Origin of the sequence: Dermacoccus sp. 147Ba (genome assembly GCF_004151355.1) — a bacterium.
GTDB classification, from domain to species: domain Bacteria; phylum Actinomycetota; class Actinomycetes; order Actinomycetales; family Dermatophilaceae; genus Dermacoccus; species Dermacoccus abyssi.
This window is the reverse complement of sequence record NZ_SEHL01000006.1, coordinates 1-226,542: the sequence shown is the minus strand read 5'-3', so window position 1 is coordinate 226,542 and position 226,542 is coordinate 1. Positions and strand designations below refer to the sequence as shown.

At 68.4% G+C, this 226,542-nt stretch carries 219 protein-coding genes, 5 tRNA genes, 1 other RNA gene and 1 pseudogene (1 of these 226 only partly in view); 64 read left to right on the top strand and 162 right to left on the bottom strand.

Going from position 1 to position 226,542, the window contains the following annotated elements; all coding sequences use genetic code 11:
* A protein-coding gene (locus EVU97_RS10020) for a globin domain-containing protein (protein ID WP_129665460.1) crosses the window boundary here: on the top strand, positions 1–386 show its final stretch. 859 nt of this gene lie to the left of the window's left edge; 386 of the gene's 1,245 nt are visible here — the last part of the coding sequence; the start codon falls outside the window, past its left edge; its stop codon occupies positions 384–386.
* 85 nt (positions 387–471) lie between these two features.
* Here EVU97_RS10020 and argH read toward each other — a convergent pair whose 3' ends face one another.
* The 15 genes from argH to EVU97_RS09945 form a co-directional block, all read right to left on the bottom strand.
* Complete coding sequence (argH, locus tag EVU97_RS10015; protein WP_129665458.1) at positions 472–1,905, bottom strand: argininosuccinate lyase; 1,434 nt, start codon at positions 1,903–1,905, stop codon at positions 472–474.
* 90 nt (positions 1,906–1,995) lie between these two features.
* On the bottom strand, positions 1,996–2,532 hold the full coding sequence (locus EVU97_RS10010; protein ID WP_129665456.1) for an arginine repressor: 537 nt from the start codon (positions 2,530–2,532) through the stop codon (positions 1,996–1,998).
* The gene (gene argF / locus EVU97_RS10005) at positions 2,529–3,461 is read right to left on the bottom strand and encodes an ornithine carbamoyltransferase (RefSeq protein WP_129665454.1); all 933 of its coding nucleotides are present in this window, start codon (positions 3,459–3,461) and stop codon (positions 2,529–2,531) included. The genes EVU97_RS10010 and argF overlap by 4 nt, the downstream gene beginning before the upstream one ends.
* The gene (locus EVU97_RS10000) at positions 3,458–4,672 is read right to left on the bottom strand and encodes an acetylornithine transaminase (protein WP_255417464.1); all 1,215 of its coding nucleotides are present in this window, start codon (positions 4,670–4,672) and stop codon (positions 3,458–3,460) included. Before EVU97_RS10000 ends, argF begins: the two co-directional genes overlap by 4 nt.
* Complete coding sequence (argB, locus tag EVU97_RS09995) at positions 4,669–5,610, bottom strand: acetylglutamate kinase (protein WP_047312131.1); 942 nt, start codon at positions 5,608–5,610, stop codon at positions 4,669–4,671. Before argB ends, EVU97_RS10000 begins: the two co-directional genes overlap by 4 nt.
* Positions 5,607–6,758: a bifunctional glutamate N-acetyltransferase/amino-acid acetyltransferase ArgJ gene (gene argJ, locus EVU97_RS09990; protein ID WP_129665452.1), complete on the bottom strand. Its 1,152-nt coding sequence runs from the start codon at positions 6,756–6,758 to the stop codon at positions 5,607–5,609. Before argJ ends, argB begins: the two co-directional genes overlap by 4 nt.
* Complete coding sequence (locus EVU97_RS09985; protein WP_118912585.1) at positions 6,755–7,165, bottom strand: ACT domain-containing protein; 411 nt, start codon at positions 7,163–7,165, stop codon at positions 6,755–6,757. The genes argJ and EVU97_RS09985 overlap by 4 nt, the downstream gene beginning before the upstream one ends.
* Positions 7,165–8,214: an N-acetyl-gamma-glutamyl-phosphate reductase gene (gene argC / locus EVU97_RS09980; RefSeq protein ID WP_129665450.1), complete on the bottom strand. Its 1,050-nt coding sequence runs from the start codon at positions 8,212–8,214 to the stop codon at positions 7,165–7,167. Before argC ends, EVU97_RS09985 begins: the two co-directional genes overlap by 1 nt.
* A 90-nt stretch (positions 8,215–8,304) precedes the next feature.
* Positions 8,305–10,839: a phenylalanine--tRNA ligase subunit beta gene (gene pheT, locus EVU97_RS09975; RefSeq protein WP_129665448.1), complete on the bottom strand. Its 2,535-nt coding sequence runs from the start codon at positions 10,837–10,839 to the stop codon at positions 8,305–8,307.
* A gap of 4 nt (positions 10,840–10,843) precedes the next feature.
* Positions 10,844–11,941, bottom strand: coding sequence for a phenylalanine--tRNA ligase subunit alpha (gene pheS, locus EVU97_RS09970; protein ID WP_047312126.1), 1,098 nt, complete (start codon positions 11,939–11,941; stop codon positions 10,844–10,846).
* Between the two features lie 46 nt (positions 11,942–11,987).
* Positions 11,988–12,800 carry an RNA methyltransferase gene (locus EVU97_RS09965; RefSeq protein WP_129665446.1) on the bottom strand — a complete coding sequence of 271 codons (813 nt, stop codon included), beginning with the start codon at positions 12,798–12,800 and terminating at the stop codon, positions 11,988–11,990.
* A gap of 42 nt (positions 12,801–12,842) precedes the next feature.
* Positions 12,843–13,217 carry a 50S ribosomal protein L20 gene (gene rplT, locus EVU97_RS09960; RefSeq protein ID WP_047312124.1) on the bottom strand — a complete coding sequence of 125 codons (375 nt, stop codon included), beginning with the start codon at positions 13,215–13,217 and terminating at the stop codon, positions 12,843–12,845.
* Positions 13,218–13,289: 72 nt separating this feature from the next.
* Entirely contained in the window at positions 13,290–13,484 is a 195-nt protein-coding gene (rpmI, locus tag EVU97_RS09955) for a 50S ribosomal protein L35 (protein WP_047312123.1), read from the bottom strand.
* A 105-nt stretch (positions 13,485–13,589) separates the two neighbouring features.
* Positions 13,590–14,246 (bottom strand): translation initiation factor IF-3, encoded by a 657-nt coding sequence (gene infC, locus EVU97_RS09950; protein ID WP_047312122.1) that lies wholly within the window; start codon positions 14,244–14,246, stop codon positions 13,590–13,592.
* A gap of 324 nt (positions 14,247–14,570) precedes the next feature.
* Positions 14,571–14,990, bottom strand: coding sequence for an MFS transporter (locus EVU97_RS09945; protein ID WP_255417463.1), 420 nt, complete (start codon positions 14,988–14,990; stop codon positions 14,571–14,573).
* 97 nt (positions 14,991–15,087) lie between these two features.
* Between EVU97_RS09945 and EVU97_RS09940 the strand changes: the two genes are divergently transcribed.
* The 5 genes from EVU97_RS09940 to EVU97_RS09920 all read left to right on the top strand — a co-directional run bounded on the left by EVU97_RS09940 (position 15,088) and on the right by EVU97_RS09920 (position 19,637).
* Positions 15,088–16,065, top strand: a complete 978-nt coding sequence (locus EVU97_RS09940) for a sugar-binding transcriptional regulator (RefSeq protein WP_129665442.1) — start codon at positions 15,088–15,090, stop codon at positions 16,063–16,065.
* 47 nt (positions 16,066–16,112) lie between these two features.
* Positions 16,113–17,513, top strand: coding sequence for a dihydrolipoyl dehydrogenase (lpdA, locus tag EVU97_RS09935; protein WP_129665440.1), 1,401 nt, complete (start codon positions 16,113–16,115; stop codon positions 17,511–17,513).
* Positions 17,514–17,780: 267 nt separating this feature from the next.
* Positions 17,781–19,046 (top strand): inorganic phosphate transporter, encoded by a 1,266-nt coding sequence (locus tag EVU97_RS09930; protein WP_047312118.1) that lies wholly within the window; start codon positions 17,781–17,783, stop codon positions 19,044–19,046.
* On the top strand, positions 19,043–19,336 hold the full coding sequence (locus EVU97_RS09925) for a hypothetical protein (protein WP_129665438.1): 294 nt from the start codon (positions 19,043–19,045) through the stop codon (positions 19,334–19,336). The genes EVU97_RS09930 and EVU97_RS09925 overlap by 4 nt, the downstream gene beginning before the upstream one ends.
* Positions 19,337–19,343: 7 nt before the next feature.
* A complete protein-coding gene (locus EVU97_RS09920) occupies positions 19,344–19,637 on the top strand; it encodes a DUF3349 domain-containing protein (protein WP_047312116.1) in 294 nt (97 codons plus the stop codon).
* Between the two features lie 84 nt (positions 19,638–19,721).
* Here EVU97_RS09920 and EVU97_RS09915 read toward each other — a convergent pair whose 3' ends face one another.
* The 10 genes from EVU97_RS09915 to EVU97_RS09870 form a co-directional block, all read right to left on the bottom strand.
* Positions 19,722–20,489, bottom strand: coding sequence for an SseB family protein (locus EVU97_RS09915; protein ID WP_129665436.1), 768 nt, complete (start codon positions 20,487–20,489; stop codon positions 19,722–19,724).
* The gene (priA, locus tag EVU97_RS09910; protein ID WP_129665434.1) at positions 20,489–21,229 is read right to left on the bottom strand and encodes a bifunctional 1-(5-phosphoribosyl)-5-((5-phosphoribosylamino)methylideneamino)imidazole-4-carboxamide isomerase/phosphoribosylanthranilate isomerase PriA; all 741 of its coding nucleotides are present in this window, start codon (positions 21,227–21,229) and stop codon (positions 20,489–20,491) included. Before priA ends, EVU97_RS09915 begins: the two co-directional genes overlap by 1 nt.
* An 18-nt stretch (positions 21,230–21,247) precedes the next feature.
* A complete protein-coding gene (hisH, locus tag EVU97_RS09905) occupies positions 21,248–21,859 on the bottom strand; it encodes an imidazole glycerol phosphate synthase subunit HisH (RefSeq protein WP_047312113.1) in 612 nt (203 codons plus the stop codon).
* Positions 21,856–22,509 carry a hypothetical protein gene (locus EVU97_RS09900; protein ID WP_129665432.1) on the bottom strand — a complete coding sequence of 218 codons (654 nt, stop codon included), beginning with the start codon at positions 22,507–22,509 and terminating at the stop codon, positions 21,856–21,858. The genes hisH and EVU97_RS09900 overlap by 4 nt, the downstream gene beginning before the upstream one ends.
* Positions 22,510–22,513: 4 nt before the next feature.
* Entirely contained in the window at positions 22,514–23,167 is a 654-nt protein-coding gene (hisB, locus tag EVU97_RS09895; RefSeq protein WP_047312111.1) for an imidazoleglycerol-phosphate dehydratase HisB, read from the bottom strand.
* Between the two features lies 1 nt (position 23,168).
* On the bottom strand, positions 23,169–24,284 hold the full coding sequence (locus EVU97_RS09890; protein WP_129665430.1) for a histidinol-phosphate transaminase: 1,116 nt from the start codon (positions 24,282–24,284) through the stop codon (positions 23,169–23,171).
* A complete protein-coding gene (hisD, locus tag EVU97_RS09885) occupies positions 24,281–25,639 on the bottom strand; it encodes a histidinol dehydrogenase (protein ID WP_129665428.1) in 1,359 nt (452 codons plus the stop codon). The genes EVU97_RS09890 and hisD overlap by 4 nt, the downstream gene beginning before the upstream one ends.
* A 58-nt stretch (positions 25,640–25,697) precedes the next feature.
* Positions 25,698–28,688 carry a bifunctional [glutamine synthetase] adenylyltransferase/[glutamine synthetase]-adenylyl-L-tyrosine phosphorylase gene (locus tag EVU97_RS09880; RefSeq protein WP_129665426.1) on the bottom strand — a complete coding sequence of 997 codons (2,991 nt, stop codon included), beginning with the start codon at positions 28,686–28,688 and terminating at the stop codon, positions 25,698–25,700.
* Positions 28,685–30,019: a type I glutamate--ammonia ligase gene (gene glnA, locus EVU97_RS09875; protein ID WP_129665424.1), complete on the bottom strand. Its 1,335-nt coding sequence runs from the start codon at positions 30,017–30,019 to the stop codon at positions 28,685–28,687. The genes EVU97_RS09880 and glnA overlap by 4 nt, the downstream gene beginning before the upstream one ends.
* An 84-nt stretch (positions 30,020–30,103) precedes the next feature.
* Complete coding sequence (locus tag EVU97_RS09870; protein WP_129665422.1) at positions 30,104–32,425, bottom strand: immune inhibitor A domain-containing protein; 2,322 nt, start codon at positions 32,423–32,425, stop codon at positions 30,104–30,106.
* Positions 32,426–32,695: 270 nt separating this feature from the next.
* Between EVU97_RS09870 and panB the strand changes: the two genes are divergently transcribed.
* On the top strand, positions 32,696–33,532 hold the full coding sequence (panB, locus tag EVU97_RS09865) for a 3-methyl-2-oxobutanoate hydroxymethyltransferase (RefSeq protein ID WP_129665420.1): 837 nt from the start codon (positions 32,696–32,698) through the stop codon (positions 33,530–33,532).
* A gap of 85 nt (positions 33,533–33,617) precedes the next feature.
* Here panB and EVU97_RS09860 read toward each other — a convergent pair whose 3' ends face one another.
* Both EVU97_RS09860 and EVU97_RS09855 read right to left on the bottom strand, forming a co-directional pair.
* Positions 33,618–34,856: an MFS transporter gene (locus EVU97_RS09860; protein WP_129665418.1), complete on the bottom strand. Its 1,239-nt coding sequence runs from the start codon at positions 34,854–34,856 to the stop codon at positions 33,618–33,620.
* A gap of 139 nt (positions 34,857–34,995) precedes the next feature.
* Entirely contained in the window at positions 34,996–35,175 is a 180-nt protein-coding gene (locus tag EVU97_RS09855) for a methionine aminopeptidase (protein WP_129665416.1), read from the bottom strand.
* Between the two features lie 77 nt (positions 35,176–35,252).
* Here EVU97_RS09855 and map (EVU97_RS09850) point away from each other — a divergent pair, with 77 nt between their 5' ends.
* From map (EVU97_RS09850) to EVU97_RS09835, 4 genes are all read left to right on the top strand, one after another.
* Complete coding sequence (gene map, locus EVU97_RS09850) at positions 35,253–36,125, top strand: type I methionyl aminopeptidase (protein WP_129665414.1); 873 nt, start codon at positions 35,253–35,255, stop codon at positions 36,123–36,125.
* Between the two features lie 113 nt (positions 36,126–36,238).
* Positions 36,239–37,003: a polyphosphate--glucose phosphotransferase gene (ppgK, locus tag EVU97_RS09845; RefSeq protein WP_129665412.1), complete on the top strand. Its 765-nt coding sequence runs from the start codon at positions 36,239–36,241 to the stop codon at positions 37,001–37,003.
* A 302-nt stretch (positions 37,004–37,305) separates the two neighbouring features.
* Positions 37,306–37,833, top strand: a complete 528-nt coding sequence (locus EVU97_RS09840; protein WP_129665410.1) for an Lrp/AsnC family transcriptional regulator — start codon at positions 37,306–37,308, stop codon at positions 37,831–37,833.
* An 87-nt stretch (positions 37,834–37,920) separates the two neighbouring features.
* Positions 37,921–38,595, top strand: a complete 675-nt coding sequence (locus EVU97_RS09835; protein WP_205744888.1) for a 4a-hydroxytetrahydrobiopterin dehydratase — start codon at positions 37,921–37,923, stop codon at positions 38,593–38,595.
* A 4-nt stretch (positions 38,596–38,599) separates the two neighbouring features.
* On the opposite strand, the gene EVU97_RS09830 is transcribed toward EVU97_RS09835, so the two are convergent.
* The 5 genes from EVU97_RS09830 to EVU97_RS09810 form a co-directional block, all read right to left on the bottom strand.
* On the bottom strand, positions 38,600–39,070 hold the full coding sequence (locus tag EVU97_RS09830; RefSeq protein ID WP_129665407.1) for a hypothetical protein: 471 nt from the start codon (positions 39,068–39,070) through the stop codon (positions 38,600–38,602).
* On the bottom strand, positions 39,070–39,420 hold the full coding sequence (locus tag EVU97_RS09825; RefSeq protein ID WP_129665405.1) for a hypothetical protein: 351 nt from the start codon (positions 39,418–39,420) through the stop codon (positions 39,070–39,072). Before EVU97_RS09825 ends, EVU97_RS09830 begins: the two co-directional genes overlap by 1 nt.
* The gene (locus EVU97_RS09820) at positions 39,417–40,094 is read right to left on the bottom strand and encodes a MerR family transcriptional regulator (protein ID WP_205744887.1); all 678 of its coding nucleotides are present in this window, start codon (positions 40,092–40,094) and stop codon (positions 39,417–39,419) included. The genes EVU97_RS09825 and EVU97_RS09820 overlap by 4 nt, the downstream gene beginning before the upstream one ends.
* Before the next feature lie 129 nt (positions 40,095–40,223).
* Positions 40,224–41,417, bottom strand: a complete 1,194-nt coding sequence (locus tag EVU97_RS09815; RefSeq protein ID WP_165357932.1) for a peptidoglycan bridge formation glycyltransferase FemA/FemB family protein — start codon at positions 41,415–41,417, stop codon at positions 40,224–40,226.
* Positions 41,418–41,480: 63 nt separating this feature from the next.
* On the bottom strand, positions 41,481–42,134 hold the full coding sequence (locus EVU97_RS09810; RefSeq protein ID WP_129665403.1) for an MBL fold metallo-hydrolase: 654 nt from the start codon (positions 42,132–42,134) through the stop codon (positions 41,481–41,483).
* Positions 42,135–42,263: 129 nt separating this feature from the next.
* On the opposite strand from EVU97_RS09810, the gene EVU97_RS09805 reads away from it, so the two are divergent.
* A complete protein-coding gene (locus tag EVU97_RS09805; protein ID WP_129665401.1) occupies positions 42,264–43,721 on the top strand; it encodes a GuaB1 family IMP dehydrogenase-related protein in 1,458 nt (485 codons plus the stop codon).
* A 102-nt stretch (positions 43,722–43,823) separates the two neighbouring features.
* On the opposite strand, the gene EVU97_RS09800 is transcribed toward EVU97_RS09805, so the two are convergent.
* From EVU97_RS09800 to EVU97_RS09790, 3 genes are all read right to left on the bottom strand, one after another.
* Entirely contained in the window at positions 43,824–45,038 is a 1,215-nt protein-coding gene (locus EVU97_RS09800) for an MFS transporter (protein WP_165357931.1), read from the bottom strand.
* 87 nt (positions 45,039–45,125) lie between these two features.
* An RNA gene (rnpB, locus tag EVU97_RS09795) (RNase P RNA component class A) lies at positions 45,126–45,495 on the bottom strand.
* Between the two features lie 24 nt (positions 45,496–45,519).
* Positions 45,520–46,989, bottom strand: coding sequence for an RNB domain-containing ribonuclease (locus tag EVU97_RS09790; RefSeq protein ID WP_129665397.1), 1,470 nt, complete (start codon positions 46,987–46,989; stop codon positions 45,520–45,522).
* A gap of 104 nt (positions 46,990–47,093) precedes the next feature.
* Between EVU97_RS09790 and EVU97_RS09785 the strand changes: the two genes are divergently transcribed.
* Both EVU97_RS09785 and EVU97_RS09780 read left to right on the top strand, forming a co-directional pair.
* A complete protein-coding gene (locus EVU97_RS09785; protein ID WP_129665395.1) occupies positions 47,094–47,852 on the top strand; it encodes a YaaA family protein in 759 nt (252 codons plus the stop codon).
* The gene (locus EVU97_RS09780; protein ID WP_129665393.1) at positions 47,813–48,946 is read left to right on the top strand and encodes an SLC13 family permease; all 1,134 of its coding nucleotides are present in this window, start codon (positions 47,813–47,815) and stop codon (positions 48,944–48,946) included. Before EVU97_RS09785 ends, EVU97_RS09780 begins: the two co-directional genes overlap by 40 nt.
* Positions 48,947–48,959: 13 nt before the next feature.
* Here the strand turns inward: EVU97_RS09780 and EVU97_RS09775 are convergent, their stop codons facing one another.
* From EVU97_RS09775 to EVU97_RS09745, 7 genes are all read right to left on the bottom strand, one after another.
* Positions 48,960–50,153 (bottom strand): O-succinylhomoserine sulfhydrylase, encoded by a 1,194-nt coding sequence (locus EVU97_RS09775; RefSeq protein ID WP_129665391.1) that lies wholly within the window; start codon positions 50,151–50,153, stop codon positions 48,960–48,962.
* A 155-nt stretch (positions 50,154–50,308) separates the two neighbouring features.
* Positions 50,309–51,520 (bottom strand): bifunctional RNase H/acid phosphatase, encoded by a 1,212-nt coding sequence (locus EVU97_RS09770; protein ID WP_129665389.1) that lies wholly within the window; start codon positions 51,518–51,520, stop codon positions 50,309–50,311.
* Between the two features lie 92 nt (positions 51,521–51,612).
* A complete protein-coding gene (locus EVU97_RS09765; protein ID WP_129665387.1) occupies positions 51,613–52,350 on the bottom strand; it encodes a zinc ribbon domain-containing protein in 738 nt (245 codons plus the stop codon).
* The gene (locus tag EVU97_RS09760) at positions 52,347–53,198 is read right to left on the bottom strand and encodes a Nif3-like dinuclear metal center hexameric protein (protein ID WP_129665385.1); all 852 of its coding nucleotides are present in this window, start codon (positions 53,196–53,198) and stop codon (positions 52,347–52,349) included. The genes EVU97_RS09765 and EVU97_RS09760 overlap by 4 nt, the downstream gene beginning before the upstream one ends.
* Before the next feature lies 1 nt (position 53,199).
* Positions 53,200–53,272: transfer RNA gene (locus EVU97_RS09755), tRNA-Val, on the bottom strand.
* Positions 53,273–53,347: 75 nt separating this feature from the next.
* Positions 53,348–53,800, bottom strand: coding sequence for a peroxiredoxin (locus tag EVU97_RS09750; RefSeq protein WP_047312091.1), 453 nt, complete (start codon positions 53,798–53,800; stop codon positions 53,348–53,350).
* Positions 53,801–53,826: 26 nt separating this feature from the next.
* Positions 53,827–54,246 (bottom strand): DUF3052 domain-containing protein, encoded by a 420-nt coding sequence (locus tag EVU97_RS09745; RefSeq protein ID WP_082128838.1) that lies wholly within the window; start codon positions 54,244–54,246, stop codon positions 53,827–53,829.
* A gap of 282 nt (positions 54,247–54,528) precedes the next feature.
* Here EVU97_RS09745 and aceE point away from each other — a divergent pair, with 282 nt between their 5' ends.
* Positions 54,529–57,291 carry a pyruvate dehydrogenase (acetyl-transferring), homodimeric type gene (gene aceE / locus EVU97_RS09740; protein ID WP_129665383.1) on the top strand — a complete coding sequence of 921 codons (2,763 nt, stop codon included), beginning with the start codon at positions 54,529–54,531 and terminating at the stop codon, positions 57,289–57,291.
* An 85-nt stretch (positions 57,292–57,376) separates the two neighbouring features.
* Here the strand turns inward: aceE and EVU97_RS09735 are convergent, their stop codons facing one another.
* The gene (locus EVU97_RS09735; protein WP_240730193.1) at positions 57,377–58,510 is read right to left on the bottom strand and encodes a glycerophosphodiester phosphodiesterase; all 1,134 of its coding nucleotides are present in this window, start codon (positions 58,508–58,510) and stop codon (positions 57,377–57,379) included.
* A 96-nt stretch (positions 58,511–58,606) separates the two neighbouring features.
* Here EVU97_RS09735 and EVU97_RS09730 point away from each other — a divergent pair, with 96 nt between their 5' ends.
* The 6 genes from EVU97_RS09730 (at position 58,607) to EVU97_RS09705 (ending at position 65,130) form a co-directional block, all read left to right on the top strand.
* Positions 58,607–59,797, top strand: a complete 1,191-nt coding sequence (locus tag EVU97_RS09730; protein ID WP_205744885.1) for a CdaR family transcriptional regulator — start codon at positions 58,607–58,609, stop codon at positions 59,795–59,797.
* A 78-nt stretch (positions 59,798–59,875) separates the two neighbouring features.
* Positions 59,876–61,051: an acyltransferase domain-containing protein gene (locus EVU97_RS09725; protein WP_129665379.1), complete on the top strand. Its 1,176-nt coding sequence runs from the start codon at positions 59,876–59,878 to the stop codon at positions 61,049–61,051.
* Positions 61,051–62,031, top strand: coding sequence for a beta-ketoacyl-ACP synthase III (locus EVU97_RS09720; protein ID WP_129665377.1), 981 nt, complete (start codon positions 61,051–61,053; stop codon positions 62,029–62,031). The genes EVU97_RS09725 and EVU97_RS09720 overlap by 1 nt, the downstream gene beginning before the upstream one ends.
* A 93-nt stretch (positions 62,032–62,124) precedes the next feature.
* Entirely contained in the window at positions 62,125–62,373 is a 249-nt protein-coding gene (locus tag EVU97_RS09715; RefSeq protein ID WP_047312086.1) for an acyl carrier protein, read from the top strand.
* Between the two features lie 94 nt (positions 62,374–62,467).
* Positions 62,468–63,718 carry a beta-ketoacyl-ACP synthase II gene (fabF, locus tag EVU97_RS09710; protein ID WP_129665375.1) on the top strand — a complete coding sequence of 417 codons (1,251 nt, stop codon included), beginning with the start codon at positions 62,468–62,470 and terminating at the stop codon, positions 63,716–63,718.
* Entirely contained in the window at positions 63,715–65,130 is a 1,416-nt protein-coding gene (locus EVU97_RS09705; protein WP_129665373.1) for an acyl-CoA carboxylase subunit beta, read from the top strand. The genes fabF and EVU97_RS09705 overlap by 4 nt, the downstream gene beginning before the upstream one ends.
* 80 nt (positions 65,131–65,210) lie before the next feature.
* Here EVU97_RS09705 and EVU97_RS09700 read toward each other — a convergent pair whose 3' ends face one another.
* Both EVU97_RS09700 and EVU97_RS09695 read right to left on the bottom strand, forming a co-directional pair.
* Positions 65,211–65,726, bottom strand: a complete 516-nt coding sequence (locus EVU97_RS09700) for a DUF3145 domain-containing protein (protein ID WP_047312083.1) — start codon at positions 65,724–65,726, stop codon at positions 65,211–65,213.
* Between the two features lie 156 nt (positions 65,727–65,882).
* A tRNA-Ile gene (locus EVU97_RS09695) sits at positions 65,883–65,956 on the bottom strand.
* 206 nt (positions 65,957–66,162) lie between these two features.
* On the opposite strand from EVU97_RS09695, the gene EVU97_RS09690 reads away from it, so the two are divergent.
* The 4 genes from EVU97_RS09690 to EVU97_RS09675 all read left to right on the top strand — a co-directional run bounded on the left by EVU97_RS09690 (position 66,163) and on the right by EVU97_RS09675 (position 69,483).
* Entirely contained in the window at positions 66,163–66,951 is a 789-nt protein-coding gene (locus tag EVU97_RS09690; protein ID WP_187034723.1) for an amino acid ABC transporter ATP-binding protein, read from the top strand.
* Between the two features lie 34 nt (positions 66,952–66,985).
* On the top strand, positions 66,986–67,813 hold the full coding sequence (locus EVU97_RS09685; RefSeq protein ID WP_047312082.1) for a glutamate ABC transporter substrate-binding protein: 828 nt from the start codon (positions 66,986–66,988) through the stop codon (positions 67,811–67,813).
* Positions 67,814–67,888: 75 nt separating this feature from the next.
* Complete coding sequence (locus EVU97_RS09680; RefSeq protein WP_129665371.1) at positions 67,889–68,569, top strand: amino acid ABC transporter permease; 681 nt, start codon at positions 67,889–67,891, stop codon at positions 68,567–68,569.
* The gene (locus EVU97_RS09675; protein WP_129665369.1) at positions 68,566–69,483 is read left to right on the top strand and encodes an amino acid ABC transporter permease; all 918 of its coding nucleotides are present in this window, start codon (positions 68,566–68,568) and stop codon (positions 69,481–69,483) included. The genes EVU97_RS09680 and EVU97_RS09675 overlap by 4 nt, the downstream gene beginning before the upstream one ends.
* A gap of 115 nt (positions 69,484–69,598) precedes the next feature.
* Here the strand turns inward: EVU97_RS09675 and EVU97_RS09670 are convergent.
* The 5 genes from EVU97_RS09670 to EVU97_RS09650 all read right to left on the bottom strand — a co-directional run bounded on the left by EVU97_RS09670 (position 69,599) and on the right by EVU97_RS09650 (position 73,710).
* Positions 69,599–69,671, bottom strand: a tRNA-Asn gene (locus tag EVU97_RS09670).
* 97 nt (positions 69,672–69,768) lie between these two features.
* Positions 69,769–71,739 (bottom strand): DNA primase, encoded by a 1,971-nt coding sequence (gene dnaG / locus EVU97_RS09665; protein WP_129665367.1) that lies wholly within the window; start codon positions 71,737–71,739, stop codon positions 69,769–69,771.
* 62 nt (positions 71,740–71,801) lie between these two features.
* Positions 71,802–73,025 carry a deoxyguanosinetriphosphate triphosphohydrolase gene (locus EVU97_RS09660; protein ID WP_225911137.1) on the bottom strand — a complete coding sequence of 408 codons (1,224 nt, stop codon included), beginning with the start codon at positions 73,023–73,025 and terminating at the stop codon, positions 71,802–71,804.
* Positions 73,022–73,435, bottom strand: a complete 414-nt coding sequence (locus EVU97_RS09655) for a DUF3806 domain-containing protein (RefSeq protein WP_047312078.1) — start codon at positions 73,433–73,435, stop codon at positions 73,022–73,024. The genes EVU97_RS09660 and EVU97_RS09655 overlap by 4 nt, the downstream gene beginning before the upstream one ends.
* On the bottom strand, positions 73,435–73,710 hold the full coding sequence (locus EVU97_RS09650) for a DUF2277 domain-containing protein (RefSeq protein WP_129665365.1): 276 nt from the start codon (positions 73,708–73,710) through the stop codon (positions 73,435–73,437). Before EVU97_RS09650 ends, EVU97_RS09655 begins: the two co-directional genes overlap by 1 nt.
* A 68-nt stretch (positions 73,711–73,778) precedes the next feature.
* Here EVU97_RS09650 and EVU97_RS09645 point away from each other — a divergent pair, with 68 nt between their 5' ends.
* A complete protein-coding gene (locus tag EVU97_RS09645) occupies positions 73,779–74,642 on the top strand; it encodes a sulfurtransferase (protein WP_047312077.1) in 864 nt (287 codons plus the stop codon).
* An 82-nt stretch (positions 74,643–74,724) separates the two neighbouring features.
* Here the strand turns inward: EVU97_RS09645 and mqo are convergent, their stop codons facing one another.
* Positions 74,725–76,227: a malate dehydrogenase (quinone) gene (gene mqo, locus EVU97_RS09640; protein ID WP_240730192.1), complete on the bottom strand. Its 1,503-nt coding sequence runs from the start codon at positions 76,225–76,227 to the stop codon at positions 74,725–74,727.
* A 98-nt stretch (positions 76,228–76,325) separates the two neighbouring features.
* The gene (gene dusB / locus EVU97_RS09635) at positions 76,326–77,534 is read right to left on the bottom strand and encodes a tRNA dihydrouridine synthase DusB (RefSeq protein ID WP_118912637.1); all 1,209 of its coding nucleotides are present in this window, start codon (positions 77,532–77,534) and stop codon (positions 76,326–76,328) included.
* Between the two features lie 71 nt (positions 77,535–77,605).
* Here dusB and EVU97_RS09630 point away from each other — a divergent pair, with 71 nt between their 5' ends.
* From EVU97_RS09630 to EVU97_RS09610, 5 genes are read left to right on the top strand one after another with little or no spacing between them, the layout of a single operon-like run.
* Complete coding sequence (locus tag EVU97_RS09630) at positions 77,606–77,935, top strand: DUF6703 family protein (protein ID WP_047312074.1); 330 nt, start codon at positions 77,606–77,608, stop codon at positions 77,933–77,935.
* A gap of 43 nt (positions 77,936–77,978) precedes the next feature.
* A complete protein-coding gene (locus tag EVU97_RS09625) occupies positions 77,979–78,941 on the top strand; it encodes a metal ABC transporter substrate-binding protein (RefSeq protein WP_225911120.1) in 963 nt (320 codons plus the stop codon).
* Positions 78,938–79,783 carry a metal ABC transporter ATP-binding protein gene (locus tag EVU97_RS09620; RefSeq protein ID WP_129665359.1) on the top strand — a complete coding sequence of 282 codons (846 nt, stop codon included), beginning with the start codon at positions 78,938–78,940 and terminating at the stop codon, positions 79,781–79,783. The genes EVU97_RS09625 and EVU97_RS09620 overlap by 4 nt, the downstream gene beginning before the upstream one ends.
* The gene (locus EVU97_RS09615) at positions 79,776–80,783 is read left to right on the top strand and encodes a metal ABC transporter permease (RefSeq protein ID WP_129665357.1); all 1,008 of its coding nucleotides are present in this window, start codon (positions 79,776–79,778) and stop codon (positions 80,781–80,783) included. The genes EVU97_RS09620 and EVU97_RS09615 overlap by 8 nt, the downstream gene beginning before the upstream one ends.
* Positions 80,770–81,180 carry a Fur family transcriptional regulator gene (locus EVU97_RS09610; RefSeq protein WP_129665355.1) on the top strand — a complete coding sequence of 137 codons (411 nt, stop codon included), beginning with the start codon at positions 80,770–80,772 and terminating at the stop codon, positions 81,178–81,180. Before EVU97_RS09615 ends, EVU97_RS09610 begins: the two co-directional genes overlap by 14 nt.
* Positions 81,181–81,215: 35 nt before the next feature.
* Here EVU97_RS09610 and EVU97_RS09605 read toward each other — a convergent pair whose 3' ends face one another.
* The 3 genes and pseudogenes from EVU97_RS09605 to EVU97_RS15435 form a co-directional block, all read right to left on the bottom strand.
* On the bottom strand, positions 81,216–82,112 hold the full coding sequence (locus tag EVU97_RS09605; protein WP_129665353.1) for an isoprenyl transferase: 897 nt from the start codon (positions 82,110–82,112) through the stop codon (positions 81,216–81,218).
* Positions 82,109–82,906, bottom strand: coding sequence for a DNA repair protein RecO (gene recO, locus EVU97_RS09600; RefSeq protein WP_129665351.1), 798 nt, complete (start codon positions 82,904–82,906; stop codon positions 82,109–82,111). The genes EVU97_RS09605 and recO overlap by 4 nt, the downstream gene beginning before the upstream one ends.
* A gap of 153 nt (positions 82,907–83,059) precedes the next feature.
* Positions 83,060–83,179, bottom strand: a pseudogene (locus tag EVU97_RS15435) ((4Fe-4S)-binding protein); the annotation flags it as partial.
* Between the two features lie 129 nt (positions 83,180–83,308).
* Here EVU97_RS15435 and EVU97_RS09590 point away from each other — a divergent pair.
* From EVU97_RS09590 to EVU97_RS09580, 3 genes are read left to right on the top strand one after another with little or no spacing between them, the layout of a single operon-like run.
* The gene (locus EVU97_RS09590) at positions 83,309–83,950 is read left to right on the top strand and encodes an alpha-ketoglutarate-dependent dioxygenase AlkB (RefSeq protein ID WP_129665349.1); all 642 of its coding nucleotides are present in this window, start codon (positions 83,309–83,311) and stop codon (positions 83,948–83,950) included.
* 49 nt (positions 83,951–83,999) lie between these two features.
* The gene (locus EVU97_RS09585) at positions 84,000–84,293 is read left to right on the top strand and encodes a hypothetical protein (protein WP_129665347.1); all 294 of its coding nucleotides are present in this window, start codon (positions 84,000–84,002) and stop codon (positions 84,291–84,293) included.
* Complete coding sequence (locus tag EVU97_RS09580) at positions 84,290–84,610, top strand: hypothetical protein (protein WP_129665346.1); 321 nt, start codon at positions 84,290–84,292, stop codon at positions 84,608–84,610. The genes EVU97_RS09585 and EVU97_RS09580 overlap by 4 nt, the downstream gene beginning before the upstream one ends.
* 193 nt (positions 84,611–84,803) lie before the next feature.
* On the opposite strand, the gene leuA is transcribed toward EVU97_RS09580, so the two are convergent.
* The 9 genes from leuA to hrcA form a co-directional block, all read right to left on the bottom strand.
* Complete coding sequence (leuA, locus tag EVU97_RS09575; RefSeq protein WP_129665344.1) at positions 84,804–86,552, bottom strand: 2-isopropylmalate synthase; 1,749 nt, start codon at positions 86,550–86,552, stop codon at positions 84,804–84,806.
* Between the two features lie 245 nt (positions 86,553–86,797).
* Positions 86,798–87,544 carry a class I SAM-dependent methyltransferase gene (locus tag EVU97_RS09570; RefSeq protein WP_225910957.1) on the bottom strand — a complete coding sequence of 249 codons (747 nt, stop codon included), beginning with the start codon at positions 87,542–87,544 and terminating at the stop codon, positions 86,798–86,800.
* Between the two features lie 16 nt (positions 87,545–87,560).
* Positions 87,561–88,490, bottom strand: a complete 930-nt coding sequence (era, locus tag EVU97_RS09565; RefSeq protein WP_129665342.1) for a GTPase Era — start codon at positions 88,488–88,490, stop codon at positions 87,561–87,563.
* Positions 88,490–89,800, bottom strand: coding sequence for a hemolysin family protein (locus EVU97_RS09560; protein ID WP_129665340.1), 1,311 nt, complete (start codon positions 89,798–89,800; stop codon positions 88,490–88,492). Before EVU97_RS09560 ends, era begins: the two co-directional genes overlap by 1 nt.
* Before the next feature lie 18 nt (positions 89,801–89,818).
* Positions 89,819–90,325: an rRNA maturation RNase YbeY gene (gene ybeY, locus EVU97_RS09555; protein WP_129665338.1), complete on the bottom strand. Its 507-nt coding sequence runs from the start codon at positions 90,323–90,325 to the stop codon at positions 89,819–89,821.
* On the bottom strand, positions 90,322–91,386 hold the full coding sequence (locus EVU97_RS09550) for a PhoH family protein (RefSeq protein ID WP_129665336.1): 1,065 nt from the start codon (positions 91,384–91,386) through the stop codon (positions 90,322–90,324). Before EVU97_RS09550 ends, ybeY begins: the two co-directional genes overlap by 4 nt.
* Before the next feature lie 22 nt (positions 91,387–91,408).
* Positions 91,409–92,155 (bottom strand): 16S rRNA (uracil(1498)-N(3))-methyltransferase, encoded by a 747-nt coding sequence (locus tag EVU97_RS09545; protein ID WP_129665334.1) that lies wholly within the window; start codon positions 92,153–92,155, stop codon positions 91,409–91,411.
* Between the two features lies 1 nt (position 92,156).
* Positions 92,157–93,290 (bottom strand): molecular chaperone DnaJ, encoded by a 1,134-nt coding sequence (gene dnaJ, locus EVU97_RS09540; RefSeq protein WP_047312059.1) that lies wholly within the window; start codon positions 93,288–93,290, stop codon positions 92,157–92,159.
* Positions 93,291–93,334: 44 nt separating this feature from the next.
* Positions 93,335–94,360, bottom strand: a complete 1,026-nt coding sequence (gene hrcA / locus EVU97_RS09535) for a heat-inducible transcriptional repressor HrcA (RefSeq protein WP_129665332.1) — start codon at positions 94,358–94,360, stop codon at positions 93,335–93,337.
* Between the two features lie 185 nt (positions 94,361–94,545).
* Between hrcA and EVU97_RS09530 the strand changes: the two genes are divergently transcribed.
* From EVU97_RS09530 to EVU97_RS09515, 4 genes are all read left to right on the top strand, one after another.
* The gene (locus EVU97_RS09530; protein WP_165357929.1) at positions 94,546–94,932 is read left to right on the top strand and encodes a sensor domain-containing protein; all 387 of its coding nucleotides are present in this window, start codon (positions 94,546–94,548) and stop codon (positions 94,930–94,932) included.
* A gap of 17 nt (positions 94,933–94,949) precedes the next feature.
* A complete protein-coding gene (locus tag EVU97_RS09525) occupies positions 94,950–95,126 on the top strand; it encodes a LuxR C-terminal-related transcriptional regulator (protein WP_240730191.1) in 177 nt (58 codons plus the stop codon).
* 77 nt (positions 95,127–95,203) lie between these two features.
* Positions 95,204–96,085: a DUF3097 domain-containing protein gene (locus tag EVU97_RS09520; RefSeq protein WP_129665326.1), complete on the top strand. Its 882-nt coding sequence runs from the start codon at positions 95,204–95,206 to the stop codon at positions 96,083–96,085.
* Positions 96,086–96,206: 121 nt separating this feature from the next.
* A complete protein-coding gene (locus EVU97_RS09515) occupies positions 96,207–96,665 on the top strand; it encodes a DUF4870 domain-containing protein (RefSeq protein WP_118912656.1) in 459 nt (152 codons plus the stop codon).
* A 72-nt stretch (positions 96,666–96,737) separates the two neighbouring features.
* On the opposite strand, the gene hemW is transcribed toward EVU97_RS09515, so the two are convergent.
* Both hemW and EVU97_RS09505 read right to left on the bottom strand, forming a co-directional pair.
* Positions 96,738–97,970 carry a radical SAM family heme chaperone HemW gene (gene hemW / locus EVU97_RS09510; RefSeq protein WP_129665324.1) on the bottom strand — a complete coding sequence of 411 codons (1,233 nt, stop codon included), beginning with the start codon at positions 97,968–97,970 and terminating at the stop codon, positions 96,738–96,740.
* Between the two features lie 33 nt (positions 97,971–98,003).
* Positions 98,004–99,035 carry a YeiH family protein gene (locus EVU97_RS09505; protein WP_129665322.1) on the bottom strand — a complete coding sequence of 344 codons (1,032 nt, stop codon included), beginning with the start codon at positions 99,033–99,035 and terminating at the stop codon, positions 98,004–98,006.
* Positions 99,036–99,121: 86 nt separating this feature from the next.
* Between EVU97_RS09505 and EVU97_RS09500 the strand changes: the two genes are divergently transcribed.
* Positions 99,122–100,021, top strand: coding sequence for a LysR family transcriptional regulator (locus tag EVU97_RS09500; protein ID WP_129665320.1), 900 nt, complete (start codon positions 99,122–99,124; stop codon positions 100,019–100,021).
* A 12-nt stretch (positions 100,022–100,033) separates the two neighbouring features.
* Here the strand turns inward: EVU97_RS09500 and EVU97_RS09495 are convergent, their stop codons facing one another.
* Genes EVU97_RS09495 through lepA form a run of 4 tightly spaced genes read right to left on the bottom strand, consistent with a single transcriptional unit; the run spans position 100,034 to position 103,955 of the window.
* Positions 100,034–100,507: a hotdog fold domain-containing protein gene (locus tag EVU97_RS09495; RefSeq protein ID WP_129665318.1), complete on the bottom strand. Its 474-nt coding sequence runs from the start codon at positions 100,505–100,507 to the stop codon at positions 100,034–100,036.
* Positions 100,508–100,541: 34 nt separating this feature from the next.
* Positions 100,542–101,291, bottom strand: coding sequence for an SDR family NAD(P)-dependent oxidoreductase (locus EVU97_RS09490; protein WP_129665316.1), 750 nt, complete (start codon positions 101,289–101,291; stop codon positions 100,542–100,544).
* 1 nt (position 101,292) lies between these two features.
* Positions 101,293–102,114 carry a tRNA (guanosine(46)-N7)-methyltransferase TrmB gene (gene trmB, locus EVU97_RS09485; RefSeq protein ID WP_240730189.1) on the bottom strand — a complete coding sequence of 274 codons (822 nt, stop codon included), beginning with the start codon at positions 102,112–102,114 and terminating at the stop codon, positions 101,293–101,295.
* Positions 102,111–103,955, bottom strand: coding sequence for a translation elongation factor 4 (gene lepA, locus EVU97_RS09480; RefSeq protein WP_047312050.1), 1,845 nt, complete (start codon positions 103,953–103,955; stop codon positions 102,111–102,113). Before lepA ends, trmB begins: the two co-directional genes overlap by 4 nt.
* A gap of 153 nt (positions 103,956–104,108) precedes the next feature.
* Between lepA and EVU97_RS09475 the strand changes: the two genes are divergently transcribed.
* Positions 104,109–104,705: a rhomboid family intramembrane serine protease gene (locus EVU97_RS09475; RefSeq protein WP_129665314.1), complete on the top strand. Its 597-nt coding sequence runs from the start codon at positions 104,109–104,111 to the stop codon at positions 104,703–104,705.
* A 19-nt stretch (positions 104,706–104,724) separates the two neighbouring features.
* Here EVU97_RS09475 and EVU97_RS09470 read toward each other — a convergent pair whose 3' ends face one another.
* Positions 104,725–105,972, bottom strand: coding sequence for an MFS transporter (locus EVU97_RS09470; protein WP_240730188.1), 1,248 nt, complete (start codon positions 105,970–105,972; stop codon positions 104,725–104,727).
* 102 nt (positions 105,973–106,074) lie between these two features.
* Here EVU97_RS09470 and EVU97_RS09465 point away from each other — a divergent pair, with 102 nt between their 5' ends.
* Positions 106,075–106,695 carry a type II toxin-antitoxin system PemK/MazF family toxin gene (locus tag EVU97_RS09465; RefSeq protein ID WP_240730187.1) on the top strand — a complete coding sequence of 207 codons (621 nt, stop codon included), beginning with the start codon at positions 106,075–106,077 and terminating at the stop codon, positions 106,693–106,695.
* A gap of 67 nt (positions 106,696–106,762) precedes the next feature.
* Here EVU97_RS09465 and EVU97_RS09460 read toward each other — a convergent pair whose 3' ends face one another.
* Entirely contained in the window at positions 106,763–107,245 is a 483-nt protein-coding gene (locus EVU97_RS09460; protein WP_047312049.1) for a GNAT family N-acetyltransferase, read from the bottom strand.
* Between the two features lie 185 nt (positions 107,246–107,430).
* On the opposite strand from EVU97_RS09460, the gene EVU97_RS09455 reads away from it, so the two are divergent.
* Together EVU97_RS09455 and EVU97_RS09450 are read left to right on the top strand one after the other, a co-directional pair.
* Positions 107,431–108,771: an acyl-CoA dehydrogenase family protein gene (locus tag EVU97_RS09455; RefSeq protein WP_129665312.1), complete on the top strand. Its 1,341-nt coding sequence runs from the start codon at positions 107,431–107,433 to the stop codon at positions 108,769–108,771.
* Positions 108,772–108,817: 46 nt separating this feature from the next.
* Positions 108,818–110,053: an acyl-CoA dehydrogenase family protein gene (locus EVU97_RS09450; protein ID WP_129665310.1), complete on the top strand. Its 1,236-nt coding sequence runs from the start codon at positions 108,818–108,820 to the stop codon at positions 110,051–110,053.
* A 253-nt stretch (positions 110,054–110,306) separates the two neighbouring features.
* On the opposite strand, the gene EVU97_RS09445 is transcribed toward EVU97_RS09450, so the two are convergent.
* The 7 genes from EVU97_RS09445 to EVU97_RS09415 form a co-directional block, all read right to left on the bottom strand.
* Positions 110,307–110,382 (bottom strand) — tRNA-Ala (locus tag EVU97_RS09445).
* A 362-nt stretch (positions 110,383–110,744) separates the two neighbouring features.
* Positions 110,745–110,817 (bottom strand) — tRNA-Ala (locus tag EVU97_RS09440).
* A gap of 73 nt (positions 110,818–110,890) precedes the next feature.
* Positions 110,891–111,436, bottom strand: a complete 546-nt coding sequence (locus tag EVU97_RS09435) for a DUF4442 domain-containing protein (RefSeq protein ID WP_129665308.1) — start codon at positions 111,434–111,436, stop codon at positions 110,891–110,893.
* Between the two features lie 108 nt (positions 111,437–111,544).
* Positions 111,545–112,210, bottom strand: a complete 666-nt coding sequence (locus EVU97_RS09430; protein WP_129665306.1) for a histidine phosphatase family protein — start codon at positions 112,208–112,210, stop codon at positions 111,545–111,547.
* Positions 112,210–112,581: a ribosome silencing factor gene (gene rsfS / locus EVU97_RS09425; protein WP_129665304.1), complete on the bottom strand. Its 372-nt coding sequence runs from the start codon at positions 112,579–112,581 to the stop codon at positions 112,210–112,212. Before rsfS ends, EVU97_RS09430 begins: the two co-directional genes overlap by 1 nt.
* Entirely contained in the window at positions 112,582–113,190 is a 609-nt protein-coding gene (gene nadD / locus EVU97_RS09420) for a nicotinate-nucleotide adenylyltransferase (RefSeq protein ID WP_255352627.1), read from the bottom strand.
* Positions 113,187–113,420, bottom strand: a complete 234-nt coding sequence (locus EVU97_RS09415; protein WP_047312042.1) for a hypothetical protein — start codon at positions 113,418–113,420, stop codon at positions 113,187–113,189. Before EVU97_RS09415 ends, nadD begins: the two co-directional genes overlap by 4 nt.
* 101 nt (positions 113,421–113,521) lie before the next feature.
* On the opposite strand from EVU97_RS09415, the gene EVU97_RS09410 reads away from it, so the two are divergent.
* Entirely contained in the window at positions 113,522–114,520 is a 999-nt protein-coding gene (locus EVU97_RS09410) for a glycosyltransferase family 2 protein (RefSeq protein WP_129665302.1), read from the top strand.
* A gap of 44 nt (positions 114,521–114,564) precedes the next feature.
* Here the strand turns inward: EVU97_RS09410 and EVU97_RS09405 are convergent, their stop codons facing one another.
* From EVU97_RS09405 to rplU, 5 genes are all read right to left on the bottom strand, one after another.
* On the bottom strand, positions 114,565–115,836 hold the full coding sequence (locus tag EVU97_RS09405) for a glutamate-5-semialdehyde dehydrogenase (protein ID WP_240730186.1): 1,272 nt from the start codon (positions 115,834–115,836) through the stop codon (positions 114,565–114,567).
* A 350-nt stretch (positions 115,837–116,186) separates the two neighbouring features.
* Positions 116,187–117,323 (bottom strand): glutamate 5-kinase, encoded by a 1,137-nt coding sequence (proB, locus tag EVU97_RS09400; RefSeq protein ID WP_047312039.1) that lies wholly within the window; start codon positions 117,321–117,323, stop codon positions 116,187–116,189.
* Between the two features lie 41 nt (positions 117,324–117,364).
* Positions 117,365–118,885, bottom strand: coding sequence for a GTPase ObgE (gene obgE / locus EVU97_RS09395; RefSeq protein ID WP_118912672.1), 1,521 nt, complete (start codon positions 118,883–118,885; stop codon positions 117,365–117,367).
* A 148-nt stretch (positions 118,886–119,033) separates the two neighbouring features.
* Entirely contained in the window at positions 119,034–119,300 is a 267-nt protein-coding gene (gene rpmA / locus EVU97_RS09390) for a 50S ribosomal protein L27 (RefSeq protein ID WP_047312037.1), read from the bottom strand.
* Between the two features lie 49 nt (positions 119,301–119,349).
* On the bottom strand, positions 119,350–119,655 hold the full coding sequence (rplU, locus tag EVU97_RS09385) for a 50S ribosomal protein L21 (protein ID WP_047312036.1): 306 nt from the start codon (positions 119,653–119,655) through the stop codon (positions 119,350–119,352).
* A 188-nt stretch (positions 119,656–119,843) separates the two neighbouring features.
* On the opposite strand from rplU, the gene EVU97_RS09380 reads away from it, so the two are divergent.
* Positions 119,844–120,380 (top strand): DinB family protein, encoded by a 537-nt coding sequence (locus EVU97_RS09380; protein WP_129665298.1) that lies wholly within the window; start codon positions 119,844–119,846, stop codon positions 120,378–120,380.
* A 70-nt stretch (positions 120,381–120,450) separates the two neighbouring features.
* Here EVU97_RS09380 and EVU97_RS09375 read toward each other — a convergent pair whose 3' ends face one another.
* Both EVU97_RS09375 and EVU97_RS09370 read right to left on the bottom strand, forming a co-directional pair.
* Positions 120,451–123,507, bottom strand: coding sequence for an Rne/Rng family ribonuclease (locus tag EVU97_RS09375; RefSeq protein WP_129665296.1), 3,057 nt, complete (start codon positions 123,505–123,507; stop codon positions 120,451–120,453).
* 388 nt (positions 123,508–123,895) lie between these two features.
* Positions 123,896–124,633 (bottom strand): TIGR03936 family radical SAM-associated protein, encoded by a 738-nt coding sequence (locus tag EVU97_RS09370; RefSeq protein WP_082128832.1) that lies wholly within the window; start codon positions 124,631–124,633, stop codon positions 123,896–123,898.
* Positions 124,634–124,682: 49 nt separating this feature from the next.
* On the opposite strand from EVU97_RS09370, the gene EVU97_RS09365 reads away from it, so the two are divergent.
* Positions 124,683–125,978 (top strand): MFS transporter, encoded by a 1,296-nt coding sequence (locus EVU97_RS09365; RefSeq protein WP_129665295.1) that lies wholly within the window; start codon positions 124,683–124,685, stop codon positions 125,976–125,978.
* A 22-nt stretch (positions 125,979–126,000) separates the two neighbouring features.
* Here the strand turns inward: EVU97_RS09365 and EVU97_RS09360 are convergent, their stop codons facing one another.
* The 24 genes from EVU97_RS09360 to EVU97_RS09245 form a co-directional block, all read right to left on the bottom strand.
* A complete protein-coding gene (locus tag EVU97_RS09360) occupies positions 126,001–127,056 on the bottom strand; it encodes a hypothetical protein (protein ID WP_129665293.1) in 1,056 nt (351 codons plus the stop codon).
* Positions 127,056–129,059 (bottom strand): TIGR03960 family B12-binding radical SAM protein, encoded by a 2,004-nt coding sequence (locus EVU97_RS09355; RefSeq protein WP_047312031.1) that lies wholly within the window; start codon positions 129,057–129,059, stop codon positions 127,056–127,058. The genes EVU97_RS09360 and EVU97_RS09355 overlap by 1 nt, the downstream gene beginning before the upstream one ends.
* Before the next feature lie 87 nt (positions 129,060–129,146).
* A complete protein-coding gene (locus tag EVU97_RS09350) occupies positions 129,147–130,214 on the bottom strand; it encodes a low specificity L-threonine aldolase (RefSeq protein ID WP_129665290.1) in 1,068 nt (355 codons plus the stop codon).
* The gene (locus EVU97_RS09345; protein ID WP_129665289.1) at positions 130,211–130,891 is read right to left on the bottom strand and encodes an SDR family oxidoreductase; all 681 of its coding nucleotides are present in this window, start codon (positions 130,889–130,891) and stop codon (positions 130,211–130,213) included. The genes EVU97_RS09350 and EVU97_RS09345 overlap by 4 nt, the downstream gene beginning before the upstream one ends.
* Positions 130,884–132,320: a DUF6421 family protein gene (locus tag EVU97_RS09340; RefSeq protein ID WP_129665287.1), complete on the bottom strand. Its 1,437-nt coding sequence runs from the start codon at positions 132,318–132,320 to the stop codon at positions 130,884–130,886. The genes EVU97_RS09345 and EVU97_RS09340 overlap by 8 nt, the downstream gene beginning before the upstream one ends.
* A gap of 162 nt (positions 132,321–132,482) precedes the next feature.
* Positions 132,483–134,318 (bottom strand): long-chain fatty acid--CoA ligase, encoded by a 1,836-nt coding sequence (locus tag EVU97_RS09335; RefSeq protein WP_370448531.1) that lies wholly within the window; start codon positions 134,316–134,318, stop codon positions 132,483–132,485.
* A 65-nt stretch (positions 134,319–134,383) separates the two neighbouring features.
* The gene (gene rodA / locus EVU97_RS09330) at positions 134,384–135,484 is read right to left on the bottom strand and encodes a rod shape-determining protein RodA (RefSeq protein WP_240730185.1); all 1,101 of its coding nucleotides are present in this window, start codon (positions 135,482–135,484) and stop codon (positions 134,384–134,386) included.
* Between the two features lie 16 nt (positions 135,485–135,500).
* Entirely contained in the window at positions 135,501–136,451 is a 951-nt protein-coding gene (locus EVU97_RS09325; protein WP_047312025.1) for a bifunctional riboflavin kinase/FAD synthetase, read from the bottom strand.
* A gap of 9 nt (positions 136,452–136,460) precedes the next feature.
* Entirely contained in the window at positions 136,461–137,498 is a 1,038-nt protein-coding gene (locus tag EVU97_RS09320) for a HoxN/HupN/NixA family nickel/cobalt transporter (protein ID WP_240730184.1), read from the bottom strand.
* Between the two features lie 157 nt (positions 137,499–137,655).
* Complete coding sequence (gene truB / locus EVU97_RS09315; protein ID WP_129665278.1) at positions 137,656–138,585, bottom strand: tRNA pseudouridine(55) synthase TruB; 930 nt, start codon at positions 138,583–138,585, stop codon at positions 137,656–137,658.
* Positions 138,582–139,016, bottom strand: coding sequence for a 30S ribosome-binding factor RbfA (rbfA, locus tag EVU97_RS09310; RefSeq protein ID WP_047312022.1), 435 nt, complete (start codon positions 139,014–139,016; stop codon positions 138,582–138,584). Before rbfA ends, truB begins: the two co-directional genes overlap by 4 nt.
* Before the next feature lie 165 nt (positions 139,017–139,181).
* Positions 139,182–140,282, bottom strand: a complete 1,101-nt coding sequence (locus tag EVU97_RS09305) for an SAM-dependent methyltransferase (protein WP_240730183.1) — start codon at positions 140,280–140,282, stop codon at positions 139,182–139,184.
* Positions 140,283–140,663: 381 nt separating this feature from the next.
* Positions 140,664–143,600 carry a translation initiation factor IF-2 gene (gene infB / locus EVU97_RS09300; protein ID WP_129665276.1) on the bottom strand — a complete coding sequence of 979 codons (2,937 nt, stop codon included), beginning with the start codon at positions 143,598–143,600 and terminating at the stop codon, positions 140,664–140,666.
* Positions 143,601–143,681: 81 nt separating this feature from the next.
* Entirely contained in the window at positions 143,682–144,074 is a 393-nt protein-coding gene (locus tag EVU97_RS09295; RefSeq protein WP_052947049.1) for a YlxR family protein, read from the bottom strand.
* A 114-nt stretch (positions 144,075–144,188) separates the two neighbouring features.
* Positions 144,189–145,202 (bottom strand): transcription termination factor NusA, encoded by a 1,014-nt coding sequence (nusA, locus tag EVU97_RS09290; RefSeq protein ID WP_129665274.1) that lies wholly within the window; start codon positions 145,200–145,202, stop codon positions 144,189–144,191.
* Entirely contained in the window at positions 145,202–145,753 is a 552-nt protein-coding gene (gene rimP, locus EVU97_RS09285; protein ID WP_129665272.1) for a ribosome maturation factor RimP, read from the bottom strand. Before rimP ends, nusA begins: the two co-directional genes overlap by 1 nt.
* A 136-nt stretch (positions 145,754–145,889) precedes the next feature.
* Positions 145,890–146,834, bottom strand: coding sequence for an ABC transporter permease (locus EVU97_RS09280; protein WP_129665270.1), 945 nt, complete (start codon positions 146,832–146,834; stop codon positions 145,890–145,892).
* Complete coding sequence (locus tag EVU97_RS09275) at positions 146,821–147,630, bottom strand: ABC transporter ATP-binding protein (RefSeq protein WP_082128831.1); 810 nt, start codon at positions 147,628–147,630, stop codon at positions 146,821–146,823. The genes EVU97_RS09280 and EVU97_RS09275 overlap by 14 nt, the downstream gene beginning before the upstream one ends.
* Position 147,631: 1 nt before the next feature.
* Positions 147,632–148,702: an ABC transporter substrate-binding protein gene (locus tag EVU97_RS09270; RefSeq protein WP_129665268.1), complete on the bottom strand. Its 1,071-nt coding sequence runs from the start codon at positions 148,700–148,702 to the stop codon at positions 147,632–147,634.
* A 1-nt stretch (position 148,703) separates the two neighbouring features.
* Positions 148,704–150,128 carry a sulfate adenylyltransferase subunit 1 gene (locus tag EVU97_RS09265; protein ID WP_129665266.1) on the bottom strand — a complete coding sequence of 475 codons (1,425 nt, stop codon included), beginning with the start codon at positions 150,126–150,128 and terminating at the stop codon, positions 148,704–148,706.
* A complete protein-coding gene (gene cysD / locus EVU97_RS09260; RefSeq protein ID WP_129665264.1) occupies positions 150,128–151,054 on the bottom strand; it encodes a sulfate adenylyltransferase subunit CysD in 927 nt (308 codons plus the stop codon). Before cysD ends, EVU97_RS09265 begins: the two co-directional genes overlap by 1 nt.
* The gene (gene cysC / locus EVU97_RS09255; RefSeq protein ID WP_240730182.1) at positions 151,051–151,596 is read right to left on the bottom strand and encodes an adenylyl-sulfate kinase; all 546 of its coding nucleotides are present in this window, start codon (positions 151,594–151,596) and stop codon (positions 151,051–151,053) included. The genes cysD and cysC overlap by 4 nt, the downstream gene beginning before the upstream one ends.
* A complete protein-coding gene (locus tag EVU97_RS09250; protein ID WP_129665260.1) occupies positions 151,593–152,294 on the bottom strand; it encodes a phosphoadenylyl-sulfate reductase in 702 nt (233 codons plus the stop codon). Before EVU97_RS09250 ends, cysC begins: the two co-directional genes overlap by 4 nt.
* The gene (locus tag EVU97_RS09245) at positions 152,291–153,973 is read right to left on the bottom strand and encodes a nitrite/sulfite reductase (RefSeq protein ID WP_047312014.1); all 1,683 of its coding nucleotides are present in this window, start codon (positions 153,971–153,973) and stop codon (positions 152,291–152,293) included. The genes EVU97_RS09250 and EVU97_RS09245 overlap by 4 nt, the downstream gene beginning before the upstream one ends.
* Before the next feature lie 117 nt (positions 153,974–154,090).
* Here EVU97_RS09245 and EVU97_RS09240 point away from each other — a divergent pair, with 117 nt between their 5' ends.
* Together EVU97_RS09240 and EVU97_RS09235 are read left to right on the top strand one after the other, a co-directional pair.
* The gene (locus tag EVU97_RS09240) at positions 154,091–155,086 is read left to right on the top strand and encodes a hypothetical protein (RefSeq protein WP_129665258.1); all 996 of its coding nucleotides are present in this window, start codon (positions 154,091–154,093) and stop codon (positions 155,084–155,086) included.
* A 32-nt stretch (positions 155,087–155,118) separates the two neighbouring features.
* The gene (locus EVU97_RS09235) at positions 155,119–156,327 is read left to right on the top strand and encodes a CapA family protein (RefSeq protein ID WP_165357928.1); all 1,209 of its coding nucleotides are present in this window, start codon (positions 155,119–155,121) and stop codon (positions 156,325–156,327) included.
* A 4-nt stretch (positions 156,328–156,331) separates the two neighbouring features.
* Here the strand turns inward: EVU97_RS09235 and EVU97_RS09230 are convergent, their stop codons facing one another.
* Both EVU97_RS09230 and EVU97_RS09225 read right to left on the bottom strand, forming a co-directional pair.
* Positions 156,332–157,123 (bottom strand): TSUP family transporter, encoded by a 792-nt coding sequence (locus EVU97_RS09230; RefSeq protein ID WP_118912799.1) that lies wholly within the window; start codon positions 157,121–157,123, stop codon positions 156,332–156,334.
* Between the two features lie 128 nt (positions 157,124–157,251).
* The gene (locus EVU97_RS09225; protein WP_129665254.1) at positions 157,252–159,012 is read right to left on the bottom strand and encodes a proline--tRNA ligase; all 1,761 of its coding nucleotides are present in this window, start codon (positions 159,010–159,012) and stop codon (positions 157,252–157,254) included.
* A gap of 115 nt (positions 159,013–159,127) precedes the next feature.
* On the opposite strand from EVU97_RS09225, the gene EVU97_RS09220 reads away from it, so the two are divergent.
* Positions 159,128–159,850, top strand: a complete 723-nt coding sequence (locus tag EVU97_RS09220; protein ID WP_047312010.1) for a TIGR00266 family protein — start codon at positions 159,128–159,130, stop codon at positions 159,848–159,850.
* A gap of 100 nt (positions 159,851–159,950) precedes the next feature.
* Positions 159,951–160,907 carry a dihydropteroate synthase gene (gene folP / locus EVU97_RS09215; protein WP_240730181.1) on the top strand — a complete coding sequence of 319 codons (957 nt, stop codon included), beginning with the start codon at positions 159,951–159,953 and terminating at the stop codon, positions 160,905–160,907.
* A 27-nt stretch (positions 160,908–160,934) separates the two neighbouring features.
* Here folP and EVU97_RS09210 read toward each other — a convergent pair whose 3' ends face one another.
* Genes EVU97_RS09210 through ispG form a run of 3 tightly spaced genes read right to left on the bottom strand, consistent with a single transcriptional unit; the run spans position 160,935 to position 163,360 of the window.
* Positions 160,935–161,351 carry a DoxX family protein gene (locus EVU97_RS09210; RefSeq protein WP_129665252.1) on the bottom strand — a complete coding sequence of 139 codons (417 nt, stop codon included), beginning with the start codon at positions 161,349–161,351 and terminating at the stop codon, positions 160,935–160,937.
* A 9-nt stretch (positions 161,352–161,360) separates the two neighbouring features.
* Positions 161,361–162,200, bottom strand: a complete 840-nt coding sequence (locus tag EVU97_RS09205; protein WP_129665250.1) for a GNAT family N-acetyltransferase — start codon at positions 162,198–162,200, stop codon at positions 161,361–161,363.
* 8 nt (positions 162,201–162,208) lie between these two features.
* Complete coding sequence (gene ispG, locus EVU97_RS09200) at positions 162,209–163,360, bottom strand: flavodoxin-dependent (E)-4-hydroxy-3-methylbut-2-enyl-diphosphate synthase (protein WP_047312006.1); 1,152 nt, start codon at positions 163,358–163,360, stop codon at positions 162,209–162,211.
* Between the two features lie 103 nt (positions 163,361–163,463).
* Here ispG and EVU97_RS09195 point away from each other — a divergent pair, with 103 nt between their 5' ends.
* Positions 163,464–164,204 carry a pirin family protein gene (locus tag EVU97_RS09195; protein ID WP_129665248.1) on the top strand — a complete coding sequence of 247 codons (741 nt, stop codon included), beginning with the start codon at positions 163,464–163,466 and terminating at the stop codon, positions 164,202–164,204.
* A gap of 14 nt (positions 164,205–164,218) precedes the next feature.
* Here the strand turns inward: EVU97_RS09195 and EVU97_RS09190 are convergent, their stop codons facing one another.
* Positions 164,219–165,541 carry an RIP metalloprotease gene (locus EVU97_RS09190; protein ID WP_129665246.1) on the bottom strand — a complete coding sequence of 441 codons (1,323 nt, stop codon included), beginning with the start codon at positions 165,539–165,541 and terminating at the stop codon, positions 164,219–164,221.
* Positions 165,541–166,737, bottom strand: a complete 1,197-nt coding sequence (dxr, locus tag EVU97_RS09185; RefSeq protein ID WP_129665474.1) for a 1-deoxy-D-xylulose-5-phosphate reductoisomerase — start codon at positions 166,735–166,737, stop codon at positions 165,541–165,543. The genes EVU97_RS09190 and dxr overlap by 1 nt, the downstream gene beginning before the upstream one ends.
* Before the next feature lie 116 nt (positions 166,738–166,853).
* Between dxr and EVU97_RS09180 the strand changes: the two genes are divergently transcribed.
* Entirely contained in the window at positions 166,854–167,336 is a 483-nt protein-coding gene (locus EVU97_RS09180; protein WP_129665244.1) for a hypothetical protein, read from the top strand.
* Positions 167,337–167,341: 5 nt separating this feature from the next.
* Positions 167,342–167,665 carry a transcriptional regulator gene (locus EVU97_RS09175; protein WP_129665472.1) on the top strand — a complete coding sequence of 108 codons (324 nt, stop codon included), beginning with the start codon at positions 167,342–167,344 and terminating at the stop codon, positions 167,663–167,665.
* A gap of 229 nt (positions 167,666–167,894) precedes the next feature.
* Here EVU97_RS09175 and EVU97_RS09170 read toward each other — a convergent pair whose 3' ends face one another.
* On the bottom strand, positions 167,895–169,274 hold the full coding sequence (locus EVU97_RS09170) for an L-serine ammonia-lyase (protein ID WP_129665242.1): 1,380 nt from the start codon (positions 169,272–169,274) through the stop codon (positions 167,895–167,897).
* Positions 169,275–169,386: 112 nt separating this feature from the next.
* Between EVU97_RS09170 and EVU97_RS09165 the strand changes: the two genes are divergently transcribed.
* Positions 169,387–170,628, top strand: a complete 1,242-nt coding sequence (locus tag EVU97_RS09165) for a trans-acting enoyl reductase family protein (RefSeq protein ID WP_047312000.1) — start codon at positions 169,387–169,389, stop codon at positions 170,626–170,628.
* Between the two features lie 5 nt (positions 170,629–170,633).
* Here the strand turns inward: EVU97_RS09165 and EVU97_RS09160 are convergent, their stop codons facing one another.
* Complete coding sequence (locus tag EVU97_RS09160; RefSeq protein WP_129665240.1) at positions 170,634–172,544, bottom strand: propionyl-CoA synthetase; 1,911 nt, start codon at positions 172,542–172,544, stop codon at positions 170,634–170,636.
* 69 nt (positions 172,545–172,613) lie between these two features.
* On the opposite strand from EVU97_RS09160, the gene EVU97_RS09155 reads away from it, so the two are divergent.
* Positions 172,614–173,711, top strand: coding sequence for an LOG family protein (locus EVU97_RS09155; protein WP_047311999.1), 1,098 nt, complete (start codon positions 172,614–172,616; stop codon positions 173,709–173,711).
* A gap of 12 nt (positions 173,712–173,723) precedes the next feature.
* On the opposite strand, the gene purU is transcribed toward EVU97_RS09155, so the two are convergent.
* The 8 genes from purU to rpsB all read right to left on the bottom strand — a co-directional run bounded on the left by purU (position 173,724) and on the right by rpsB (position 181,187).
* Complete coding sequence (purU, locus tag EVU97_RS09150) at positions 173,724–174,587, bottom strand: formyltetrahydrofolate deformylase (protein WP_129665238.1); 864 nt, start codon at positions 174,585–174,587, stop codon at positions 173,724–173,726.
* 118 nt (positions 174,588–174,705) lie between these two features.
* Complete coding sequence (gene rlmN, locus EVU97_RS09145; protein ID WP_129665236.1) at positions 174,706–175,869, bottom strand: 23S rRNA (adenine(2503)-C(2))-methyltransferase RlmN; 1,164 nt, start codon at positions 175,867–175,869, stop codon at positions 174,706–174,708.
* A gap of 21 nt (positions 175,870–175,890) precedes the next feature.
* Positions 175,891–176,769 (bottom strand): phosphatidate cytidylyltransferase, encoded by an 879-nt coding sequence (locus tag EVU97_RS09140; protein ID WP_047311996.1) that lies wholly within the window; start codon positions 176,767–176,769, stop codon positions 175,891–175,893.
* 25 nt (positions 176,770–176,794) lie between these two features.
* Positions 176,795–177,355 (bottom strand): ribosome recycling factor, encoded by a 561-nt coding sequence (frr, locus tag EVU97_RS09135; RefSeq protein WP_047311995.1) that lies wholly within the window; start codon positions 177,353–177,355, stop codon positions 176,795–176,797.
* 43 nt (positions 177,356–177,398) lie between these two features.
* Positions 177,399–178,154, bottom strand: coding sequence for a UMP kinase (pyrH, locus tag EVU97_RS09130; RefSeq protein WP_047311994.1), 756 nt, complete (start codon positions 178,152–178,154; stop codon positions 177,399–177,401).
* 74 nt (positions 178,155–178,228) lie between these two features.
* Entirely contained in the window at positions 178,229–179,125 is an 897-nt protein-coding gene (locus EVU97_RS09125; protein ID WP_129665234.1) for a D-hexose-6-phosphate mutarotase, read from the bottom strand.
* A gap of 196 nt (positions 179,126–179,321) precedes the next feature.
* The gene (gene tsf / locus EVU97_RS09120; RefSeq protein ID WP_047311992.1) at positions 179,322–180,146 is read right to left on the bottom strand and encodes a translation elongation factor Ts; all 825 of its coding nucleotides are present in this window, start codon (positions 180,144–180,146) and stop codon (positions 179,322–179,324) included.
* Between the two features lie 117 nt (positions 180,147–180,263).
* Positions 180,264–181,187 carry a 30S ribosomal protein S2 gene (rpsB, locus tag EVU97_RS09115; RefSeq protein ID WP_129665232.1) on the bottom strand — a complete coding sequence of 308 codons (924 nt, stop codon included), beginning with the start codon at positions 181,185–181,187 and terminating at the stop codon, positions 180,264–180,266.
* A gap of 333 nt (positions 181,188–181,520) precedes the next feature.
* Here rpsB and EVU97_RS09110 point away from each other — a divergent pair, with 333 nt between their 5' ends.
* Complete coding sequence (locus tag EVU97_RS09110; protein WP_129665230.1) at positions 181,521–182,696, top strand: aminotransferase class I/II-fold pyridoxal phosphate-dependent enzyme; 1,176 nt, start codon at positions 181,521–181,523, stop codon at positions 182,694–182,696.
* Between the two features lie 81 nt (positions 182,697–182,777).
* Positions 182,778–183,326, top strand: a complete 549-nt coding sequence (locus tag EVU97_RS09105) for a M23 family metallopeptidase (RefSeq protein ID WP_129665228.1) — start codon at positions 182,778–182,780, stop codon at positions 183,324–183,326.
* 7 nt (positions 183,327–183,333) lie between these two features.
* Here the strand turns inward: EVU97_RS09105 and EVU97_RS09100 are convergent, their stop codons facing one another.
* From EVU97_RS09100 to rimM, 10 genes are all read right to left on the bottom strand, one after another.
* Positions 183,334–184,311 (bottom strand): tyrosine recombinase XerC, encoded by a 978-nt coding sequence (locus EVU97_RS09100; RefSeq protein WP_129665226.1) that lies wholly within the window; start codon positions 184,309–184,311, stop codon positions 183,334–183,336.
* Between the two features lie 48 nt (positions 184,312–184,359).
* Positions 184,360–185,511, bottom strand: a complete 1,152-nt coding sequence (gene dprA / locus EVU97_RS09095) for a DNA-processing protein DprA (protein WP_129665224.1) — start codon at positions 185,509–185,511, stop codon at positions 184,360–184,362.
* On the bottom strand, positions 185,508–187,040 hold the full coding sequence (locus EVU97_RS09090; RefSeq protein ID WP_240730180.1) for a YifB family Mg chelatase-like AAA ATPase: 1,533 nt from the start codon (positions 187,038–187,040) through the stop codon (positions 185,508–185,510). Before EVU97_RS09090 ends, dprA begins: the two co-directional genes overlap by 4 nt.
* The gene (locus EVU97_RS09085) at positions 187,037–187,435 is read right to left on the bottom strand and encodes a YraN family protein (RefSeq protein WP_118912713.1); all 399 of its coding nucleotides are present in this window, start codon (positions 187,433–187,435) and stop codon (positions 187,037–187,039) included. The genes EVU97_RS09090 and EVU97_RS09085 overlap by 4 nt, the downstream gene beginning before the upstream one ends.
* A gap of 127 nt (positions 187,436–187,562) precedes the next feature.
* Entirely contained in the window at positions 187,563–187,883 is a 321-nt protein-coding gene (locus tag EVU97_RS09080; RefSeq protein WP_047311985.1) for a DUF2469 domain-containing protein, read from the bottom strand.
* Complete coding sequence (locus EVU97_RS09075; RefSeq protein ID WP_240730179.1) at positions 187,880–188,623, bottom strand: ribonuclease HII; 744 nt, start codon at positions 188,621–188,623, stop codon at positions 187,880–187,882. The genes EVU97_RS09080 and EVU97_RS09075 overlap by 4 nt, the downstream gene beginning before the upstream one ends.
* A 26-nt stretch (positions 188,624–188,649) precedes the next feature.
* Positions 188,650–189,297, bottom strand: coding sequence for a signal peptidase I (lepB, locus tag EVU97_RS09070; protein WP_129665220.1), 648 nt, complete (start codon positions 189,295–189,297; stop codon positions 188,650–188,652).
* A 29-nt stretch (positions 189,298–189,326) separates the two neighbouring features.
* Positions 189,327–189,692, bottom strand: coding sequence for a 50S ribosomal protein L19 (rplS, locus tag EVU97_RS09065; protein ID WP_118912716.1), 366 nt, complete (start codon positions 189,690–189,692; stop codon positions 189,327–189,329).
* Between the two features lie 278 nt (positions 189,693–189,970).
* Entirely contained in the window at positions 189,971–191,152 is a 1,182-nt protein-coding gene (gene trmD, locus EVU97_RS09060; RefSeq protein WP_047311982.1) for a tRNA (guanosine(37)-N1)-methyltransferase TrmD, read from the bottom strand.
* A 3-nt stretch (positions 191,153–191,155) separates the two neighbouring features.
* Complete coding sequence (gene rimM, locus EVU97_RS09055) at positions 191,156–191,701, bottom strand: ribosome maturation factor RimM (protein ID WP_129665218.1); 546 nt, start codon at positions 191,699–191,701, stop codon at positions 191,156–191,158.
* Positions 191,702–191,799: 98 nt separating this feature from the next.
* Here rimM and EVU97_RS09050 point away from each other — a divergent pair, with 98 nt between their 5' ends.
* Complete coding sequence (locus tag EVU97_RS09050; protein WP_129665216.1) at positions 191,800–192,228, top strand: DUF4190 domain-containing protein; 429 nt, start codon at positions 191,800–191,802, stop codon at positions 192,226–192,228.
* A gap of 61 nt (positions 192,229–192,289) precedes the next feature.
* On the opposite strand, the gene EVU97_RS09045 is transcribed toward EVU97_RS09050, so the two are convergent.
* The 4 genes from EVU97_RS09045 to EVU97_RS09030 form a co-directional block, all read right to left on the bottom strand.
* Positions 192,290–192,727, bottom strand: a complete 438-nt coding sequence (locus EVU97_RS09045) for a DUF2752 domain-containing protein (protein WP_082128826.1) — start codon at positions 192,725–192,727, stop codon at positions 192,290–192,292.
* Positions 192,728–192,842: 115 nt separating this feature from the next.
* Positions 192,843–193,085 (bottom strand): RNA-binding protein, encoded by a 243-nt coding sequence (locus EVU97_RS09040; protein WP_047311979.1) that lies wholly within the window; start codon positions 193,083–193,085, stop codon positions 192,843–192,845.
* A gap of 5 nt (positions 193,086–193,090) precedes the next feature.
* The gene (rpsP, locus tag EVU97_RS09035; protein ID WP_047312203.1) at positions 193,091–193,576 is read right to left on the bottom strand and encodes a 30S ribosomal protein S16; all 486 of its coding nucleotides are present in this window, start codon (positions 193,574–193,576) and stop codon (positions 193,091–193,093) included.
* A 227-nt stretch (positions 193,577–193,803) separates the two neighbouring features.
* Complete coding sequence (locus EVU97_RS09030; protein WP_047311978.1) at positions 193,804–195,315, bottom strand: helix-turn-helix transcriptional regulator; 1,512 nt, start codon at positions 195,313–195,315, stop codon at positions 193,804–193,806.
* A 196-nt stretch (positions 195,316–195,511) separates the two neighbouring features.
* On the opposite strand from EVU97_RS09030, the gene aceA reads away from it, so the two are divergent.
* From aceA to EVU97_RS09015, 3 genes are all read left to right on the top strand, one after another.
* Positions 195,512–196,807: an isocitrate lyase gene (gene aceA / locus EVU97_RS09025; protein WP_129665214.1), complete on the top strand. Its 1,296-nt coding sequence runs from the start codon at positions 195,512–195,514 to the stop codon at positions 196,805–196,807.
* Positions 196,808–197,004: 197 nt separating this feature from the next.
* A complete protein-coding gene (gene aceB, locus EVU97_RS09020; RefSeq protein ID WP_129665212.1) occupies positions 197,005–198,645 on the top strand; it encodes a malate synthase A in 1,641 nt (546 codons plus the stop codon).
* Positions 198,646–198,725: 80 nt separating this feature from the next.
* Positions 198,726–199,046 carry a putative quinol monooxygenase gene (locus tag EVU97_RS09015; RefSeq protein ID WP_118912723.1) on the top strand — a complete coding sequence of 107 codons (321 nt, stop codon included), beginning with the start codon at positions 198,726–198,728 and terminating at the stop codon, positions 199,044–199,046.
* A 17-nt stretch (positions 199,047–199,063) separates the two neighbouring features.
* On the opposite strand, the gene EVU97_RS09010 is transcribed toward EVU97_RS09015, so the two are convergent.
* Together EVU97_RS09010 and EVU97_RS09005 are read right to left on the bottom strand one after the other, a co-directional pair.
* Entirely contained in the window at positions 199,064–199,972 is a 909-nt protein-coding gene (locus EVU97_RS09010) for a GNAT family N-acetyltransferase (RefSeq protein WP_205744882.1), read from the bottom strand.
* A complete protein-coding gene (locus tag EVU97_RS09005) occupies positions 199,965–201,056 on the bottom strand; it encodes an amidohydrolase family protein (protein ID WP_129665208.1) in 1,092 nt (363 codons plus the stop codon). Before EVU97_RS09005 ends, EVU97_RS09010 begins: the two co-directional genes overlap by 8 nt.
* A 133-nt stretch (positions 201,057–201,189) precedes the next feature.
* On the opposite strand from EVU97_RS09005, the gene EVU97_RS09000 reads away from it, so the two are divergent.
* Positions 201,190–201,918, top strand: coding sequence for an alpha/beta fold hydrolase (locus EVU97_RS09000; RefSeq protein ID WP_129665205.1), 729 nt, complete (start codon positions 201,190–201,192; stop codon positions 201,916–201,918).
* A gap of 101 nt (positions 201,919–202,019) precedes the next feature.
* Here the strand turns inward: EVU97_RS09000 and ffh are convergent, their stop codons facing one another.
* The 16 genes from ffh to EVU97_RS08920 form a co-directional block, all read right to left on the bottom strand.
* On the bottom strand, positions 202,020–203,633 hold the full coding sequence (gene ffh, locus EVU97_RS08995; RefSeq protein ID WP_129665203.1) for a signal recognition particle protein: 1,614 nt from the start codon (positions 203,631–203,633) through the stop codon (positions 202,020–202,022).
* 85 nt (positions 203,634–203,718) lie between these two features.
* Entirely contained in the window at positions 203,719–206,076 is a 2,358-nt protein-coding gene (locus EVU97_RS08990) for a [protein-PII] uridylyltransferase (RefSeq protein ID WP_129665201.1), read from the bottom strand.
* A gap of 34 nt (positions 206,077–206,110) precedes the next feature.
* On the bottom strand, positions 206,111–206,449 hold the full coding sequence (locus tag EVU97_RS08985) for a P-II family nitrogen regulator (protein ID WP_129665199.1): 339 nt from the start codon (positions 206,447–206,449) through the stop codon (positions 206,111–206,113).
* Positions 206,446–207,867 carry an ammonium transporter gene (locus EVU97_RS08980; RefSeq protein WP_047311969.1) on the bottom strand — a complete coding sequence of 474 codons (1,422 nt, stop codon included), beginning with the start codon at positions 207,865–207,867 and terminating at the stop codon, positions 206,446–206,448. Before EVU97_RS08980 ends, EVU97_RS08985 begins: the two co-directional genes overlap by 4 nt.
* Positions 207,868–208,070: 203 nt before the next feature.
* Positions 208,071–209,450 (bottom strand): signal recognition particle-docking protein FtsY, encoded by a 1,380-nt coding sequence (gene ftsY, locus EVU97_RS08975; protein ID WP_129665197.1) that lies wholly within the window; start codon positions 209,448–209,450, stop codon positions 208,071–208,073.
* Between the two features lie 55 nt (positions 209,451–209,505).
* Positions 209,506–209,784 (bottom strand): hypothetical protein, encoded by a 279-nt coding sequence (locus tag EVU97_RS08970; RefSeq protein ID WP_129665195.1) that lies wholly within the window; start codon positions 209,782–209,784, stop codon positions 209,506–209,508.
* Positions 209,785–209,884: 100 nt separating this feature from the next.
* Positions 209,885–213,427, bottom strand: coding sequence for a chromosome segregation protein SMC (gene smc / locus EVU97_RS08965; RefSeq protein WP_129665193.1), 3,543 nt, complete (start codon positions 213,425–213,427; stop codon positions 209,885–209,887).
* Between the two features lie 9 nt (positions 213,428–213,436).
* Complete coding sequence (gene map, locus EVU97_RS08960) at positions 213,437–214,204, bottom strand: type I methionyl aminopeptidase (protein WP_129665191.1); 768 nt, start codon at positions 214,202–214,204, stop codon at positions 213,437–213,439.
* A 634-nt stretch (positions 214,205–214,838) separates the two neighbouring features.
* Positions 214,839–215,711: a bifunctional DNA-formamidopyrimidine glycosylase/DNA-(apurinic or apyrimidinic site) lyase gene (gene mutM, locus EVU97_RS08955; RefSeq protein WP_129665189.1), complete on the bottom strand. Its 873-nt coding sequence runs from the start codon at positions 215,709–215,711 to the stop codon at positions 214,839–214,841.
* Positions 215,704–216,516 (bottom strand): ribonuclease III, encoded by an 813-nt coding sequence (rnc, locus tag EVU97_RS08950; protein WP_047311964.1) that lies wholly within the window; start codon positions 216,514–216,516, stop codon positions 215,704–215,706. Before rnc ends, mutM begins: the two co-directional genes overlap by 8 nt.
* A gap of 20 nt (positions 216,517–216,536) precedes the next feature.
* Entirely contained in the window at positions 216,537–216,731 is a 195-nt protein-coding gene (gene rpmF / locus EVU97_RS08945; RefSeq protein WP_047311963.1) for a 50S ribosomal protein L32, read from the bottom strand.
* 1 nt (position 216,732) lies between these two features.
* Complete coding sequence (locus EVU97_RS08940) at positions 216,733–217,314, bottom strand: DUF177 domain-containing protein (RefSeq protein WP_129665468.1); 582 nt, start codon at positions 217,312–217,314, stop codon at positions 216,733–216,735.
* 114 nt (positions 217,315–217,428) lie between these two features.
* Positions 217,429–217,914 carry a pantetheine-phosphate adenylyltransferase gene (coaD, locus tag EVU97_RS08935; RefSeq protein WP_047311961.1) on the bottom strand — a complete coding sequence of 162 codons (486 nt, stop codon included), beginning with the start codon at positions 217,912–217,914 and terminating at the stop codon, positions 217,429–217,431.
* Positions 217,914–218,552, bottom strand: a complete 639-nt coding sequence (rsmD, locus tag EVU97_RS08930; RefSeq protein ID WP_129665187.1) for a 16S rRNA (guanine(966)-N(2))-methyltransferase RsmD — start codon at positions 218,550–218,552, stop codon at positions 217,914–217,916. The genes coaD and rsmD overlap by 1 nt, the downstream gene beginning before the upstream one ends.
* Positions 218,552–220,732, bottom strand: a complete 2,181-nt coding sequence (locus tag EVU97_RS08925; RefSeq protein ID WP_129665185.1) for an ATP-dependent DNA helicase RecG — start codon at positions 220,730–220,732, stop codon at positions 218,552–218,554. The genes rsmD and EVU97_RS08925 overlap by 1 nt, the downstream gene beginning before the upstream one ends.
* On the bottom strand, positions 220,725–222,170 hold the full coding sequence (locus tag EVU97_RS08920; protein WP_129665183.1) for a DAK2 domain-containing protein: 1,446 nt from the start codon (positions 222,168–222,170) through the stop codon (positions 220,725–220,727). Before EVU97_RS08920 ends, EVU97_RS08925 begins: the two co-directional genes overlap by 8 nt.
* A gap of 296 nt (positions 222,171–222,466) precedes the next feature.
* On the opposite strand from EVU97_RS08920, the gene rpmB reads away from it, so the two are divergent.
* The gene (gene rpmB, locus EVU97_RS08915; protein WP_047311958.1) at positions 222,467–222,661 is read left to right on the top strand and encodes a 50S ribosomal protein L28; all 195 of its coding nucleotides are present in this window, start codon (positions 222,467–222,469) and stop codon (positions 222,659–222,661) included.
* Positions 222,662–222,838: 177 nt separating this feature from the next.
* Here the strand turns inward: rpmB and EVU97_RS08910 are convergent, their stop codons facing one another.
* From EVU97_RS08910 to thiL, 3 genes are all read right to left on the bottom strand, one after another.
* The gene (locus EVU97_RS08910; protein WP_165357927.1) at positions 222,839–223,171 is read right to left on the bottom strand and encodes a hypothetical protein; all 333 of its coding nucleotides are present in this window, start codon (positions 223,169–223,171) and stop codon (positions 222,839–222,841) included.
* Positions 223,172–223,182: 11 nt separating this feature from the next.
* Positions 223,183–224,862: a sodium:solute symporter family protein gene (locus EVU97_RS08905; RefSeq protein WP_047311957.1), complete on the bottom strand. Its 1,680-nt coding sequence runs from the start codon at positions 224,860–224,862 to the stop codon at positions 223,183–223,185.
* Positions 224,863–225,000: 138 nt separating this feature from the next.
* Positions 225,001–225,996: a thiamine-phosphate kinase gene (gene thiL, locus EVU97_RS08900; protein ID WP_165357926.1), complete on the bottom strand. Its 996-nt coding sequence runs from the start codon at positions 225,994–225,996 to the stop codon at positions 225,001–225,003.
* A gap of 82 nt (positions 225,997–226,078) precedes the next feature.
* On the opposite strand from thiL, the gene EVU97_RS14975 reads away from it, so the two are divergent.
* Positions 226,079–226,542 (top strand): DUF3515 domain-containing protein (locus EVU97_RS14975; protein WP_165357925.1); only part of this gene is annotated, 464 nt, incomplete at its 3' end.

Below are 226,542 nucleotides of genomic sequence, written 5' to 3'. Positions count from 1 at the left end.
CCGCCGCTCAGGGCCGCACGAACGGTCGTGAACTCGTCCTCGTCCACGCCGACGTCGACGTAGACACCCACCCGCTGCGCGAGCAAGTCGCCCGCACCGCAGCCGACACCGGCGCCACCGCCATCACGTACTACGAGAAGGGCGGCGACGATGCGCGCGAAGGTCTCGTCGCCGTGAACGAGCTCGACCTGCCGGACAACGCCGAGTACTACCTCTGCGGCTCGGTGCCGTTCATGCAGCACGTGCGCTCGGGCCTGCTCGACCGCGGCGTGGACGCGGCCGACATCAGCTACGAGATCTTCGGGCCCGACCTGTGGCTCGGTGGCTCGACCTCCAGCCAGGCCTCCCCCGAAGAGCTCGTCGCCGAGGAGCAGCTACTGGCCTGATCGGCGTCAGCCGTCAGCACGCATGACGACAGCGGCACCCGTTCTCGGGTGCCGCTGTCGTCATGAGACGGGGAGAGTGCTCCGGTCAGTGCAGCTCGATGCGCGAGTCGGCGAACTCGCGCAGCTCGCCCGCTCGAGCGGCGGCAGCTTCGAGCTGCTCACCGACTCGCTCCGGGGCGGTGCCGCCCGTGGCGTTGCGCGACGCGAGCGATCCCGGAACGCTGAGGACCTCACGCACGCCCGGGGTGAGGTGCTCGCTGATGTAGGCCAGGTCGTCGTCCGAGAGATCCCACAGCTCGATGTCGCGCTTCTCGCACTCCTGGACGCACGCTCCGGCGACCTCGTGAGCCACACGGAAGGGCACGCCCTCGCGCACGAGCCATTCCGCGATGTCCGTGGCGAGCGAGAAGCCCTGCGGGGCCAGCGACTCGAGGCGCTCCGGGTGGAACGTCAGCGTCGCGGTCATCCCGGCAAAGGCAGGCAGGAGCAGTTCGAGGGTGTCGACGGCGTCGAAGACCGGCTCCTTGTCCTCCTGCAGGTCACGGTTGTAAGCGAGGGGAAGCGCCTTGAGGGTCGTGAGCAGGCCGGCCAGGTCACCGACGAGACGGCCCGCCTTGCCTCGGGCGAGCTCGGCGACGTCGGGGTTCTTCTTCTGCGGCATGATGCTGGAACCGGTCGAGAAGGCGTCGTCGAGGGTGACGAAGCTGAACTCCTTCGTCGCCCAGAGGACGACCTCCTCGGCGATGCGCGAGATGTCGACCGCGGCCATCGCGGAGACGAAGGCGAACTCGGCGACGAAGTCACGCGAGGCGGTGCCGTCGATGCTGTTCTGCGTCGGGCGGCTGAAGCCGAGGTCCTCGGCCACCCGAGCCGGGTCCAGGCCGAGAGACGAGCCCGCGAGCGCCCCCGAGCCGTACGGCGAGGCATCCGCGCGCTTGTCCCAGTCGACGAAGCGCTCGGCGTCGCGCAACAGGGCCCAGGCGTGGGCGAGAAGGTGGTGGCTGAGGAGCACCGGCTGGGCATGCTGCAGGTGAGTGCGGCCAGGCATCGCGACGCCCATGTGGGTTCGGGCCTGAGCCACGAGAGCGTCGACGACGTCGAGCAGCAGCCCCGAGACGACCCGCGCGTGATCACGCAGGTACATGCGGAACAGGGTGGCCACCTGGTCGTTGCGCGAGCGCCCGGCGCGCAGGCGACCGCCCACGTCAGCGCCGGCACGTTCGATGAGGCCGCGCTCGAGCGCGGTGTGAACGTCCTCGTCGTCCTGGGCCGGGACGAAGACGCCCGATTCCACGTCACCGCGTAGCTTGTCGAGGGCCGCAAGCATGGCCCCGAGGTCGTCGGCGGCGAGGAGGCCCGCGCGGTGCAGAACGCGGGCGTGTGCCCGGGATCCGGCGATGTCGTACGGCGCGAGGCGCCAGTCGAAGTGGGTGGACTTGCTCAGGGCCGCGAGTGCGTCGGAGGGGCCGCCGACGAAGCGTCCGCCCCAGAGGCTGAGGCGCGAATCGGCCTGGGTCATGACAAACCTTTCATCGAGGAGTGGCCCGGCTCGAACGGGTCACCGAAGTGCAGGGGTAGCAGGGAAATCTCAGGGTGCTCGCGTGGATTCTCACGCGTCGTCGGCGTGAAGGTCCTCGTCGGCTCCGGCGTCGTCGGTACGCCCGGCGAGGTCGAGGAAGCGCTGCGCCAGAGCTGACGACTCGGCGTCCGCCTGGGCGATGACCAGGATCGTGTCGTCGCCGGCGATGGTGCCGAGCACCTCCTCGAACTCCGCGTGGTCGATCGCCGAGGCGAGGAAGTTCGCAGCGCCCGGAGGCGTGCGCAGCACGACGAGGTTGCCCGAGGACTCGGCCGTGACGAGCAGTTCGCCGGAGAGCCGGCGAAGGCGGTGCACGGCTTCGGTACGAGCGGCGCCGGCACGCGGCGTTCGATCGCCGCCCTCGCCAGGCACGGCGTAGACGAGTGTTCGCCCCTGGCGCACCTTGACCGCGCCCAGCTCGACGAGGTCACGCGACAGCGTCGCCTGGGTGACGTCGACGCCGTCCTCGAGCAGACGTTCGGCGAGATCGGTCTGCGAGCGGATGGGCTCCCGGCCGAGGATCTCGCGGATGCGCTGATGTCGCGCGCCCTTCGTCGGCGCGATCACGAGCGCTCCAGAAGGAAGGCGAGCAGAGCCTTCTGCGCGTGCAGACGGTTCTCCGCTTCGTCCCAGACGACCGACTGCGGCCCGTCGATGACATCGGCGGCGATCTCGTACCCCCGGTATGCGGGCAGGCAGTGCATGACGATGGCATCGGCCTTGGCGTGGGCCATGAGGTCCGCGGTCACGGCGAACGACCGGAACGGGTTCGTCTCGCCCTGGCGTTCGGCCTTCTCGCCCTCCTGCCCCATCGACACCCAGGTGTCGGTGATGACGACGTCCGCATCGCTGACCGCGACCACGGCGTCGGTGGAGGCCGTGGCGCTCCCACCCGTTTGCACCGCGATGCGCTGAGCGTCCTCGAGGATCTGGGGGTTCGGCTGGTAGCTCTCCGGTCCGGCGACGACGATGTTCGCCCCCGCAGTGGCGAAGCCGAGCAGGTAGCTGTGCGCCATGTTGTTGGCTGCGTCGCCGACGTAGGCGACCTTGAGCCCGGCCACGCTTCCCTTGTGCTCCGTGACAGTGAGGAGGTCGGCGAGGATCTGGCACGGGTGGAAGTCGTCGGTGAGCGCGTTGACGACCGGAACTCCCGAGTGCTCGGCCATCTCTGCGAGCGACTTCTGGGCGAACGTCCGCCAGACGATGGCGCTCACCTGGCGGCCCAACACCTTGGCCACGTCGTGGATCGACTCCCGAGTGCCCACCTGGGCGAGGTTGCCGTCGACGATCATCGGGTGGCCGCCGAGTTCGGCGATGCCCACCGAAAAACTGAGCTGGGTGCGCAGCGTCGGCTTGTCGAAGATGACGGCGACGCCGCGGGGCCCCTCGAGCGGGCGGACACAGTGTCGATCGGCCTTGAGGCGTGCGGCAAGGTCGAGCACCTCACGCTGCTCGGCGGGCGACAGGTCGTCGTCGCGCAGGAAGTGGCGGGTCACGATGTCTCCTTCTCTCCTGCTCGGTCGAGCAGGGCCGGCAGGGCGTCCACGAACGTGTCGAGCTCGGCGTCAGAGATGACGAGCGGGGGCGCGAGGCGAACGGCGTTCGGCGTCGGCGCGTTGACGACGAAGCCGGCCTCGCGCGCGGCGACGACGAGCTGCGGCGCCACGGCGTCCCGCAGGAGGACGGCGCGCAGCAGGCCACGGCCGCGTGATCCGGTGACGCGGGCGTCGCCGAGGGCGTCGATGCGAGCGGCGAGGTGCTCTCCCCGTCGTACGACGTGGGTGAGAAGCCCGTCCCCGGCGATCGTGTCGAGCACCGCGAGCGCAGCAGCGCAGGCCAGTGGGTTACCGCCGAACGTCGTGCCGTGCTGGCCCGCCGTGAGGAGGCCGGAGACTTCCGGCCCGAACGTGATGAGCCCGCCGACAGGAACGCCGCCACCGAGGCCCTTGGCCACCGTCACCGCGTCGGGCACGAGCCCCGGCGCGAGCGTCTGGAAACCGAACCACTCGCCGGTGCGCGCGATGCCCGTCTGGACCTCGTCGAGGATGAGCAGCGCACCGGCGTCACGCGTGATGCGGCGCGCCGCCTCGAGGTAGCCCTCACTCGGCACGACGACGCCGGCCTCACCCTGGATCGGCTCGACGAGGACAGCACCCACGGACTCGTCGACAGCGTCACGCAACGCCTCGACGTCGTCGTACGGCACTCGCCGGACGCCGGGCACGAGCGGCTCGAACGGAGCGCGGTAGGCCTCCTTCGACGTGAGCGAGATGGCCCCCATCGTGCGCCCGTGGAAGCCACCCTCGAGAACGACGACGTCGGGGCGACCGGTGCGCCGGGCGAGCTTGAACGCGGCCTCGTTCGCCTCACTGCCGGTGTTGCAGAGGAATACGCGTGATCCCTCCGGCGCTCCGGCGATCTCGAGCAACCGCTCACCGAGGGCCACCTGACCGGGCGTCGTGAACAGGTTCGAGGTGTGGATGAGGCGTGCAGCCTGCTCCTGTACCGCGGCGACGAGCACCGGGTGGCCGTGACCGAGAGAGTTGACGGCGATGCCACCGAGCAGATCGAGGTAACGCCGGCCGTCGGCGTCCGTGACGTAGCAGCCGTCACCCTCGGTGAGGACGAGGCCGGGCTCGCCGAAGACACCCATCATCGCCGTGCCGTACCGCTCGAGGTACGTCTGGCTCTCGTGCTGGGTACTCACCAGCGTCCTCCTGACGTGATCATCGTGCCGATGCCTTCGTCGGTGAAGATCTCGAGAAGGATCGAGTGCGGGCGGGTGCCGTTGACGACGTGTGTGTGCGGCACCCCTCCGCGCACCGCGCGAATGCAGGCCTCGAGCTTGGGCACCATGCCGGTCTCGACGGTCGCGAGCATCGCTTCGGCGTCCTCGGCGGGCAGGGTCGACAGCAGCGACTCCGGGTCGGGCCAGTTGGCGTAGACGCCCTCGACGTCGGTGAGCACGACGAGCTTGTGGGCACCGAGTGCCACGGCCAGCGCGCTCGCTGCCGTGTCGGCGTTGACGTTCAGGACCTGACCTTCGTTGTCGAGGTCGGGAGCCACCGACGAGATGACGGGGATGCGCCCCGAGTGCGTCAGGTCGCGCACGATCTGCGGATCGACCATCTCGACATCGCCGACGAGACCGATGTCGACAGCCTCCCCGTCAACGTACGCCGGCCGACGGCGGGCGCCGAACAGGCGGGCGTCCTCCCCCGACAGCCCGAAGGCCATCGGGCCGTGCTGGTTGATGAGGCCGACGAGTTCACGCGAGACCTGGCCAGTGAGCACCATGCGCACGACCTCCATCGTCTCGGGGGTCGTGACGCGCAGCCCACCGCGGAACTCGCTCTTGAGGCCCATGCGCTCCAGCATTGAGGCGATCTGAGGTCCGCCCCCGTGAACGACCACGGGGCGCAGCCCCGCGTAGCGCAGGAAGGCGATGTCCTCGGCGAAGGCCCTCTTCAGTGCCGGGTCGGTCATCGCGTTGCCGCCGTACTTCACGACGACGAGCGCGTCCTGGTAGCGCTCGAGCCACGGCAGCGCCTCGACGAGGGTGCCCGCCTTGAGTGCCGCAGAAGCGATCGAGCTCAGGTCACGGCGCTCGCCGGCCAGCCCGTGGTCGTGCTCGGAGGTGCTCATGTGCTGTAGGCCGAGTTCTCGTGAACGTAGTCGTGCGTGAGGTCGTTGGTGAAGATCGTGACGGAATGCTCGCCCGCCTTGAGGAAGACCTCGACCTTCACTTCACGGTTCGACAGGTCGACGCCGGATCGGTCGTCGCCGACACCGCCGTCGCGACAGACCATGACACCGTTGATCGCAACGTCGAGCGTGCGAGCGTCGAACGCCGCCTTGGTCGTGCCGACGGCCGCGAGGACGCGCCCCCAGTTGGGGTCTCCCCCGAACACCGCGCACTTGAAGAGGTTGTTCCGGGCGATCGCGCGTGCAACTTCAAGTCCATCGTTAATGTTTGCAGCTCCGTAGACGACGATCTCGATGTCGTGGGCAGCGCCCTCGGCGTCGGTGATGAGCTGCAGCGCAAGATCCTGGCAGACCTCCGTCAGGGTGCTCGTGAACTCCCCCATCTCGGGCGCGACGCCGGAGGCGCCGGACGCCATGAGGAGCACGGTGTCGTTCGTCGACTGACACCCGTCGGAGTCGATGCGGTCGAAGGTGAGGCGCGTAGCCGTGCGCAGGGCCTCGTCAGCCTGCTCCGGCGTGAGGACGGCATCTGTCGTCACGACGACCAGCATCGTGGCCAGTGAAGGTGCGAGCATGCCCGCTCCCTTCGCCATGCCACCGACGACGTACCCCGAGCCGATGCCTTCGCACTCCTTGGCCACGGTGTCGGTCGTCATGATGGCCTCGGCCGCGTCGGCGCCACCGTCGGCGCTCACGGCGCCGGACACCTGCGTCACACCATTCTCGATGCGGTCCATCGGCAGGAGTTCACCGATGAGCCCCGTGGAGCACACCACGACATCGCCCGCACTCACGCCGGCGGCCTCGGCCACGAGTTCGGCCGTGCGGTGAGTGTCGAGGAAGCCCTGGGCGCCCGTGCAGGCATTCGCACCACCCGAGTTGAGGACCACAGCATCGACGCGGCCGTCGGTGACGACCTGGCGTGACCACGTCACGGGGGCCGCCTCAACCCGGTTGCTCGTGAACACCGCGGCACCGACGTGCTCGGGGCCGTCGTTGACCACGAGCGCGAGATCGGGCTTTCCGCTGGGCTTGAGGCCGGCCGTGACACCGGCGGCCCGGAAGCCTGATGCGGCAGTGACGCTCATTCCTTCTCCTTGATGATGTGGCCGGCACGCTTCCACAGCGCGCGGGCGCGGTCGGACTCGAAGGTGGGAACCATGATCCAGTCGGTGTCGAACGTGGAAACGGTGAAAACCGTGAGCTCGGCCTCACCGAGCGGCGTCACGATCGCCGACAGGAGACCGGTGAGGGCGAAGTCGAGCGGACCGTCGACCTCGAAGACGTTGAACGGCCCCTGCTGGCGCACCACCGCGTCACGCGGGATGGCGGACGACAGACACAGCACCGAGGTCTCAGATGCGGTGGCGCTCACCGAGACGAGCGGGGCGTCCGTGAGGGCCCAGTCTGGCACCACCTCGTGCGGCCCGAGGCGCACGTACGACAGTTCCTCGGGGTGGGCGATGAGGGTGAACTGCGCTCCGAAGGCGACCATCAGGGAGCCACCCCCACCGCGGGCAGGCCCGCGGCTTCGTCGAAGCCCAACGCGAGGTTCATCGACTGCACGGCAGCTCCTGCCGTGCCCTTCGTGAGGTTGTCGACGGCGGAGACGACGACGACGCGGCCGGAGCTTGCATCGAGGGCGAACTGAACCGCGACGGCGTTGGACGCAACGACCATCCCCGTCGAGGGCCACGAGCCGTCCGGAAGCAGGTGGACGAACGTCTCGCCGCCGTAGGCCGCCTCAAAGGCCGCGCGAATCGCCGCGGCGTCCACGCCGTCACGCACGCGCGCGGTACACGTGGCCAGGATGCCGCGCGGCATCGGCGCGAGCGTGGGGGTGAACGACAGGGACACGTCGTCCGCTCCCTGCGTGGCGCGGCGGAGGTTCTGCACGATCTCAGGGGTGTGACGGTGGCCGCCGCCGACACCGTACGGGCTCATCGATCCCATGACCTCGGATCCGAGCAGGTGCGGCTTGAGGCCCTTGCCGGCCCCCGAGGTTCCGGAGGAGGCCACGACGACGACGTCATCGTGCTCCACGAGGTCGTGGGCAAACAGGGGCGCGAGGGCGAGCGAGACCGCGGTCGGATAGCAGCCCGGGACGGCAATGCGGCGCTCCCCGGCCAGGTTGTCCCGCTGCTTGGCTGCGGTCCCGAGGGTCAGTTCGGGCATACCGTAGGCCCACGAACCTGCGTACGGGGTGTCGTAGAACGCAGTCCAGTCGTTCTCGTTCTCGAGGCGGAAGTCGGCACCGCAGTCGACGACGAGCACGTCCTCGGCGAGCGCGGCGGCCAAGGCAGCGCTCTGACCGTGGGGAAGTGCGAGGAACACGACGTCGTGTCCTGCGAGGACCTCCGGCGTCGTCTCCTCAAGAACGACATCGGCCAGCGGCATGAGGTGCGGGTGGTGCTCACCCAGTCGCGAACCCGCGGAGCCCCCGGCCGTCAACGCTCCGATCTCGACGTTGGGGTGAGCGAGCAGCAAGCGGAGGAGCTCTCCTCCGGCGTATCCGCTCGCACCGGCGACTGCGACCTGAACCATGTCGTTCAGGCTACACGAATACGCATACTCATGCACAAGAGAGAAAAGTCATGCACCCCCGTGGGCGGGCCACAGGGGTTCATGTCAGGGTCAGGCGCCTCGCAGGCTGGCTCCGACGGCCTTGTCGACCTCACGGACGGCCGCATCGCGGGCGACGTTGACCTCCTCCGTCGTGAGCGTACGCTCCGGCGAGCGGAAGAAGAGCCGGTAGGCGAGCGACTTCTTGCCCTCGCCGACCTGCTCGCCCTCGTAGATGTCGAACAGCGCCAGCGACTCGAGGTTCTCCCCACCGCCGCGGTGCAGTGCGTCCTCGACGACCGCCGCGGTGACGCCGGAATCGACGACGAGCGCGACGTCGGAATGCGCCTGCGGGTACGTGGCGATCGGCTCCGCGACCCCGGTCCTCTCGGCGAACGCCGAGAGGGCGTCGAGGTCGAGTTCGCCGGCCACCACGCGCGGCGGGAGGCCGAGGGTCGTGAGTACCTTCGGGTGAAGCTCACCCGCGTGACCGATGACGCTGGCGTCAGGCAGCATGATCTGGGCACAGCGGCCCGGGTGGAACGGGGCCACGTCGGCCTGCGCCACCTCGAGCTGCACGCCGAGCACGCGACCGATGCCGAGCGCGGTGGCGACGGCGTCGCTCCAGTCGCTCGAGCGGCCTGCACCCCACCAGCCCTTGCGTTCACCGTCACCGGTCATCACCCAGGCGACGTGGCGCGGCTGAGCCGGGACGGCGTCACGGATGGCGGCGAGAACCTCGGGCGTCGGGTGCACTCCGACCCGCTCGGTCGGCGCCGTTCCCGCGGGGCCGGCCACGACGAGACCGAGCTCGAACAGGCCCACGTCCTTGAAGCCGCGCGCGATGTTGCGCTTGAGCGACTCGAGCATCGTCGACAGGACGCTGGTGCGCAGCAACGGCGCCTCGTCCGACAACGGGTTGCTCAGGCGGACGGTGGAGCGTCGCGTGTCATCTGCCCCGTAGCGCAGCTTCGTGTGCAACTCGTCGCTGACGAAGGGCAGCGAGATGATCTCTGAGAGCCCCTGGGCGGCGAGTGCGTTGGCCACAGTGCGGCGGTAGCGCTGCGACGCCGTGAGGCCGCGCCCGGCGACGGGGCGCGCGAGGACCGAGGGGATCTGGTCGTAACCGCGCAGGCGGGCAACCTCCTCGACGAGGTCGGGCCCCGTCGTGAGGTCGGGGCGCCACGACGGCGCCGTGACGTTCCACCGTGCCTCCTCGACTCGCTCGACGACGCAGCCGACCGCGGTGAGAGTCGCCTCCACCTCGTCGTCGGTGTACGAGACGCCGACGAGGCGCGTGGGCTGCTGCGGGTCGAACGCGATCGGCGCGGCCGGCGCGACGGTGTCGAGGTCGGTGACGCCGTCGTCGACGCGGCCGCCGCCGTACTCGACGAGAAGATCGACGGCCAGCTGCGCTGCCGCGGCGGCGATCGCCGGGTCGACACCGCGCTCGAAGCGCTTGGACGCCTCGCTGCTCAGTCGGTGACGACGGGCGCTTCGGGCGATGCTGACCGGGTCGAAGTGCGCGGCCTCGATGAGGATGTCGCTCGTCGTGTCGCTCACCTCGCTCTCGGCGCCGCCCATGACGCCGGCGATGGCGAGCGGACGCTCACCGCCGTCGGTGATGAGGAGGTCCTCGGCGAAGAGCGTGCGCTCCACGTCGTCGAGGGTCGTGATCTTCTCCCCCGCCCGCGCGCGACGCACGACGATTTCCTCACCGAGCGTGGCGAGGTCGAAGGCGTGCAGCGGCTGGCCGAGGCCCAGCATGACGTAGTTCGTGATGTCGACGGGCAGGGAGATCGAGCGCATCCCCGCCTCCGTCACGGCCTGGGACAGCCAGGCCGGCACCGGCGCCGCCGGGTCGACGCCGCGCACGATGCGGGCCACGTAGCGGTCGCACCCGATGTTTACGCGCAGCGGCGCGTCGTCGTCGACCCGCACGGGGTAACCCGAGGCGTTGGCCTCCGGGGCACGCGAGTTGAGTTCGAGCACCGGGTCGGTGAAGCGGGCCCCCGTCGAGTGGCCGTACTCGCGCGCGACGCCACGGATGGAGAAGCAGTAGCCGCGGTCCGGGGTGACGTTGACCTCGACCGTCTCGCGGTCGAGACCCAGCAGCGGCAGGGCGTCCTGGCCGGGCGTGAGGTCGCTCGCCTCGACTCCGAGACGCTGCGGGAGCAGGATGATGCCGTGCGAACCGTCGTCGGGCAGGCCGAGTTCGTCGGCTGCACAGATCATGCCGGCCGAGAGGTGACCGTAGGTCTTGCGGGCGCTGATGGCGAAGCCACCGGGCAGAACGGCACCGGGCAGGACGACGACGACGGTGTCGCCGGCGTCGAAGTTGTGCGCGCCGCACACGATGCCCTGGGGCTCACCGGTTCCGTTGGCGTCGCCGACGTCGACGGAGCACCAGTTGATGACCTTGCCGTTCTTCTGCTCCTCGGGCTCCTTCGTCAGAACGCGCCCGACGACGAGCGGGCCGGTGATGCCGCCGCCGTGGATCGCCTCCTCCTCGAGACCGATCTTGACGAGGTCGGCCGCTACCTGGAGACCTGTTGCTCCGGCCGGGACGTCGACGTACTCACGCAGCCATTCGATGGGAACTCGCATTGCCTCAGACCTCCAAGCCGAACTGGGCGTCGAAGCGCACGTCGCCCTCGATCATCTCGCGCATGTCGGATGCGCCGGTGCGGAACATGAGCGCTCGCTCGACGCCCATGCCGAACGCGAATCCGCTGTACTCGCTCGGGTCGACGCCGCAGGCGCGCAGGACGTTCTCGTTGACCATGCCGCAGCCACCCCACTCGATCCAGCCGGTGCCGCCGCACGTGCGACAGGCCGGGTCTTCCCCGCGGCAGACGAAGCAGCGCAGATCCATCTCGGCGCTCGGCTCGGTGAACGGGAAGTAGTTGGGACGCAGACGCGTCGTGATGCCTTCGCCGAACAGCTGCGTGGCGAGATGGTCGAGCGTTCCCTTGAGGTGGGCCATCGTGATGCCCTTGTCGACGGCGAGGCCCTCGAGCTGGTGGAAGACCGGCAGGTGCGTGGCGTCGAGTTCGTCCGTGCGGTAGGCCTTGCCCGGCGCGACGATGTAGAGCGGCACACCGCGCTCGAGCATCGAGCGAGCCTGGACGGGCGACGTGTGCGTACGCATGACGAGCCCACCGTCGGCCGGGTCGAGGTAGAAGGTGTCCTGCATCTGGCGGGCAGGGTGGTCCTCGTCGAAGTTGAGCGCGTCGAAGACGAACCACTCGGCCTCGACCTCGGGGCCCTCGGCCACCTCCCAGCCCATGCCGACCATGAGGTCGACCATGAGCTGCTGCATCATCTCGACGGGGTGACGGCCACCGACCGGGCGGCGCAACGTCGTCGCTGTCGTGACGTCGACGGCCTCCTCGGTGAGGATGCGCTCGTCGCGCTCTGCCTCGAGCTCGGCCTGACGCTCCTTGATCGCCTGACCCACGCGTCCGCGCGCCTGGCCGACTCGCTTGCCCGCCTCGGCCTTGGCCGTCGGCGGCAGCGCACCGATCTCACGGTTGGCGAGAGCGAGGGGCGACTTGTCGCCGGCGTGGGCGAGGCGTGCGTCCTTCAACTCCTCGAGCGAGTTCGCGGCCGCAATGGCGCTGAGGGCGTCGGTGACGTTCGACTCCACGACCTCGGGGTCCAGTGCGGACACCTCGACCGGGTCGTAGTTGGTGTTGGGGCCAGACATGGGCCCGAGTCTATCGAGTGCGCGCAAGCCGGAATGACGCGCCGTGTCAGTGCTGCGCGCCCGCCGAGGCGTAGAGGCAGACGGTGGCCGCCATGGCCAGGTTGAGCGACTCGGCAGCGCCGTAGATCGGCACGCACACGACGTCGTCGCAGGCCTCGCGGACTTCGGGTTCGAGGCCCCAGGCCTCGTTGCCCATGACCCACGCGTGCGGCGTGGAGAGCTCGACGTCCGGAAGCAGCGTCGTGCCGACACCGTCCGCGGCGTGCAGCGTCAGCCCGGCGTCGCGGCAGCGGGCGAAGATGTCCTCGATGGCGGCACCGCGACAGATCGGCAGGTGCCACAGCGAACCCACGGTCGAGCGCACGACCTTGGGGTTGTAGATGTCGACACTCGAGTCGCTGACGATGACGGCGTCAGCACCCGTCGCGTCGGCGCCGCGGATGACGGTGCCCGCATTACCGGGGTCCCTCACGTTCGTGAGGACCACGACGAACTTCGGCGAACCGGCGAGCACCTCGTCGAGGGTGCGGTCGACGGGTCGCGCGACGGCGATGATCCCCTGCGGCTGCTCGGTGTCGCACATCTCGGCGAGCACCTGGGCAGAGCAGTCGTGGACGAATCGACGCTCGTCAGGCTCCGCGTCGCGCTGCCAGGAAAGCGCCATCTCCCGCAGGTCCGGGTGACGTTCGGTGGCCTCGGCGTCGAGGTAGAGGTCGCGGATCGTCTCGGGCGCGAAACGGATCAGTTCGCGCACGGCCTGGCGTCCCTCGACGAGGAACAGTCCGGCCTTCTCACGCGCAGAACGCCGCCCCAGTGCCCTGACCTGCTTGACCCGATCGGAGCGGGTGTTCGTGATCATGGCGTGGAGCGGCGTTCGATGCGAAAGAGGTGCCTAGGAGAATCAGGCAGCCGGCGTCTGGGCCGGGACGTTCTTCTTGGCGATCTCGACGAGCGCGGCGAAGGCCGGGGCGTCGTTGACGGCCAGCTCGGCGAGCATGCGACGGTCGACCTCGATGCCAGCGGCCTTGAGGCCCTGGATGAAGCGGTTGTACGTCATGCCGTTGAGGCGAGCCGCAGCGTTGATGCGCTGGATCCACAGGCGACGGAAGTCACCCTTCTTGGCGCGACGGTCACGGTAGGCGTAACCGAGGCTGTGCGTCACCTGCTCCTTCGCCTTGCGGTAAAGGCGCGAGCGCTGGCCGCGGTAACCGCTGGCCTGCTCGAGAACGGTACGACGCTTCTTCTGGGCGTTTACTGCCCGCTTCACGCGTGCCACGTGAGTACTCCTTGTTCATGGGCGGCGGCGCCGGGCGCCTGCCGCAAAAGCTGGTTGAGGGAAAAGTTCGGCTTACTTACCGAGAAGCTTCTTGATCTTCTTCTCGTCGGACGGCGCAACGACGACGTCGTTCACGAGGCGACGCGACTGACGCTTGGCACGCTCTTCGAACTTGTGGACGTGGCGGGCGCGCTGGCGCATGACCTTGCCCTTACCGGTGACACGGAAACGCTTCTTGGCACCGCTGTGCGTCTTCATCTTCGGCATAGCCGACTCCTTCGCTCACTCGGCGCGCTCGTGCACGCCGGCTGTCTGACGGCCCGCCACCGGTCTCCCGGCGCGGGGGTCTTCACCCGAGGGTGAAGGACGATTTCAGTTGGCTGCCTCGTCGGCAGCCGGCTCCGCAGCGGGAGCCTCGGTCTCGGCGGCCTGCGTCGCGGGAGCAGCCTTGCTCGCCTTCGCAGCCTCGCGACGACGACGGTCCTCGGCGCGAGCCTCGGCCTTCTTCTTCGTCGGGCCGAGAACCATGACCATGTTGCGGCCGTCCTGCTTCGGCGCGCTCTCGATGAACGCCAGCTCGGCGACGTCCTCGGCGAGCTTCTGGAGCAGTCGGAAACCGAGCTCCGGGCGCGACTGCTCGCGACCGCGGAACATGATGGTGACCTTGACCTTGTCACCGGCCGACAGGAACCGAACGACGTGACCCTTCTTGGTGTCGTAGTCGTGCTGGTCGATCTTCGGTCGAAGCTTGATCTCCTTGATGACCGTGTTGACCTGGTTCTTGCGAGACTCGCGGGCCTTCATGGCGGCTTCGTACTTGAACTTGCCGAAGTCCATGAGCTTGGCGACCGGGGGCTTGGCCTGCGGCGCGACCTCCACGAGATCGAGATCCGCTTCCGCCGCGAGGCGCAGCGCGTCCTCGACTCGGACGATGCCCACCTGCTCACCGTTGGGGCCAACCAACCGGACCTCGGGTACACGGATCCGATCGTTGATGCGTGGCTCAGCGCTGATGGCCGACTCCTTCACTGTTGTGACGATTCGTTCCACCGCCGAGGCGGAGAAACGCGAAAAGGCTTCTTGCCTACGCAAGAAGCCTTCGTCTCAACGTTTCGCACGCTCTCAGGTATTCCCCGAGAACAGGCTCACCGGGGTGAGCCTTGTACGAACCATGACCACGACCCTGCCTCCCGTGGGAGAACCGAGGGTGGAGACCGAAGTCCCTCTTGCGCACCGTTCGTGGTGTGATTTTCGCGGATCGCTCCGGGAGAGCACCACACGTACGGCTGGTAGCACCCAGAGTAACAGTCCGGCGAGCGCCCTCCAAACCCGGCGAAGCGGACCCTCCCCCACTCACGCGGACGCCCGTCGCGCACTGCGGGAGCGCTGCGCCCGCCGTCCACCGACGATGAGCACCCCGGCCACGCAGATGAGGGCTCCGAGCCCGCCCACGGCGGCGAAACCGCCGGCGAAGCCGTGACTGTCGATGGCCCATCCGGCGATCGGTCCGCCCAGCGCGCCGCCCGTCGTGAGGAAGGAGCCGTGCCAGCCCATCGCCTCACCGCGCACCCGCTCCGGAACGGCGCGAGCAACGGCGTCGACGGAGGTCGTCATCGTGGGCGCGCAGAACATGCCGGCGAGGAAGGCACCGAGTGCCAGGGTGAGCATGCGCGAGGCGAGTCCGATCGGCACGGTGGCCGCTGCCCACGAGTGCTGTGGCTGCCAGGATGGAGACGCCTGTCCTTCGTCGTCCCACGACGACCTCCTTCTCATGTCGCACCCAATTTTTCTGCTCAGTTGAGCAATAGGGAGCACACATGAGTAAAGTGTGATGTGACGCACAGTGTCAACCCTCATCTCAGGAGGCCTCATGGTCGACGTGAACCTGCCGCTGACTCAGCTGCACATGGTCCAGGCGGCGCGCCGCTATTACCTCGACGACGCCTCCAAGGTGCAGATCGCCGAGGAACTCGGCATCAGCCGGTTCAAGGTGGCTCGCCTGCTCGAGGCCGCTCGCGACAGTGGAGTCGTGCGCATCGAGATCCTGGACCCCGGCGCCGTCAAGGACCAGTTGTCCCAGGACCTACGCGAGCGTTTCGGGCTGCGTCATGCGCTCGTCGTCGACGTCGAGGCCCTCGCCGGCGGCGAGAAGCTGGCTGAACTCGGCCGCGCTGCCGCATCCCTCATGCAACGCGTCGCACAGCCCACGGACGTCATAGGCCTGCCGTGGAGTCGCATGGTGGCGCAGACCGTTCCGTTCTTCGAAGGATTGCCTCCGGTGCCGATCGTCCAGCTGTCGGGAGCCCTCGACCTCCCGGCACACGAGGCCTCCCCCGTTGACGTCGTGCGTGACGCCGCCCGCCTCACCGGCGGCGAGCCACGCGTGTTCTACGCGCCGCTTGTCGCGACGGACGCCGAGGCCGCGCGCGTCATCCGGGCACAGACAGCCGTGGCGGGCACCCTCGACGAGGCACGTCACTGCTCGCTCGCACTCGTCGGCATCGGGGGGTGGAGCGAAGGCGCAAGCACGCTGTACGACCTCGCCACCGAGGACGAGCGAGACGAACTCGAGCGGCTCGAGGTCGTCGGGGAGATCGCCGGATCGCTGTTCAACACCGACGGCGAACCGGTCGAATCGGGGCTGAGCGCACGCCTGGTCAGCATGAGCCCCCGCGATCTGCGGCTCATCACCGAGGTCGTCGCCGTCTCCCACGGAGCGGCTCGAGCGGAGGCGCTGCGCGCCGGGATCAAGGGCGGCTACGTCACGTCGGCCGTCGTCGACACCGAGCTCGCCCGCGCATTGCTCGGCGCACCCGCGGACGCCTCGGCAAGTTCTACCGGCCGGTAGAGGCGTCGACTCCCGCTAACCGGCCCCGGGGGTTTAGGCTCGCACTCGTGGCTAAGCACTTTGATGTCGTCGTCCTCGGCGCCGGTCCCGGTGGGTACGTCGCGGCAATCCGCGCCTCCCAGCTCGGGCTGAGCGTCGCCGTTATCGAGAAGAAGTACTGGGGAGGTGTCTGCCTCAACGTCGGGTGTATCCCGTCGAAGGCCCTTCTGAAGAACGCGGAACTCGCGCACGTGCTCACGCACGAGAAGGACAAGTTCGGCATCACCGGTGATGCCTCGATGGAGTACGGCCCGACGCACAAGCGTTCCCGCCAGGTCTCCGCGGGCATCGTCAAGGGTGTCCACTACCTCATGAAGAAGAACAAGATCACCGAGATCGACGGCTGGGGCACGCTCAAGTCCGACAAGACGGTCTCGGTGGAACTCAACGACGGCGGCAGCGAGGACGTCACCTACGACAACCTCATCATCGCCACGGGCGCCACCGTGCGCACGATGCCGGGCGTCGACCTGAGCGAGAACATCGTCAGCTACGAGGAGCAGATCCTCACCGACGAGCTGCCGAAGTCGATCATCATCGGCGGTTCGGGCGCCATCGGCGTCGAGTTCGCCTACGTCATGAAGAACTTCGGCGTCGACGTCACGATCGTCGAGTTCGCCGACCGCATGGTGCCCACCGAGGACGCCGACGTGTCCAAGGAGCTGCTCAAGCACTACAAGAAGCTCGGCGTCAAGGTCATGACCGGCACGAAGGTCGAGAAGGCCGAGGACACCGGCTCCGGCGTCAAGGTCACTGTCTCCCCCGCGAAGGGTGGCGACAGTCAGGTACTCGAAGCCGACAAGATGCTCTCCGCGTTCGGCTTCAAGCCGCGCACCGAGGGCTACGGCCTCGAAGACCTCGGCGTCGAGCTCACCGACCGTGGTGCCATCGCGATCGACGGCCGCGGCCGCACGAACGTCGAGGGCGTCTACGCCATCGGTGACGTCACCGCCAAGCTCATGCTCGCCCACACGGCCGAGGCGATGGGCATCGTCGCCGCGGAGACGATCGCCGGCGCAGAGACCATGGAGATCAACTTCGACATGATCCCGCGCGCCACGTACTGCCAGCCGCAGGTGGCCTCGTTCGGCTACTCCGAGGCTCAGGCCAAGGAGAAGGGCTACGACGTCAAGACGGCAACGTTCCCCTTCACGGCCAACGGCAAGGCCATGGGCCTCGGCGAGGCCGTCGGCTTCGTCAAGGTGATCGCGGACGCCAAGCACAACGAACTGATCGGCGCCGCGATGATCGGCCCGGACGTCACGGAGCTTCTGCCGGTACTCAACCTGGCTCAGCAGTGGGACCTGACGGCCGACGAGGTGTCGCGCAACATCTTCGCGCACCCGACGCTCGGCGAGGCTGTCAAGGAAGCCGTTCACGGCATCGCGGGGCACATGATCAACCTCTGATCGCGCACCGCGCAGCGCTCCACGGGGCGGCACTCCATGACGGAGTGCCGCCCCGTTCTGCGTCGGCCCTCGGCCGCAGAAGGGCACAGATGGACGCACGGTCAACCGATCTTCACGCCACGGCGGGCGGCGCCACGCCCGCACGAGCGTCAGCAGGTGAATTCCAGGTGAACATCGCACGGTCGAACCTGTCGAATTGCCCGTCATCACGTGAAATTCTCGCGATGGGGGATGGACAAACGCCGTCACGGCCTCAGACTGGGAGACGTGGACCTTTCCCTCATCCTCCTCGGGCTCGTCGTCGTCACGGCCCTTGCCTTCGATTTCACCAACGGCTTCCACGACACCGGTAACGCGATGGCCACGTCCATCGCCACGGGTGCGCTGAAGCCGAAGGTGGCCGTCGCCCTTTCGGGCATCCTCAACCTCGTCGGAGCGTTCCTCTCCGTCGAGGTCGCGCTCACCGTCACGAACGCCGTCATCAAGATCCAGAGCAAGGACGGCTCACCCAAGCCGGAGTTCCTCGCCGATCACGGCCAGGCTTTGTTGCTCATCGTCCTCGCGGGCCTCGTCGGCGGCATCGTCTGGAACCTCCTCACGTGGCTCCTCGGCATCCCGAGCAGCTCGAGCCACGCCCTGTTCGGTGGCCTCATCGGCGCCGCGATCGCCGCCATCGGCTTCGGCGGCGTCAAGTGGGTCGGTGACGGTACGAAGCTCGACGGCGTGGTCGGCAAGGTCATCGCCCCGGCGCTCCTGTCGCCCGTCATCGCCGTCATCGTCGCGGCGATCGGCACGAAGTTGATCTACGCCATCACGAAGAAGGTTCAGCACAAGGAGGCAGAGCGCGGCTTCCGCTGGGGCCAGATCTTCAGCGCCTCGCTCGTCTCCCTGGCACACGGCACGAACGACGCCCAGAAGACGATGGGTGTCATCACCCTCGCCCTCATCGGCTACGGCTCCTGGACCGACACCGAGTCGGTCCCGTTCTGGGTCAAGCTGTCCTGTGCCCTGGCCATCGCGCTCGGCACCTACCTCGGTGGCTGGCGCATCATCCGCACCCTCGGCAAGGGTCTCGTCGAGATCGAGTCCCCCCAGGGCATGGCTGCCGAGTCTTCGAGTTCGGCCGTCATCCTCGTCTCGAGCCACATGGGCTTCGCGCTCTCCACGACGCACGTCGCCACCGGTTCCATCCTCGGTACCGGCATCGGCAAGCGCGGCGCCGAGGTGCGCTGGAGCGTGGCCGTTCGCATGGTCGCCGCCTGGCTCATCACGCTCCCGTCGGCCGCGCTCGTGGGTGCGCTCATGTGGTACGTCGGTGACCTCATCGGCGGCGTCGCCGGTGGCATCGTCATCTTCGCCATCCTGTGCGCCGCCTCGCTCTACATGTGGATGCGCTCGCGCAAGGCTCCGGTCGACCACAACAACGTCAACGACTCCTGGGAGCCCGAGGAGATCGCTGCGACGCACATCCCGCCGGTCGTCGACGAGACGAACTCGGACAAGCCCTCCACGTCCAAGGCAGGTACCCGATGAAGACGCTCTCCCTCGCGTTCAACAGTGCGTGGCACGTCCTGGCCGTCGGCATCGTGCTCGGCGCCGGCGTCCCCGCGCTCTTCGCCTTCGGAATCCGCGGCCTCGCGGCTTCGTCGGGCCAGATGACCGACGACTCCACGCGTCGTGCGTGGGGAAAGCCGGTCGCTGCGGTGTGCTTCCTTCTCGTGTGTGCTGCCATCGCGCTCGGTCTGACGATCATCGTCAGCTCCGGCTTCGACATGAAGGTCTCCTTCGAGCACATCTACCCGACGCTGGTCGAGAAGAAGTAAGAACGACGTGAACCCCGCACTCGAGCGCATCGTGGGGTGGCTGCGCCACAGCTACCCTGCCGGCGTTCCCGAGCGAGACTTTCAGCCGTTGCTCGCCCTCATGCGCCGCCGCCTCAGCGAGGACGAGGTCCACGAGCTCGGTGATCGTCTCGTGGCCGACGGACTCGTTCCGGCTGACCGCATCGATGTCGGCGTCGGCATCACGAAGGTGACGCAGGATCTGCCGGCACCCGATGAGATCGACCGGGTCGTCCACCACTTGGAAGCCTACGGCTTTCCCGTCAACGACGACTGGCGCTGAGGGGCCCGCCCTTCACGACATGACAGTGGGGCTGCACAACCGATCGGTTGTGCAGCCCCACTCTCGTGTGGTGGCGCGGCTGTTTCAGACCTCGAGCTCCTCAGCCGTGAACGCGAACGCGAGCCCTTCGATCCTGGCTCGGGTTTCACCGTCGCCGGCCAGGCGCTCCCCCACGCGGGTTGCGAGAGCCTGCAGCTCTTCCTGGGCCAGACCGGGAGTCAGCTGCAGACGCAGTCGAAGAACGCCCTCCCCGGCGTCCTCGAGCCGGCGGCCGAGAACCGCGTTCCCCTCGGGCACGAGCGCCGCATCGACGGCTTTGGCCACGAACGGGTCCTCGTGAGCGGGTAGCCACGCCTGCTGCTGCGCGAGCGCCCACAGCATGCTCGCGCGTACCACGACGCGGTGCGACGAGGCCATGTCGAGCAGGAGTACCTCACACTGCTCCGATATGGCTGCCTGAGCGGCGAACGCGGCGCGCACCGGTGAGGGCCGCGCTTTCGGGTCCCAGCGCGCGAGGTCTTCGAGGCTGGAGAAGACCGGGAGCCCCTTCGTTCCGTCCGGCGCGGTGAGCGTCACGACGGCCATGTCGGTGGACTTCTCCACCGCAAGGGTCCCGGATTCGTCGACCTCGGTGGGCGCGGCGACGATCGGCACGAGCAGACGCGACTCGGCCAGTGCGGCCACCCAGTCGCTCTCGTTCCCGCTCTCCAATGCTGCGACCAGGGCAGGGTCTGCGGCGCCGGTGTCGTCGTCGAAGCCGGTGCTCGTCACCTGGCGGCCGGTGAACGGAATGCCGGCGGTGTCGGCCGACTCCCCCGCAGGGTCGATGTTCGGGTTGTGTGCGCCGCTCATCACTCGGGGCGGCCGGCGGCGTCGAGCGCGTCGGCGAGCGTGATGGTGCCCTTGTAGAGCGCGGAACCGATGATGGCGCCTTCGACGCCGGAGGGCACGAGCTCGCGCAGTGCGCGCACGTCGTCGAGCGTCGTGACGCCGCCGGAGGCGACCACCGGACGGTCCGTGCGGGCGCAGACCTCGGACAGGAGCTGCGTGTTCGGGCCGGCGAGCATGCCGTCCTTCGCGACGTCGGTGACGACGTAGCGGGCACAGCCCTCGCTGTCGAGACGCGCCAGCGTCTCCCACAGGTCACCGCCCTCGCGGGTCCAACCGCGCGCCGCGAGCGTCGTACCGCGCACGTCGAGACCGACGGCGATGCGGTCGCCGTGTTCGGCGATGGCGGCAGCCGTCCACTCGGGGTTCTCGAGGGCAGCCGTGCCGAGGTTCACGCGGCGACAGCCCGTGGCGAGCGCTGCCTCGAGCGACTCCGCGTCGCGGATGCCGCCGCTCATCTCCACCTTGATGTCGAGCTCACCGACGATGCGCGCGAGGAGTTCACGGTTCGTCCCGCGTCCGAACGCAGCGTCGAGGTCGACGAGGTGGAGCCACTCGGCACCGGCCCCCTGCCAAGCCTTTGCAGCGGCGATCGGGTCACCGAACTGGCCGCCGGTGCCGGAGACGCCCTGGACGAGCTGGACGGCCTGGCCCTCCGAGACGTCGACGGCGGGCAGGAGTTCGAGGCGGGGGCTGGTCGACATGACGAACCTTTCGGTCGATTACAGGCTGCGAAGCCAGTTGGTCAGCAGGTGAGCGCCGGCGTCGCCGGACTTCTCGGGGTGGAACTGAGTCGCGGCGAGAACCCCGTCTTCGATGGCGGCCACGAAGCGTTCGCCGTGCGCGGCGTAGGTCGCCTCTCGGCCCTCGCCGAGCTGAGCCGAGGCAGCGAAGGAGTGGACGAAGTAGAAGCGCTCCCCCTCGATGCCCGCGAAGAGCGTCGTCGTGACCGGCGGCTCGACGCGCGACCATCCCATGTGCGGGACGACGGGGGCCGCGAGACGCTCGACCTGACCGGGCCATCGCCCGAGGCCGGGCTGCGGGGACGTGGAGGGTTCGCTCGAGCCGTCGAACATCACCTGCATGCCGACACAGACGCCGAGCACCGGCGCACCGGCCGCGAGACGATCGTCAATGAGTCGGCGCCCGCCGGCCGCCTCCAAACCCGCCATGCAGGCGTGGAAGTTGCCCACACCGGGCACGAACAGGCCGTCGGCTGCCGCGACGAGCTTCGGGTCGGCCGTCAGTTCGACGTTCGCTCCGATCCGTTCGAGCATGCGCACGGCAGAGCGGATGTTGCCGCTGCCGTAGTCGAGGACGACGACGCGCTTCATGACTTCTCCCCCGCGTTGACGCGGCCTTCGATCTCGGCGCGCTCCTCGCGCTCGTCCGTGACGTGCTTGTCGAAGCGGCGAACGGCCTTCGCGGTGGGCTCGACGAGGACGGCGTCGATCTTCGCCGTTCGCGCGAGGCCGAGCAGGTGCCCGGCGTTCACGCCAAGCGCAGCCATGATGCCGCGCAGAAGGTCGGCCGGTGCTGCGTCCGGCTGGGCCAGCACACGCCCGAGCGCTTCGGGGTGGGCGTCGTGACCGGCCGAGAGCAGGTCGCCGAGGGAGGCCTGCGGCAAGGCTGCCCGCACGGGGCCGATGCCCTGCTGCACGACAAACCACCGCGGCAGTGAACGCCACGCGCGCGGCTGGACGACGGTGATGGCCTGCTTCTCGGTGGGGATGAAGGCGAGCGACGGACGCAGCGCCATCGGCACCGGGCGCGCCGCGATCATCTGCGCAGGGTCGTCGTACGGAGCCTGTGCGTGTCCAGGTCCGGCCGGGACGACAGCGCACCACGGCCCGTCGATGTCGATGACGTAGGCAGGAACCGTGCCTCGCTCGACCCACGAGGTGACGCGCGAGACCTCACCGCGCACGACGACGACGGCGTCGACGGCTGCGGTGAAGCCGGTGTTCTGGGCGACCTTGGGCATCAGATCACAGAGCGCCCTTCGCGCTCGGGATGCCCTGAACGCGCGGATCCTTGGCGACGGCCGCACGCAGTGCACGGGCGATGGCCTTGAACTGGGCCTCGACGATGTGGTGAGGGTCGCGCCCGGAGATGACGTTGACGTGCAGCGCGATGCCCGCGTTGTAACCGAGCGACTCGATGACGTGCTGCGTGAGCGAACCGATGTAGTTGCCACCGATGACGGCGTAAATCTGCCCCTCGGGCTCACCGGTGTGCACGACGTAGGGGCGCCCCGCGACGTCGACGACGGCCTGGACGAGCGCCTCGTCCAGCGGCACCATGGCGTCGCCGAACCGGGAGATGCCCGCCTTGTCGCCGAGCGCTTCGCGCAGGGCCTGACCCAACACGATGGCGGTGTCCTCCACCGTGTGGTGTGCGTCGACGTCGAGGTCGCCCGTGGCGCGGATACGCAGATCGATGAGGCTGTGCTTGCTCAGCGAGTCGAGCATGTGGTCGTAGAAGCGCACGCCTGTGCGTACGTCGGACGTGCCGGTGCCGTCGAGGTCGAGCCACAGGCGGATGCTCGCCTCCTTCGTCGTGCGCTCGATGAAGGCGGTGCGGTGGTCTGCAGGGACCTCGGGTACGTCGAACCCGTCGGCGGTCACGTTCTGGTCGTTCATGTCATCCCTTGTGGGTCGGAGCGAGGTCGGTGAGGGCGGCGAGCACGGCGTCGGTCTCGCGCGGCGTGCCGGCCGTGATGCGCAGGTGATGGGAGATGCCGACGTCACGCACGAGGATGCCGCGATCGAGCAGCGCCTGCCAGGTCTGCTTCTCGTCGGCGAAGCCGCCCACGAGGACGAAGTTGGCGTCGCTCGGCGTGGGGGTGAAACCCAGCTCGGTGCACGTCGCCACGATGCGGTCGCGTTCGTGCTTGATCGCGTCCACCATGCCCAGCATCTCGTCGGCGTGGTCGAGCGCGGCGAGCGCGACGGCCTGCGTCACCGACGACAGGTGGTAGGGCAGGCGCACGAGACGCATCGCGTCGCAGAACTCCTGCGAGGCGGCGAGGTAGCCGACGCGGGCGCCGGCGAACGAGAAGGCCTTGCTCATCGTGCGGCTGACGACGAGGCGCGGGCGGCCGTCGAGGAGCTCGACAGCGCTGGCCGTTCCGGGGCGCGCGAACTCGACGTAGGCCTCGTCGACGATGACAACGGCGTGGTCGGTGGCATCGTAGATCGCCTCGACGACGTCGTTCGTCACGGCGGTGCCCGTCGGGTTGTTCGGCGTGCAGACGAACACGACGTTCGGCTGGTGCTCACGCACCTGCTCGACGGCGAGGTCGGCGTCGAGGTCGTAGACACCCTCGTGGCGATCGCGCAGACCGTCGATCCACGTCGTTCCCGCGCCACGGCTGATGATGGGGTGCATCGAGTAGCTCGGCGTGAAACCGAGCGCCGTGCGCCCCGGGCCCCCGAAGGCCTGCACGATGTGGCTGAGCACCTCGTTGGAGCCGTTCGCGGCCCAGATCTGCTCGATCGGAAGGCGAACACCGGTGACGCGTGCCAGGTACTCGGCGAGGGCGGCACGCAGCTCGGTGAACTCGCGGTCCGGGTAGCGGTTGAGCCCGCCGGCGGCCTTCTCGACACGCTCGACGATGCTCGCGACAACGCTCTCGGGTACGTCGTAGGACGACTCGTTCGTGTTGAGCGCGACGGGCACGTCGAGCTGCGGAGCGCCGTACGGGCTCTTCCCCTGCAGTTCGGGGCGCAGCAGCGATTCGAGGGACTGCTCGCTCATGCGCGCCCTTCCTCGTCCTGCTCGAAGCGCGCCGTGACGGCCTCGCCGTGGGCCGGAAGGTCCTCGGCGTTCGCCAGGGTGACGACGACGTCGGCGACCTCGGCGAGGGCGTCACGCGAGTACTCGACGATGTGGACGCCCGTGAGGAACGACTGCACCGACAGACCGCTCGAGTGGCAGGCACAGCCGCCCGTGGGCAGCACGTGGTTGGAGCCGGCGGCGTAGTCGCCGAGGCTCACCGGCGAGTAGGTGCCGACGAAGATGGCACCGGCGTTGCGCACCCGCATCGCGTCCTCGCGGCTGTTCGCCGTGTGGATCTCGAGGTGCTCAGCGCCGTAGGCGTCGACGACGCGCAGACCGGCTGTCACGTCGTCGACGAGGACGATGGCCGACTGCGGACCGCCGAGGGCCGTGGTCACGCGCTCGGTGTGCTTCGTCGCGGCGACGCGGCGCTCGAGAGCAGCCTCGACGTCACTCGCCAGACGCTCGGAGTCGGTGACGAGAACCGACGCAGCGAGGTTGTCGTGTTCGGCCTGGCTGATGAGGTCGGCGGCCACGTGGTCGGCGTCGGCCGTGTCGTCGGCGAGGACGGCGATCTCGGTGGGGCCGGCCTCGGCGTCGATGCCGATGAGCCCCTTGAGCAGACGCTTGGCAGCCGCGACGTAGATGTTGCCCGGACCGGTGACGAGGTTGACGGGCTCACACACGGTGGCGCCGTCCTTCTCGCGCGCGCCGTAGGCGAACATCGCGACGGCCTGCGCACCACCGACGGCGTAGACCTCGTCGACGCCGAGCAACGAGCACGCGGCGAGGATGGTGGGGTGCGGGTAGCCGACGAAGTCGCCCGTGTTGTGCTCCTGGGGCGGGCTCGCAACGGCGATGGAACCGACGTTCGCCACCTGCGCGGGCACGACGTTCATGACGACGGAACTCGGGTAGACCGCCAGTCCGCCGGGCACGTAGAGGCCCACCCGCTCGACCGGGATCCAGCGTTCTGTGACGGTGCCGCCCTCGGAGACGGTCGTCGTGACGTCGGTTCGGGCCTGGTCGGCGTGGACGATGCGCACGCGGCGAATCGCCTCGACGAGGGCGCCACGCACCGCCGGGTCGAGCTGTTCCTCGGCGGCCTTCAGGACCTCCGCGGGTACGCGAAGGTGCGTGGGACGCACACGGTCGAAGCGCTCCCCCAGCTCCCGCAGGGCGTCGGCGCCGTCATGGCGCACCTGCTCACAGATCGGTCGCACCACCTCGAGTGCGGCCTCGATGTCGAACTGGGCGCGCGGCAGCGCATCGCGCAGGCCACGAGCGTCCAGGGCGCTGAGCGCTGAACCACGAAGATCACGGCGAGAAATCACCCGTCCAGTCTAGGCGGGCGGCGAAAGTGCCCTCGCGCACGTCTCACGTGCCAGAAACTCAGCGGCGGAAGCTCGGGCCCCGCCTGGTCTCCTCGGACTCGCCGTAGAAGACACGATCGACGACGAGGCGCGCACGGCGTGCGAGCTTGCGGTACTCCTCACCGAGTTCACGCCCGTCCCCGCGCGGCATGCCGAGGAGCGTGGCGATGCCCTCGCTGTCACGCAGGTCCGAAGGCAACGACTCGACGGGGCGACCCCGCCACAGCACCGACGCATTGCGCACGCGCGAGGCCATGATCCACGCCTCGGCGAGCACCTCGGCGTCGTGCTCGTCGAGCAGGTCGAGTTCGGCCAGCGCCCGGAGGGTGGAGACGGTGCTCGTCCCGCGCAGTTCCTCGTGGTCGTGGGCGTGCTCGAGCTGGTAGAGCTGCACGCACCATTCGACGTCGGAGAGTCCGCCGCGGCCCAGCTTGAAGTGGGTGCGAGGGTCGGCTCCGCGCGGGATGCGCTCGGCCTCCATGCGCGCCTTGAGCGTCCGGATCTGACGGATCGACTTCTCCGAGATACCGCCCTCGGGCCAGCGAAGCGGATCGATGAGGGCCTCGAAGTCACGCCCGAGGGAGGGATCACCGACGACGAAGGCGGCGCGCAGCAGCGCCTGGGCCTCCCAACCCTCCGACCAGCGTTCGTAGTAGCTCGCGTACGAATCGATGGAGCGCACGAGCGGCCCGCTCTTGCCTTCAGGGCGCAGGTCGGCGTCGATCTCGAGCTTCGGGTCCGAGCCGGGCAGGTGCACGAGGCGACGCAACTGCGTGACGACGGCGAGCGCCTGGTCCTGGGCAGCCGAGGCGTCAGCTCCCTCGCGCGGGCGGTGGACGAAGATGACGTCGGCGTCCGAGCTGTAGCCGAGTTCGCCTCCGCCGTAACGGCCCATGCCGATGACGGCGATGTCGGTGATCTGTTCCTTCTCGCTGCCGAGCACCTCGCGCCAGGCGAGGTCGAGGCCGACCTGGAGCGTGGCGGACATGATGTCGGTGAGTGCGCCCGAGACGCCGTCGAGGTCGATCTCGTGGAGCACGTCGGCGATGGCCACGCGAGTGAGTTCGTTGCGGCGCACCGAGCGCGCCGCGAGCATCGCCTTCTCGACGTCCTGCTGGCGGCTGACGACAGACGCCATCGTCGAGGCGATGGCCGTGCGTGAGCGCGGTACGCGGCGAGAGGACTCCGCGAACAGTTTGACGCTCTCGGGTGCGCGTTCGAGAAGGTCGGCCACGTAGCGCGAGCGCGAGAGCACCTCGGCGAACAGTTCGGCGGTGCTGCCCTCGCGCAGGGTGTTGAGGTACCAGTGCGACGTGCCCAGCTCGTCACTGATGCGCCGGTAGGCCAGAAGTCCCGCGTCGGGAGTCGGGCCGTCGGCGAGCCACTGCAGGATGACCGGCATGAGGGTGCGCTGGATCTGCGCGCGACGCGTGAGGCCCGCGGTGAGCGCTTCGAGGTGACGCAGAGCGCCCGCCGGATCCGCGTACCCGAGCGCCGAGAGGCGGTCGCGAGCGCCTTCGTCGGACAGGCGCGCATCGTCGTCGTCCAGGCGCGCGACGGCCGAGAGAAGAGGCCTGTAGAAGAGCTTCTCGTGCAGGCGGCGCACGGAACGCGACAGATCGCGCCAGTGGCGCGTCACCGATTCGGCGGGGTCGCTCGTGAAGCCCACGGCGCGACCGAGACGACGCAGGTCGGCGTCGTTCGTCGGCATGAGGTGCGTGCGGCGCATCTTGCTCAGCTGGATGCGGTGTTCGAGCACGCGCAACTGGCGATAGGACGTGTCGAGCGCCGAGGCATCCGTGCGCCCGACATAGCCCCACGAACTCAAGGTCATGAGAGCGTCGAGCGTCGAGCGTGCGCGCACCCGATCGTCGGTGCGTCCGTGCACGAGCTGGAGCAGCTGCACGGAGAACTCGATGTCGCGCAGACCACCCTGGCCGAGCTTGATCTGTCGCTCCTGCTCGTGCGAGGGAACGTGCGCCTCGACGCGTCGACGCATCGCCTGGGCGTCCTCGACGAAGTTCTCCCGCTTGCTCGCCTGCCACACCATCGGGCGGATGAGCTCGGTGTACGCCTCGCCGAGGGCCACGTCGCCCGCGACAGGCCGTGCTTTGAGCAGCGCCTGGAACTCCCAGCCCTTGGCCCAGCGCTCGTAGTACGCCTTGTGGCTCTCGAGGGTGCGCACGAGCGGACCCTGCTTGCCTTCGGGGCGCAGTGCCGCGTCGACCTGCCACAGCGAACCCTCACCGGTGCTTGCGGAACAGGCGCGCATCATCTCGGTGGCGAGTTCGGTGGCCACCCGCAGTGCCACGTCCTCGTCAGCACCCTCGGCTGGTTCGGCGACGAAGACAACGTCGACGTCGGAGATGTAGTTGAGCTCGCGACCGCCGGTCTTGCCCATGCCGATGACGGCCAGACGCGCCTGATCGGCCCCGTCGATCCTCGTCGTGGCGATGTGCAGACCCGCCTCGAGGGCAGCGCCCGCAAGGTCCGCGAGCGAGGCCGCCGTGGCCGGCAGGACGTTGACCGCGATCTCGGTGACGTCGAGCGCCGCGATCTGCACGAGCTGACGGCGGTAGGCGACGCGCAGGGCGTCGTAGGCCGTGACCTTCTCGTCCCGACCGTTGATCTCCGCGATGAGCAGACGGGCCAGCGTGTCCTGATCCCGCCGCTGTGCGGCGACGACGTCACGCCACTGGTCGGGCTTGGCGACGAGGTGGTCACCCAGCGCGCTCGACGCACCCATGACGCCGAGAAGGCGTGCGCGGGCCTCGGTGTCACTCAACGCGTCGGCGAGCGCCTCACGCTCACCGTCGTCGAGGACCTCCCGCAGGCGAGCCAGGAGGAGCAACGCCTGATCCGGGTCGGCTACCGCCGTGACCGTGGCCAACAGCGAGCCCTGATCGAGCAGGTCCGACACCTCCGCGGCAAGGCTCTGGGCGCGCGTCGTGTCGAGGAATCCGGCGCGCCGCCAGGGCGACGAGCCTGCTCGGGCGGCGTTGGCGTTCACAGCCGACGCAGGTCCTGCTTGATCTCGAACTCCGTGACCTGGTCGCGGTAGGCGGCCCACTCGGCGCGCTTGTTGCGCAGCACGAAGTCGAAGACGTGTTCACCGAGCACCTCGGCGACGAAGTCGCTCTCCTCCATCGTGCGGATCGCTTCGTCGAGCGAGGCCGGCAGAGGCTCGATGCCCATGGCGTGACGCTCACGCTCGGTGAGGTTCCACACGTCGTCCTCGGCCTCGGGCGGCAGGTCGAGCTCGTCCTCGATGCCCTTGAGCCCGGCGCCGAGGAGAACCGAGTACGCGAGGTAGGGGTTGGCTGCGGCGTCGAGCGAACGCACCTCGACGCGGGTGCTCTGCCCCTTCGACGGCTTGTACATGGGCACGCGCACCATGGCGCTGCGGTTGTTGTGCCCCCAGCAGATGTGCGCGGGCGCCTCGGCGCCGCCCCACAGGCGCTTGTAGCTGTTGACGTACTGGTTCGTGATGGCGGTGAACTCCGGCGCGTAGCGCAGCAGTCCCGCGATGAAGTGACGGCCGGTGCGCGAGAGCTGGTAGGGCGCTCCCGGCTCGTGGAAGGCGTTCGTGTCTCCCTCGAAGAGCGAGAGGTGGGTGTGCATGCCGCTACCGGGCTCCCCCGCCATCGGCTTGGCCATGAAGCTCGCGAAGTAGCCCTGTTCGAGAGCGACCTCCTTGACGACGGCCTTGAACGTCTGGATGTTGTCGGCCATCGAGAGGGCGTCGGCGTAGCGCAGGTCGATCTCGTTCTGGCCGGGCCCGCCCTCGTGGTGGCTGAACTCGACGGAGATGCCCATGTTCTCGAGCATCGTGATGGCCGCGCGACGGAAGTCGTGGGCCGTGCCGTGCGGCACGTGGTCGAAGAAGCCCGCCGAGTCGACCGGCACCGGGCGACCGCGACGCAGTTCTTTCTCGAAGAGATAGAACTCGATCTCGGGGTGGGTGTAGAAGGTGAAGCCGAGGTCACCGGCCTTCGTCAGCGCTCGGCGCAGGACGTCACGCGGATCGGCCAGGCTCGGGCTGCCGTTCGGCAGGAGGATGTCGGCGAACATCCGGGCCGTACCGGGGTTCTCACCGCGCCACGGGAGCACCTGGAACGTCGAGGCGTCGGGGCGAAGGAGCATGTCGGCCTCGTAGACGCGGGCGAACCCGTCGATCGACGAGCCGTCGAAGCCGATGCCCTCGGAGAACGCGCCTTCCAGTTCAGCGGGCGCGACGGCCACCGACTTGAGGGTGCCGAGCACATCCGTGAACCACAGACGGACGAATCGGATGTCACGTTCTTCGATCGTGCGCAGCACGAACTCCTGCTGTCGGTTCATGGAACTCATCCTGCCTCACTCGGCCCGCGAACGCGGAGCGGCCCCGGGGAGACTCCCCGGGGCCGCTCACATGCCGGACTCAGTTCACTTGGAGTACTTCACGTGGATGTTCATCCGGTCCTTCGTCTCACCCGAGACCGTCAGCGTGACACCGCTGCCCGCCGTCAGGGTCGAACCCGTCGGGTTGGACGCGTCGTAGTAGTTCGTCGCCTTGCGGTCGTCGAACGTCTCGACACCGCGCTGGCCGGCCCACGTGGTGGGCACGTCGTTGCGGTGCAGCGTGAGCGACGGCGTCTTCTGACGCGAGAACGGCGCGTCCCACGGCTGCAGCTTGTTCGAGACGTTCGTCCCGTCGGACCACTTCATCGCCTTGGCGTGGCTGTCGACCGGGAGGACGAGGCCGTGGCCGGGGTGCGTGGAGACGTTGTTGTCCTCGTACTCGTTGTCGACGTACCAGACGAGCATGCCCGTCTGGAACGCGAAGTGCTCGACGAGGTTCGGCTGCGTCGTGAGGAACCCGAAGTTGTACGGCCCCGTCTTGAGGTAGCGGTCGTAGCCGTTGTACTGACGGTTCTCCGCCATGTAGTAATGGCTCTTCTTCTCGCTCGTCGAACCGCTCGTGCGCGAGAAGCCCTTGGCAACCCAGCCGTTGTCGCCGGACTCGACGTCGTCCGACAGCAGCGTGGCGCCGTCGGCGACCACCTTGATGTCGTCGAGGAACGGGCCGGCCATGTGGACGCCACCGTCGGTCTGGTAGCGGAAACGGAAGTCGATCTTCTTACCCGCGTAAGCCGACAGGTCGAAGGACAGCTGCGACCAGTTCTTGTTCTCACCGGTCACCTCCTTGCCGACCTGCGTCCACGTCGAGCCGCCGTCGGTGCTGACCTCGCCGTAGAGGAAGTCGTAGCCCTCCTCGATCTCGTACCAGGCACCGGTGGTGAGGGTGGCCGACTTCTTGCCCGTGAGGTCGATCGAGCGGGTCAACGTCGAGTTGAGGTTGTCGGCGCTGCCGCCCCACCACTCGCTCTTGCCGGACTGCGGCGTGTTGTACGTCGTCGTGATCGTCTTGTCGGGAAGGCCGACGACGACCGCCTGCGGAAGCTTGGCCGAGTCACGATCACTCGGGCCGACAGCGACCTTCTGGCTCTTGCCGTACGGGACGCTCGTCGCGTCGAGCCAGCCGAGCTGCAGCTTCTCCCACGGGCCCATGTAGCCGGGGCGGGAGCCGATGTCGGTCTTGCCGTCGCCCAGCCACGAACCGGCGCTCATGAGCGACCAGTAGGAGACGTCGTTCTGCGCGCGGTTGGTCGTGTCGTAGAGGTCCGGCAGGCCCAGGTCGTGGCCGAACTCGTGGGTGAACACGCCGAGGCCACCGTTCTCCGGCTCGGTGGTGTAGTCACCGATCCACAGCCCCGTGTTACCCAGGGGCACACCGCCGAGCTTGTTCTCCGCGGGGCCGGTCTTGCCTGCGTTGTTCGAGTAGGCGTACCAGCGGTGCGACCAGATGGCGTCCTCGCCCTGTGCGCCGCCGCCTGCCTCCTCGCCCTCACCGGCGTGGATGGCCTGGAAGTGGTCGATGTAGCCGTCCGGCTCGTCGAAGTTGCCGTCGCCGTCGTAGTCGTAGCGGTCCCACTTGTCGTAGTCGGCGAGGTAGGCCTTGATCTGGGCGTCGGTCTTGCCGGCCTTCTTCTGCGCCTCGACCCACGCCGTGGCACTGTCGCGGATGAACGACCAGGAGCCTTCGGCCTCGCTCGTGCCATCACCCTCGACCGGGTTGTGGCCGTAGCGCGCCTCGTTGAAGGGCACCTTGACCCAGTCGCTCACGTCACCCTTGACCGCGAAACGGCCGTTGGACTGCTTGGCGTAGAAGTCCTTGAAGGACTCGCCCACGCCGAACATCATGTCGAGGTAGTGGGAGCGGTTGAAATCGGCCTTCCACAGCGTCGTGTTGTCGTCCGTGGCACCGCCGTCGAGCTTCTCGTCCGGCTGTGCGATCTGGTTGTGCAGCGGGCCGGCGGCGCCGCCCGCGGCAGGCTTCGTCTGGTCACCGAACTCGACGAGGAAGCTCAGGATGCTGGCCTCACGGTTGACGTCGTACTGGACGTAGCGCTCCTTCTTACCCTTCTGGCCCTTGCCCTTGCCGTGTTCGTTGCCCTTGAGGGCGATGACGCGCTTGCCGTTGACCGTCTTCGTCGTCGCCTCGCCCTTGAGCAGGGCGTCGACGGCAGCCTTGCGCAGTTCGTTCTGCTGCTCGGCGAGGGGGTTCGGACGGTTGTCGGAGCGAGCCTGGCGCTGGTTGGCGTCGCCCTGAGGCGGCGACTCGGCCGAGACGGCGCTCGGCGCCACGACGAGCCCGAAGACCGTCATGGCGCCGATGACTGTGGATGCGATACGTCGCTGTGTCATGTGTTCTCCATGGTGTTCCACACGCGGCTGCGCCCGACGCGCAACCACGGAAAACCTACCCAGGTTTCACTCAGATTCTCGTGCTCGACGTGGCAACGGTTTGGTAACGCCTCGTTCGGGTCCCGTTCTCTCCCAGTCCAGTTCAGCCCGTCCCACCGAACCCCACCAGAACAAAATTACGCACCCTCGAGACTCGTTTTTCGGCCCCCGCACGGGCGCCCACGACGGTGCACGCCTCCCCTTCCCGCCCGGCGTGACTACCCTTGGGCCATGACTGAAGAGGCAGCCCCCTACCGCACGCCGGAGCGCAAACGTGTGCGCACGGTGACCCTGCAGCAGATGAAGGAGCGCGGCGAGCGCTTCACGATGCTGACGTCCTACGACATGTACACCGCCGAGATCTTCGACGAAGCGGGCATCGAGACCCTCCTCATCGGCGACTCGGCCGGAAACAACGTCTACGGCTACGAGACGACGCTGCCCATCACGCTCGACGAGATGATCCCGCTCGTGCGCGCCGTCGCCGGCGCCGCCAAGCATGCCCTCGTCGTCGCCGACCTGCCGTTCGGCAGCTACCAGGAATCGCCTGCCCAGGCCTTCGCGAGCGCCGCTCGCCTCATGAAGGAGGGACGCGCGCACGCGGTCAAGCTCGAGGGCGGCGCCCACATGGCCCCCACCGTCGAGCACCTGGCGAAGAACGGTATTCCGGTCGTGGCGCACATCGGATTCACTCCGCAAAGCGAGCACGCTCTCGGCGGTTACCGCGTGCAGGGTCGCGGTGACGCTGCCGCACGACTCGTAGAGGAGGCCAAGACCCTCGAGCGGGCGGGCGCGTTCTGCGTCCTCATGGAGATGGTGCCCGCCCCGGCGGCCAAAGCCGTGACGGAGGCGCTTCGGGTCCCGACGATCGGCATCGGCGCGGGCCCGGACTGCGACGGGCAGGTGCTCGTGTGGCAGGACTTCGCCGGTTTGCGCGACGGTCGCTACCCGCGCTTTGCCAAGAAGTTCGCCGATGTCCGCACCGTTTTGCTCGACGCCGCTCGCGCCTACCATGAGGACGTCTCCTCGGGTGCTTTTCCCGCCACTGAGCACAGTTTCGAGAACTGAATTCCGCACCACGGCGCCACTCACCTCGTGAGGTGAGTGGCGCCGTGTTCTGCCACTGCGTGTCGCGTCCCCGACCTACCGGCCGTCACGAACCGCGGGTCGCGCTCTCGGTGTCGTCCTGCGGCCGGCCGTGCGGCCCCCACCCTTCGCGCACGAGGCGCGCCGGCCAGTACGCAAGTACCCCCGCAGCCGCCAAGCCGAGAAGTGCGTTGACGGCCACCGCCGGCGCCAGGCCCACGAGGGCCGTCACACCCGAGAGCGTGAGCGGTCCGAGCGTGTTGCCGGTGTCGCTCAGTTGGCGCCAGATGCCGAGGAACGCCGCGCGCCCGACATCCGGTGAAAAGTCGGCCCCCAGCGTCATGACGAGGCCCGAGCCGATTCCGTTGCCGAACCCGAGGACGCAGCTGACCGCGAGCACTGTCGCGGCCGTGTGGGTGAACGGCATGACAGCAAGTGCCGCGGCCATGAGCAGCATCGACGGCACGGCCACCGCACGCCGTCCGCGTAGGTCCATGACGCGTCCGGCCGGATAGAACACGAGCATGTCGATGCCGGCCGAGATGGCGTAGACGAGGCTCGTCGTCTGCTCGTCGAGGCCGACGTGCGCCGACCACAGCGGGATGACGACCTGGCGCGAGCCACGCACCGCCTGCACGAGCAGGACCCCGAGCCCGACCGTTGCGAAAACCGGCAGGTGGGTGCGCAGCACGTCTCGCGGCGTGACGCGCGCCGGAGTGGCGCCGCCGGCATCAAGAGCACCGGGTAGGTCCTCCATGCGGGTGGCACACCATCCCGCGAGGAGGAGGCAGGCGATGGCCAGAATCCACGCGGCCGGCACCCCGAGAATGCCGATGAGCGCGGCTCCGATGAGGGGGCCGATGAAGAAGCCGATGCGCATGACGCCGCCGAGGAGCGACAGGGCTCGCGCGCGGTGGGTGATCGGTACGGCTTCGGTGAGGTACTTCTGGCGTGCGAGGAGAAAGACCGCCGATGCCATGCCGATGACGAAGACGCCGGCGATGAGGCTCACGAGACTCGGCAGCATGGCGAGGACGCATCCGAGGGCCGCCACCAGACCGGCGAACACGAGGGCTCGGCGCTCCCCGAAGCGATCGGTGAGCCCGGAAGCGGGGATGTTCGACACGAAGGAGCCCAGCCCGAAGAGCATCGCGATGAAGGCTGCGAGCGCCACGCCCGCTCCCCTGCTCGTGGCTTCGGCCGGAATGATCGGCAGCAGTGCCCCCTCGGCCGCTCCGAACAACAGCGACGGGCCGTAGGCGGGTACAGCAAGGCGGCGCAGATCGAATCCGAGTTCCGCGCTCATCTCGCCTCCTCCCGCAAAGCGCCGACGACCCGTCGAGCATCGTACTTCGATGACCTATTTATCCCGCGTGCACCCTCGCCCACGCGCAACGGCACCCACCGGACGCGGTGGGTGCCGTTGCGGTTCGCGATGGGGCGGGTCAGTTGTCGCCCTCGAACTCGCGGTCTTCCTCGTCCCACTTCTCACTCTTGGCGTGGGCCGTGTCGAGAGCGTTGCGAGCCTCCGCCTCGGTGGCGTACGGGCCGAGCAGGTAGGACTTCGAGTTCGTCTCGCCGCCCTGCTCAACGGAGTTCGTGTCGACGTTGTACCAGTAGGCCATGCGGCTCACCTCCACTGGCGCGTGCGCGCCTCGTTGGCTCGTCGAGTCGCGTGTGACCCGACCTCTAGACTCACCCTATGACGAGTACGCGCGCGAAGATCACCCCTGGACACATCGGCCCGAAGCGCTCCGTCCCCTCATCCATCGCGCGCCCCGAGTACGTCGGGCGCAGCGAGGCCCGCGAAGGTCACGAGCGTTACGTCAAGGACGCGGAGACGATCGAGCGCATCCGCGTGGCCGGACGCATCGCCGCCGGCGCCATGGAGGAGGCCGGCAAGGCCGTCGCCCCCGGTGTCACGACCGACGAACTCGACCGCATCGCCCACGAGTACATGTGCGATCACGGCGCCTACCCCTCGACCCTCGACTACCTCGGATTCCCCAAGTCGTTGTGCACGAGCGTCAACGAGGTCATCTGCCACGGCATCCCCGACTCCACGGTTCTGGAGGACGGAGATCTCGTGAAGCTCGACGTCACGGCCTACAAGGACGGCGTACACGGCGACAACTGCGCCACCTACCTCTGCGGCGACGTCGACGAGGAATCACGGCTGCTCACCGAGCGCACGAAGGAGGCCATGATGCGCGGCATCAAGGCCGCCAAGCCGGGGCGCCAGGTCAACATCATCGGTCGCGTCATCGAGCAGTACGCCAAGCGCTTCGGGTACGGCGTCGTGCGCGACTACACCGGCCACGGCATCGGCACCGAGTTCCACAACGGGCTCATCATTCCGCACTACGACGCGGCACCTCACCACGACGACGTCATCGAGGTGGGCATGGTGTTCACCGTCGAGCCGATGCTCAACCTGGGCTCCGGCGACGCCGCAGCAGTGTGGAGCGACGGGTGGACCGTCGTGAGCCGTGACGGCTCCCGCTCCGCACAGTTCGAGAACACCGTCGTCATCACCGAGGACGGCTACGAGATCCTCACGAGCACCGAGGCCTGACGCTCGTTCCCGACGGCGCGCGGGTTGCAGCGTCCCGGTGAACCGGCACTAGTCTGACCGGAATACTTCATCGACCCCCGCGAGCCCGCACCGGGCCGCGACGAGGAGAGAGCATGACGAAGAAGTCCTACCCCCTGGGCATCGACGTGGGCGGTACCGGCATCAAAGGCGCTCCCGTCGACCTCGACACGGGCGAGTTCGTCGCCGACCGCCTCCGGATCGACACCCCCGAAGGCGCTACGCCCGGTGCCGTCGCAGATGTCATCGCCGAGATCGTCGAGCACTTCTCCGACCTCGTCGGTGACGAACCGATCGGGGTGACGATCCCGGGCGTCGTCCAGCACGGCGTCGTGCGCACGGCGGCGAACATCGACCCGGCGTGGATCGACACGAACGCCGAAGAGCTCATCGCGGCGCGCCTCGGCCGCCGCGTCACCGTCGTCAACGACGCGGATGCCGCGGGTTACGCGGAGATCCACTACGGGGCGGCCAAGGATCGTGACGGGCTCGTCGTCGTGACGACGCTCGGCACCGGTATCGGTTCGGCCGTCATCAACGACGGGCAGTTGGTGCCCAACTCCGAGTTCGGTCACCTCGAGATCGACGGCAAGGACGCCGAGAAGAAGGCTGCGCACTCGGCGAAGGAGCGCGAGGAGCTCAGCTACGAGAAGTGGGCCAAGCGCCTCACGAAGTACTACACGACGCTCGAGAACCTTCTGTGGCCCGACCTCCTCGTCGTCGGTGGCGGGGTGTCGAAGAAGGCGGACAAGTTCCTGCCCCTGCTCGAGATCCGCACGGAGATCGTGCCCGCGAGGCTGCAGAACGCCGCGGGCATCGTCGGCGCCGCGCGTCTCGCGCACGAGGCGCACACCAACTGACCGCTGCGCCCTCGCGGGCGTGACATGACAGAAGGCCGGATTCCCGATCATTTCGGGATTCCGGCCTTCTCGTCCGTTCGGCGTGCGTGGCCGGGGTGCGGCCCGCATCGATGACGTCACCTCGTGAGTTCTGCCACCGTGCCCGCTTCGACTGCCGGGGTGGTGGCCCGCGAAGCTCGTTGAGAAGTACTCAACACCACACAGCGCAGGGTGCGCAACAACCTCATTCTTGATTGATCATTCTGTTCAAAGCGGACGGGTATGCTCTGGTCATACCGCCCATCATGATCAGGGAGACGCACATGGAACCGGCCAAGGACGCTCGCGAGCAGCACCCCGACGTCCAGTTCGACGACACCGACCGCGCACTGTTGCTCGCTCTGGACGAGGATCCCCGCATGACGACAATGGCCCTCGCGCAGCGGTGCGGACTGGCCCGGGGCACGGTGCACGCGCGTCTCGAACGCTTCCGCGAGGCCGGCGTCCTGCGCCTCAACAGCGCCCGCGTCGATCCCGCCAGGCTCGGGCGTCCGCTCAGCGCCATGGTTGCTGTCGAGCTCGACCAGCACGACATCGACGGTGCGATCGCCGCCCTCTCCCGGGTACCCGAGGTGCTCGAGTGCTTCGCGCCCGCAGGCGAGACCGACCTCCTCGTGCGCGTTGTCGCACGCGACCCGGACGACCTCTACCGGGTGAGTGAGGATGTGCGCCTGTGTCCGGGTGTCACTCGGACCCGCACGAGCGTGTACCTGCGTCGAGTCATCCCCTACCGCGTCGGGCCGTTGCTGCGCGATGGCCTGCCGAAGAACAGGCTTCCGAAGAAGAGTTGAACCGGGCCGACGGGTGTCGGCAGAGGCACTGTCGGCCTAGTCTCGAGAAAGCAGGTCGCTTCGACACCCGCTCGAGAGGACATGACGATGACCGACCCGAAGAAGAAGCTCAGCGCCGCTGAGGTCCGTGAGACTGCCCCGGCCGGCTGGGCGCAGATCATGGGTTCCCTCAAGGCGCGCTACGCGACGAAGGACTTCGCGACGGGTCTCGCCCTCGTCGATCGCATCGGTGCGTCCGCGGAGGAGATGGATCACCACCCCGACATCACGCTCACGTACACCGATGTCGTGGTGTCGCTCGTCAGCCACGACGTCGGCGGGCTCACGAGTCGCGATCTGACTCTGGCGAAGACCGTCGGCGACCACGCACGCGATCTCGGCGTCGAGGCTGACGTCGCGGGTCTCACCCAGCCCGACTTCGGTTTGGACACGCGCCGTCACGATGACCTCGGCCCGTTCTACGCGGCGCTGCTCGGCTCGTCACTGAAGAACGGCGAGCCGGTGGACTCCACAGGTCAGGTTCCGACGGTGTGGTGGCAGAACCCGGACGAGGACGAGGGCGGCCCCCAGCTTCCGCCGTCCGAGGTCGAGCAGCGCTGGCACATCGACGTATGGGTCGCGGCCGACGCTGCGCAACAGCGTCTCGCGGCCGTCCTCGACGCCAGCGGGCGCCTCGTCAGCGATGCCGCGGCACCTGCGTACTGGGTGGTCGAGGACGCCGACGGCAACCGTCACTGCATCTGTACCCCCGAGGGCCGCTGACGACTCACGTCGCAGCCGCTTGCTCGGCGTGTGACTTGAGCGCGGCGACAGCATCGCTCGGGTGTTCGAGTGCCAACGCGATGCCAGTGACTTGACGCTCAGCTCCGAGCAAGCTGACGACTCGCACCGGTTCGGCGAGTTCGATCCGGACGTTCGGCGGGGCCATAGGACGCTCGATCACGAGGCATGAGCGCGGTGGGTCTGCAAGCGCCCCGATCGGTGTCACGGAACTCACGAGGCGCCAGGGCACCTCGGCCACGGTGAGCGGTCCGACTCGCAGATGCAGCATGTCGGCCGTCAGCACGTGGGGGTAGGCCCTTAGCGTGGCCACCCAGCCGATCGTCCGCCAGATCCCGTACAGGGATAGGGCGAGGACGAGCCACCTAACCCCCGCGAATGCAGCGACTCGATGCCAAGGAACGGCAGTGTGAACCGCTGCCGCTTCCACGGCCATCACGGCGATGAGAACACCCATCACAGGCGCCTCTCCGTCGGGTGCGTGCAGACCAGTGGCCCGATCGGTAGATCAGGGCGGCCACCCCATCGCAGCCACACACCTCGCGCGAGTGAGAGCTCGAGCGTGATGAGACGGTCAATTCGGCGCGGCAGCGGCCCCGCAAGCGCCGCTTCCATCCGTTGCGACCACAGGCCACTCAGGCTCGCATAGGCACGAACGGCAGCGAACACGGCCCAGACGGCTAGGGCCAGCTCGACGACGATGACGGCAACGATGAGATGGCGAAGCCCGCTTCCGCCCGTGACCGCGAGCAGGACCTCCGAGAGCAATACGAGGCCGAGCGCGACCGATACCCATCGGCGCCTCACGGCGTCCCGTTGCACGCGTCGAGCACGACCTGACGAATCCTCGTCCGATCCGCCGGGCTCACTCCGAGGAAGCGAAGCCACACCTCGAAGGCCGGGCCCAGCTTCGCAGTACGCACGAGGACACGCAGTTCGTGCGGCCATTGGGCTGGTGGTGGAACTCGCCCGAGGCGAGCAGCCGTCTCGTACGCCGAGGTGAGTGCCGCGAGCACCCGCCCGTCGCTGTCCCGCCGCCTCACAAGATCGAGGGCGCGGCGTTCGGCGCGGACGAGGCTCTCCGGAAGCCCGATCCGGGCCGCGGCATCCTCCAGCGCCGTTACGGCCTGGTCGTAGACCGCGGCGAACTCGTGCTCATGGGCCAGCATCGCCTCCAGCTTGGAGATGCCCACTTCGATCGCCGCGCGTTCCACCATGGCCTTGTTCAGTGCGACCTGTAGGCGATCCCTCGTGTCCCGGCCCGAATGAGCCGCGTCCTTGAGCGAAACTCCCACATCCGCGAGCGCCCGCAGGGCGAGCAACCGGTCCACGTCGTCACAGTCATAGACCCGATACCCGCTCGGTGATCGTGCGGGCTCGGGCAGCACGCCAACCCGGTGGTCGTGACGGATAGCCCGCGGGCTGACCCCGGCGAGGGCGGCCAGCTCACCGATCAAGAAGAAGCCCGGCATGTCGCTCATGGGTTCATCCTCGACGTTGTCGCCACGTCAAGGTCAAGAAGGCAACGAAGTTCGCGACCTCGAACGCCCATGAAGAGGCCGGTCAAGACGCGAGCCCGCCCCGGACCGGCCTTCGATGGTGCCCTGGCGTCAGCCGAGCTTGTTCCACTTCGCCGCGGAGCGCCTGGCCTTCACGTCGCTCGCCTTCGAGCGGGCGCCCGACGCTGCGCCGGCGAGAGTTGCCTTGGGGTCGTTCTTGAGATTGGCGACCGTTTTCTTCGCGGCGGGAACGCCGCGCTTGAGGGTCGAGCGGACTACCGGAAGCGCCGTCGCGAAGACGGGGAAGAGCGGCGAGAGAGCCTTGTCGTAGGTGCCGACGAGCATGTCCTCGTGCTTGGCGAACTGACGCTTGAAATCGGAGATACCATCGTTAAGCAGCCCGTTGAAGTCGTAGCGCTCGACGCCCTGTTCCTTGACGTGCTTCATCGCCCAGAACTTGAGGCCGTAGTTGAGGCGCAGCTTCATGCCGCGCGGGTTGACGCCGCCGTAGAGCTCGAACGCCGTCTTGCCCGAGACGACGAGCCAGACGAAGGCGACAACCTCGTCACCCTCCCAGGCCGCGATGAGCTGCGAAGCCGGGCCCATGAAATCGCGGATCTGCTCGTGGTAGAGGTCGGAGTGGACGGCGAAGTTGGCGCGCTTCGCGGTCTCCTTGTTGATGGCCAGCACCTGGTCCAGGTCGGCCCGCTCGGTGACGAGGCCGAAGCGCACGTTCTCGGCCTTGAACGACTTGCGCACGTTCTGGCGGGTGGAGCTCGACAGCTCCTTCATGATGGTGTCCTCGTCGCGCGTCACGTCCACGATGAGAGTGCGCGGGATGAGCCCCGTGTTCTCGCTGCGCTTGTAGCCCGCAGCTTCGACATCGGCCAGCCAGTCCGAGGACGGTGCCGCAATCCTCTCGGCGAGGTCTTCGTCCGAAACGCCCTTCTCCAGCGGGGAGAAGGGGGCCTCCCAATCGGGTTCGATCGTGATGCCGATCGGCCCGTGGGTGCGCTTGACGTAGTCGGCGAGTGCCTCGACGACGCGGCCACGGTCGGCCTCTTGGGCCTGCGGGCCACGCGGGACGTACGCGAGTGACTTGAACGGCTGCGGCAGCGTGCGAAGCAGCACCTGCGCGGAGCCGACGATCCGTGCGCCGTCACGCACGACGACCCGGTCGGCACTCCACTCGTACTGCGACTTCAACTCGCCCCATCCCCACAGCTGCAGGGGGTGTCCGCCGGAGGAGTTGACAAGATCGTCCCACTCGTCGCGGTCGTGGCAGGGGGTCACCGTGAGCGTCATGTGAGTCAGGCTATCGGCTCACGGCGACCCGCTCGAAACGTCCACGCCGGGCGGCCGCTCCGTTCAGGAGAGCGCGGCGCGCTCTCCCTCGGGAACCTCGATGACCTCGACGCCACCGTCGAGACCGTAGTCGCGTACGTGCCCGAGGTAGATGCCGCGCGCTCGGTCCGCCGCCACCTTGTCGTGGATCGGAATGACGTGCTTCGGCTCGACGGCTCGCACGAACGCGATCGTCTCGCGCACGGCGGACCACGGGGCCACCAGGGGAAGACAGAGATAGTCGACGTTCTCGGGGCGCCCCTCGAGGGAGTCGCCGGGGTGGAACAGGCGCGGCTCCCCGTCGCCGCTCGCCACGATGCCGACATTGCTGATCCGCTCGATGTACGGGTGGATCTCGGCGTGCGTCGCACCCACGCCTTCGAAGCGCGCGCCCTTGACGGAGAAGGTCTCCCCCGCCTTCGTCGCCGTGACGTCGAGGCCCTTGTCGCGCAGCTGCTCGGCGGTCTGTGGGTCGGCGAACCACGCGGCGTCGGGGTTGGCCTCGCGCAGGGCGTCGAGGCGGTCGGGGTCGAGGTGATCCGGGTGTTGGTGCGTCACGACGATCGCGTCGACGCCCGCAACGTCGTCGAAGGAGCTGAACGTGCCCGGGTCGAACAGAACGGTCGCGTCGGCGACGGAAAGTTCGATGCACGAATGTCCGTGGTGCGTGAGCTTCATGTCCTCACGGTAGGCACACACGCCGCGGTGTGGGAAGGAGGGCGTGACCTTCGCGCGAAGCGAATGCCGATTCGCCTGGACCCCAACGCCTTAAGGGCGTTGTCGGTGGCTGCGGATAGGCTGACGGACGTGGACTTCATCACCGATCAGCCCCCGTACGACCTCACGTACAACGACGTCTTCATGGTGCCGTCGCGCTCGCACGTGACGAGTCGCCTCGACGTCGACCTCACGACGCCCGACGGCGTGGGCACCACGATCCCGCTCGTCGTGGCCAACATGACCGCGATCTCCGGCCGACGCATGGCGGAGACGATCGCGCGCCGCGGTGGCATCGCCGTCCTTCCCCAGGACATTCCGATCGCAGCCGTCCAGGAAACGATCCGGGACGTCAAGGCGAGCCACACGGTCTACGAGACGCCGGTGACGATCGCCCCCACCGCTCCGGTCTCTGACGTCCTCGCGCTCCTCGGCAAGCGCGCTCACCGCATGGCTGTCGTCGTCGACGACGAGAACACGCCGCTCGGCCTCGTGAGCGAGAAGCACTGCCTCGAGGTCGACCGTTTCTCCGTCATCGCCGACGTCATGTCGAAGGACATCACTGTCGTCGAGGCGGGCGGCGACCTGCAGGACACATTCGATCTGCTTGAACGCGAACACCGCGATCTCGCGGTCGTCGTGGAGAACGACGCGCTCGTCGGTGTGCTCACCAAACGGGGCATTCTGCGTTCGACGATCTACTCCCCGGCTCTCGACCCACAGGGGCGCCTCGCCATCGGTGTGGCCATCGGCATCAACGGTGACGTCGAGACAAAGGCCCGCACGATGCTGGAGTCCCACGCCGACGTGCTCGTCGTGGACACCGCGCACGGTCACCAGGAGAAGATGATCGAGGCGCTCGGCACGGTGCGTCGCGTGCGTGACGAGTTCGAGGCCGCGAACGGGCGTCGCGTACCGATCGCGGCGGGCAACGTCGTGACGGCTGACGGCGCGCGTGACCTCGTCGAGGCAGGCGCCGACATCATCAAGGTGGGCGTCGGGCCGGGCGCCATGTGCACGACGCGCATGATGACCGGCGTGGGCCGTCCCCAGTTCTCCGCGGTGCTCGAGTGCGCTGCAGCAGCCAGTGAACTCGGCGCTCACGTGTGGGCCGACGGCGGCGTGAAGTACCCGCGTGACGTCGCGCTCGCGCTGGCCGCCGGCGGCGCGTCCGTCATGATCGGTTCCTGGTTCGCCGGCACTTGGGAGTCTCCCGGCGACCTCAACCGTGACGCCGACGGGCGCCTCTACAAGGAGTCGTTCGGCATGGCCTCGGCCCGTGCGGTGCGCAACCGCACGTCCGCCCAGGGGGCGTTCGATCGTGCTCGTTCGGCCCTGTTCGAGGAGGGCATCTCGAGCTCGCGTATGTACCTCGACGATCAGCGTCCCGGAGTCGAGGATCTTCTCGACTCGATCATCGCGGGCGTGCGCAGTTCGTTCACGTACGCGGGCGCCAAGAACATCGAGGAGTTCCACGCGAAAGCTCGCATCGGTGTTCAGAGCGCGTCCGGCTACGACGAGGGGCGCCCGCGTCACACGAGCTGGTGACCTGGCCCTGACGCTGTGCTGCCCCCACCCGAGACGATTCGGGCGGGGGCAGCTGTTGTTCAACTCGCCGAGCGAACGCACTGACGCTGTCTGACCCGGTTCTCACCCGGCAGGAGCCTTGCTCTCCGCGCTGCTCGGCACCTCGAAGGTCCGCATGCTGCGGATGAAGAGAGGTACGACGGACGCGACGAGCAGGAAGCACGCTCCCACGGCGATCACCGGACGAGCTCCGTAGGCGGCCGCCAGGGGCGCCGCCAGCATCGAGCCCAGCGGCAACGCGACAAAGGACATGAGGATGTCCCACGAGTGCACGCGGCCTTGGAGCTCACCCGGCACGGCGTGTTGGATCGCCGTCTCCCAGTGCACGTCGTAGAACAGCAGGCCTGCGTAGCCGATGGCAGCGAGGACCGCGATCGGCCACACCGAGTGGAACACCGCGAAACTGAACGCCCACACCGGCATGAGGATGAGCGGCGCCCAGCCGGTGAACAGCGGGCGTTTGAGATGAATGCGCGCCCCGAGCGCAGCGCCGAGGAATCCGCCGAGCCCCTCGGCCGCAGCGACGATGCCGACGGCGTGTGCGCCCCCGAGTTCCGACGCGACGAGCAGCGGGGCGAGCACGAGCACCGCGCCGTTGCCGATGTGGTAGAAACCCGCGGCCAACAGGCCCCAGAGCAGCCACGAGCGCGAGCGCACGGCGCGCCAGCCCGCCACGAGCTGCTCGGTGAACGCCTCAGGACCGTCCGTCCGCACGATGTCGACCGGGCGCGCCCAGGCCAGCACCGCGGCGAGGGAGACCACGAACGTCACGGCGTTGAGGGTGAACCCGAAGGCCGGCCCGGCGAATCCCACGGCCGCGCCGCCTGTCACGGGTCCGAGCATGAGCATGAGCTGACGCAGGCTGGTCAGCGTGCCGTTCGTGCGTTGACGCTGATCGGCGGGAATGACGGCTCGTCGCCACGTCATGAAGGCTGGCCCGAAGAAGGCGCCCGCCGCTGCACTGACGAAGGCGCACACGATGACGAGCGGCGTCGACCAGGCGCCGAAAGCAAAGGCCGCGGCGAGCACCGCCGCCGAGATGGCCCTCACGACGTCGGTGAGAGCCATGATGAGCCGCGGCTGCACCCGGTCGGCCCACACTCCGCCGAAGAGCGTGAACACCAAGCGTGCGACGGTGGTGGCCGTGATGGCGGCGGCCATCTGGCCCGCACTTCCGTGGGCGAGAACGATGGCTACCGGCAACGCGACCACTTGGAAGGCGTCGCCCAGCCAGCTCGCCACCTGGCCGGCCAACACGCCCTGCGTCCGTCTCTCCACCCACGAAGTGTGCCGCATGCGCGCGCCGACAAGGCGGTTCTGCAAGGAAGTCACCGACAGTTCGGCAGTGCGCTGCGGGGAGATGGTGGGATGAGCCGGCCTGTAAGCCGGGTTGTGTTCCGCGCACCGTCACCGGTGTCACTTCGGCGATCATCCATCTAGGCCGCGCATTGCTGCGTGGCTCGAGCAATCTACCCGTGCGCTCAGCGGGCAGCTTCGACGCGCACTGTTCGATCTTGCTCCGGGTGGGGTTTACCGAGCCGCTCCAGTCACCTGGAGCGCTGGTGGTCTCTTACACCACCGTTTCACCCTTACCGCGCACGAAGCGCGGCGGTCTGTTTTCTGTGGCACTGTCCCGCGGGTCACCCCGGGTGGCCGTTAGCCACCACCCTGCCCTTCGGAGCCCGGACTTTCCTCGGCGAAGACGAATCTTCGACGCGACCGCCCGGCCGACTCATCCAGGGGGCAACTCTACCGCCGGTCAGGAGGCGGCCTCGACCACCTCGAACGTGAGCTTGCCACCCATGATGTCGGCGTCCGTGAGGCGCACCGTGCAGGTCTCCCCTGCGGGCGGCGCGATAGCGCCCTCGGCGGCACGGGCTGGTGCGACGACAGCGTGGTCGACGAGTTGGACCGTCACACGTCCGCCACCCTTGCCCTCCTTGTCGGGGCCCTCGACAACGAGCGCGCCGAATGTCTCGCCGACGGAGGACGACAGGGCAGCTGCCTCCACGCGGTCGACGCAGGCGCGGTCGATCTTTCCGGCGACCTGGTCGCTCGAACGCATGATCTCGGGCAGGTCGGGCAGTGCCTCGCGGGCCCAGGCGGGCACCTCTCGTCCGTTTGCGAGCGCCTCACAGATGACGAGCCCGAATCGGTCGACGAGGCGACGAAGCGGCGCCGTTACGTGGGCGTACGGCGCGGCGACGGCGGCCTGCTCGGTGATCTCGGGGGTCGTGCCGTCGAACGGCGTGTAGGCCGCCCCGCGGAACAACGTGACCGCCTCATGGATGAGCGCGAGGTGACGCGGGTCGTCCCGGTCGAGACGGCGCAGGAATGCGCCGTAGGTCTCGTCCTTCGCCCACACGAGCCCGAGGCCCTTGGCCTGGAGGCGGAAGCGTTCGACGTCGCGAGGATCGGGCTTCGGCATGGTGCGCAGGATGCCGACGCCGCCGTCGAGCATCATGCGTGCCGCCACCATGCCGGTCATGAGTGAGATCTGCGCGTTCCAGTCCTCGCTGGGCACGGGCGGACGGAAGTGCACCTCGTACCGCCCGGGCTCGGGCTCGCTGACTTCCTGGTCGGGCATCGGCAGCGAGGCTCCGCCGCGCTCGAGTTCGAGCCTGGCGCGCAGCTCTCCGATGCGCTTGAGCAGGGCGACACGCGGGTCGTCGCTGCCGGAGTCGACCGCGCCCTGAACGCCCCGGTAGTCGAGACGTTCGACGCTGCGCACCTGCGCGCGGTAGAGCGTCGCGTCGGTGACCTCACCGCGGGCGTCGAGCGTCATGTCCCACACGAACGCCGAGCACACCTGATCGGGCAGAAGGCTCGCGGCGCCCTCGCTCAACTGGCTCGGGTGCAGCGGGATGCGAACGTCGGGCATGTAGATCGTCTGGCCGCGACGGCGGGTCTCGGCATCGAGGTTACCGCCGGGACGCACGTACAGGGGCACATCGGCGATGGCGTAGCGCACCCGGAACCCATCACCGGCCTCCTCGAGGTGCATCGCCTGGTCGAGGTCCATCGACCCGACGGGGTCGATCGTGAAGAACGGCACGGCCGTTTCGTCGCGTTCGGGCACTTGGACCGCAGCCATCGCCTCGCGGGCCTCCGCGACGGCGGCCTCGGGGTAGTCGAGGCTCAGTTCGTACTCCGCGCGCAGGGCGTCGAAGGAGCGAGCGAGGTCGCCGCCGGTGTCACGGCTCGGCCAGAGGATGCGGGTCTTCGGCATGGCCCGAGCCTACAAGCGCACGTCGACGAGAGGCACGCTCCACGCGCGTTGTCCGGCCCGGAACGACTGCTGCGCCGAGGGAGGATCGGGCTACGCTGGCCCGCGTGATCGTCCTCCTGCCGCCGTCGGAATCGAAGACCACGGGCACGCGTGGCGCGCGCCTCGACCTCGCGAAGCTGTCGTTCCCCGAGCTGACCGAAGCCCGACAGCAGGTCGCCGCAGCGGTTAGCGAGGTGAGCGCGCGCGACGAAGCGCCCGAGGTGCTCGGGGTCTCCCCCAACCTTGCCGACGAGATCGCCCGCAACACCCGACTCTTCGATGCTCCGACGTTGCCCGCCGCGCAGCTCTACACCGGCGTGCTCTACGACGCGCTCGGGTTGTCCGACCTCGAAGGCGCCGACAAGGCGCGGGCGACGCGGCGCGTCGTCATCTCCTCGGCGCTCTACGGCGCGGTCCGTCTCGGAGACCGCCTCGCGCCCTACCGCCTGTCGATGGGGGTCAACCTTCCTCCGCTCGGTGCCCTCGCCGCTCACTGGCGCTCGGTGCTCGACGCGCCGCTGAGCGAGGCCGCAGGCAAGGGCGTCGTCGTGGACTGTCGATCCTCGACGTACGCCGCCTCGTGGAACCCGAGTGGCGAGCTCGCGCGCCGCTGGGTTCACATCCGCGTTCCCGGCGCCACGCACATGGCGAAGCACACCCGCGGACTCGTGACCCGAGCCCTCGTCACGGATGCGCGCGACCCACGCACCCCCAAGGCGCTCGCTGCCCAGCTGGCCGAGACGTTCGACGTCGACCTCCACGAAGCGACGTCACCGTCGAAGCCGTGGATCCTCGACGTGAGCGTGCGCGAAGCCACGGCCTGACCGGCGTGGACGTCGACGCCGCACTGGAGCTGCTCGCTCGGGTCCCGAGCGTTCTCGTCTTTCTCGCCGCCCTGACGGTCGTGGCGGAGTGCGCGTCGATCGCTGGCGTCTTCGACCTGCTCGGCACGAAGGTGGTGGCCCTGGCCCGCGGGCGGATCGCCCTCGTGTGGGTGCTGTTCATGACGACGGCAGTTCTCGTGACGGCCTTCCTCAGCCTCGACACGACGGCGGTTCTCGTGACGACGGCCGCCGTCGTGGTGGCGCGGCGTCTCGACCGCCCCGTCGCATTGTTTGCCTTTCCGACGCTCTGGATCGCGAACATGGCCTCGCTCTGGCTGCCCGTGTCGAACCTGACGAACCTGCTCGCCCGGGACGTCCTGCCTCACCCCAATGCGCTCGGGTTCCTGGAGGAGGCGTGGCCCGTCGCGCTCACGACGACGCTCGTGCCCCTTCTCGTGGCGGCCGTCGTCTGGCGGTCCTCATTGCGCGGCACCGCGGTGGCCCCTGCGGAATCGGCGCCCCCACAGCCTGCCCAAGACGGCGTGCTTCCCGCAGTCGGCACGCTCGTTGCTTGCATGTGCGTGTCGATTCTTCTCGTCGAACCCGCCGTGGCTGCATCCGTCGCGGCGCTCTTGTGTGTCGCCGTCATCGCCATGAGGCGCCGAAGCACCCTCGCCGAGATCGAGATCCCGTGGCGCAGTCTCGCCATCACATCGGCCCTGTTCGTCACCGTGGCGCTCGTTCACGGTTCCGGGGTCCTGCGTCCCGCACTGGGTTCGTTGGGCGACGCTCCCGCGTGGACGCTCACGGCCGCCGGAGCGCTCGTCGCGAACGGGCTGAACAACCTTCCGGCCTACCTCGCGCTCGAGCCCGCCGCCCACGGTGAGACGGATCGGGTGCTCGCGCTCCTCGTGGGCGTCAACGTGGCGAGTGGCATCACTGGGTGGGGTTCGGTGGCCACGCTCCTGTGGCGTGACCGTCTTCGCCGTGCCGGTGTCCGGATCAGGTGGGGAACCCACCTTCGGCTGACCGGCCTGGCCACGCTCGTCACGACGCTCGCTGCAGCCGGAGTGCTCGAGCTCGTCAGCCGCTGAGCTACAGCGTGCGTCAGTTCGGACCGAACGCCACCGTGAGGGCTCGCTCGAGATCTGCGGCGAGGTCGCCCGCGTCCTCGAGGCCCACGGACAGGCGCACCGTGCCGTCGGTGATGCCGATGGCAGCGCGCGCCTCCTCGCCCATGCGGCGATGGGTCGTCGTGGCGGGGTGGGTGGCCATCGACTTGGAATCGCCGAGGTTGTTGGAGATGTCGACGATCTCGAGAGCGTTCATCAGGGCGAAGGCCTCGGCCTTGCCGCCGTCGATCTCGAACGTCACGACCGTGCCGCCGCCACCCATCTGCCGCTTCGCCAGCTCGTGCTGGGGATGTGAGGGAAGGAAGGGGTAGAGCACGGTGCGCACTCGGGGGTGCGCTTCGAGCTGTTCGGCCAGACGCAACGCCGCTGCGGCCTGCGCCTCGACGCGTAGACGCATCGTCTCGAGCCCCTTGAGCAGCACCCAGGCGTTGAACGCCGAGAGTGTCGGTCCGGTGTGACGCACAAGGTTCTGCACGGGCCCGTCGATGAACTCCTTCGGCCCGAGGATCGCCCCGCCGAGCACGCGGCCCTGGCCGTCGATGTGCTTGGTGGCCGAGTAGACGACGATGTCGGCGCCGTGTGCGAGCGGCTTGCTGAACACGGGCGTTCCGAAGACGTTGTCGACGACGACCTGCGCACCGGCGCCGTGCGCGAGGTCGCAGACCGCTCGCATGTCGACGAGCTCCTGCATCGGGTTGCTCGGCGATTCGAAGAACACGGCGGTGGTCGGCTCGGCCAGCGCCTTGCGCCACTGCTCGAGGTCAGGTCCGTCGACGAAGACCGCCTCGACGCCCCACCGCGGCAGGATCTCGTCGAGGATGACGAAGCACGAGCCGAAGAGCCCCCGCGAGGCGACGACGCGGTCGCCGGCGCCCAGCAGCGCGGCGAGGGCCGTGAACACCGCCGACATGCCCGATGCAGTGGCGGAGCACGCCTCAGCCCCTTCGAGGGCCGCGAGGCGCTGTTCGAGCATCGCTGTCGTCGGGTTGCCGTACCGGCTGTAGACGAACCGCTCGCTCTCCCCGGCGAAAGCGGCCTCGGCGGCTTCGGCGCTGTCGTAGACGAAGCCGGAGGTGAGGTACATGGCCTCGGCCGTCTCCTCGAAGCCGCTGCGGGCCAAGCCTGCTCGGACAGCGAGGGTGTCGGGGCGAAGGGTGGGCTCACTCACCGGATGCTCTCCTTCCCACGGGCAGGTTTACTGCGCGTGGTGCGTCGGGGAAGCCGGGCGGGCCCGGCTGTTTCCATAACGCAACCTTATGAAGAAGTGTCTGCTTCGCTATCTCGACCGCTTCGATGTCCAACCGGTGGACGATGGCGGGGGGCTCAGCGCAGGTGGTGCGTGTCGTTGGTGAACGCGACCTGCGCGTTCCCGTCGCGCCATACCTCGATGCCGGTGAGCGAGCCCGGTGCTGCCGCGAGCCTCCACGCCGCATCGATGTCGAGCCCGAGCACCGCCGAGAGCACCGACATGATGGCGATCCGGTGCGTCACGACGACGACCGCTCCCCCGCGCTCCACGGCGCGCTCGAGCGCGTCGGAGATCCGCGCGTCGAGCTGTGCGCGCGTCTCACCGCCGGGGGCGCTGTACGTGGCGTCATGGCGCAGACTCGACAGCCCGGCGGCGTCCCGAGCGTGGATCTCCTTGAAGCTGAGGCCGTCCCACTCGCCGAAGGCCTGCTCGTCCCAATCCTCGTCGACCTGCGTCTGCACGCCCAGCGCCTTCGCGACCGGCGCTCCGGTTTCGATGGCCCGCGCGAGCGACGACGTCACGACGCTCACGGTCTCGGCGCCTGAGACGAGCGCGCCGACGGCCCGCGCGACGCGCTCCGCCTGGTCGCGACCGGCCGCGTTGAGCGCGGGGTCGGCGCCGCCACGGCCGTCGAGCTTTCCGCCCGTCGTGAAGTCGGTGACGCCGTGACGCACGAGAACGATGCGGGTCGGCTTGCCGAGGTCGGGGTTCGACGTCACCGGGGCGACGGTCTTGGCTTCGCGCTCGGTCGTGTCCGGTTCGCTCGTGCCCCCCGGGGCCTCGTCCTTCGTTGCTCCGCCAGGCGCGCCCTCATCGTCGGTCTCACTCGTCGAATCGTCGGGCTGCCACGCGTCGCGACGCACGGTCACGCCGTCCATGCCGTCGTTCGACAGCTTGTCGGCAGCCTTGTTCTTCTCGCGCGGGATCCATTCGTAGGTGACGGCCCCGCCGGCACTGGCGATCTCGGACGAGATGGTGCGCGCTTCGGCGGCGAGACGCTTCATGTCCTCGTGCTTGATCTTCCAGCGACCCGACATCTGCTCGACGACGAGCTTGCTGTCCATGCGCACCGTCACTGCCGCGGACGGTTCGTGGTCGAGTACGGCCCGAAGCCCCTCGATGAGGCCGGTGTACTCGGCGACGTTGTTCGACTCCTTGCCGAGCGGCGCAGCCCGCTCGGCCAGCACCTCCCGCGTCTCGCCGTCCCGGACCAACGCGCCGTATCCGGCAACACCAGGATTACCGCGCGACCCTCCGTCAGCTTCGACAATGAGGCGTCGTGTCATGGCGAGATCCCTTCGGGGTCAGCGTTGTTCAGCGACGCGAGGCGTCGGCCAGAGACAGGGTCGGGTCGAGGGGGCGCCCCTTCCGACGTGCGTCAGACGTCGGATTCGGCCGTGCGCACGAGAATGCGGCCACACTCGTCACAGTTGACGACCGTGTCGGCCGAGGCCGCCTTGATCCGGGCGAGGTCACTCGCGTTGAGCTCGAGGCCACAGCCCATGCAGCGACGTCCGTGCAGCGCGGCGGCGGCCACACCGCTACGCGCCCGGATGCGGTCGTACTCGGTCAGCAGTTCGGCGTTGATCGTGGGTGCCATGTCGGCGCGCTTGCTCGCGACCTGGGCCCGCTCCACGTCGAGCTCCTTCGAGTCCGCGGCCATCGCGTCCTTGAGTTCCTTGACCTTCACCTCAGCGGCGTCGGCGGCCTTGGTGAAACCGTCGAGGCGCTCACGCAGTTCCTCGGCACGCTCCATGATCTCGAGTTCGGTGTCCTCGAGAACGCTCTGGCGACGGGCCAGGGTGTCGAGCTCGTGCTGGAGAGCCTGAAGGTCCTTCGCCGTGCCCTGACCCGCGTCGAGACGCTTTCGGTTGCGCGCAGCACGCTCACGCACCTGCTCGACGTCGGCCTCGCTGCGGCTGATCTCGCGTTCGACGTCCGACACGGCGGTCTGAGCGAGAACCATCTCCTCCGTCGCGGAGTCAGCGGTGGCCTTCGCCTCGGCGAGCTCCTTGGCCTGCGGCAGGTTGGCCAGACGGTGGTCGATCTGGTCCAGACGCGTGTCGAGCTTCTGCAGGTCGAGCAGCTTCCACTGCTGCTGAAGTTCTGCCTTCACTGCTGTTCTCCTTCGCTTGTCGAGACCAAGAAGTCCCAAGGGTCGGTGCGGCGGCGCGAGACGGCCACCTCGAGGTCGGCGCCTTCGGCGCCAACGGCGTCACGCAGGCGTTCACTCGCGTGCTCGAGCCACAGCCACTCACTGGCCCAGTGCCCGGCGTCGACGAGGAAGAGCGGCTTGTCGGCCGCGTCCTCCTCGCGCGATTCGATGGCGGGGTGGTGACGCAGGTCCGCCGTCACATAGACATCGGCTCCGGCCGCACGGGCGGCGCCGAACTCACCGTCACCTGCGCCACCGAGCACGGCGACGCGGGCGACTTCGGCGTCCGGGTCACCCGAAACCCGCAGGCCCACAGGAGCGGGCGGCAGTTTTGACGCGAGGCGTTCGCAGAAGGCACGCAGCGTCATCGGTGACTCCAGGTCGCCGACCCGGCCGAGCGGCTGGCCCTCGGTCTCGACGAGCGGCTCCACGCCTCTCAGGCCGCACGCGACGGCGAGCGCGTCGTTGACGCCGGGCGTCGCCACGTCGGCGTTCGTGTGCGCGGCGTACAGCGCGACATCGCCGACGACGAGAGCCGTCACAGCGCGGCCCTTGCCGCTCGTCGTGGCAACGGACTTCACGCCGCGCATGAGCAGAGGATGGTGCGTGACGAGCAGGTCGTACCCGCCGTTCACGGCCTCGTCGATGACGTCGAGGGCAGGGTCGACAGCGAAGAGCACTCGCTCGATCGGCTGCGCCGGGTCGCCCGTGACCAGGCCGACGGCATCCCACGACTGAGCGGTCGACGGCGGATAGAACCCGTCGAGAATTCGCGTGACCTGCGCCAGCGTCGTGGTGGAGTTGTTCATGTGGGCCCCGCCGGGATCGAACCGACGACCGACGCGGTGTAAACGCGTTGCTCTACCAGCTGAGCTAGAGGCCCCGAGCCCGGTTGGTTGCTGCGGGCACGAAGGGCAAGCCTACCCGTCGCGTGCCGCCCCACCGTCGGGCCTGCTCGTCAGAGCGCTTCGAGCGCGCCCGTGAAGTCACGCGCCTCACCGGGGCCGTTGACGAGCGACCAGCGCACCGTCATGTCGGCATCGACGAGGAACGTTCCACGAATGGCGAATCCGGCGTTCTCGTCGAAGACCCCGTACGCCTTCGCAACCTCGCCGTGCGGCCAGAAGTCCGAGAGCAGCGAGAAGTCGTAACCCTGGTCCTCGGCCCACGCGCGCTGGGTGAACATCGGGTCACAGCTGATGCCGACCACGCGCACGGAGGCGTCGTCGAAGCTCGGCATCGTGTCGCGGATGGTGCACAGCTCACCCGTGCAGATGCCCGAGAAGGCGAAGGGGTAGAACACGATCAGCGTGGGCCGCTCGGTGACGATCTGCGACAGCGTCACGTCCTCACCGAATTGGTTCTTGAGCGTGAAGTCAGGAGCCTTGGAACCCTCGGTCACTGTCGTCATGGTTCGTCCCTTTCGTCGGTGCGCGATCAGCGCTGTTTGGCCGTGCCGCCCTGCACGAGCTTCGTGCCGATCCAGTCCTCGCCGACCTTGAACGTCGAGCTGGCCTTGAGGCCAGCCGTCGTGGCCGCTTCCTGGATGTCGGCGGCGTCGACGTTCTCGGGGCTGCCGACCTTGGGAACGATGAGCAGGACGAAGCCCTTCTCCTCGAGGGTCGCGAGCGAGTCGACGATGTCGTCGGTGAGGTCGCCGTCACCGTCGCGGAACCACAGCAGAACGGAGTCGACGCTGCCGTCGTAGTCCTCGTCCTCGATCTCCGAACCGACGATCTCGGCAATCGCATCTCGCCACGATTCCTCGACGTCGTCGTCCCAGCCGATCTCCATGACGACGTCGTCAGCGGAAAAACCGATCTTGGCCGCCGGATGTGCCCCTGCGGTCTGGTTCACGTGGTGCGTCCTCTTTCTTGCTACGGGGGCGCATGCGCGCGTACCCCTCGACGATGTTCCCTCGGGCAGTTCGCCCGAAGGTGCTTTCAGGTTAGTCCACAAGGTCGCGACGCACATTGCAAGGTGGTGTGCCGTTTCCGGAGTTGTCGCACGCCCAACTCGCAAGGGAATTCGTACCGATCAGTAGCCCTCCCCGGTTTCCCACGACGCGCCTTTCGGGGGCAGGATGGGGGCAGTGGCGCGTGCCAGGTAGCGCCGACGAAGAAACTGAAAGGACGCACCGTGTCCCTTGATGAAGCCGGCCCGATTCTCAATGGCATCCCGAGCCAGTTGCCGGACGTCGATCCGGAGGAGACCCAGGAATGGCTCGACTCTCTCGACGGTGTCATCGACGAGCAGGGCCGTAACCGCGCCCGCTACGTCATGCTCAAGCTCCTCGAGCGTGCCCGCGGCCAGCAGATCGGCGTGCCGTCGCTGACCGCGACGGACTACATCAACACGATCGGCCCCGAGTCCGAGCCGTGGTTCCCGGGCGACGAGGACATGGAGCGCAAGTACCGCGCCTGGATCCGCTGGAACGCTGCGGTCATGGTGCACCGCGCGCAGCGCCCCGACGTCGGCGTCGGCGGCCACATCTCCACGTACGCCTCGGCCGCGACGCTCTACGAAGTCGGCTTCAACCACTTCTTCCGCGGCAAGGACCACCCGGGCGGCGGTGACCAGATCTTCATCCAGGGCCACGCCTCCCCCGGTATTTACTCGCGCGCCTACCTCGAGGGTCGCCTGAGCGAGGAGCAGCTCGACGGCTTCCGTCAGGAGAAGAGCCACTTCATCGACGGTGAGCCCGCCGGTCTGCCGAGCTACCCGCACCCGCGCAACATGCCGGAGTTCTGGGAGTTCCCGACGGTGTCCATGGGCATCGGCCCGATGAACGCCATCTACCAGGCCATGGTCAACAAGTACCTGCACAACCGTGGCCTCAAGGACACGTCCGAGCAGCACGTGTGGGCCTTCCTCGGTGACGGCGAGATGGACGAGGTCGAGAGCCGCGGCGCCCTGCAGTGGGCAGCCAACGAGGAGCTCGACAACCTCACGTTCGTCGTCAACTGCAACCTGCAGCGCCTCGACGGTCCGGTGCGCGGTAACGGCAAGATCGTCCAGGAGCTCGAGGCGTTCTTCCGCGGCGCGGGCTGGAACGTCATCAAGGTGCTGTGGGGCCGCGGGTGGGACCCGCTGCTGGCCCAGGACCGCGACGGCGCGCTCGTCAACATCATGAACAAGACGCGTGACGGCGACTACCAGACCATCCGCGCCAACGACGGCGCGTTCGTGCGTGAGCACTTCTTCGGTCAGGACCCGCGCACGCGCAAGATGGTCGAGAGCTGGTCGGACGACGACCTGTGGTGGAAGCTCAAGCGCGGTGGCCACGACTACCGCAAGGTGTACGCCGCCTACAAGGCCGCCACGGAGCACACCGGCCAGCCCACCGTCATCCTCGCGCACACCATCAAGGGCTACTCGCTCGGCACGCACTTCGCGGGCCGTAACGCGACGCACCAGATGAAGAAGATGACGCTCGAGGACCTCAAGATGTTCCGCGACTCGCTGCAGATCCCGATCAGCGACGAGGAGCTCGAAAAGGACCCGTACCGTCCGCCGTACTACCACCCGGGTGAGGACGACCCGGCGATCCAGTACCTCATGGAACGCCGCGCCAAGCTCGGTGGCGGACTGCCGTCGCGCAAGGGCCGCTCCGGTGAGCTGACGCTGCCGGGCGACGAGGCCTACAAGATCGCGAAGAAGGGCTCCGGCAAGCAGGAAGTGGCCACGACGATGGCCTTCGTGCGCATCCTCAAGGAGCTCATGCGCGACAAGGAGTTCGGCAAGCACATCGTGCCGATCATCCCCGACGAGGCGCGCACGTTCGGTATGGACGCGTTCTTCCCGACGGCGAAGATCTACAACCCGCACGGTCAGCACTACCGCTCCGTCGACGCCGAGCTCATGCTCGCCTACAAGGAGTCGCCGCAGGGTCAGCTGCTTCACCTGGGCATCAACGAGGCCGGTTCGGTGGCGGCGTTCACCGCCGTCGGCTCGGCGTACGAGACGAACGACGTGCCGATGGTGCCCGTCTACGTCTTCTACTCGATGTTCGGTTTCCAGCGCACGGGTGACTCGATCTGGGCGGCTGCCGACCAGATGGCTCGCGGCTTCCTCATCGGAGCCACCGCCGGTCGCACGACGCTGACGGGCGAGGGTCTGCAGCACGCGGACGGTCACGGCCTGCTACTCGCGGCGTCCAACCCGGCGATTCGCGCCTACGACCCGGCTTACGGGTACGAGATCGCGCACATCGTCCAGGACGGCCTCAACAAGATGTACGGCCCGAACGCCGAGAACGTCATCTACTACCTCACGGTCTACAACGAGCCGCTCGTGCAGCCGGCCGAGCCGGAGAACGTGGACGCCGAGGGCATCCTGCGTGGCATCTACAAGCTCAAGGACGGCTCGTTCGACGGTGTCGGCGAGAACGCTCCGCGCACGCAGCTGCTCGCTTCGGGCGTCGGTGTGCCGTGGGCTCTCGAGGCCCAGGAACTGCTCAAGGACGACTGGGGCGTCGTCGCCGACGTGTGGTCGGTGACGTCGTGGAACGAGCTGCGTCGTGACGGTCTCGAGGCCGACGAGCACAACTTCCTCCACCCGGACGAGGAGCGTCGAGTCCCGTACGTCACGCAGAAGCTGCAGGACGCCCCCGGGCCGGTCATCGCGACGTCCGACTCGATGCGTCAGGTGCACGACCAGATCCGTCAGTACGTGCCGGGCGAGTACCACTCCCTCGGCGCCGACGGGTTCGGTTTCTCCGACACCCGCGCTGCGGCTCGTCGCTTCTTCCACATCGACGGTCCGTCCATGGCGGTGCGCGCACTGCAGTCGCTGGCCGACCGCGGTGAGGTTGACAAGGACGTGCCGAAGCAGGCCGCCGAGAAGTACCAGCTGCTCGACGTGCGTGCCGGAACCTCCGGCAACGCCGGCGGCGAGTCGTAGACCGACACCGCCAGAGCAATAGCGAGGGGCCGGTCACCGCTGAACTGCGGTGACCGGCCCCTTCGTGCACCGAGGCGGACGCGCGTCAACGCCGGCTGAGGTACCTCTCGCGTGCGAGAACGGCGATGTCCGGCATGTCCGAGAAGATCCCGTCGATGCCGGTGGCGTACAGCTTCTCGAGATAGTCGACGACCTGACCGAAATCGCCGGGGTTGCTTCCGTTGCGCAGGTCCGCGGGCAGGAAGTCGTTCTCGGCCCGCACCGTCCACGGGCACACCTGGAGGCCGACCGCGTGGGCATCGCGAACGAGAGACGTCGGAGCACCGAGGGTGTTGTCCGCGTTCCAGGCGATGACCTGCTTGACCGACGGCCCCAGACCGTCGAGCAGGTGTGCCCACTCCCGCAGCCCGGCCGGTGACGTCAGGTGGGCGTAGGAGCGCTTCTTCGGGTCGGCGAAGGGGCCGCCCTTCGCGTCAGTGAGGAAGACGAGTGGTGCCTTCACCTTGAAGCGAGTGCGCAGGTCGAGCAGGTTCTGCAGTTCGAACGACTGGATGAAGATCGGGGCACCGGGCCGGTCGAGCCCGTAGGTGCGGATGAGCGGGACGAGCTTCTCCTCGAGTGGCTTGCCCTGCGCGCGAAAGTACGTGGAGTGCTTCGTCTCGGGGTAGACGCCGATCGTGCGCCCGAGCTCGCGCTCCAGTTCACCGCGCACCTTGAGCACCTCCTCGAACGTCGGCACCTGCCACAGCCCGTCGTAGATCGTGTTGTGCTGACGCAGCTCGGGCAACCTCTCCACAGCGCGCAGCGTCCGGAGCTCGGCGAGCGTGAAGTCCTCCGTGAACCATCCGGTGACCGGTTTGCCGTCGAGCGACTTCGTCGTCTTGCGCGAGGCGAACTCGGGGCGCTTCGCGACATCCGTCGTGCCCGAGATCTCCGGCTCGTGACGTACGACGAGCACGCCGTCCTTCGTGATGACGAGGTCCGGTTCGATGATGTCGGCACCCATGCGTGCCGCCAGACGGTAGGCCTCGAGTGTGTGCTCGGGGCGGTAGCCGCTCGCCCCGCGGTGTCCGACGACGTAGGGCTCGCGGTAACGCGCACCGTGTCCATGACGTCGATGACCGGAGATCGTGGAGGCCTGTGCGGCATCGCCCAGAGCGAACGCCGCCGCCGAGGCGGTGGTGAGTGACAGGAGTGATCGTCGCTTCATGAAGGCCATGAGACCGCCTCGGTGTGATCATGGCGCGTCGGGGAAGTGAACAGGGAACGAACCGGGGAACCCGGCCTCGGCGGCCGTGACGGTACGGTGTGGCGCATGGTTGCGCACTCCCCCGTCTCCGACGCATCGATGACGGCGATCCACCGGGCGAGTTCGGCCATGGCCACCCACGCGAGCGCCCGCGTCGAGAGCCGTCACGCATGGTTCTCCGACCTCGCGGCCGACGATCGCAGCTGGATCGGCGTCATCGCGCAGGACGGCATCCGCTCCTTCCTCGGCTGGCTACGAGACCCCTCCGTCGACGACTCGCACGCCATCGACATCTTCGCCAACGCCCCGCGCGAGCTGGCGCGGCGCATCACCCTGGAACAGACCCTCGACCTGCTGCGCACCGTCATCGAGGTGGTCGAGGAGGAAGCGCCGCAGCATGCGCGGGCCGAGGAGCGCGCCACCGTGCGCGAGGCCGTCCTGAGATACGCCCGCGAGGTGGCGTTCGGGGCCGCGCACGTCTATGCCCGAGCCGCGGAGTCACGCGGCGCGTGGGATGCCCGACTCGAATCCCTCGTCGTCGACGCCGTCGTCCGCGGCGAGCCGGACGAATCCCTCGGCTCGCGTGTCAACGCTCTCGGGTGGGCCGAGGTGCGCGGCGTGACGGTGGTCGTCGGCTCCAGCCCCGCGGGCGGCGAGTCGAGCGTCGTCGACCCGCTGCGGCGCGCCGCCCGTCACGCCGGCCTCGAGGTGCTCGTCTCGGTCGAAGGGCGACGCATGATCGCCATCATCGGGCCGGTGACGGATCCGATCGAAGCCGCGACCACCCTCGCAGATCATTTCGGACCGGGCCCCGTCGTCTGTGGCCCCAAGGTGCCCCACCTCTACGCTGCCGGGCGATCCGCCCGCGACGCCATCCGCGGTTACGAGGCGGCGCCGGCGGCACCACAGCTGCCTCGCCCGACCCGAAGCGGCGACCTGCTCGCGGCCAGGGCCGTTGCGGGAGACGACAAGGCGCGACGCGCGTTGGCCTCCATCGCGACCGGCACGCTCGACGTGGGTTCGCCACTGGGCGACACGGCCCGCACGTACCTGCGCACGGGTTCGCTCGAAGGCACCGCGCGCGAGCTGTTCGTCCACGCCAACACTGTGCGATACCGGCTCGGACGCATCCTCGACGCCACCGACCTCGACCTCACGGACACCCATGACGCGTTCGCTCTGCGGCTCGCGATCATGTTCGCCGACCTCGAGGCCGGGCGCCGCGCACGGCGCCCCCGCGGGGACGTCGGCTTGTAGGAACGCTACAAAGCACACTCGCGAAGTTCGTCGCCCGCCCGGTCGCAGTGCAGGGGCCAGGCCGGGCAGAGTGGAACCGTGCTTGCGATCGTGTGCCCTGGACAGGGCTCCCAGACCCCCGGTTTCCTTCGCCCGTGGCTTGAGCTGCCGGATTTCCGCTCCCGCATGACCTGGCTGTCGGCCTGCGCGGGTATGGACCTCGTGCACTACGGCACCGAGGCCGACGCGCCCACCATCAAAGACACGGCCGTCGCGCAGCCCCTCATCGTCGCGAGCGGGCTCGTCTCGCTTCTCGCGCTGTTCGAGCACCCCGTCGAGGGCTTCCGTTCGGTCAGCGCCGGTGCGGGCCACAGCGTCGGTGAGATCACCGCAGCTGCCGCCGCGGGCGTCCTCACGGCCGAGCAGGCCATGGTGTTCGTGCGTGAACGCGGCGCCGGAATGGCCGACTCAGCCGCCGTCACCCCCACCGGCATGAGCGCCGTCATGGGCGGCGAGCAGAGCGAGGTCGTCGCCCACCTCGAGGCCAAGGGCCTCACCCCCGCCAACATGAACGGCGCCGGCCAGATCGTCGCCGCGGGCACGCTCGAGCAGCTCGAGGACCTCAAGGCCGAACCGCCGGCCAAGGCCCGCGTCGTGCCGCTGCCGGTCGCCGGAGCGTTCCACACCGAGCACATGGCGCCCGCGCTGGACCGCCTCTCTGCCTTTGCCGGCGCCATCTCGACGCACGACCCGCGCATCCCGCTCGTGTCGAACAAGGACGGTCTCGTCGTCCACGACGGCACGAAGGTGCTCAAGCGTCTCGTCACCCAGGTGCGCAACCCGGTTCGCTGGGATCTCACGATGGAGACGTTCAAGGCCATGGGCGTCACGGGTCTCATCGAGATTCCCCCGGCGGGCACGCTCGTCGGCCTGGCCAAGCGGGCGATGCCCGGCGTCGAGACGCTCGCCGTCAAGACCCCGGACGACCTCGACGATGCGCACCGCATGGTGCGGGAGCACGGCGTGCTCGAGGACGACATCGAACCGGCTTGGCGTCTCGTCATCGCGCCGGCCAAGGGCACGATCACCCGCGCGCCGCTGGCCGAGGGCGACACGATCCGCCCCGGCGAGACGATCGGCCAGGTCGTCACCGCACGTGACGCCTATAACGCCGTGGCGCCGCACGGCGGACGCATCATCGAGTGGCTCGTCGAGGACGAGGACCCGGTGTCGCCCGGCCAGCCGCTCGTCCGCCTGCACCCGGCAGGTGCGTGATGGCGACGATCACCCAGCGCACCGGAGCCGAGTTCACCCGCGTGCTCGGCGTGGGTGCCTACCGCCCGGAACGCCTCGTGACGAACGACGAGATCGTCGGTCCGATCGACTCCTCCGACGAGTGGATCCAGGAGCGATCGGGCATCAAGACCCGTCGCTTCGCGCGCCCCGAAGAGACGATGCTCGACATGGCCGAAGCCGCCGCCCGTGAGGCGATCGCGAACTCCGGCATCGACCCGTCACTCATCGACGGCGTCCTCGTCGGTTCGGTCACCCATCACCTGTTCACCCCAGCGGCTGCACCGATGCTCGCCGACCGCCTCGGGCTCGACAAGCCCGCAGCCATCGACATCGCCGCGGCGTGCGCCGGCTACTGCTTCGGCATCGGCCTGGCCTCGGACATGATCCGCTCCGGCGATGCGAGCCACGTGCTCGTCATCGGCGCGGAGAAACTGACGGACGTTCTCGACCTCACCGACCGCGGTTCGGCGTTCATCTTCGGTGACGGCGCCGGAGCGGCCGTCGTCGGCCCGAGCGACCACGTCGGCATCGGCCCGACGATCTGGGGCAGCGACGGCTCCGGTTGGGAGTCGATCCGTCAGGTAGGCGAAGGCCACCAGGCCGACCCCAAGATCACGATGGCCGGCCAGTCCGTCTTCCGCTGGGCCGTGTGGAGCATGGCTCCGGTGGCACTGCAGGCCGTGGAGGCCGCAGGGCTGACGCCGGACGACATCGACGTGTTCATCCCCCACCAGGCCAACACGCGCATCATCGACGCGATGGTCAAGCAGATGAAGCTGCCCGAGCACGTCAAGGTCGCCCGCGACATCGTCGACATGGCCAACACCTCCGCGGCGTCAGTGCCGCTGGCTGCCGAGCGGATGATCCGTGAGGGCCAGGCCAAGAGCGGCGACATCGCGCTGCAGATCGGCTTCGGTGCCGGCCTCGCGTACGCCGCGCAGGTCATCGAGATTCCGTAACCCACCAGTTCCCGCGCCTCGGCGGGTAACCCGAGGTGAGTCAGATACCGACCTCGATCGAATGCCGATCGAGCAACCACAAGGAGAGACACCATGGCTGCTTCCGAGCAGGAGATCCTCGCCGGCCTCGCCGAGATCGTCAACGAGGAGACGGGCATCGACGCCTCGTCGGTCCAGTCGGACAAGTCCTTCACCGACGACCTCGACATCGACTCGCTGTCGATGATGACGATCGTCGTCAACGCCGAGGAGAAGTTCGGCGTGCGCATCCCGGACGAAGAGGTCAAGAACCTCGTCACCGTCGGCGACGCCGTCAACTACATCAAGAACGCCCAGGCCTGAACCTTCACCAGGCCGGACGACGGTGGCTCACCCGCTCGGTGAGCCACCGCGTCCCACCCGCTTCCGTCACACCCCGCATCGAGGAGTTCGCCTCATGAGCGAGAACCGCCGAGTCGTCATCACCGGCCTTGGAGCCACCACTCCGCTGGGCGCCACCGCGCCCGCCACCTGGGAAGCTCTGCTGGCCGGCAAGAGCGGCGCCCGCACCCTTGAGGAGAGCTGGGTGAGCGAGTACGAGCTGCCCGTCACCTTCGCCGCCACGCTCGCCGAGAGCCCTGCCTCGACGCTGGCGAAGGTCGAGCTCAAGCGCATGGACCCGTTCACGCAGTACGCCATGGTGGCGGCTCGCGAGGCGTGGGCCGACGCCGGCTCCCCCGAGGTCGAGCCGGAGCGCCTCGCCTCCGCCATCGGTACGGGTATCGGCGGCGTGCAGTCGCTGCTCGACCAGTACGACGTGCTCAAGGAGAAGGGCGCGCGTCGCATCTACCCCCTCACTGTGCCGATGCTCATGCCGAACGCTGCCTCCGGCAACGTGTCGATGGAGTTCGGCGCCAAGGCGGGCGCTCACACGTCGGTTTCCGCGTGTTCGTCGGGTGCGGAGTCGATGGGCTTCGCGGCCCAGATGATCGCCTCCGGTCGAGCCGCCATGGCCATCGCCGGCGGTAGCGAAGCACCGATGCACCCGCTGCCGATCGCCGGTTTCGCTGCTGCGCGCGCCATGTCGACGCGCAACGACTCCCCCGAGACTGCTTCGCGTCCGTGGGCTCCCGACCGTGACGGCTTCGTGCTCGGCGAGGGCGCGGCTGTCGTCGTGCTCGAGGAGTACGAGCACGCCAAGGCCCGTGGCGCCACGATCTACGCCGAGTTCGCGGGGCTGGGAATGTCCGCTGACTCCTACCACATCACCGCCGGCGACCCGGAGGGTGCAGGTGCCGCTCGCGCCATGACCGAGGCCATCACGAGCGCCGGGTTGACGCCCGCCGACATCGTGCACATCAACGCTCACGCCACCTCGACGCCGGTCGGTGACGTCGCGGAAGCCACCGCGATCCGACGCGCGTTCGGTGACGCTGCCGGTGGCATCGCGGTCACCGGCACGAAGTCGATGACGGGCCACCTCCTCGGTGCCGCAGGTGCACTCGAGACGCTCATCGCGGCGCTCACCGTCCACCACCGCCTCGTGCCGGCCACGATCAACGTCGACGAGGTGGACGAGCCGTTCGCCGACCTCGACCTCGTGCGCGGCGAGGCGCGCAAGCTGCCCGACGGCGACGTCGCCGTTCTCAACAACTCGTTCGGCTTCGGCGGCCACAACGTCGCCGTAACCCTCAGGAGTGCTTCATGAACGCCCTCACCGCTGCGCCGGAGGCGCCTGCCGCCGACCCGCGCGACCCGAACCTGCGTCTGGAGAACTTTCTCGACGACGGCACGGTGGAGATCATCAACGAGGTCGAGAAGTCGGGCTTCGTCTCGGCGCGTGGCCGCGCGAACGGCGCTCCCGTCGTCGTGTTCTGCTCGGATGCTCGCGTCCAGGGCGGCGCCATGGGCGTCGAGGGCTGCAAGGCGATCGTCGAGGCGTACGACATCGCTCTCGCTGAAGGCACGCCGATCATCGGCCTGTGGCACTCGGGCGGCGCCCGTCTCGCCGAGGGGGTGGTCAGCCTCCACGCCGTGGGTGAGGTGTTCGCCATCATGACGCGCGCCTCGGGCAAGATCCCGCAGATCTCCGTCGTCATCGGAGCCGCCGCGGGTGGCGCGGCGTACGGCCCGGCTCTCACGGACGTCGTCATCATGGCCGAGAAGGGCCGCATCTTCGTCACCGGTCCGGACGTTGTGCGCAGCGTCACCGGCGAGAACGTCGACGCCGCGCGTCTGGGTGGCCCGGAGCCACACGGGCGTCGTTCGGGTGTGGTCCACGTCGTGACGGAGACCGAGGACGAGGCGTTCGAGCGCGGACGCCTGCTCGCCTCCCTCATGGCCGATCAGCGTGAGTTCGATGTCGCGGGCACCGAGGAACGCGACCTGGGCGAAACGTTCCCCGAGAACGCGAAGCGTGCCTACGACGTGCACCCGCTCGTCGACAACCTCTTCGACGACGCGGCCGAGATCATCGAGCTCCACGCGAAGTGGGCGCCGAACATCGTCACGGCCCTGGGGCGTTTCGGTGGACGCACGGTCGGCGTCATCGCGAACAACCCGATGCGCCTCGGTGGCTGCCTCGACTCCCCCGCCGCCGAGAAGACGGCCCGCTTCGTGCGTATGTGTGACGCGTTCGGCATCCCGCTCGTCGTCCTCGTTGACGTTCCGGGTTACCTGCCGGGCGTCGGCCAGGAGTGGGACGGTGTCGTGCGTCGCGGCGCGAAGCTGCTGCACGCGTTCGGCGAGTCGGTGGTCCCGCGCGTGACGCTCGTGACGCGCAAGACGTACGGCGGCGCATACATCGCGATGAACAGCCGTTCGCTCGGCGCGACGAAGGTGTTCGCGTGGCCGAGCGCGGAGCTGGCCGTCATGGGTCACGTCGCGGCCGTGCGCATCCTGCACCGCCGTCGTCTGGCCGAGGTCGAGATCGACGACCGTGCGCGCGTCGAGGAGGAACTGGCAGCGGAGCACGCAGTGCTCGCCGGCGGCTTGGAGCGCGCGCAGGAGATCGGTGTCGTCGACGAGGTCGTCGAGCCGACGAAGACGCGCGGAGCACTCGTGGCTGCGCTCGCCGAGGCTCCGGCTCGCCGAGGCGAGCACGGCAACATTCCGCTGTGACGTTCGCTCACTGACTGCACGCGAAAGGGCGGTGCCTCCCCCAGAGGAAGGCACCGCCGTTTGGTGTGTGGGCGTCGGGGTCAGCCGACGCGGTGGAGCCAGCGCACGGGCGCACCGTCACCGGCGTACCGGAAGGGCTCCAGTTCCTGGTCCCAGGCCGTGCCGAGCAGTTCGGCCATCTCGGCGCGGAACTCCTGCGGGTCGCCGCCGCTCGCCATGAGGGCGCTGCGCAGTCGGTCCTCGCTGACGACGGCGTCGCCGCTGGCGGAGGTCCAGGTGTGATGGATGCCCAGGCTGGGCGTGTGCGACCAACGCGAGCCGTCCGTGCCGGCCGAGGGCTCTTCGGTGACCTCGTAGCGCACGTGATCCCAGCCGCGCAGGGCGCTGGCGAGCCGCGCGCCGGTACCGGCGTCACCGGCCCAGCTGAACTCGGTGCGCACGAGGCCGGGCGCGACGGGCTGATCGGTCCACTCGAGGGACACGTCGAGGCCCAAGATGCTCTCCAGGGCCCATTCGATGTGCGGGCACAGCGCCGCTGGGGTGGAGTGAACGAACACCACCCCGCGGGTCATGACGCGTGAGGACGTCATCGACATCCGAACCTCCTGTGTGCGCGAGGGACGTCTTCCCCAACGACCTCATGCGATTTCAGGTGTTCGAACTGTGCGGTTGTGGCCCCATCATGCCTCACGGGGCACGGCGAAGGCGAGAACGCCGCGCGGGCGGGCGCGGTCGAAAACTGGACTTCGGAGTAGGGCGGGTGGGGCTTGAACCCACGACCCAAGGATTATGAGTCCTCTGCTCTGACCGGCTGAGCTACCGCCCCGAGCCCGGCGCTCAGGCGCCCGGCACTCGCGGAAGTGTAGCCGCTCGCCCCCAAGGACGAGTCCGCAGCCAACACCGGGTGCAGCGCCCACGTGGCCGCGAACCTCCAAAACCCTGTCATACCTATGCTTGTGTGTTTGTACCGATTAGGTCACAGGTGAGCATCCGGTAGCGCTCATCCGTGCAGGCGTTACTACGCTCACATCCATGACTGGAGCCACCACTGCCACCGAGCAGTCCGACATCCGGGCGAAGCGCGGCGAGCCGCTCGTCGTTCTCGAGGGTGTCAACAAGCACTACGGTGACCTGCATGTCCTGAAGGACATCAACCTCACGATCAACCGCGGCGAGGTCGTCGTCATCCTCGGCCCGTCGGGTTCGGGTAAGTCGACGCTGTGCCGCACGATCAACCGCCTCGAGACGATCGAGAACGGCACGATCCAGATCGACGGCAAGGAGCTTCCCGCCGAGGGAGCGGGCCTCGCGAAGCTGCGCGCCGACGTCGGGATGGTCTTCCAGTCGTTCAACCTCTTCGCCCACAAGACGATTCTCGACAACGTGACCCTCGGCCCGATCAAGGTGCGCAAGAAGTCCAAGGGCGACGCCGAGTCGCGCGCCATGGAACTGCTCAAGCGCGTGGGCGTCGACCACCAGGCCAAGAAGTTCCCGGCCCAGCTCTCCGGCGGTCAGCAGCAGCGTGTGGCCATCGCGCGCTCTCTCGCCATGGAGCCGAAGGTCATGCTCTTCGACGAGCCCACCTCCGCCCTCGACCCCGAGATGATCAACGAGGTCCTCGACGTCATGGCGCAGCTGGCCAAGGAGGGCATGACGATGATCGTCGTCACGCACGAGATGGGCTTCGCCCGTCGCGCTGCCGATCGCGTCATCTTCATGGCCGACGGCGAGATCCTCGAGCAGGCTGAGCCCGAAGAGTTCTTCACCAACCCCAAGTCCGATCGCGCCAAGGATTTCCTCGGCAAGATCCTCACCCACTGACCCTCGGGTCAGGTCTTTTACCAGGAGGAAATCCATGATGAAGCGCGCAATCGCCACGGTCGGCGTCGCGTCCCTCGCCCTCGGCCTCAGCGCCTGTGGCGGCAGTGACGACGAGTCGAGCTCCGGCTCGGGCGACAAGGTCAAGATCGGCATCAAGTTCGACCAGCCGGGTCTCGGCCTCAAGGCCGGTTCCGACTACAAGGGTCTCGACGTCGACGTCGCCAAGTACGTCGCCAAGGAAATGGGCTACGAGGCGGACAAGATCGAGTTCGTCGAAACGCCGTCCAAGCAGCGCGAGAAGATGCTCGAGAACGGCTCCGTGAAGATGATTTTCGCGACCTACTCGATCACCGACAAGCGCAAGAAGGTCGTCTCCTTCGGCGGCCCCTACTTCATCGCTGGCCAGTCGGTCCTCGTGAAGTCGGACAGCTCGATCAAGAGCGTCTCCGACCTGTCGGGCAAGAAGGTCTGCTCCGTCACCGGTTCGACGTCGGTCGACAACCTCAAGGAGAAGCAGCCGAACCTCGTGCCCCAGAAGTACGACAAGTACTCCGAGTGTGCTGACGCTCTCGCCTCGGGCGCCATCGAGGCCATGACGACGGACAACACGATCCTCGCCGGCTACGCCAACCAGGATGCCTACAAGGGCAAGTTCAAGCTCGTCGGTGACCCGTTCACCGAGGAGAAGTACGGCGTCGGCCTCAAGAAGGGCGACAAGGCCACCTGCGAGAAGGTCAACGCCGCGATCAAGAAGATGGTCGACTCCGGCGAGTGGAAGAAGGCCGTCGAGGCCAACCTCGGCGCCGACTTCAAGTACGACACCAAGGTGAACCCGCCGAAGTCGTTCGAAGCCTGCTCCTGATCTATCTGACGCGGCGGGTGGGGCCGGTGAACTTTCACCAGCCCCACCCGCCTCGCACGTTCCGAAAGGCATTGCATGTCAACGCTTTTCAGCGATTATGATCTGCTGTCCGCGCTGTGGATGACGATCAAGCTGACGATTGCTGCGGCTATCGGTTCCCTCGTCGTGGGCACCCTGGTCGCCGTTCTGCGCATGTCGCCGGTGCCGATGCTGCGTTTCCTGGGCACCTCGTACGTCAACATCTTCCGCAACACGCCGCTGACGCTCATCATCCTGTCGTGCAACCTCGTGCTGTGGGCAAAGCTGGGTATCAACCTGGCTGACAGCAAGAGCCCCGACTTCTTCGACACGAACAACTTCCGCCTCGCGGTCGTCGGTCTCGTGCTCTACCACGCGTCGTACGTCTGTGAGGCGCTGCGTTCCGGTGTGAACACCATTCCGCTCGGGCAGGCCGAGGCCGCTCGCTCGATCGGTCTGACGTTCGGGCAGTCGCTGCGCGAGGTTATCCTCCCCCAGGCCTTCCGCGGCTCGATTGTTCCGTTGGGCAACGCCCTGATCGCCCTCACGAAGAACACGACGGTCGCCGTCGTCATCGGCGTGGCTGAAATGGCGGCAATGCTCGCGAAGGTCACCGAGGACGACCCGGGTCTGCTCAACCAGGCCTTCGTGGCCTCGGCGATCGCCTTCGTCCTCCTGACCCTGCCGACCGGACTCCTCGTCGGCCACCTCGGCAAGAAGTTGGCGGTGAAGCGATGAGCGCCGGAGTTCTCTTCGACGCGCCGGGCCCCAAGGCCCGCCGTCGTCACATGATCCTGACCGGGGTCGGTGTCCTGCTGTTGGCAGCCGTCCTCTGGGTCGTCTACAAGCGACTTGACGACAAGGGACAGTTCACGGCCGCCATGTGGAAGCCGTTCACGGATCCTGAGCTGTGGAAGGAATACATCCTCCCCGGCCTCGTGGGCACGCTGAAGGCGGCCTTCGCCGGCATGATCGGCGCGACGATCTTCGGTGTCATCTTCGCGATGGCTCGCATGTCGCAGATCAAGCCCCTGAGCTGGGCCGCGGGTGTCATCGTCGAGTTCGGGCGCGCCGTCCCCGTCCTGCTCATGATGCTGTTCCTCTACGGCGCACTCACCCGCGGCGGCGCCGAGGACATCCACGCCTTCATCGCGACCGTCACGGCCCTCGTCATCTACAACGGTTCCGTGGTCGCCGAGGTCATCCGCTCCGGCGTCGACCAGCTGCCCAAGGGCCAGCGCGAGGCGGGTGTCGCGATCGGTCTGACCGACTCGCAGACGCTGCGTTCGATCCTGCTCCCCCAGGCTGTCACCGCGATGCTGCCGACCCTGATCAGCCAGCTCGTCGTCATCCTCAAGGACACGGCGCTGGGTTACCAGGTTCAGTACGGCGAGATGCTCTACAAGGGCAAGAACGCCTCGACGATCTTCGCCAACATCGTGCCGACGCTCATCGTCATCGGCACGATCTACATCCTGCTCAACTACGCGATCTCCAAGGTCGCCGTGCTCGCTGAGAAGTGGCTGCAGAACCGCGGCCGCGCAGCCGAGGACAGCGCTCAGGGCGGCGGCCCGGCGAGCGGCGTCACAGCCGGTGTCGCAACGGTCGGGGCCCCCGGCGTCGACCTCGCCGCACACAACAAACAGGTGTAGGTCGATCCCTCGACGAGGCCCCCACGGTCTGATCGTGGGGGCCTCGTTCGCACCTGTTCACCGACCCGGAGACGGGCAACGAAAAAGGGCCGCTTTCGCGGCCCTTCTCGTTGTGCTCCCCCACTTGGACTCGAACCAAGAACCCTCCGATTAACAGTCGAATGCTCTGCCAATTGAGCTATAGGGGAATGCTTGACCCAGCGGCCCGGGCTCTCACCCGAACGTTTGGCGCGCCGTAACTGTAGCAAAGGTTTCTCAGCCGTTCATAATCGCCTTGCCACCGGTTCAGCGCATGCCGGCCTCACGCAGTCGGTTGAGCTGGGTCTGCAGTTCGAACAGCCTCGCGCTGGCCGCGCGGGAGTCGTCGGCGTAACCGCTCGCGCCCGGGTCCAGACGGCGCAGGCGGCCCAGAGCGTCGGCGATCGCCGCGTTGAGCGCGCCCTCCTGCACGTTCTGGATGAGCGCCCCGACGTAGCGCTCGTCGGGGCGCCCCGTCGTCGGGTCGAGCTTCGTCGGCAGGTCGCGCACGACGAGTTCGGTGAGCACGTCGTGCAACTGCGGGTCGGTGCTCGAGCGGATGGCCTCGTTCCACGCCCCGATGGACGTCACACGTGACGGCCCGCCCGCCTTGATCGCAGCATCCAGGATGAACCGGTGCGCCGGCGCGCGAAGGTCGCCGGGGCGCAGTTGCTCGAAGACGGTGCCCTTCAACGACTCGGGGTACTGGAGCATCACCTGGAGCAACTGCCGCTCCCCCGCGATCGTCGGATCACGAGGATCCGGCTTGGGGATACCCGGACGCTCCGGCGCGACCGGGATGCCCGCGTCGGGGCGACTGGCTGTCTCGTTCTGCTGCTGCCCCTCAGGTGGACGCTGGGCCGTGGCACGCCGGTTCTCGTAGCGTCGAGCCGTACCGCCCTTGGGCGCGGTACGAACGGCGGCGTTGAGCTGTTCGATCTCAACACCGATCCAGCCCGCCACCGTGCGCACGTACTCCGGACGCAACGTCGTGTCGCGGATGCCCGCAATGATCGGCGCAACAGCCTTCATCGCCGATACGCGACCCTCGGCGTGGTCGAGATCGAACCCGAAGATCGTCGTACGCACCGCGAACTCGAACATGGGCACCGCGTCGTTGATGAGGGCCTTGACCGCCTCGTCGCCGTGGCGCAGCCGCAGGTCGCACGGGTCCATACCGTCCTTCGCGACGGCCACGAACGACTGGGACGCCCAGCGCTGATCCTCCTCGAACGCCTTCATCGCTGCCTTCTGGCCGGCTGCGTCGCCGTCGAAGGTGAAGATGACACGGGCCGGCGTACCACCGGCCTCGTCCCGCATGATGCGGCGCAACGACTTGATGTGGTCGACGCCGAAGGCCGTGCCACAGGTCGCGACGGCGTTGTCGACGCCGGCCAGGTGCGCGGCCATGACGTCGGTGTACCCCTCGACGACGACAGCGCGGCGCTCACGCGAGATCGTCTTCTTCGCGAGGTCGAGGCCGTAGAGCATGTGGGTCTTCTTGTAGATCGGCGTCTCGCTCGTGTTGAGGTACTTCGCCTCGATGCGGTCGTCGTCGAAGATCCGGCGCGCGCCGAAGCCGACGGTGTCGCCCGTGATGTCACGGATCGGCCACACCACTCGCCCGCGGAAGCGGTCGTAGAGCCCGCGCGAGGACTGCCCCGCCAGACCAGAGGCCGTCATCTCGTCGGGGTTGAAGCCCTTGGCCTGGAGGTGCGCGACAAGAGCGTCACCGGAACGCGGCGCAAAGCCGACGCCGAAGTGCTTGGCGTGGGTGCCGTTGAAGCCCTTGGCCCGCAGGAAGTCACGCCCGGCGCGGGCATGCTCGCCCTTGTCGCCGATGAGCCGCTCGAGGTAGAACTCCTCGGCCACCCGGTGGGCCTCGACGAGACGCATGCGGCGCCCGGCCGGCTCGCGGTCGGGGCGCTCGCCCTCCTCGTAGCGCAGCTCCAAGCCGACCTTCGCGGCCAGACGCTCGACGGCGTCCGTGAACGTGAGGTGCTCGAGCTCCATGACGAAGGAGATGACGTCGCCCGACTGGCCACACCCGAAGCAGTGGTAAACGCCGACAGCGGGGCGCACGGTGAAACTCGGCGTCTTCTCGTCGTGGAACGGACACAGGCCCTTGAGCGAACCGGCACCGGCCCGACGCAGCGTGACGTGCTCGGAGACGACGTCCTCGATGTCCACGCGGTCCTTGACGGCAGCGATGTCCTCCGCCTTGATGAGACCGGCCACGTCGCTCCTTCCGGGATCTTCACGCGTCCCCTCAGTCTAGGCGCGAGGGGTGTTCGCCTGGCTCAGTGACTGTGGACGCCGAGGCGCACGGCCCGGGCGTCCGTCAGGCTCGCCACTTGGTCCACGACGACGCGTAGCGCCTCCGCGTCCGACGTGGCGTGTTCGATGTCGTCGAGGAACATGGGGTCCATGTCGTCCGGATGCTGGGCGAAGTGCGCCACGAGCGCCTCCACGACCTCACGCTGCCGTGTGTGCTGTTCGTCGCGCATCGGAGTGAACATGACGAAGTGCGCCGAGATTCCCTTGAGCACGGCCACCTGAGCGCGCACGTCGTCCGGGATGACGAGGCGTGCCTCGTAGCGCACGAGCGGGGCACTGCCGTAGCGCTCCCGCGTGGCGTCCTCGGGCGCTGCCGCGAAGCGTCCGACGAGGGTGCTCGTCATGTCCTTGAGAGCCGCGAGATCGCGGCGGGTGCCGTCGTACGTCGCTGGAAGGTCGTCACGCAGAACCCGTTCCAGCGCTTCGTCGAGGACTGCCGCCGGCAGGTCGGGCGCATACATCCGTGCGGCCACCTCGACGACAGCCGCCCGCTCCGCCGTGCCGTCGAGCGCCTTCAGGTCCAGGGCCTCGGCCGCGATGGCGTCCTCGACGTCGTGCACGCTGTAGGCCACGTCGTCGGCCCAGTCCATGATCTGCGCCTCGAGACACGTGCCGCCTTCCACACCGTCACGCACGAAGTCGAAGACGTCGCGATCGTCCTCGTACACCCCGAACTTGCGGGAGCCCTCGGGGCCGTGGCCGCGCCGCCAGGGGTACTTCGTCGACGCGTCGAGCGTCGCCCGCGTGAGGTTGAGCCCGGCAGGGCGCCCCTTCGGGGTCTGACGCTTCGCCTCGAGGCGTGTGAGGAGTCGGAACGTCTGGGCGTTGCCCTCGAAACCACCGATGTCGTCGCACAGAGCGTCGAGGACCTGCTCACCGAAGTGCCCGAACGGTGGGTGCCCCAGATCGTGGGCCAAACATGCGGCGTCGACGACGTCGCTGTTGCACCCGAGAGCGTCTGCCAGTTCGCGCCCGATCTGCGCCACCTCGAGTGAATGTGTCAACCGGTTGCGAACGAAATCGTCCGTACCTGCCTGCCACACCTGCGTTTTCGTCGACAACCGGCGCAAGGCCGCCGAGTGGACGATGCGCGCCCTGTCGCGCGCGAAGTCATCACGATCGGAGCGCTTACGTGTCAGATCCTCGACGACGTAACGCTCGCGGTCGGCGGCGGTGTAGGCGTTCAGCGAAGGGCCTCGAGCTGCTTGCGAAGGTCGGTGGCCCAGCCGTTGAGCCAGTCGCGGCGCATCTCGTTCCAGGCGTCTGCGATGAAGTCGCTGGGGAACATGATGCTCGACTCGTCCGGCAGGGAAAGACCCAGGTCGCGGCCGTCCGCATCGGTGATGACGCGCCACTCGAGGACGGACTCCAGCGTCAGCCACTGGCCGAGCGCGAAGCCGAGCATGGCGACGAACGGCGTCGGATCCTCACGCTCGTCCTCGTCCTGGTCAAGGACGTCGTCGACGTAGCTCTCGTACGCGCGATCGATGGAGCGGACATCCGTGACGTCGATGTTCCAGCGCGCAGCATCGTCGAGCCACTTGTCGAGCACCTCCTGCTCGGCCGGCCCCACGGGTTCGATGGTGATCTCGCTCATCAGCTGGCCCTCCCGTAGCGCACGCGAGCGCGCTCGCGCGCCTTGATCGCCTCGACCTCTCGGTCCTTCGGCGGAGCGTTGGTGACCAGGGAGTCGATGAGTTCGCGCGACGCCGCGGTGATCACCTCGACGGCCGCCTCGTACGCGGCCTCGTTGGCGGCGGAGGGCTTGGTGGATCCACCGATCTTGCGCACGTACTGCAACGCTGCGGCGCGCACCTCGTCGTCGGTGGCCGGAGGCTCGAAGTTGTTCAACGGACGGATGTTGCGGCACATGCGCATAGCGTTGCACATTCCGCCCACTACGACGGCAGTCGAGCGGCCCCGCCCACTACGCTGAGAGCATGACTCGCCTCCCGCACCCCCTGGTCTCGGCCACGCGCCTGAAGCAGCGCCTCGACGCCGGTGAACCCATCACGCTGCTCGACGCGCGGTGGGTGCTCGGTGGCGAATCGCAGCGTCCTGCCTACGCAGAAGCTCACCTTCCCGGCGCACGCTGGGTGGAGTTCGAGGACGCCCTCACCGGAACGCCGGGCGACGGCGGAGAAGGTGGCCGTCACCCCATGCCGAACCGGAAGAGCTTTCAGTCGGCCATGCGCGCCGCCGGCGTGATGAACGACGTTCCGGTCGTCGTCTACGACGCCTCCAACTCCCTGGCGGCCGCCCGTGCGTGGTGGCTTCTGCGCTACTTCGGCAAGCTCGACGTCCAGGTCCTCGACGGAGGGTTCGACGCCTGGGTCGCCGCGGGTGGCGACGTCGTGCCCGGCGAGGACTCCGCCGCCGAGGAAGGCGACTTCGTCGCCACACCGCGCCATCTCACCGCCGTCGACGCCGAAGGTGCAGCCGACCTCGCAGACCGCCACCTGCTCATCGACGCCCGATCCCCCGAACGTTTTGCCGGCCAGAACGAACCGGTCGACGCCGTCGCCGGACGCATCCCCGGCGCCGTCAACATCCCCGCCCTGTCGAACGTCGGCCCAGACGGGCGCTTCCTGTCGACCGACGACCTCGCCATGCGGTTCACCGCCAAGGGCCTGCCCACGCACCAGCGCGTCGGCGTGTACTGCGGCTCCGGTGTGCAGGCCATGCACCTGGCTCTCGCCCTCGAAGTGAGCGGCGTGTTCCCGGACCCGGCCGTCTACGTCGGATCGTGGTCGGACTGGATCACCGATCCCGATCGTCCGGTCGAGAGCGACGCCTGGACCTGAGCCCCCGTTCCACCGACGAAACGGCCGTGGCCGCTCCCCGACTGATCGGGAGCGGCCACGGCCGTTCGGCGTGCGGTGTGGCTCAGACGCGCTTGGGCAGGCCCAGGGTGACGTCGGCCTCGGCCTCGAGCTCGAGCGCCTTCTCCGGCTCGGCCTTCATGTCGGTGCCGAGCGTCGGCATGACCGAGCGCAGCTCGTTCTCCCACGTGCTCCACTCGTCCTTGAACGACGTGCGCAGGATGTCGAGCGCGATCGGCACTGCGGTGGACGCACCCGGCGAGGCGCCGAGCACGCCGGCGATCGAGCCGTTCGCCGAGCTGATGACCTCGGTACCGAACTGGAGCGTGCCCTTCGTGCCCGAAGCGGGCTTGATGATCTGCGCGCGCTGACCGGCGACGAAGAGCTTCCAGTCCTCGCTCTTGGCCGTCGGGGCGAAGTCACGCAGCGCCTCGATGCGCTTGGCCTGGTTGGCGATGAGGTCCTGCGCCAGCACCTTCGTCAGGCCGAGGTTGTCGAGACCGGCCGTCGCGATCGGCAGGAGGTTGTCACCGCGCAGCGACGCGAAGAGGTCGAGAACCGAGCCCTCCTTGAGGAACTTCGGCACGAGGCCCGCGAACGGACCGAACAGCGCGGTGCGCTGGCCGTCGATGATGCGGGCGTCGAGGTGCGGCATCGACATGGGCGGAGCACCCTCGGCGGCCTTGCCGTACACCTTCGTGTTGTGCTTCGAGGTGAGCGCCGTGTTCTCCGTTGACAGGAACGTGCCGGAGACCGGGAACAAGCCGTAACCCTTGACCTCGGGAACGCCCGCCTTGCGCAGCAGCTTCAGCGTGTAGCCGCCGGCGCCGACGAGCACGAGCTTCGTGCGCACCGTCTTGGCGGCACCGTCACGCAGGTTCTTGACCGCGACGTTCCACATGCCGTCGGAGTTGCGCGAGATGTCGGTGACGTCGTGCTCGAGCTCCAGCGAACCACCGCGGGCCGTGAAGTCGGTGAAGAGCTGTCGCGTCACGGCACCGAAGTCGACGTCGGTACCGCTCGGGGCATAGGTGGCGGCGATCTTCTCACCAGCAGGGCGGCCCTCGATGAGCAGCGGCGACCACTGCTCGATCTGGCCGTAGTCCTCCGAGTGCTCCATGTCGTGGAAGAACGGGTGCGCCGAGAGAAGACGGTAACGCTCACGCAGGAACTTCTGGTTCGCGTCGCCCTTGACGAACGACATGTGCGGCGTGTTGTTGATGAACGTCGACGGCTCACGCAGAGCGCCCTCGCGCACGAGCGAACCCCAGAAGGTCTTCGTCGTCATGAACTGCGAGTGGATGCCGATGGCCTTCGTGATGTCGACGCTGCCGTCGGGCATCTCAGGCGTGTAGTTGAGCTCGCACAGCGCCGCGTGGCCGGTGCCCGCGTTGTTCCAGCCGTTCGACGACTCCTTCGCCACGGCGTCCAGACGCTCGTAGACGCTCAGTTTCCACTCGGGGTGGACTCGCTGGATCATGGCCGCCAGCGTTGCGCTGACGATGCCGCCTCCGATGAGAACGACGTCCACGGACTCGGATGCGCTCTTCGCGCCCTCGTTGTTCACCCACATACCCCTTCACATCGCGTATTCAGGCTCTCCCGACGACGATACTCGGCGGTCACGACCCGCGGCCACTCGGTGTGCACGCTGTGACGCGTTGCTCAGCCGCCGGAGTTCTCCGCCTCGGCCTCGGCGACCCACGCCGCCTGCTGCGCGGTGAGGTCCTGCGTGTCCAGCCACCCCTCGGGTAGGACGACGCGTCGCTCGCTTCCGGCGCGACCGCGCGGCCCCTCCGCAGGGGCGCCGGGCCACGGCTGGTCGAGGTCGAGGCTCGCGATGAGGTCGTCGAGCGAGGCGAGCGAATCGACGAGCGCCAACTGGTGGCGAAGCTGCGAGCCGACGGGGAAGCCCTTGAAGTACCAGGCGATGTGCTTGCGAATGTCGCGGCAGCCCTTGACCTCGTCGTCGTAGAACTCGACGAGGTACTCGGCATGACGACGCAGCGTGGCGCACACCTCCCCGAGGCCGGGGTCGACGCGGGCGTCGGAGCCGGCGAAGGCGGCAGCGAGTTCGGTGAAGAGCCACGGACGACCGAGGCAGCCGCGTCCGACGACGACGCCGTCGCACCCGGTCTCGGTGACCATGCGCAGCGCGTCGTCCGCGGACCAGATGTCGCCGTTGCCGAGCACGGGGATGCTCGTCACCGTCTGCTTGAGGTCGCGGATGGCGCTCCAGTCGGCGTGACCCGAATAGGCCTGCGACGCGGTGCGCGCGTGGAGCGCGACGGCGGCCGCGCCCTCGCCCTCGGCGATGCGGCCGGCCTCGAGGAAGGTCAGGTGGTCGGCGTCGATGCCCTTGCGCATCTTGACGGTGACGGGAATGTCGTACGGCGCCGCTTCACGGATGACCGAGCTGACGATGCCGCGGAACAGCTCCGTCTTCCACGGCAGGGCCGAGCCGCCGCCCTTGCGCGTCACCTTGGGTACCGGGCAGCCAAAGTTGAGGTCGATGTGGTCGGCGCGTCCCTCGCTCGCGAGGATGCGGGCCGCGCGTCCGGCGTTGACCGGATCGGTGCAGTACAGCTGGATCGAACGAGGGTTCTCGTCCGGGTCGGTTTCGATGAGCTTCATCGTGATGGGGGTGCGCTCGACGAGGGCGCGCGAGGTGATCATCTCGCTGACGTAGAGCGACGTCGCACCGCTCGCCCCACCGGCCACGGCGCCCTCGGTGCCGTACTGACGGCACAGGCGTCGGAAGGCCCGGTTCGTGATGCCCGCCATCGGCGCGAGCACAACCGGGGAGTCGATCGTGTGGCGCCCGATCTGCAGGGGCGCGAGAACGGGCGTGGCGGGGCGGTCGAGAACAGTCATCGCGTCCCATTCTCCCACCTCGCAGCGAGTGCCCCGAAAGCGCGAGCGCGGGCGTCCACTACGCTTGTTCGGTGCCCGAGAACGAGTCCACGAACGACCAGCGCCCCGAAGTCTCCGTCAGCACGACGCGCGCGAAGGTGATGCACGCGTCCGACCCCGCCGTCGGCGCGATGGCCCGCCTCCCCCAGGGCGCCGTCGTCACGGCGTTCGTCGTCGTCATGGTGATTGGCATCGTCTTCCGGGGCGTCATCGGCGCGATCTGCTTCGGCCTCGTCTCGCTCGTGTTGGGCTGGCTGCTCTACCTGTCGTGGAACCAACTGCGCCCCGTCGACCGACTGGCGCGCGCCGCCGTCCTGTGTCTGACGGTGGCCGTCACCGTCGTCCTCGCCGTTCCCAAGTGAGCGATTTTGACAATGATTCTCACTTGAGGTGAGAATGGTTGTCATGCTTCGCACCTCACGCCTCAGCCTCGCCGCATCCGCCCTCGTCGTCACCACGGCCCTCACGGCCTGTGGTTCGGGATCGTCGAATTCGGGTTCGGGCGACAAGGTCGAGACGGTCGCGAGCTTCTACGCCCTGCAGTACGCGCTCGAGCGCATCGGCGGCGACCGTGTGGAGGTCTCCTCGCTGACGAAGCCCGGGCAGGAGCCGCACGACATCGACCCCTCGCCCAAACAGATCGCCTCGCTGGCCGACGCCGACCTCGCGGTCTACCTCAAGGGGTTCCAGCCGAGCGTCGACGCGGCCGTCTCCTCGAACGCGAAGAAGGACAAGACGCTCGACGTCGCACCCGATGCGGACATGACGCTCAAGCTGTCGTCGACCGAGAGTGTCGGCGGCGAGGCCCACGAGCACAGCGAGGGCGACGGTCACGACCACAGCGGGGACACGGACCCGCACTTCTGGCTCGACCCGGTGCGCTACAAGGCCGTCGTTCAGGCCGTCGGTGCGCGCCTGGCCAAGGCCGATCCGGAGGGCAAGGCCACGTACGAGGCGAACACGAAGAAGATGGTGGCCGACCTCGACGCGCTGGACACCGAGTTCAAGAGCGGCTTGGCGAACTGCACGAACAAGACCCTCGTCACGGGCCACGCGGCGTTCGGCTACCTCGCGAGCCGGTACGGTTTCACGCAGGTCGGCGTCAGCGGCGTCTCCCCCGAGGCCGAGCCCACGCCGCAGCGCCTCAAGGCCGTGGCCGCGTTCGCGAAGAAGCACGCCACGACGACGATCTACTCGGAGACCCTCGTCTCACCGAAGACCGCCGAAACGGTGGCCAAGCAGACCGGTGCGAAGGTCGCCGTGCTCGACCCGCTCGAAGGCCTGACCGACGCGAGCAAGGGCAAGAACTACTTCGAGGTCATGAAGTCCAACCTCACAACGCTGAAGCAGGGGCAAGGGTGCAAGTGAAGGACGACAGTGAGCCGGTGATTCGGCTGCGCTCGGCCGCGTTCGGCTACGAAGGGCGGGCCGTCGTCAGTGACGTCGACCTCGACATCAATCACGGCGAGATCATCGCGGTGCTCGGGCCGAACGGTTCCGGTAAGTCGACGCTGATGCGCGGCGTGCTCGGCCTCAACGACCACGTGAGCGGCGAGGTGGAGCTCTTCGGCACGCCCGCGGCCGAGTTCAAGGAGCGCACGCGCATCGGCTACGTGCCGCAACGCCACACGCTCTCGGGGTCCGTTCGGGCGACGGTCGAGGAGATCGTCGAAGTCGGCCGGCTGCCGCACCGACGCTGGTACCAGCGCGCGAGCGCCGAGGATCGTCGTCTCGTCGCCGAGGCCCTTTCCGAGGTAGGCCTCGCCGACCGTGCGCTCGCCGACGTCTCCACGCTCTCGGGCGGTCAGCACCGTCGCGTCCTCATCGCTCGAGCGCTCGCCGCACAGCCGGACGTCCTCGTCATGGACGAGCCGACGGCGGGCGTCGACACGGCCAGCCAGGAGGTGCTCGCCGAGGTGCTCCAGAGCCTCGCCGCGACCGGTGTCACCATGGTGATCGTCACCCACGAGATCGAAGCGCTGCGCGGCGTCATCACCCGCGTCGTCGAGGTGACCCATGGGCACATCTCCTTCGACGGCACGCCCGGCGAGTACGGGCAGCGGTTCGCCCGCACCATCTCCGACGACCACCTGCACGTTCCCGGCGCTCACGACGCACACCACGACGCCGAGCACCACGTGCCCGGCCCGAGTTACGCCGTCGGACCGCTCGATCCGTCCCCACGCCACGAAGGAGGCCGACGTGGCTGAACTGTTCGCCCTCGACGCGATGCGTCACGCGCTCGTCGCGGCGCTGCTCGTCGGTGCTGCGGCGCCGGCGGTCGGCGTCTTCCTCGTCCAGCGCCGCCTGTCGCTCATCGGTGACGGCATCGGCCACGTCGCCCTGGCGGGCGTGGCCGTCGGTGTGCTCTTCTCGACGTCACCCATCCTGACGGCCCTCATCGCTGCCGTCCTGGCCGCGTGCGCCATCGAGTTCATCCGCCTGCGCGGCACGACGAACGCCGACGTGGCGCTGGCCGTCATGTTCTACGGCGGCATCGCGGCCGGCGTCGTGCTGCTGGCGCGCGCGGACAACGCGGGTCAGACGTCGATCAACCAGTACCTCTTCGGTTCGATCCTCACGACGGCCAGCGACCAGCTGTGGCAGTTCGGTGCCCTGGCGCTCGTCGTCGTCGGCGCCACGACGGTGCTGCGCAAGCGCCTTTTCGCCGTCGCGAACGACGAGGAGTACGCGCGTGCGGTCGGCCTCCCCGTCGTGCCGCTCAACCTCCTGCTGTCGATCCTCACGTCGGTGACGGTGGTGCTCTCGATGCGCGTCATCGGCCTGCTGCTCATCTCGGCGCTGATGATCCTGCCGAACGCGACCGGCCAGATCCTCGCCCGCAGCTTCCGCCTGACGACGGCGATCGCCGTGATCATCGGATGCCTCAGCGGCCTCAGCGGCGTCGTGTCGGCCTACTACCTCGACACCCCGCCCGGCGGAACGGTCGTGCTCGTGGCCGTCGGCATCTTCCTGGCCGCGTCCTTCGCGAGCGCCGTCGTGCGTTCCACTCGGGCGCGGCATGCGCGTCGGGTCACGCATCACGCGCACGAGCACCGAGAGGGTTGCGGTCACCCGGCGGTGCGCCACGGTGACCACGTCGACTACCTTCACGACGGCGAGTACCACGCACCGCACAAGGACCACTGGGACGCTCACGCGCCCGCCGATGCTGCGCCGAGCCCGAGGAGGCACGATGTCGACGCGTAAGCCCACCCGCCAGCAGGCCGCCGTCAGCGCCAAGCTCGACGAACTGGACGACTTCACCTCAGCGCAGGAGTTGCATGCACAGCTGCGTGCCTCCGGCGAGACGGTCGGCCTCGCCACCGTGTACCGCACACTGCAGAACCTCGCCGGGGACGGCACCGTCGACGTGCTGCGCACCGATGACGGCGAGGCGATCTACCGCAGCTGCGCGACGTCGAAGCATCACCACCACCTCGTGTGCCGTAACTGCGGGCACACGGTCGAGGTGGAGGGCCCGACCGTCGAGCATTGGGCCGACTCGGTGGCCGCGCACCACGGCTTCACCGAGGCGACACACCAGATCGAGATCTTCGGATTGTGCGCGCAGTGCTCGACGAGGAAGACGCACGTCTCGCTCTGACATCGCACAGCCCGCGCCTCGTCGGCGCGCGCTCGTCAGTCGATGAGGCCGTCGTCGTCGTAGATGCCACCGTCAGGGGCGTCGGGGTCGGCCATGAGCTGCGGGTCGTAGCCGGCCTTCGGCTTGGCCGCCGGCGCCGCGGCCGCTTGGCTCTCAGCCGCAGTCACCGCGTCGACGGCGCCGCCGTAGCGACGGTCGCGGCGGGCGTAGGTGTCCACGGCTTCCCAGAGCATCCGACGGTCGAAGTCGGGCCACAGGGTGTCGAGGAAGACCATCTCCGCGTAGGCGCTCTGCCAGAGCTGGAAGTTGCTCGTGCGCTGCTCGCCGGAGCTGCGCACGAAGAGGTCGACGTCCGGAAGCTCGGGCGCGTAGAGGTAGCTCTGGATCGTCTTCTCGGTGATCTTCTTCGGCGACAGACGACCGGCGGCGACGTCCTCGGCCATGGCGCGAGTGGCGTCGACGAGTTCGGCACGACCGCCGTAGTTGACGCACATCTGCAGGGTGCAGACGGTGTTGTTCTTCGTGCGCTCCTCAGCGCGCTCAAGTTCGCGCACGACAGAGCGCCACAGGCGAGGCTTGCGGCCACTCCAGATGACGCGCACGCCCCACGAGTCGAGCAGGTCGACGCGGCGACGGATCGTGTCGCGGTTGAAGCCCATGAGAAAGCGCACTTCCTCGGGCGAGCGGCGCCAGTTCTCCGTCGAGAAGGCGTAGGCGGAGATGTTCTTGACGCCGATGTCGATGCAGCCGGCGACGACGTCGATGAGCATCGCCTCGCCCGCCTCGTGGCCCTTGGTGCGCGGCAGGCCTCGCTCGTTCGCCCAGCGGCCGTTGCCGTCCATCACCATGGCGATGTGCTGAGGAATCAGCTCGGCCCGGATCGCCGGGGGCGTGGCCCCACTCGGGTGCGGTTCGGGCTTGATCGGCGTCACGAATGGTGTCCTTCCGAGGCGGTCGCGGGGGCAGCCGGACGAGCGGGTGCCGCGGCGATCTCGTGGTCTCCGCGGTCGACGTGGCGCAGCGAGCGTACGCCGTGTTCAAGGTGCCACTGTACGTACGAGGCGATGAGGGCACTCGACTGGCGGCGCACGCGATCATCGGTGGCGGCGACGCCGATCCAGTCGCCTCGCATGAGGGCGTCCATGAGGACGAAGGTCTCCGGCGCGGGCGCGCTTGAACCCGGTGGCCGGCACTGAGGGCACACCGCTCCCCCGGACGCGACGTTGAACGAGCGGTGCGGACCCGGGTCGCCGCAGCCGGCGCAGTCGCGGAAGCTCGGCGTCCAGCCGGCCGTGGCGACGGCGCGCACGAGGTAGGCGTCGAGCACGAGGTAGGCCGGAATCTCGTTCTGCGCAAGGGCCGCCAGGGCTCCCGCGAGGAGGTTGAAGTGGGCGAGGACGCGGTCGGAATCCTCACAGAGCCGGTCGGCCGTCTCGAGCATGGCGGCGCAGGCGGTATAGGCCGAGTAGTCCTTGGAGATGGCGTCGCCGTACGGAGCGAGGATGTCGACCTGGGTCACGGTGTCGAGGTTGCGCCCCTCGTACATCTGCACGTCGATGACCATGCCCGGTTCGAGGCGCGCCCCGAACTTCGACTTCGTCTTACGCACGCCCTTCGCGACGGCACGCTTCTTGCCGTGGTTGCGGGTGAGCATCGTGATGATGCGGTCGGCCTCCCCCAGCTTGTGGGTACGCAGCACGATCGCTGCGTCGCGGTAGAGGGCCATGACTCCATTGTCTCGCGGGCGTCAACACGGGGCGGGTGGGCGCGCCGTTGCCGAGTTCGGTTCCGCTTCTTGGTGACGGTTGGGGCAGGTGGTGACGTTTGTCCGTCACCACCTGCCCCAACCGTCACCACCTAGCGGCCACCAGGTGCGCGCTCAGTGCTCCTCGATGTGCAGGGCCCCGGACGGGCAGCGCCCCACAACCTCGCGCAGGTGATCGGCGGAGGCTTCGTCGGGAGCTTGCTCGGGATTGATCCAGGGACGCTCGGACGTGTTGAAGACGCTCGGCGTTCAGTGCTCCAGCTGGTGAGGTTTGCTGCGGTTGGTGACGTTGCAACGTCACCATCCGCAGCAAACCTCACCAGCTGACCTCCGTCGCAGCTCTCCCATGCCATAATCGAACGCATGTTCGGAGGTTTACAGGGTTCACTGCTCGACCAGGTCGACGAGGTCGGCGTCCGCCCGCTCGCCGGCGCCGTACGTCGCACCGAGTTGTCGCGTGGTGCGTGGGTCGATCTGCGCCCGGGCTTCATCACCGGCGCTGACGAACTGTTCACGCGCCTCAATCTCGGCGGTAGCGCCGGAGTCGACTGGCAGGGTGAACGTCGCGTCATGTGGGAGAAGGAAGTGGAGACGCCACGCCTCCTGCGCTTCTACCGCAGCGACGAGACGTGGCCCGACCCGGTGATGCGCGAAGCGCAGGACGCCCTGAGTCGGCACTACTTCCCGGAACTCGGGGAGCCCTTCACCACGGCAGGAATGTGCCTGTACCGCGACGGCCGAGACTCTGTCGCGTGGCACGGCGACAAGGAGGGCCGCTCGAGCACGCAGGACACGATGATCGCCATCGTCTCGATCGGCTCACCGCGCACCCTTGCGCTGCGTCCCGTCGGAGGCGGCAACAGCCTGCGCTTCCAGATCGGGCACGGCGACCTGCTCGTCATGGGCGGCAGCTGCCAGAGGACCTGGGAACACGCGGTGCCGAAGACGACCAAGCCCGTCGGCCCGCGCATCAGCATCCAGTTCAGGCCGTACAACGTCCGCTGAAGCCACTCGTGCTGGGCGAACGTCCAGCGTCGCCGCATAGAGTCCACGCATGGACGCTGCACAGAGACTGATCCGGGGCCAGGAGCTCATGGACGCCGTCATCGCCGACACCGAGGCCATCCGCGCGCTCACGCGCGACCTGCCCGCCATGGGCGAGCGCTTCGACGCCGTCGACGCCGCCCACCACGAGACGTGGAGCGAGAACCCGGACGACCCGGGCGCGGTCTCGATGCCCGTCATCAGCGACGACTACCCGTGGGACATCGCGACGGCCCGCAGCAATGCGCTGCGTCACCTCGTGCGCACCGCCGCCGACCTGCACACCCAGGAGCGTGACGCGTGAGCACCGACGCAACGAACAGTTCAGCGAGTGAGCCTCTGAAGACTGGTCGCGATCAGAGCACCCTCGACGCCGTCGAGCACGACACCGCGCGCATCGCCCGGTTCACGAGCGGGCTGCGCACGATGGACGCCCGCTTCAGCGAGTTCGACGCGTACTACCGCGGCGCCTGGAGCGCCGATCGTGACGACGAGGACGCCCCCAACCTGGCCGTCACCGGCGAGGACTACCCCTGGGACGCCCTCAACGACTACCTCGACGCCCTGCGCGAACTCCTGCGTGTTGCCACCGAACTGCAGACGCGCGAACGTCGTCCCTGATCTCGAACCGGCCCCCGGCCTCACGGCAGGCTCCCCCGCCCAGCGCCGGTCTCCTGCGACACACGACGGGCCGCCGACAGACATGACGAAGCGGGTGGAGCCCAGTACCTTCCCCGGTTACTGGGTTCCACCCGCCCACATGATTATGCCGTCAATCGTGCGCTGATGCGCACTTGCGCGATCACACGACCGCTCAGGCGTTCACCTTCGCAGCGTCACGCTCCGCGCGGTTGACCGCCGACAGGATCGCCATGAGCGAGGCCTTGACCGTCGACTCGTGGATGCCGACGCCCCACAGCACGCGGTCGCCGATGGCCACCTCGACGTACGCCGCAGCGCGCGACGCCTCGCCCGAGCTCAACGTGTGCTCCGAGTAGTCGAGCAGGCGCACGTCGACGTCGATGCTGCTTAGCGCGTCGAAGAACGCGTCGATCGGGCCGTTACCGGTACCCGTGATCGTGAGCGGCTCCCCCGCGTCCGTGAGGCGCGCGACGATGTGGTCCTGGCCGTCGTCCGTCGACTCGAGCGAGTGACCGACCGGCGAGAAGCGGCCCCACGCGGAGTCACCCGTGCCCGTACCCGGCAGGTACTCGTCGGAGAACGTCTCCCACAGCCATTGCGGCGTCACCTCGCCACCCGCGGAGTCCGTCCACTTCTGGACGACGCCCGCGAACTCGATCTGCAGACGACGCGGCAGGTCGAGGTTGTGCTCGCTCTTGAGCAGGTACGCGACGCCGCCCTTGCCCGACTGGCTGTTGACGCGCACGACCGCCTCGTACGAGCGGCCCACGTCGTGCGGGTCGACCGGCAGGTACGGCACGCCCCAGACGAGCTCGTTGATCGGCTTGCCTGTCTCCTTGGACTGACGATCCATGTCGTCGAAGCCCTTCTTGATGGCGTCCTGGTGCGAGCCGGAGAAAGCCGTGAAGACGAGGTCACCGCCGTAGGGGTGGCGCTCGGGCACCGGCATCTGGTTGCAGTACTCGACCGTCGACCGGATCGTCTGGATGTCGGAGAAGTCGATCTGGGGATCGACGCCCTGGCCGAAGAGGTTGAGGCCCAGCGTCACGAGGCACACGTTGCCGGTGCGCTCACCGTTGCCGAACAGGCAGCCCTCGATGCGGTCGGCGCCGGCCATGTAACCCAGCTCGGCCGCCGCGACGCCCTCGCCCCGGTCGTTGTGCGGGTGCAGCGACAGGATGACCGATTCGCGGCGGTTGAGGTTGCGCGACATCCACTCGATCGAGTCGGCGTAGACGTTCGGCGTCGCCATCTCCACCGTCGCCGGCAGGTTGATGATCATCTTGTGGTCCGGCGTCGGGTCGATGACGTCGATGACCTCGTTGCAGATGCGCGCCGCGAACTCCAGCTCGGTGCCCGTGTAGGACTCCGGCGAGTACTCGTAGTACACCTTCGTCTCGGGGATCGTCTCCTCGAGCTTCTTGCACAGGCGCGCGCCCTGCAGCGCGATGTCGACGATGCCGTCCTGGTCGAGGTTGAACACGACCCGGCGCTGCAGCACCGACGTCGAGTTGTAGAAGTGCACGATCGCCTGCGGAGCACCCTTGATGGCGTCGAACGTCTTCTCGATGAGGTGGTCGCGGCACTGCGTCAGCACCTGGATCGTCACGTCGTCCGGGATGTGCCCGCCGTCGATGAGTTCACGCACGAAGTTGAAGTCGGTGTCGGACGCCGAGGGGAAACCGACCTCGATGTCCTTGTAGCCCATGTCGACGAGCAGCTTGAACATGCGCATCTTGCGCTCGGAGTTCATCGGATCGATGAGCGCCTGGTTGCCGTCACGCAGGTCGACCGCGCACCAGCGCGGGGCCTTGTCGATGACCTTGTCGGGCCACGTGCGATCGGGCAGGTCGACCTTGATTTGCTCGTGGAAGGGGACGTACTTGCCGATCGGCATGGTCGTCGGCTGCTGTGCGTGCATTTGGGTTTTCGCCTCACTGCGTTTCGTTGCGGGTGCCGGCCGAGCACCATTCAACTCCGCGGTGAGGATGGCCGACTAACTGGCCCCACCGCGGCATCGAAGAAGGAGGCTCACTCCCTGCGAAAAGCGCACGCCCTCACCGTAGGCGTGACGCGGCGCACAGCACCACCGTTCGAGACGAGCGTCCCAGCACGCGGACGTCGCCACGCATTGCTCGCCTGTGAGCATCACCCTTGAGCGCGCCCTCAGCGCCGGATGTCGCTCGCGCGCCGAATGACGAGGTACTTCTCGTCGATCTCCTCGATGGAGTACTTGCCGATCGGCACCTCGGAGACGACGAGTTCCTCGTCGAGCGAAAACGGCGCGATGCGCGTCGTCACCTCGCGCACGATCTCGCCGTCACGCACGGTGCGGTAGGTGTTCGTGATCTCGACGCGCCCGTCCTTGACCGGCACGGTCTGACGCCAGCGCTCGTAGGTGTTGCGGCCCATCGTGGCGCTGGCCGACTTCACCATCTCCTCACCGGTCTCGACGACGCCGTACGCGCGGCTCATGAGGATCGGGGCGCCCTCCGGCAGCACCTGGGCCATGCGGTCCCAGAACGCCTGACGGGCCCGTCCGCCGAGGAAGTAGATGACGTTGAACAGCAGCGCACCGCCGATCTGCTCGGGCATCCACGCGTCGAGGATCGAGTTCGGCACGACGGTCGTGCGCTCACGCAGTTCGGGGCGCTCGGCCACACGCATCATGAGCATCGAGCGCATCCAGGCGTCGGGCTCGACGGCGATGAGCTCGGAGTCGGGGAACTGCTCGGCGAGGGCCAGCGTCGTCAGGCCCGATCCCGGGCCGATGTCGACGAGCGGCAGGTCCGGCTTGAAGCCTGCTGCCTCCCACGGGATTCCGCCGACGTAGTCCGTCGCCGGATCGATCGGCAGACGCAGCGTGTCACCGAATTCGGCCCACGCCTCGTGATCCTTCATGTTGCCAGCCATCGTGTCGTTCACACCCTCAGAAATTGAATCCCAGCTTGCCCAGCTGCTTGGGGTCGCGCTGCCAGTCCTTCGCGACCTTGACGTGCAGGTCGAGGTAGACCTTCTGGCCGAGGAGCTTCTCGATGCCCTCACGCGCCGTCGTGCCCACCTCGCGCAGCCGCGAACCACCGCGCCCGATGATGATCGCCTTCTGGCTCGAGCGCTCGACGAACACGTTGACGCGCACGTCCATGAGCGGCTTGTCCTCGGGGCGCCCCTCGCGCGGCACCATCTCCTCGACGACGACGGCGAGCGAGTGCGGCAGTTCGTCGCGCACACCCTCGAGCGCGGCCTCGCGGATGAGTTCGGCGATCATAACGATCTGCGGCTCGTCGGTGAGCACGTCGTCTGGGTACAGCTTCGGCGACGGCGGCAGGTAGCTCGTGAGCACCTTCGCGACGTCCTCGACCTGGCGCCCGGAGACGGCGGAGCACGGCACGATCTCCGCCCACTCCCCCAGTCGGTCGACCTCGATGAGGTGCTCGGCGAGGCGTTCACGATCGACCTTGTCGGTCTTCGTCACGATGGCGACGACCGGCTTGCGGCGCACGCGCTGCAGCTCGGCGAGGTCCTTCGCGATGTACTGGTCGCCCGGGCCGACCTTCTGATCGGCGGGCAGGCAGAAACCGATGACGTCGACGTCCAGCAGCGTCTCGCGCACGACGTCGTTGAGTCGCTCCCCGAGGAGCGTGCGGGGCTTGTGCAGCCCGGGGGTGTCGACGAGGACGATCTGCCCGTCGTCCTGCGTGAGAATGCCGCGGATCGTGTGACGCGTCGTCTGCGGCTTGCTCGACGTGATGGCGACCTTCTCGCCCACGAGGGCGTTCGTCAGCGTCGACTTGCCGGCGTTGGGCCGGCCCACGAGGCAGGCGAACCCTGCCCGGTACGTGCTCTCGTCAGTGTTCATCACACCATCTCCTCCGCGCCGCTGTTGGCGGCGTGTTCATCCCCGCGCTCGGCGGGATCTTCGTCTCCGACGCGCTCGACCACGAGGGTGGCCAGCTGGTGGCGTCGTCCGGCCATCTTCTCAGCCGTGAGGCGCAGACCCGCAATCTCACCCGTGGCGCCGGGCAGTGGCATCCGTCCGTCGATCTTCGCGAGCAGACCGCCCACGGTGTCGATGTCGTCCTCTTCGATCGTGACGCCGAACAGCTCGCCCAGGTCGTCGATGGACATGCGCGCGGGCACGCGGGTGCGTCCGTCACCGAGATCCTCGACGCCCGGCGTGACGCGGTCGTACTCGTCATCGATCTCGCCGACGATCTCCTCGACGATGTCCTCCATCGTCACGAGGCCCGCGGTGCCGCCGTACTCGTCGACGACGATGGCGAAGTGGACGCGGTCGCGCTGCATCTCCTTGAGCAGGGCGTCGACCGGCTTCGACTCGGGCACGAACGCCATGTCGCGCATGACCTCGCTGATGCGGATCTCCTCGGCCTCACCCGTGAGGTGACGACGCACGACGTCCTTGAAGTAGAGCAGGCCGACGATGTCGTCGGTGTTCTCGCCGACGACGGGCACGCGGGAGAAGCCGGAACGCACGAAGAGGTTCATCGCCTGGCGCAGGCTCTTGTGGCCGTCGATGACGATCATGTCGGTGCGCGGCACCATGACCTCGCGCACGATGGTGTCGCCGAGTTCGAAGACCGAGTGGATCATGCGTCGTTCGTCGGCCTCGATGAGGTCGGAATCCTCGGCGAGGTCGACGAATTCGCGCAGTTCGGCCTCGGAGTCGAACGGGCCTTCGCGGTAGCCCTCGCCCGGGGTGACGGCGTTGCCGAGCGCCACGAGCATCCGTGCCAACGGCGAGAGGACCTTGAGCGCGACGAGCAGCGGACGCGACGCGGCGAGCGCCACGGCGTCGGCGTGCTGGTGGCCGAGCGTGCGCGGCGAGACGCCGACGAGCACGAACGAGACGACCGCCATGACGGCCACCGCCGTGATGAGCGCGGGCCAGAAGTCGTCGAAGATGCGGGTGGCCGCGACGGTGACGAGCACGGCCGCCGTCATCTCGGCACCGACGCGCGTGAAGGTGAGCACCATGAGCGCGGTGCTGTGTCGTTCGACGACGGCTCCGAGCGCCGGCGCGGCGGCGTGGCCGTCCTCGGCGAGCGACGCGACGCGCAGGCGCGTCATGCGGCTGACGGCGGATTCCACGAGGGCGAACCCGAATCCCAGAACCACGCTGACGAGCGCGGCGATCAGCACGATCGTCACGTGCGTTCCACTCCCTGACTACTCGCGACCGCTCGGCGGCGCGATGCGGATCGTGCCCGCCTCGACGCTGCGGCCACGGCTCGCGAGGTAGGTGAGCAGGATCGTGCGCTGCAGTTCGAACATCTCGAGGCGCTCCTCGGCCTCGGCGTGGTCGTAGCCGAGCAGGTGCAGCACGCCGTGAACGGTGAGAAGGAGCAACTCCTCCATCGCGTCGTGCCCTGCCGCGGACGCCTGGGCGGCGGCCACCGTCGGGCACAGAACGATGTCGCCGAGCATGCCCTCGTCACTCAGCGCGCCCTCACGACCGGGTGTCAGCTCGTCCATGGGGAAGCTCATGACGTCGGTGGGGCCCTCGAGATCCATCCACTGCACGTGGAGGGTCTCCATGGCCGTCTCGTCGATGATACGGATCGACAGCTCCACGTTGGGGTGGACGAACATCGCGTCCATCGCGTAGCGGGCGCAGTCGTGAATCTCGTCGAGATCGACGGCGACGTCGGTCTCGTTGGCGAGGTCGATCGTCACTTGCGTTCTCCCTGCTCGTCGTTCGCACGTGCCTCGCGGCGCTTCTTGGCCTGCGCCTTACGACGCTCGGCAGCGGCGTCGTAGCGACCGTAGGCGTCGACGATGTCGGACACGAGGCGGTGACGCACGACGTCGCCGCTGCTCAGGTGCGCGAAGTGCACGTCGCCCACACCCGTGAGCACGTCCTCGATGACGCGCAGGCCGGACGTCGTGCCACCCGGAAGGTCGACCTGCGTGACGTCACCGGTGACGACGATCTTCGAACCGAAGCCGAGTCGCGTGAGGAACATGCGCATCTGCTCGCTGCTCGTGTTCTGGGCCTCGTCGAGAATGATGAACGAGTCGTTGAGCGTGCGTCCACGCATGTACGCGAGCGGCGCCACCTCGATGGTGCCGGCGGCCATGAGCTTGGGGATCGAGTCGGGATCGATCATGTCGTGCAGCGCGTCGTAGAGCGGGCGCAGGTACGGGTCGATCTTGTCGTTGAGTGTGCCCGGCAGGAAACCGAGTCGCTCGCCCGCCTCGACGGCGGGGCGGGTCAGGATGATGCGGTTGACCTGCTTGCTCTGCAGCGCCGCCACGGCCTTTGCCATGGCGAGGTACGTCTTGCCCGTACCGGCGGGGCCGATGCCGAAGACGATCGTGTTCTTGTCGATCGCGTCGACGTACTCCTTCTGGCCCAGCGTCTTGGGACGAATCGTCCGGCCACGGCTGGAGATGATGTTCGTCGTGAGCACGTCGGCGGGGCGCTGCGCGTTCTTGCTGCGCAGCATGGCGATGGAACGCTCGACGTTGTCGCGGTTCACCGCGTGCCCCGCGTCGATCATCGTGAGCAACTCACCGACGAGGGTCTCGACGATGGCCGCGTCCTCGGCCGGGCCGTCGATCGTCAGCTCGTTGCCCCGCGCGAAGACGAAGAGGCGCGGGAAGGCGCGCTCGATCGTGCGAAGGAGCTGGTCGGTGGGCCCGAGCAGCTGAACCATCGACACGTCCGGCGGGACGACGATACGGGTCTGGCTGGACGTCTCGGGGGTGGCCTGGGTGGCGGGAACGTCTGTCATCGTGCCTCCAGTCTAGGGCGCGTCAGCTCCAGCGCGAGCGCGCGAAGAGCGCGGCCAGTGCCGCGGGGCCGGCCGACGACGAGCGCAGCACCGTGCGTCCCATCCGGACGCTCGTGGCGCCCGCAGCGGCGAACGCGTCGAGTTCGCCCGGCGTGATGCCGCCCTCGGGGCCGACGACGAGCACGACATCGCCCGCGTCGGGCAACGTCACGTCGCTCAGTCCGACCTCGGCGTCCTCGTGAAGGACGAGTGTGAGGGCCGATTTCTCGACGAGGCGGACAACGGTCTGCTTCGCCGCGAGCTCGTCAACGACGGGCGGCGTGGCCTGACGCGATTGTTTCGTGGCGGCCTCGGCCTGCGCCACCCATTTACGGCGCGCCTTGGCGGCCCGCTCGCCCTTCCACTGAACGATCGAGCGCTCAGCCTGCCAGGGCACGACGCGGTCGACACCGAGCTCGGTGGCGGCTTCGAGCGCCTGGAGATCGCGGTCGCCCTTGGCGAGTGCCTGGACGAGGGTGAACGTGACGGCCGGGCGCTCCTCGCGCTCCACCGTCTGCACGAGCGCCGTCAGTTCCGACTTGGCCGTGGACGCGACGACGCAGTGGGCCAGGAGCCCTTCGCCGTCGGCGAGGAGGATCTCCTCCCCCACGGCCATGCGCTTCACAGTGACCGCGTGGCGTCCCTCGTCACCGCCGAGCACGACCGGCTCCTCGGGCCGCATTTGCTCACGCAGCGTGCCCGGCGCGACGAAGTACAGATGTGCGGTCACGTCAGCCCTTCCAGGCCTGACGCAGCTTGCCGAGCAGGCCCTGGTTGACGGGCTGGAACTTGGGAGCAGGCGTTTCCTCGCCGCGCGACGCCGCGAACTGACGCAGCAGGTCGGCCTGCTCGCTCGTCAGCTTGCTCGGCGTGCGCACGTTGGCGTGCACGAGCAGGTCGCCGCGGCTCTCGGTACGCAGGCGCGTGACGCCGAGGCCCTTGAGCGTGACGACGTCGCCCGGTTGGGTGCCGGCCTGGATGTCGATGTCGCGCGGGCCGTCGAGCGTCTCGAGCGGAAGGGACGCGCCGAGTGCCGCGGCCGACATCGGCAGTTCGAGCGAGCAGTGCAGGTCGTCACCCTGACGCTGGAACATGGGGTGCTTCGCGACGCGCACCTCGACGTAGAGGTCGCCGGCGGGGCCGCCGCCGTGGCCGACCTCGCCCTCGCCGCGCAGCTGGATGCGCGTGCCGGTGTCGACGCCCGCGGGCACCTTGATGCTGATGGTGCGGGTGTCGCGCTTGCGGCCGTTGCCGTCGCACTCGAAGCAGGGGCTGTCGATGATGTCGCCGTAGCCGTCGCACGCCGTGCACGGACGCGAGGTGAGCACCTGGCCGAGGAAGCTGCGCTGCACCTGCTGGGTCTGACCGGCGCCACCACACACGTCACACGTGTGCTTGCCGGTGCCGGGGCGCGAGCCGTCGCCGTGGCACGTCGTGCAGACGACTGCGGTGTCGAACGTCAGGTCGACCTCGCCGCCGAAGACGGCGTCGGACAGCTCGATGTCGAGCGGCAGCAGGGCGTCCTGGCCGTGTTGTACGCGGCTGCGCGGGCCACCCGAGGCGCCCGCTGCGCCGCCGGTGAAGAACGCGTCCATGATGTCGCTGAAGCTGAAACCGGCGCCGCCGAAGCCGGCACCCGCACCGCCGCCGGGCGCGTACGGGTCGACTCCCTGGTCGTAGGAGGCCTTCTTCTCGGGGTCGCCGAGCACCGCGTAGGCCTGACCGACGCGCTTGAACTGATCCGCCGCCTCGTCGGACGGGTTGACGTCCGGGTGGAGCTTGCGCGCCATCTTGCGGTAGGCGCGCTTGATCTCCTCGCTCGAGGCATCGCGGGAGAGGCCGAGTTCGGCGTAGTAGTCGTTCACGAACGTCCTTGTCGTCAGCGGGTGGAAAGGGATGTGTGCGGGCGTCAGCTCTCGATGAGCTGTGACACGTAGCGGGCCACGGCCCGCACGTTCGCCATCGTCTGGGGGTAGTCCATGCGGGTGGGTCCGAGCACGCCGAGGGCCGCCACGGCGTCGGGGCCGTAGGAGGTGGTGACGAGCGACGTCGAGTGCAGGCCCTCGTGGGGATTCTCCGCGCCGATGCGGACCGTCACCTGGTCGTGGGCTTCGGCATCCTCGGCGAGGTTGCTCATGAGGCGCAGGATGACGAGGTGCTCCTCGAGCGCGTCGAGCACCGGCTGCACGTGCAGCCCGTCTGTTCCGGCGCGCGCGAGGTTGGCCGTACCGGCGAGCACGACACGCTCCTCACGTTCCTCGCCGAACACGGCGGTGATCGTCTCGACGACGGCGTCGACGTCAGCGCGCCGCTCGGGCTCGAACGCTTCGCGCAGCAACGACAGGCCGCGGGCCGCCTCCGCGAGAAGAAGGCCGTCGGTCTCGGCGTTGAGTCGCCCGCGCAGCCGTGCGACGAAGTCGTCACTCTCGGCCACGGGGTGGGCGAACTCGACGGTGCGCTGTTCAATGCGGCCCGAGTCGAGGATGACGACGAGCATGGCGCGGGTCGGCGTCATCGCGAGGCACTCGATGTGGCGCACCCGCGAGCGCCGCAGCGACGGGTACTGCATGACGGCGGCCTGCTGGGTGAGCGAAGCGAGCAGACGCGCGGTGCGCTCGACGATGTCGTCGAGGTCGATGCTCTCCGCGAGGAAGGCCTGGATGGCGCGGCGCTGGCTCGGCGTGAGCGGCCGCACCTGAGAGAGGCGGTCGACGAAGACGCGGTAGCCGGCATCGGTCGGAACACGCCCGGCGGAGGTGTGCGGCGCAGCGATGAGGCCCTCGTCCTCGAGAGCCGCCATGTCGTTGCGAATCGTGGCCGCCGAGACACCGAGCTGGTGACGTTCGAGGAGGGCCTTGGAGCCGACCGGCTCGGACGTGGAGACATAGTCCTGCACGATCGCGCGCAACACTTCGAGACGGCGCTCGTTGCTCATGCCTTCACACCTCCTTTGACCTTCTCCAAGGTTGGCACTCACGGGTATCGAGTGCCAAATCTTTCCGGGCGTGTTCGCTCAGGGCGTCGCGTCCGCGTCGGGCCGGCATGTCGGGTTTTCCCCACCGTCAAGAAGCCTGCAGGCAGGATGGTTGTGCCCCCGTGCCTCTCCATAGCGTCGAAGAGATGAGCACTCCAGACGTCACAGCCCCTGTCCCCACGAACGCCGCCGGCTCGGCGACGGACCGCGAGTTCCGCTGGTCCCCACGCCAGGCACTGCGCGACAGCGCCTACCTGTTCGCAGGCTGGTGGGTCCACCTGCTGGGCTTCGTCGCGTTCGCCGTCCTCATGTCCGGCGGGCTGAGCATGCTGTTCGTGCTCGTCGGCATTCCGCTCGTCCTCGGCGGCCTCGGAGTCGCTCACGTCATGACGGACGCCGAACGCTCCATGCAGCGCCATCTTCTGGACCGTGCCCTCCCCGATGCCCCGACGGCGGCGGAGACCGGATGGTCGATCAAGCGCGTGTGGGAGGCCCTCAAGGACCCGCGGCGGAATCGGTTCTCGACACCCTGACGCCGCGGGAGCACGAGGTGTTTTCACACATCGCCGAGGGTCTGACGAACCGAGGCATCGCGAAGCGCCTCGTCGTCACGGAGGGCGCCGTGGAGAAGCACGTGCAACGCATCTTCACCAAGCTCGATCTGCACACCGTCGGCGACGAGCACCGTCGAGTGGCGGCGGTGCTCACCTTCCTCCGCTCGTCCTGACCGTGGGCGGCGTCGCTTCTGCGCCCGCCCAGCGCGCCTCCGCCCGTGCCGCGTCGGGCTTGCCTACCCTGACTGCCATGAACGACCGCTACGGCTCCGACGTCCTCTCCGGTGACTGGCGCGCGCCCAAGCGCGGCCGATCCCGTGAGGTTCCGGCCGAGCGGGATGTCGTCGTCGAGGACGCCCAGAGCGGTTACGTGGGTGCCGTCGTTCGCGTCGAGAAGTCGGGTGGAACCCACGTCGTCTTCCTCGAGGACCGCTTCGGCAAGACCCGCGGCTTCGCGCTCGGGGGCGGCTTCCTCATCGACGGTGAACCCGTCATCCTCACTCCCCCGCGTCCGGCGGACGCTGCCGCGCTCGCCGAGCGCAAGGTGCAGGCCGGACGCACGGCGTCGGGTTCGGTCGCCGTCCCGAACGCCAAGGCGCGCGTGGCCCTCGGTTCGCGCATCTTCGTCGAGGGTCGCCACGACGCCGAACTTGTCGAGAAGGTCTGGGGTGACGACCTGCGCATCGAGGGCGTCGTCGTCGAGTACCTCGAAGGCGTCGACGACCTCGCCGCCGTCATCCGCGACTTCCGCCCCGAGAAGGGGCGCCGCCTCGGCATACTCGTCGACCACCTCGTGCCCGGCACGAAGGAGGCCCGCATCGTCGCCGAGGCCCAGGCTCTTCCGCAGGCCCGCGATCACGTGCTCATCGTCGGCCACCCCTACGTCGACGTGTGGCAGTCGGTGCGCCCCGAGCGCCTCGGGTGGTCGAAGTGGCCGACGATCCCCAAGGGTCAGTCGTGGAAGCACGGCATCCTGGCCGAGCTGGGGTGGCCGCACCAGAGCCAGGCCGACGTCGCGCGCGGCTGGAAGCAGATCCTCGGCACAGTGCGCACCTACGCCGACCTGCAGCCGGAACTGCTCGGACGTGTCGAGGAACTCATCGACTTCGTCACCGACCCCGAGCAGCAGTGACGCCCTGAGCCCCAGCCTCAGGGGCGAACCAGGGTCACCCAGGATGGCGCCGACGGAATGAGGAGGGCATCGTTGAGGTTGGAACGATGTTCACCAACGCAGCCGAGGTCGTGAGGACACCATGAGCCAGCAGCCCTACCCCACCCCCGACCCCCAGTGGAGCCACAACGGCGACGCCTACCCCAACGGTCGGCCCACCGAGGCGGGCGTCACGCCCCGCCAGTTGAGCTCCGACGAGACGGGCGCCGCCGTCGTCGCCCACCTTTCCGCCCTCGTCGCGGCCGTCGTGTCGGCCGGTTCGCTCAGCCTGCTCGGCCCGCTCATCGTGTGGTTCATCTACAAGGACAAGTCACCCGCCGTGCGTGAAGCCGCCGCCGGGGCGTTCAACTTCAACCTCTCCTGGTGGTTGCTCTACTGGGTCGGCTGGCTGTTCGCCATCACGTTCATCGGCATCGTCGTCGCGATCCCGCTGTGGTTCGTCATCACGGTGGTTGCCCTGTGGTGCCACATCCGTGGCGCGCTCAACGCGAGCAGCGGCCGCCCCTACCGCTACCCGTTCCAGCTGCGCGTGCTCAGCTGACTCGGGCCGACAACGCGAAGGGCCGGAACGTCACATCTCTGGGGTGGCGTTCCGGCCCTTCGCGTTCGGCGGTCAGTAGTCGAGCAGGCGCCGGACGACGGTGTCGGTGAGCAGCCGCCCGCGCAGTGTGAGCACGGCCCGACGGTCACGGACGGCAGACGTTCCCTCGAGCAGACCGTCCGCGACGAGTCCCGCCACCGCGCGGCGCCCTGCGTCGTCGAGCAGGTCGAGCGGCAACCCCTCGGCGAGACGCACGCGCAGGAGCACCTTCTCCTCGTACCGCTGACGCTCGTCCAGGATCTCGCGCGCGAGCGCAGGTGAGGTTCCTTCACCGACCCGCTGAGCGTAGGCGCGCGGGTGTTTGACGTTCCACCAGCGCACCCCGCCGACGTGGCTGTGGGCTCCGGGGCCCGCGCCCCACCACGGTTCGTCACGCCAGTAGGCCAGGTTGTGACGACACTGGAAGCGCGGTTCCTTCGCCCAGTTCGACACCTCGTACCAGCGGTACCCCGCGGCCTCGAGGAGTTCGTCGGCCAGTTCGTACTTGTCCGCTTCGTCGTCGTCATCGGGCAGCGGCAGTTCGCCGCGGCGCACCTGGGCGCCCATCTTCGTGCCCTCCTCGACGACGAGCGCGTAGGCGCTGATGTGGTCGGGATCGAGCGCGATCGCCGCCTCCAACGAGGCCCGCCAGTCGTCGAGCGACTCCCCCGGCGCGCCGTAGATGAGGTCGAGACTCACCTGCAGGCCGGCAGCCTTGGCGGCGCGGACGGCGCGCTCGACGTTGGCCGGATCGTGGGTGCGCTCCAGCGTCGCGAGGACGTGCGGCGCCGACGACTGCATCCCGACGGAGACGCGCGTGAAGCCGCCCTCGGCGAGCACGCGCAGGTACGTTTCGTCGACCGAGTCGGGGTTGGCCTCGGTCGTCACCTCGGCGTCGTCGGCGAGGCCGAACCGCTCGCGCGCCGCGTCGAGCATCCGCACGAGGTCGGTCGCTGCGAGCATCGTCGGCGTTCCTCCACCGACGAAGACGGTCTGCACTGTCGGCACGCCGCCGGGCGCCTTTCCCATCTCGCGCGCTGCGAGGTCGAGTTCACGTTCGACAGCGCCCGCGTACGTGTCGAGGCTCGCGCCGGGGACGCCGAGTTCGGTGAGCGTGTAGGTGTTGAAGTCGCAGTACCCACAGCGCGTCACGCAGAACGGCACGTGCAGGTACATCGCGAAGGCGCTGCCCGGCACGCTCGCGAGGGCGTCGGCGGGCAGCGCTCCGTCGTTCGGTGCGGGCTCTCCGTCGGGCATCTGCGGCATGGGTGGCATTCTCCCACCGCCTGCGGAGCGTCTCTAACCGACGAGCAGGGCTCCGCCCAGGCCGAGGGCAGTGACGCAGACAGTGCAGAGCGCTGCCTGCGCGAAGGGCGCCGCGCCGGCAGCACGCATGGCCTTGGCCGTCACTCCTGCACCGAGAGCGAACATCGCGGCGGCGAGCAGCAGCGTCTGGAGCACCTTCGCTCCGTCCAACACCGAATTCGGAATCGGAACCACGCTCCGCACGACGACCGCGGCGACGAAGCCGACGACGAACAGCGGCACGAAGGGCGGCAGCGTGACCGACCCGGACTCGGCCCCGCCCATGGTCCGACGTCGATGCACGGCGATGACGGTGATCAACGGCGCCAGCATGAGCACGCGGGCGAGCTTCACGACGACGGCCACCGCGAGCGCCCCCTGCCCGACGAGGCCCCCGGCAGCGACGACCTGGGCCACCTCGTGCACGCTCGCACCCGCGAAAACGCCTGCGGTGTGATCGTCGAGCCCCAAGGCGGCGGACAGCGCGACGAGCGGGATCATGAGCGTGCCGAAGACGACGACGAGCGCGACCGACGTTGCGACCTCCTCGTCGCGGGCGTCGCTCACCCCTGCTGCTGCGGCGACGGCTGCGGCGCCGCAGATCGAGAACCCGCACGCCGTGAGCAGACTCTGCGTGGGCTCAATACCGAGCCGCTTGCCGCACCACAGCCCGAAGGGCACTCCGAGCGCCACCACAGCAACGGCCAGGCCGATGACACCGAAGCCGAGCGAGGCCATGGCGCCGAGCGAGAGCTGGAGGCCGAGCAGCACGATGCCGATGCGCAGAACGCGCTTCCCGGCCAGGTCGAGGCCAGGGCGCCACGCGTCGAGCCGCACGGCGTTGGCGGCGACGACGCCGAGCAGAATCGCCACGAGCACCGGGCTGAGCAGCGGGCTGATGCGTGACACGACGAACCCGACGAGCGCCGCTGCGAACGCCAGGGCCAGACCGCCGGCCACTGGGTGGGATGCAGTTCGGGCCGCTGTTTCTGCGCGGCGTTGCTCGGGTCGGGTCACGCTCCCCATCCTCGAACGTCTACGACCTGGCCGGTAGCGCCATGTTCAGCATGCTGGTATATGCGGCGGATATGGACGCCGGTTACGCTGGCCCGATGAAGAGCTGGCCGGATCTCGCAGCCCTGGAGCTGCTCGTGGCCGTGGCCGACCACGGCTCCCTCAGCGCCGGCGCACGTGCCTGTGGCTCGGCGCAGCCCAACGCCAGCCGCAGCATGGCGCGGCTCGAGCGCTCGGTCGGCGTGCCCCTTCTCCACCGCGCCACAACCGGCGCCACCCTGACGACGCAGGGCCTCATGGTCGTCGAGTGGGCTCGCGGCGTGCTGGAGGCCGCGCGCGATCTCGACGCCGGCGTCACCGCCCTGGTGAGCGGCGTGGATGCACCGCTCACCGTGATGGCCAGCCAGACCGTGGCCGAGCACCTCCTGCCGGGCTGGATCGCGCGCTGGCACGAAGCCCATTCCGGTGAGGCCACGCCGGGCCTCTCCGTCGCCGTCGGCAACACGACCGACGTGCTCACCGCCGCTCGCTCCGGTGAGATCGATCTCGGGTTCATCGAGGGCCCGGGTGCCCCTCGCGGCCTCAACTCGACGGTCGTCGCCACGGACGACCTCGTCCTTGCCGTCGCCGCACACCACCCCTGGGCCCGAACTCGCAGTATTGACGCGGACGAACTCGCCGCGACGGCCCTCGTCACCCGCGAGCCGGGCTCCGGAACCCGCGTGGCGCTCGACCGTGCGATGCGCCCGCGCACCTGCGCTCCGCCACTGCTGGAGCTGTCGAGCAACGCCGCGGTCAAGGTCTCCGTGTCGGCCGGCACCGGGCCGGCCGTCCTCAGCCGACTCGCGATCAGTGATGCCCTGGCCGCGGGCACCCTCGTCGAGATCACCGTCCGCGACGTCGACCTGCGCCGGAAGCTGCGCGCCGTGTGGGCAGGTCCGCGCCGGATGACGAACGAGGCCGCCACGTCGCTTCTTGCGATCGCGGCGGCCTCGTAGAGGCGTCAGGCGTTACTTCTTGGCGGAGACGTAGATCGGGATGATGCCCTGGACGGCGACCGTGCCGTCCTTGACCAGGCGTCCCGTCATGCGCACGTCCACCGTGAAGGGAGGCTCCTTGGCCCAGTCCTCGGGGCTCGTCTCGGCGACGCACTCGACATCGCCGGGGGTCTTGGCGACGTAGTCGAGCTGGATGCCCTTGGGGATCCAGCGCATGCCCTTGGGCACCGTGGCCTCGGCGAGCAGACCCATGGCCATCTCCATGCCGTTGGCGATCGCGATGGCGTGGACGGTGCCGATGTGGTTCTGCACACCCCACCACTTCTTGATGGCCACGACGCCGCGGTGCGGCTCCATGGTCTTCACGACGGGCGCAATGGTCCGGAAGTAGGGCGCCTTGAGCGCGAACGCGGCCGAGAAGGCTGCGCGACCGAGCTTCTCGTTCTTCTTCGTGAGCTTCGTGTAGAGCGCGAGGGTCTGGTTCATACCCACCAGATTACCCGCGAGTAATAGCGAGCGCTCAGTGGACGCTGAAGCCGCCGTCGGCCGCGATCGTCTGGCCGGTCACGAAACCACTCGCCCGCGACGCGAGGAACACCGCGAGGCCCGCGAAGTCCTCGGGCACGCCGTTGCGTCCGACGAAGGTGCGGGTCGCGAGCGCTTCTTCGCGCCCCGGTTCGGCGACGGTGGGCAACGTCATCGGGGTGACGACGAATCCGGGAACGATAGTGTTCGCCGTGACACCCGAGCGTGACCAGGCCTCCGCTTGCGAGCGTGACAGCCCGGTGACGGCGGCCTTCGTCACGCCGTAGACGCCGGAGTTGCCGAAGGCGCTCCAGCTCTGCTGCGAGCCGATGTTGAGGATGCGTCCGTACCCGCGCTCGGCCATGCGTGGCCCTGCGGCCTGGCCGAGCCGGTAGGGCGCTTCGAGGTTGACGGCCATCGTCTCGGCGTACTGCTCTTCGCTCGTGTCCGCCAGTGGCGGTCGGTGGTTGACGCCGGCACACGTGACGAGGATGTCCGCGTGCTGCACCGCGGCACCGACAGCCAGGTTCGCCAGCGCGTTCGCATCACCGACGTCGCAGACTTCCCACGTCGCGCCGATCTCGGCGGCCACTGTGGCGAGCTTGTCGGCGTCCCGGGCCACGAGGTGAACGCTCGCACCGGCACCCGCAAGGGCCGTGGCGATACCTCGCCCGATGCCCGACGACCCTCCCGTGACGACGGCATTCAGCGCCTCAAGGGAGAACAGGTCGTCGAGGTAGCTCACGTCAGTTCGCCCGAGTCACCGCGAGATCACGCACGACGCGCTCGACCTTGAGGCCCTTGTTCTCGAAGCGCGTGGTCGTGCGTCCCTCGAAGCGCGGGGCGAACCCGCCACGCGCACCCTCGGGGTCGACGTCCGGGTCACCGGGGTCGGCGAGGCGTCCCACGTGCGGGTTGTCGAAACGCGGTGAGCCCTCGACGACGTCGCGCATGTGCCACGCGTAGTCGGCCCAGTCGGTGGCGAGGCGCCACGTGCCACCGGGCACGAGAACGTCGGCGACGACCTCGGCGAAGCCGGGCTGCACGAGGCGACGCTTGTGGTGCTTGCTCTTGGGCCACGGGTCCGGGAAGAACGTCCACACCTCGGCAACGGAGCCCGGCGCGAAGAGACGGTCGAGCGCCTCGGACGCGTCGATCTCGATGAGCCGGACGTTGGTCACGCCGGCGTGGACGGCTTTGGAGATCGTCTGCGCGATGCCCGGGCGCCACACCTCGAGCGCGATGAAGTCCGTCCCCGGGTTCTCGGCAGCCGCGTGGACGACCTGATCGCCCGCGCCGGAACCGATCTCGACAACGAGCGGCGCGGTGCGTCCGAACACCTGCTCCATGTCGACGTGGTAGCCGTCGATCGGTTCGGTCGAGGCCTCCTTGCGCGGCACGTCGATGACGTACTGCTCGGAGTGGTCGGCGAGCGCACGGTGGTGACGTTCGGGCATGCGGCCGCCGCGGCGGGTGAACGAACGGGTCCGCGCGAGCGGGCGTTCGGCCGCCTGACCCTCTTCACCGGGCGGCGTCACCGAACCCGAGACGAAGCCGGGCTTGCTCACTTCTTGTCCTTCGGCTTCTCGTCGCCCTGGCTCAGCGCTGCGATGAAGGCTTCCTGCGGCACCTCGACCGAGCCGACCATCTTCATGCGCTTCTTGCCTTCCTTCTGCTTCTCGAGCAGCTTGCGCTTACGCGAGATGTCACCGCCGTAGCACTTGGCGAGCACGTCCTTGCGAATGGCGCGGATGTTCTCACGAGCGATGACGCGCGTGCCGATGGCGGCCTGGATCGGCACCTCGAACTGCTGGCGCGGAATGAGGTCCTTGAGCTTCGTCGCCATCATCGTGCCGTAGCCGTAGGCCTTGTCACGGTGGACGATCGAGCTGAACGCGTCGACCTTGTCGCCCTGGAGCAGGATGTCGACCTTGACGAGGTTGGCACTCTGCTCGCCGGCGGGTTCGTAGTCGAGCGAGGCGTACCCGCGCGTCTTCGACTTCAGCTGGTCGAAGAAGTCGAACACGATCTCCGCGAGGGGCAGCGTGTAACGCATCTCGACGCGCTCCTCGGAGAGGTAGTCCATGCCGAGCAGGTTGCCGCGCTTGTTCTGGCACAGCTCCATGACGGCACCGATGAACTCGCTCGGGATGAGGATGGTCGACTTCACGACCGGCTCGGTGATGTCGGCGATCTTGCCGTCGGGGAACTCGCTCGGGTTGGTCACCTCGGTGACGCGGCCGTCGTCGGTCGTCACCTGGTAGACGACGTTCGGCAGCGTGGAGATGAGGTCGAGGTCGAATTCGCTCTCGAGGCGCTCACGCGTGATCTCGAGGTGCAGCATGCCGAGGAAGCCGACGCGGAAACCGAAGCCGAGCGCGGCCGACGTCTCGGGCTCGTAGACGAGCGCAGCGTCGTTGAGCTTGAGCTTGTCGAGGGCGTCACGCAGCAGCGGGTAGTCCGAACCGTCGATCGGGTACAGCCCCGAGAACACCATGGGCTTCGGGTCCGAGTACCCGCCGATGGCCTTGTCGGCCGGCTTGGCCGCGTTCGTCACGGTGTCACCGACCTTGGACTGACGCACGTCCTTCACACCGGTGATGAGGTAACCCACCTCGCCGACGCCGAGGCCCTTCGTCGCGGTCGGCTCGGGCGAGCTGACGCCGATCTCGAGGAGTTCGTGCGTGGCACCCGTGGACATCATGGCGATCTTCTCGCGCGGGTTGAGCTTGCCGTCGACGACACGGACGTAGGTGACGACGCCGCGGTAGGTGTCGTAGACCGAGTCGAAGATCATGGCGCGCGCCGGGGCGTCTGCGTCACCGACGGGCGGGGGCAGCGTGCCGACGATCTTGTCGAGGAGCGCCTCGACGCCCTCGCCGGTCTTGCCGGAAACCTTGAGAACGTCGTCGGGGTCGGCGCCGATGAGGCCCGCAATCTCGGCGGCGTACTTCTCCGGCTGCGCTGCCGGCAGGTCGATCTTGTTGAGCACCGGGATGATCTCGAGGTCGTTCTCCATCGCGAGATAGAGGTTCGCGAGGGTCTGAGCCTCGATGCCCTGAGCGGCGTCGACGAGGAGGATCGCGCCCTCACACGCGGCGAGCGAACGCGAGACCTCGTATGTGAAGTCGACGTGACCGGGGGTGTCGATCATGTTGAGCGCGTACGTCTGACCATCGAGCTCCCACGGCATGCGCACGGCCTGGCTCTTGATCGTGATACCGCGCTCACGCTCGATGTCCATGCGGTCGAGGTACTGCGCGCGCATGGCCCGCTGCTCGACGACACCCGTCAACTGGAGCATGCGGTCGGCCAGCGTCGACTTGCCGTGGTCGATGTGGGCGATGATGCAGAAGTTGCGGATCATCTCCGGCGGGGTCGCGGCCGGCTCGAGTGCCTTGCGGGCCATGGGTGACAACTGAATACCTCGTCGATTTCGTCTGGAGCGCTACGTCGGGGACGGCACAGTACGTGACCATTCATTCTTCCATGCCTGCGCGAACCGGATCACCGCCGTCGCTCCAGTGCCCGACTCGCTCCCCAGCGTTGGCAGAATGGGTGAATGGACCTTCGTGAGCGAACGCGCCAGGCCGGTGGACGGGCAGGGTCCTCCGCCGTCGACACCGCTTTCTTCGTGGCCCTGCTGTGGGTCGTCGAGATCGTCGACGTGATCACGCGTCACGCCGTCGACCGCTTCGCGTCGTTGCGCGCCTGGGAGTTCACCGACCTCCCGTCGATCTTCACGTTCTCCTTCGCGCACTACGGGTGGGCGCACCTCATCGGCAACACGGCGCTGCTGCTGCCCTTCGGCTTCCTCCTCGGCCTCAGCGGACGACGGGTGGCCGTGCAGGTGACGCTCGTCGTCATGGTCTGCTCGGGTCTCGCGGCGTGGGCCCTCACTCCCCCGCACTCTGCGACGGCCGGAGCGTCCGGCATCGTCTTCGGCTGGCTGACCTACCTCATCGTGCGCGGCGCGTGGAGCAAGCGCTGGACCGAGGTTGCACTCGGCCTCGCGCTCCTCGCCGTGTTCGGCTACGTCCTGTGGGGTGTTCTCCCCGGGGCACAGGGCGTGTCGTGGCAGGGGCACCTCGGCGGCGCGGCCGGCGGGCTGCTGTCTGCCTGGCTCATCAACGACAAGCGCTCGCGTCGTCGATTCTGAGCAAACCCCGAAGGGTAGGTCAGGCAGCTGCCGCGTGCTGCGAGGCCGCCTCACGGCGTGAGGTGAACGCTGACGCCGCAGCCACGACGGCGCCGAACACGGCGAGAATCGCACCGACACGCGAGCACCACTCGTAGCCGAGCCCCGCGTCGAGGACGACGCCGCCGAGCCACGCCCCGAGGGCGTTGGCGAAGTTGAGCGTCGCGTGGTTGAGCGCGGCGGCGAGCGACTGACCCTCGTGGGCAACGTCCATGAGGCGGATCTGGATCATTGGCACCATGACCGTCGGCAGGAAGCCGAGGAGCCAGACGAACAGCACGGCCGTCGGCTTGTAGTGCGCGGCGTACCCGAACAGGGCGAGCATGACGGCGATCGCGATGAGGCAACCGAAGATGCCGCGCATGAGCCCGTGCATCGCGACGCGTCCGGAGACGAGCGCACCACACGTCATGCCGACGCCGTACACGACGAGGATGAGCGGCACGGTGGCCTCGGAGAAGCCGGTCAACTCGGTCATCGTCGGGGCGATGTAGCTGAACGTCGAGAACATGCCGCCGAACCCGACGATGCCGATGGCGAGCGCGAACCACACCTGCGGTCGGGTGAGCGCCTTGAGTTCCTTCTTCGCCGTGACGAGTCCCGTCGTCCCCTGGTGAGGCACCCACGCCAACACGGCGAGCGCCGAGAGCAGACCGATGACGGCCACGAGCGCGTAGGGCCACTGCCATCCCATGCGCTGCCCCATCCACGTCGCGATCGGCACGCCGATGACGTTGGCGACGTTGAGGCCGCCGAGCGTCATCGAGACGGCCCAGGTGCGCCGGTGTTGGGCAACGAGCGACGCAGCGACAACCGCACCGAGGCCGAAGAAGGCACCGTGCGGCATGCCGGAGACGACACGGGCAGCGAGGAGCACGTGGTAGTTCGTAGCCAGAGCAGCCCCGACGTTGCCGACGAAGAACGCGAGCATGAGGCCGATGAGCACCGTCTTGCGCGGCACCTTGGCGAACACCATCGTGACGAGCGGCGCGCCGATGACGACACCGAGCGCGTACGCGGAGACGGCGTTGCCCGCCTGCGGGATCGAGATACCGAGACCGCGGGAGATGTCGGGCAGCAGCCCCATCGTGACGAACTCCGTCGTGCCGATGGCGAAGCCGCCGAGCGCGAGCGCCGCGATCGCGAGACCGGCCCGCGGATGTGCGCCGTTGCCCTCGTCGACGACGGAGGGGTCGGCGATGTCGCGGAGCGCGGTCGGTTCGGTCACCTATCGATTGTTCCAGCCGCCGAGGAGTGCCTCGTACCGTCCGCGGGGCTGCCGACGCGTGTGTTTCGTCACGAGGGCGGGCCCGCTCGTTAGGCTCGTGGCGTGAACCTCAAGCAGATGGCCGGTCGTGTCGCTACCTCCCTCGCGCGCGAGGGCATGAGGGCTCTTCTCGACGGGAGATCGCGCTCGGATCGCTCCGGTGCTGCGAAGCGATCGAAGGCGCCGAAGACCCCGGGCACCGTCGCGACGCCACAGCACTCACGGGGCGGCGGGCGGCGCTCGCCTGTATCGAACGCCCCCGCCGACACGGGCTATCGAGGCGACTGGCATGGCGCCCTCCCCGCCACGAGCTGGCAGGCGAAGGACGACGGCCGTCCCGACCCCGGCGAGATCGTCTGGGCGTGGGTGCCGTACGAGGAGGACCACACCCAGGGCAAGGACAGGCCGGTGCTCGTCGTCGCCCGTCACCCGCAGGAGGACGGCGTGACGCTCGCGCTCCCCCTGACGAGCAAGGACCACGACCGCGACGCCGCGCAGGAAGCACGAGCCGGTCGGCACTGGATGGACATCGGATCGGGCGCGTGGGATCGCGCCGGGCGTCCGAGCGAGGTTCGCCTCGACCGCATCCTCCAACTCGACGAGGCGTCGGTGCGCCGCGAGGGCACGGCACTGGATCGCGGGATCTTCGAGTCGGTCATCGCCGCCGTTCCAGGACGGCGCTGACCGAGAACGACGACAGGTCTGACCGACGCCGCTGACGCTGTCATGCCGCGCCGGGTCGCGAGACGAGTCAGTCCAGGCCCATCGACATGTGTTGGAACGGCCCGACCGGGCTGAACCCGGCCTTGCGGTAGAGCGAGTGGCCACTCTCGGTGGAGAACAAGCTCACCCACCCGGCGTCTTGTTCGCGACACCAGGCGAGCGCGGCGTCGAGCAAGGTCTTGCCGTAGCCGCGACCGCGGAAGACCAGATCGGTGCTCATGTCACCGAGGTACGCCGAACGCCCCGATCCGTCCGGTCCGGGAAGGTGCTGCTCCACGGACGTCGAGACGATCGATGCGAGCGGTGTGCCGGGGCCCGCACCCTCCTCGGCGTCGATGACGAAGCACGCGTAGTTCGGCGAGTCGAGCAAGGTCGCCGCGGCTGCCGCGCATCGCTCGCGCCACGCGTCGTCGAGCTCGATGTGCCATGGCCAACCGTCCTCCATGAGCAGGCCCTTAAGTCGGACGATCTCGGGGATGTCGGAGTGTTCGGCGCGACGGACGGTGACCATGCGCCCAGGCTACGCCCCGGCCTCCCCAGCGTCGTGGCGCCCCGTCCCCAACGCACAGAGCCACGCTCCGAAGAGGTTGTTACCGATACTCACAGTTTCCGATACCGCGCGTACCTACGATCAGGTAACCTCAGGGAAAGTTGGCCCGCCAGGGGGCCGCTCAACGATCCAGAGGAAAGGCCGAGATGACTTCCACGAACTCGAAGGCGTCGATCGCCGACAAGGGCCAGGCGGTCGCTCTTCGACTGTTGGCCAAGGCGGGCGGGCACGACCTGCTCAAGAACCCCGCCGTGCGCTCCAAGGTCGAGCGCGCGCTCTACAACGGCAGCAAGCAGGGCTTCAAGGTTCAGACCGCCGCGGGCCGTGCGTTCGTGAAGAAGAGCGGTTCGGGTGAGCCGGCACGTCCGGCCCCGACGAAGCCGCGTCGCGAGTTCGACCTCACGCCCACCGAGGACCAGGCGATGATCGCCGGCGTCGCTGCCGAACTGGCCGACGAGGTTCTGGGTCCCGCAGCGGCCGACGCCGACGGTGCCCGCGCCGTGCCCGACGAGATCCGCGCCCAGGCGGCCGAGATGGGCCTGACGCTCCTGTCCGTTCCCGCCGAGCTCGGCGGTGTCGCCGAGGAGCGCTCCGCCGTCATGAACGTGCTCGTGCTCGAGCAGCTCGCCCGCGGCGACATGGGTCTCGCGGTCGGCGTCATGGCGCCCGCCGCCGTTGCCGGAGCGATTGCCTCCTATGGTTCGTCGGCGCAGCAGGAGACGTATCTGCCCGCGTTCACCGACGAGAAGAAGCCCGCCGTCGCGTCGCTGGCGATCACCGAGGCCGGCCCGCTGGCCGACCCGCGCAAGCCCGCTACGAAGGGTGAGCGCCGCGGCGACAAACTCGTTCTCACCGGCGAGAAGGCCCTCGTGCCGTGCGCCGACTCGGCGGATTTGTTCGTCGTCACGGCGGAGGTCGACGGCGACCTGCGCCTCGTCATCGTCGAGGCCGGCACCGAGGGTCTCAAGGTGAGCGACGACCCGGCCATGGGCATTCGCGCGTCGCACACCGGCCGCCTGCACCTGGAGAACGTCGAGGTTTCGGCGGACAACCTGCTCGGCACGAGCGAGGACGCGCTCGACGCGATCCGCCGCTCCCGCCTGGCGTGGGCCGCTCTCGCGTGTGGCACCGGCCGCGCCGTGCTCGACCAGGTCTCCCAGTACGTGACGGAGCGCAAGGCGTTCGGCGAGCCGATCGGCCACCGTCAGGCTGTCGCGTTCACCGTGGCGAACATCGCGATCGAGCTCGACGGCATGCGCCTGGCAACGCTGCGTGCGGCGGCTCGTCTCGACTCGGGCCGCAAGCCCGAAGCAGCCGCTGAGGCCATCGCGCACGCTCGCGCGCTCGTCACGAAGTACGGCGCGCAGATCGGTAGCGACGCGGTGCAGCTGCTCGGCGGCCACGGCTTCGTCAAGGAGTTCGACAACGAGCGGTGGTACCGCGACCTGCGCGGCGCAGGCGTCCTCGAGGGCGGCGTGGGCGTCTGACGCCTCGCTCCCCCACTCCCCGAAGATTTCGCGCAAAGGAAACGTCATGATCGATCTCGAAATCCCGAAGAAGTTCGTTCCCCTCGTCAAGCAGGCCGGTTCGATGGCCGACGAGGTCTTCCGCCCCGTCAGCCGCAAGTACGACCTCGCCGAGCACGAGTACCCGCGTGAGCTCGACCTCGTGTCGGCCCTCATCGACGGCATGTCCGACTCGGGCGCCGGAAACGGCGCCGGTGCCTCCGGCTCGACGCGCGCCGCCGAGGACGAGGAGAAGCCGAGCAAGTCCGCCAAGAAGGGCGGCAACAAGAACGGCGCCAACATGAGCTCGGCGCTGTCCATCATGGAGACGTGCCGCGGCGACGTGGGCCTGACGCTGTCGATCCCCCGCCAGGGCCTCGGTAACGCCGCCATCGCCGCCGTCGCGAACGACGAGCAGAAGGAGCGCTACGGCAACCGTTGGGCCGCCATGGCGATCACCGAGCCGGACACCGGTTCGGACTCCGGCAACATCCGGACGACGGCCACGAAGGACGGCGACGAGTACGTCCTCAACGGCGAGAAGATCTTCGTCACCTCCGGTGAGCGCGCCGAGCTCGTCGTCGTGTGGGCGACGCTCGACAAGTCGCTCGGCAAGAAGGCCATCAAGTCGTTCGTCGTGGAGCGCTCGAACCCGGGCCTCAAGCTCGTGCGTCTCGAGCACAAGCTCGGCATCCGCGCCTCCGACACCGCCGCGTTCGTGCTCGACGACTGCCGCGTGCCGGCCTCCGACATGCTCGGTGACCCGGAGATCCGCACCGAGGGCGGCTTCGGTGGTGCGATGCAGACGTTCGACAACACGCGTCCGCTCGTCGCGTCGATGGCCGTGGGCCTGACGCGTGCCTGCCTCGACTTCACGCGCGCCGCGCTCGAGAAGGCCGGCCACGGTCAGGACTGGGACGCCCCGATCGCCGCGCAGTCGTACGCGAGCGCCCGACTCGTGCAGATGGAGGCCGACTACGAGGCCGCGCTCCTGCTCACGCTGCGCGCCGCGTGGATGGCCGACAACGGCAAGCCCAACTCGATGGAAGCGTCGATGGCGAAGGCCAAGGCCGGCCGCACCTGCGTCGACGTCGCACTGTCGTGCATCGAGCTCGTCGGTGTCGACGGCTACGCCGAAACCGAGCTGCTCGAGAAGTGGGCGCGCGACTCGAAGATCCTCGACATCTTCGAAGGCACGCAGCAGATCCAGCTGCTCGTCGTCGCCCGGCGCCTACTCGGCCTGACGAGCGGCCAGCTCAAGTGACGCACTGACGAGTGCCAGAAGGGGCGGGTGTCTTCGGACGCCCGCCCCTTCTGCGTGTGCACCGCCAACCGGGTTCGATCCTTGGGGCAAAGCAGAAGGGCCAGGACGAAAAGCGTGTCCTGGCCGATCTGTCATTGGTGGAGCTATGGGGACTCCGTCGGACTCGCTAGCGCTCGCCCTCCTCCTCGAATCACAAAGTTCAATAAATGTCAGAACGACCAGGACGAAAAGCGTGTCCTGGCCGTTCTGCCATTGGTGGAGCTATGGGGATTCGAACCCCAGACCTCTTCCATGCCATGGAAGCGCGCTACCAACTGCGCCATAGCCCCGCGCTCACCGGGGTGAGCAACACGGTTACTTTACCCTCCGGTCGCCTCCGCGCCAACTTGGGCCGGGCTCGGCTCCGCCCTACGGAGCAGGGCCACGCCTGCACCTCCGGCGGCCGGCTCCGGGCGGGATGACGCAACGAGGTGCGGATTCTTCCCCTCTTGTGTCCAAGGGTGCATCTTGCGCGCAAGAAGGGAAGATCTCGTCCCTTGTTGCCTTGTGGTTCGGTGGCTGGGGTCGCTGACGCGAGCTATGGGGACTCCGTCGGGCTCGCTAGCGCTCGCCCTCCTCCTCGAATCACCACGTCTGTGGGTACGCCGAAGGGGCCGGACGAAAAGCGTGTCCGGCCCCTTCGGCGTACCTGTGGAGCTATGGGGATTCGAACCCCAGACCTCTTCCATGCCATGGAAGCGCGCTACCAACTGCGCCATAGCCCCGCGCGAATCACTCAGCAACGCTGCGCGACTCGCATACTTTAGCGAGCCTTCACGGCCACCCGCAAATCGGGGGTCAGCCGACGTTCGACGCCTCTGAAACCGGCGCGCCGGTCGACTGCGCCTGCCCCTGGCCCGCGGCTCGATCCGAGCGCTTACGGATGTAGACCACGCGCTTCGCGTGAGCCACCACGGTGCCGTCCGCCATGTAAAGATCGCATTCGAACGTGTGCAGCACCTTGCCCTCGGCGTCAGCCTTCGCCTTCAACTCGGCGACGAGTTCCTTGGGCGCTTCGAACTCCGCGTAGACGGTGCCTGTGCCCGGCTTCTTGAACTCGATCTCGCACGCCTTGTCCCACACGAGATAGTCCGTGCCGATCTGGTGCATGACGAGCAGCGGGTAAAAGGCGTCAGTCATCGCGTTGAGCGAGCCGCCGAACGCGGTGCCGTTCTGGTTACGGTTGAAGCGGTTGAGACGAAGCTCGACGCGTGCACGCGTCCAGTCCTCGTTGAACTCGCGCACCCGGATGCCGGCGCCGAGCAACGGCGGGTAGAAGTTCATCAGTCGCGCCATGCGCTGCGGTGACATCCGCTTGCGCTCACGTCCTGCGTGCTTGCTCATCTCGCTCGTCCGCTCCTCGTGTACGGGTGAGTAACTTTGGTTCCCATATCTACGTCACAGGGCGCAGCGAGACCCAGTGACTGACTCAGCGCTGGACATCGTCACCGATCAGGGCGCCGCAGCCCCGGCGCCCGCGTTCCACTGCTCCACCCGCCACGAGCCGGAGTCGTCGCCCACGAGCACGATCCACCGGCAGTTGCCGATGGCCGTGAAAGTGTGCGCCACCTGCCCGTGAGTAAGACCCACGGCGTCAGCAGCCAGGGCGCGCATCGCGGCACCGTGCAGAACGAGCAGGGCACTCTCCCCCGCCGCGAGCGGCGCCGTGGCCTCGTCGAACGCGGGACGGACGCGTGCAGCTACGTCCGCCATCGACTCACCGTGCACGCCGCGCGGGATGTCCTCCCCCCGCGCGAGGGCTGCGCTCTCCTCGGGGTAGGCGTCGTGAACCTCGCTGTGCAGCATCGTCGACCACTGGCCCGTGTCGATCTCGACGAGGCGCTCGTCGCTTCGACGCCGCAGCGGACGTCCGCGAAGATCGAAAGCCCCCTTGAGCACGGCCGCCGTCTGCGCAGCGCGGCGTAGCGGTGAGTACGTCAGGGACACGATGGAGGCGTCCCGCACGAGCACCTCGGCCGCCCGCTCCGCCTGGGCGAGTCCCGTGGCATCGAGGGCGATGTCCGTTCGCCCCTGCCAGCGCTTCTCCAGATTCCACGCCGTTTGACCGTGGCGCAGCAAAATGGCCCGCCGAAGCGGGCCATCGAGCGGTGCGATCATCAGGAAGCGGCTTCTTCGAGATCCAACTCGATGACGGGGCAGTCCTGCCAGAGGCGCTCGAGGTCGTAGAACTCCCGGTCCTCCTCGTGGAAGGCCTGCAGCACGATGTCACCGAAGTCGATGAGCACCCAACGGCCCGACGCGCGGCCCTCGCGGCGCACCGGCTTGGAGCCGAGCGGCAACAAGGCCTCCTCGACGGCGTCGACGATGGCGTTGACCTGACGCTCGCTCTCCGCCGAGGCGATGATGAACGTGTCGGTGATCGCGAGCTGGTCGCTCACGTCGAGGGCGACGATGGACGTCGCAAGCTTGTCCGCAGCGGCCTGGGCGGCCGCCTGCGTCAGTTCGATGGAACGGTCTGTAGCCGTCACCTAGTCCTCCTGGAGGTGGCCCGCTTCGGGGCCGTAAAGCTGATACTTGTGGATGTACTGCACGACGCCGTCCGGCACGAGATACCAGACCGGCTTTTCGCCGCGAACGCGGTCACGGCAGTCGGTGGAACTGATCGCCATGGCCGGAATCTCCTGCAGGGTGACGCGATCACGCGGGAGCCCGTGGTCACTCAACTCGTGCCCGGGCCGGGTGACGCCGATGAAGTGGGCGAGATCCCACAGCTCCTCGACCCCCTTCCACGACAGGATCTGTGCCAGGGCGTCGGCGCCCGTGATGAAGAACAGTTCCGCGTCGGGACGCTGCGCGTGCAGATCCTTCAACGTGTCGCGCGTATACGTCGGGCCGGCACGATCGATGTCGACACGGCTGACGCTGAAGCGCGGGTTCGAGGCTGTCGCGATGACCGTCATGAGGTAGCGGTGCTCCGCAGCCGCGACGTCACGACCGGCCTTCTGCCACGGCTGCCCCGTGGGCACGAAAATGACCTCGTCGAGGTCGAGGAGGCTTTGAACCTCACTCGCCGCGACGAGGTGACCGTGGTGAATGGGGTCGAACGTACCGCCCATGACCCCGATTCGTGGTGTCAGTGCGAAGCCCCGTGCTTCTTGTGGTTGTCGGGAGCCGGGCCACCGTGGTGAGCCTGACCGCGCGGCGCACCGAAGCGGGCAGCCGTGTTACGGAAGGCCCACAGCAGCGCGAACAGCAGCAAGAAGATGGTGAACGCCATGAGACCGAAGCCCCACGGCGGCATGAAGATGTGGTTCTCCTCGAGCTCCGGAACCTCAACGGCTGCGGCGAGCGAAACAAGCGACGTCATGAAAGCAAGGATACTGCCTCGACACAGCATCGGCACAGCAGGCCCTCCTAACGTCGCTGACGCCAGGCCGTTGCGCACCGCACGTCACGAGAGCTGCCGTCATGAATCCCCACCTTTCCGTCGTCGTCCCCATGTTCGACGAGGAGTCCGTCCTCCCTCTCTTCGTCGAGCGACTCCGCCCCGTGCTTGACGATCTGCGCGCGTCCTACGAGGTCGTGTGCGTCGACGACGGCTCCCGTGACGCGACGCCCGCTCTGCTCGAGCGCTACCGCCGCGCGTGGCCGCAGCTACGCGTCGTCCGGCTGCGCGCCAACTCGGGTCACCAGGCCGCGATCAGCGCCGGCCTCGCCCGCGCACGTGGCGACTGGGCGGTGACGATCGACGCCGACCTGCAGGATCCGCCCGAGGTGATCAGCGAGATGCTGCGCGTCGGCACGGAGCGCGGCGTCGACGTCGTCTACGGCGTGCGCACGGATCGCTCGAGCGACACGTTCTTCAAGCGGGTCACCGCCGAGGGGTTCTACGCCGTCATGGCCCGGCTCGGCGCACGCGGCGCGATGAACGCTGGCGACTTCAGGATGATGTCGCGCGCGACCGTCGACGCCGTTCTGGCCCTGCCGGAGACGAACCGCGTGCTACGCCTCGCCGTGCCGACGCTCGGTTTCCCCTCCGCCGAGGTCGGCTACCGCCGCGAGGAACGCGCCGCCGGCCGCTCCAAGTATCCGCTGAGCAAGATGTTGCGGCTGTCGCTCGACGCCGTCACCGGCGCATCGAGCGCACCGCTTCGCCTCGCGACGTGGTGCGGGCTGCTCGGATTGCTCGTCGCCTTCGGCGTCGGCGCGTTCGCATTGTGGGCCAAGGTCATGGGCCACTCCGTGACGGGCTGGGCCTCCACGATCGTCGTCATCAGCGGCTTCGGGGCCGCACAGTTGCTCGGCCTCGGGCTCCTGGGCGAGTACGTGGGCCGCATGTTCGCCGCGGTGCAGGCACGCCCGACGCACTACGTCGCCTACGACTCGCTCGAGGAGTCCGCGCTCGGCCGCCAGCCGTCGATCGAGCACCTCGCCTCGGAACCCGCCGTAATCGCGCACGCGTCGTGAAGGAGGGCGGGTCGGGCAGTCCGTCACGGCATCGGCGAGGCCGCTCAGCGGATCTGACCGTCTCCGTCGACGACCCACTTGGTCGTCGTGAGCTCGGCGAGCGCCATCGGTCCGCGGGCGTGCAGCTTCTGCGTCGAGATGCCGATCTCGGCGCCGAAGCCGAACTCGCCGCCGTCGGTGAAGCGCGTCGAGGCGTTGACCATGACGACGGCCGAGTCGACCTGGGCGATGAACGTGCGTGCGGCGGCACGGTTCTCGGTGACGATGCAGTCGGTGTGGTGCGTCGAGTAGCCGTCGATGTGCTCGATGGCCTCGTCGAGTGAGTCGACGACGCCGACGGACATTTCGAGGTCGTGGAACTCGGTGTTCCAGGCTTCGTCCGTGACGGGCTTCGTCTCGACGTCGCCGGCGAGGGCCGTGGCGCGCTCGTCGGCGTGAAGGGTCACGTCCTTGTCGGCGAGCGTGCGCAGCACGCGCGGGAGGAACTCGTCAGCGACGTCGCGGTGCACGAGCAACGATTCGGCGGCGTTGCAGACGCCCGGACGGTGCGTCTTGGAGTTCACGGCAATCTCGAGCGCCATGTCGAGGTCGGCGTCGGCGTCCACGTAGACGTGGACGTTGCCGGTGCCGGTCTCGATGACGGGCACGGTGGAGCCGGTGACGACGGTCTCGATGAGCTTCGCTCCCCCGCGCGGAATGACGAGGTCGACGAGGCCGCGCGCGGTGATGAGTGCCTGGACGTCCTCGTGGCCGCCGTCGAGCAGCTGCACGGCGTCGGCGGGCAGGCCTTGGCGTTCGAGGCTCTCGCGGAGCGCGGCGACAATGGCGGCGTTGGTGTCTGCGGCTGCGGAGCCACCGCGCAGGATCATGGCGTTGCCGCTCTTGAGGCCGAGGCCGGCCGCGTCCACCGTGACGTTGGGGCGGGCTTCGTAGACCATGCCGACGACACCCATGGGTACGCGAACCTGCTTGATCTGCAGGCCGTTGGCAAGGGTGTTGCCGCGCACGACCTCACCCACGGGGTCGGGCAGTGCGGCGAGATCGCGGAGGGCCTGCGCGACGGCGCTGACGCGTTCGGGCGTCATGCGGAGGCGGTCGGCGAGGCTGTCGGAGATGCCGGCGTCGCGGCCGCGTTCGAGGTCGCGTTCGTTTCCGGCGACGATGCTCGCTTCGGCGGCTTCGATGGCGTCGGCGAGGACGCCGAGGGCGGCGTCTTTCTCGGCGCGTGACAGCAGGGCGAGTCGCTTCGAGGCGACGCGCGCGGCCTTTCCGGCTGCGGCGACCCGTGCGGTGGACTGCTCAAGGTTGCTGTTCATGTTTTTCATCCTATGGAGGGGCCAACAGCGACCCAAACGCGAATGCGGCCCGGGTCACATACCAAGCCGGAGAGGCGGGCCCGGGACGCACCACCCGCCGGGCCCCTCCACTCAAGGCGTGACGGAGCCTGGCCGAGGGGGCCTGCGGCAGCCCCTGCCCGCCAAAGCCCAGCACCGACAAAGCCGAAACACTCTTCGTAGAGCCAACCCTGCTGGAAGCGGACTCCACGAGGAGACCAGGGCGCGTGAGAATCCCGAGCTTGCGAGGGGTTCTCACGCGCCCTGACCGACGAGTGGCCCGAAGCCATGTCGCACCGAGACGGGCCCCTGGGCCCGGCCGGAAGACAGGGCTACGGGAGCACGACCAAATGGTCGCGGTGCACGAGGCTCCGCTCGAAGGCGGGGCCGATGTTGTCGGAGAGTTCGCGGGTGGAGCGGCCTTTGGCGCGTTCGACGTCGGCGACGTCGTAGTTGACGAGGCCGCGGGCGAAGACGGTGCCGTTCTCGTCGGCGAGGTCGACGGCGTCGCCTGCGAGGAAGCGGCCTTCGGTGGCGACGACTCCGGCGTGCAGGAGGGAGCGTCCTCGGTCGCGCACAGCCTTTACGGCGCCTTCATCGAGGACGAGGCGGCCGGCGGGCGTGGTGGCGTGAGCGAGCCAGAGGCGGCGGGCTCCGCGGCGGCGTCCGGTGGGCGCGAAGGCGGTGCCGATGTCGTCGCCGGCGAAGGCTTCGCGGGCCTGCGGCATGGAGGTGAGCATCGTGGGCACACCTGCGGCGGTGGCGATGCGGGCTGCGTCGATCTTGGTGCGCATGCCGCCGGTGCCGACGCCGGATCCGGTGCCGCCGATCTCGACGTCCTTCATCTCTTCGACGTTGGGGACGAACGGGATGCGCTTGGTGCCTTCGCGGCTGGGCGGGCCGTCGTAGAGGGAGTCGACGTCGGAGAGCAGGATGAGCGCGTCGGCGTCGATGAGGTGGCTGACGAGCGCGGCGAGGCGGTCGTTGTCGCCGAAGCGGATCTCCTGGGTGGCGACGGTGTCGTTCTCGTTGATGATCGGCACGGCGCCGTGGTCGAGGAGCGTCTCGAGGGTGGATCGGCCGTTGAGGTAGGTGGTGCGGCGGGTGACGTCGTCACTCGTGAGGAGTACCTGCCCGGCGGTGAGGCCGAGGCCCTGGAACAGCAGCGAGTAGGCCGACATGATCTGGCCCTGGCCGACTGCGGCGGCGGCCTGCGCCTCGGGAAGCGCGGTGGGCCGCATCTGCATCCCGAGCGGCGCCATGCCTGCGGAGATGGCGCCGGAGGAGACGAGGAGCACTTCCTTGCCCGCGTGGCGACGTTCGGCGAGGATGCCGACGAGCTCGGTGAGCGCGGAGTGGTTGATGCCCCCACTCGTGTATGTGATGGACGACGAACCGACCTTGACGACGACGCGTTTGGCATCGCGAATCTGCTCGCGAAGGCTCTCGCTCGTGTGGGCTGCAGACAACGGGGGAATTCCCTTCTCCGACTCGTCGAACGGCGAGGTGACTACTGGCGGTAGCCGTCGTGCTCGGTCCAGATACCGGCTTCCCGTTCCGCGGCGATCTCTTCGCGAGCCACACGCTGGCCGTCCTTGCGGCCGTGGAACTCGTCGCGCTTCTCGGCGCGAGTGGGGCGAGCGTTCTCCTCGAGGCGCAGGTCGGTGCCGCGTGCACCGAGCAGTTCCGCGCCCGCCTGCAGCGTGGGCTCCCAATCGAAGACGACGGCGTTGTCGCCGGGGCCGATGAGAACCGTCGAGCCGGGCACTGCGCCGGCCTTGAACAGTTCTTCTTCCACTCCGAGGCGGTTCAACCTGTCCGCAAGGTAGCCAACTGCTTCGTCGTTCGCAAAGTCGGTCTGGCGAACCCAGCGGGTGGGTCGCTCGCCGACGATGCGGAACATCGTGCCGTCCGTGCCGCCTTCCTTGACGATCTTGAACCCGGCGTCGTCCATGGCCTTGGGCCGGACGATGACGCGCGCGGGCACGGCGGATTCGACTTCCTTGCGGGCTTCGGCGACGTGACGCGCAAGCGCGAACGTGAGCTCCTTGAGTCCGAGGTGGGCGACGGCGGAGACGATGAAGACTTCGAGCCCGCGGGCCTCGAGGTCCGGCTTGACCATCTCGGCGAGTTCGAGTGCGTCGGGAACGTCGGCCTTGTTGAGCACGACGATGCGGGTGCGCTCGGACAGCGGCTTGCCGCCCAGCGAGTCGTCGGCGACGTACTCCGACAGCTCGTGCTCGATCTGGTCGAGGTCACTCATGGGGTCGCGGCCCGGCTCGAGCGTGGCGCAGTCGATGACGTGCACGAGCACCGAGCAGCGCTCGACGTGTCGCAGGAACTCGAGGCCGAGGCCCTTGCCCTGGCTGGCGCCGGGGATGAGGCCGGGCACGTCGGCGATGGTGAAGCGCTCACTGCCCGCGTTGACGACGCCCAGGTTCGGCACGAGCGTCGTGAACGGGTAGTCGGCGATCTTCGGCTTGGCCGCGCTCACGACGGAGACGAGCGAGCTCTTGCCTGCGCTGGGGAAGCCGATGAGGGCCACGTCGGCGAGCGTCTTGAGCTCGAGCACGACGTCGGCCGTCTCCCCCGGTTCGCCGAGGAGGGCGAAGCCGGGAGCCTTGCGGCGGCGGCTCGCGAGGGCCTTGTTGCCGAGTCCACCGCGACCGCCGGCGGCAGCGATGAACCGGCTGCCGAAGCCGACGAGGTCGGCGAGGATGTTGCCCTCACGGTCCTTGACGACCGTGCCTTCGGGCACCGGGAGGACGAGCTCGTCGCCGTCGGCGCCGTTGCGCTCGTCGCCCGCGCCGGGCTTGCCGTTCGTGGCGCTGCGGTGCGGGTTGCGGTGGTACTCGAGCAGCGTCGTCACCTGGGGGTCGACCTCGAACACGACGTCGCCGCCGTGGCCGCCGTTGCCGCCGTCGGGGCCACCGAGCGGCTTGAACTTCTCACGCTTGACGGAGGCCACGCCGTGGCCGCCGTTGCCCGCCGTCACATTGAGGACGACGCGGTCGACGAAGTTCGTTGCCATGGTGGTTCCTTTCGGTGCGGCCTCGAGCGGACGCAGCCAGTGGACGAACGGCGAAGAGCCCTCGTCCTCGATTCTAGGGACGTGCAGACATGCGTGAAGGGGTGAGCCCGATTGCTGGGCTCACCCCTTCAACAAGCGATCGCGAGGATCAGGCCGTGATCTCCGGCTCGACGACGATGTCGACGACCTTGCGGCCCTTGCGCTGGCCGAACTTGACCGCGCCGGGGGCGAGAGCGAACAGCGTGTCGTCGCCGCCACGGCCGACGTTCTCACCGGGGTGGAAGTGCGTGCCGCGCTGGCGGACGATGATCTCGCCGGTGCCGACGATCTGACCGCCGAAGCGCTTCACGCCGAGTCGCTGTGCGTTGGAGTCACGACCGTTTCGGGTCGAGGATGCACCCTTCTTGTGTGCCATGTCGAAGCCTCTTTCGAAAATCTGTGGAAGATCAGTTCTGAGCCGTGGCTCAGCCGATCTTGGTGACCTTGATCTGCGTCAGCGGCTGACGGTGGCCCTGGCGCTTACGGTAACCCGTCTTGTTCTTGTACTTCATGATCGTGATCTTCGGGCCCTTGGCGGCCTTGATGACCTCGGCCGTGACGGTGACCTTGGCCAGCGCGTCGGCGTCGACCGTGATGTCGGAACCGTCGACAAGCATGAGCGGCTTGAGCTCGAACGACTCGCCCGGCTTCGTCGTCACCTTGTCGATCAGAAGGGTGTCGCCGACGGAGACCTTCTCCTGGCGGCCACCTGCGCGAACAATCGCGTACACGTGGGACTCTCTTTCGTCATGGCGCACTCGCTCTGTCTGACCGGCCGGTAGCTACCCTGCGAGCAGGACACCGGGCGCGGTGGGCGCACCAAAGAACAAGAGTACCGTGCGCGGTGGCTCGCCCCAAATCCGCGAAGGCCCCCGAAATTCGCTTGCCCCCGCCGGCGCGCAGCCACCAGGCTGCACGCATGACCACACCCATCGTGCCCGAGCGCGACGACGAACGAGGCGATCCGCCGAAGGTGAGCGGCGAACGCGCCGTGCTCGACGGCTGGCTGGATCTCTACCGTGACACCGTTCTGCTCAAGATCGCCGGCCTCGACGCCGAGCAGCTCGCCCGCCGCAGCGTTCCTCCGTCCACCCTCAGTCTCATCGGTGTCGTGCGCCACCTCACGGAGGTCGAGGCGTACTGGCTGCGCGTCGTGCTCGACGACGAACAGGACGTGCCGGACTACTACTCCACCGCTGACGAGCCCGACGGCGACTTCGACCTCGCGAACGCCGCCGACGCGGCCGACAACGTCGCCGCCTACGAGCACGAACTCGACGTGACGCGAGCGCGGGCCGCCGCGTGGAGCGACCTCGACTCCCCCGTGCGCGGCCTGCGTAGGGGCGAACCGGTCAACCTGCGCTGGATCCTCGTCCACCTCGTCGAGGAGTACGCCCGCCACCTCGGGCACATGGATCTCCTGCGCGAAGCCGTGGACGGCCGCACCGGCTACTGACGCATTCGTCGAAAGCGCCCCGCCACCTGCGATACGGCAGGAGGCGGGGCGCTCTCGTGGTGTTCGGCGATCAGGACTCGTCGGCCTTCGTGCCCGGCGCACCGGCCGGGGCGACGACGCGCGTGCGCTTCTTGCGGGCCGGGGCCTTCGCCTCGGAGGTGACCGCAGCCTGCGTCGGAGCGCTCTGCGCGGAACCGGCGGCGTCGCTCGCCTCACCGGCGACCTTCGTCAGCGGCGCGCTCGACATCGGCGCGGCAGCCAGGTCGACGGCCTGCAGGCTCACGGGCGCACCCGAGCTCGACGCCGCACGACGACGCGGACGCTTCGCGGCGGCCGTCGCCTCCTGCGTGACGACGGGCGCCTCCGCCTGAGTCGGGGCCGAGTCAGCGGCGACCTTCGGAGCATCAGCGGGCGTCTCGGGCGACGCAGCGGCAGCTGCCGGAGCGTCACTCGTGGTCGTGGAGGCCTGAACCGTCATGACGGTCGCCTCTCCGGCTGCCGTGGGCGCACCCGTCGATGTGGCGACACGACGCGAGCCGCGACGGCGAGCCGGGGCCTTGCCCTGCTCCTGCGGCGCGCTTTTCGTCGAGGTGCTCGACGACTCGACGTGCCCGACGTTCTCACGCACCGTGGTGCGCTCGGGTGCGGCCGCCTTCGTCGCGGCGTCCTTCTCGCTCACGACTGCGTCCTCGGACGAGGCCGTGGAGACCGGCTCGGACGTGGCCGACTTGTCGCCCGCGGAGATGGCAGCAGCGTGCGCCGCAGCCGCGATCTGGGCGAACCCGTTGTCGCGCTCGTCGCCCTTCTTGTCGTGGGACGAGTCGTTGGAGTTCGAGTTCGAGCCGCCGGAGGTGTTGCCGTTGCCGCCTCCGTTGTTGGAGCCACCGTTGCCGTTGCCACCGCGACGCGAGCCACGACCCTTGCGGTTCGTGTCGTTGCCGTTGATGTCACGGTTCTCGACCGGGTGGTCGTGCACGATGATGCCGCGCCCATGGCACGACTCGCACTGCTCGGAGAACACCTCGACGAGGCCCGAACCGACACGCTTACGCGTCATCTGCACGAGGCCGAGCGACGTCACCTCGGCGACCTGGTGCTTCGTCCGGTCACGTCCAAGGCACTCGAGGAGACGGCGCACGACGAGCTCGCGGTTGCTCTCGAGCACCATGTCGATGAAGTCGACGACGATGATGCCGCCGATGTCGCGCAGTCGCAGCTGACGCACGATCTCCTCGGCAGCTTCGATGTTGTTCTTCGTCACCGTCTCTTCGAGGTTGCCGCCGGAGCCGACGAACTTGCCCGTGTTGACGTCGACCACCGTCATGGCCTCGGTGCGGTCGATGACGAGCGAACCACCGCTCGGCAGCCAGACCTTGCGGTCCATGGCCTTGGCGAGCTGCTCGTCGATGCGGTGCTTGGCGAAGACGTCCTTCTCGCCGGTCCACTTCTCGAGGCGCTCGGTGAGGTCGGGCGCCACCTCGGAGATGTAGGAGTGCACCTCGTTCCAGGCGCGGTCGCCGGAGACGACCATCTTGGCGAAGTCCTCGTTGAAGACGTCACGGATGACGCGGACCGTGAGGTCCGGCTCGCCGTGCACGAGCACCGGGGCGTTGCCGCTCTCGGCCTTCTTCTGGATCTTCTCCCACATCTTCGTGAGGCGCTCGACGTCGGCGCGCAGCTCCTCCTCGGAGGCACCCTCGGCAGCCGTGCGCACGATGACGCCGGCGTCGGCGGGCACGACCTCCTTGAGGATCTTCTTCAGGCGCGCGCGCTCCACGTCGGGCAGTTTGCGGCTGATGCCCGTCATCGAGTTGCCCGGCACGTAGACGAGGAAGCGCCCCGGAAGGGAGATCTGCGAGGTCAGGCGGGCGCCCTTGTGGCCGATCGGGTCCTTCGTCACCTGGACGAGGACGCTCTCGCCCGCCTTGAGGGCGTGCTCGATGCGCTTGGGCTGGTTGTCGAGGCCGGCGGCGTCCCAGTTGACCTCACCGGCGTACAGCACGGCGTTGCGGCCGCGACCGATGTCGATGAACGCGGCCTCCATGGAGGGCAGGACGTTCTGGACGCGACCGAGGTAGACGTTGCCGGCCATCGACGAGGCCTGCTCCTGGCGCGAGACGTAGTGCTCGGCGAGCACGCCGTCCTCGAGGACACCAATCTGCGTGCGGCCCTCGCGCTCACGCACGACCATGACGCGCTCGACGCTCTCGCGGCGAGCGAGGAACTCGGCCTCGGTGATGACGGTGCGGCGACGACCGGCCTCGCGGCCCTCGCGGCGGCGCTGCTTCTTCGCCTCGAGACGCGTCGACCCCTTGATCGAGGTGACCTCGTCCTTGGCCTTGCGGGGCTCGCGGACGCGGGTGACGGTGTTCGGGTCGTCGGAGTCCGAGCCGCCCGAACCGCTGCGGCGACGACGGCGGGTGCGCTTGCGCGAACCCGAGTCGTTGGAGTCCTCGTCGCCGTTGTCGGAGTCGTTCGAGGCGTTGTCCGAGGTGTCGTCCTCGTTTGCGTCGCCGTCGCGCTCGGCGTTCTTGCCGTTGTTCGAGCCGTTCGACTCGTTCGAGTTCTTGTCGCCCGAGTTGTTCGAGTCGCCGGAATCGCCCGAGTTCTTGGAGGAGTTCGAGCGGCGACCGCGGCCACCGCGCCGGCGGCGACGCGGGGTCTGGTCGTCGTCGTTGTCATCGGTGTCGTCGTCGCCGGAGGCGTTCACGTCGTCGGCGTCGCCGTCCCCCGCGGCGACGGAGTTGGCCGAACTGTCGCTGCGATCGTTGTTCCCGTCGCGCGAACCGCGACGACCGCCTCGCCCGCGGTTGCCACGCGAGGTGTCGTCCCCGTCGTCGCCGTCCTCCGAGCGGGACTCGGCGTCGTCGTCCGAACCGGAGACCTCATCACGCTCGTCCTCGCGGCGCATACGCTCACGCTTGGGAGCGCGCTTCTGCGGGTCCGGAGCCTGGAAGAGCAGACCGAAGGCTGCGCCGGGCGCGGGAGCCGCAGCTGCCTCATCGGTGGTGTCGGTTTCCTCGGTCTCGTCGACCTCCGGCGTTTCGGGAGCCTGCTGTGAGGCGAAAGGACTACCTGCGAAGAAGGGGCTCGCGAAGGTGGTCTCGTCGTTGTTCTCGGGGGCCATGGGCCCTCCTTCTCGTCGGCACGGCGTGTGCCACAGAAAGGCCCGTTTGGCCTTGCACGCGCCGCGGCGCGGATGAAGCAAATCGCCGTCTCGGGTCGTGACCCGCAACGACGGAAGTCGTCTTCTACGTGGATCGTCGGCTCGCGCATCGCGCGGCACCGAACGTCACGCCGCAGCCCCTCGCGGTCGGCAGCTTCGCAGTGTGTGCGTCGGCCACCCTCGCTCCGGACGGCTTCGGGTGAGGTGCGGCTCGCGCCGTCGTCCCCCACGTCCCGTCGGCGCGGTCGGAAGGTTCTGCGGGTTCGCCGCGAATTCTGTGAGACTCACGCGAACCACAGGCATTATCGCACAGGTCGTCGCCGTGCGGCCCACTCGCCACGCGAGGACATCATTGCTCGAACGGGTCTCCGACCGTGTTGCCGGGCTCCAGAGTGCCCTGCGCGAGGCGGGTCATGAGCGGCGGGCGCGGAACGACGAGTTCCGTGAGTTCACCGATGCCCTTGAGCACGTCGTTGGGTCGCACGGCGGGCGTGGTGTGCTGGATCGTCATCGTCCACCGGGCGATCTCGGCACCGGCGTCGGAACGAACCCCGACGACATCGGAGGTGAGGACGGCCTGGCGGACGTCGAACTCGCGCACGCCCGACTTCGTCATGCGCGTGACGAGCAGTTCGGTGCGAGTCATGAACGCGTCGACGGCTTCGGTGAGGGTCTCGAGCGGGATGCCCTCGAAGTCGAGTTGCCAGACGCTGGCCTGGAGCAGATCCGCGAGCGCACCCGGTGCGGCTTCCACGACACGCAGGACCGCGAGATCCGTCGGCAGTGACTCGTCGAGTGCCTCACGAAGCTTCTCGACGTCACACACCTGCGTCAGTTGGAGCTGGAAGTACTCCGACTCGGACGCCGTTCCCGTCGGGGCAGCGTTGGCATAGGAAATACGCGGATGAGGGTGGAAGCCGGCGGAGAAGGCCATCGGCACGCCCGCGCGACGGACCGCTCGCTCGAGCGCGCGCTGAAAGTCGCGTGTCGAGGAGAAGCGCAGGCGCCCGCGCTTGGCGTAGCGCACGGACACCTTCTGCACTGCCGGTGCGGGAGGTGGGCCTTCGGGAACTCGCTGACGTGCCACGAGTGAGAAGCCTACCCGTGCTCGCGCCGAGCGCCTCTACCATGCGTTCATGACGCAGCCGATGCGCCCGCGCGCACCGCGGCTCCACCCCGCTTGGATCGTCGCGGGCATCACTTTCATCACAGCGATCTCCGCCGCCGGTTTCCGTTCGGCACCGAGCGTCATGATGCATCCGCTCCACGAGGAGTTCGGGTGGTCGATGGGCCTCATCGGCTCCGCCGTGTCGGTCAATCTCCTCTTCTACGGCCTCACTGCGCCGTTCTCCGCCGCAGCCATGGAGCGTTTCGGCGTCCGCGCGGTCGTGGTTGCCGCGCTCGCCCTCATCGCCGCAGGCGCCGTGCTGCCGGTGTGGATGACGCAGCCGTGGCAGCTCATCGCGTGCTGGGGCGTGCTCATCGGCCTCGGTGCCGGCGTCATGTCGATGTCGCTCGTCGCGACGGTGAGCAACCGGTGGTTCGAGAAGCGCCGCGCCACCGTCTCGGGTGTTCTGGCCGCCGGGGCGGCGACGGGCCAGCTCATCTTCCTGCCGATCCTGGCCCAGCTCACCGATGCGTCGGGCTGGCGCTCGGCCACCGTCGCCATCGGTGCACTGGCGCTCGTCGCGATCCCGCTTGTGCTCTGGCGCATGCGCAATCACCCCGCCGACCTCGGCGTCAACGCCTACGGCGTACCGGCCGACGAGCCCGTGCGCACTCCCCCACCGGTTTCCACGGGCGCGGCCCGACTCGCGCTCTCCTCGCTCAAGGACGCGGCCGCCCGTCCGGCGTTCTGGACCCTGGCCTTCACGTTCGCCGTGTGCGGCGCGACGACGAACGGCCTTGTCGGCACCCACTTCATTCCGGCAGCCATGGATCACGGCATGGCCGGCACAGCCGCCGCGAGCCTTCTCGCGCTCGTCGGGGTGTTCGACATCATCGGCACGGTCTTCTCGGGATGGCTCACCGACCGCGTCGACCCAGCGCTGCTGCTCACGATCTACTACGCGGGCCGGGGACTGAGCCTCATCGTGCTGCCCATGCTCTTCACCGACGACGTGAAGCCGAGCATGTTCGTCTTCATCCTCTTCTACGGCCTCGACTGGGTGGCAACCGTGCCGCCCACCATTGCCCTGTGCCGCGCGTACTTCGGCCCGGAGCGAGGCGCCATCGTCTTCGGCTGGGTCTTCGCGAGCCACCAGATCGGGGCGGCGATCGCCGCGACGGCGGCGGGCATGGTGCGCGACGAACTCGGCACCTACACGTGGGCCTGGATGGTCGGGGCCGCGCTGTGCGGACTCGCTGCTATGGCATGTCTGGGCATGAGGCGTCGAGGTCGGGTGCCGAGCGAGGTCACGGTCCCCGCCTGATCCGGGTGAGCCCCCTCGGCCATCAGCGGAAGACGCGGGTGAGCACCGCCGTCGGACCTTCGATCGGGCCCTTCGTGAGCGGTTCGCGCGGAACGGCCGAGCGCCACAGGAGAGGAAGGACAAGTCCGAGAGCCGTGAGGATCGCGACGTTCGCCCAGCTGTCGTCGGGCTGCCCCGGCGCGTACGAGCGTACGTACCAGGCGAGGTATCCGATCTGCACCACGTAGACGCTGAGCGTCATGGCACCCGCGACAGAAAGCAGCGGGATGTCGACGTGGTCGGGAGCGAGCCCGAGCCAGACGCCCGAGATACCGACGACGAGCAGCGCGCAGAAGGCGACCTCGAGGTGCGTGCCGCTGTAGGGCTCGAAGTCGATGCGGCCGGCCTCCTTGGCGAGCATCAGCCCTGCAGCCAGGAGGAGCGAGAAGGCGCCTGCTGCCGCGATGTGCCAATTGAGGCGAACCGACGACATCGCTCGCCAGAGGATGATGCCGATGCACGTGAAGACGAGGAGCGTCGTCAGGCGATAGTGGGTGCCGGTGAAGACCACATTCCACAAACGCGCACCGACCTGGTCGCCCCGGACGGCAGCCTCGGCCGCCTTCAAGCCGAACGACTCCATGAAGTACGGGGCCGAAGCCCACAGCGCCGTCGCGACACCGGCAAGCGCCGTCACGGGAAGCCGAGCGAGCAACGGAGCCAGAAGGGTCGGCAACGCGAGGTAGAGCAGGACGATGTCGACCTGGGCTCCCCACGTCTCCAGCCACAAACCGAGAGCGACCAGCACAGCGGCGCGAATGCCGGCGCGCACGAACGCTGCCGGGAGCCCGCGGCTTCCTCGGTCGCCCAGTTCGGCGCCGATGCCGATGAGAAGAGCGAACAGCGGCGCCGTGGCGAACTCCGTCAGGTTGAACAGGCGCAGCGGCCCGGGGCTCGGAGCGCAGTGCGCCACGAACATCGCGATGAGGACGAGTCCGCGCAGACTGTCGACGCGGGTGTCACGGCCCCTGACGCTCGCCGGAGCTCGACGTGCGCGTCCGGAGCGTCCTCGCCGGGACGCCCTGGAGCGTGTGGCCATCAGTGCGAGTGCTCGGCTGACGCCAGCTTCTTGGCTCCCGAGCCGAGAACGGTGAGTGGCAGCAACGTCTTGCCCGTGGGGCCGATCTGGATGTCGGTGTCCATCTGCGGGCACACGCCGCAGTCGAAGCACGGCGTCCAGCGGCAGTCGTCGACCTCTTCCTCGTCGAGGGCGTCCTGCCAGTCCTGCCAGAGCCATTCCTTGTCGAGGCCGGAGTCGAGGTGATCCCACGGGAGCACCTCGAGTTCGCCGCGCTCGCGCGTGGTGTACCAGTCGACGTCGATGGGGTCGTCCATCTCCGCGAAGACGCGGGCGGCCTGTTCCATCCACCGCTCGTAACTGAAGTGTTCGCTCCAGCCGTCGAACCGGCCGCCGTCACGCCAGACCGCCTCGATGACCGAACCGATGCGGCGGTCACCGCGGCTGAGCAGCCCCTCGACGATGCCGGGCTTGCCGTCGTGGTAGCGCATGCCGATGCTCGAACCGAACTTCTTGTCGGAGCGGATGGCGTCCTTGAGCTTCTTGAGGCGCTCGTCGGTCTCCTCCGCGGAGAGCTGACCGCACCACTGGAACGGCGTGTGCGGCTTCGGGACGAAGCCACCGATGGAGACGGTGCAGCGGATGTCCTTGCGACCCGAGACCTGGCGGCCCGTCTCGATGACGCGCTTGGCCATGTCGGCGATCTGCAGGACGTCCTCGTCCGTCTCGGTGGGAAGCCCGCACATGAAGTACAGCTTCACCTGACGCCAGCCGGCGCCGTAGGCCGCTGCAACCGTGTTGATGAGGTCGTCCTCGGAGACCATCTTGTTGATGACCTTGCGGATGCGCTCGCTGCCGCCCTCGGGCGCGAACGTCAGGCCGGAGCGTCGACCGTTGCGGGTGAGCTCGTTGGCGAGGTCGATGTTGAACGCGTCGACGCGGGTCGAGGGAAGGGACAGACCCGTCTGGGTGCCCTCGTAGCGGTCGGCCAGGCCCTTGGCGAGATCACCGATTTCGGTGTGGTCGGCGGAGCTGAGGGACAGCAGGCCGACCTCCTCGAAACCGGTTGCGGCCAGGCCGTTCTCGACCATCTCGCCGATACCGGTGATGGAGCGCTCGCGCACCGGGCGGGTGATCATGCCTGCCTGGCAGAAGCGACAGCCGCGGGTGCAGCCGCGGAAGATCTCGACGCTCATGCGCTCGTGCACCGACTCGGCCATCGGTACGAGCGGCTGCTTCGGGTACGGCCACTCGTCGAGGTCCATCACCGTGTGCTTCGAGACGCGCCACGGCACGCCCTGCGCCTCCTCGGTGAGGACGACGCGCTGGATGCGCCCGTCGGGCAGGTAGTCGACCTGGTACATCGACGGCACGTAGACACTGCCGGTACGCGCGAGCTCAAGCAGGAGGCCACGGCGTCCGCCGGGCTTACCGCTGCTCTTCCACTCCTTGATGATGTCGGTGATGAGGAGGACGGCCTCCTCGCCGTCACCGACGACGGCGGCATCGATGAAGTCCGCGATGGGCTCGGGGTTGAAGGCCGAGTGCCCGCCCGCGAGGACGATGGGGTCGTCGAGACCCCGCTCGTTCGCGTGCATCGGGATACCCGCGAGATCGAGCGCCGTCAGCAGGTTCGTGTAGCCGAGCTCGGTGGAGAACGAGACACCCAGCACGTCGAAGTCGCGCACGCTGCGGTGACCGTCGACGGTGAACTGCGGAACGCCGGATTCGCGCATGAGCGTTTCCATGTCCGGCCACATCGAGTACGTGCGCTCGGCGAGAGCGTCGTCGCGCTCGTTGAGCACTTCGTAGAGGATCATGACGCCCTGGTTGGGCACGCCCACCTCGTACGCGTCGGGGTACATGAGCGCCCAGCGGGTGGTCAGCTCCTCACCGTCGGGGCCGTAGCCGCCGCAATTCCAGTCCTTGAGTTGGGCGTTGAGCTCGCCGCCGACGTACTGGATCGGCTTGTTCACCTGCTCCAGCAGGGGCTCAAGGTCGTGGAAGAGGGACTCACCAGGCATGTTTCAAGAATAGGTGCGCCCACGGACAACCCCAAAAGGTTGCCGTGGGCGCGCCTGTCGCGTGCGTGCGACGGCCTGCCGGACGGATCAGCCGGTGGTTGCCTCAGCGATGGCGGCGACGAACGCGTCCACGTCGGTCTCGCTCGTGTCGAACGAGCACATCCAGCGCACCTCGCGGCGCGCCGCGTCCCAGTCGTAGAACCGGAACTTCTCGCGCAGGACGTCGGCCACACCTTCGGGCAGCACCGCGAAGTTGCCGTTGACGTACGTGTCCTGGGTGAACTCCACACCCTTGATGGAACCGTCCGCGAGACCGGCCTCCACGCCGTCGCGCAGACGACGCGCCATCGCGTTGGCGTGACGGGCGTTCTCGAGCCACAGCTCGCCCTCGTACAGGGCGATGAGCTGCGCGGCGACGAACCGCATCTTCGACGACAGCTGCATCGTGTACTTGCGCACGTACGGCAGGCCTTCGGCTGCCTCCGGGTTGATGACGACGACCGCTTCGGCGAGCATCGCACCGTTCTTGGTGCCACCGAGGCTGAGGACGTCGACGCCGGCGTCCGTCGTCATCTCGCGCAGGCTGACGCCGAGGGACGCCGCTGCGTTCGACAGCCGCGAGCCGTCGAGGTGCAGCTTGAGGCCGAGCGAGTGGGCGTGGTCGGCGAGCGCCTTGATCTCCTTGACCGTGTAGAGCGTGCCCAGCTCGGTCGACTGCGTGATCGAGACGACGCCGGGCTGCGCGCGGTGCTCGTCACCGAAACCCCATGCCTCGGTGTCGACGAGCTCCGGCGTCAGCTTCCCGTCGGGCGTCACGACGTTGAGGATCTTGAACCCCCCGACGCGCTCCGGGGCACCGCCCTCGTCGACGTTGATGTGCGCCGTCGTCGCAGCGATGACCGCGCCCCAACGCGGCAACATGGCCTGCAACCCGACGACGTTCGCGCCGGTGCCGTTGAAGACGGGGAACGCCTCGACGTCGTCACCGAAGTGACGGGCCATGACCTCCTGTAGCCGCGCCGTGTACACGTCGGCGCCGTAAGCCACCTGGTGTCCGCCGTTCGCCGCCACGAGGGCTGTCATGACGTCCGGGTGCACCCCGGCATAGTTGTCCGAGGCGAAACCGCGCTCGTTGAGGTCGTGCTCCGTCTTCACGCCTGACTCCCGGTGAGGTCGATGATCTGGTCGTTCACGTCGGCCGCGTCGCCCGCGAAGTCGGTGACCACGGCGTCGGCGAGCGATTCTTCCAGACCGTCCAACCCCTTGACGCGGTAGATCACCGCGGCACCGGAGAGGTCACGTCCCTCGTCACGCGCTGCCTTGGTGAAGCCATGTGCGAGGGCCCGCGTCCAGGCTTCCGTCGCGGCCTTGACCGCGGCGTAGTTGGCACCACCGGCGAGCGGGCGCTTGAGCGCCGTGCTGGACACGACGGCCACCCGGCCCCGGCTCGAGGCCTGCAGGTCGGCGTCGAACGCGCGGGAGACGAAACGCAACGCGGTGAACGAGTTCTCGAGGAACCGGTAGTCGGCCTCACTCTGACCGGCGAGGCCTCCCCCGCCGCGCCACCCACCGACGAGGTGGACGAGTCCGTCGATGGGGCCCACCTCGGCGTGCACGCGCTCGGTGAGGCTCGCGACGTCGTCCTCGCTCGCGAGGTCCGCGGTGAACGTCACGGTGCCCGGCACGGCTTCGCGCAGCGCAGCGAGCTTGTCATCACTGCGGCCGACGGCGACAACGCGCGCCCCGGCACCGGCCAGGGCGCGCGCCATCACCTCGCCGCTGGTGCTCGTGGCACCCGCGACGAGCACCGTCAGGGAATTCAGATCAGACATCCTTGCCCGTCATCCCGCTCGTGGAGAGGATCACCGGCTGCATCTTGCGGTTGAAGGCCTCGTAGAACATCGACAGCGGGAACTCGTCGTCGAGCACCGTGTCGGTGTAACCCTTCGGCGGACCGGCGAGCACCTCGTCCGGCAGACCCTTGGCCCATGCGGACGCCGGGTGCGGCGTAAGCACGCCGCGAATGAGGTCGTACGCGGCGAGCCAGTGCGTCACCTTGGGGCGGTCGATCGAACGCCAGTAGAGGTCGTCGATCGCGTCACCGAGTTCGACGACGGCGGCCGTCACGGCATCCCAGTCGAACGCGAGCGACGTGTCGGTCCAGTGAAGGACGCCCTTCTGGTGCAGCCACGCGAAGATCAGCTGCCCGCCGAGGCCGTCGTAGTTGCGCGTGCGGTCCCCCGTGATGGCGAAGCGGAAGATGCGGTCGAAGAGCACGGCGTACTGCACGAGTCCGGCGTGGTCGAGCATCTCCAGCTCATCGTCGGAGAGGCCGAAGCCCTCGTCACGGCGAGCGGCGAGCTTCTTCTCCAGCGCGACGGACTCACGGTAGGTCGTGAGGTCGCAGCGCAGTTCCTCGAGGGAGTACAGGAAGTACGGCATCCGCTGCTTGATCATGAACGGGTCGAACGGAAGGTCACCGCGCATGTGGGTGCGGTCGTGGATGAGATCCCACATGACGAAGGTCTTCTCCGTGAGCTCCTGGTCCTGCGCCAGGCGCTCGGCGCCCTCCGGCAGTTCGAGGCGCGTCACGTCCGCGGCAGCCTTGAGCACCGTGCGGAAGCGCGCTGCCTCGCGGTCCTGGAAGATCGCCCCCCACGTGAACGTGGGCACCTCGCGCATGGCCACCGTCTCCGGGAAGAGCACGGCCGAGTTGGTGTCGTAGCCGTCGGTGAAGTCGAGGAAGCGCAGCGAGACGAAGAGTCGGTTCGTGTACGCGCGCTCGAGGTCCTCGATGAAGCCGGGCCAGATGACCTCGGTCAGGACGGCCTCGATGTGACGGTTCGGCGAGCCGTTCTGGGTGTACATCGGGAAGACGACGAGGTGCTGCAGCCCGTCGACGCGGTTTTGCTGCGGCTGGAACTCGACGAGCGAGTCGAGGAAGTCCGGCACCCCGAAGCCGCCGTCACGCCAGCGCTCGAAGTCGACGACGAGCGCACGCAGGTACGCGTCGTCGTGAGCGAAACGCGGGCGCAGCGTCTCGACGGCATCGACGAGGACGGTGACGTCCTGGCGAGCCTGCTCGTGGTGGGCCGCATCCGGAATCGAACCGTCCTTGACCTGCACGCTCGCGATGCTGCGCGCGGCCTCCTTGAGGCGCTTCCAGGCCGCACTGTTCTCCACAGCGCCGTCTTCGACGACCTCGGGCTCCCCAACGATCTCCTTGTGCTCACGGTTTCGGAAGGTCGTGTCGACGGACATGGAAAACCTCCAATCGAGGAGTTGCGGCCGCTGGACCCACCCCGGGTCGATGTAAGCGGCGAACGTAGCTGACGGCTCTAACATTAGCCGAAGGTGTGCCGCCTCACACAGACGAACGACCCGGTCCGATGCGGACCGGGTCGTTCGTCTTGAGGGTGCTGATTAGTCGGTGTAGAGGCCGTCCAGATCGCCCTTGAACTTCTCGACGACGACGCGACGCTTGAGCTTGAGGCTCGGCGTGATCTCGCCCTCCTCGATGGAAAGGTCGCGCGGCAGGATGATGAAGCGCTTGATCTGCTCCCAGCGGTTGAGCTGCAGGTTCATCTCGTCGACGTAGCCCTGCACCATCTCGCGGCAGGCGTCGCTCGTGACGATGTCGCGGTAGCTCTTGCCGGCCATGCCGTTCTTCTCGGCCCAGCCCGCGATGGCCTCCTCGTCGAGCGTGATGAGGGCGGAGACGAACTTGCGACCGTCACCCTCGACCACGAGGTTGGAGGCGTAGGGGCACACGCCCTTGAACATTGCCTCGATAGCACCCGGCGAGACGTACTTACCGTTCGAGGTCTTGAACAGGTCCTTCTTGCGGTCGGTGATGCGGATGTGGCCGCTCTCGTCGATCGCACCGATGTCACCGGTGTGGAACCAGCCGTCGACGAGCACGCGACTCGTCTCCTCCTCGAGGTTCCAGTACCCCTGCATGACGCCCGGGCCCTTGACGAGAAGCTCGTCGTCCTCGCCCAGCTTGAACTCGGTGCCCGGCAGCGGCCATCCGACGGTGCCGGCCTGGTTGGCGCCGAGGTAGGGGCGGTTGACCGAGGCCGCAGCAGACGACTCCGACAGGCCGTAACCCTCGAGCACCGGCATGCCGACGGCGGAGAACCACAGCGCGACGTCCTTGTTGAGGGCCGCCGAACCGGAGATGAAGTAGCGGATCTGCCCACCGAAGCGGTCGCGGATCTTCGCGAGGACGAGCTTGTCCGCGAGCTTGTACTTCGCCGCAAGGGCGCCGCTCGGCTCGTGTCCCTGGGCGCGGGCCTCGGCCACCTGCATGCCGACACCGACCGACCACTTGTAGAGCTTGAGCTTGACGCCGCCGTCGGCCTCCATCATGCCGTTGATGCGGGCGTAGACCTTCTCGAAGATGCGCGGCGCAGCGCCCATCCACGTCGGCTTCGTCTCGGGCAGGTTCTCGACGATCTTGTCGACGCGACCGTCGACGACCGTCGGGAAGCCGACCTGCATCGGCAGGCACAGAAGCATCTTGCCGAACACGTGGGCCAGCGGGAGCCACAGGTACTGCACGTCGTCGGAGTTGAGCAGCCCGGTCGAGTCGACGGCGGCCGCCTCGTACGCCCATGCGGAGTGCGGCAGACGCACGCCCTTGGCCGGGCCGGTCGTTCCCGACGTGTAGATGAGGGTGGCGAGGTGCTCGGGCTGGATGCCCTCCATGCGCTCCTCGACGACGTTGGGCTCCTTGGCGAGCAGTTCCTCACCGAGCTTCTGCAGGTCGTCGAGGGTGATGACCCAGTCGCCGTCACCCTCGCCGTCGAACGTGACGACCTTGACGATCTCACCGATCTGGTCACGACCCTGGCGCAGCTTGTCGACCTGCTCGGCGTCCTCGGCGAAGACGATGCGCGAGCCGGAGTCGGTGAGGATGTGGACGACGTCCTTGAGCTGCGACGTCGGGTAGACGGTGGTGGTGGCGGCACCGGCCAGCATGGTGCCGAGGTCGGCGAGCACCCACTCGAGGCGCGTCGACGAGGCAATGGCGACACGCTCCTGGCCTTCGATGCCCACGGAGATGAGACCGGCGGCGATCGCGCGCACGTCCTTGTCGGTCTGCGCCCACGTCATCGACTTCCAGGCGCCGTCCTTGGCGAAGCGGAAGCCCTCCTCGTGCGGCGTCTTCGCGACACGCTGCGTGAACAGGTGAGCGACGGAGCGTGCCCGGTTGTCGAGGATGCTCCGATCGAAGGTCTCGTCAGCTTTGTTCATGACCATGGTGTGCCCTCCAGAGGTTCGGCGCCGGCAGTTACCCGCGGGTTCACATCGTGTTTTCCTCACGATATGCGACGGCGCGATGCCGCATGGACGTTTCCGACGAGCCCGACCGCGATCCAACAGGAGAACATGCTCGAACCGCCGTAGGACACGAACGGCAACGGCACACCGGTGACGGGCATGAGCCCCAGGTTCATCCCGATGTTCTCGACGCTCTGGAAGAGGAACCAGCCCGCGATCGCTCCGCACAGGATGCGGCCGAAGGCGTCCCGCGAGCGGATGCCGATGACGAGCGTCCGCACGACGACGAACATCTCGAGGGCGACGATGCCGAGCGCACCGACGAAGCCGAGCTCCTCCCCTGCGACGGAGAAGACGAAGTCGGTGTACTGGAAGGGGATGAATCCACCCTGGGTCGAGCGGCCCTCGAACAGCCCCTGACCGAACCAGCCGCCCGAACCGATGGCGAGCTTGACCTGCGCGACCTGATAACCGATGCCCGACGGGTCGGCCTCGGGCCGCCAGAACGCGAGGAGCCGCTCGCGTTGGTACTGAGCGAGCAACGGCGTCGTGAAGGCGAGGACCGCCACGGCCACGGCGGCGGCGAACAGCCAGGCGAAGACCCGCGCACGAAGCCCCGCGACTGCGAACGCGGAAACCGCCGTCGCGGTGACGACGAGCGCCGAGCCGAGGTCCGGCTGCGCCATGATGAGCGCGAGCGGAACGGCCGCGAGACCGAGGCCGACACGGACGTCACGCCGGGCGAGCGCGCCCCTCACCTGATCGGTGTCGGCGAGCGCTGACGCGAGGGCAAGGCCGAGAGCCACCTTGGCAATCTCGGCGGGTTGGACGGAGAAACCCGGCAGCTCGATCCACGACCGCGAGCCGTTGATCGTGCTGCCCAGTGGACTGAGGACGGCGAGGAGTCCGAGAACCCCGGCGAGGTAGGCCAGCGGAACGGCCGCCCGCAGCGTGCGAGCGTCGAGGCGCAACACGGCAAACGCCAAGGCCATACCGACGGCGACGTTGAGTGCTCCGCGGACGGCAAAAGAGCTTCCGCTCGTCGTGGCCGTTGCCGACCATGTGAGCAGGATGCCGACGAGGCTCAGGCCCGCCGCGGCAACGAGCAGGCCGAGGTCGAGGTGCGCGAGGTCGCGCAAGCCCCGACCGCGTCGTTCACGAGCAGCCAAGGACAGGGCGTGAGGCGGCGACGTCGGCGTGCATCTGCTCGATGAGTTCGTCGATGGAGTCGAACTTCACGTTGCCACGCAGGCGGTCGACGAACTCGATGGCCACGCGCTCGCCGTACAGCTCAAGGTCGTCACGGTCCAGAACGTAGGCCTCCACCGTGCGCTCCGGAATGTCGAAGGTCGGGTTGGTGCCCACGGAGATCGCGGCCGGCAGCCGGTACTCGGGGTGGTCCTGCGGCAGTTCACGACGCACGAGCCACCCGGCGTACACGCCGTCGGCAGGTACGACGCCGTCGGCGTCACGGGCGAGATTGGCGGTCGGGAAACCGAGCTCGCGGCCCCGTTGGAACCCCTTGACGACCTCGCCGACGACGCAGTGGTGACGCCCGAGCACGTCGGCGGCCTCGTCGACCTTGCCCGCTGCGAGCAACTCACGCACCTGCGTCGACGACCAGCGGACGCCCGGGCCGACGTCGTCGAGCGCGACGACGTCGAAGCCGAACTCCTGGCCGAGTTCGCGCAGGGTGTCGATGTCACCGGAGTTCTTGATGCCGAAGCGGGTGTCCTTCCCGACGACGACGGCGCGGGCGCCGAGCGCGTCGACGAAGGTGCCCTCGACGAACTCACGGGGCGTCTCGGCGGCCAGTTCGCGGGTGAACGGCATGACGACGACGGCGTCGAGGCCGCGCTGTTCGAGCAGGTAGAGACGGTCCTCGAGCCCGGTGAGCAACTCAGGTGCGCGATCCGGGTGAAGGACGGCGAGGGGGTGCGGGTCGAACGTCACCGCAACCGTCTTGGCGTCATGCTTGGCTGCCTGCTCGTGGAGCTCGGCGATGACCGCAGCGTGCCCTCGGTGGACGCCGTCGAAGTTTCCCAGGGTGACGACGGTGGGACCGAAATCGGTCGGCAGGTCGGAAGGATCACTCAGGCGCAACACTCGCCCACCTTAGCCGTTGACGCCGAGCTCGCGCTCATCGATACGTGCCAGGCGCCACACCGCCACGGCGAGCAGCCACGTCACGACGAAGAGCCCGACGATGACGTATCCGACCTCGTCGAGCGGGATCGCGCCGAGCCACGCCACCGGCCCGCTCGTGATGCCCCACTTGTCGCTGACGACAGAGGCGAGTTCGATCGTGCCGATGACGAGGGCGACGACGACCGAGAGGCCGGTGACGGTGACGTTGTAGTACAGGCGCCGCAACGGCTTGGCGAAGGCCCAGTCGTAAGCACGCGTCATGAAGACGCCGTCCGCGGCGTCGAGCAGGCTCATGCCCGCGGCGAAGATGACGGGCAGGGTGAGGATGGCGTACCAGGGCAGGGCGAAGGCCGCCGCTCCGCCGGCGAGGACGAGCAGCGAGACCTCGGTCGCCGTGTCGAACCCGAGGCCGAAGAGGAAGCCGAGCGGGTACATCTGGGCCGGCTTGGTGATCGACTTCGTCGCACCGCGGAAGAAGCGCGCGAAGAAGCCACGGCCGTTGAGGTATTCCTCGAGGGCGACCTCGTCGAGGTGACCACGACGGGCCCGACGCCAGACGCGCACGATGCCGATGAGGCTCACGAGGTTGAGGATGCCGATGAGCCACAGGAAGCTGCCGGAGACGGTGGGCCCGAAGATGCCGAGCCACCGGTGCAGGCTCGAATCGTCGTCGGCCACCGGTCCGGCAATGGCCTTGACGCCGAGGGCGAGCAGGAGGCACATCGTGAAGACGACGCTCGAGTGGCCGAGCGAGAACCAGAAGCCGACGCTCACCGGTTTGCGATCGCGCCCGTCGTTGAGGAGCTTGCGTGTCGTGTTGTCGATGGCCGCGATGTGGTCGGCGTCGAAGGCGTGGCGCATCCCGAGCGTGTAGGCCGTGATTCCGAGCCCGATGCCGAAGACCTGGCCCCGTCCGTCGGTGCCGAGATGGAGGTTCTGGGGCGCCACGATGAGCGCGAGCACACCCCAGCCGAGCACGTGCAGGAGGGCGACGAAAGCCGTCATCCCCAGGATCGAACGCCGCTCGGCGGCATTGAAGCCTTTCCACCAGGTGGGGAGCTTGGACACGGTGGCCTCTCGGGTGACGGTGCGAAACCTGAGCATCGTACGCCCGGAGCACCGACTGTTGCGACGGCGTCGCAGAAACCGGCTGGCCGGTGGATTACTTCGGGAAGGTGACCCGGGATTTCGCCTTCGGGGTGCTCTCGTCGAGGATCGCCGCGAGGCGCCCGTCGGGGGCGATGGCGGCCACGGTCTCGGCGCGCTCCGGTGCCGAGGCGATGCGCTGGCCGAAGGTCAGCGCCCGCTCCTCGTCCTCGGTGACGTGATGAACGGCGAAGGCGTCTGCGGCGGCGTCCGCCATCGGGATGACGCTCGGGGCCCGGCCGGTGTCGACTTCGTCCGAGATGTCGTCGAGGGTGCGGGCAGCGTCGAGCGTGAAGGTGCCGACGCGGGTACGGCGCAGGGCCGTGAGGTGGCCGCCCACGCCGAGGGCGGCTCCGAGGTCACGTGCGAGGGCACGCACATACGTGCCCGAGGAGACCTCGACGACGACATCGACGTCCACGACGCGCGTGGCACCATCGGCACTCGTTTCGCGCACCTCGAGAACATCGAAGCGGCCGACCGTGACGGGGCGGGCGGCGAGTTCGACGTCCTCTCCCCCACGCACCCGGGCGTAGGAGCGCTTGCCGTCGACCTTGATGGCGCTCACGCTGCTCGGCACCTGGTCGATGTCGCCGGTGAGTTCGGCGACAGCAGCGCTGAGGGCCTGCTCGGTCACGACCTCGCGCGTGGCACCGGGCGCATCGACGACATCACCTTCGGCGTCGTCGGTGACGGTGGACTGCCCGAGCCGGATCGTGGCCGTGTACTCCTTGTCGCAGCCGACGAGGAAGGTGAGCAGCTTCGTCGCGCGATTGACGCCCACGACGAGCACGCCGGTCGCCATCGGGTCGAGGGTGCCGGCGTGCCCGACCCGGCGCGTGTTCGCGAGGCGTCGCATCCGGCCGACGACGTCGTGCGACGTCCATCCGGCCGGTTTGTCGACGACGAGGATGCCGTCGGGTGTCTGCGGTCGCGCGTCGTTCACTGCTCGTCCGCGGCCTCGGGCTTCTTGTACGGGTCGGCCTCGCCGGCGAACGCAGCCCCCTGCGAGGACCGCGCGAGTTCCTCGTCGCGGGCGCGCGCCTTGGCGAGCGCGTCCTCGAGGTGAGCGGCGCCCTCGGGCAGGGCGTCGGGGAAGAACTCGATCGTCGGCGTGAGGCGGATGCCGAGACCCTTGCCGACGTGGCTGCGGATGCGACCGCGGTTGTCGGCGAGCGCCTCGGCGGTGGCGGCGCGCTCGGCGTCCGAGCCGAAGACGGTGTAGAACACCGAGGCGTTCTGCAGGTCGCCCGTGACACGCACGTCGGTGATCGTGAGGAAGCCCACCCGCTCGTCCTTGAGACGGAACTCGACGAACTCGGCGACGAGCGACTTGATGCGGTCAGCGACCTTGCGGGCGCGAGCCTGGTCGGCCATGGGATCCTCCTTGAGCCGGGCGACGTTTTCGCCCCAACCCTATGTGATGTGTCGGCGCGTGAGCACCGTGGTTTTCGCGTGTGTGGCAGCTGCCTGCTCCGGCGTTTCGCCGGGCAACAGCCGTGGCGCGGCGGGCTGTCGCGCACGCCGTCGCCCCGGCGTGCGTCAGCCCTTGCGGGCGACCACGATGTCGCGGTCGATCGAGGCGTCGACGCGGTGACGGAACGCGTCCTCATCGAGGCCGGCGGCAGGCGCGCCTTGGCCGTGGACGACCGAGAAACCATGCGCGTCGAGCACGTCGGCGAGTTCGCCGGGCTTCACGACGTGGCGGTTGTAGGCGAGGCCGACCGTGCCGCCCGTGCGCAGGGTGTCGTGCCAGGACGGCAGCGCTCGCTCGAGGAGCTGCACCGGGGAACGGTCCAGCTTGTCGCCGTGGGAGCCGTGCTGGACGCCGTAGGGCGTGTCGGCGACGACGACGTCGACGCTCGTCCTGCGCATGACACGCCCGAGCCTGGTGGTGTCGACGTTGAGGTAGGTGACCTGTTGGGTGCGTCCGGCCTTCCAGTCTTCCTTCGTCGGTGCGGTCTCGAGTTCGAGCGCACGCCCGAGCGTCCGGCCTTCGCGACGCACCTGGCTGGCATCGATCTCGTGCTTGAGGCGGTGGGAGCGAAGCCACGTCGTGATGAACGCCTGGTAGGCCTCGAAGTCCTTCTTGTCGAGGTCGACGCCGGTGACGTCGATACCGCGCAGGAGGCAGGTGTTGAGGGTGGTGCCGCGACCGCACATGGGGTCGAGCACGTGGAGGGAGCCGTCGAGCAGCGCCTGCGGGCGCTTTGCGAGCGCAGCGGTGACGTTGAGGAGAAGGTGGGTGAACTGCTCGTTCGTCTTGCCCTGGTACTTCTGGATCGTGACGAGGTCGTCGCTGTAGGGGCGACGACGTTCGAGGGCCGTAGGGCGCAGCAGCCCGTCGGCCGAACCGAAGAGGGCGAAGGCGCCGCTGGCCTCGCTCACGACGCGGGTGAGCAGGTCGTCGTCGCCTTCGATGTTGAGGTAATCGACTCCGGCGACGGTGACGGGTCGTACGCGGGCGTCCAGGCCCAGAGCGTCGGCCATGACGGTGATCTCCGCGGCGTTGAGGCGCGCGGCGTCTCCGGCGTAGACGCGGTTCGACGAGGGTGCGAGGAGCAGGAGGCGCCCGTCGGGCGCGGTGTCGAGCGATGAGCGAAGCTCGGGCTGGGTCTCGTCGGCGGCGTTCTTGGAATTCACGGGCTCCAGTGTGCCGCAGTGACAACCCCGACCCCGAATCCGCGGCGTTCCAGCCAGGCGACGAAGGTCCAGGCTGCGGGAGCTCAGATCTCCAAGTCGAGAGTGCGGAACGCGGCCACCATCGAACGGAGATGCGACTTTAGAAGCCCACATGCGGAAAGCCCAACACTCCCCATGACCGAACCACGCTGGAAGCGGACTCCGCAGAGCAAGCGAAAGCCCCCACGAACCCCGAGCTTGCGAGGGGTGGTGAGGGCTTTCGCTTGTGATGCGGCCCGAAGGGCTATCGCACCGAGGCTGAATCCCGAGCTTGCGAGGGATTCAGACCGGAAGACGGCCCAAGGGAACGCACTCAGACCGGAAGACGGCCCAAGGGAAGGACTAGTCCCTCGGCTTCTCCCGCATTTCGTACGTCGTGATGAGGTCTCCGACCTGGACGTCGTTGTGTGAGCCCAGGTTGATACCGCACTCGAAGCCTTCGCGGACCTCGGTGACGTCGTCCTTGAAGCGACGCAGACCGGCGATCTCGAGGCTTTCGGTGATGACGACGCCGTCACGCGTGATGCGTGCCTTGGAGCCGCGCTTGATCTCACCGCTACGCACCATGGATCCGGCGATGTTGCCGAACTTGGACGAGCGGAAGATCTCGCGGATCTCGGCGGAACCGAGCTCGTGCTCCTCGTACTCCGGCTTGAGCATGCCCTTGAGGGCCTGCTCGATCTCGTCGATCGCCTGGTAGATGACCGAGTAGTAGCGGATCTCGACGCCTTCCTTCTCGGCGTATTCGGCGTTCTGGCCTTCGGCGCGAACGTTGAATCCGACGATGATGGCGTTGGAGGCGACTGCGAGGTTGATGTTGTTCATCGTGATCGCGCCGACACCACGGTCGATGATCCGCAGGTCCACGTCGTCGCCGACGTCGATCTGCAGGAGCGCGTCCTCGAGGGCTTCGACCGAACCCGACACGTCACCCTTGAGGATGAGGTTGAGGGTTTCGACCTTGCCTGCAGCGAGCTGCTCGTTGAGGTCCTCGAGGCTGATGCGCTTGCGAGCCTTGGCGAGCGAGGCCTGACGGTCTGCCGCTTCACGCTTCTCGGCGATCTGACGGGCCGTGCGGTCGTCCGGGGCCACGATGAACGTGTCACCGGCGCGCGGCACGGAGGCCAGACCCGTGACGAGCACGGGACGGCTCGGACCGGCTTCCTGAACGTTCTCGCCGTGCTCGTCGAGCATGGCGCGAACGCGTCCGTAGGCCTGGCCGGTGACGATGGCGTCACCGACGCGCAACGTACCGGACTGCACGAGAACCGTTGCGACGGCACCGCGACCACGGTCGAGGTTGGCCTCGATCGCGACACCGCGGGCGTCCTTGTCCGGGTTGGCGCGCAGGTCGAGCGCGGCGTCGGCGGTGAGCAGGACGGCCTCGAGGAGGCTGTCGATGTTCTGCCCCTGCTTGGCCGACACGTCGACGAACATCGTCTCACCGCCGTACTCCTCGGCGATGAGGTTGTACTCGGTCAGCTGCTGACGCACCTTGGCCGGGTTCGCGCCGTCGGCGTCGATCTTGTTGACCGCCACGACGATCGGAACGTCGGCCGCCTGGGCGTGGTTGAGCGCCTCGATCGTCTGCGGCATGACGCCGTCGTCGGCCGCGACCACGAGGATGGCGATGTCCGTGACCTTCGCACCACGGGCACGCATGGCGGTGAACGCCTCGTGACCGGGGGTGTCGATGAAGGTGATGGGACGGTCGACGCCCTCGTGCTCCTTGTGGACCTGGTAGGCACCGATGTGCTGCGTGATGCCACCGGCCTCGCCCTTGCCGACGTCCGCGTTGCGGATGGCGTCGAGCAGGCGCGTCTTACCGTGGTCGACGTGACCCATGACGGTGACGACCGGGGGACGCTGCTCGAGCATCTCGTCGTCCTCGCCCTCGGCCTCGGCCTCGAGGTCGATGTTGAACTGGGAGAAGAGTTCCTTCTCCTCGTCCTCCGGCGAGACGACACGGATGTCGTAGCCGAGCTCGGCACCGAGCAGCTGGAACGTGTCCTCGTCGAGCGACTGCGTCGCCGTGGCCATCTCACCGAGGTGGAACAGCACGGTGACGAGGCTCGCCGGGTTCGCGTCGATCTTGTCGGCGAAGTCCGTCAGGGACGCACCGCGGCGCACCTGGATGACGGTCGAACCGTTGCCGCGCGGGACGCTGACACCGCCGATCGACGGAGCCTGCATCTGCTCGAACTCTTGACGCTTCGCGCGCTTCGACTTACGACCGCGGACCTTGCTGCCGCCGCGACCGAAGGCGCCCTGGGTGCCGCCGCGACCACCGGGGCCACGCCCGCCACCGCCGGGACGACCGGCGAAGCCGCCGGGACGACCGCCGCCACCGGGGCGACCTGCGCCACCACCGCGGGCCGGGCGCTCGCCCGGACGCGGAACGGCAGCCTGCGACGGCATCATGCCCGGGTTCGGGCGCGGTGCGCCGGAGCCACCCGCGGGACGGGGGCCACCTGCACCGGCCGGACGCGGACCGCCCGCACCAGCGGGACGGGGACCGCCCGCACCGGCCGGACGCGGACCGCCCGCACCAGCGGGACGGGGACCGCCCGCACCGGCCGGACGCGGACCGCCCTGACCCTGACCACGGTTGCCGGGACGCGGCATGCCCTGGCTGGGCGCGAACGGGTTGTTGCCCGGACGCGGGGAGCCGCCTTCACGGCCGCCGCCACGACGATCGCCCTGCGGACGCTCGCTGCGGCCCATGCCCTGGCTCGAGCTGAACGGGTTGTTACCCGGACGCGGAGCGCCGGGGCGCGGTCCGGGACGTCCGGCACCGGGACGCTCGTTGCGAGCAGGCGCGGCCGGAGCCGGCTTCGGCGCTGCAGGGCCGGGCTTCGCAGCGGGAGCCTTGGGTGCCGGCGCCGGCGTTGCAGCCTCCGACTTCGGCGTCGCGGGCTTCGCCTCGGCGGGCTTGGGAGCCTGGGCCTCGCGCTTGGGCTCCGGCGACGGCGCGGGAGCCGGGGTCCCGGCCTTCGGCGCAGGCTTGGATGCCGGTGCCTTCGGGCCCGGCTTGGGGGCGCCCGGCTTCGCCGCGGACGGCGTTGCCTTCTTCGCGGGCGCGCTGGACTTGTCGTCCGCGGACTCGCCGCCTGCCTTCGTCGGCTTCGGCGGGTTCTCCTTGATCTTGCGCACCACGGGCGCCTCGATCGTGGAACTTGCGGACTTCACGAACTCGCCTTGCGCCTTGAGATGCGCAAGGAGTTCCTTGCTTTCGACTCCGAGCTCTTTGGCGAGCTCGTGGACTCGAACCTTGGCCACGTTTCTCCTGTCGGTTTTCGACGGACCGCCAAGGCTTCGAGCCCGGCAGACCGTCAGTTGAGGGTGCTCATCGCTGAGAACTCATCGGGTGCTCATAGCGTCAAACCCGCTTTCGGTCACTGTCGTGGAAGTCCCCCTGCGGGTCCTTCCGGTGTTTTCGTCGTCGTACGACGTGGAACGAATCTCCCGTTCCACCTGTTCCGCCAGCGCGTCGGTGGAAACCGCCGATCGCAGGCGAAGTGCCCGTCCCCAAGCGCGGCGGGTCGTGGCCTGGGAAAGGCACGTCTCGTCGGCGTGGAGCCACGCTCCCCTGCCCGGCATCGCCTTGCGCGAGTCGAGTACCAGGACGGCATTCTCATCGCACACGATGCGCAGCAAAACGGAACGGCCGCCCTTGCCCCGGCATCCGATGCAGGTGCGCTGCGGTTCGGACTTTCGGGAGAGCTCGACATCCGTGTCGGTCACGTTGATCACGTCACCAACCTTCTGTCTGTCACCGTTCGCCCCCTAGCCTACCTGTTCGCCCCCGGGGCGGGAAAACGCGAAATCCCCCGGGTGCCCTCGCACCCGGAGGATTTCCGGCCCGGATCAGCGCTCGCCGGCAACCACCGGAGCGCCCACGGCCGTGTCCGGACGGATGTCGATGCGCCAGCCGGTCAGCTTGGCCGCGAGGCGGGCGTTCTGGCCCTCCTTGCCGATGGCGAGGCTGAGCTGGAAGTCGGGCACGATGACGCGCGCAGCGCGCGCCTTCGGGTCCGTCACCTCCACGGACTCCACGCGCGACGGCGAGAGTGCAGCCGCGATGAACTCCTCGGGCTGGCGGGAGAAGTCGACGATGTCGATCTTCTCGCCCTGCAGCTCCGACATGACGGCGCGCACACGCTGACCCATGGGCCCGATGCAGGAGCCCTTGGCGTTGACGCCGGGCTGCGTCGCGTGCACGGCGATCTTCGTGCGGTGTCCCGCCTCGCGGGCGAGGGCCGCGATCTCGACGGTGCCGTCGGCGATCTCGGGCACCTCCATCGCGAAGAGCTTGCGCACGAGGTTCGGGTGGGTACGCGAGAGGGAGATCTGCGGGCCCTTCGGACCGCGTCGCACGGAGACGACATAGCAGCGAATGCGCTCGCCGTGGCGGTAGACCTCACCCGGCACCTGCTCGGCGGCCGGGAGGATGCCTTCGATCGTGCCGAAGTCGACCTTGACGAACCGCGAGTCGTTGCTCTGCTGGATCGTGCCGGCGACGATGTCGCCTTCCTTGCCGACGAAGTCACCGAGGATGGCCTCGTCCTCGACGTCGCGCATGCGCTGCACGATGACCTGGCGCGCCGTGCTCGCGGCGACGCGGCCGAAGTTCTTCGGGGTGTCGTCGAACTCGGGGCCCGGCTCGCTCCAGGTGCCGTCCTCCTGCTTCTGCCCGTCCTCGCGCGCCCAGACGACGACGTGTCCGCTCTTGCGGTCGAGCTCGACGCGGGAGCGGCGGTGGGCGCCCTCCTCCTTCTGGTACGCGAGCAGGAGGGCCTGCTCGATCGCCGGGACGATGACGTCCATGGGGATCTCGCGCTCCCGCTCCAGGGCGCGCAGTGCTGCCATGTCGATGTCCATCAGACGTCCTCTCCCACGCCGTCGGTGTCGCCACCGTGCGTGAATTCCACCTGCACCTTGGCGCTGGTGATCGTTGGGTACTCGAGTCGGGTCGGCTCGGCCGAGGCGTGGCCGCCGGCCTTCTTGCCGCCCTGCTCGGGGGTGACGACGATCTCGGTGGCATCGGCGGACGTGAGGCGTCCGGCGATCTTCGAGCCGTCGTCGAGGGTGATCGCCACGAGTCGCCCGACGTTGCGGGCGAAGTGGCGGGGTTCGGTGAGCGGGCGGTCGGTGCCCGGGGAGCTGACCTCCAGAACGTAGGGCTGCTCGCCCATGACGTTCGTGGCGTCGAGCTCGTCGCTGACGACGCGGGTGGCTTCGGCGACCTCGTCGAGCGTGACGGGCGCAACCGGCTCCGTCGTGGCCGTGTCCATCGCCACGATGCGGTCGAGGAGGATGCGCACGAGGCGACGCTTGCCCGCGGGCACGACGGTGACGTCCTCGACGAGTATTCCCAGGGGTTCGAGCTTGGGTGCGAGGGTTTCGATGATCGTTCGTTCCGCGCCTGCCACCGGACCTCCTGGAGTTGTCGTCACGCACCCGAGCGAGGGTGCGAAATGCGCGAGCACTCGGCCCGCGCGCGTCCACCTTACCGAACCTGACCCCCACGGGACACGCGCATTTGGGGTGGGTCGGTTCTGCCTGAGGTCACAGCCCGCCCGCGGTGAGGCCGCGGCGACGCAGCAAGCTGCGCTCGATCGGGCTGAAGAGCAGCAGTTCCACGGCCAGACCGACAGCAAGGACGAGAGCGATCGCGGCGACGACCGTCGGCATGTCGGAGTTCGCCTGTCCCTGGCTGAGCATCGAGCCGAGACCGAAGCCCAGTTCGGGCGAGGAGACGATGAGTTCGGCGGCCATGAGGGAACGCCACGCGAAGGCCCACCCCTGCTTGATACCGGCGAGGTAGGTCGGCATCGCGGCGGGAAGCAGGACGTGACGTACCAGCTGCGTGCGCGACGCACCGAGCGTCCGGCCGGCCCGTTCGAGCAGCGGTGGCACTTGGTCGAGGCCGCCGATGAGGCCCATCGCGATCGACGGCACCGCGGACAGCAGAATGACGGCGTAGATCGTCGTGTCCGTGAGGTAGAACATCATGACCGCGAACGGCACCCACGCCACCGACGGCAGGGACTGGATGGCGGCCAGCAGGGGCCGGAAGGCCTTGCGCGCCAACCGGTGACGCCCGACGAGCAGGCCGAGCGCGCTGCCCAACACGACGGCGACGAGGAACCCGATCACTCCGCGGCGAAGGCTCACCCAGATCGCCGAGAGCGCGTCGCCCGAGGTGAGCGAGCGCCACAGCGCGGCAGCAATGTCGCCCAGCGGCGGCAGGGCCCACGTCGGCTTCACCTGCAACCAGACGAGGCACTGCCACCCGAGGGCGACGAGGGCCAGCGCGCCGAGCGGCGCGAGGACGGACGTGAGGTCGACGCGGCGACGCTTGGGTCGCGCCTGGACCTCGAGACGGTCGAGGCCCGAGGTCACGTCGGCGTCGCTGATCGCCGGCGTGGCGCGCACGACGGAACGGTGTCGGTGCGCATCGACCTCGAACGGGTCCTCCGCGTAGCTACGGCTCGAATCAGGCGTGGGCATGGCGGCTGATCTCCTCTCGCAGGCGGGCGGTGATCTCCCGGGAGAGGTCACCCACGCCCGAGTCCTCGATGATGCGCGGGTGCGGCAGGTCGACGTCCCACGTCCGCGCCACGCGGCCGGGGCGCGAGGAGAGCAGGACGACGCGCTGGCCGAGGCGCACGGCCTCACGCACGTTGTGAGTGACGAAGACGACAGCCATCCGCTCCCGCTGCCACACCTCGGTGAGCTCGCCGTGCAGGAGGTCACGGGTCATGGCGTCGAGCGCCGCGAACGGTTCGTCCATGAGCAGCACCCGCGCGTTCTGGGCCAGAGCTCTCGCCATCGCGACGCGCTGGCGCTGACCACCGGACAGCTCGTGCACGCGACGGCCGCCGGCACCGGCGAGGCGCACCGTCTCGAGCAGTTCTTCGGCTCGTGCGCGGCGCTCTGGAGCCGCCACTCCCCCGAAGCGCATCGGGGCCTCGACGTTCTCGCGTGCCGTGAGCCACGGGAACAGTGCGCTCTCCTGGAACATGAGCGCGGGCTGCGGTCCGTCGACCTCCACGACTCCGGATGTGGCGGGTTCAAGTCCCGCAACGATAGACAGGAGTGTCGACTTGCCACAGCCGGAGGCTCCGAGGACGGAGACGAACTCACCCGGCGCGACGTCGAGGTCGATGCCACCGATGGCTTCGACGGCGTCCTCGCCGTGGCCGAAGACCTTGCGCAGCGCGCGCAGTGAGACGGCCGGGCGCACGTCGTGCTCCCCCGGGCTCGTCGGCTCGGGTCGGCGCAGCTGTGGTCGGGTGTCGGTCATGTCAGGCCTTTCCTCGTGCGCCGTAACCGCCGTCGTCGGCGCGCTCGAGACTGCGTGCGGCGAGCGCTCGGTTGAGCGGCGCGAGATCCGCGATGCCGTGCAGATTCGGTTTCACCTCGATACCGCCCGTGGCCCAGGTGTGCTCGGCCACCTCGGCGACGTTGGTGAGCATCGGATCCCAGCCGAACTCGACGCTCCTCATGGCGCGTTCGATCACGGTGGGCTTGAGCTTCTTCCCGGCGATTCGCTCGATCTCGGAGTTGAGCAGGGTCGATGCCTCGTCGCGGTGCGCCTGGATCCATCGCACCGTGTCGACATGCGCGCCGAGCAGCGCCTCCACCTGCTCGGGGCAGCGGCGGCGGTAGTCCTCGGACACGACGACGCAGGTCGTGGCGAAGCGCCCGCCCGGCCACCGGGTGCGCTCGTCCACGAGAACGTGCGCCCCCGCTTCCTCGACGAGCCGCGACACCCACGGTTCGGCCTGGTACGACGCATCGAGGCGGTTCTGCTTGAACTGGTCGAGAGTCTGGCTGTTGGCCATCCACAGCACCTCGACCGCGTCCTTGCCGGAACCGGTGGAGATGCCCTTCTCCCGCAACAGCGTCTTGAGCGCAACGTCCTGAGTGCCGCCGAGCTGCGGCGTCGAGACCCGACGACCGCGCAGGCCTTCGACGCTCTCGATGCCCTTGCGTGCCACGAGCGCGGCGCCTCCTGAGGCACCACCGGCCACGAGCCGCACGCCCTGACCCTTCGTCCGCACCCACGCGGTGATCGCCGGGTTGGGTCCGAGGTAGGCGACGTCCAGCGCGCCGGCGAGCATCGCCTGAACGGCCGAGGGTCCGCTCGGAAAGATCTGTGGCTCAAGACGCACACCGGGCAGACGCTCAGCGAACGTGCCCCGAGCCATGCCGGCCACGGCCACACCGTGCGTCACGTTGGCGAAGTAGCCGAGGCGAAGCCTGTGCGGGGACGCCTCAGCGGCGCCGCACGCGGTGAGGGCGGGCAAGGCGAAGGGTGCCCCCACAGCGGCCGCGAGAACGGCGCGTCGCGAGGGACGATCGAGGGTGGTCATGTCAGCCGGCCAGCCAATCCTCTTCGGACTCTTCCTCCGGCTCCTCGCCGGCCGCCTGCGCCCCGAGGCCGAGGTCGGCCCCGACCATGCCACCCCCGATCGTGGCCCCGCTCGCAGGATCGATGACGAGGAAGGCGCCCGTGCCCCGGTGACGGGAGTAGGCGTCGACGGCCACCGGCTCCGCGAGGTGGAGCACGACCTGCCCGATGTCGTTGAGGCCAAGGGAATGCGCTCCGTCGGACGGGTGCCACGTGCTCTCCTCGACGTCCCAGTGATGGGTGACGTCGGTGAGGACCGCTCGCACGACCTTCGTACCCGCCTTGACGAGAACACGCTGGCGCGGCGTGGTCGAACCTTCGGCGAGCCACGCCACGACACCCTTGAGCTCGCTCGTCACGTCGGGTGCGTCCGCCTCGGACTCGACGACGAGGACGTCACCGCGGGCGACGTCGAGTTCGTCGGCCAGGCGGATCGTCACGGATTCACCGGCGCCCGCTTCCTGCGCCGAGCCCGTGGGTGTGTCGATGCCGATCACCCGTGATCCCAGCCCGAGGGTGGAGGCACGCACGACGTCTCCGACGTGCACGACGCCGGACGTGATGCGTCCGGCCATTCCCCGGTAGTCGGGGTGGTCGCTCGTGCGCGGGCGGATGACGAGTTGCACCGGCATCCGGAAGTTCTCGACCCGCAGGTCGCGAGCCACCGGAAGGTTCTCCAGCAGCGTGAGCAGAGGCTCGCCCTCGTACCAGGAAGGGGCCGGCGCGACAACACCCTCTCCGGTGAGGGCCGACAGGGGGACGACGGCGACGTCGCCCGCCAAGCCCACCTTCTCGACGAGGTCACGGGTGTCGCGGGCAACCTCGTCGAAGCGCTCCTCGGACCAGTCCACAGCATCCATCTTGTTGAGCGCGAACACGACGTGCGGGACGCGGAGCAACGCCATGAGAGCCGCGTGCCGCCGGGTCTGCGCCGAGACGCCGTGCCGCACGTCGACGAGAATCACCGCCGCATCCGCCGTCGACGCGCCCGTCACCATGTTGCGGGTGTACTGGACGTGGCCCGGGGTGTCGGCCAGGACGAAGGTGCGCTGCGGCGTGGAGAAGTAGCGGTACGCCACATCGATCGTGATGCCTTGCTCCCGCTCCGCACGCAGACCGTCGGTCAGCAGCGCGAGGTCGACGGTGTCGGCTCCGCGCGACGTGCTCGCCGCGACCATGGAGTCGAACGTGTCGGCCAGGATGTTCTTCGTGTCGTGCAGCAAGCGCCCGACGAGGGTGGACTTGCCGTCGTCGACGCTGCCCGCGACGACGAGGCGCAATTGTTCCGGAGCCGCCGTGGCACCGCTGGCGTCAGCCGGCCGTGATGGCACCGCCACCTCGCGTCCCGTCTCCGGTCGGCTCGTGGGTGTCACGTGGGTCGTTGTCATCAGAAGTACCCCTCTCGCTTGCGGTCTTCCATCGCGGCCTCGGAGAGGCGGTCGTCGGCGCGTGTGGCGCCCCGTTCGGTGAGGTGGCTGGCGGCCACTTCGGCGATGATCTCGGCGGTGGTTCGGGCACTGGATTCGACTGCGCCGGTGCACGATCCGTCACCCACAGTCCGGTAGCGGACGCTCTTGGTCACGACCTTCTCGTCGGGGCGCGGACCGAACCACGGGCCCGACGTGAGCCACATTCCGTCACGTTCGAACACCTCGCGATCGTGGGCGAAGTAGATCGGCGGGAGCGCGACGTTCTCGGCCTCGATGTAGCGCCAGATGTCGAGCTCGGTCCAGTTGCTCAGCGGGAAGACGCGCGTGTTCTCCCCCGGCGCGTGCCGCCCGTTGTAGACGTTCCACAGTTCGGGTCGCTGGTTGCGCGGATCCCATCCGCCGAGCGCGTTGCGCACGGAGAAGATGCGTTCCTTGGCGCGTGCCCGATCCTCGTCACGACGTGCGCCACCGAGGAGCGCGTCGAACTTCTGCTCGGCGATCGTGTCGACGAGCGGCACCGTCTGCAGCGGGTTGCGCGTGCCGTCCGGACGCTCGGTGAGGCGTCCGTCGGCGATCCAGTCCTCCACTGCCGCGACGTGCAGCCGCAGGCCGTGGCGAGCGACGATCTCGTCACGGAAGGCGATCACCTCGGGCAGGTTGTGTCCTGTGTCGACGTGGAGCAGCGTGATGGGCAGCGGCGCCGGCGCGAGCGCCTTGAGCGCCACGTGGAGCAACACGGCCGAGTCCTTGCCACCGCTGAACAGCAGTGCAGGACGGTCGAACTCGGCGACGACTTCACGGATGATCTCGATGGCCTCCGCTTCGAGAGCGCGGAGCGTCGAGGCTTCGGCGGGGTTCGTCGGGGTGTGCTCGAGCACGGTCATGACAGGTTCCTTTCCGACTCGTCGGACAGAAGGAGGGCGAGCACTTCAGCCGCTGAATCACGCACGCTGCGGCCCTCGGTCTCGAGGCGAAGATCAGGGTCCTCGGGAATCTCGTAGGGGTCGTCGACCCCGGTCATCGCAGGGATTTCGCCGGCGCGAGCCTTGGCGTAGAGGCCCTTGACATCGCGTCGTGCGCACTCCTCGAGCGAGGTTGCGACGTGGACTTCGACATAACGGGCACCGCTCGCCTCGTGGCGTGCTCGGTTCTGCTCGCGGGCGTCCGCATACGGGGCGATGACAGGCACGACGGCCCAGACCCCGTTGCGTGCCAGCATGTCGGCGAGGAAGCCGACCCGCGTGACGTGCGTGGTGCGGTCCTCGCGCGAGAAGCCGAGTCCCTTGCTCAGGGATTCGCGCAGTTCGTCGCCGTCGAGGAGTTCGACCCGCTCGCCCCGGGCGCGCAGGGCCCCCACGAGCTCGTGGGCGATCGTCGACTTGCCGGCACCGGAGAGCCCGGTCAGCCACACCGTTGCGCCGCTCACAGGTTGATCCCGCATTCGGTCTTGTCCTGGCCCGCCCAGCGGCCGGCGCGAGCATCCTCTCCGGGTGCGACCCGGCGGGTGCACGTGGCGCACCCGATCGAGGGGTAGCCCTGGGTGAGCAGGGGGTTACTGATGACGCCGTACGCCTCGATGTACTCCTCGACGTCGGTGTCGCTCCACGCGACGATCGGCGCCACCTTGATCCGTTCGCGGCGCTCGTCGAAGCTGACCACCGGGGTGTCCCGGCGTGTCACGGCCTCGCTGCGCCGCACCCCCGTCGCCCACGCCTCGTACCCGTCGAGTGCATCGTCGAGCGGGTGCGTCTTGCGCAGAGTGCAGCACAGGTCCGGGTCACGGGAGAACAGGTCCTTGCCGTGGCTCGCGTCCTGTTCGGCCACGCTCTGGGTCGGCGTGAGGTTGCGCAGGGTGATGTCGTACTCCTGCGCGACCCGGTCACGCGTCGCGATGGTCTCGGCGAAGTGGTAGCCCGTGTCGAGGAAGAGCACGTCCACACCCGGCATGACACGTGAAGCCAGGTGCGGCAGAACGGCGTCCTGCATCGAACTCGCGACAGCGAACTTGTCACCGAACTCCTCGCGCGCCCAGTCGAGCACGCGGATCGTCGGAGCTCCGTCGAGATCGCGGCGAGCAGCCTCCGCCACGGATCGCAGGGTCTCGGCGTCACGGACGGCGCTCATCGCAAAGCCTCCTCGTCCGCGCGACGAGCCCAGTCGCCGAAGGTCTCGCTCACCTCACGCTGTTCGACGAACCGGGTGACGACGCGTTCGACGTAGTCGCCCAGCTCGGTGGCGACCACCTTGTGCGCGCGCAGCTTGCGCCCGACGACGAGGTCCTCCCCGAGACCGCCTCCGAGGTGCACCTGGTAGCCGGGCACCTGTTCGCCGTTCTCGTCCGTGACGATCTGTCCCTTGAGGCCGATGTCGGCCACCTGGATGCGGGCGCACGAGTTGGGGCAACCGTTGAGGTGGATCGCGATGGGGTGTTCCAAGACCTCGTTGAGGTGTGCCAGGCGCGTCTCCAGTTCCTCGACGAGGTCGGCCGCGCGCTTCTTCGTCTCGACGATGGCGAGCTTGCAGAACTCGATGCCGGTGCACGCCATCGTGGCGCGACGCCAGTGCGACGGGCGGGCCTCGAAGCCCAGCGGTCGCATCGTGTCGACGAGTGCCTCGACGTTCTCGTCGGCCACGTCGAGCACGACGAGCTTCTGATAGGGCGTGAGTCGCACCCTGGCCGACCCCGCAGCTTCCACGGCGTCCGCGACGGCCGCGAGCGCCGTACCGCTCGTGCGACCGGCGACGGAGGCGAAGCCGACGAAGTTGTCGCCGTCCTTCTGGCGGTGCACACCGATGTGATCGATCGTGTGCTTCGGCGTGGGCGCTGGCGGCCCGTCGACGAGCTTTCGACCGAGGAACTCCTCCTCGAGCACCTGCCGGGTGCGCTCGGCGCCCCATTCCTCGACGAGGTACTTGAGGCGCGCGCGGTTGCGCAGGCGTCGGAAGCCGTAGTCGCGGAAGAGCTTGACGACGGCGAGCCACACCTCGGGCACCTCCTCGAGGGGCACCCAGGCACCGAGGCGCAGGGCGAAGAACGGCTTGGTCGAGAGGCCCCCGCCGATCTGCAGGTCGAAGCCCGGTCCGTGCTCGGGATGGATCGAGCCGACGAAGCTGATGTCGTTGATCTCGGGTGCCATGTCGGGCAGCCACGCGATCGCCGTCTTGAACTTGCGCGGAAGGTTGGCCAGCTCGGGGTCGCCGACGTAGTGCTTCTTGATGTATTCGAGCGCCGGGGTGGCGTCGAGTACCTCATCGGGGTGCACGCCGGCCACGGGCGAACCGAGGGCCGTGCGGGTGCAGTCTCCGCACGCTTCCATCGTGTCGAGACCGACGGCTTCGAGGCGCTCCCAGATCTCCGGCACGTCCTTGACGTCGATCCAGTGGTACTGGATGTTGTGCCGGTCCGTGATGTCGGCGCTGTCGCGGGCGAAGTCGGTCGAGATGCCGGCGAGGACTCGCAACTGCTCGGTGGTGAGCTGGCCGCCGTCGATGCGCACGCGCATCATGAAGAACTCGTCGTCGAGTTCTTCGGGCGGCAGCGTTGCCGTCTTGCCACCGTCGACACCCGGGCGACGCTGCGTGTACAGACCCATCCAGCGGAAGCGGCCACGCAGGTCGGTGCCCTCGATCGTGTCGAATCCACCGGCCGCGTACTCCTCGAGGATACGGCGGCGAACGTTCAGCGGAGCGTCGGCCTGCTTGAAGACCTCGTTCGGATTGAGGGGGTCACGTTCCCCGAGGGCCCACTGGCCTTCGGGCTTGCGTGCACGGCCCTTCGGGCGGGCCTGGGTCGTCGCCGTCATCACTACTCCTCGCATCGGCCCCATAACCCTTACTTTTGCATCACCCAACTGCAACTAATGACTACCGAGCGGTCCACACTGTGAACGCTCCCCCGTCGTCCGTGGGACGATGAGCGCATGCCGTCTGCTCGTCCCCCTCACGCGCTCGCCCGTCGCACCTTCGTCGCAGCCGCGCTCGTCGCACCACTCGCCGGGTGCGGGCTCCGGCTCGAGAGTGACGCCCCCGTTCCCGGCCCCAAGGCGGAGCCCGCGCCTGACACGAAACCGCTCGAGCAGGTTCGCGCCTGGCTCGTCGAAGCGATGACGGCCGCGGAGCGCGAGACCATCCACCATGCCCAGGCCGGAACTGCGCAGAAGTTGCACAACGCCCAACTCGACCGTCTCGACGCGACGCTGAAGGGCCTGGGTGCCACGACGCTTCCGTCGGTGACGGCAACCGGCACACCGAGTGCTCCGCCGACGAGCTCGAGTTCGTCGACCCCCGCGAGCACGCCGAGTTCGACGCCCGAGCAGGTCCCGCCGTCGGCATCCCCCTCGGTCTCGCCCACCGGCGAATCGACGTCGTGGACGAGGGCCGAGAGCGTCTGGGCCGGAGCACCGGCAGCAGTCGTCCTGCAGCGCGTCAGCAGGAACTCACGGCCGGTCGCCCTGGCGATCGCTGCCGCGAGTCTCGCGTCGTTACGACCCGCCGACATCACCGTCCGGTGGCCCTCGACCATCGCCATGCCCCGAACCGACGGCACTCTCCTCGCGTCCGTCGAAGCAGTCATCGACGCCCTCGAGTGGTCGGCGGCTCGCACCAAGCTCTCCGCGCGCGAGGAGATCACCGCGCAGCTCGAGTGGGCCTATGCTGCGCGCTCACTCACCCAAGCCGGCATGCCCGCGCAGGCCGCCGGCAAACGCGCGCCCTGGCGCACGTACTCCACCCACGCGCAGGCTCACGACGTGGCCCGCAAGGCCGCGTTGGGAGTCGTGTCGGGCGCTGCCAAGGTCTCGTCCTCCACGGAGAGCGCACACGAAGCTGCGGGGTTGCTCTCGGTCTGGTCCGGGGCGGCTGCGGTGGCCGAGCAGCTCGGCGAACCGCTGCGTCCGCTTCCCGGACTCTCCGCCTGATGGGTCGTTCACCACGACCTACGAGGCGTCCCATGCAGACCCGCGCCCACGCCACCGCCACCGTCCTCACGGCCGCGCTCGTTCTCGCCGCGGGATGCTCCTCGGGCTCGTCGACATCGTCGCCGTCGGCCACCTCGGCGAGCAGTCACTCCTCCTCCGAGTCGAGCACCACACCGAACTCGCAGGCTCCCTCCCGTTCGGGCACTTCCTCGATCCCCGCGCCGAAACCGGTCACCGGCAGACCCGCCACGATCACCATCGGTGCCTCCGGTGACCTCATCGCCCACGCGAGCACCGTCGCGCAGGCGCGAGCGGCCGCGGGAGGGCGGGGCTACGCCTTCGCCCCCTTCTTCGCAGCCCTCCAGCCGACGGTCGGGGCCCCGACGATCTCCATCTGTCAGATGGAGAATCCGCTGTCGCGCACGAACACGGATCTTTCGGTCGAGTACAGCTTCAACGCGCCACGCGAGTTCGCTACAGCGACGCGATCAATGGGCTTCGACGGGTGCAGCACGGCCAACAACCACACGTGGGACCGGGGCCAGAAGGGCATGGAGGAGACGCGCGAAGTCCTCGCGGCCAACCACCTCAAAGCCTCCGGCCCCGGGACGAAGGCAGGCGAGAAGGGCCAGCCCGTGTTCTACGAGGCCAACGGTCTGAAGGTCGCGCAGCTGTCGTACAGCTACAGCCTCATCAACGCTGTCGGCGACCAGTGGAGCGTGCCGAAGGAAGCGCCTTGGTTGAAGGACGCCATGTGGTTCACACGCACGTCCAAGGGCGTCGTCAAGGATGCCGCCGCAGCGCGCGCCCAGGGCGCGGACCTCGTGCTCGTCTCCATGCACTGGGGTTATGAGTACGAAGGGGTCAACGCTCAGCAGAAGCAGGTGACGGCGGAGCTGATGCGCTCCGGCCAGGTCGACTGGATCATCGGCAACCACCCGCACGTCGTACAACCCTGCGACAAGGTGAACGGTCGCTATGTGACCTACTCGCTCGGCAACTTCTTCAGCGGGCAGATCGCGGCGATCAAGCCAGGAACCGCCGACGGAGCGTTCGCCGCCGTGACCTTCGAGCGGGACGCAGCCGGCAAGTGGAAACAGTCGATGACGTTCCAGCCGACCTACCAGAACCAGACGACGCGACACGTGGAACTGGCGAGCCCGACCTCGAACGCCGACTCCTACCGCAAGACAGTCAGGACGATGGGTCTCATGGGCTGCGACGCGAAACCGGCGAGCTGAGCCGTCAGACGAGCCCGAACTGGTGCGCTGTGTCGTAGCCGATCTTGACCACGAACGCGCCCACGACGAGCACGAAGACGACGCGGACGAACCCGGCACCCTTCGACACGGCCGTGCGCGCGCCGACGTAGCCGCCGGCGAGGTTGGCCAGCCCGAGCACGAGCCCGACCTTCCACATCACCGCTCCGGCGGGGATGAAGACGACGAGGGATGCCAGGTTGGTGGCGAAGTTCGCGAGCTTCGCCTTGGCCGACGCCTCGAGGAAGCGGTATCCGAGCAGGCTCACGAGGGCGAAGACGAAGAAGCTGCCCGTGCCGGGGCCGAGAGCGCCATCGTAGAAACCGACGCCGAGCCCGATGGCCGCAGCCGTGCCGTAGTGACGGCGCGTTCCGGCGTGACGCAGGTTCTCGAGCTGACCCATGGACGGCTTGAGGAGGGTGTAGGCACCCACGCAGACGAGCACGACGAGGATGATCGGGTTGAAGGCCGAGCGCGGGATGTGGCTCGCGACGGCGGCGCCTGCCACCGAACCGGCAAACGAGAAGCCCGCCAGCGGTAGGGCTGTGCGCAGGTCAGGTTTGACTCGGCGCAGATACGTCGCGGAACTCACCGACGTGCCGCAGATCGAGCCCAGCTTGTTCGTCGCGAGCAACTGTGCCGGGGCAGCGTGCGGAAACGCGACCATGAGAGCGGGCAACTGCACGAGCCCGCCACCGCCGACGACGGCGTCGATCCAGCCGGCGCAGGCAGCAGCCAGGCCGAGCAGGACGAGGGTCATCAGCTCCGGGTCGTTCACCACGACATCGTCGTGCAGCCACTCGGCTGCGGCAACTCGGTCTCACGTGCGACGCGGCCGGGTCTCCACACGCACGAGGGCCCCGACATCGGCGCCGGGGCCCTCGTGGGCGAGAAGGAGAGCGCGGATCAGCCGCGGACGTCCGTGACGACGGCCTGCGTCAGCTCTGCAAGGGGGACGTCACGCTTGTCGCCGCTGCGGCGGTCCTTCACCTCGACGACGCCGTCGGCCAGGCCGCGGCCGAGCACGACGATCGTCGGCACGCCGATGAGCTCGGCGTCCTTGAACTTCACGCCGGGGCTCACCTTCGGGCGGTCGTCGTAGAGCACGTCGAGACCCTGTGCCTCGAGGTCGGCGACGACCTTCTCGGCCTGCTCGTAGACGGAGGCGTCCTTGCCCGTGGCGACGACGTGCACGTCGAACGGTGCGATGTGGCGCGGCCAGATGAGGCCGAGCTCGTCGAGGTTGCTCTCGGCGATGGCGGCCACCGCGCGCGAGACGCCGATGCCGTAGGAGCCCATCGTCACCGTGACGAGCTTGCCGTTCTCGTCGAGCACCTTGAGACCGAGGGCCTCGGCGTACTTCGTGCCGAGCTGGAAGATGTGCCCCATCTCGATACCGCGTGCGAGCGTGAGCGGCCCGGAACCGTCGGGCGCCGGGTCGCCTTCCTTGATCTGCGCGGCCTGGATCGTGCCGTCAGCGGTGAAGTCACGGCCGTGCACGAGGTCGATGACGTGCTTGCCGGCTTCGTCCGCGCCGGTCACCCACGCCGAACCCTCGGCGATGCTCGGGTCGAGCAGGTAGCGGATACCGCTGCTGTTCGACTCCCCCAGGACGCCCGGGCCGATGTAGCCCTTGGCCAGCATCGGGAAGGTGGCGAAGTCCTTCTCCTCGAAGGCCTCGACGTCGGCCGGCGACACCTGCGCCTCGAGACGCTTGGCGTCGACCTCGCGGTCACCGGGCACACCGATGGCCAGGGGTTCACGCGTGCCGTCGGGGTGGACGAGCATGACGAGGACGTTCTTGAGCGTGTCGGCGGCGGCCCACTCACGGCCGTCCGTGCGCGGATGGTTCGCGTTGAGGGCCGCGACGAGCGTGTCGATCGTCGGGGTGTCAGGTGTGTCCTCGACATGCGCGGCGCCGGCGGTCACCTCGATGGGCTCGGCCTGCGGCACGACGACGGCCTCGACGTTGGCGGCGAATCCCCCGGGGCTGCGCACGAAGGTGTCCTCACCGTGCGGGCTGACGGCGAGGAACTCCTCCGAGGCGCTGCCGCCCATGGCGCCGGAGTCGGCGTGGACGGCGACGTACTCGAAGCCGAGGCGGTCGAAGATCTTGACGTACGCACCGCGGTGCTTGAGGTAGTTCTCCTCGAGGCCCTCGGGCGTGTGGTCGAACGAGTAGGAGTCCTTCATGATGAACTCGCGTCCGCGCAGCAGACCGGCGCGGGGACGCGCCTCGTCGCGGTACTTCGTCTGGATCTGGAACAGGATCGTGGGCAGTTCCTTGTAGCTCGAGAACATGTCCTTCACAGTGACCGTGAACATCTCCTCGTGCGTGGGGCCGAGCAGCATGTCGACGCCCTTGCGATCGGCGAGGCGGAACAGGTTCGGGCCGTACTCCTCCCAACGACCCGTGGCCTCGTAGGGCTCACGCGGCAGGAGGGCGGGGAAGCTCAGTTCCTGACCACCGATGGCCTCCATCTCCTCGCGGACGATAGCCTCCACCTTGCGCAGCACCTTGAGGCCCAGCGGCAGCCAGGTGTAGATGCCGGGGGCGGCGCGACGCACATAGCCCGCGCGCACGAGCAACTGGTGACCCGGCAGCTCGGCGTCCGAAGGGTTCTCGCGAAGCGTTCGCAGGAACAGGTTGGACATGCGCTGTGCCACGTTGGCTCTCCTCGATCTCGGGTGACGAGCCCACCTACGGGGCAATCGTCATACCGGCCAATGATAGTCGGCCAGAACCCCCGAAACTCACCGCCTCCGCTGCCATGATGGCGGTATGCAGATCAACCTCCGCCACAACCCTTCGTTCGCCGTGGCCCGCATGTTCCTCGCGCCCGGAGAGCCCGTCCAGGTCGAGTCCGGCGCGATGATGGCGCACTCCCCCGGCGTGCAGATCTCGAGCAAGGCAGCGGGCGGCGTCATGCAGGGCCTGAAGCGCTCCGTGCTCGCCGGTGAGTCATTCTTCACCACCACCTACACGGCGCCCCAGAACGGGGGTTGGGTCGACGTTGCCGGCGTCTTGCCCGGCGACATCCTGCCGATCGAGATGCGCCCCGACCGCCCGTTCTTCGTGGCTCGCGGCAACTGGATGGCGAACAGCTACGGCACGGAGATCTCCTCGAAGTTCGGCGGCATGGGCAACCTCTTCGGTGGTGAGGGCGGCTTCGGTCTGCAGGCCAGCGGCGAGGGTCTCGTCCTCCTGTCCGTCTACGGTGCCATCGACATCGTTGACCTGCAGCCCGGCGAGCAGGTCGTCATCGACACGGGCCACGTCGTCGCGTACGACCTCAACATGCAGTTCCGCACCCGCCGCGCCGTCGAGGGCAAGTCGATCCAGTCGATGAAGTCCGGTGAGGGTCTGGTGTTCGACTTCGTCGGCCCCGGCCGCGTCTACCTGCAGTCGCGTAACCCGTCGGCGTTCGCCGCGTGGGCGTCCAGCATCGCCCCGAGCGGCAACCAGTCCGGCGGCCTCGGGGGCGTCTTCAACGCCTTCAACTGACGGCGCACTCGACGCACGACGAGGGCGCGCACCCTTCTAGGGGTCCGCGCCCTCCGTGCGAACAGCACGCTCGCCCGCGTCGCCCCAGTAGAGTCGCCACGTGCCCAACAATCCGCACGACCGACTCGCGTCCCCGGCTCCCCTCGTCCTGCGGGGTCGACGCTTCGACGCGCGACAGCCGGCCGTCATGGCGATCGTCAACCGCACCCCCGACTCCTTCTACGCGGGCAACCGACACTCGGATCTCGACGACGCCCTGACCGCGCTCGACACGGCGGTCTCCGAGGGCGCGGACATCATCGACGTCGGCGGAGTACGGGCAGGCGGCGAGGGTGCGTGGGTGAGTGCGGAGGAGGAGACGGACCGGGTTCTGCCCTTCCTCCTCGAGGCCCGGCGGCGTCATCCCGACGTGGTGCTGTCGCTCGACACGTGGCGCTCCGAGGTCGTCCTCGCCTGCGCCGACGCGGAGATCGACCTCGTCAACGACACCTGGGCCGGGCACGACGGTGAGCTCGCCACCGTCGCGGCCCGAATCGGGGCAGGCATCGTGTGCAGTCACACGGGCGGGCTGCCCCCGCGCACGGACCCCGTCGCCATCACCTACGGCGACGACGAGCTCGACGTTGTGGACGACGTCGTGCAAGCCCTCGCCGTGGAGGCGGACCGAGTGCGCGCTGCGGGTGTGCCGGACGAACGCATCCTGCTCGACCCGACGCTCGACTTCGGCAAGACGACCCGCCACTCCCTCACGGTGCTACGCCACAGCGCCGACGTCGTCGCGCTCGGCCTGCCGGTCATGCAGGCCATCTCACGCAAGGACTTCGTCGGGGAGAGCCTCGACCTGCCGGCCGACGAGCGGCTCGAGGGGTCGCTCGGGGCCACCGCCGTCGCGGCGTGGCTCGGTGTGACTGTCTTTCGTGCTCACGACGTGCGCGCGACGCGAAGGGTGCTGGACATGGTGGCCTCGATCCGCGGCGATCGACCGCCTGCCCGCGCCGTCCGTGGTGAAGCGCCCGACGGCGTGGAGGCAACGCTGCTGCGTCACCCGCGGGGCTGAACGACGCAGCCCTAGGAGCGGCTCTCTCTAGCCGCGGCCGCCCCGAGCAATCGCGACGCTCGAGCGGATGAGCGGCCACTGCAGCGGAAGACGTGCCACGCTCAGGGCGCGCTGCACCTCACGCTGCGGCGTGCTGCCACGGCGCGTGATGCGCGAGTGCGCCTGACGCGCCATCTCGACGTTGGCGGGGAACACAGCCACGAGCAGAGCAGCCGACGCGGCGCCTGCAACCTCACGGGTGCGCGGCGTGAGCATCCCTGCTGCACAGGCCAGTTCGGCGACACCACTCACATAGACGAGCTCACGACGTCGCGGCAGTTGCTTCGGCACTATGCCCTCGAACACCTGAGGCTTGACGAGGTGGATGACGCCGGAGACGACGTACGCGCCGACAAGGCCCCGCGCCACCGGCGTGAGGTGAGTGATGTTCGCTCGCAAGTCCATGACGATCTCCTAGAGGATGACGGTGGCGAAAGTGCCCACGCGCTCGAAGCCCGCCGTGAGGTAGGCACGCAGCGCCGGGAGGTTGTAGTCGTTGACGTAGAGACTCACGGTATCCGCATGAGCCTGCTCGACGAGGTCGGCGACGGCGGCCATGCACGGTGCGGCGAGACCGCGCCCTCGATGGCTCGGCGCCACCCAGACGCCCTGGATCTGCGCCACGCCCGACGCGAGCGAGCCTACGTCCGCCTTGAACACGATCTCCTCACCTTCGGTGACGACGTAGGTGCGCTCCTGCTCGACGAGACGTGCGATGCCGGCGCGGTACACCGCGTCGCTGCCGACGTACGGGCGGTACCCGATCTCCTCGGTGAACATCGCAGCGGCAGCGGGAACGAGAGCGTCGAGGTCGTCACGCCGTGCCGGGCGGACGCGCCGGTCGGGAGTGACCCCGGTCTTCTCTCGCGCCGAGCGCGACGCCAACATGAGAGGTTGCTCGGGCCGGTAGGACATGGGCTCACCGAAGGAGCCACGCAGGTGGTTCCACAGGGCAAGCGTCTGGTCGGCCGGACCGAAGAGCGAGGCAAAGCGCCGCTTGCCGCGCCGAAGGCGACTCGCGTACCGGGCGACGTCCTCGGACGCGAGGTTCACCGGCACGACGTTGGCCGAAGCCCACACCATCGAGCGCAACGGCGAGCCGCCGAGACCGAAGGCCACTCCCCCGGCGCCGAGCAGGCCTTCGTCGAGACGTGCGGCGACGAAGACGTTGTGGACGCGGTCGAGGTCGCACAGCGCACGGGCGTCGTCGACGTCGGCCGCACTGAGCGTCCGAACGCCGGAGGTGCGCAGCATGCGGGGCGTCAGCTGACGGAGACCGAGGGCGCGCCGCCCTCGGCGTCCTCGCCCATCTCCTCGGCGATGCGCATGGCCTCTTCGATGAGGGTTTCGACGATCTGCGACTCGGGCACCGTCTTGATGACCTCACCCTTGACGAAGATCTGGCCCTTGCCGTTACCGGAGGCGACGCCGAGGTCGGCCTCACGGGCCTCGCCCGGACCGTTGACGACGCAGCCCATGACGGCGACGCGCAGCGGCACCTCCATGCCTTCGAGGCCCTTCGTCACCTGCTCGGCGAGCGTGTAGACGTCGACCTGCGCACGGCCACAGCTGGGGCAGCTCACGATCTCGAGCTTGCGTGGCTTGAGGTTGAGCGACTGCAGGATCTGGTTGCCGACCTTGACCTCTTCGACCGGCGGCGCCGACAGGCTGACGCGGATCGTGTCGCCGATGCCGCGCGAGAGCAGGGCGCCGAACGCCGTGGCGGACTTGATCGTGCCCTGGAAGGCGGGGCCGGCCTCCGTGACGCCGAGGTGGAGCGGCCAGTCGCCGCGCTCGGCGAGCATCTCGTAGGCGCGCACCATGACGACCGGGTCGTTGTGCTTGACGGAGATCTTGAAGTCGTGGAAGTCGTGCTCCTCGAAGAGGCTCGCCTCCCAGACGGCCGACTCGACGAGCGCCTCAGCGGTCGGCTTGCCGTACTTCTCGAGCAGACGCTTGTCGAGCGAACCGGCGTTGACGCCGATGCGGATGGAGACACCCGCGTCCTTCGCCTCCTTGGCGATCTGCTTGACCTGGTCGTCGAACTTGCGGATGTTGCCCGGGTTGACGCGCACGCCTGCACAGCCCGCCTCGATGGCGGCGTAGACGTACTTGGGCTGGAAGTGAATGTCGGCGATGACGGGGATCTGCGCCTTGCGCGCGATGGCGGGCAGCGCCTCCGCGTCGTCCTGGCTCGGGCAGGCCACGCGCACGATGTCGCAACCAGACGCCGTGAGCTCGGCGATCTGCTGGAGCGTGGCGTTGATGTCCGTCGTCGGCGTGGTCGTCATCGACTGCACGGAGATGGGTGCGTCACCACCGACGTCGACCTTGCCGACCTTGATCTTGCGGGTCTTGCGGCGGGGCGCGAGGACAGGTGCGGGGGCCGAGGGCATCCCAAGAGAAACCGGCATGCGCCAATCCTAAGCCTGCCGACAGGATGCCCGCTCCCCGCCGGCTGGGAATCGCCTCTGCCCGGCGGACGTTGGCCCGAACGTGACGACCCCTCAGCCTCTGATGCGTCTGTACCCGGTGCGTGAGCGCTCGGAGCAGCGCGTCGACGGGATGCTCGGGCGCTTCTCCTTCCCGTTCGCGGGCAACTTCGACCTCGCCAGGTACGCGCACGGCGCACTCCTCGTGCACAACGACGACATCATTGATCCGGGCGGTGGCGTCGACCCGCACCGCCACAGCGAGATGGAGATCGTCACGTGGGTCGTCGAGGGCGAGGTACGCCACACCGACACCGCCGGGCACACCGCGCACCTCACCGCAGGCACGATGCAGCGCATGAGCGCGGGCACCGGCATCCTGCACTCCGAACTCAACCCGAGTGACTCAGACCCCGCGCGCGTCGTTCAGATGTGGGTGCCGCCGGACACCCCGCGCCTTCGCCCTGCCTACGCGCAGCGCCACCTGAGTGACGCGCTCGACGAGGCCGCGCAGGAGGGCCGTGCCGTGACCGCGCTGTCCGGGCGTGAGGGCGAGGAGCCGGGACTCGGCATCGCCAACCACTGGGTGGCCCTCGACATCGCCAGAGTTCTACCGGGTCGCGAGGTCTCGTTTGCTGCCGCGCCGCACACGCACCTCTACGTCACGCGAGGCGCACTCGAGGTGAGGGCCGACGACGTCGACACCTCGATCGAGGCGGGCGAGGGTGATGCCGTGCGCGGCTCGTGGACCGGCGCCCTCACGGCGCGTTCGGCGAGCGACGACGTCACCGAGGTGCTCGTCTGGCGGATGCACGCCAACTTCTGAGCGGTACGTCCCGATCAGTTGAACGTGATCGGCTTGACGACGTCGGCGTAGATGAGCAGCACCGACATGCCGATGAGCAGGATCGAGACGGCGTACGCGATGGGCAGAGCCTTGGTCACGTCGGCGTAGACCGGCCCGGTGATCCCACGAGCACGGGCGATGGGGCGCTTGATCGCCTCCCACAGGGCACCCGCGATGTGGCCACCGTCGAGGGGCATGAGCGGGATGAGGTTGAAGACGAAGAGCGCCAGGTTGAGCGAGGCCAGGAGATTGAGCAGCAAGAGCACCTTTTGCCCGAGCTCCACCTGCTTCGACTCCGCCACATCACCGGCGATGCGCGTGACACCGACGACGGAGATCGGCCCGTTCGGGTCGCGCGCCTCGTCACCGAACGCCGCCTTGGCAACGCCCTGCATCTTGGAGGGAATGTTGAGCACGACGCCGGCGGTCTGCTTGAGGCTCTCGCCGAGCATCGGCACGGCGGCCGCCGGGTTGTCGCGCTGAAGGGTGACCTGCCCGATCGACAGCCCGACGAATCCGGCGTCGACCATGACGTCCTTGCCGGTGGCGTCGGTGACGGGGTCGCCCTTTCCGTCGAGCTTGACGACCTTCGTCGTCTTCGGGGTGACGGTGAGCGTGACGTTCTTGCCGTCACGCTCCACGACGAACGGAATGGGCTTGTCGCCATTTTCCCGAATGACGCGCGTGGCGTCGCGATTGCTCGAGACCTTCTGACCGGCGACGGAGACGATCTCGTCCCCGAGCTTGATGCCGCTCGAGGCGGCCGGTGCTTCCTGACCGGCGGGGCACTCCGCGCCGTCGGCGACCTTCGTCAGACACGTGGTGAGCGAGGTGACCTTGGTTCCGGCGAGCTTGGGCATGCCGACGCCGGAGACCATGACGACGAGCACGACGGCGGCGATGACGAGGTTCATGAACGGCCCGCCGAACATGACCGTGACCTTCTGCCATGTCTTGAGCTTGTAGAACACCCGGTTCTCGTCGCCGGGGCGCATCTCCTCGTACGACTGCTCACGCACCTCGTCGGCGAGTTGGGTGAAGCGGCCGGTCGACGAAGCCCGCACGGTGCCTTCGGGATCGCCCGCCTTCGGTGGATACATGCCGATCATGCGCACGTAGCCACCGAGCGGAATGCCCTTGATGCCGTACTCGGTCTCCTTTCCGTGGCGCGACCAGATGGTCGGGCCGAAGCCGATCATGTACTGCGGCACGCGCACGCCGAACTTCTTCGCGGGCAGCATGTGCCCGCATTCGTGCAGGGCGATCGAGAGCGCGACGCCCACAACCATGAAGAGCACACCGGCGAGGAACAACATCAGCGGGCCACCTTGTCGATTGCATCGTGGGCTGCGGCTCGTGCCCACGTCTCGGCGGCGAGGACGCCGTCGACGTCGAGTTCACCACTCGTTGCTGTGTGTTGCCCGACGACCTTCTCCACGGTGTCGACGATGTCGAGGAACCCGATGCGCCGATCGTGGAAGGCCTCGACGCACTCCTCGTTCGCGGCGTTGTAGACCGCCGGATAGGTGGCCCCGGCGGCGCCGACCTCACGAGCGAGGCGCACGGCGGGGAACGCCTCGTCGTCGAGGGGTTCGAAGGTCCAGTTCATGGCCTTGGTCCAGTCGATCGGCGTTTCGACGTCAGGGATGCGGTGCGGCCAGTCGAGCCCCATGGCGATGGGCACGAGCATCGTCGGCAGACCGAGTTGAGCGACAACCGCGCCGTCGTGGAACTCGACCATCGAGTGGATGTACTGCTGGGCGTGCACGACCGTCTCGACCCGCTCGATGGGGATGTCGAAGAGCAGCTGCGCCTCGATGACCTCGAGGCCCTTGTTGACGAGGGTGGCCGAGTTGGTCGTGATGACCCTGCCCATGGCGAAGTTGGGGTGTTTGAGCGCCTGCTCGGGCGTGACGTCGCCGAGTTGCTCGCGCGTCATGCCGCGGAAGGGGCCGCCGCTGGCGGTGACGACGAGCTTGCGCACCTCGTGCGCGGCGCCGGAGGTGAGCGACTGTGCGATGGCCGAGTGCTCGGAGTCGACCGGAACGATCTGTCCGGGCTTCTCGAGCTTCTTGACGATCGGGCCGCCAACGATGAGCGACTCCTTGTTCGCGAGCGCCAACGTGCTGCCCGCTTCGAGCGCGGCGACGGTGGGGCGCAGGCCGATGGAACCGGTGATGCCGTTGAGGACGACGTCGGCTCCGACACCGGCCGTGCGGACGGAGGCGTCGTCGCCGACGACGACACGGCTGACCGCGCGCTTGCCCGTCGCCTGGGCGGCATCGGCGATGAGGCTCTCGAGCTTCGCCCGGTCACCCGCTGCGATGCCGACGAGTTCGACGTCGAACTCGACGGCCTGCTGTGCGACGAGCTCGAGGTCGCGTCCGCCCGCGCTGAGCGCGACGATGCGGAAGCGCTCGGGGTTGGCCCGGACGATCTGGCACGCCTGAGTGCCGATCGAGCCGGTGGAACCGAGGAGGGAGACGGTGCGCTGCGTTGTCACGTCGTCCATTGTGACGGACGGCTCCGACAATCCCCCACCGACGATGCTGACGCCTGCCGTCCGCGCACCACCGATTTCGAGGCTCACACTTTCCATATCGGAAAGTCAGGGGTAAACTTTCCACCATGGAAAATCACATGGAAGCTCAGGAAGCCCTTCGGGACGTGCAGCTGACGCGTGAGCGCACGGCCGATCGTCTCGTCACGCCGCGCTGGTACCACCCCACGCTGGGCCTTGCCGTTGCCGCCGTGTGCCTCGCCGTGGGTCTCGGCACGTCGCCCACCGGCGTGGCGGTCATGCTCGTGGTGTGCCTTCTCGCCGCAGCGACCATGGGAGCTCTGGTGCGGACCTACCGCGATCGAACGAACGTGTGGGTCGGTCCCGCCCAGGCACGCGGCTCGGCGCGACACTGGTGGATCGGCTACGTCGTCGTCCTCGTCGAGTGCATGGCTGTAGCCGTTTTGCGCGGCGCGTTCGACTGGAGTTACGGCGTGAACGTCGTCGCAGCGGCGGTCGCGTTCGTTGCCACGGTCGTCATGGGACGACGAGTCGACGAGGCTCTGCGTGACGGGATCCGTTCGGGCGGCGTGCAGGCGGCGTCGCGTTGAGCGCTGTGACGCCGGCGTTCGACGAGGTGATTCACGCGCCGATCCGGTTGCGCATCTGCGTCATGTTGGCGCCGGTCGCCAGCGCGGGGTTCCAGGGTCTGCGCGAGGATCTGGACGTGGCGGACAGCGTGTTGAGCAAGCACCTGAAGACGCTCTTGGAGGCGGGCTACGTTTCGCTGCGCCGCGAGGGTGCGAAGGGCAAGCGGCCGACGACGTGGGTGACGCTCACGAAGGCGGGCCACCAGGCCCTGAACGGCCACCTCGCGGCCTTGGAGCAGCTGGCAGCCCAAGCCTCGACAAGCACATCCGCGACATCATCAACGCCCTGACCGCGAACAAGATGACCACGGCAAAAAAGCCAGCCGAAGAACGGAAGCCGCAACACTCTTCGGAAACAGCACCACGCTGGAAGCGGACCCGTCGAGCGACTGAGTGAGCGAACCGACCGCCGAGCTTGCGAGGCGGAAGGTCGCTCACTCAGTCGCGAAGACGCCCGAAGCGCCGTCGCACCGAGACAGGCCCCCTAGGGCCTGGCCGGAAGACGGCGCAAGGGAGGACTCAGCACTCGATGACGTTCACCGCGAGCCCGCCGCGGGCCGTCTCCTTGTACTTGATGCTCATGTCGCGGCCGGTTTCGCGCATCGTCTTCATGGCCTGGTCGAGGCTGACGGTGTGTTTGCCGTCGCCGCGCTTGGACAGGCGCGCGGCGTTGATGGCTTTGACCGCTGCGATGGCGTTGCGCTCGATGCAGGGGATCTGCACGAGGCCGCCAACGGGGTCGCACGTGAGGCCGAGGTTGTGTTCGATGCCGATTTCGGCGGCGTTCTCGACCTGTTCCGGGTTTCCGCCGAGAACTTCGCAGAGCCCTCCGGAGGCCATGGCGCAGGCGGAGCCGACCTCGCCCTGGCAGCCGACCTCGGCGCCGGAGATGGAGGCGTTCTCCTTGAAGAGGATGCCGATGGCGGCGGCGGTGAGCATGAAGCGCACGATGCCGTCGTCGTCAGCGCCACGCACGAAGGTCGTGTAGTACTTCAGCACCGCGGGGATGACGCCCGCGGCGCCGTTCGTCGGTGCGGTGACGACGCGGCCGCCGGCGGCGTTCTCCTCGTTGACGGCCATGGCGAACAGGTTGACCCAGTCCATGATGTCGAGCGGGTCGACGTGGTCGCCGGGGCCGACCTGGGCGTTGAGGGCGCGACGGATCGCGGGGGCGCGGCGCGGGACCTTGAGGCCGCCGGGCAGCGTGCCCTCGGTGGAGAAGCCGTTCTCGATGCACTGGTCCATGACGGACCACAGGTGCAGCATGCCGGCGCGCACCTCGTCGGCGGAGCGCCACGCGAGTTCGTTGCGCAGCATGACGTCGCTGATCGACAGACCCGTGCGCTCACACACGGCGAGCAGTTCCTTGCCGGTGGAGAAGGGGAACTCGACCTGCGTCGTGTCCTGGACGACGCGGTCGGCGCCGAGGGCGTCCTCGTCGACGACGAAGCCGCCACCGACGGAGTAGTAGACGCGCTCGACGAGAGTGTTGCCGGCGTCGTCGAGGGCGCGGGCGATCATGCCGTTGGGGTGGCCGGGCAACGTCTTGCGACGGTGCAGCACGAGGTCTTCGTCGTCGAGCGGAAGCTCGCGCGTGCCGCCCAACATGATGCGGTGCGACTCCTTGACCTCACGGAAGCGGTCGTCCGCAATGTCGGTGTCGACCGTCTCCGGGTCCTCCCCCATGAGTCCGAGGACGACGGCCTTGTCGGAACCGTGGCCGTGGCCCGTCTGCCCGAGCGAGCCGCAGAGTTCGACCTGCACTCGGGCCGCGTCGTCGAAGTGGCCTTCGCTTCGCAGGACGTCGAGGAAGCGTGCGGCTGCCCTCATCGGGCCGACGGTGTGTGAGGAGGAGGGCCCGATTCCGATCGAATAGAGCTCGAATGCGCTCAGTGCCATGCGTCACCATCCATCATGCGGACAGATTGGCACACATCTCGGGCGGATTCCCAGTTGAGACGAATCACGAGGCAATCGGCCTCGCCGCAGGCGAGCCGGTAGGCTCGACGACATGACCTCAACAGATCGTGAATTCGACGTAATTCTCTTCGGCGCAACAGGATTCGTCGGGGAGCTCGTAGCCGCAGACCTGGCCGCCCACGCACCCGCCGGCACCCGAATCGCCCTCGCCGGGCGCACCCGCTCCAAAGTTGAGACGGTTCGTCAGAATCTTGGCGCGAACGCCGCGGGATGGGGCATCGTCGAGGCCGATTCGAACGACGAGGCGTCGCTGCGAGCTCTCGCCGAGAGCACCCGTGTCGTCATCTCCACCGTCGGCCCGTACGCGCGTTACGGCTTGCCCCTCGTCGGCGCCTGCGCCACCGCGGGCACGCACTACGTCGACCTCACCGGTGAGGTGCTCTTCGCCCGCGACTGCATCGACCACTACGACGAGGCGGCCCGGGCTTCGGGCGCCCGCATCGTTAATTCGTGTGGTTACGACTCGGTGCCGTCCGACCTGGCGGCCTTCCTCACCGCACAGACCGTTCGTGACGCCGACGACGGCGACCTCGGGGACACCACGGTCTACGCCTCGATGAAGGGCGGGATGAGCGGCGGCACCGTCGCCTCGGCCATTCAGCAGGCCGACGACATGGCCTCGCAGCCCGAACGCCGCAAGATCGCGGGCGACAAGTTCTCCCTCTCCCCCGATCGCGCCGCCGAGCCCGAGGGCGAGTACAAGGACTCGCTCAAGGTCGGTTACTCGGAGGACCTCGAGGCCTGGACTGCGCCGTTCGTCATGGCCTCGTACAACACGCGCATCGTGCGCCGCAGCAACGCCCTGTTCGGCCACGGATACGGCAAGACGTTCCACTACCGCGAGGTGATGAAGGCCGGAGCCGGCCTCAAGGGACGCCTGCGCGCCTACGCCATCGCGGGTGCCCTGGCGGGCGGTTTCGCGGCGCTGGGCAGCCAGAAGGCTCGCCCGATCGTGGAACGCCTCGTGCCCAAGCCGGGCAGTGGGCCGGACGAGAAGTCTCGCGTCAACGGCTTCTTCCGCATGGACCTGCGCACCACCACGACGACGGGCGCACGCTACCGCGGCGTCGTGGCGGCCCAGGGCGACCCGGGGTACAACGCCACCGTCGTCATGCTCGCCGAGGCCGCGCTCACGCTGGCCGAAGGCGACCTGCCGCAGCTGCCGACCGGCGCCGACGGCGGCGTGTTGACTCCTGCGGTCGCACTCGGCATGCCGTACGTCGAGCGCCTGCGCGCGCGTGACTTCACGCTCGAGGCGACGAAGCTTTCCTGACGCCCTCAGTCACCGCGGGTGCCGAGCACTCCGGACAGGGCGTCCAGCACGCCCGCGTCCTCGATCGTGCGCGGCACCTGCGGCGTCTCGCCGTCGGCCATCTGACGCATCGTCTTGCGCAGGATCTTGCCCGAGCGAGTCTTGGGCAGCGCCTGGACGACATCGACCGCACTCAGCGAAGCGAGCGCGCCCACCTCGTCACGCACCCGTGTGCGCAGTTCGTCCGCGAGGGCATCGATCTCGGCGTCACTGAACTCCCGTCCCGACTTCAACACGACGAGAGCGCGCGGCACCTGCCCCTTGAGCGGATCGGCCACACCGATGACGGCGCACTCGGCCACCGCGGGGTGGCCTGCGAGCGCCGCCTCCAGTGAGCCCGTCGAGAGCCGGTGGCCCGCGACGTTGAGCACGTCGTCGGTGCGGCCCATGATCCACACGTACCCGTCCTCGTCGATGTACCCGCCGTCACCGGTGAGGTAGTAGCCGTCGAAGGCGGCGAGGTAGGAGCTGACGTAGCGCTCGTCGTCCTGCCACAGCGTGGGCAGGGTGCCGGGCGGCAGCGGCAGCTTGATGCAGACGGCGCCCTCGGTGTTCGGTTCGAGCACCGTACCGTCGGGGGCGAGTACCTGGACGTCGTAGCCGGGGATCGGCTTGGTCGCCGAGCCCGGCTTGGCCTCGAAGGTCTCGATGCCCGTGGGGTTCGCCACGATCGGCCAGCCGGTCTCGGTCTGCCACCAGTTGTCGACGACGGGAACGCCGAGCTTCTCGTGCGCCCACGTGTAGGTGTCGGGGTCGAGGCGTTCGCCCGCGAGGAACAGCGTCCGAAGCGTCGAGATGTCTCGTTCGGCAAGGAGCTCCGCGTTCGGGTCTTCCTTCTTGATGGCCCGAATGGCGGTGGGGGCGGTGAACAGGCCCGCCACCTTGTGTTGCTCGATGACGCGCCAGAAAGCTCCGGCGTCGGGCGTGCCCACCGGCTTGCCCTCGTAGAGCACTGTGGCGAGGCCCGCGAAGAGCGGCGCGTAGACGATGTAGGAGTGCCCCACGACCCAGCCGACGTCGCTTGCCGTGAACCAGACGTCGCCGGTGCGCATGCCGTAGATGTTCGCCATCGACCACGTGAGCGCCACGGCGTGACCGCCGTTGTCGCGCACGATGCCCTTGGGGCGACCGGTGGTTCCGGAGGTGTAGAGCACGTAGAGCGGATCGGTGGCCTCGACGGCGACGCACCCGGCGGGCTGCACCGCGCCCGGCGCCATGACCTTCTCCCAGTCGAAGTCGCGCTCGCCCATCTCGGCCTCGTACTGCGGGCGCTGGACGATGACGCAATGGGACACCTCGTGCGTCGCCTTCTCGAGGGCGGCGTCCAGCATCGGCTTGTACTCGACGATGCGTGTGCGCTCGACGCCGCAGCTGGCCGACAGGACGACCTTCGGCTGCGCGTCGTCGATGCGGGCAGCGAGCTCGGATGCCGCGAAGCCACCGAACACCACGGAGTGCACGGCGCCGACGCGGGCGCACGCGAGCATCGAGATGACCGCCTCGGGGATCATCGGCATGTAGATGACGACGCGGTCGCCCTTCTCCACGCCGAGGGCCTGGAGCACACCGGCCGCACGGGCCACCTCATCGAGGAGCTGCGCGTACGTGAAGGTGCGCATGTCGCCGGTGACGGCGCTGTCGTGGATGAGCGCGAGCTCGTCGGCATTGCCTGCGATGACGTGACGGTCGAGCGCGTTGTAACAGGTGTTGAGCCGGGCCCCGGGAAACCAGCGGTAGAGCGGGGCGCTGCTCGAATCGAGCGCCTGCTTCGGCGGCGAGATCCAGTCGACGCCCCGGGCAGCCTCGAGCCAGAAACCCTCGGGGTCGTCGATGCTGCGCTGGTACGTCTCGGCGTAGGTCACATCGTTGTCGGCCATGAACACATCCTGCCCGCCGCCAACGGGTTACGCGTGAGTTCATCCCGACGTTTGTGCCAAGGTTGGCGCATGCTTCGCGAAATCCATTCGGCGGCCGAGCTCGACGAGGCCCTCGACGGTTCCGTCAGCCTCGACGGCTTCCGACTGCAGAACGTCGACCTGAGCGGTTCGGCGGGCACCCGCCTGCGCGAGGCGGCGGACCGCTTCGACGGCCTCGTCGTGCTGGGCGGTCAGGTACCGGGCGATCTCGCCATGGATCTCACGCGCCGGGGCGCCATCATCTTTCCGGCGGACCCCGGCGCGCCGGTGGACGCCTATCGTCACGCGCTCTACTCCCCCACCGAGCTGTACGACGGCCTGGAGCCGTCCGGGTACGAGGCGACTCCCGACGCCCGCGCCTACGCGTGGTTCGGTGACTGCGCGGCCCGTCACGACGCCTACGCGACGGCGCTACGAGCGCTCCACGACGACTCGATGCGCGACGCGCTCCAGGAGGCCCTCGACGGTCGGCGCACGGTCGGCATCATGGGTGGGCACGCGATGTCACGTGACGAGGCTGCCTTCCTGGAGATCGCGCACCTTGCGCGGCGTCTCGCGGACGCAGGCCTCGTCGTTCTGACCGGCGGCGGGCCGGGCGCGATGGAGGCGGCCAACCTCGGCGCCGCGGATCGCACGGGGCGACTCGACGAGGCCCTCGATGTCGTGGCGCAGGTGCCCTCGTTCCGCCCGGACATCGGCGCGTGGGCGAGCGCAGGATTCCGCGCGAAGGAGCTGCTCGGCTCGGGCGACGACCTGCGCAGCGTCGGCATCCCGACGTGGTTCTACGGCCACGAGCCTCCCAACGTGTTCGGTGATGCCATCGCCAAGTACTTCTCGAACGCGCTGCGCGAGGACGACCTCCTCGCGGGTTCGAACGACGCGGTCGTCGTCCTCGAGGGCGCAGCCGGCACGGTGCAGGAGATCTTCCAGAGCGTCACGCCGCTCTACTACGCCCCCGACGACGCGCCGCTGCCCGACCTCGTCCTGGTCGGGCAGCGGCAGTGGACCGAAATGGTTCCGGTGTGGCCGGCGCTCACAGCGCTGAGCGAAGGCAAGCGATTCGCCGAACACCTGCACCTCGTCGAGACGCCGGGTGAGGCGCTCGACATCGTGCTCGCGCGGGCCTGACGTGACGAGCGATCAGGCGAAGACGACGGTGCGGCGCCCGCGCAGCACCACGCGGTGTTCGACGTGCCACATGAGAGCACGCGCGAGCGCCATCGCCTCGAGTTCCTGACCCGCGGTCGACAGCTGGGCGGGCGGCATGCGGTGGTCGACGCGGCGGAAGTCCTGCTCGATGATCGGCCCCTCGTCGAGGTCTGCCGTCACGTAGTGCGCCGTCGCACCGATCACCTTGACGCCGCGCTCGTGCGCCTGCGTGTACGGCTTGGCGCCCTTGAAGCTCGGCAGGAGCGAGTGGTGGATGTTGATGACTCGCCCTGACAGACGCGCGCACAGGTCCTCCGAGAGCACCTGCATGTACCGCGCGAGCACGACCGTGTCGGCCTTCGTCTCCTCGATGATGCGCAGGAGCTCCGCCTCGGCCTGCGGCTTGGTCTCCTTCGTCACCGGCACGTGGTGGAACGGCAGCCCGTACCACTCGGCGACGCCCCGGAAGTCCTCGTGGTTGCTCACGATGGCGACGACGTCGATGGGCAGCTGTCCCGTGGAGACACGGAACAACAGGTCGTTGAGGCAGTGCCCCTGCCTGCTCACCATGAGCACGACCCGCTGACGTTCGCTGGCGTCGTGCAAACCGAGCGTCATGTCGAACTCCTCGACGACGCGCGCGAACGACTCCCGCACCGTCTCGACATCCGTGGGCTCCCCCTGGCGCGTGAGGTGCATACGCAGGTGGAACTCCCCCGACGTCGGGTCGGCGAACTGCTGGCTGTCGGCGATCGACAGGTCGTTCTCAAGCGCCACCCCGGAGACGGCATGCGTGATGCCGGTGCGGTCGGGGCAGCTGACGGTGAGGACGAACTCGCGTCCGGCTTCGCTCATGGGGTCTTCTTCGATCGATCTGACGAGGTTGCGGGTCCGCGTAACCTCGGCCCGGCTATGGCCGGGAAGGCGTCTCGCGAGCCTTCCTCAGCGCGGCTCGCGGGATGATCCGCGTGACTCAGGCCGTGATCGCGGCCAGCTGACCGCACGCGCCGTCGATGTCGGAACCGCGCGTGTCACGCACCGTCGTCGGGATGCCCCCGGCGCGCAGGCGCTCGACGAAGTTCTGCTCGACGCCCTTGCGCGACGCCGTCCACTTCGACCCCGGCGTCGGGTTGAGCGGAATCGGGTTGACGTGCACCCAGCCCTTGCCGCGCGCGTTGAGCTTCTTGGCGAGCAGGTCAGCGCGCCAGCCCTGGTCGTTGATGTCCTTGATGAGGGCGTACTCGATGCTGACGCGCCGGCCGGTGGTCTTGAAGTAGCGGTAGGCCGCATCCAGCGCCTCGTCGACGCTCCAGCGCGTGTTGATCGGCACGAGTTCGTTGCGCAGTTCGTCGTCGGGCGCATGGAGCGAGAGCGCCAACGTCACCGGGATGCCTTCCGCGGCGAGCTTGTCGATGGCCGGCGCCAGCCCGACGGTCGACATCGTGATGCCGCGCGCCGACATGCCGAGGCCCTCGGGGGCCGGGGCCGTGAGGCGCTTGATGGCGTCGATGGCGCGGCGGTAGTTGGCGAGCGCCTCCCCCATGCCCATGAACACGACGTTGCTCACGCGCAGCGGGTGCTCGCGGTCCTCCTCCTCGAGGCCGGGCAGTTCGCCGGAACGAAGGAGTCGGGCACCGGCGACGACCTGCTCGACGATCTCGGCCGTCGAGAGGTTGCGGGTGAGGCCCTCCTGGCCCGTGGCGCAGAAGGGGCAGTTCATGCCGCAGCCGGCCTGGCTCGAGATGCACATGGTGACGCGGCCCGGGTAACGCATGATGACGCTCTCGACGAGCGCACCGTCGTGGAGGCGGTGAACCTGCTTGAGCGTGTTGCCGCCGTCGGCGACGAGCGTCTTGACACTCGTGAGCAGCGGCGGCATGAGACCCGAGACGATCTCCTCGCGGCCGGCCTTCGGCAGATCCGTCATCTCGGCCGGGTCGGCGACGAACCGCTCGAAGTAGTGCGTCGAGACCTGCTTGGCGCGGAAGGCCGGAAGCCCGAGCTCCTTCGCGAAAGCCTGACGACCGGCGAGGTCGAAGTCCGCGAGGTGCTGCGGCGGCTTGCCGCGCCGCGGAGCAGTGAACGTCAGCTGCCCCGGCGCCGGCCGGGTTGTGGGGGTGGGAAGGTCAGTGGTCATCGAAGGTCTCCTTCGCGGGGATCACGCGGCGAACGCGGTGAGGACGGCCCACGTCACGGGCGCGGCGAGCACGAGCGAGTCGAGGCGGTCCATGAGGCCGCCGTGGCCGGGGATGAGGTTGCTCATGTCCTTGATGCCGAGGTCGCGCTTGATCATCGACTCGCACAGGTCGCCGGCCGTCGCGGCCACGACGACAGCCGAGCCGAGCAGGATGCCCACCCAGAAGGGAGCGTGGAGCACGAGCGTCACCGAGAGCACGCCCACGACGACGCAGCTCGCCCACGACCCGGCGAAGCCCTCCCAGGACTTCTTCGGGCTGACGGTAGGTGCCATCGGGTGCTTGCCGAACATGACGCCGGCGGCGTACCCGCCGATGTCGCTGCTGATCGTCACGAGGATGAAAACGATGATGCGGCTCACGCCGTCCGGAGCATGGAGGAGCATCATCGCGAACGACACGAGTGCCGGAACGTAGAGGGCGATGAACGCGGCCGCCGCCGTGTCGGCGGCGTCCTTGTTGGCGAGCGCCCCCCACAGGATGAACACGAGCACGCTGCCGACGAGCGCGGCCAGCATGGCCGACGGACCCATGACGTAGGCCGCCACGGGAATGACGGCCGCCGCGACGAGCGTCGGCGCCCAGGAGGGGCGGAAGTGGCCCGACGGCATGACCCGTAGCAGCTCGTGCGTGCCGATCACCGACGCCGTCGTCGCGAGGACGACGAACAGCTCCTTGCGGACGAACAGCGACACGAGCACGAGCCCGCCGAGAACGAGCGCAGCCAGCACTGCGGCCCGCAGGTCACGGCCGGCCTTGTTCTTCCTCGGAGCCGATGCGGGCGCAGCAACCGACCCCGCGCCGGGTGGCGGCGGGGTCGGTGGTGTTGCTGATGCAGGCATCGGGCTTTCGAGGACGAACTCGAGGTCAGACCTCGAGAAGCTCGGATTCCTTGCCCTTGAGGAGCGCGTCGATCGTGTCGACACGCTTCTTCGTCAGAGCGTCGAGGTCCTTCTCGGCGCGTGCGCCCTCGTCCTCGCCGATCTCCTTGTCCTTGACCAGCTTGTCGATGTCCTGGTTCGCCTTGCGGCGCACGTTGCGGACGCTGACGCGGCCGTTCTCGGCCTTGTCCTTGGCCATCTTGATGTAGTCCTTGCGGCGCTCCTCGGTGAGGGCGGGCAGGATGCAGCGGATCTGGTTGCCGTCGTTGCTCGGGTTCACGCCGAGGTCGGAGTCGCGCAGCGTCTTCTCGATCTCGGAGATGGCCGACTTGTCGAACGGAATGATGAGGATCGTGCGCGCCTCGGGCGTCTGGAACGACGCGAGCTGCTGCAGCGGCGTCGGAGCGCCGTAGTAGTCGACCGTCAGTCGGTTGAACATGGCGGCGTTCGCACGGCCGGTACGGATGGACGCGAAGTCCTCCTTGGCGGCGTCGATCGCCTTGTCCATCTTCTCCTCGGCCTCGAGGAGGATCTCGTCAATGTCCATGGCTTCGCTTCCGTTCGTCGTTTCTCTCGATCGCACGCCCGAATCAGGACGCGGCGACCAACGTTCCGATCTTCTCACCCTGCAGAGCGCGGGTGATGTTGCCTTCGCCTTCCATGCCGAACACGACCATGGGCAGCTTGTTCTCCATGCACAGGCTGAACGCGGCGGCGTCGACGATCTTGAGACCGCGCGCCAGGGCGTCCGCGTGCGTGACGGTGTCGAGCTTGACCGCCTCGGGGTTCTTGCGCGGGTCGTCGGAGTAGACGCCGTCGACGCCGTTCTTCGCGACGAGCACGGCGTCACAGTGCGTCTCGAGCGCACGCTGGGCGGAGACGGTGTCGGTGGAGAAGAACGGCATGCCTGCACCCGCGCCGAAGATGACGACGCGGCCCTTCTCCATGTGACGGATCGCGCGGCGCGGGATATACGGCTCCGCGACCTGCGTCATCTCGATGGCGGACTGCACGCGCGTCTCGATGTTCTCCTTCTCCAGGAAGTCCTGAAGAGCGAGGCAGTTCATCACGGTGCCGAGCATGCCGATGTAGTCGGCGCGGCTGCGGTCCATGCCCTTCTGCTGCAGTTCGGCACCGCGGAAGAAGTTGCCTCCACCGACGACGACCGCGACCTGGACGCCGGAGCGGACGGCCGGAGCGATCTGACGGGCGATCGCACGCACGACCTCCGGGTCGACGCCGACACTTCCGCCGCCGAAGACCTCGCCCGAGAGCTTGAGCAGCACTCGCGTGTAGGGGGTGCGCGTCTCGCCGGTGACCGGCTGACCGCTCGGAATGTCGCTCATTTCGCCTCCTGGCAGGCTCTCGGACATGCGTCGAGCAATACTTTCACACGCGTCACGGCCAGCGGAAACGAGCGTCACTCCCCCGGCACATAGGTGGCCCGCATGGCGCGGGAGGTTCCGGGCGCCAAGGTGACGGCGTTGTCGCGCACGTTCGCCGTTTCGATGCAGACGAAGCCCGGCCACGCGTCATCGGGGACGTCGCCCATGGCCGAGGCCTTCTCGATGTGCGGATTCCAGACGACGACGTCACCGCTGCCCTCGCGGGTCAACGTCAGCAGGCTGCGTGCGACGTCGTCACGCGACACCAGGCGCAACGGGGCGTCCTCGAGGTGGACGATCGAGTCGACCTCACCGTCGAACACGACGGCACCGTCCTGGGTGTGCGTGCGCCCTGTGAGCTGGTCGAGCACCGAGGCACCCTCGGCGCCCTCGACGGCGACCTGCCGCACGTCGGCGACCCTGAGGTAGGTGTGCAGGGCCGCCTCGACCGTGACGTCCACGGAGCCCTCGTTGACGGCGCCCAGCTCGAGGGCCAAGGCTTCCCCGAAGGTGACCACGTAGTGTGCCACGAGCCCCTCCGGCCAGCGGTCACCGCCCGGGGCACCCGCGACATCGGCGTGCGACAACTCGAAGTGCAACCGCACGGTCTCCGCATCGTCGTCCGCCTCCACGAGACGCCACGGCACCACACGCGCCGGACCGTGCGACGGCTTCATCTCACCCGAAACACCCGACCCGAACCACGGGAAACAGACCGGCACGCCACCACGGATCGCCGACGCGCCCGCCTTCGCAAGAGGGCTCATCCACAACATCTCCTCCCCACCGACCGGGACGAAACTCGTGACGTGGGCTCCGTGCAGCTGAACCACACACGACGAGCGGGTGCCGTCGACCCGCAGAGCATCGCCGCCGTCGAGGCCGTCGATGCGGGTGACAGAAGCGGGGAGCTCGGTGATGAAGTCGCTCATGGGGTCACGGTAACGGATGGGGTTGAGCACTGGGCATGACAAAGCCCGCTCCCTGCCGCGTGGGCTGGGAGCGGGCTGAGTCAGTGCGGTCACCAGTCAGACGCTATTTTTTCTGGCGTCTGACTGCGCACTCGGCTTCGGCCGCCGACGGAGCTCGCTAGCGCTCGCCACGTCGACAACCTTCGCCTCCTGCTTGTCAGACGCCGACCTTAAAGCGAAGGAAGCCCTTCACCTCTGCACCGGCCTCCTCGGCCACCTTGGCGACCGACTTCTTGGCGTCCTTGGCGAACGGCTGCTCGAGCAGCACGTTCTCCTTGAAGTAACCGTTGACACGGCCTTCGATGATCTTCGGCAGAGCAGCCTCCGGCTTGCCCTCCTCCTTGGCCGTGGCCTCCGCGACGCGACGCTCGTTCTCGACGACGTCAGCGTCGATCTCGTCACGCGTGAGAACCGAGGGGGAGAACGCGGCCGTGTGCATCGCGATGTCACGCAGCGTCGTCTCGTCGCCGGAACCGGCCACCAGAACACCGATCTGAGCCGGGAGGTCCGGGCTCGTCTTGTGCAGGTAGGAGACGACGACGTCGCCCTCGAGGCGACCGACGCGGTTGACGACGATCTTCTCGCCGATCGTGGCGTTGGCTTCGTTGAGGACGTCCTCGACGGTCTGGCCGTTCATGTCCGACTTGAGCAGTTCCTCGGCGTTCGTCGCCTTGACGGCAACGGCCTGCGCGAGGACCTGGTCGGCGAGGGTGATGAACTTGTCGCCCTTGGCGACGAAGTCCGTCTCGCAGTTGATCTCGACGAGGGTGCCGACGCCACCCTCGACCTTGGCCGTCACGAGGCCGTTGGAGGCCGAGCGGCCCTCACGCTTCGTGACGCCCTTGAGGCCCTTCACGCGAAGGATCTCGGTGGCCTTGGCCTTGTCGCCCTCAGCCTCGTCGAGAGCCTTCTTGACGTCCATCATTCCGGCGCCGGTTGCTTCGCGCAGCGCCTTGATGTCAGCGGCGGTGTAGTTCGCCATGTTTTTCGCTCCTCGGTGAGTCGAAAGAATGCTGTGGTGGTGCTCGGTCACCCGCCCGCCGTCACTCTGGTCGAGAGCGACGGCGGGCGGATGACGAAGCGGTGAAGGTCTGGAAAATCAGGCCTGCGAGTCGGCGATGGCCTGAGCCTGCTTCTCCTCGGCCTTGGCCAGAGCAGCGGCCTCGGCCGGGTCCTTCGTCGCGGCGGCGGCCGTCGAGTCAGCAGCTTCCTTAACGGACGTGGCGCCCGTCTCGGTGTCGGTCTTCGCAGCGGCGTCCTCGGAGGCGAGAAGCTCGCGCTCCCACTCGGCCATCGGCTCGTTGGTCGTGGCGGCGTCGCCCGACTTGCCCTGCGAGCGAGCCATGAGACCGTCGGCGACGGCGTCGGCGATGACGCGCGTCAGCAGCGTCACGGAGCGGATCGCGTCGTCGTTGCCCGGGATCTTGTAGTCGACCTCGTCGGGGTCACAGTTGGTGTCGAGGATCGCGATGACGGGGAGGCCGAGCTTGCGGGCCTCGTCAACCGCGAGGTGCTCCTTCTTCGTGTCGACGATCCACACGGCGGAGGGAACCTTGCTCATCTCACGGATACCGCCGAGGACGAGCTCGAGCTTGGCCTTCTCACGCGAGAGGAGCAGGAGCTCCTTCTTCGTGTAGCCGGAGCCGGCAACGTTGTCGAAGTCGAGGGTCTCGAGCTCCTTCAGACGCGTCAGGCGCTTGCTGATCGTCTGGAAGTTGGTGAGCATACCACCGAGCCAACGGTGGTTGATGTACGGCATGCCGACGCGGGTGGCCTGCTCGGCAATGGACTCCTGAGCCTGCTTCTTGGTGCCGACGAACAGGATCGTGCCGCCGTGGGCGACCGTCTGCTTGACGAACTCGTAGGCGTCGTTGATGTAGGTCAGCGACTGCTGCAGGTCGATGATGTAGATGCCGTTGCGCTCCGTCATGATGAAGCGCTTCATCTTCGGGTTCCAACGACGGGTCTGGTGTCCGAAGTGGACGCCGCTCTCGAGGAGCTGGCGCATGGTGACGACGGCCATGCCGAAGTCCCCTTTCATTTAGAGGTTTCAGTTCTTGCAGCCGGATTGCTGCCCTGGTGACCCGATCGACGGCCGCCGGCCCCATTCCCCTCGCAGAGGTTCACGGTGTCGGACTGCTGGACGTCGACCTCGCTTCACGCGCGGCCCGTTACCGGGTCGCGCCGTCGCAAAGAAGGTCACGCGAATTCGTCTCGTGAGCCTCGCTCCTCTTCGTCAACGCACCGGGGCGAGTGAACGCATCCGAACGTGGACACACAAGACGTGCCTCCAGCATACCGGTTGGGTTGCCCCGCCAAGAAATCGGCCCGAATGCCGGTCGGCTACGGTGAGGCGATGACCGGAAAGCGCTCTTCCATCACTGCTCCCGCGGGCGGAACGATCTTCGCCCGGATGACTCAGTTGGCCACCGAGACCGGCGCGGTCAACCTCGGCCAGGGCTTCCCCGACTCCGACGGCCCCGCCACGGTGCGCGACACCGCGATCGAGGCGATCAACGGTGGCCACAACCAGTATCCGCCGGCGCGGGGCACCGGCGAACTGCTCGCCGCCATCGCCCGGCACCAGCAGCGGTGGTACGGGATCGAGCTCGACCCGGCGTCCGAGATCCTCGTGACGACCGGCGCCACCGAGGCCATTGCGGCGTCGGTGCTTAGCCTCGTCTCCCCCGGCGACGAGGTCGTCATGTTCGAGCCGTACTACGACTCGTACGCTGCCATGGTGGAGCGCGCCGGCGGTGTGCGCCGAACGGTGCCGCTCCGTTTCCCCGACTTCGCCGTCGACGAGGCCGCCCTCGAAGCGGCCTTCAGCGAGCGCACGGCCGTCGTGCTGCTCAACACGCCGCACAACCCGACGGGCAAGGTGTTCACCCGCGAGGAGCTCGCGTTCATCGGCGAACTCGCGACGCGTCACGACGCGATCGTCATGTGCGACGAGGTGTACGAGCACCTGGCCTTCGCGCCCCACGAGCACGTGCCGATGGCGACGCTGCCGGGCATGGCCGAGCGAACCCTCACCTTCGGCTCGGGCGGCAAGACGTTCAACACGACGGGCTGGAAGATCGGCTGGGTCACCGGCCCGGCCGACCTCGTCGCCGTCGTCAACGGGGCGAAGCAGTACGTCACCTTCGGTACCGGCACTCCCCTGCAGCTCGGCATCGCGTCGGGTCTTGAGATGTCCGACCATTTCTTCACCGGCTTGCGCGAGGACATGGCGCTTCGACGTGACGTGCTCGCCGACGGCCTGCGCGCTGCCGGCTTCGACATCGTCCTCCCGCAGGGTGGCTACTTCGTCCTCGCTGATGCCGCTCCGCACGGCGTCACGGACGCTGAGCAATACGCGCTGGAGCTGCCGGAGGCGGCGGGCGTGGTTGCTGTTCCGGCGTCCGTGTTCTGTGACGACGCCGAGGCGAGCGGCATGGCGAGTGTCATGCGTTTCGCGTTCTGCAAGAAGCGTTCCACGATCGACGAAGCCGTGAGGCGGCTTGTGGACACGTACGGCCAGCGGGCCTGAGGGGCCTCTCGAACAGACATTTCCACAGGGCACCAGTTGCTCAGCTGCCGGTGAGCAGGGCAGGCAATCGAAGCTGAGGGCATGTCACCTGCCCGCCTTCGACCTGCGCTCGTCGGCGCCGTCGTCGTGCTCCTCGCGAGCAACGCAGCAGCGTCACCGCCCACTCGGGCGCCTGTGCCCGCGGCTCAGAGCAGCTCCCCGACGCGCGACGCCGTTGCTCCGTCCGAGCGGTTTGCCTGGCCGGTCGACCCGCACGTTGTGACGCGGCGGTTCGACCCTCCCGGGGTGAAGTGGGGTGCGGGCCACCGCGGTGTCGACCTTGCGACGACGCCAGGCACGTCGGTCAAGGCGCCCTCGGACGCCACTGTGACGTTCGTCGGCACGATCGCGGGACGTCCGGTCATCACGCTGCGCCATCCGGAGGGGTTCGACACGACGTACGAGCCGGTGGCGGCGGACGTCGAGCGTGGCGACCACGTGAGCAGAGGCCAGGTGATCGGCGAGATCACTTCCGGCGGTCACTGCGAGGAACGCTGCCTGCACTGGGGGTACAAGGTGGCCAAGGACGTCTACCGCGACCCACTGACGCTGGTCTCGGGCATTCGGCCCGTACTGCTGCCGCCGCTGTGAGCGGTGATCAGGCCCGTGGGTGCGCCTGGACGTAGCCCGCGCGCAGACGCTCCGCCGACACGTGGGTGTAGATCTGCGTCGTCGACAAGGAAGCGTGCCCGAGATACTCCTGCACCGTTCGCAGGTCGGCGCCGCCCTCGACGAGGTGCGTCGCGGCACTATGGCGCAGACCGTGAGGCGCGAGATCTGGTGCTCCCTCGACGGCGGATGTGGCCGCATGGACGATGCTGCGCACCTGGCGTTGGTCGATGCGTCCGCCGCGCACGCCGAGAAACAGAGCCTTGCCGGAGGCGGGTTGCGCGAGCGCGGGACGCCCCGTCGATCGCCAGAGGCGCAGCGCCGTTTCGGCCGGCGCGCCGTAGGGCACCATGCGTTCCTTGCGCCCCTTGCCCATGACACGGACGAGTCGATTCGTCTCGTCGAGGCTCGCTTCGTCGAGAGACACGAGTTCGCCGACGCGCATCCCCGTGGCGTAGAGGAGCTCGAGGACGGCGGCGTCACGGAGCGCCACGGCGCGCGTCGTCGGATCGCTCTCGCCGCCCGCCCTCTCGGCTGCATCGCTGGAGCGCGTCTCCCCGGTACCTCCAGCACTCGTCCTGTCGCGCGCGGCGTCGAGGATCTGCGCGGCTTGCGACGCCTGCAGCACGTCCGGCAGCGACGCGTGCCGCTTCGGCGCCGTGAGCCGAAGCGACGGATCCGTCGCCATGACGCCCTGCTTCTTCGCCCACCGACAGAAGGTGCGCGCGCTCGAGACCCGGCGGGCCACCGTCGTGCGTGATGCGCCGCTCTCACTGACGCCCGCGAGCCATCCGCGCAGGTGGGTGAGTGTGAGATCGCCCCAGAAGCCGACGCCCACCTCGTCGAGGTGATGGCGCAGACTTTCCAAGTCGCCCGCGTACGCACGCACTGTGTGGGGCGAACGCTCACGTTCTGCGCTGAGGTGATCGAGGAAGCGTTCGATCACGCTGGCGGCCGGTCCGGACATGGTTCGAGGGTAGTGCGCGACCTCCACGTCCTCGCTGCACCGACACTGTCACGCCTTGCGCCACGCACCGTCCACCTTCTCGGCCAGCCCCGCAGCGAGAAGCTCGCCGAGTGCCGTCAGCACCTCCCTGGGAGTCCTGCCACAACTCGTCGCGACGTGGTCGACGCTCGCAGCGCGGCGCACCGGCAAGGCATCCCAGACGGCGCGAGCCGTGGCGCCCACCGCATCCTCCGGTTTGACGAGCGCAGGGAGGGTGTCGCGCGTCGTCTGCTGTGCCCCGTACCCGGCCATCAACTCGATGACGTCGTCGGCCCCGGTGACGAGCACCGCCGCGCCGTCGCGCACGAGCTCGTGGCAGCCGGCGCTGGCGGCCGAGGTGACCGGCCCTGGCACGGCCCCGACGACGCGTTGGATCTCCTCGGCGCGCCTGGCCGTGCTGAGCGACCCCGAACGCAACCCCGCCTCGACGACCACCGTGCCCGGCGTCAGCGCGGCGATGAGTCGGTTGCGGTGCAGGAAGCGTTGCCTCATCGGAGCGAATCCGAGCGGCATCTCACTCACGATGGCTCCCCGCTCTCGGATGGCGCTGAAGAGTGCGTCATGAGCGCTCGGATAGAGGCGGTCGACCCCACCGGGCAGAACGCAGACAGTGCCGGCGTCGCCGGCGAGGGCCCCACGATGCGCCGCGGCATCGATGCCGAAGGCCCCGCCTGACACCACGGCCACGCCATGGCTGCCAACCCCGAGAGCGATCTCGGCGGCAACGCGCTGGCCGTAGTGGGTGGCCGCCCTCGCCCCGACGAGGGCGACGGAGCGCTCGCACAACGACCGCACGTCGGCCTCGCCGACGACGAAGAGGGCGTGCGGCGGCTGAGGGAGATCGTCGAGTCGCTCGGGCCAGCCGTCGTACGAGGGCAGGAGAATGCGAGCGCCGAACGTCTCGATGCGCCGCAGTTGCTCGGGAAGGTCGAGCTGTTCCAGGCGGGCGGCGAAATTGGTGAGTTTCTCCGGGTGCGTACGCACCGCGGCGAGCGCCTCGGGGTACCCCACGCCGTCGATGAGCAGCTGGGCCTTGGCATCGCGCGGTTCTGCGATGTGCGCCCACACGAGGCGGGCGAGCTGTTCGTCCTGCTCGGCTGCGTCACGCCAGGCGTGCCCCGTTCCTGACAGAAGGTCGTTGCGGGAGGTCGTCGTGGTCATGCTGCTTGCTGCCCTTCTCTCAGAGTGAGGGCGGCGTAGACGTCGTCCTTCGTGGGTTTGTCTGCGCCTCGTAGGTCGCACAGGGTCCAGGCCAGGCGCAGTGTGCGGTCGTAGCCGCGCAGGGTGAGGTTTCCGGTGTCGAGGGCGGCGTCCAGCGTTGCCGTGTCTGCCGGGGTAAGCGACCACGGCGAGGAGCGCAGGATCGAACCGGGCACCTCCGCGTTGAGCGCCAGCCCCAGTGGCGCCCAACGGCGCGCTGAGCGCTCGCGCACCTCACGCACCCGCGCGGCCACCTCCTCGCTGCTCTCCCCCGGCCCGCTCGCGAGATCGGCTCGCGTCACAGCAGGCACCTGGAGGTGGACGTCAATGCGGTCGAGTAGCGGCCCGGAGAGGCGTTTGAGGTATTCGCGTCGGGCTCGAGTTCCGCACGAACATCCCGCACCTGAGCCGGTGTAGCGCCCGCACGGGCACGGATTGCTGGCGACGACGAGCTGGAAGCGTGAGGGAAACCGCACCGATTGCTGGGCCCGGGTGATCGTGACGAAGCCACGCTCGAGGGGCTGACGCAGCGCGTCGAGCACCGGCCGCTTGAACTCCGGCGCCTCGTCGAGGAACAGCACGCCAGCGTGCGCTTCGGTAATGGCTCCGGGGCGGGGCCGCCCCGTCCCACCGCCGACCAACGCCGGCATCGTGATGCTGTGGTGGGGCGCGACGAAGGGCGCACGCTCCTTGAGCGCCTGCCCGTCGACCTTGCCGAGCACCGACTGGACGCTCGTGACGACGAGAGCTTCCTCCCGTGAAAGCGGCGGCAGGATGCTCGGCAGGCGGCTGGCGAGCAAGGTCTTTCCCGCACCGGGCGGACCGATCATCGACACGTTGTGACCACCGGCGGCAGCCACCTCGATGGCAGCCCGTGCCTCGTACTGTCCGACGACATCACGCAGGTCGCCGGTCTCCTCCGGCTCGGCCTCCTCGCCGGGTTCCGGCCACGGCAGGTCGAGCGTCTTGCCCTGGGCGCGCACGCGGTGGAAGGCGACGACATCCGACAGCGAACGCACGGGGTGCACCCGAATACCGCTGACGAGCGATGCCTCGGCTGCGTTCGCGGCGGGCACGAGCAACTCACGCACGTTGCCCGCAAGCGCGGCGACACACGCCGGGAGGACGCCGCGCACCTCCCTGACGCTGCCGTCCATGCCGAGTTCGCCGATGTGCCCCACGCGGGCGACGTCAGCGGGGTCGAGGGAACGGGTTGCCGCGAGAATCGCGACAGCCATGGCGAGATCGAGGCCGGCCCCGGACTTCTGTTCCGAGGCAGGAGCGAGGTTGATCGTGAGACGCGTGTCGGGGAACGTCAGCTCCGACTGCGTCATTGCCGAACGCAGACGGTTCGGCGCTTGTGACACCGCCGTGTCCGGCAGCCCGGAGATGACGACCTTGGGCAGCCCTTGCCCGACGCTCACCTCGACATCGACGACGAGACCGTCGATGCCGGTGACGACGACGGCCTTCGTCTTGCCGAAGCTCACAGGATCACCCGCTTGCGGTGATCGATGCGGGCTCTCTCCCCCGCCCATTCGACGCCAATGACGTCAACACGTACACCGCGTGCCCGCACCTCGTGTTCGGCGGCCCAGAGCCCGGCCAACCGCCTCAGGCGCCGATGCTTCTCCTCGGTGACGGCCTCGACCGCGCGTCCGAAGCGCAGCGAACGACGCGTCTTGACCTCGACGACGACGAGTTCGCCACCGTCGATCGCGACGAGGTCGATCTCCCCCTCACGGCAGCGCCAATTGGTGTCGACGACCTCGTAGCCGCGGTTCTCCAGGTACGCGCGAACGAGCTCTTCGCCGTCCCGGCCCAGGGTTCGGCGCGCCTCGGTCGCCGCAGACCGCGACGCCGCGGCCCTCGTATCGTGGTCCATGTCCACCACCTCCGGGACCAGCAAAGGTCTCGGAGGTTCTACTGGTCACCTTCGGAAGCAGCGGACCTGTGGAGAAGGCTGCTCGGGTGCTGACGAGCACCCCGTGAGCGTCACATCTGTGGGCGAATCAGGTGAAGTCGGGGCCGTCGGGGATCTCGAGGTCGTTCTTCGACAGTTCTTCGACGTTGACGTCCTTGAACGTCACGACGCGCACGGTCTTGACGAAGCGCGCCGGGCGGTAGATGTCCCACACCCACGCGTCCTGCATCGTGACGTCGAAGAAGACGTCGGCGCCCTCACCACGCACCTTCATGTCGACGGCGTTGCACAGGTAGAAGCGACGCTCGGTCTCCACGACGTAGCGGAAGAGCCCGACGACGTCGCGGTATTCGCGGTAGAGGGCCAGTTCCTGCTCGTTCTCGTACCGTTCGAGGTCCTCGGCGCTCATGCCTGCGTGCTCCTCACGTCATGGTGTGCTTCGGGCACCTGCTGGTCTTCTGCCTCGGCCGCGCGGAAAGTCTTCCACGAGCGACGGTGCAACTCACACGGCCCGTGCTCGGCGATCGCCGCCAGGTGTCCGGGCGCCGAATACCCCTTGTTGATCTCCCACCCGTAGACGGGGTGGTCGGGGGCAGCCTCGGCCATCATGGCATCACGCTCCACCTTCGCGAGCAAACTTGCCCCGGCCACCGACGAGCACCGCATGTCGGCCTTGATCTGGGTGACGACCTCGGGTGCACCCCCGACGACGTCCACCGCGTCGAGTAGTCCGAGCAGGCCGACGCTCTCGGGTTCGGTGAGCCAGTCGTGCTTGCCGTCGAGGATGACGACGTCCGGCGTCACCTCGAGGGCCGCGAGCGCCCGGGTGCCGGCGAGACGGAGTGCCCGTGTCATGCCCATCTCGTCGATCTCGGCAGGACTGGCGTGCCCGACGGCGCCTGCGACGGCCCATCGGCGCACCTTCGCAGCCAGCGCCGGACGCTTGGGTTCGGGCACGAGCTTGGAATCCTTGACGCCCTGCGGCACGGTGCCCGTCGTCGCGGAGACGACGCAGACGCCCACGCTCACCGGCCCCGCGAGGGCGCCGCGGCCCACCTCGTCCATGCCGGCGATCAGTGTTCGCCCGTCGCGCAGCAGTTGCCGCTCGAGGCGCAGGGTGGGCGTCTTCGACGGGGTACGAACCGCCACGTCGGGCCTCCTCTCGGCGTCCGGGCTCATGAGCCGGACCAATACTTCCACGCCACGCGACCGACCACCTTGTCCACGGGCACGTACCCCCCGCCGGGGTCACCGAGATGGTTGCGGGAGTCGTCGGAGTCATCTCGGTTGTCGCCCATGACGAACAGCTTTCCCTCGGGCACTCGCACGGAGAACGGCTGTGCCGAGGCTCGCTTCGAGCCCCGTCCGAGGTACGGCTCGGCCACACGTCGACCGTTCACCGTGAGCACGCCCTTGTGGTCGACGACGACGTGATCGCCGCCGACACCGATGATCCGTTTGAGGTAGTCCTGCTCGTCCGGGCGGAACCCGAGCCATCCGGATGCGGTGTCGATGACGGCGAGCACTCCCCCGCGTTCGGCGGGCTGATAAAGCGAGCCCTCGCCGGAGAAGACGACGACGTCACCTCGGGCGAACTCGGCGCGCTTGTCGACGACGATGCGGTCGCCGGCCCCATAGTTCGGTTCCATCGAGCGCGACGGCACGGTGAAGGTCTCGAACCAGAAGGCGTGGGCGAGGAGCATTCCGACGACGATGACGCTGAGGACGCCGATGGCCGTCCGCCGCCAGGGAACGCCGAAGGCGCGACCTCGTCGTGAGGTCGCGCCTTCGGGTGAGCGACCGGACGCAGCGTGACGCTTCATCGCAGGGTCGCTTCGGTTCGTCGCGAGGTTCAGGCCTTCTTGGCCGGAACGGCGTCGCGCTTCTCCTTGATCTTGGCAGCCTTACCGCGCAGGTCGCGCAGGTAGTACAGCTTGGCGCGACGGACGTCACCGCGCGTCAGAACCTCGATCTTGTCGATGACCGGGGTGTGCACCGGGAAGGTACGCTCCACGCCGACACCGAAGGAAACCTTGCGGACGGTGAAGGTCTCGCCGACGCCGCCGCCGTGACGGCGGATGACGACACCCTTGAAGACCTGGACACGCGAGCGCGTGCCCTCGATGACCTTGACGTGGACGTTCAGCGTGTCACCGGCGCGGAAGTCGGGGACGTCGGAGCGCAGGCTCGCCGCGTCGATCGCGTCGAACTTCTTCATGATCTACTCAAATCTGTGGCACACGCAGGTTGCCACGGTCAGGCTCGGCCGGAGCCGAGTTGCTGTCGGTTGTGCGCCTCGTCGAGTCTCATGGTCCGGCGTGTTCGGTGCGGTGATGCCCGAGATGATCTGGATCAAAACCCCGGGGGTACCGACCGGCCGTGCCACTCCCCCTGCGGCGGGGACTCGTCGTGACAAGACGCAAGGACTCATCTTGCCAGAGCGGGCGCGCTCTCACGAAATCGCGCGACCTCCTGGACACGGGCGTGCGTGGAGCGTCAGCTCTGGCGTCGCTTCTCCAGGTCAACCGTGCCGGAACGGGTGCCCCCACCCGGCATCACCCTGTACTTGGCCTTCTTCGCGAGGCGCAGGACGCGCTCACGTCCGACGTCTACGTTCACGCGCAAGCGGGTGATGTCGGCGGGCGCTGCGGCCTCTGCGTACTCGAGCAGCGCGCGACCCAGGCCACGCCCGGAGAGGTCGGGCGCAACCATGAGCCGCCCGATCTCCCACGTGGTCTGACGCTCGGGCAGCCGGCGGGCGCGCACCGAGGCGACGAGACGCCCCTCGCTGCGCACCACCCACGTCGTCCAGTTCGCTTGCGCGTCACGCAGATCATCGACGGTTTCTGCCGGCGCTTCCCACCAGGCGTGCTCCGGCTCGGCACCGGCCACTTCTCCGGCCCAGCAGGCGCGCTGCAGGGTCATGAGTTCGCCGAGGTCGGCCGGCACGAGCGCCTGCGGCACGATGTCGATGCCCGCGAGCGCCGCCGACGCGTGAAGCAAGTCGGGGCGCCGGGCGGCCGTTCGTTCGAGGCGCTGCTCGTGCCGCCATGCCGCCACCTTGGCGTGGTCGCCGGAGAGGAGGACCGGCGGAACCTCACGCTCACGCCATGACGCCGGCTTCGTGTAGACGGGGTACTCGAGCAGGCCGTCCTCGTGCGATTCCTCGACGAGCGACTCCGCGTTCCCCATGAAGCCCGGCAGGAGCCGTGCGGCTGCCTCGATCATGGCGAGCACCGCGACCTCACCGCCGTTGAGGACGTAGTCACCCAGGGAGATGACGCGCACAGGCATCACCTCAGCGGCCGCTTCGTAGACGCGTTCGTCGATGCCCTCGTACCGGCCGCAGGCGAAGATCATCCAGGGCTCGTCGGCGAGCTCACGCGCCACCTTCTGCGTGAGCACCTCTCCCCCGGGCCCGGGAACGATGAGCGTCGGCGTGCCCTCGCCGAGGCCGCGCACGTGCTCGAACGCCTCCCACCACGGCTGAGGTTTCATCACCATGCCGGCGCCGCCCCCGTAGGGCGTGTCGTCGACGGTGCGGTGCCGGTCGTGGGCGAAGTCGCGCAGGTCGTGCACGGCGACCTCGAGCAACCCCTTGCGCTGGGCCTGGCCGGGCAGGCTGAGGTTCAGCGGTTCAAGGTACTCCGGAAAGATCGAGATGATGTCGCAGCGCACGAATCAGGCTTCTTCGACGTCGTCGGAGTGAGCATCGGTGGGGCGTCCCAGTTCCAGCAGGCCGGGCGGCGGTGTGACGACGATGCGGCGCTCGTCCTCGTCGACCTCCGGCACGATCTCCTCGACGAACGGCAGGAGAACGTCGTAGCCGTCCACCCCGTCGACGACGAGCAGGTCCTGCATCTCCCGCGATTCGAGACCCTTGACAGTTCCGACGGCCGTGCCGTCCTCGAGGACGACGCCGAAGCCGAGCAGGTCTTCCTCGTACCAGGCGTCGTCCTCGACCAGTTCGTCCGCGGCCGCAAGCAGGTTGATGCCGCGTAGCCCCTCGGCAGCGGTGCGGTCGGGAGCCTCCTCGAACGCCAGGAGGTAGATGCCGTTGTGGACGCGCGTCGACCGCAGCGTCAGCGGTCCGCGGTGAGCGGGGTCGGTGACGAAGGCTGCCCCGGCGACGAAGCGTTCCTCGGGCGAATCGGTGTGCACCTGCACCGTCACTTCACCTTTGAGCCCGTGGGCCTTTCCGATTCGTGCGACGACAACTTCATCCATGCCTCCATTCTGTCAGGACATGCCCACCGCTTCGTCGTCCCCGCGGGCAGGGGCGATTCCTACTACGGTTGGGGCAGGACCCACACGGAGGAGAGAACATGAGCAACCCCATGGACCCCCAGAACAACCCGCAGCAGAACTACGGCAACCAGCCGAACTACGACGCGAACGGCCAGTCGCAGGCTCCCTACGGCCAGGGCAGCCAGGCTCCCTACGGTCAGCCCGGTCAGGATGTCTACGGTCAGCAGGCGCAGGGCGGCTTCGGCCAGCCCGGTGGCGCGCCGTACCAGGGCATGACGATGGAGAACAAGAAGGCCCTGCCGGCCCTCATCTGCTCCTTCCTCGGCCTCCTGTGCGGCATCCTCTCGATCGTCGGAATCGTCCTCGGCGTCATCGCCCAGAAGGAAATCCGCGAGAGCAACGGCATGCAGACGGGCGCTGAGAAGGCCAAGCTGGCCATCATCGTCGGCGCCGTCGTCACCATCCTCAACCTGGGTATCGGTATCTGGGTGGCCACTCAGGGCTGACCCCGGCACGAGCGACGAAGGGCTGCATCCCCACCGGATGCAGCCCTTCGTCATGTTCACATCAGGGATAGAAGGCCGCGCCGATCGGCAGGTTCCGATACAGCGAGAAGGCGACGCACACCGCGATCAGCACCGGCGCCACGACACCCCGCTGCACCGGGAACATCCACGGACGCGTGCTGCCGGTCCATCGATCCCGAACAACGCTGATCCACCACGCGAGCACCAAGGGCACGGCACTCACGAGGAGCGGATTGCTGAAGAAGGCATCGACGATACGCAGGTTGGTGAGGTCGTTCACGGCACGCAGGCCGCCGCAGAAGGGGCAAGCAAGACCGAACAGCGCGATGGACGGGCAGCGTCCCCACGACGCATCGACGTGAGGATCACGCAGGTACAGGAGGCCGGAGGCCAGCGCCAAGGAACCGGCGACGACGAACGGCCCCAAGAGACGGCGCTCCCGAGGGCGCTGGTCTCGAGCCACCATCGTTTCGGTCACCCTTCAACGCTACCTTTCGCCTGCCGGCGGCCCGGCATCCCCTCCAGACCCGAAGAACACGAAGCAGCCCTCCCACCTCGTCGAGGTGGGAGGGCTGCTTCGTCGGTGCACCGGCTCAGCGCGAACGGTCGGTGTCGACGATGTCGACGCGAACCGAACGGCCACCGGCCAGCGCGGAGACCACGGTGCGAAGGGCGGACGCCGTTCGACCGGAACGGCCGATCACGCGACCGAGGTCGTCCGGGTGGACGCGAACCTCGAGGAGTTCACCCCGTCGTCCGTCCTTGTGACGCACGACGACGTCGCCGTCATGGTCGACGATGCCCTTGACGAGGTGCTCCAGTGCTTCTTCGAGCACGAGGATCAGGCCTCTTCGGTCTTCTCGGCCTCAGCTGCGGGAGCCTCTTCGGCCTTCTCCTCAGCCTTGGCCTCGTCAGCCTTGGGCTCCTCGGCCTTGTCGGCCTTCTTCTTGGCCGTCGTGGCGCCGCCCTTGGAGGTGTCGGCGTTCTGAGCGGCCTTGAGAGCGGCTTCGTAGAGGGCCTTCTTGTCGGCCTTCGGCTCGGCCGTCTTCAGCGTGCCCTCGGCACCCGGCTCGCCCTTGAACTTCTGCCAGTCACCCGTGATCTTGAGGAGCGCGGCGACCTGCTCGGTCGGCTGCGCGCCGACGGAGAGCCAGTACTGCGCGCGCTCGCCGTCGATCTCGATGAGGCTCGGCTCTTCCTTGGGGTGGTACTTGCCGATCTCCTCGATGGCACGGCCGTCGCGCTTCGTACGGCTGTCCATGACGACAACGCGGTACTGGGGCTGACGGATCTTGCCGAGGCGCTTGAGGCGGATCTTGACTGCCATGGTGGCGGTCTCACTTTCTGTGTAGGTGAACCACGGCGAGACCGCTCGAGCGAACGGGCACGAGCGCAGCCTGACGCGAAGGAAATTTCGCGGATGACCGACGTCGACCGGCGTCCGAACGGGGAACCGTGATTCGGGGTAGGCGTGCATCCGGCCGATTGCCGGGCGCACGGGTACAGCTTCATTCTGCCAGAAGCGAGCCCACCCGCCGAATCCCCTCCCCTCCGTCAGCCGTCCTCGCGCGCGTGCCGCTCGAGGAACTGGTAGACCTCGGTGTCGTCGACGCCGGGGAACGTGCCGGGCGGCATGGCGGCGAGCAGGTGCGAGTGCACGCGAGCGCTCGGCCAGGAGCGACCGTCCCATCGGCTCGCAAGTTCCTGTGGAGGGCGCGTGCAGCACGACGGGTCGGGGCAGCGCGAGAGCGAACGCTCGGTCGTCTCCCGGCCGCGGAACCACTTGACGTGCTGGTAGGGCGTACCGACGTTGACGGAGAACAAGCCACTCGGCGTGCGGTCCACGAACGCCGAGCACCAGTACGTGCCCGAGCGCGTGTCCGTGTACTGCTGGTAGGAGCGCGACAGGTCGGGCTGATCGAAGACGGCGCGCGCCGTCCAGTGCTTGCACACGCGCTGGCCCTCGATCGCGCCCGTGGCGTCGGTCGGGAACTGGATGCCGTCGTTCTCGTACGCCTTGTAGATGACGCCGTCGGAGCTGATGCGCATGAAGTGCACGGGGATGTCGAGCACCTTCGTCGCGAGGTTCGTGAAGCGGTGCGCCGCCGTCTCGTAGGAGACGCCGTAGGCATCGCGCAGATCCTCGATGGAGATGTCCTTGGCCTCCTTCGCGTCGAGAAGGCGGCGCCCCACCTCCTTCTCCGGCATGAGCACGGCGGCGGCGAAGTAGTTGATCTCGACGCGCTGGGAAAGGAACTCCGCGTAGTCGGCCGGCACCTCGTGGTCGAGCACGAGATGACCGAGGGCCTGCAGGGCGAGAGACCGTGCGTCGTGCTGGCCGGCCTCCGGCTGCGGCAGATAGATGCGCCGGTTCGCGAGGTCGCTCACCGTCCGGGTTGAGCCGGGAAGATCCGAGGTGTGCACGAGCTGGTAGCCGAGGTGTTCGGCGATGCGGTCCACAGAGGCTCGCGAGACGGGCCCACCACGGTGCCCGACGTCGGAGAGCAACTGCGCAGCCGCGCCCTCGATGTCGGCGAAGTAGTTGTCGGCCTGCCTCATCCGGGTGCGCAGCTCGGCGTTCGCGCGCCGTGCGTGCTCGGGCGTCGCCGCCTGCTCGCTGCGCATCGCCGCCATCGCCTCGTGCATTCCGACGAGTGCCTCGAGCGCCTCGGTGGGCAGCCGCGGTCCGATGCGGACGCTCGGCAGCCCGAGCGAGGCGTACGTCGACGCCCGCTGCGCACGCTCCAGACGGATCTCGAGGGCCGCTCGCCGTGACGGCGGCGCTGTCGCGAGAAGGTCGGCGAGCGGCACGTCGAGCGCCTCGGCCAGCGACGTGAGGACCGAGAGCCTCGGCTCCCTCTTGCCGTTCTCGATGAGCGAGAGCGCCGACGGGCTCATGCCGATCGCCCCCGCCACGTCACCGAGGGTGCGCTCCGCCTGCTGACGCACGTGACGCAGGCGCCGGCCGATCGTCAGGGCGTCGGGGGCTGCCCGCTCCACGGGCGCCGCCTCCTCGGCCGCAGCACGGGCCGAGGCGAGCCGCCCTTCGCGCATCTTCTCGTTCATGACTCCACTTTCCGGCCTGCGTGACGGCCGTCACGCCAGCTTCGCGACGAAAGACGGCTCAAACTTGTTCAAAACGTAAATATTCGTCGATCTTTACTCGAAAAGTATACCTACTTGTGCGTTCTTCTCGGTCAGAGTTGAGTCATCGATCCCCACCGGGCACCTACCAGGGCCCATAGAGGAAGGACTGGAGCCAATGACCTCCGAGCAGATCATCAAGACGATCGACGACCGCGCAGCCGCGATCCAGAAGGACTGGGACACGAACGAGCGCTGGAAGAACGTCGAGCGCGAGTACACCGCCCAGGACGTCGCTCGCCTCCAGGGCAACGTGCAGGAGGAGTTCACCCTCGCCAAGCGCGGTGCCGAGCAGCTGTGGGACAAGCTCCACACGGAGGACTTCGTCAACGCCCTCGGTGCGCTGACGGGTAACCAGGCCGTCCAGCAGGTCAAGGCCGGCCTCAAGGCCATCTACCTGTCCGGTTGGCAGGTCGCCGGTGACGCGAACCTCGCCGGTCAGACCTACCCGGACCAGTCGCTCTACCCGGCCAACTCCGTGCCGCAGGTCGTGCGCCGCATCAACAACGCGCTCATGCGCGCCGACGAGATCGAGTTCTCCGAGGGCACCAAGTCCGTCGACGAGTGGATCGTCCCGATCGTCGCCGACGCCGAGGCCGGCTTTGGTGGCCCGCTCAACGCCTACGAGCTCATGAAGTCCATGATCAACGCCGGTGCCGCGGGTGTGCACTGGGAGGACCAGCTCGCGTCGGAGAAGAAGTGCGGTCACCTCGGTGGCAAGGTGCTCATCCCGACGAAGCAGCACGTTCGCACGCTGAACGCCGCCCGCCTCGCCGCCGACGTCTCGAACGTCCCGTCGGTCGTCATCGCCCGTACGGACGCCGAGGCCGCGACGCTCATCACCTCCGACGTCGACGAGCGCGACCAGCAGTTCCTCACCGGTGAGCGCACCAACGAGGGCTTCTACAAGGTTCGCAACGGCATCGAGCCCTGCATCGAGCGCGCCAAGGCCTACGCGCCCTACGCCGACCTCATCTGGATGGAGACGGGCACGCCGGACCTCGAGCTGGCCAAGAAGTTCGCCGAGGCCGTCAAGGCCGAGTACCCGGACCAGATGCTGGCCTACAACTGCTCGCCGTCGTTCAACTGGCGCAAGCACCTCGACGACGAGACGATCGCGAAGTTCCAGAAGGAACTCGGCGCGATGGGCTTCAAGTTCCAGTTCATCACCCTCGCCGGCTTCCACGCCCTCAACTACTCGATGTTCGACCTGGCTCACGGCTACGCTCGCGAGCAGATGACGGCGTACGTCGACCTGCAGGAGCGCGAGTTCGCCTCGGAGAGCCGCGGCTACACGGCCACGAAGCACCAGCGCGAGGTCGGCACGGGTTACTTCGACCTGGTCTCCACGACGCTCAACCCCGAGTCGTCGACGACCGCCCTCAAGGACTCGACGGAGAGCGCTCAGTTCTGATCGCCACCGTCTGAGTAAGACCAACCCCCGCCTGTGCGGCCACCTGGCTCCGACCGCACGGGCGGGGGTTCACTTTCCACCCCGTCCAGCACCCGAACCCGCTCCACGAGGGCCTGCGTATCGGGGATGATGGGTTTCACCGTTCCACCCGCGACGCCCGACGGCGTTGCCCCCGCGCTTCTTCGAAGGAGGGCCCCATGAGCTCTTCACCCACCGTCCGCGGCCGGATGCACCCGGGCTTCGACGAGATCCTCACCCCCGACGCCCTCGCGTTCCTGGCGCGCCTCGACGGCGAGTTCGCAGGACGTCGCGCCGACCTTCTCGCGCAGCGTCGCGCGCAGTCGCGTCGTATCAACCGGGGAGCCGACCTCGACTTCTCGCTCGAGGAGATCGCCGCGCGTGAGGACGACTCGTGGAGCGTCGCCCCGATCGCTCCGGGCCTCGCCGACCGCCGCGTCGAACTCGTCGCGCCGGTGACGCGCAGCCACGTCGAGCACGCGATGGCGTCGAACGCGTCCACCTGGCTGGCCGACCTCGAAGACGCCACGGCGCCCACCTGGTTCAACCTCATCGACGGTCAGATCGTCCTGCGTGACGCGGTGCGCGCCTACGCGGCCCGCCCGCAGATCAAGCGCCCGACGCTCATCATGCGCCCGCGTGCCTGGCACCTGTGCGAGAAGCACATCACGATCGACGGTCGCCCGATCTCGGCCACGCTCGTCGACTTCGGCCTATACTTCTTCCACAACGCGAAGGCGCTCATCGAAGCCGGCTACGGCCCGTACTTCTACCTGCCGAAGATCGAGTCCGGTGCCGAAGCGCGCCTGTGGAACGACATCTTCAACGCGGCCCAGGACGCCCTCGACATCCCGCGCGGCACGGTGCGCGCCACCGTCCTCATCGAGACGCTGCCCGCAGCGTTCGCGATGGAGGAGATCCTCTTCGAGCTGCGCGAGCACGCCTCGGGCCTCAACGCGGGCCGCTGGGACTACATCTTCAGCTACGTGCGCACCTTCGCCCACCGCGGTGACGAGTACGTGCTGCCCGACCGCGAGCGCATCACGATGACGACACCGTTCATGCGCACGTTCACCGACCTGCTCGTCGCCACCGCCCACAAGCGCGGCACGCACGCCATCGCGGCGCCGGCGGCGAACAACCCGACGGTTCAGGACGAGGAGCGCCGTCACCGCGCGCTCAACGTCGTGCACGCCGAGAAGGAGCGTGAGGCCGAGGAGGGATTCGACGGCTCCTGGGTGGCGCACCCGGCCATGGTCGACACCGTGATGTCGGCGTTCACGCACGTGCTCGGCGACAAGCTCGACCAGATCGAGGTCAAGCGCACGCCGCGTCACGACGCGCACGCGCTCGTCAGCCTCGAAGGCACGATACAGACCACGAGCCTGCACGGTGTGCGCAGCAACGTCAGCGTCGCCCTGCAGTACCTCGCCGCGTGGATCGACGGCCAGGGCGCCGTCGCCATCGGCAACTTCATGGAGGACGCCGCGACGACCGAGATCTGCCGTGCGCAGCTGTGGCAGTGGATGCACCACTCGACGCAGCTCGCCGAAGGTCCGCAGGTCTCGCGTGCCCTGCTCCAACGCCTCATCGACGAGGAGATGATCAAGCTCAAGCGCGGCGCCGACGCCGACATTCAGTTGCGTCTCGACGAGGCCCGTGAGGTGCTCGAGCGTTCGGCCCTGACCGACGAACTTCCCGGGTTCTTCACGAACTACGCCTACGTGCGGTTCCTCCTCGACGAAGGCCTGCGCATGCCGCGCGGCATCGACGCCGAGGACCTGCGTCAGTCGGAGAAGGTTGCCGGCGACGCGGCCTGATCGACAGGTGGTAGACAAGGGGATGTGCCGAGAAGTCGGCACATCCCCTTGTCTATGCCCCGAGTGAAAGGCACCTTCCGATGATCTTCATCGTCGTCAAGTTCGACGTCCGCCCCGAGCACGCCGAGACGTGGATGGACCACGTCGCAGCGTTCACCGAGGCCACCCGCGCCGAGAGCGGCAACCTGTGGTTCGACTGGAGCCGCAGCGTCGAGAACCCGAACGAGTACGTGCTCGTGGAAGCGTTCAAGGACGACGCCGCAGAGGCACACGTGAACTCCGAGCACTTCAAGACGTTCACCGCCGAGACGCCTGACAAGCTCGCCTCCACGCCGCGAATCATCAGCCGCCAGATCGACGGCGAGGGCTGGGACGAGATGGGCGAGATCAGCGTCGACTGACGGCCCTCGACAGCCCCTCAGACGAGGCGCGGGCGCAGTCGGAGAGCCGCCCGCGTCACGTCTGAGGGATTGCCGCTGATGCTCGCGACGATGTCGTCACCGCGGGCGACGGTGGCGCCGGCACGCAACAGCGCGTCGTGAGCGGCCTCCGCGTCGTCACCGGCCGACCACACGACGGGCGCCGCTGCGTACCGGGCCGTCGTGAGGGCGGCGTCGAACGGCACGTCGGCGAGGGCCACTCCCCCGAGTTCACGTGCGACCGCGAAGGCCGCAGCGGCCGGCGTGCCCGACCCGCACACGATGACACCCGTGGGCAGATCGTTCGCGGTGTGCGGCGCCGCGGGCCATTCCTCGCGCGTCACGGCGAACGAGTCGTGATCGAACCACGCGCTCCGACCCCCGAGACCGTCGGCCAGCCACAACATCCGGCGCATCGTGCGCTCGCGGCGGAACCCCAGGGAGCGCAGGAGGCCGGCCGACGTGTCGTTGCCGATGCGCACGTTCGCCTCGAGGCGATGAAGCCCCATACCGTGGGGCGCCTGACGTAGCACGATGCCGACGACGAGGGCCATCCCCTCGCGGAACAGACCGGTACCGACGTAGGGATCGAACGCGTTGTAGCCCATGGTGGCGCTCATGAAACGGCCGTGGACGACATTCGTCACGTTGACGCAGCCCACGAGCCCCGCCTCGTCACCTGCCACCCGGGCAGCGTCCTTGGCGCGGATGAGAAACGTGCGGTGCGTGGCCGACTGCGCCGCGAGGTGGTGGACGAGGTCGTCCGGGTTGACCGGGTTCCAGCGGCCGATCCGAGACGCTGACCGTGTCATCGCCTCCCGGTACGGCGCGATGTCACCACCCGTCGCCACACTGACGTGGACACGCTCACCGTCGGCGACGAGGAGGCGCCCGTCGTCCTCACTCAACGACGCGTCCGCGCAGGATGACATGCGTGGGCGCGGCGAGCACGCGAACGTCGTCGCGCGGGTCGCTCTCGTACTGCACGAGGTCAGCCGGGGCACCCTCGACGAGCGCTTCGTGGCCCAGCCATTCGCGAGCGCCCCACGTCGCCGTCGCGATGGCCTCGGTCGCGCTCATCCCGACGTTGAGCATCTCCTCCACCTCACGGGCGACGAGGCCGTGGGGCAACTGCCCGCCGGCGTCGGTGCCCGCGAAGATGCGCAAGCCTGCGTCCCGGGCCGCGCCGATGGTCTCGTACCGGCGCGCGTGTAGGTCACGCATGTGAGCGGCGTAGCCGGGGAACTTCTTCTCCCCCGCCTGCGCGAAGCTCGGGAAGTTGTCGAGGTTGATGAGCGTGGGCACGATCGCGATGTCGCGCTCGGCGAACATCGCGATGGTCTCCTCGGTGAGGCCGCTCGCGTGTTCGATGCAGTCGATGCCGGCTTCGGCAAAGTCGACGAGCGACTGCTCACCGAAGCAGTGGGCCGTGACGCGAGCGCCCTCCTCGTGGGCTGCGTCGATCGCCGGTGTGAGGGCCTCCTTGGGCCAGCAGGGCGCGAGGTCGCCGGCGTCGCGGTCGATCCAGTCGCCGACGAGCTTCACCCAGCCGTCGCCGCGGCGGGCTTCCTGACGCACGTAGGCGACGAGGTCCTCCGGCTCGATCTCGTGGGCGAAGTTCTTGATGTAGCGCTTCGTGCGCGCGATGTGACGTCCGGCGCGCACGATGCGCGGCAGGTCCTCGCGTTCGTCAATCCAGTGGGTGTCGACGGGTGAACCGCAGTCACGCAGGAGGAGCGCGCCGGCCGAGCGGTCGGCCAACGCATGCGCCTCGGCGTTCTCCGGCGCCCCACCGTGGGCTTCCAGGCCGACGTGACAGTGCGCGTCGACGAGGCCCGGAAGGAAGGTGCCCTCCAGACGTGTGGCGTCTGCGGTGGCTGCGCCGTCAGGGGTCTCGAAGGTGATGCGTCCGTCGATCACCCACGCTTCGGCCGCTTCGTCATCGGGGCCACGCAGGACGCGACCGGTCAGGTGCAGGACGGTGTCGCTCATGCTCGTGACCCTAACGGGAGCCACCGACCCAACGGGCGAGTAGGTGCGATGTTCCTCACGTTGTCCGCCCATTTTCGCCGAGTGACGGCGACGTGTGGAGGGCCTTCCCAGGCGTGAGCCGTATTCTGAAGGGATGTCCGGTTCGGTGGTTCTCGTGCATGGTGTGCGCTCTTCGCGCACCATGTGGCGACCCCAGATCAAGCGCCTGACGAAGCGAGGCTTCCACGTCGTCGCGCCTGATCTTCCCGGTCACGGCGAGCGTCAGGACGAGGAGTTCTCGCTCGCTGCGGCGTTGGCCACCATCGACGAGGCCGTCGCGTCGTGCCCCGAGCCGCCGATGCTCGTCGGGTTGTCACTCGGCGGCTACCTGTCGCTGCAGTACGCCGCCACCACGCAGCGTCCCCTACGCGCCGTAACGGTGGCGGGGTGCACCGCCGTCCCGAACCGCTTCCTCGCGGTGGTGTTCGGCGCCTACCTCTCCTGGCGGGACCGGCTTCCCGGCAGCGCGGACGACAGCGTTCTCGCCGCCTTCGCGAAGGCCAACTCGCCCAAGGCCGCGCGCCACTACTACGGCGGCGGTCGCGCGAAGGCTCACGTCGTGGCCCCCGTCATGCGCGCACTGGGCCGCCTCGACGTTCTCGAGGCGATCGGCTCGATCGACGTGCCCGTGACGATCATCAACGGCCGCCGTGACGAGTTCCGCATCCACGAGCGTCGCTTCCTCGCGGCCAACGACGCGGCCCGTCTCGTCGTGCTCGACGACGCCGGTCACATCTCGAACCTCAACCGGCCCAAGCGCTTCACTAAGGAGCTGCGGGCGGCGTTCGAGCGCGCCGAGCGCCCGCCCCTCGTCGTCGCGTAGCCGACAATTCCTTCACCGGCTGTCCCCGAGCTGGGACGGCGAAGGGCCGACCACTTCGTGTGTGGTCGGCCCTTCACGGTCATGCAGCGCTCTTCGCGCGATCAGTCCTTGTCAGCGCCCGGGCCGAGGAACTTCTCGAAGCCCTTGGGCAGCTTCATGTTGGAGTAGTCGGGCTCTTCCTTCATCTGCCCGAACGCGTTCTCCATGGCCTGGTTACGGGCGGCATCGGCCTTCTTCGCTGCCTCCGCTTCCTGCTGCGCGCGCTTGGCCGGGTTACCGCTCTTGCCCTTCTTCTTGGGCTGGCTCTTGCCGCGCTTGCCGCCACCGGCACCCATGCCCGGCATCCCGGGCATTCCCGGCATACCGCCGCCGTTCTTCAGCTGACGCATCATCTTCTGCGCCTGGCCGAAGCGCTCGAGCAGCTGGTTGACCTCGGAGACGCTCACGCCCGAACCGCGCGCGATGCGCGCACGGCGCGAACCGTTGATCTGCTTGGGGTTGTTGCGCTCGAACGGCGTCATCGAGTGGACGATGGCCTCGACGCGGTCGAACTCGCGCTCGTCGAGGGCGTTGAGCTGGTCACGCATCTGGCCCATGCCCGGCATCATGCCGAGCAGGCCCTTGATGTTCCCCATCTTCTTGATGGCCGACATCTGCTGGAGGAAGTCGTCGAACGTGAAGTCCTCGCCACCGGAGAACTTGCGGGCCATCTCGGCGGCCTGGCGCTTGTCGAAGGCCCGCTCGGCCTGCTCGATGAGGGTGAGCACGTCGCCCATGTCGAGGATGCGCGACGCCATGCGGTCGGGGTGGAAAACCTCGACGTCCTTGACGCCTTCACCCGTGGACGCGTACATGATGGGACGGCCGGTGATGGAGGCGACGGACAGAGCCGCACCACCGCGGGCGTCACCGTCGAGCTTCGACAGGACGACACCCGTGAAGTCGACGCCGTCCTGGAACGCCGTCGCCGTCTCGATGGCAGCCTGGCCGATCATCGCGTCGATGACGAACAGCACCTCGTGCGGGTTGATGGCCGCGCGGATGTCGGCCGCTTGCTGCATGAGGTTCTCGTCGACGGCCAGACGACCGGCGGTGTCGACGATGACGACGTCGTACTGACGCAGCTTGGCCTGGTTGACGCCAGCCTGGGCGACCCACACCGGGTCGCCGTAGGAGCGGGTGCCCTCGGCGTTCTCGGAGACCGCGTCGTGACCACCCTCGTTGCCGCGCTCGGGAGCGAAGACGGGCACACCCGCGCGCTCACCGACGACCTCGAGCTGACGCACGGCGTTCGGACGCTGGAGGTCGGCGGCCACGAGCACCGGGAAGTGGCCCTCGTCGCGCAGACGGCGGGCCAGCTTGCCGGCGAACGTCGTCTTACCCGAACCCTGCAGACCCGCGAGCATGATGACCGTCGGGCCCGACTTCGCCATCGTCAGGCGCCGGGTCTGACCACCGAGGATCTCGACGAGTTCCTCGTTGACGATCTTGACGACCTGCTGGCCCGGGTTGAGCGCCTGGCTCACCTCGGCACCCAGCGCGCGCTCGCGCACACCACGGGTGAACTGCTTGACGACCGGCAGGGCGACGTCCGCATCGAGCAGCGCCATCCGGATGTCGCGGATGGTCGAGTTGATGTCGGACTCGGTCAGACGCCCCTTGCCACGAAGATTCGTGAAGGTGGCTGTCAGACGGTCGGAAAGGCTGTTGAACACCGGTTTAGGTTACCCGCTCGCCCCGGGCGCCGTCAGATCGACTCCGTGGGACCGCGCCTGCGGCGCACCTGAGCGTTCTGCTCGTTCACCGAGAGCGCAGGGCGCCTCGAACGGCATCGAGCGCACGATCGAGCGCATGAGGATCCAGCGTCCCAGCGTCAGCTGCCCTCACCGTGAAGACGTCGACCGCCCGGCCCGCGCTGGTCATGACGCTCGCAGCGACGAGCGCCACGCCGCAGGCCGCGAGGGCGCGTCCCACGTCGAAGAGGAGCCCGACGCGGTCGGGCGCGCGCACTTCGATCCGCTGCGCGTCCCCTGCGGACGACACACGTCGCACGAGAACGTCGCTCGGCCGCTCTGACCCGGCGTGAGCCCGGTGCGCGGGAACGTCCAGGGCACGAAGGGGCGTGCGATCTCCACACCGGAGCGCGCGCAGGGCTCTCTCGAGCTCCGTGACGTCTGGCAACTCCCCGTGCGGCGCCTCGACCGACCACCGATCCAGGGCCAGCCCCTCTCGCGTCGTGATCGCAGCAGCGACGACCCTCAGTCGCCTCAGGGCCAGGAGCCCGGCCGTGTCGGCGAAGAGTCCGGGCCGGTCGACGTCGACGACCGTGAGAACAGCTGAGCGCACGTCCTTGCGCTCGACCTGAAGCACGACATCCCCGTCACGAACCCTCTGCGCGTCCTGTGCCGTCGGCTCCCAGCCGACCCGCGGATTCGAGGTGGCGACCTCGTGTGTCAGCTGTGCCTCCGCGCGCCGCACGAGATCGGCCACGAGACCCGCACGCCACGAGGTCCACGCTCCGGTACCGGTGGCCACGGCGTCGGCTTCGGTGAGCGCGGCAAGAAGCTGGAGCACCTGCTCCTGACCGGAGACGGCCTCGATGACGACATCAGCCGTGCGCGGATCGTCAGGGTCGCGTCGAGTGGCGCACTCGGCCAACGTGAGGTGGTGGCGCACGAGCCGTTCGACGACCGCGGCGTCGTTCGCATCGAATCCCATCCGCTCGCAGATGGCCCGGGCGACGGGGGCACCCTCGACACTGTGGTCCCGCTGACCAGACACCTTGCCGATGTCGTGAAGGAACGCCGCGACGACGAGGAGATCCGGACGAGCCACCCTCACGAGCAGTGGCTCGCAGGCCGCGCACGCCTCGATGAGGTGGCGGTCTACGGTGAAACGGTGAAGCGCGTTTCGCTGGGGGCGTGATCGGATCGACGCCCACTCCGGAAACCATGCGTCGATCACGCCGATGCGGTCGAGGTCCTCCCACACGTCGACGAGGCCCGCACCGGAGGCGAGCAGCTCGACGAAGGCCTCCCGCACCGGCGCCGGCCAGGGCGTGGGAAGGCGGGGAAGGTCAGAGGCGAGCTTCACGGCCGTCGCCGGAGCGATACGCATTCCTCGACGCGCTGCCTGCGTGGCCGCGCGAAGGAGCTGCACGACGCCCGGCTCACGCGGTGAGCCACCGAGCACGACTTCCCCGTCGTGGAGGAAGAGGCCGTACCCCAGCGGCGTCAGGCGCGGGCGACGCGGCCCCACCCGAAGACCCCGTGCACGCTGTGCCTGCGAGGCGGAACGAACCGCGGTATCGCGCACGTGCGCCACGGCGCGCCCCGCGTTAACGACCCGGGTGAGCAGTTCGTCGGCATCCTGCAGACCGAGGAGCTGGGCCACGGCATCCTGGTGCTGTAGTCCCAGAGTCGCGCGCCCCCGCTCGGTCACCACCTGCAGCGCGTCGCGAACGTCCAGCAGAGTCGTTCGAGCCGGATCGAGAGCCCCCCGCTGCGGATCTGCGAGCCAGGCCGTCGTCAAGGCATCGATGAGCAGGAGGTCGCGCAGACCACCACCGGACTCCTTGAGATCAGGCTCCAAAGTCCCCGAAACAGCCGCGAAGCTCGCGTGCCTCGCCTCGAAAGATTCGAGCACCTCCGGAAGTCGCTTGCGGGCTGCGGCGCGCCAGTCCACGCCAACACTCTGGCGCACCCCTGCCACAAGGGTCGCGTCGCCCGCCACGGGCGCGAGATCGAGCATCCCCACCGCAGCGGCAAGATCACCTGAGGCGGCCTTTCGGCATTCTGCGAGCGTGCGAACCGAATGGTCGAAACGCACACCGGCGTCCCACAGCGGGTACCAGAGGCCGTCGGCCAGCCGGCTGAGACGCTCGGCTCCCACTCGACCGGTGTGCACCAGGACGAGGTCCACGTCACTGAGGGGGCCGGCCTCCCCCCTGGCCTGCGAGCCGACCACGGCAAGCGCAACGTCTGTCGTGCCGGAGGAGAAACCCGCAGCCGAGATCGCCTCCTGCCATACCTGCTCGAGGTAGCCCTGGGCGTGCTCGGCGAGACGGAGCCGGCGAGCACGCCCGGCGCCCGGACTGCTGAATCCCAGTGCCGTGGCGAGTTCGAGGCGCTCGGCGTAGTGGGCGGAGGCCAGGACCATCAGTTCTCCGCCCACGACGTGCAGCCGGCCGGGGTCACAGCGCCGCCGGACCCGTCTCACCTGTGCGAACACGCACGACGTCCTCAACCGGCACGGTCCACACCTTGCCGTCGCCGATGCGTCCCGTCTGCGCGGCACGCACGACGGCGTCGACGACGGCGGGCGCGTCGGCGCCGTCGATGACGACCTCGATGCGCAGCTTCGGCACGAAGTCGACGCTGTACTCGGCGCCGCGGTAAACCTCGCTGTGGCCGCGCTGGCGGCCGTAGCCGCTGACCTCGCTCACCGTCATCCCGGCGATGCCATAGGCCTCGAGGGCTTCCTTGACGTCGTCGAGCTTGAACGGCTTGATGATGGCGGTGACGAGTTTCATGCCTGCACTCCTCGCGGGTCGTTGTGTTCTGCGCCGGTGGTGCTGCCACCGAGGGGGCCGTGGCCGGACGGCAGCAGGCCGTGGCCGACGCGGGTACCGGAGGCGAACCCACCGAAATCGTAGGCGGATTCGGCGTGCTCGGCGGAGTCGATGCCCGCGAGCTCGTCGTCGTGGTCGATGCGCCAGCCCATCGTCGCCTTGAGGGCGAGACCGATGACGGCGGTGAGCACGCCCGTGAACGCGAGGCAACCGAGCGCGATGACGATCTGCACGACCGTCTGCTCGTAGCCCTTGCCGTAGAGCAGGCCGTTCGTCGTCGACAGCAGGCCGGCGCCGATCGTGCCCCACAGGCCGGAGACGAGGTGGACGCCGACGACGTCGAGCGAGTCGTCCAGGTTGAACTTGAACTTCAGGCTGACGGCCAGGGCGCTGAGGATGCCGGCGACCGCGCCGAGGATGAGCGAGCCGACGGGGCTGAGCGCACCACAGGCGGGGGTGATCGCGACGAGACCGGCGACGACGCCGGAGGCGGCACCGATGGACGTCGCCTCACCGTCCTTGATCTTCTCGACGGCGAGCCAACCGATCATCGCCGCACACGTCGCGGCGGTCGTGTTGACCCACACGAGGGCGGCCGAACCGTCTGCGGCGAGCTCGGAACCCGCGTTGAACCCGAACCAGCCGAACCAGAGCAGACCGGCGCCGAGCATGGTCAGCGGCACGTTGTGGGGGCGCATGGGCACGCGGCCGAAACCGGCGCGGCGCCCGACGATGAGGGCGAGGACGAGGCCCGCCATGCCTGCGTTGATGTGGACGACGGTGCCGCCCGCGAAGTCGATCGGTGCGAACGTGGCCTTGCCGTCGGTCGAACCGAACATCGTCGCGGCGACGCCCTGGTCGGTGCCGCCGAGTAACCCGCCGCCCCACACCATGTGCGCGATCGGGAAGTACACGATCGTCGCCCAGATCGCGGAGAAGACGAGCCACGTCGAGAACTTCACACGGTCGGCGATGGCGCCGGAGATGAGCGCGACCGTCAGGCCCGCGAAGGTGAGCTGGAAGCCCACGAACGCGAGCTCGGGGATGTTTCCGTAGCCCTCGTACCCGAACGAGTTGAACACGTCGGCGACGTTGTGCAGACCGAACTTGTCACCCGGGTTCGCGATCAGCCCGGCGATGTCGTGGGTGCCGAACGACATCGAGTAGCCGTAGAGCACATAGATGATGCCGACGACGCCGAGGGCGCCGAACGACATCATCATCATGTTGAGCACCGACTTGGAGCGCGTCATCCCGCCGTAGAACAACGCCAGCGCGGGCGTCATCATGAGCACGAGCGATGCGCACAAGAGGACGAATGCGGTGGCCGCATAGTCGAGTTTGGGGGCGGCCTCTGCCGCCAGAAGGTGTGCGTTCATGCTCAGTGATCCTGCCCTCGTCACGTTTCAGCGTGCGGCTCGCGATGTTTCGCCCATGTTTCGGATGCGGCGCTGACGTGAAATCGCGGTCACATCCTCAGGGTATGCACGCCATGCGAGACGTTTCGTGTCGAAGCGTGGACGCACGAGCGCCCACCGGCCGTGACTGCGGGTGGGCGCTGCGGGGCTCGAGACCGGCCTGCTCAGTCGAGCACCGCGTTGACGTACGCCTCCGGGTCGAAGGGCGCCAGGTCGTCAGGGCCCTCACCGAGACCGACGAGCTTGACCGGCACGCCCAGCGCCCGCTGGACGTTGACGACGATGCCACCCTTGGCCGTGCCGTCCAGCTTCGTCAGCACGACACCGGTGACGTCGACGGCCTGACCGAAGACCTCCGCCTGACGCATGCCGTTCTGACCCGTCGTCGCGTCGAGGACGAGGAGCACCTCATCGATGGGGCTGCGCTTCTCGACGACGCGCTTGACCTTCGTCAGCTCGTCCATGAGGCCGACCTTGTTGTGCAGGCGGCCGGCGGTGTCGATGAGCACGACGTCGCACTCCCCCTCCTGGCCGGCCTTGACGGCGTCGAACGCGACGGCGGCCGGGTCGGCGCCTTCCTTGTCCGAACGGACCGTGGGAACGCCCACGCGCCCACCCCAGGTCTCGAGCTGGTCGGCAGCGGCGGCGCGGAAGGTGTCAGCGGCACCGAGGATGACGTCCTTGTCCTCGGCGACGAGAACACGCGCGAGCTTGCCGACCGTGGTCGTCTTGCCTGTGCCGTTGACGCCGACGACGAGCACGACCGCGGGGCGGTCTCCGACGCGGCTGGCCGCGATACGACGGTCCATGTCGGGGCCCACCTGCGCGAGCAGTTCCTCGTGGAGCCACTGCGAGACGGTCTCCTCGTCGGTGGCACCGTTCACGGAGATCCGCTTCTTGAGGTTGTCGACGATCTCCGTCGTCGCCTCGACACCCAGGTCGGCACGAAGCAGCGTGTCCTCGACGTCCTCCCAGGCCTCGTCGTCCAGCGTCCCGCCGGAGAGCAGGCCGAGGAGGCCCTTGCCGAGGGCCGTGTTCGAACGGGAGAGGCGCTCACGCAGGCGCACCATGCGACCACGGGCAGATTCGGGCTTCTCGAGTTCACGGGTCTCGGCCGCCGTCGAGCTCGCGGCTTCCTCGTCGGCCTCGACGTCGAACGGGTTGGTCTGCGTGGCCTCCGCCTCGGTGAGCGGGCGGTCCTCGTCGACCGTCTCACCCGTGGCGGGTGCGGCTTCGGCCGGCTCCGTCGGCTCTGCGACGTCGGCCGTGTCGGTTGCGGTAGGAGCCTGCGTTGCGTTTTCGGGCTTCCGCGCCTGCTTCTTCGCCGGTGCGGGTTCGGCCGTCTTCGACGTGTCGATCCGCATGCCGCTGCTCGGCTTGTACTGCGTTTTCTTGGCGACCGGCCGCTCGATCGGCGTCTGCTCGGTCTTCGGCGGCACCTTCGGCGCCTTGCGCGAACGACCGCGGACGAGACCGACGACGCCCGCCACCCCTGCGAGCAGGGCAACGACTACGACAGCAAGAATTTCCCAGAGCTGATCCACGGCCCCATCATTGCAAACCTCACCGAGAACCGGCCATCGGGAGGCAGCGGCTCACTCAGCGTTCGGGTCGGCGTGCACGCTCGGAACGTGCCACCCCGGCCGAAGCACTCTCGCCGGACTTCGCGGGCTTCTTGGTCGCGCCGGCCTCGCCGGCCGCACGCTTCACGGGGCCTCGACTCCGGCCGACCGGCGCGTCGTCGGAGAGCCGGAAGAGACGTTCACCGCGCGGCGTGAACATGCTCCGCCCCGCACGGCGGGCCGGCAGCGCCACGATGCCCACGACGAAGAGGGCGAGCGCGACGGCAAGCGTCATACCAAGAACGAGCCAGAACACCGTGTCTCCTCATGTGTGCGGGGTGCCTCACGATTGTGACCGGCGCACTCACCGATTGCCAGTTGCCACGCGGACGGCTCAGGCGCTGTCACGCGTTCTCCTACGGAACACGGACGTCGCCCAGCCGCTGGGAGACCACGGTCGTCACGCCGTCGCCACGCATCGTCACACCGTAGAGCGCGTCCGCGACCTCCATCGTCCGCTTCTGGTGCGTGATGACGATGAGTTGGCTCGAGTCGCGCAGCTCTTCGAACAGGGTGATGAGTCGCCCGAGGTTCGCGTCATCGAGCGCGGCCTCGACCTCGTCCATGATGTAGAAGGGGCTCGGTCGCGCCTTGAAGATCGACACGAGCAACGCCACCGCCACGAGCGAACGCTCTCCACCGGACAGCAGCGACAAGCGCTTGATCTTCTTGCCCGGCGGGCGGGCCTCGACGTCGAGGCCGGTGGTCAGCATGTCGTCCGGGTCGGTGAGGACAAGTCTCCCCTCGCCGCCCGGGAACAGCCGCGAGAAGACGCCTTCGAACTCGCGGGCCACGTCGTGGAAGGCTTCGGTGAAGACCTGCTCGACGCGTGCATCGACCTCGTCCACGATGGACATCAGGTCCTTCTTCGAACCGCGCAGGTCGGCGAGCTGCTCGGTGAGAAAGGTGTGGCGCTCCTCGAGCGCGGCGTACTCCTCGAGCGCGAGCGGGTTGACCTTCCCCAACAGCTTGAGGTCGCGCTCGGCCCGCTGGAGTCGCTTCTCCTGCACGTTTCGCTCGAAGGGCACCGGCTCCGGCGTCTCCTCCCCCTCGGCGACTGGTTCGAGGTGCGGGACAAGCTGATGCGGCCCGTACTCCTCGACGAGCACGTCCGGGTCGATGCCGAGTTCGTCGCCAGCTCTCGTTTCGAGCGCCTCGATGCGCAGTCCCTGCTGCGCACGGGCCACCTCGTCGCGGTGCACCGAGTCGGTGACCTCCCGCAGGGCGTCCGCCTGCTCCTGAGCCCGCTGGCGGGCGGCCTTGAGTTGCGCCTCGCGTTCTCCCTTGGCCTGCGCCTCGGCGTCACGCAAGTGCACGAGCCGTTCGAGGGCGCGACGGACGTCGGCCGAGGCCGACTCGGCGTGCGAGCTCACCGTCCGTGCCACGCGCGCAGATTCCTCGCGGCTGCGTCGCCTCACCTCGGCCCGCTCGCGCGCCGCGAGCTCAGATCGTGCGGCCGCTTCGAGCGACTCCGCCCGACCCGAGAGCGCCCGTGCCCGTTCCTGGCGGGTGCGCAGCGTCAACCGGTGTTCGGTCTCCGCCGTTCGGGCGGATGCTGCGAGCGCCGCCAGGCGGTCTCGTTCGGCCACCGACGGTTCCTCGTCGCTCGGCTCTTCCTGGGCGTGAGCAAGCCGTAACTCGAGTTCTTCGAGTTCGCCGCGGTTCGCTTCGAGCGCCACGCGAGCCTGCTCGATGGAACTACGGATACGCTCTCGCTCGTGATCGGCTGCGGCGATCGTCTGGTGATGACGCGCCAGCTGCTCCGCGGTCGAGTCGATCTCGGCGTCGCTCTCGGAGAGCCGGTCCGCCGTCGCGTCGGCGGCCGCTTGTGCCTCACGAAGCGGCCCGGCGATCTCGTCCAGTTCCGTGGCGAGGTCACGTTCGCGCTCTGCTTGTGCCTGGCTGTCACGCCGCGCGTCGTCCAATGCAGCGCGCAGTTCGAGCGCTGAACGCCCCGGACGCCCCCCTCCGCGCACGAAGGTCGGTGCATAGACGTCGCCGTCCGCAGTGACCGCACGCGCGCCGCTCGCCACAACGGCAAGTGCCGCCTCAGTGTCGGGGACGAGCGCGAGCCTGTCCACGAGGACGGCGACGGCGGCCGCGAGGTGGTCCGGCACGGTCACCACGTCACGTACCCAGACCGCGCCGTCGGGCAGTTCCGGCCAGGCGCCGGAGTCGGGGGCGCTCGCTCCGGCGACGACGAGGCCGACCCGACCCCCCTCGTGATCACGCAGATGCCCGAGGAGACGCGCGGCGTCCTCGTGCGACGCGATGACGAACGACTCGGCCGCCCACCCGAGCGCGACGGAGACGGCCGCTTCGTGGCCCGGTTCGACCTGAAGAGCTTCGACGAGTTCACCGCCGAGGCCTGCGGCGTCGTCGGGGAGGTTCTCACGGGACGCCCCGGCCGAACCCAGGGACATCTCGAGCGCCTCGGCACGGGCTGAGGCGGCGCCACTTCGTTGCGACGCGGTGTTGCGCGCGTCGCGCAGTTCGCGGCGTCGCTCGTCGAGCTCCGCCAGTCGCGACGTGGCTTCCTCGGCCGCCGCGTTGACGGCCTCCTCGCCCGACTCGAGCTCCGCGAGGCGTGCCTGCAGAGTTTCGACCTCACGTCGAGCTTCGTCGACGCGCTCCGACGATCCGCCCAGAGTGCCGCGCAATCGACCGATCTCGGCCTCACCCGCCTCGACGCGAGAACGTCGAGCCTCTACTTGACCGTGAAGCTTGGCCAGGCCCTCTCGACGGTCGGCGGCTGCGCGCGCGAGGCGCACGATCCGCTGCTGCTCCCCCTGGTGGGCCCGCTCGGCTTCCTCGCGGGAGCGGACTGCCTCGTCGACGGCCTTCTGCGCTTCGTCGGCCTGAACCTGGAGTTCGAGCTCCTCCCCTCGCACACGCTCGGCCTGCCGTCGCAGCTGCTCGGGGTCGCGACCCGAGTGCGACGGTTCGTCGTCGGCCGCCATGAGGCGTACGCGCTCGCTCGCCAAACGGGCGGTCGCATCGAGCTTCTCCGCAAGGGAGGTGAGGGAGTACCACTGCTGCTGGAGCGCGTAGAGTGCGGGAGCCTTGCGGGCAGCGTCGTCCTCGAGTTCGGAGACAGCGCGTTTCGCCTCGGCCACGGAAGCCTCGAGACGCGTGCGACGTTCGACGAGTGCCTTCTCGTCGGCGAGGTCGGCCTCGAGACCCGCACGCTGCTGGACGAGATCGTCCGCCAAGAGGCGAAGGCGAGCGTCGCGCACCGTCATCTGGATAGACCGTGCCCGACGCGCCGTCTCCGCTTGTCGTCCGAGCGGCCCGAGTTGACGACGCACCTCGGCCGTCAGATCGGCGACGCGGGTGAGGTTTCCCTCCATCCCCTCGAGCTTGCGCAGCGCCTTCTCCTTGCGGCGGCGGTGCTTGAGGACGCCGGCAGCCTCCTCGATGAAGCCGCGGCGCTCCTCCGGTGTGGCTCGCAGGACGGCGTCGAGCTGGCCCTGGCCGACGATGACGTGCATCTCGCGGCCGATACCCGAATCCGAGAGGAGCTCCTGGATGTCGAGGAGCCGGCAAGGCGTGCGGTTGATCGCGTACTCCGAGCCGCCGCCACGGAACATCGTGCGGCTGATCGTCACCTCGGTGTAGTCGATGGGCAACGCGCCGTCGGAGTTGTCGATCGTCATCGTCACCTGGGCACGCCCGAGCGGCTGACGCCCGGAGGTTCCCGCGAAGATGACGTCGTCCATCTTGCCGCCGCGCAAGCTGCGCGCACTTCCCTCGCCCATGACCCAGGCGAGAGCGTCGACGACGTTGCTCTTGCCCGATCCGTTCGGGCCGACGATGCAGGTGATGCCCGGCTCGAGGACGAGGTCGGTTGCCGAGGCGAACGACTTGAACCCGCGCAGGGTCAACGACTTGACGTACAAGCGGCTACCTCACGAACGAGCCGTGAGCACGAGCGGGCCATCGCCCGTCACGGCGACGGTGTGCTCGCTGTGAGCGCCGCGGGAGCCGTCGACGCTGCGCAACGTCCAGCCGTCGGCATCCTGAACGAGTTGATCAGTGCCGGCCATGAGCCACGGCTCAATGGCGATGACGAGACCCTCTCGCAGCTTGAGCCCACGCCCCGCGCGCCCGTCGTTGGGCACATGCGGCTCGCCGTGCATGGTGCGGCCGACGCCGTGGCCACCGAACTGCGTGTTGACGCTGTATCCCGCACCGTGACACACGTCCGCAATGGCAGCCGAGATGTCACCGAGCTTGCCGCCGGGGCGGGCCTGTTCGATGCCGGCGGCAAGGGCGCGCTCGGTCGTCTCGATGAGACGCAGATCTTCGTCGCGCGGCGTGCCCACAACGACCGAGAGCGCGGAATCACTCACCCAGCCGTCCAACGAGGCTGCGAAGTCGACCGAAAGGAGGTCGCCGTCGGCGAGGGTGTAGTCGTGCGGCAGGCCGTGAAGAACCGCGTCGTTGACGCTCGTGCACAACACCTTGCCGAAGGGGCTCGCGCCGAAACTCGGGTGATAGTCGATGTAGCACGACTCGGCTCCGGCATCCTTGATCATGCGGTGAGCGAGCGCGTCGAGCTCGAGCAGATTGACGCCCACGTCCGCGGCCTCACGCAGAGCGGTGAGGACGGAGGCGACGAGCCGACCGGCAGGCTTCATCTCGTCGAGTTCACGGGGCGTTCGCAGTTCGATCACGATCCAACGGTAGTGGAGAGCGACGACAGCCTCCGCCACCGGCAGACGTTGTCAGGACGAGAACGCGACCAAGTCGACGGAAAACGACTCCTCCTCCGGTCAAATCCAAGGTGCTGGCCATAATGAGGTGGCTTGCGCCACAATCCAATCCGTGATTGGACACATGCCCAATAATGACTCGTTGCGGCCCCGCCTGCTGCTCAGCGGCGCGCTGCGGCAAGTTTCGTGTGGGCTCCACTGCATCGGATCGACGATGCTCGCGCTCACACTCGTTCTCGCCGGCCCCATCCTCGTGATTGTCGGCATTCACCGTGCCCTTGAGGCCGCATTCGGGCGCTCGGTCATCCCCGGCTGGCACCCCAAGCATGCAGAATCGCTCCTCGTCACATTCCTCGCTCTCGCAGCATCAACGTCGGTGGCCGCCGCGTTGCTCGCCACGAGTTGGGGCCTTCACGCGGCGAGGCGCCGTCTGTGTCCTTCCCCGAGCGGCCCGAACTCTCCACGTCCCCCGCAACGACGCTCGGGCGGGACGTTTCCGGCGCAAGCACGCGTGCTGCTGGTTCCGTTCACGAGCGGCTCACTGACCCCTGCCCCTCCGTCGAGGCAGACCGCTTCACCTCGCGTCCACGGGGGATCAGCGGGGCGGCTTCTGACAGGTCGGGCAGAAGTGTGACGAGCGGTTCATGAACTGCTCGCGCACGATGAGCGTTCCGCACCGCCGGCACGGCTTGCCCTGCTGGCCGTAGGCGTCGAGGGAGCGGTCGAAGTAGCCGCTCGCGCCGTTCACATTGACGTACAGCGCATCGAAGCTCGTGCCCCCTTGGGCGAGCGCTTCGCGCATGACGTCCTGCGCTGCCGTCAACAGGTCGACCATCTGACGTTTCGTCACCTTCGAGCCCAGCCGCCTGCCGTGAACGCCCGAGCGCCACAGCGCTTCGTCGGCATAGATGTTGCCGATACCGCTCACCACACCCTGGTCGAGAAGCATGCGCTTGACGGCGACGTCCTTGCGTCGCATGAGACGCGCGACCGCTTCGGCGTCGAAGGCGTCCTCGAGCGGATCTGGTGCGATGTGCGCGATTGTGCTCGGCACCTCACGTCCGTGCGCCACCGTCAGCTCGTCGAGATAGAGCCCACCGAAGGTTCGCTGGTCGACGAAACGCATCTGCATCGGCGCAGCGTCAGATGCGTCGCCGTCGAGGTCGAACACGGCGTGCGCGTGCTTCTCCATCGGCGCATCCGCCGCCTCGACGAGAACCTGACCACTCATGCCGAGGTGGACGACGAGGGCGTCGCCCTCCCCCGCGAACGTCAGCCACAGGTACTTGCCGCGCCGCTCGGCCGACTCCACACGGCGTCCGCGCAGGACGTCGGCCAGGTGATCCGGGCCCGGCACGTGCCGGCGCGCGACCCGTGCTCCGGTGACCCGAGACGTGACGAAGGCCTGGCCGACCACCTGGTCGGCCAGGCCTCGACGTACGACTTCGACTTCGGGGAGCTCAGGCATCGGAACGCGGCGAGACGTCCGATTCGGCGTCGGCTACCGCCTCTGCCGTCGTGACGCCGGAGTTCTTCGCCGCCTCCTCGCGCAGGCTCACCCATGCGTTCTCGGCGGCGAGCATCTCTGCGCTCTTCTTGTTCCGCCCGGTGCCGATGCCGAGCACCCGCTCGTCGACGACGACCTTCGCGGTGAACACCTTGTCGTGATCGGGGCCTTCACCCTCGACGACGTACGCGGGCGCGCCGAGGCCGGCGGCCGCAGTGGCCTCCTGCAACGACGTCTTCCAGTCGAGCGCCGCGCCGAGGCTGGCCGTCCGTGACATCAACGGGTCGATGAGGTGATGCACGATCCGCCGTCCGGCCTCGATGCCGCCACACAGGAACACAGTGCCGATGACGGCCTCTGTCGTGTCGGCGAGGATCGAGTCCTTCGTCCGGCCGCCCGTGGCGAGTTCACCGCGTCCGAGCAGCAGATAATCGCCGAGGTCGAGCTCACGCGCCACCTCTGCGAGGGCCCGCGAATTGACGACGGCGGCCCGCTGCTTGGCCAACTGCCCCTCGGGAGCGTCGGGGTGGTCGCCGAAGAGCGTCTCGGTGACGACGAGACCCAGCACGGCGTCGCCGAGGAACTCCTGGCGTTCGTTGTGCGGGATTCCGCCGTTCTCGTACGCGAACGAGCGATGGGTCAGGGCACGACGAAGCAGCGGCTCATCGACGTCCGTACCCGAGATCTCACTGAGTTCTCGGGCCAGATCGCCGACGGGCCGCTGCGTAGCGTCAGCCGCCGACCGCTTCGAGCTTTTCTTGCCCACGGTCTGGCGAGTGAGGCCGGTCAGGCCTGGTGCTCGGTGCGCTCCGCGGCGCCGTAGTGACGGCCGTTGTACGTGCCGCACGACGGGCACGCCATGTGCGCCTGCTTGTTCGCGCCACACGACGGGCACGCCTGCAGAGCGACCGGCGTCGCCTTCCAGTTGGCTCGGCGCGAGCGGGTGTTGGCGCGCGACATCTTCCGCTTGGGGACAGCCACGTCAGTTCCTCTTCTCGTCGTGTGCCGGATCGGCGTCGGCCAGGTTGGCCAGTGCCGACCAGCGGGGGTCGATAGCTTCGTGGTGGTGGTCAGGATCGTCCGCGAGCCGGGCGCCGCATTCGGCACACAACCCGGGGCAGTCCTCGCGACACACCGGTTGGAACGGCAGTGAAGGCACTACCGCATCCCTCAGCACGGGCTCGATATCGGCGTCGTCGCCGTCGAGCTCGGGCAGTTCGTCCTCGTCATCGCCGCCGGCCACCTCACGGTGGTGCGCGGCACGCTCGGCGTAAGCGAACAGTTCCTGAAAGTGAACGTCAACAGGAATGCTGACGTCGTCCAGGCACCGCACGCAGGCGCCGGTCGCCGTCGCTTCGACCTCACCGGCGATGAGGACGCCCTCCATCACGGCTTCGAGACGCAGGTCGAGCCCCATGGGCTGACCTTCCTCGATGCCGATGACGTCGGTGCCGAAGTCGGCCGGAGTCGCGACATCACGATGCAGACGCAGAGAATTACCGGGTCGGCGACCGAGTTCCCTGGTGTCAATCACCAGAGGTCGGCGCGAATCAACCTGGTTCATTACCCTGCCGTCTTCGTGAGTCGTGTCTTCGATCGCTTCGGCCACAGCGATGGCGTGGGCCGACGTGCAAGTCTACGCCAGCGCGTGACGCCCACCCAAATCGTCCGGCCGACCTCAGCCGGCGACGCCGAGTCGCTCGAGAAGCGGGCCGTGAACGGCCTCGGGAACCATGCCGGAGATGTCTCCCCCGAGCGTGGCCACCTGCTTGATGAGCGAGCTCGACAGGTGATCCATGCCGGGGTTTCCCGGCAGGAACAGCGTCTCGAGCCCCGAGAGCGAACGGTTCATCGTGGCCATCGGCAACTCGTAGCTGAAGTCGGTCTCACCCCGCAGGCCCTTGACGACGATCGGCGCCTCGAGGCGCGCACAGACCTCGACGAGCAGTTCATCGGCGAAAGCCTCGGCGCGCACGTTGGCTAGGTGCGCGACCGACTTCTCGATGAGGCCGACGCGTTCGTCGGCCGTGAACGTGCCCTGCTTGTCCGGGTTGTAGAGGACGGCAACCACGACCTCGTCGAACAGGCGCGCGCTGCGCTCGACAACGTCGAGGTGGCCGAGGGTCAAGGGATCGAACGATCCGGGGCAGACACAGCGGGTCATCACTTCTCCTCGGTCGCGGCCGCGGGAACGACTTCGTCCAGCGTGGCGACGACGGCGTCGACGTCGTCAGGGTCAGGGCCTTCGCTGAACTCGGCGAACCACATCGTCGTCTCGCCGTAGACGCGCGGCTCCCACGGTGCGAGCCGCTCGTGCCACGTGGGTTCGGGCGAGCGCGACGAACGCTCGATGACGACCAGGGCGCGCGGTGCGAGCCAGCCGCCCTCGACGAGCGAGTTGATGGCCTGACGCAGCTGCTCCTCACTGACCGAGTACGGCGGGTCCATGAGGACCAGGGCGGCCTGCACAGTGGCGGGCTGGTCGAGGAATCGCTCGACGGCCTGCGTCACGACGCGTACCGGCGAGAAACCGAGGTTGCGCACGTTGGTGCGGATGACGGTGGCGACGCTGCGGTTGGCCTCGACGAAGGTGACGGACGCGGCACCACGACTGAAGGCCTCGAGTCCGAGGGCGCCCGATCCTGCGTAGAGGTCGAGGACGTCGGCTCCGAGCATGGCGCCGAGGTGCTCAAGTCGTGAGAAGAGTGCTTCACGCACACGATCCGCGGTGGGCCTCGTGCCCACGCCCGCTGGCGTGTCGAGCCGCCTGCCGCCTGCTTTTCCGGCGATGATGCGCGTCATTAGCCTCTCTCCAGGAACTCGGCCTGTTGGTCGTCGACACGCTCGCGCGCAGCCTGGGCCAGCAGGGGGTGATCGGCCATCGTCGGGTCTTGTTCGACGAGCGCTACGGCTTCGTCGCGGGCCTTGGCGATGACCTCGAGATCTGACGCCTTTGTCAGTTCCAACCAGTCGAGGGACGTACGGCGACCACTCTGCGCGGCGCCGAGCACGTCACCCTCTCGTCGTAATTCTAGATCCAGGTCGGCGATGGCGAATCCGTCGGTCGTCCCCGCGACGCGGCCGAGGCGTTCGAGGGCCTCCGGGGACTCGGAGCGTGTGACGAGCAGGCACAGACCGCCGTGCTCCCCTCGGCCCACGCGGCCGCGAAGCTGGTGCAGCTGGGACAGGCCGAAGCGATCGGCGTCGACTATGACGATCATCGAGGCGTTGGGCACGTCGACCCCCACCTCGATGACGGTGGTGGCCACGAGAACGTCGACCTCTCCCCCGGCGAATCGCCGCATGACGGTGTCCTTCTCGTCGGCCGGCAACCGGCCGTGCATGAGATCGATCGAGACGCCTCCGAGTGCCGGCAGGTGACGCATCTGCTCGATGAGCTCCACGACACCGACCGGACGTAGCGCCTCACCGTCATCGGCAGGCGTGCCCGGGTCGACGAGCATTGCCCCGGAGCCGTCCTGCGCGTCACCGATCCGACCGGCGACGACGTAGACCTGTCGGCCTGCGCGGCACTCCTCGGCGATGCGCTCCCACACGCGGTTCATCCATGCCGGGTTCTGCGCCTGCACGACGTGGCTGACGATGGGTGCCCTCCCCCGCGGCAGTTGCCGCAGGGTAGAGACGTCGAGGTCGCCGAACGCCGTCATCGCCACGGTGCGGGGTATCGGCGTGGCCGTCATGACGAGCACGTGCGGCGGCGTGGCTGCCTTCGAGTTCAGCGCGGAACGCTGCTCGACTCCGAAACGATGCTGCTCGTCCACCACCACGAGCCCGAGATCGGCAAAATCTACGTGCTTCTGCAGCAGGGCATGGGTTCCGATTACGATGCCGGCCTCGCCGGAGACGATGTCGAGCAGTGCCTGCGAGCGCGCCGAGGTCGACATCGATCCCGTGAGGAGCGTGACGCGCGTGCCGTCGGCGTCCCCGCCGAGTTGCCCGCGTTGCGCGAGGTCGCCCAGCATGGCGCGCATCGACGTGGCGTGTTGCGCCGCGAGCACCTCCGTGGGCGCGAGGAGGGCTGCCTGTGCGCCGGAGTCGACGACGGCGAGCATCGCCCGCAGCGCCACGATCGTCTTACCCGAGCCGACCTCACCCTGGAGCAGTCGGTGCATGGGCACCTCACGCGCGAGGTCGTCTGCGATGGCGGCACCGACCTCGACCTGCCCCGACGTCAGCTCGAACGGGAGAGCGCGGTCGAAGCGCGCGAGCAGACCGTCCGGGCGCGGGACGCGAGGCGTCGCGGGTACCGAGCGAGCCTTGGCCCGGCGCTGCGCGAGCACGAGTTGAGTGATGAACGCCTCGTCGAAGCGTAAACGCTTCTTCGCCGCGCCCACGTCCGCCATGGTGCGCGGCAGGTGCGCGGCGCGCATGGCACGCGTGAAATCGGGCACTCCCATGCGCTCACGCAGGTCGTCGTCGAGCGGGTCGGGCAAGGTGCCGACCGCGTCGAGCACCTGCTTGATCGACAGCGTCAGACTGAGGTTCGTGATCTTCTCGACCTGTTTGTAGACCGGCACGAGGCCGTTCTCGTAGATGCTCATGTCAGCGTCGTCCATGAGCGAGTACTGCGGGTGGGTGAGCTGCAATTGCTTTCCGTAGAGCCCCAGCTGACCGCTGAAGAGGGCTCTCTTACCCGGCCGAAGAATGCCGTAGTGCGGGTGCGCACTGAAGAACGTGACGAGCGCGCGCTGGCCCGCGTCGTCGACGATGACGGCGTTGGCCATGGAACCGCGCCGGTTCTTCATGCGCCGCTGCGTCATCTCCGCCACCTCGGCGGTGAGAACGACGTGCTCGCCGAGTTCGAACTCCGAGAAGCTGCTGCCGGCGTGGGCGTCGATGTAGCGGCGCGGGAAGTAGTGAAGGAGGTCGCCGACCGTCTCGAGGTTGCGCGCCTTCGCGAGTTTCTTCGCGCTCGTGCCGAGCACCTTGACGAGCGGTGTCTCGAGCGTTACCTCACTCATGGATCACTCCGAGTTGGACGAGGAAGCCCGATCGCAGACGCAGGAGGTCGAGCTCCGCTCCGACGCGTTCGGCCTCGGTTTCGAGGAAGGTGACGAACTGCTCTGCCGCGGCCGGTTCGGCGTCCGGCGCGATGCAGGCGGTGACGACCTCGGCTCCCTCGAAATGGCTGCGCACAAGATCTCGCGCGGCACGCCACGTGCCCGCCTGCAGTACCTCGATCTCCTCATCGGCATCGAAGCCCGTGGCAACGGCGTCAAGGCCCGCGAGCAGTGTGACGAGACTGTGACTGCGGGCTCCGTCACCGGGAGTTCCCCGGTCGGCGAGGACGAGAGTCGACCCGTTGTCCGGTTCGGCGATGCGCTCGCTGACGGCGGCCCCGAGGCTGTGCGCATAGCGCTGCACGGCCTCGTCCTGGGCAACGACGACGACGTCGCTGACTGTGTCGAGGCCGCCGGCGAAGCGCGTGACCGCGATGTTGTCCACGGACCCCGCGTCACGGGCATGGGAGACCGCGACGAGCGGAAGGTCGGTGTGCACGTGGAGGCGGTGGATACCGTCTCCACCGGCGACGACGACGCTGTCACCGACCTCGGTGAGGCGCGAGCGCAACGAGGCAGCCACCTCGTCAGTGAGCCCCTCGATCACGCCCATGACTTCGAAGGCCGGACCGTCGCTCGTCACCTGACAGCCGCCCTCCGAACGGACGCTTCGCGCCTCGGCGCGGGGCAGCCAGGAGCGTTCGCTGGCACGAGGAAGCCCGTGGCGTCCGCTCGCAACACGGCTGAGGCACTCGAGCACGATGGCGAGGCCGGCTCCGCCGGCGTCGACGACCCCCGCCTCGGCGAGGACGGCGAGTTGTTGCGGAGATCGGGACAGGGCGAGCTTCGCGCCGTCGAACGCCGCCTGCGCCACGTCGTCGACCTGGGGCGTCTCGCCGGAGTGCACGGCCTCGGAACGAGCGTGGCTCGCCGCGACGGCCGCCGCTTCGGCGACGCTGAGCATGGTTCCCTCGACGGGGTTGTCGACGGCTCCTCTCGCCGAGGATGCGCCGGAGTGCAGGGCCCGCGCGAGAGCGTCGCCGTCCAGCCCGAGGGCAACGGCCTCGTCCACGCCGTCGGGGTCGACGGGCAACGCTCCGAGCGCTCCGACGAACCCCCGCACGTACTCCGAGAGGATGACCCCCGAGTTGCCCTGAGCCTCACGCGTGATGGCACCGAGCACCTGGCGCAGGTCGGAGCGAGCGGTGCGCGCACCCGGATCGAGTTCTTCGACTGCGCGAAGGCCGGCCTCGAGGGTGGCGCGCATGTTCGTGCCCGTGTCGCCGTCGGGCACCGGGTAGACGTTGAGGGAGTTGAGGATCGTCTCCGACGCGGCAAGCTCTGCTCGGGCCGCGACGAGGACGCGGGCGAGGGAGGCCAACGTGAGCGTCGTCGTCATGGCGCTCCTCCGTCCTCGCTCATCCGTGACTCACGGGCGACGCGTGGGCTGAGGCACCCACGAACCGCTCGTTCGCCCCTACTCTGGCACAAGGCACCGACAATGGAATCGTGGGTGAATCGCTGCCCACCTGACGGCTGACGCCCCGCGCGTGCGCCCGAAGGGACCCACTCGCCTCGTTTTGCTCCGCCCGGTGGGCCTCGGCTATGCTTCCCAGGTTGCCTCCGTGTCGCCCGTCGTCCTGACGTGCCTGCCGGGGCGAAACCCAAGAACGTTCATCGACTTCAGGAGAAACCGTGGCTGCCACCTGCGACGTCTGCGGCAAGGGACCGGGCTTCGGTCACAACATCTCGCACTCCAACCGCCGCACCAAGCGTCGTTGGAACCCGAACATCCAGCGCGTTCGCGCGATGGTCGGCGAGGCTGGCGTGACCCCGAAGCGTCTCAACGTCTGCACCTCCTGCCTCAAGGCAGGTAAGGTCAAGCGCTGATCTCAGCACTTGCGTCAAGAAACCCGGCTCCGGCCGGGTTTTTTGTTGCCCGCCTTCACGATGTTGCCGTGAAAACGCGGCATCCCTCCCGCGGTAACCGCTCACCATCGGTGGGTACGCGTGAGCCGGGCGCCCCCTTCAGGGGGACGCCCGGCTCAGTCGTTCGCAGTCAGTACCTCAGTGGGCGCCGGGCTGCTCGTGCTCCGCGGCGGCCTTGTCCTCGGCGAGCTCACGCTCATCGACGACGATCGGGCGAGTGACTGCCCAGCCGATGAGCGCTGCCGCCAGGACGAGCAGACCGACGCCGGTCCACAGGTTGAGGTTCGCGCCGTCGGCCTTGGCCCGGTCGGCCTCGCTCGTCGTGAAGCTCATCCCGACGAGGATGACGCCGTAGATGCCCATGAGGGCACCGATGATGTTGCGGATGTCGAACAGGCCCGCGCGGTGACGCGCGGAGTTGGCCGCCTTCGCGGTGCCTGCTCCGGCCTTGTCGTTCGTGGGAGTACTCATGGTTCAACCCCTCAGTGGAAGACGATGTTGAGCAGGATGACGAGGGCCAGCGAGATTCCGGCGAGCTTCGTCGGCGACTGCCACCAGCTCGTGGTGGTGTCCTCCTCGAAGTCCTCCTTCGGCGTCTCGCTGTAGACGAGGCCGCGCAGCGACTCCGCCGGCTTCGGCTGCGTCGCGAGGCTCACGACGTAGCTGACGAGGACGTCGACGACGAACGCCGTACCGGCAGCCACGAACGAGGCGCCCTGGCCACCGATCGGGATGACGCCGACGGACAGCCCGCCGAGAGCGTCCTCGGAGAGCACCGCGACGATGACCGCGCCGACGGTACCGGAGACGAGACCGGCCCAACCGGCCGTGGCCGTCATGCGCTTCCAGAACATACCGAGGATGAACGTGGCGAACAGCGGCGCGTTGAAGAAGCCGAAGAGCGTCTGCAGGTAGCTCATCGCGTTCTCGTAGCTGGCGGCGAGGAACGAGGTGAAGATCGCGACCACCGTGGCGACGACCGTCATGATGCGGCCGATGCGGATGTAGTACGCGTCGTCACGCTCCTTGACGACGTACTCCTGCCAGATGTCGTAGCTGAAGACCGTGTTGAACGCCGAGATGTTGGCGGCCATACCTGCCATGAAGGCGGCGAGCATACCGGCGATGGCCACGCCCAACAGACCGTTCGGCAGCAGGTCACTCATGAGGTACAGCAGCGCGTTGTTGTAGTCGGCGCTGCCACCCGAGGCCTTGGCCTTGGCGATCTCCGGCACGAGCACACCGGCGATGATGCCGGGGATGATGATGATGAACGGGATGAACATCTTCGGGAAGGTGCCGATGATCGGAGCACGGCGAGCCGAGTTCATGTCCTTGGAGGCCATGACGCGCTGAACCTCGACGAAGTTCGTCGTCCAGTAACCGAAGGAGAGCACGAAGCCGAGACCGAACACGATGCCGATGACGGACCAGACCGAGCTCGTGAAGCCGGTCAGGGAGTTACCCGGCCACGAGGCGAGTTCACCATCGGTACCTGCGGCCTGCATCTTGTCCTGCAGGCCGCCCCAGCCGCCGACCTTGTGCAGGGCGGCGAGCGTCAGCGGCAGCAGTGCGGCGACGATGACGAAGAACTGCAGCACCTCGTTGTAGATGGCAGCGGAGAGGCCACCGAGGGTGATGTAGCTGAGGACGATGACGGCGGCGACGATCGTCGAGACGGTCATGTCCCAGCCGAGCAGCATGTTGACGATCTTCGCCAGCAGGTAGAGGTTCACACCGGCGATGAGCACCTGCGCGAGCGCGAACGAGATCGCGTTGACGAGGTGGGCGCCCGTACCGAAGCGGCGCTTCATGAACTCCGGCACCGAGCGCACGCCCGAGCCGTAGTAGAACGGCATCATCACGATGGCCAGGAACAGCATGGCCGGGATCGCGCCGATCCAGTAGTAGTGGAACGTCGGCATACCCATCTGGGCACCGGACGCGGACATACCCATGATCTCGACGGCACCGAGGTTGGCCGAGATGAAGGCGAGGCCGGTGACCCAGGCGGGCAACGATCGGCCGGACATGAAGAAGTCGATGCTCGAACTCACCTGACGGCGGGCCAACAGGCCGATGCCGAGAACGAAGACGAAGTACAACGCGATGAGCACGTAGTCGACCGGCCCTGCGTCGAGACGCAGTGCGGAGGTATCCATAGGCAGCAAGGCTGGCTCCCGGTCTGAAGATTCTGTTTGACCGCCTGACGGTAGCCCCACGGCCCCCTTCAGAGCCATGCAGACGGGCTCATCACAGAGGATTGCAATACGTTCGCAACAATCGGAGCGGTTCGCTCGTCAGCGAGCGCCGAAGTGCGTCCAGCCCTCCGCCTGCGCCGGCTCGCCGTCGAGCGTGACGCCCCGGCCGTCCTCGACACGGCCGACGACGTGCCATCCCGCCGGAACGCGCCCCTCCGGGCTTGTCGCGAGCAGGGCGTGTTCCTCACCGCCGGAGAGCACACACTCGAGTGCCCGATCCCCCACCACCGGTTCGAGGGGGCGCGCCATCGCACGGAGCGCTTCGCCGTCGAAGTCGAGGCGCACGCTCGACGCCCGCGCGATCCGTGCGGCGTCGAGCATCAGGCCGTCGGAAACGTCCATCGCGCAGCGCACCCCCGCAGCAGCAGCCTCGTCACCCGCGTATCGCGGGCGCGGGGCACGATGCCACCCCACGCATTCCTGAGTCGCTGTACCGGCTCCTTCCGAGGGCGCGGCTTCGCCGAGCAATACGAGCAGACCGGCGTGACTTCGCCCGAGGACGTCGGAAACGATGATCGACTCCCCCACTCGCGCGTTGGCACGCAGCAGCGGCTCGCGCCCCGCGGGCAGATCACCGAGGGCCGTGACCGCGATGGCGACCGTGCCGTCGGGCGCTCCCGAGAGGTCGCCGCCGAACGAACCGACCCCGGCACGCCGCAGTTCGTCGGCCATACCGCGCGTGAGGTCGACGAGCCAGTCGACTCGAGTGGCCCCCTCAGCGGCCAATGCGACGACGACGCCGGTCGGACGCGCGCCCATCGCAACGACGTCGGCGAGGTTCTGCGCGATGACCTTGACCCCGACGTCCTGGGGCGACGACCAGTCGTCACGCCAGTCGAGGCCGAGCACCATGGAATCCGTCGTGACGACGGTGCGGCCGGTGCTCGTTGTGAGGACGGCGGCGTCGTCACCGGGCCCGACATCGGCCGCCGCGGGTTCGACCACGGCGAGGACGGACCTCAGCACGCCCAATTCACCGACGTCGTCGACGGTCGAGGCGTCGCCGCCCACTCTCGGCGTCCACACGTTCGTCACGGCCCCATTCAAGCAGGCCGGAACAGACCGCATCCGCGCCGCATCAGGCAGCGCGCAGCCACCGCCGGTAGCGTTGTCCACCATGACGACGCTCCGTTCCCTCAGCCTCTTCGTCGCCGGTTCGTCAGCCGTGTGGGCGCTCGCCGCGTGCTCGCTACCTCCGGTGGAGGCCAAGCCCGCGGATCGCGCGGACACCCCGCAGTGCAAGGCGGCCTCGAGCGCCTGGCCGGCGAAGGTGGCCGGTTTCGAGCCGTACCCCGTCACCACGCCGTCCGACGCGGTGCGCGCCTGGGGCGAACGGCCCGAGTCGTCCGTCATCGCGCGCTGTGGCCTCACCCCTCCCGGACCCACCACGGAGACGTGCTTCGAGGCGAACGGCGTCGACTGGGTGCAGTCCGACCTGTCGGACGGGCGTCGCTACACCACCTACGGCCGAGAACCGGCCATCGAGGTGCTCGTGCCGAAGGAGTCGAAGGCCGATGCCTCCACGCTCGCGGCTTTCGCGCCCGCAGCGAAGAAGATCGCCCAGGGCGAGCGGCGCTGCTC

What these genes read in the sequence shown, in the direction of transcription:
- pyrH (WP_047311994.1), bottom strand. Translation starts at nt 178,154, where the DNA reads ATGAGCGACATTCCGAGCGGTCAGCCGGTCACCGGCGAGACGCGCACC.
- EVU97_RS09380 (WP_129665298.1), top strand. Translation starts at nt 119,844, where the DNA reads ATGACCACACCCATCGTGCCCGAGCGCGACGACGAACGAGGCGATCCG.
- EVU97_RS09675 (WP_129665369.1), top strand. Translation starts at nt 68,566, where the DNA reads ATGAGCGCCGGAGTTCTCTTCGACGCGCCGGGCCCCAAGGCCCGCCGT.
- EVU97_RS09235 (WP_165357928.1), top strand. Translation starts at nt 155,119, where the DNA reads ATGCAGACCCGCGCCCACGCCACCGCCACCGTCCTCACGGCCGCGCTC.
- ispG (WP_047312006.1), bottom strand. Translation starts at nt 163,360, where the DNA reads ATGCCGGTTTCTCTTGGGATGCCCTCGGCCCCCGCACCTGTCCTCGCG.
- EVU97_RS09790 (WP_129665397.1), bottom strand. Translation starts at nt 46,989, where the DNA reads ATGCCGAAGACCCGCATCCTCTGGCCGAGCCGTGACACCGGCGGCGAC.
- EVU97_RS09360 (WP_129665293.1), bottom strand. Translation starts at nt 127,056, where the DNA reads ATGGCCACACGCTCCAGGGCGTCCCGGCGAGGACGCTCCGGACGCGCA.
- EVU97_RS09180 (WP_129665244.1), top strand. Translation starts at nt 166,854, where the DNA reads ATGGAAAATCACATGGAAGCTCAGGAAGCCCTTCGGGACGTGCAGCTG.
- EVU97_RS09125 (WP_129665234.1), bottom strand. Translation starts at nt 179,125, where the DNA reads ATGAGCGACTTCATCACCGAGCTCCCCGCTTCTGTCACCCGCATCGAC.
- EVU97_RS09835 (WP_205744888.1), top strand. Translation starts at nt 37,921, where the DNA reads ATGACCGACCCGAAGAAGAAGCTCAGCGCCGCTGAGGTCCGTGAGACT.
- lepB (WP_129665220.1), bottom strand. Translation starts at nt 189,297, where the DNA reads ATGAAGCGTCACGCTGCGTCCGGTCGCTCACCCGAAGGCGCGACCTCA.
- EVU97_RS09830 (WP_129665407.1), bottom strand. Translation starts at nt 39,070, where the DNA reads ATGGGTGTTCTCATCGCCGTGATGGCCGTGGAAGCGGCAGCGGTTCAC.
- EVU97_RS09155 (WP_047311999.1), top strand. Translation starts at nt 172,614, where the DNA reads ATGCTTCGCGAAATCCATTCGGCGGCCGAGCTCGACGAGGCCCTCGAC.
- rlmN (WP_129665236.1), bottom strand. Translation starts at nt 175,869, where the DNA reads ATGACCACTGACCTTCCCACCCCCACAACCCGGCCGGCGCCGGGGCAG.
- EVU97_RS09735 (WP_240730193.1), bottom strand. Translation starts at nt 58,510, where the DNA reads ATGGCCTTCATGAAGCGACGATCACTCCTGTCACTCACCACCGCCTCG.
- EVU97_RS09530 (WP_165357929.1), top strand. Translation starts at nt 94,546, where the DNA reads ATGAGCACTCCAGACGTCACAGCCCCTGTCCCCACGAACGCCGCCGGC.
- EVU97_RS09650 (WP_129665365.1), bottom strand. Translation starts at nt 73,710, where the DNA reads ATGTGCCGCAACATCCGTCCGTTGAACAACTTCGAGCCTCCGGCCACC.
- EVU97_RS09415 (WP_047312042.1), bottom strand. Translation starts at nt 113,420, where the DNA reads ATGACGTCGCTTGTTTCGCTCGCCGCAGCCGTTGAGGTTCCGGAGCTC.
- nusA (WP_129665274.1), bottom strand. Translation starts at nt 145,202, where the DNA reads ATGGACATCGACATGGCAGCACTGCGCGCCCTGGAGCGGGAGCGCGAG.
- EVU97_RS09210 (WP_129665252.1), bottom strand. Translation starts at nt 161,351, where the DNA reads ATGGACTTGCGAGCGAACATCACTCACCTCACGCCGGTGGCGCGGGGC.
- EVU97_RS09160 (WP_129665240.1), bottom strand. Translation starts at nt 172,544, where the DNA reads ATGGCCGACAACGATGTGACCTACGCCGAGACGTACCAGCGCAGCATC.
- EVU97_RS09945 (WP_255417463.1), bottom strand. Translation starts at nt 14,990, where the DNA reads ATGAGAAGGAGGTCGTCGTGGGACGACGAAGGACAGGCGTCTCCATCC.
- EVU97_RS09080 (WP_047311985.1), bottom strand. Translation starts at nt 187,883, where the DNA reads ATGAGCGCCGAGGACCTCGAACGGTACGAGAACGAGCAGGAACTGGCC.
- EVU97_RS08925 (WP_129665185.1), bottom strand. Translation starts at nt 220,732, where the DNA reads ATGAGTGAGGTAACGCTCGAGACACCGCTCGTCAAGGTGCTCGGCACG.
- EVU97_RS09430 (WP_129665306.1), bottom strand. Translation starts at nt 112,210, where the DNA reads ATGATCGCACCGCTCGATGGCCCGCTTCGGCGGGCCATTTTGCTGCGC.
- panB (WP_129665420.1), top strand. Translation starts at nt 32,696, where the DNA reads ATGACTGAAGAGGCAGCCCCCTACCGCACGCCGGAGCGCAAACGTGTG.
- EVU97_RS09270 (WP_129665268.1), bottom strand. Translation starts at nt 148,702, where the DNA reads ATGACCACCCTCGATCGTCCCTCGCGACGCGCCGTTCTCGCGGCCGCT.
- EVU97_RS09280 (WP_129665270.1), bottom strand. Translation starts at nt 146,834, where the DNA reads ATGCCCACGCCTGATTCGAGCCGTAGCTACGCGGAGGACCCGTTCGAG.
- argB (WP_047312131.1), bottom strand. Translation starts at nt 5,610, where the DNA reads ATGAGCACCTCCGAGCACGACCACGGGCTGGCCGGCGAGCGCCGTGAC.
- EVU97_RS09705 (WP_129665373.1), top strand. Translation starts at nt 63,715, where the DNA reads ATGAACGCCCTCACCGCTGCGCCGGAGGCGCCTGCCGCCGACCCGCGC.
- EVU97_RS08910 (WP_165357927.1), bottom strand. Translation starts at nt 223,171, where the DNA reads ATGAGTACTCCCACGAACGACAAGGCCGGAGCAGGCACCGCGAAGGCG.
- EVU97_RS09655 (WP_047312078.1), bottom strand. Translation starts at nt 73,435, where the DNA reads ATGAGCGAGATCACCATCGAACCCGTGGGGCCGGCCGAGCAGGAGGTG.
- EVU97_RS08905 (WP_047311957.1), bottom strand. Translation starts at nt 224,862, where the DNA reads ATGGATACCTCCGCACTGCGTCTCGACGCAGGGCCGGTCGACTACGTG.
- EVU97_RS09345 (WP_129665289.1), bottom strand. Translation starts at nt 130,891, where the DNA reads ATGTCTGATCTGAATTCCCTGACGGTGCTCGTCGCGGGTGCCACGAGC.
- dxr (WP_129665474.1), bottom strand. Translation starts at nt 166,737, where the DNA reads ATGGACGACGTGACAACGCAGCGCACCGTCTCCCTCCTCGGTTCCACC.
- pheT (WP_129665448.1), bottom strand. Translation starts at nt 10,839, where the DNA reads ATGCGAGTTCCCATCGAATGGCTGCGTGAGTACGTCGACGTCCCGGCC.
- EVU97_RS09940 (WP_129665442.1), top strand. Translation starts at nt 15,088, where the DNA reads ATGGTCGACGTGAACCTGCCGCTGACTCAGCTGCACATGGTCCAGGCG.
- EVU97_RS09320 (WP_240730184.1), bottom strand. Translation starts at nt 137,498, where the DNA reads ATGACGGCTTTCGTCGCCCTCCTGCACGTGCTCGGCTGGGGTGTGCTC.
- EVU97_RS09500 (WP_129665320.1), top strand. Translation starts at nt 99,122, where the DNA reads ATGAAGAGCTGGCCGGATCTCGCAGCCCTGGAGCTGCTCGTGGCCGTG.
- rpmI (WP_047312123.1), bottom strand. Translation starts at nt 13,484, where the DNA reads ATGCCGAAGATGAAGACGCACAGCGGTGCCAAGAAGCGTTTCCGTGTC.
- EVU97_RS09205 (WP_129665250.1), bottom strand. Translation starts at nt 162,200, where the DNA reads ATGCTGCGCACCTCCGGCGTTCGGACGCTCAGTGCGGCCGACGTCGAC.
- pheS (WP_047312126.1), bottom strand. Translation starts at nt 11,941, where the DNA reads ATGTCTGGCCCCAACACCAACTACGACCCGGTCGAGGTGTCCGCACTG.
- cysD (WP_129665264.1), bottom strand. Translation starts at nt 151,054, where the DNA reads ATGACCGTGCTCGAGCACACCCCGACGAACCCCGCCGAAGCCTCGACG.
- rpsB (WP_129665232.1), bottom strand. Translation starts at nt 181,187, where the DNA reads ATGGCCGTCGTCACCATGCGCCAGCTCCTCGAGAGCGGCGTCCACTTC.
- hemW (WP_129665324.1), bottom strand. Translation starts at nt 97,970, where the DNA reads ATGCCGCAGATGCCCGACGGAGAGCCCGCACCGAACGACGGAGCGCTG.
- EVU97_RS09585 (WP_129665347.1), top strand. Translation starts at nt 84,000, where the DNA reads ATGGACGCTGCACAGAGACTGATCCGGGGCCAGGAGCTCATGGACGCC.
- EVU97_RS09495 (WP_129665318.1), bottom strand. Translation starts at nt 100,507, where the DNA reads ATGAACCAGACCCTCGCGCTCTACACGAAGCTCACGAAGAAGAACGAG.
- EVU97_RS09455 (WP_129665312.1), top strand. Translation starts at nt 107,431, where the DNA reads ATGACTTCCACGAACTCGAAGGCGTCGATCGCCGACAAGGGCCAGGCG.
- lepA (WP_047312050.1), bottom strand. Translation starts at nt 103,955, where the DNA reads ATGGCCCGCAAGGCACTCGAGCCGGCCGCGACCCCGCCGGAGATGATC.
- EVU97_RS09015 (WP_118912723.1), top strand. Translation starts at nt 198,726, where the DNA reads ATGATCTTCATCGTCGTCAAGTTCGACGTCCGCCCCGAGCACGCCGAG.
- EVU97_RS09900 (WP_129665432.1), bottom strand. Translation starts at nt 22,509, where the DNA reads ATGCCCAAGGTCGCCCAGAACACCGGCTTCACCGCAGCCGTCGACGCC.
- EVU97_RS09140 (WP_047311996.1), bottom strand. Translation starts at nt 176,769, where the DNA reads ATGCCTGCATCAGCAACACCACCGACCCCGCCGCCACCCGGCGCGGGG.
- EVU97_RS09050 (WP_129665216.1), top strand. Translation starts at nt 191,800, where the DNA reads ATGAGCAACCCCATGGACCCCCAGAACAACCCGCAGCAGAACTACGGC.
- dprA (WP_129665224.1), bottom strand. Translation starts at nt 185,511, where the DNA reads ATGACCACGACGACCTCCCGCAACGACCTTCTGTCAGGAACGGGGCAC.
- EVU97_RS09340 (WP_129665287.1), bottom strand. Translation starts at nt 132,320, where the DNA reads ATGTCCGTCGACACGACCTTCCGAAACCGTGAGCACAAGGAGATCGTT.
- EVU97_RS09610 (WP_129665355.1), top strand. Translation starts at nt 80,770, where the DNA reads ATGTCGACGCGTAAGCCCACCCGCCAGCAGGCCGCCGTCAGCGCCAAG.
- purU (WP_129665238.1), bottom strand. Translation starts at nt 174,587, where the DNA reads ATGAGCGAAGCCGGACGCGAGTTCGTCCTCACCGTCAGCTGCCCCGAC.
- EVU97_RS09645 (WP_047312077.1), top strand. Translation starts at nt 73,779, where the DNA reads ATGACTCGCCTCCCGCACCCCCTGGTCTCGGCCACGCGCCTGAAGCAG.
- EVU97_RS09250 (WP_129665260.1), bottom strand. Translation starts at nt 152,294, where the DNA reads ATGAGCGCCGTCCGTGACGCCGAGACCCTGCGATCCGTGGCGGAGGCT.
- EVU97_RS09890 (WP_129665430.1), bottom strand. Translation starts at nt 24,284, where the DNA reads ATGAGCGAGCAGTCCCTCGAATCGCTGCTGCGCCCCGAACTGCAGGGG.
- aceA (WP_129665214.1), top strand. Translation starts at nt 195,512, where the DNA reads ATGACCTCCGAGCAGATCATCAAGACGATCGACGACCGCGCAGCCGCG.
- EVU97_RS09820 (WP_205744887.1), bottom strand. Translation starts at nt 40,094, where the DNA reads ATGAGCGACATGCCGGGCTTCTTCTTGATCGGTGAGCTGGCCGCCCTC.
- argC (WP_129665450.1), bottom strand. Translation starts at nt 8,214, where the DNA reads ATGGTTCAGGTCGCAGTCGCCGGTGCGAGCGGATACGCCGGAGGAGAG.
- rsmD (WP_129665187.1), bottom strand. Translation starts at nt 218,552, where the DNA reads ATGACGCGCATCATCGCCGGAAAAGCAGGCGGCAGGCGGCTCGACACG.
- argJ (WP_129665452.1), bottom strand. Translation starts at nt 6,758, where the DNA reads ATGAGCGTCACTGCCGCATCAGGCTTCCGGGCCGCCGGTGTCACGGCC.
- EVU97_RS09405 (WP_240730186.1), bottom strand. Translation starts at nt 115,836, where the DNA reads ATGAACAGCAACCTTGAGCAGTCCACCGCACGGGTCGCCGCAGCCGGA.
- EVU97_RS09100 (WP_129665226.1), bottom strand. Translation starts at nt 184,311, where the DNA reads ATGTCCGGACCGGCCGCCAGCGTGATCGAACGCTTCCTCGATCACCTC.
- EVU97_RS09690 (WP_187034723.1), top strand. Translation starts at nt 66,163, where the DNA reads ATGACTGGAGCCACCACTGCCACCGAGCAGTCCGACATCCGGGCGAAG.
- EVU97_RS09365 (WP_129665295.1), top strand. Translation starts at nt 124,683, where the DNA reads ATGACGCAGCCGATGCGCCCGCGCGCACCGCGGCTCCACCCCGCTTGG.
- EVU97_RS09110 (WP_129665230.1), top strand. Translation starts at nt 181,521, where the DNA reads ATGACCGGAAAGCGCTCTTCCATCACTGCTCCCGCGGGCGGAACGATC.
- EVU97_RS09165 (WP_047312000.1), top strand. Translation starts at nt 169,387, where the DNA reads ATGACCTCAACAGATCGTGAATTCGACGTAATTCTCTTCGGCGCAACA.
- map (WP_129665414.1), top strand. Translation starts at nt 35,253, where the DNA reads ATGACGAGTACGCGCGCGAAGATCACCCCTGGACACATCGGCCCGAAG.
- era (WP_129665342.1), bottom strand. Translation starts at nt 88,490, where the DNA reads ATGAACACTGACGAGAGCACGTACCGGGCAGGGTTCGCCTGCCTCGTG.
- rpsP (WP_047312203.1), bottom strand. Translation starts at nt 193,576, where the DNA reads ATGGCAGTCAAGATCCGCCTCAAGCGCCTCGGCAAGATCCGTCAGCCC.
- EVU97_RS09550 (WP_129665336.1), bottom strand. Translation starts at nt 91,386, where the DNA reads ATGACAGACGTTCCCGCCACCCAGGCCACCCCCGAGACGTCCAGCCAG.
- EVU97_RS09190 (WP_129665246.1), bottom strand. Translation starts at nt 165,541, where the DNA reads ATGTTGTTCCTCGCCGGTGTGCTCTTCATGGTTGTGGGCGTCGCGCTC.
- EVU97_RS09335 (WP_370448531.1), bottom strand. Translation starts at nt 134,318, where the DNA reads ATGAACAAAGCTGACGAGACCTTCGATCGGAGCATCCTCGACAACCGG.
- EVU97_RS09240 (WP_129665258.1), top strand. Translation starts at nt 154,091, where the DNA reads ATGCCGTCTGCTCGTCCCCCTCACGCGCTCGCCCGTCGCACCTTCGTC.
- EVU97_RS09750 (WP_047312091.1), bottom strand. Translation starts at nt 53,800, where the DNA reads ATGACGACAGTGACCGAGGGTTCCAAGGCTCCTGACTTCACGCTCAAG.
- EVU97_RS09375 (WP_129665296.1), bottom strand. Translation starts at nt 123,507, where the DNA reads ATGGCCCCCGAGAACAACGACGAGACCACCTTCGCGAGCCCCTTCTTC.
- EVU97_RS09460 (WP_047312049.1), bottom strand. Translation starts at nt 107,245, where the DNA reads ATGGTCACCGTCCGTCGCGCCGAACACTCCGACATCCCCGAGATCGTC.
- coaD (WP_047311961.1), bottom strand. Translation starts at nt 217,914, where the DNA reads ATGACCCGCTGTGTCTGCCCCGGATCGTTCGATCCCTTGACCCTCGGC.
- EVU97_RS09005 (WP_129665208.1), bottom strand. Translation starts at nt 201,056, where the DNA reads ATGAGCGACACCGTCCTGCACCTGACCGGTCGCGTCCTGCGTGGCCCC.
- EVU97_RS08985 (WP_129665199.1), bottom strand. Translation starts at nt 206,449, where the DNA reads ATGAAACTCGTCACCGCCATCATCAAGCCGTTCAAGCTCGACGACGTC.
- rimM (WP_129665218.1), bottom strand. Translation starts at nt 191,701, where the DNA reads ATGGATGAAGTTGTCGTCGCACGAATCGGAAAGGCCCACGGGCTCAAA.
- EVU97_RS09505 (WP_129665322.1), bottom strand. Translation starts at nt 99,035, where the DNA reads ATGGGGAGCGTGACCCGACCCGAGCAACGCCGCGCAGAAACAGCGGCC.
- fabF (WP_129665375.1), top strand. Translation starts at nt 62,468, where the DNA reads ATGAGCGAGAACCGCCGAGTCGTCATCACCGGCCTTGGAGCCACCACT.
- EVU97_RS09355 (WP_047312031.1), bottom strand. Translation starts at nt 129,059, where the DNA reads ATGCCTGGTGAGTCCCTCTTCCACGACCTTGAGCCCCTGCTGGAGCAG.
- EVU97_RS09275 (WP_082128831.1), bottom strand. Translation starts at nt 147,630, where the DNA reads ATGACCGACACCCGACCACAGCTGCGCCGACCCGAGCCGACGAGCCCG.
- EVU97_RS09760 (WP_129665385.1), bottom strand. Translation starts at nt 53,198, where the DNA reads ATGAACAACTCCACCACGACGCTGGCGCAGGTCACGCGAATTCTCGAC.
- EVU97_RS09450 (WP_129665310.1), top strand. Translation starts at nt 108,818, where the DNA reads ATGATCGATCTCGAAATCCCGAAGAAGTTCGTTCCCCTCGTCAAGCAG.
- ppgK (WP_129665412.1), top strand. Translation starts at nt 36,239, where the DNA reads ATGACGAAGAAGTCCTACCCCCTGGGCATCGACGTGGGCGGTACCGGC.
- hisH (WP_047312113.1), bottom strand. Translation starts at nt 21,859, where the DNA reads ATGAAGCGCGTCGTCGTCCTCGACTACGGCAGCGGCAACATCCGCTCT.
- glnA (WP_129665424.1), bottom strand. Translation starts at nt 30,019, where the DNA reads ATGAACCGACAGCAGGAGTTCGTGCTGCGCACGATCGAAGAACGTGAC.
- EVU97_RS09840 (WP_129665410.1), top strand. Translation starts at nt 37,306, where the DNA reads ATGGAACCGGCCAAGGACGCTCGCGAGCAGCACCCCGACGTCCAGTTC.
- aceB (WP_129665212.1), top strand. Translation starts at nt 197,005, where the DNA reads ATGAGCTCTTCACCCACCGTCCGCGGCCGGATGCACCCGGGCTTCGAC.
- EVU97_RS09195 (WP_129665248.1), top strand. Translation starts at nt 163,464, where the DNA reads ATGCGTCTGTACCCGGTGCGTGAGCGCTCGGAGCAGCGCGTCGACGGG.
- EVU97_RS08990 (WP_129665201.1), bottom strand. Translation starts at nt 206,076, where the DNA reads ATGGTCCTGGCCTCCGCCCACTACGCCGAGCGCCTCGAACTCGCCACG.
- EVU97_RS09965 (WP_129665446.1), bottom strand. Translation starts at nt 12,800, where the DNA reads ATGATCACGAACACCCGCTCCGATCGGGTCAAGCAGGTCAGGGCACTG.
- rplS (WP_118912716.1), bottom strand. Translation starts at nt 189,692, where the DNA reads ATGAAGAAGTTCGACGCGATCGACGCGGCGAGCCTGCGCTCCGACGTC.
- EVU97_RS09220 (WP_047312010.1), top strand. Translation starts at nt 159,128, where the DNA reads ATGCAGATCAACCTCCGCCACAACCCTTCGTTCGCCGTGGCCCGCATG.
- leuA (WP_129665344.1), bottom strand. Translation starts at nt 86,552, where the DNA reads ATGCACGCACAGCAGCCGACGACCATGCCGATCGGCAAGTACGTCCCC.
- EVU97_RS09720 (WP_129665377.1), top strand. Translation starts at nt 61,051, where the DNA reads ATGGCGACGATCACCCAGCGCACCGGAGCCGAGTTCACCCGCGTGCTC.
- rbfA (WP_047312022.1), bottom strand. Translation starts at nt 139,016, where the DNA reads ATGGCCGACCAGGCTCGCGCCCGCAAGGTCGCTGACCGCATCAAGTCG.
- EVU97_RS09860 (WP_129665418.1), bottom strand. Translation starts at nt 34,856, where the DNA reads ATGAGCGCGGAACTCGGATTCGATCTGCGCCGCCTTGCTGTACCCGCC.
- rpmA (WP_047312037.1), bottom strand. Translation starts at nt 119,300, where the DNA reads ATGGCACACAAGAAGGGTGCATCCTCGACCCGAAACGGTCGTGACTCC.
- EVU97_RS08940 (WP_129665468.1), bottom strand. Translation starts at nt 217,314, where the DNA reads ATGAACCAGGTTGATTCGCGCCGACCTCTGGTGATTGACACCAGGGAA.
- EVU97_RS09520 (WP_129665326.1), top strand. Translation starts at nt 95,204, where the DNA reads ATGAACGACCGCTACGGCTCCGACGTCCTCTCCGGTGACTGGCGCGCG.
- EVU97_RS09170 (WP_129665242.1), bottom strand. Translation starts at nt 169,274, where the DNA reads ATGGCACTGAGCGCATTCGAGCTCTATTCGATCGGAATCGGGCCCTCC.
- EVU97_RS09625 (WP_225911120.1), top strand. Translation starts at nt 77,979, where the DNA reads ATGCTTCGCACCTCACGCCTCAGCCTCGCCGCATCCGCCCTCGTCGTC.
- hrcA (WP_129665332.1), bottom strand. Translation starts at nt 94,360, where the DNA reads ATGAGCAACGAGCGCCGTCTCGAAGTGTTGCGCGCGATCGTGCAGGAC.
- EVU97_RS09730 (WP_205744885.1), top strand. Translation starts at nt 58,607, where the DNA reads ATGGTTGCGCACTCCCCCGTCTCCGACGCATCGATGACGGCGATCCAC.
- dusB (WP_118912637.1), bottom strand. Translation starts at nt 77,534, where the DNA reads ATGACTGTTCTCGACCGCCCCGCCACGCCCGTTCTCGCGCCCCTGCAG.
- EVU97_RS08920 (WP_129665183.1), bottom strand. Translation starts at nt 222,170, where the DNA reads ATGACGACGACGCTCACGTTGGCCTCCCTCGCCCGCGTCCTCGTCGCG.
- EVU97_RS09985 (WP_118912585.1), bottom strand. Translation starts at nt 7,165, where the DNA reads ATGGTCGCCTTCGGAGCGCAGTTCACCCTCATCGCCCACCCCGAGGAA.
- frr (WP_047311995.1), bottom strand. Translation starts at nt 177,355, where the DNA reads ATGGACATTGACGAGATCCTCCTCGAGGCCGAGGAGAAGATGGACAAG.
- EVU97_RS09265 (WP_129665266.1), bottom strand. Translation starts at nt 150,128, where the DNA reads ATGACAACGACCCACGTGACACCCACGAGCCGACCGGAGACGGGACGC.
- EVU97_RS09105 (WP_129665228.1), top strand. Translation starts at nt 182,778, where the DNA reads ATGTCACCTGCCCGCCTTCGACCTGCGCTCGTCGGCGCCGTCGTCGTG.
- EVU97_RS08980 (WP_047311969.1), bottom strand. Translation starts at nt 207,867, where the DNA reads ATGAACGCACACCTTCTGGCGGCAGAGGCCGCCCCCAAACTCGACTAT.
- EVU97_RS09435 (WP_129665308.1), bottom strand. Translation starts at nt 111,436, where the DNA reads ATGAGCAAGCACGCAGGACGTGAGCGCAAGCGGATGTCACCGCAGCGC.
- obgE (WP_118912672.1), bottom strand. Translation starts at nt 118,885, where the DNA reads ATGGCAACGAACTTCGTCGACCGCGTCGTCCTCAATGTGACGGCGGGC.
- EVU97_RS09515 (WP_118912656.1), top strand. Translation starts at nt 96,207, where the DNA reads ATGAGCCAGCAGCCCTACCCCACCCCCGACCCCCAGTGGAGCCACAAC.
- EVU97_RS09925 (WP_129665438.1), top strand. Translation starts at nt 19,043, where the DNA reads ATGAAGACGCTCTCCCTCGCGTTCAACAGTGCGTGGCACGTCCTGGCC.
- EVU97_RS09685 (WP_047312082.1), top strand. Translation starts at nt 66,986, where the DNA reads ATGATGAAGCGCGCAATCGCCACGGTCGGCGTCGCGTCCCTCGCCCTC.
- EVU97_RS09915 (WP_129665436.1), bottom strand. Translation starts at nt 20,489, where the DNA reads ATGAGCGGCGCACACAACCCGAACATCGACCCTGCGGGGGAGTCGGCC.
- EVU97_RS09810 (WP_129665403.1), bottom strand. Translation starts at nt 42,134, where the DNA reads ATGAAGCTCACGCACCACGGACATTCGTGCATCGAACTTTCCGTCGCC.
- priA (WP_129665434.1), bottom strand. Translation starts at nt 21,229, where the DNA reads ATGTCGACCAGCCCCCGCCTCGAACTCCTGCCCGCCGTCGACGTCTCG.
- EVU97_RS09085 (WP_118912713.1), bottom strand. Translation starts at nt 187,435, where the DNA reads ATGGACCACGATACGAGGGCCGCGGCGTCGCGGTCTGCGGCGACCGAG.
- EVU97_RS09815 (WP_165357932.1), bottom strand. Translation starts at nt 41,417, where the DNA reads ATGACGCTCACGGTGACCCCCTGCCACGACCGCGACGAGTGGGACGAT.
- EVU97_RS09700 (WP_047312083.1), bottom strand. Translation starts at nt 65,726, where the DNA reads ATGTCGATGACGTCCTCACGCGTCATGACCCGCGGGGTGGTGTTCGTT.
- EVU97_RS09855 (WP_129665416.1), bottom strand. Translation starts at nt 35,175, where the DNA reads ATGGCCTACTGGTACAACGTCGACACGAACTCCGTTGAGCAGGGCGGC.
- EVU97_RS09680 (WP_129665371.1), top strand. Translation starts at nt 67,889, where the DNA reads ATGTCAACGCTTTTCAGCGATTATGATCTGCTGTCCGCGCTGTGGATG.
- EVU97_RS09570 (WP_225910957.1), bottom strand. Translation starts at nt 87,544, where the DNA reads ATGGCTGGCAACATGAAGGATCACGAGGCGTGGGCCGAATTCGGTGAC.
- argH (WP_129665458.1), bottom strand. Translation starts at nt 1,905, where the DNA reads ATGACCCAGGCCGATTCGCGCCTCAGCCTCTGGGGCGGACGCTTCGTC.
- EVU97_RS09245 (WP_047312014.1), bottom strand. Translation starts at nt 153,973, where the DNA reads ATGACGGCGACGACCCAGGCCCGCCCGAAGGGCCGTGCACGCAAGCCC.
- EVU97_RS09000 (WP_129665205.1), top strand. Translation starts at nt 201,190, where the DNA reads ATGTCCGGTTCGGTGGTTCTCGTGCATGGTGTGCGCTCTTCGCGCACC.
- hisB (WP_047312111.1), bottom strand. Translation starts at nt 23,167, where the DNA reads ATGAACGACCAGAACGTGACCGCCGACGGGTTCGACGTACCCGAGGTC.
- EVU97_RS09030 (WP_047311978.1), bottom strand. Translation starts at nt 195,315, where the DNA reads ATGAACGAGAAGATGCGCGAAGGGCGGCTCGCCTCGGCCCGTGCTGCG.
- tsf (WP_047311992.1), bottom strand. Translation starts at nt 180,146, where the DNA reads ATGGCGAACTACACCGCCGCTGACATCAAGGCGCTGCGCGAAGCAACC.
- recO (WP_129665351.1), bottom strand. Translation starts at nt 82,906, where the DNA reads ATGGCCCTCTACCGCGACGCAGCGATCGTGCTGCGTACCCACAAGCTG.
- EVU97_RS09870 (WP_129665422.1), bottom strand. Translation starts at nt 32,425, where the DNA reads ATGACACAGCGACGTATCGCATCCACAGTCATCGGCGCCATGACGGTC.
- EVU97_RS09590 (WP_129665349.1), top strand. Translation starts at nt 83,309, where the DNA reads ATGTTCGGAGGTTTACAGGGTTCACTGCTCGACCAGGTCGACGAGGTC.
- mutM (WP_129665189.1), bottom strand. Translation starts at nt 215,711, where the DNA reads ATGCCTGAGCTCCCCGAAGTCGAAGTCGTACGTCGAGGCCTGGCCGAC.
- EVU97_RS09475 (WP_129665314.1), top strand. Translation starts at nt 104,109, where the DNA reads ATGGACCTTCGTGAGCGAACGCGCCAGGCCGGTGGACGGGCAGGGTCC.
- EVU97_RS09715 (WP_047312086.1), top strand. Translation starts at nt 62,125, where the DNA reads ATGGCTGCTTCCGAGCAGGAGATCCTCGCCGGCCTCGCCGAGATCGTC.
- EVU97_RS09770 (WP_129665389.1), bottom strand. Translation starts at nt 51,520, where the DNA reads ATGACACGACGCCTCATTGTCGAAGCTGACGGAGGGTCGCGCGGTAAT.
- EVU97_RS09410 (WP_129665302.1), top strand. Translation starts at nt 113,522, where the DNA reads ATGAATCCCCACCTTTCCGTCGTCGTCCCCATGTTCGACGAGGAGTCC.